We start from the raw sequence: 193,302 nt of genomic DNA, 5'->3' as shown, positions 1-193,302 counted from the left end.
GGGGGGGGGGGGGGGGGGGGGGGGGGGGGGGGGGGGGGGGGGGGGGGGGGGGGGGGGGGGGGGGGGGGGGGGGGGGAACTTGGCGAATGCCATTTAGTAATTTATTTACATTTCTTACTGCTATTTCGTAAATGAAAAACTGTCTGTATGTTGTGAGTATATTCCCTGCGATTGCCGTGCACTAGAGCCCAGGCTCTGGATTCTTCAGGCAAAGCCCGGGTCCACGCATTTGCCGGCAGAATTGTTGGCGCACATTGAAAGGACGGGCCCGGTGAGTATTCAGTCCACGATCCACTCAAAACTTACTTCGCTACCTCCAGCATCCGCCAGAGTCGCGGCGGTGATCATCGCCGACCCCTCCGTGGTGCTGAACCACACCATCTCCGAGCTTGCGCAACTATGCAATACCTCTGACCCCTCCGTGGTTCGTTTCTGCCGGTCCATCGGATTTACCGGCTATGCCGGGCTGCGCCTTGCCCTGGCAACAGAACTTGGACGTGAAGCGGGCGCATCCCACGAAAAAAACGAGCCGGAATTCGGGATCGACATAAACCCCGCATCCTCCATGGCCGAGAATGTTGCCCGGATCAGGTTTACCGAAACCATGGGGATCGAAGAGACCACCGAAAACCTTGACCTGGCAGTGCTGCAAGAGGCCGTGAATCTCATCGCGGCGGCACGGCGCATCAACATCTACGGCGTCGGCGCCGGCTCGCTGGTCGCCGAAGACCTCCGGTACAAACTCTTTCGAATCGGGCTGGCCGCCAACGCCTTCCCCAACGCAGACAATGCACTCATGGGAGCATCCTTGATGGGTCCGGAAGACGTGGCCATTGCCTTCTCCCACGGTGGAGCAACAACGTCCGTCCTCGATTTTCTGCGCCTTGCCAACCATCAAGGTGCCACAACAGTTGTCATCACGAACGCGCCCGGCTCCGCCGCGGCCAAAGAGGCCAGCCTGCATTTGTTGACGGTAGTCCGGGAAACCCCCTTCCGGGCAGGTGCCATGGCCTCGAGAATTTCCCAGCTAGCCGTGGTCGACTGCCTGTTCGTTGGTGTGGCACAGCAATGCTTCGCCGTCGCCGTCGACGCCTTGGAAGCCACCCACCAGGCCATCCAAGGGCCTGGGCACAAGAACCGGATCTAGTCCCCAACCTCTCCCCAACAGAATTCGCTGGCGCGAATTCTGTTGGGGCCCCTCGAGGTTGTGGGCCCAACGCGCTGGTATGGAGCTTCGCTCGCAGCTCAGGCTTGGAGCAACCGGACTACGGCCTCGGCACCCACACGGCTGAAGCCATGGCAGTGGATGGTGGTCAGGCCGCCAGCCGTGGAGGCGGCCTCGGGGGCCAGACCGGCGTTGATGCACACGGCGTTGGGCGCGGCCTGGGCCACCAGGGCCAAGGTGGCCTGCTGCTCCGGCGACAACAGTGAATCGACGATCACAATGATGGGTTCACCCTGTGATGAGTCCGCGCCCAAGAGTTCAGACAGCTCCGGAGCCGGCAATGATGCCGCCCCCAACGTGCTGACTTGATGTTCATCCAGTAGTGCGGTGGCCAGGAAGTTTTCGGTGGGACCGGCGGCCATGTTGTGGCCGGTACGGGCGTCCACAAGGGTGACCACGGCGTCGAGATCGGCCAGATACCCGGACACAGCGGCGGCACCCTGTGCGATTTTGCATGCGCGGGCGGCCACGTCCACCCAGTCGATGACGGCATCGGCTTCGGCGCTGGAGTCAGCGGCTGCGGTGGGTGCTCCCTGGGACCACTGAGCGAACGTTGCCACCCGGGCTCCAGCCTGACGCAAGACGGACACGGGCAAGCGACCGGAGGAAACGGCGTCGTACACGGCGTCATACACCTCGGTGTAGCAGGCTTCATCGTCCCTGCCGGTGGTGTAGGCATTGAGGGGATTGCCAACGCAGAGCAGATCCGAGCCGGCCAGCAGCGCCAAAACAGCGCCCTCGCCCGGGCCCACGGTTGCGCGCACCGCGGCCATGTCCAAGGCGTCGGTGATCAGCAGACCCTCGTAGCCCATCTCGCGCAGCAGCGTCCCTACCTGCGGATTCAGGGTTGCCGGAGTCTCGCCCAGTTCGGGAATGATGATGTGAGCGCTCATCATGGACGCAACACCGGCGTCGATCGCGGCCTGGAACGGCGGCAGGTGGTGTTCGCGCATCTGTGCCATGGTCAGCTCCACGCGGGCCACATCCATGTGCGAATCCGTCACCGTGTCACCATGGCCGGGGAAATGCTTGGCGCAGGCTCCCACGCGCAGTTCCTGAATCCCGGACACGGCGGCAGCAGTATGTGCGCTAACCAGGGCTGTGGAGGAGCCAAAGGCGCGCACCCCAATGACGGGGTTCAACGGGTTGGTGTTCACATCCGCCACCGGCGCAATGGTCAGGTTGACCCCGGCAGCCCGGCAAAGCCGGCCAATCGCGCGGCCCGCGGCAGCCGTCGTCGTCAGCTCATCCAGGGCGCCAAGCGCGGCGGCACCGGGGATCGTGGATCCGTCACGCGCCTGGAGGCGGGTGACGTTGCCGCCCTCCTCGTCAACGCCGACGACGGCGGCCGGGTTGGCGGTGCGGATGGCGGTCGAAAGTGCGCCCACCTGTTCCGGGACGGACGGATCGATGTTGTGCGCAAAATAGACCACACCGGCCAGACCGTTGCGCAGTGCGCCATCGAGCCAAGCGGGGACCGTAGTACCCACAAAACCTGGCCAAATGACGGAGTTGACCAGGCGCGGGAGGTCGGCTGGAAGGCCCTCCGCAGAGTCCCCGGCCAAGGCGCCGGAAGACGAAACGGGGGCAGGGGAGTGGGGGAGATCACTAGAAGTCATGCTGGACAGCCTACCGTCGTGAAAGTGGCCTAAACTTTATGTGTCGCCATCAACGAGCCACCCTACGGAGAATTTCTGTGACCAGCGTTCCTCTCAACCGTGTTCCCATCCGCCGTGCTTTGATCTCGGTCTACGACAAAACCGGTCTGGAGGAGCTGGCTATCGGTCTGCACGCCGCCGGGGTTGCCATCGTTTCCACCGGCTCCACCGCCGCCAAGATTGCCGCGGCTGGCGTCCCCGTCACCGAAGTTTCGCAGGTCACCGGTTTCCCTGAAGCCCTCGATGGCCGAGTTAAGACCCTGCACCCGCTGGTTCACGCCGGCATCCTGGCCGACCGCCGCCTGCCTGATCATGTGCGCCAGCTCGAAGAGATGAACGTTGAGCCCTTCGACCTCGTCGTGGTGAACCTGTACCCGTTCGTTGACACCGTCAATTCCGGTGCCAGCCAGGACGCTGTTGTTGAGCAGATCGACATTGGTGGGCCGTCCATGGTGCGCGCCGCAGCCAAGAACCACCCCTCCGTTGCCGTGGTCGTGGACCCGGCCAAGTACGGCGAAGTTATTGCCGCAGCCGCCGCTGGCGGTTTTGAGCTCGTGGCCCGCCAGCGTCTGGCCGCCGCCGCGTTCGCCCACACCGCCGCGTACGACAACGCGGTAGCCGCCTGGACCTCCGCCCAGTTCCTGGACGTTGACGGCGACGGCGTCATCGACTGGCCGTCCTACGCCGGCTACTCCCTGGAGCGCTCGGAAGTTTTGCGCTACGGCGAAAACCCGCACCAGCAGGCTGCCCTCTACGTGGACAAGGCAGCCCCGGCAGGCATTGCCCAGGCCGACCAGCTGCACGGCAAGGCCATGAGCTACAACAACTTCGTTGACGCCGACGCCGCCCTCCGCGCAGCCTTCGACTTCGCCGAGCCCGCCGTGGCCGTCGTCAAGCACGCCAACCCGTGCGGCGTGGCTGTGGCATCACCCGACGCGGACGACGCAATCGCCGACGCCCACCTTAAAGCGCACGCCTGCGACCCCGTCTCCGCCTACGGTGGAGTCATCGCCGCCAACCGCACCGTCACGGCCGCCATGGCGCGCACCGTGAAGGACATCTTCACCGAGGTTGTCATCGCCCCCGACTTTGAGCCGGAGGCCGTGGAGATCTTGTCCACGAAGAAGAACATCCGCCTGCTGGCCCTGCCCGAGGGCTACGGCCGCTACCCGGCCGAGGTCCGCCAGGTCTCCGGCGGCATGCTGGTGCAAATGTCCGACCGCATTGACGCCGACGGCGACAACCCGGCCAACTGGACACTTGCCGCAGGCCCGGCCGCCGACGCCGCCACGCTCGCGGACCTCGAATTCGCCTGGACTGCCGTTCGCGCCGCCAAGTCCAACGCCATCCTGCTCGCCAACCACGGCGCCACGGTCGGCATCGGCATGGGCCAGGTCAACCGCGTGGACTCCTGCAAGCTGGCTGTGGAGCGCGCCAACACCCTCGGCGTTGTCGTTGAATCCAGCGTCGATGCCGCCGGTGGCGCAGCAGGTGCCGAGGGAGCCGTGTCCGAGCAGCGCTCGGTGGGTTCCGTTGCCGCATCCGACGCGTTCTTCCCGTTCGCCGACGGCCTGGAAATCCTGCTCAACGCCGGCGTCCGCGCCGTGGTTCAGCCGGGTGGCTCCATCCGCGACGAAGAGGTCATTGCCGCGGCCAACGCTGCCGGGGTCACGATGTACTTCACGGGAGCCCGCCACTTCTTCCACTAATCCCCACGCCCTCCCAAGCCTCGTTCCTCGGCTCGGGGCCCTCGGGCGCGGGGGCCCAAAAGTTGGCGTTTTGTAGTTCCGCGGCGGGTCACCAACAGGTGGCCCGCCGTCCGCGTATAGACGCCGGATCACTTTTGGTCGACTTTTTGCCGACGCGGTATCAGCTTTGGGGCCTAATCGATGAACGCCGTATCACCTGGTGATACGGCGTCGCTGAGAAACCCGCCAAAGGTGATACGGCGTCGCTGGGAAACGCGCCAAAGGTGATACGGCGTCGTAGGGTGCGTCACCTCAACGACGCCGATAGCGGGCAAACGCGCGCCCTCGGGTAAGTTAGGGGGGAAAGAAATCAAAAGCAGTTGCGCAGATATCCGTTGATTTTTCGTAGGAGACGCCTCACCCATGGCAAAGATCATTTACACCCACACCGACGAAGCCCCCATGCTGGCAACGTACTCACTCCTGCCGATCGTTGAAGCCTTTGCTTCCACGGCGGGCGTTGACATTGAGACTCGCGACATTTCGCTTGCTGCCCGCATCATCTCCGTCTTCGGCGACTACCTCGCCGAGGACCAGCGGATGGCGGACGCACTTGCTGAGCTTGGCGCACTGGCCAAGAGCCCTGACGCCAACATCATCAAGTTGCCCAACATCAGCGCCTCCATCCCGCAGCTGAAGACCGCCATCGCCGAACTTCAGGGCCAGGGCTACGCGCTTCCGAGCTACCCGGATGATCCCTCCACTGACGAGGAAAAAGACGTTCGCGCCCGCTACGACAAGATCAAGGGCAGCGCCGTGAACCCGGTTCTGCGCGAAGGTAACTCGGACCGCCGTGCGCCCCTGTCGGTGAAGAACTACGCCCGTGCCAACCCGCACACCATGGGTGCCTGGTCCGCTGACTCCAAGACCAACGTTGCCACCATGAGCGACGGCGACTTCCGCCACAACGAGAAGTCCGTGGTCATCGAAGCCGATGACAAGCTCAAGATCCAGTTCGTAGCCGCCGACGGTATCACCACCGTGCTCAAGGAATCCGTCCCCGTGCTGGCAGGCGAGGTTGTTGACGGCACTGTCATGCGTGCCGCCGCACTGGACGAGTTCCTGGCAGCTCAGGTTGCCCGCGCCAAGGAAGAGGGCATCCTGCTCTCCGCCCACCTGAAGGCCACCATGATGAAGGTCTCGGACCCCATCATCTTCGGCCACGTGGTCAAGGCCTACTTCCCCGAGTTGTTCGCCAACTACGGTGCTGCACTTGCCGCTGCCGGCCTGAGCCCGGCCAACGGCCTGGCCTCCATCCTCAACGGTCTGGATGCCTTGGACGCCGACGTTCGCGAAGGCGTCGAAGCCGCCATCAAGAAGGGCTACGAAGAAGGCCCGGCGCTGGCTATGGTCGATTCCGACAAGGGAATTACCAACCTGCACGTTCCTTCCGACGTGATCGTTGACGCTTCCATGCCCGCCATGATCCGCACCTCCGGCCACATGTGGGGCCCTGACGGCGCAGAGGCCGACACCCTGGCCGTTCTCCCGGACAGCAGCTACGCCGGCGTTTACCAGGTCACCATCGATGACTGCCGCAAGCACGGCGCCTTCGATCCGACCACTATGGGTACAGTCCCCAACGTTGGCCTCATGGCGCAGGCGGCCGAGGAATACGGCAGCCACGACAAGACGTTCGAGCTCAGCGAATCCGGGACCGTCCAGATCGTCAACAGCGCCGGCGATGTCCTGATCGAACACAACGTCGACGCCGGTGACATCTGGCGCGCCTGCCAGGTCAAGGACATCCCCGTCCGCGACTGGGTCAAGCTCGCCGTCACCCGTGCCCGCGCCTCCGCCACCCCCGCCGTATTCTGGCTGGATAAGACGCGCGCGCACGACTCCAACTTGATCGTCAAGGTCAACGAGTACCTCAAGGACCACGACACCGAGGGCCTGGACATCCGCATCATGTCCCCGGAGGAGGCAACCGCCTTCACCCTGGAGCGCATCCGCCGCGGCGAAGACACCATCTCCGTCACCGGCAACGTCCTCCGCGACTACCTCACGGACCTGTTCCCGATCCTGGAACTGGGCACCAGTGCCAAGATGCTCTCGATCGTTCCGCTGATCGCTGGCGGTGGCTTGTTTGAGACCGGCGCCGGTGGTTCCGCCCCGAAGCACGTCCAGCAGCTCGTCAAGGAAAACCACCTGCGCTGGGACAGCTTGGGCGAATTCCTGGCTCTGGCCGTCAGCTTCGAGCACCTTGCCGTCACCAAGGGCAACGCCCGCGCGCAGATCCTTGCCGACACCCTGGACCGCGCCACCGGGACGTTCCTGTTGGAGAACAAGTCCCCGAAGCGCAGGGTCGGCGAGATCGACAACCGCGGCAGCCACTTCTTCCTGGCCAAGTTCTGGGCCCAGGAATTGGCAGCGCAGAACGACGACGCCGAGCTGGCTGCGGCGTTTGCCTCGGTTGCCAAGGAACTCACCGCAAATGAGGACGTCATCGTGGGCGAGCTCGCCGCAGTCCAGGGTTCCCCTGTTGACCTGGGCGGCTACTACCACCCGGATGCGGCCAAGGTAGCCGCCATCATGCGCCCGTCAGCGACCCTGAACAAGGTCATCGCCGCACTGTAATAGCGCACCTCCACAAGAATGCCCGTCTCCGATAGGAGGCGGGCATTTTTGTGTCCGCAGGGTGGCACCGCAGCCCATTCTGCTCGGAAACAATCAGGCTGTTACCAGATCTTTACGTGCAAATGTGTTCTACGCCACATTTCAGGTAGTAATGTCAGATCTCGTGAAGCGCATGGCGATGGTGGGACGAAGACGTCCGGCCACGCCAGCAGCCTAGTCTGGAAGGCAATTTTATGAATCGTAAGAAAGTAATGACCACGATTGCAACCGTTGCAACCCTCGGCCTGCTCCTGGGTGGTTGCGCAAATCAGGCGGCCGCGCCTGGTGCCAGCAGTGCAGGTGCAGGCGGTGGCCTGAACCTTGACGTTCCCGTTCTGACGTCGATTGAAACACCCAAGGACGCCGTACTGCCGGCCGGTGATGGGAAGGCAACCTGCCCCTCGACCACTACCTTGGCTTACATTGGTGCAGAAACGGGTGCAAACGCCCAGCTCGGCATCAATATTTTCAACGGTATTCAGCTCGCCATCAACGAGCACAACAAGTCGAACCCCGGATGCCAGGTGGCATTCAAGAAGTTCGACACCGAAGGTGACCCCACCAAGGCAACCGGCCCGGTAACGCAGGCCACCAAGGAAGATGACATCATCGGCGTGATCGGCCTGCCGTTCTCCGGTGAATCCAAGGCCACAGGCAACATCTTCGAGCAGGTCAAACTTGTTCACATCACCCCGGCCGCAACCAACCCGGGACTGACCACCAACGGTTGGACCACGTTCTTCCGTGGCTTGGGTAATGACGCTGTTCAGGGTCCGGCCGCTGCCACGTTCATGACCAAGACCCTCGGTGCCAAGAACGTGTACCTGGTCCAGGATGACTCCGACTACGGAATCGGCCTGGGTGCCACCACGACGGCGGCCCTGGGCACGGCCTTGATTGGCTCCGATAAGGTCACCACCGGCCAGAAGGACTTCTCGGCCACGATTTCCAAGATCATGAACTCCAAGGCCGACGCCGTGTTCTACTCGGGCTACTTTGCCGAGGGTGCACCGTTCGATCAGCAGTTGGTGGCTAAGGGATTCAAGGGCGCCTTTGTTGGACCTGATGGTGTCAAGGATGACCAGTTCATCAAGCAGGCCGGTGACGCATCCGCGAATGCGTTCTTCACCTGCCCCTGCATCCCGGGTGAATTGATCCCCTCGTTCGCATCGGCCTACTCGGCGTTGACGAACTCTCAGCCCGGAACCTACTCCATTGAAGGTTACGACGCTGCCACCGTGATGCTTGCTGGCATTGACAAGGGCAACCAGGACCGGGCCAAGCTGCTCGACTGGGTCAAGAACTACGACGCATCAGGCTTGAGCAAGCACTACAAGTGGGACGACAAGGGCGAGCTCCAGGCCCCGGCCGTCTACGGCTACCGCGTCAAGGACGGCAAGATCGTACCCATCGGAGCCATCGGATAATCCTTGCAACTCTTAGATGCTGTGGAGCGCGAAATCATGGCGCTCCACAGCATCTATGTGGTTATGGCCCACTTATCCGTTCAACAAGTCCGGTGCGGGACAGAGACGTTCCGTGCCTGACTGGAACAGGAAGTACAGATGCTCTCTACAGTACTGACGGCACTCCCGGCAGACAGCGACTGGATTAATTTCGACGTTCCCTCGCTCATGCAAAACTTTTGGAGCGCCACCTTCGACGGCCTCACCTTTGGTGCCATCTACGCGCTGGTGGCCCTCGGCTACACACTTGTTTACGGCGTCCTGAACTTGATCAACTTCGCCCACTCAGAAGTTTTCATCATGGGCTGCTACGCGGTTTTCTTCACCCTTAGCTTTCTGGGGTTCGGCCCGTCGGCCCCCAACCTTGGCATTGGTGCCATCATCTTGAACCTGCTGCTGGCCCTCATTGCGGCCATTGTGGCATCGGCCCTGACCGCGTTTCTCGTGGAACGGCTGGCCTATAGGCCATTGCGCAAACGCAACGCCCCCCGGCTCGTTTACTTGATCACGGCTATCGGCGCCTCCTTCACCATTCAGTACCTGATCTTCTTGTGGCGGGGCCCGCTTCCTGAGCCGGCCCTGACCATGTTCATTCCGACCCCCATCTTCGAGGTCTTCGGCACCATCATCGATTCACAGCAGATCATCATTGTGGTGGCCGCTGTCATCATGATGGTGGTGGTGGATCAGTTCATCCGCCGCTCCCGCACAGGCCGCGGCATCCGGGCAGTGGCCCAGGATCCCGACACGGCTACGTTGATGGGTGTGAACAAGGAAAAGATCATTGTCACGACCTTCATCATCGGTGGTGTCCTCGCCGGAGCCGCCGCCCTGTTCTACGTTATGAAGATCCCCTCCGGCGTGCAGTACAACGGCGGATTCATCCTGGGTATCAAGGCTTTTGCCGCCGCCGTCCTTGGCGGCATTGGCAACGTCCGCGGCGCCCTGCTCGGTGGCCTGCTGCTGGGACTGATCGGCAACTATGGCCAGATCCTGCTAGGAAGTTCACAATGGACTGACGTTGTGGCGTTCGTGGTGCTGGTGCTGGTTCTGCTGGTTCGCCCCGAGGGCATCCTGGGCACGTCTCTGGGAAGGAGCAAGGCATGAGCACAATAGATGGCCCCACCCCACTGCCCGGCGCAAAGGCCAGCCAGGCAGCGGCCGACCGCCAGGCGTCCGGGAACATCCCCGGGGGCAGTGCCGACGCCGTGCGAAAGTCCGGCTGGTTCGGTCGCTGGAGCGAAAAATGGCGGGCCATGCCCCGTCAAAAGCAGTGGCTGTACCTTATTGTCATTGTGGTGATCGCCTACCTGCTTCCGGTCATCAATCCGCCCATTCTCTCCACCGAACCCGGTAACGACTTCCCACTGGCACTGTTCTCCATGGCCGTGTACGCATTGGCGGCCGTGGGCCTGAACATTGTCATTGGCTACGCGGGCCTGCTGGACCTGGGCTACATCGCGTTTTTCGCCGTCGGATCCTACACGGCAGCCATGCTGACAAGCCCCGATTCACCGTTCTTCAAGATCCCGTACCTGTGGACCATCCCGCTGGCCATATTGGTGGCCTTGTGCGTCGGGGTGATCCTGGGCATCCCCACCCTGCGCCTGCGCGGGGATTATCTGGCCATTGTGACGCTCGGATTTGGCGAGATCATCCGCATCCTGGCCACCCTGATCCCCGCGATGAAGGGCCAGGTGGGTTTCCAAAACGTTGGCCGCCCGCCGGGGATGGGCCCCGATGGCATCCCCATCTTTGCCAATTCCAACGGCACGCCCTGGTATTGGCTGGCACTGACAATCCTGATCATCGTGCTCTTCCTCGCCGGAAACCTTGAGCGCAGCCGTGTGGGCCGCTCCTGGATTGCCATCCGGGAGGACGAGGACGCCGCCGAGACCATGGGCGTACCCACCTTCAAATACAAGGTGTGGGCGTTTGCCATGGGTGCCGGCGTCGGTGGTATGGCTGGCGCACTATTTGCCGGGCAGGTGGGCTTTGTCAACAATCAAAAGTTCGACGTCGTCACCTCCATCATGTTCGTCGCAGCCGTCGTGCTGGGTGGAACGGGCAACAAAGTCGGTGCCGTTTTGGGTGGCGCCGTGGTGGCCTACATTCCCCTACGGTTCACGGCCATTGCCGAGTACAAGTACCTGATCTTCGGCCTTGCCCTGGTTGTCATCATGATCTACCGTTCGCAGGGCCTCCTTCCGGCCCGGCAGCGGCTTCTGGCCTACGGGCACATCGCGTACGCCAAGGTGCGAAGAACGGCACCGATTGCACCGGCGCCTGTCACCGAAAAGGAGGCCTAGCCATGGGTGCACATAGCGAAGACGTGCCCGTCCCCGAGGACTTTTCCGCGGCGGAACCCGGTGCCGTTGCGGTTTCCGAGGCTGTGGCAGAGGCGGCCGCCCCGGAACGTGAGATCGACGTGGCCGTCGGTGACGCGCTGGTTGAGGTGAAGAACCTGACCATCAAATTTGGTGGGCTGGTGGCATTGGACAATGTCAGCTTCACCATTAAGCGTGGTGAAATCCTCGGGCTCATCGGCCCTAACGGCGCAGGGAAAACCACCTGCTTCAACGCCATGACCGGCGTGTACAAGCCCACCAGTGGGCAGGTGATGTTGGAGGGGCACGTCCTGAACGGGATGAAGCAGCACAAAATCACCAGGGCGGGGCTGGCGCGGACCTTCCAGAACATCCGCCTATTTGGTGAGATGACGGCCCTGGAGAATGTTGTGGTGGGTCTTGACGCCCGCAACAAGACCTCGGTGATCGGTGCATTGTTGCGGCTCCCGCGCCATATCCGTGAGGAAAAGGCTGCGATCGAACGCGGCATGGCCCTGTTGGAGTTTGTTGGGATTGCCCAGGACGCTGGCTCGCTGGCCCGCAACCTGTCCTATGGCAGCCAGCGGCGTCTGGAGATTGCCCGCGCCTTGGCCACCGATCCCAAGCTGCTGTGCCTCGATGAGCCGGCGGCAGGGTTCAACCCGGCGGAGAAGGAAGAGCTCATGGCGCTCATCCGCACCATTCGAGACGACGGGTACACGGTGCTTTTGATCGAGCACGACATGAAACTGGTCATGGGAGTCACGGACCGGATTGTGGTGTTGGAGTTCGGTAAGAAGATTGCCGATGACGTACCGCATGTGATTAGGGAAGACCCGAAGGTCATTTCCGCCTACCTAGGGGAGCCTGAAGATGACTTTGCTTGAGTTGAACGACGTTTCGGTCCACTACGGTCGGATCCAGGCCATTCACAACATGTCCTTCACGGTGGAGGAAGGCGAAATTGTGTCCCTGATCGGGGCCAATGGTGCCGGCAAGACCACCACCATGAAGACCATCTCAGGGCTGCTGAACCCCTCGCACGGAACCATCAAGTTCATGGGCGAGGACATCACGAAAATGAAGGCGCACATCCGCGTGGTCCAGGGGATCTCCCAGGCCCCGGAAGGGCGCGGCATCTTTCCTGCCATGACGGTTCTGGAGAACCTGGACATGGGCACCTTTGGCCGCAAGGACAGAAACGGTGTTCCGGAGGACCTGGAACGCGTGTTCACCCTATTCCCTCGGCTGAAGGAACGTGAGAAGCAGTACGGCGGGACCATGAGCGGTGGCGAGCAGCAAATGCTTGCCATCGGGCGTGCCCTGATGTCCCGGCCCAAGCTGCTGCTGCTGGATGAACCCTCTATGGGGTTGGCCCCGCAGTTCATCCGGCAGATCTTCAAGATCATCACCGAAATCAACGGGCAGGGCACCACTGTCCTGCTAGTGGAACAAAATGCCAACCAGGCCCTGGCCCGGGCCAACAGGGGTTTTGTGCTGGAGACCGGCGAAATCACCCACAGCGGCACCGGCAAGGAACTCCTGGCCAACCCGGCCATCAAGGAAGCGTACCTGGGCGTAGGCTAGCCCGCTGAGCTGCCCTGAGCTGCACGGATTTGGGGGCTGGTGCCCGCACCGCGCCGCCAGCCCCCAATTCCGCTCCGCTCAGGCACGTACGTCGCGCATGAAGGCCCCTTGAGGTGGCGGGGCCGGCGTTTTTTGTAGGCGACGTAAAGGAGACCGTAAGGCCGCCCGCGGCCGTCGGTCGGATAGTCGACGGAAAAATGCCAGCCCCGCCACCGGTGGAGCACTGTGCGCTAGAGGTCCGTGCGGGCGTCGTTGGGGTAGGTGATTCCCATTTGGCGGCGGGCCTCGTCGAAGAGTTCCATGATGGCCAGGGTGTCATCCAGCGGCATGGTGGTGCTCTCGGTCAGCCCGGCCTGAATGCAGCGGGTGACCTCGCGAAGCTGGTAGGTGTAGCCGCGGCCTGGATGTGAGAACTCCTCGGTGCGCTCACTATCCCAACCCACCGAAATGCGCAGCCCCTGGGGGTTGTTGACAGAGCCCAGCGTTTCAATGTAGCCCTTGGTTCCGGCAATGGTTGCCACGCGTGGGCCTTGAGCGATGAGGTAGCTGATCAGCTGGGCTTGTGCGCCGGAATCGTAGCTGAGCGTGAGCGTGTTCTGACTGTCCACCCCGAGTGCCGTGAGCGCGCCGGTGGCGGCCACCGCGGCAGGCTTCCCCAACGTTGCCCAGGCCCACAGGAGCGGGTAGACGGAGATGTCCAGGAGTGCGCCGCCGCCGTCGGCAGGCGCCCAGATGCGCGCACTGTCATCCAGGGGGGCCGGGAATCCAAGATCGGCACGGACCCACTGGACCTCGCCAATTTCCCCGGCCGCGATGATCTCCAGGGCACGCTGGAAGCCGGGCACAAATCGCGCCCAGACCGCTTCCATGAGGAACAAGTTCTTGGCCCGGGCCAGGGCAATGAGGGCCCGGGTCTCGGCGGCGGTGATGGTCAGCGCCTTCTCGCACAATACGTGCTTCCCAGCTTCCAGGGCGGCCTTGGCAATGTCGTAGTGCTGGGCGTGGGGTGTGGCGATGTAGACCACGTCCACGGCGGGGTCCTGAACCAGCTGAAGGTAGGCCAAGGGACCGGAGCCCGTGGGACCGCCGTCGTAGTAGAAGGTGGAGAAGCCAAAATCCGCGGCAAAGGCGGCGGCACTTGACTCACTTCGCGAGCTCACCGCATGCAAGATGGCGTCCTCCAACAACGCAATGTCGGCGGTGACAGTTCGTGCAATATTGCCTGTGGCGACAACACCCCAGCGCAGCGGCGTACCGGTGGCCGCGAGGGTTTCGGGGTTGAACGTGGTGTACCAGTCGGGACGGCCGACAAAACGTGGAGTGGTCATGGGCCAATTCTGCCAGCAACGCAGTCGACTGAGGCGAACATGACAAAGGCCCCGTCCGGCGTCGTGATGAACGACGCCGGACGGGGCCTTTGCGCTGTTAGACAGCCTTGGGTGCTGGACTACTTGGTCAGCGGGCCCAGGACCTTGTCGTTGGCGAACTGCTCAGCGGCGTTGGCCTTGGTGACGATCTGCGGAACCAGCAGGTATGCCGGAACAACCTTTACACCGTTGTTGTAGGAGGTGGGGTCGTTGATCTCGGGGGTCTTGCCAGCCTGCAGGTCCTTGGCCATCTGGATGGCGTGGTTGACCAGCGCGGTGGTGTCCTTGTTGATCGTGGAGTACTGCTCCCCGGCCATGATGGACTTGACCGACTCAACTTCTGCATCCTGACCGGTCACGATCGGGACAGGCTTTCCTGCAGCCTTGACCGAGGTGATGATGGCGCGGGCCAGGGTGTCGTTCGGGGAAAGCACGCCATCCAGCTCGGTGCTGCTGTAGCTACCAACCAGGAGGGAGTCCATGCGCTTCTGGGCGTTTTCTGCCTTCCAGCCCTGGGTTACTGCCTGCTCGAAGGACTTCTGGCCGGAAACGATCTTCACGGTGCCGTCGTCGATCTTGGGCTGGAGAACCTTCATGGCGCCGTCAAAGAATACCTTGGCGTTGGCGTCATCGGGGGAGCCGGCGAAGAGTTCGATGTTGTAAGGGCCTGTGGGCTTCTTCGCCTTCATGCCGTCCAACAGGGCCTGGCCCTGGAGCTCGCCAACCTTGAAGTTGTCGTAAGCCACGTAGTAGTCGACGTCGGGGGTGTTCATCAGCAAGCGGTCGTAGGCGATGACGGTGGCGCCGGCATCCTTGGCCTGCTTGAGCTGGGTTCCCAGCTGGGCGCCATCAATGGCACCAATGATGATGACCTTGGCACCCTTGGTAACCATGGCGCTGATCTGGTTCTGCTGCTCGGAGACGCCGCCATTGGCGAACTGAACATCGGCCTTGAAGCCGGCAGTCTTCAGACCGTCGTTGAAGAGGCTTTCTGCAAGTACCCAGTTTTCACTGGTCTTCTGCGGCAGAGCCACACCAATGAGTGAATTCGCATCGAAGCCTGCTGCTGCACCAGATGATGCTGCGGGGGTCTCGGCGCGGCCACAACCGGTGAGTGCCAGGGAGGACACAGCCAGGATAACGGCCATCGACTTGACAGTCTTGTTGAGTTTCAACATGGGTTTCGCTTTCTTTTGGATTGTTTCGAAGTGATACACAGAAGAGAAAGTTTTAGGAATCAGCCTTGACGGTGTCTTTGAGGGGCATGGCAACTTCCAGCCCCGTATTGTCTTTCCCGCCAAGCTTCTTTGTCATGAAGCCGATGAAGGACGGCTTGCCCTGGTTCTTGTTGTAGACGTCGAAGACGACGGCGGCAAGCAGGACCAGGCCCTTGATGATCTGCGTCCAGTCGGAGCCGACGCCCAGCAGCTGGAGGCCGTTGTTGAGCACCGCCATCACCAGACCACCGATCATGGAGCCCATCACGGTGCCCACGCCGCCGGTAACTGCGGCGCCACCGATGAATACGGCAGCGATGGCGTCCAGTTCCCAGCCGACGCCGTCGGACGGGCCTGAAGCGTTGGAGCGGGCCACGAAGATCATGCCGGCCAGACCGGCCAGGATGGCCATGTTCATGATGACAAGGAAGTCGGTGCGCTTGCTCTTGACGCCGGAGAGCGCCGCGGCGTGGCGGTTGCCACCCACTGCGTAAACGTGGCGGCCGATGGTGGTGCGGGAGGAAATGAAGCCGTACACCAGCACCAGCACACCCAGGATGATTCCCGGAACCGGGAAGGAGGTGCCGGGGCGTCCGGTGGCGAAGAGGTAGGTGACGTAGAGGATGACGGCGCAGAGAACAACCAGCTTGACGACAGAAACCCACATCGGCTTGACGTCCGAGCCCAGTGCCTGGGCCTTGCGACGGCCGCGCACCTCACCCCAGATAAGTGCGGCGACACCCACGAAACCGATCAGCAGTGTCAGGTTGTTGTAGCCAGTGTCCGGGCCGATCTCGGGAAGGTAGCCGGCACCGATGAACTGGAAATCTGTCGGCACCGGGATGGTCAGGGACTTGCCGAACAGCTGGTTGGCGCCGCGGAAGAGCAGCATGCCAGCCAGTGTGACGATGAACGCCGGGATACCCACATAGGCGACGAAGAAGCCCTGCCAGGCCCCGATGAGTGCACCCAATATCAAGCCCACCAGGATTCCCATGTACCAGGGCAGGCCCCAGTCACGCATGGTGAGGGCGACGACGATGCCCACGAAAGCGGCGACGGAACCCACCGAGAGGTCAATGTGGCCGGCGATGATGACAAGCACCATGCCGATGGCCAGGATCAGAATGTAGGAGTAGCCGTTGACCAAGTTGATCATGTTGTCCGGGGTGAGAATCAGCCCGTCAGTTTTGACCTGGAAGAAGACGACCAGGGCCAGGAGGGCAAAGATCATGCCGAATTGGCGGGTGTTGCCGCCGAAGAGTTGTTTGATGGCGTTCATGGTGTGTGTCCTGTTTCTTCCCTTGATCTAGGCAGAGGTCTTGGCAGCGGTCATGCGTTTCATCAACGCCTCCTGGCTGGCTTCATTTTTGTTCAGGACGCCGGTGATGGCACCCTCAAAGATTGTGTAGATGCGATCGGAAATGCCGAGCAGTTCGGGCAATTCCGAGGAGATGACGATGACGCCCTTCCCCTGGTTGGCCAGTTCCTGGATGATTCCGTAGATCTCATACTTGGCACCAACGTCGATGCCGCGTGTGGGTTCATCCAGAATGAGCAGGTCAGGGTCTGTAAACATCCACTTGGCCAGCACCACTTTCTGCTGGTTTCCACCGGACAGCTTCGACACGCCCTCATCTACGCTGGGGGTTTTGGTTCGCAACTGCTTGCGGTAGTTCTCGGCGACAGAATATTCCTTGTCAAGATCGACCACTGTGTGCTTGGAAATGGCGGCCAGGTTGGCCGAGACAGTGGTGGTCTTGATGTCATCCAGAAGGTTCAGGCCCAGCGTCTTGCGGTCCTCGGTGACGTAGCCAAGGCCGTGCTTGATGGCCTGCGGGACGTTGCGGAGAGTGATCTCCTTGCCGTCCTTGATGATCTGCCCGGAGACGAAGTTGCCGTAGGAGCGGCCGAAGAGGGAGCGTGCAAGTTCGGTGCGTCCGGCACCCATCAAACCGGCAAAGCCGACGATCTCGCCGCGGCGAACGTTGAAGCTTGAGTTCTTGCACACCAGGCGGTCGGCGATCTGCGGGTGGGCCACGGTCCAGTCGTTGACCTCGAAGAAGACTTCACCAATGGTGGGGGTGTGATCGGGGAACCTGGACTCCAAGGTTCGGCCAACCATGCCCTTGATGATCCGGTCCTCGTCGACGCCGTCGGCCTTTACATCAAGGGTCTCGATGGACTTGCCATCCCTGATGATGGTGATGGAATCGGAGACCTGCTCGATTTCGTTGAGCTTGTGGGAGATCATGATGCAGCTGATGCCCTTGCTCTTCAGCCCCCTGATCAGGTCCAGAAGGTGCTGGGAATCGGATTCGTTCAGGGCCGCTGTCGGTTCATCGAGGATGAGCAGTTTTACCGACTTGTTCAGGGCCTTGGCGATTTCCACGAGCTGCTGCTTGCCGACGCCGATTTCCTTCACCGGGGTGTCGGGGTCCTCGGACAAACCTACACGGGCCATCAGCTCCAGGGTCCGCATGCGGGCTTCGGTCCAGTTGATGATGCCAAATTTGGTGGGTTCGTTGCCGAGGAAGATGTTCTCGGTGATGGACAGTTCGGGAATGAGTGCGAGTTCCTGGTGGATGATCACGATCCCGGCGTTCTCGCTGGCGCGAATGTCCTTGAACTGGCAGACCTCGTTTTGAAAGACGATGTCGCCTTCGTAGCTGCCGAACGGGTAGACGCCCGAGAGGACCTTCATGAGCGTTGACTTGCCGGCGCCATTCTCGCCACAGATGGAGTGGATCTCGCTGGCGCGGACTGTGATGGAAACCTCGGAGAGGGCTTTGACCCCGGGGAACTCCTTCGTGATGGATCGCATCTCGAGAATGACTGGGTTCGCGGACACCATAATGCTTACGCCTTCCACAACTGACTTCTTTGTCTGTACCCCGCCAACGCCCAATCCGGGCGCCCGGGGTTTTACCTTGCCCGTGAAGAAAATTCGCTTTCACGGATGTACCAAAAGTGACTGGTACTGAAGAAAGTTATCCCGATCACCTCCTTGCGGTCAAGTCTTTAACGCTACGAGATGGTAACGGTTTAGGACAATAACGTTGCGGGGTCGTTTTGGAACACCAGTGCCGCCGCGCCAAGGGCCTCAGCCCGGGAACCCAAAGGGGACATGGCGAGTGTGAGGCTGTCTCCGATGACGGGGACGGCGTGGCGCAGCAATCCGCGGCGGATCGGGGACAGCAGTAGCTCGCCAAGTTCCGCCAAGGGGCCGCCAATGACGATGACGCTCGGGCTGATCAGGTTGGCCACGTTCGCCAGGGCGCGACCAACGGCAGCACCGGCGTCGTCGATGATGCGCAGGGTTGCCGGTTCGCCCGCCGCAGCCTGGCGGAGGATATCCGCGGTGGAGATCGGTGTCGTGAGTCCGCGGCTGAGCTGGGCAACCATGGTGGCGGTGGAGGCGATGGTTTCCAGGCAGCCCCTGTTGCCGCAGTGGCAGATTATCCCGTGCTCATCGATGGTCACATGGCCAATCTCGCCCGTCACGCCGAAGCTACCGTGGAACAGCTCACCGTTCAGGACGATGCCCGAACCGATGCCACTGCCAATTTTGACGAACACCAGGTTTTTGACGCCGCCCTGGTCTCCCCAGGTGAGCTGCGCCAAGGCGCCGAGGTTCGCGTCGTTGTCGACAAAGACGGGAATCTTCAGGGCCGCATGAAGTTCATCATGGAGATTGATGCCGACCCATTCGGGCAAAATGGCGCCGTGGACAACCTTGCCATTGCGGCCGTCGATCGGGCCCGGAATCCCTGCGCCGGCCCCGGTCAGCTCAGCCCGGGAAATGCCAGCCTCCGCCATCAGTTTTTTCAGCAGTCTGGAGGCCGCAGCAATGCCTTCGGCGGCCTGATGCCCCCGGGGAAGAGGCACTTCCTCTTCTGCCACCACGTGGTATCCGGTGTCTGCCAGCACCACGCGGACGTGGGTTCGCCCAAAGTCGATGCCCGCAGCGATGGCGCCGCCGCCGTTGTAACGCACGGACATGGCTCGCCGGCCGGAACTGGTAACTGGTGTCAGGGTGACCAGATCTGCGGCGGCCATGCTCTTGACAATGTTGGAAACGGTCGCCGTGGAAAGGCCCGTGCTGCGGGCGAGTTCGGCTTGGGTTGCCGGTCCACCCTTGAGTAGCTGAACCGTGAGCCGCTGCTGGTTTCGGTGCCGAAGTGAGGCTTGCGATCCGGGATTGCGAACCCTGCTAAGAGTCAATTGGGGGGAGCGGTCTTCATCGGCCATAGGAAGAACATTGCACCATCGTGCACTTGGAGTCAAGAAGTTAATGCAATATTAATCACTTTGTTCAACGTATGAACTAATGATTTGGCCCCTGGAGCGGGCCCGTTATGGTGTCCTGCCGCAACTCAAAACAATGGAACGCAACGTCTGGGCCTACTGGTGAAGCGCCTTGTGCTTGCCAGCCAATACGACATACTGGGCGGCGTTTTCGCGCACGTGCTCACGTTCCTCGGCAGTCAGTTCACGCCGCACTTTTCCGGGGACACCGGCCACCAGGGAGCCTGGGGGAATGATGGCACCTTCCAGGACAACTGCGCCGCCGGCCACAAGGGATCCGGTGCCGATAACGGCGCCGTTCATGATGGTCGCACCCATGCCGATCAGGCAGTCGTCCTCTACTGTGCACCCGTGAACCACTGCGCCGTGTCCTACGCTGACGTTTTTACCAATACTGGTGGGGAAGCCCGGATCCGCGTGGAGGACCACATTGTCTTGCAGGTTCGATCCGGAGCCGACGGAAATGGTGTTGGTGTCCGCGCGGACCACCACCCCGTAGAACGCGCTGGACTCCGAGTCCAGGGTTGCCTGGCCAATGATGGTCGCCGAGGGTGCCACAAACGCGCTGGGGTGCACCGCGGGGGAGTGGCCGTCAAAGGTGATGAGCTGGTTCATGATGGTCCTTCTCTGGTGCGGGTAGGCAAAAGCGCGTGGACGCCTCGAGACAGACGGTCCAGGGTCGAGGTAGACGTCAAGTTACCACCAATTCGGCGCGTTCCGTCTACCTCGGCAAGAGATAGCGGCAGAGTGGGGGCTAGTCGAAGACGACCGTGCGGTGCCCGTCCAGCAGTACCCGGTGTTCGGCGTGCCACTGAACGGCCTGCGCCAGTGTCCGGGCCTCCACGGCCCGGCCCACCGAGACGAACTTTTCCACGGAGTGGCCATGGGCCACGCGGATCACTTCCTGCTCAATGATGGGCCCCTCATCAAGTGCCGCCGTCACGTAGTGTGCGGTGGCGCCGATGATCTTTACCCCGCGGGCGTGGGCCTGATGGTACGGCTTGGCGCCCTTGAAGGAGGGCAGGAACGAGTGGTGAATGTTGATCGCTTTGCCGGCCAGGTGGTTGCACAAGTCATCCGAGAGGACCTGCATGTAGCGGGCCAGGACCACCAGTTCGACGTCGTGCTCCGCCACCAATTCCAGCAGGGCAGCCTCTGCCTGGGCCTTGGTGTCTGCGGTGACCGGGATGTAATAAAACGGGATGCCGTAGAACTGCGCCAACGGCTCAAGGTCGCGATGGTTGGAGACGATCGCCGGGATCTCAATGGGAAGGGTGCCCGAGCGCTGCAGGAACAGCAGGTCATTGATGCAGTGGGCTGCCTTGGAGGCCAGAATGATGGTGCGCAGGGGCGCGCCGGCTTTGTGGAGCTGCCACTTGAGGTTGAACTCGGCACCCACCTGCTCCAGGTGCTCGCGCAGGCGGCTGAACGTCGTCGTGGTTTCCACGGCTACACGCATGAAGAACGTGCCGGTGTCCGGGTTGCCATATTGCTGGGAGTCGGTGATGTTGCAGCCGGCCTCCAGGAGGGAACCAGCCACGGCGTGAACAATGCCTGGCCTGTCGTCGCAGGAAAGCGTCAGGACATAGCCGTGGGGGGTGTTTTGGCCGGTGGGGATCAAGTCAGTCACCCGCCCAACGTTACAGTCCCCGCGCGGGCGTGTACTACTATTAACGTGTTGCAACTGGCGATGAGGTGGGACACCACCGGGGAGTAACACGAGCGAAGACCCTACGGATCGTACGCCTGGGACGAGGGGTCGCAACTGCCAATACAAGGATTTGGTGGTGAACTTTCCATCCCGCACACGCGGTTAACACACGTGTGTCACTGAGACTGGCGCTTCACATGGCGTCCGCTCCGGGCAGGGCTGGGCGTTCACCGGATAATCTGGCGTAGAAGAGTTTATTCGTGTCGTCCACCCAGGAGCCTTACGTGTCTTTTAACACCACCCAGTCCGTGACCAATGCCCCGCTCTCCGAGCTGGACCCTGAAATTGCCGCCGTCCTCAAGGACGAGCTTGGCCGCCAGCGCGACACGCTGGAAATGATCGCCTCGGAAAACTTCGCCCCCCGCGCCGTCCTGGAAGCCCAGGGCTCGGTACTGACCAACAAGTACGCAGAAGGCTACCCGGGACGCCGCTACTACGGCGGCTGCGAGTATGTTGACGTTGCCGAAAACCTGGCCATCCAGCGCGTGAAGGACCTGTTCGGCGCCGAATACGCCAACGTCCAGCCGCACTCCGGCGCCCAGGCCAACGCCGCCGCCCTTGCCGCCATGATCAAGCCCGGCGAGAAAATCCTTGGCCTATCACTGGCACACGGTGGTCACCTCACTCACGGCATGAAGCTGAACTTCTCCGGCAAGCTCTACGACGTCGCCGCCTACCAGGTCGAGGAAGACACCTTCCGCATCGACATGGACAAGCTGCGCGAGCAGGCCATCGCCGAGAAGCCCCAGGTCATCATCGCGGGCTGGTCCGCCTACCCGCGCCAGCTGGACTTTGCCGCGTTCCGCTCCATCGCCGATGAAGTTGGCGCCCTGCTGTGGACCGACATGGCCCACTTCGCCGGTTTGGTGGCAGCAGGCCTGCACCCGAGCCCGGTGCCTTACTCCGACGTCGTCACCTCCACGGTCCACAAGACCCTCTCCGGCCCCCGTTCAGGTGTCATCTTGGCCAAGCAGGAATGGGCCAAGAAGCTCAACTCCGCTGTGTTCCCGGGACAGCAGGGCGGCCCGCTCATGCACGTCATCGCCGCCAAGGCCGTGGCCTTCAAGGTTGCCGCTGGTGAAGAGTTCAAGGAACGCCAGGCCCGTGTCCTGGAAGGCGCCAAGATCATTGCCGACCGCTTGAACGCGGCAGACGTCGCCGAGGCCGGCGTGTCCGTGCTGACCGGTGGCACCGATGTACACCTGGTGCTTGTTGACCTGCGCAACTCGAAGTTGGACGGCCAGCAGGCCGAGGACCTCCTGCACAGCGTTGGCATCACCGTGAACCGCAACGCCGTCCCGTTCGACCCCCGCCCGCCGATGGTCACCTCCGGTCTGCGCATCGGCACCCCGGCCCTGGCCACCCGCGGCTTCGGTGCCGCCGAATTCACCGAGGTTGCCGAGATCATTGCCGCAGCACTGAAGGGCGGCGCCGACGTCGACGCCCTCAGCGCCCGCGTCAAGGCACTTGCCGCCAACTTCCCGCTCTACCCCGGCCAGGAAGAATGGTAAACATGTCCACTGCACAGATTCTTGACGGCAAGGCCACAGCCGCTGCCATCAAGGCGGAATTGACCGAACGCGTCAGCGCACTGGCTGCCCGCGGCGTCACCCCAGGCCTGGGTACTATCCTGGTCGGCTCGGATCCGGGCTCCCAGTGGTACGTGGGCGGAAAGCACAAGGACTGCGCCGAGGTTGGCATCAACTCGATCCGCATCGACTTGCCCGAGACGGCCACCCAGGATGACGTCCTGGCCGCCGTCCGTGCGCTCAACAAGGATCCGGCCTGCACCGGCTACATTGTCCAGCTCCCGCTGCCCAAGCACATTGACCAGGACGTGGTGCTTGAAGCCATGGACCCGGACAAGGATGCCGACGGCCTGCACCCCATGAACCTGGGGCGCCTGGTGGCCAATGTGAACCGTCCCATGACGTCCCCGCTTCCATGCACGCCCAAGGGCTGCATCGTGTTGCTGGAGCGCCACGGCATCTCCCTCAACGGCAAGAAGGTTGTGGTTGTAGGCCGCGGCGTGACGATCGGCCGGCCCATGGGCCTGCTGCTGACCCGCCGCGACATCAACGCCACAGTGGTTTTGGCACACACCGGCACCGTTGACCTGGCCGCTGAACTGCGCCAGGCCGACGTCGTGGTGGCCGCCGCCGGTGTCCCGCACATGATCAAGGCAGCCGACCTCAAGCCCGGCGCAATCGTCCTGGATGTTGGCGTCAGCCGCGTCGACGACGGCAACGGCAAGGCAGTTGTCACCGGCGACGTGGAGCCCGCTGCTGCGGAAGTGGCCAGCTGGATCTCCCCGAACCCGGGTGGCGTGGGTCCCATGACCCGTGCCATGCTGCTGGCCAACGTGGTTGAGGCCGCCGAGCGCGCCTAGCCTCACCAAGCACCACCGACGTCGCCCGTACTCCCACCGGAGTACGGGCGACTGCGCGTTGGGGGTGATGTGCGTGCGCGGCCGGCGCACTACGCTCGTCCCATGAGAACTGTGCGCAGGGGTCCGCCCCTCGGTGTCCTGGCGGTGACGGTCGCCCTCATCCAAGTTTTTGGGACCCATGTTGCCGCCGTTCGCCAGCCCGGCGCCCACCAGCTGGACGCCTTGGCGTATGCGCTGCTGCTGGCCGGCCCGGCCCTGTTGCTGCTGCGCCGCCGCGCCCCGGAACTCATGCTCACCGGCGTCCTGGCCGTGACCGGCGCCTACTTTTTGCTGGGCTACCCGTGGGGGCCGGCACCGCTGTCCCTGGCCCTGGCCATCATTCTTGCCACGGCAGCGCGCAGAAGGATCTTCAGCTGGTCGGTGACGGCCACGGTGGTGGTGGCGGTGGTGGCCTGGGCGGTTCTCCTCGGGGGCGATCTCGCCCTGCTCCGGGCCGTGGCTGTCTCGGCGTGGCTGGTGATCCTGGTGCTGATCGGGGAGGGCCTGCGGGCCAGACTGGACAGGCAGCAGCAGCGCCGCGCCCGGGAGAGGGAAGCCAAGGCCCGGGCCGAGGACGAATACCGGCTCACCCTGGCCAGGGACATCCACGACGTGGTGGCCCACTCGCTGTCCATGATCAACGTGCGCGCCTCCGTGGCCCTGCATCTGGCCGACCGCGACCCAGACCAGCTCAAACCGGCACTGGAAGCTATCAAGAGCGCCAGCAAGGATTCCCTGGATCAGGTTCGGGAACTGCTGGGCGTGCTGCGCAGGGACGCACCGTTGCAGCCGGCTCTGACCCTTTCCCGCCTGCCGCAGCTGGTGGAGGACGCCAGGGGTGCCGGCCTCAGCGCTTCCTTGGCGTACGACGTCGATCCCGAAGCTCTGCGCGAAAGCCTGGGTCCGGCGGGCGAGGCGGTCATCTACCGGATGGTTCAAGAGGCTGTGACCAATGTGCTCAGGCATGCTGGTGCCACGAGGGTGTGGCTGCGCGTGGGGGTGGTTCCCACGGCCGCCCTTCCGGGTGCGGGGCAACTCCTGGAGGTGACAGTGGAGGATGACGGCCACGGTTTGCAGGGAGCCGCCGAAGGAAACGGCCTGCGCGGAATGCGCGAGCGAGTCACCGCCGTCGGCGGCAACGTGACGCTGACAGGTCTACACCCCGGTACCCGGGTGAGTGTACAGATACCCCTGGGTGTCGAGACCCAAGGAACCGGGCCGAACAACAGGGAGCAGCCATGATCAGGATTCTCATAGCGGACGACCAGGCGCTTTTGCGGGCCGGCTTCCGGGCCCTGCTCAACGCAGAACCGGACATGGAGGTGGTGGGGGAGTCAGGGACAGGACGTGAAACGGTTCGCCTGGCCGGGTCGCTACACCCCGATGTCATCCTGATGGACATCCGCATGCCCGACGGTGACGGTCTGGATGCCGCCCGCCAAATCCTGCGCGACCCTGCCCTGGCGGGCACACACATCATCATCTTGACCACCTTCGAACTCGACGAATACATTGTCCAGGCCGTCAGAGTGGGTGCCGCAGGATTCCTCGTCAAGGACACCGAGCCGGAAGAACTCCTCCGGGCCGTGCGCGTCGTGACAGAAGGAGATGCCCTGCTCTCACCCTCCGTAGCCCGCAGGCTCATGACCGCCATGGCAGCAATCGCCCCAAGGCCGGCACGGGGACCAGAGCTTGCCGCCATCACCGGGCGCGAACGTGAGGTGCTGGCGCTGGTGGGGGAGGGACTGAACAACGCGGAGATCGCACAACGCCTGTTCATCACCCCGCTCACCGCGAAAACACACGTCTCCCGCATCATGACCAAGCTGGCCGCACGGGACAGGGCCCAGCTCGTGGTCATGGCCTACGAGTCCGGCCTGGTTCAACCGGGCACCAACAACTGAGCGCACCGGTTCCGCCGTCGGCGTCTCCAACCGGAGTACGGCGCAGGACAAAGAGTCTCCCCGGGGGCGACGCCCCACGGGCCCCACAACGGAAGAGTTAATCCACGGCCGACGGACGGCTGCGAACTACTTTCGAAAGGCTCATCATGCTTACCACCCTTACAAGCAATGCGGCGCTCGCAGCACCTGCCATGATGCACGGATGGGGCTACGGCGGCGCCGGGGCCTGGTTCCTGATCTTCCCGCTCTTCTGGTTGGCGGTGATCGTCCTGTTCATCTTCCTCGGCCCGCGCCGGTGGCGCCGCAACCACCAGTGGCACCAGGACCAAGGCGCCGAGGCGGTGCTCCGGGAACGCTACGCCCGCGGCGAGATAGACGAGACCGAATACCGGGCCCGTCTCGAAGTGCTCCGGTCGGGGCAAAAATAGGCGCCCCGCACTCCGGCGGCCATCACGACGGCGCCAACTCGCCAAACCCCCGGCCAAGATACGCCGTCATGGCGAGTTGACGCCGTCGCCACGAATCTGCCCCGCCGGGACATGGCTGTGGAGCGCGGCCTGCACCCGGGACTGCAGCCCCAGTTTTGCCAAGACTCGGGACACATGGGTCTTGACGGTGGCCTCCGAGATGCCTAACTGGCGTCCGATCGAGTAGTTGGTCAAGGCGTCGCCTAAACAGTCGTAGACCTCCCGTTCCCGCTCTGTCAGGACGTCCAACTCGGGGCGCCGCGGGATTCCCAGTGAGCTTTCGCCATTTGCCGACAGCGCCGCAGCAACAATCCGGGACGTCACCTCAGGGGCAATGACGTGATCCCCGTCGTGGACGCGGCGGATGGCCTCGGTGATGGCAGCCGGTTCGGCACTCTTGAGTAAGAACCCGGCGGCACCTGCCCGCAGTGCCCCGAAAAGGTATTCGTCGTGGTCAAAAGTGGTCAGCACCAGAACCTTGGCGAGGCTTTCCGCGCAGATCTGCCCGGCTGCTTGCACTCCGTCTATGACGGGCATGCGCAAGTCCAGTAGTACGACGTCGGGACGCAGGGACCGTGCCATGCTCACGGCAAGTGCGCCGTCACCTGCCTCGCCCACCACCTCCAGATCGGGGGCCGTTTCGACCACCATGCGCATGCCGAGCCTGATGGCGGCATGGTCATCGGCCAGTAATACGGTGATGGGGCGTGGGGCAGTGCCATGATCAGGGTTCATGCCAGCGTTCCTTCCGGGGCCAGGGCAGGGGACGGCTGTGGTTCGGCAAAGTTCGGCGCTGGAAGCCGCAGCTCCACAAGCCACCTACCCCCACAAGGGCCGGTAACGATGGTTCCCCCAGCGTGGGCGGCCCGGAAATGCATGCTCGGAATTCCGGTTCCGCTACCGCCACGTGATTCGCCCGAATGTGGAAGATCGTTGGACACACGCAGTAGCATCTGGGGTACGGCCTCACCGGCAGCGTCGTTCCGGCGGTCCGTGGTCTGGGATAGGGAAACGGCGACCAATGTGCCCGGAGCGTGCCGGGTCGCGTTGACCAACGATTCGGCGGCAACTCGGTAGATGGCAGTCTGCAGCTGCAGCGGCAGAAGATCGTCGTCGTCCAGTGAGTTTTTGAACGTGATCGCCGCCCCCGCAAGCCGGTACGTCTCGATAAGAGACGGCAGGTCGGCCACTCGACCAGCCGTATCGTCCAGGGCGCGGGTATGTAGGAGTCGAATCATGCCATTGAGCTCATCCAGTCCTGCAACGCTCTCGGACCTGATCTGAGCCAAAACCCTGGTGTGAGATGAGAATGTGTGGAGGGCCGCTCCCGACTGGAGGGCGATCGCGGCGAGCCGGCCAGAAAGCACGTCATGCAGTTCCCTGGCCATATGCTGACGTTCACGCTCAAGGACCAGCTCATGGGCTGCTCTGGCGGCCAGTAGACGGTGTTCGGATGCTTCATGAACTGCCTGGGCCCGGGCAGACTCGCTTTCTGCCAGACGTTGGGCCTTGCGCAGGTTTCCCGCCCACTCAACGGGCATGAGCAGTGTCATGGTGGCCGCGACGGCTGCCACAACGGTAGGTTCCGCCTTAGCCGTTAGGGCAAAGACCGCCAGCGTCAACAAGGCAGACAAACCCACGGCGCCTCGTCCTGCAGCCAGGGAAACTCTTGGGGAGCCAAACAAAACCAGCGAGAAGAAGAGTTCAAAGACCAGCAGCAGGCCCGCAGCTTGGTTCGCCAGTAGCAACACCACAGCGGCACTCGTGCAAATTACTGCCATGAGGGTGGTTGCTGTCCGGCGGAACGCCACACTCATGCACCCGAAGGCCGCAAACCAAACCCAGTTCCGGGCTAGCCAGGGTAGATCAAGGTCCGCACCTGTGCCCAGACTTACCGCATCCAGTATCCAAAACGTGGCGAAGTAGCCGACAGCCAGCCAGATGTCTTCCCGCCTTATGCCCCGAATCTGCGGCAGTGCCCTGAACCACGCGAGCGTGGGGAATGCGCGCTTTGGTGCGGGCATTGCCGCCTGTTCAGTCATGCATTCATCCTCTCTGTACAGTGCCTGCAGGGCAAGGCGGGCACGGCGATACTGCTACGAAGGTATGACATGTGATGGGCCTGATGGCCGACGCCGCGGCCACGGAGCGGGTGTCAAGCTGACGTCATGACCCTTCCCATTTATGCCCAGCTGGCCCTCTTGGCCCTCATAGACAGCACCAGCGTTGGCACGCTTCTCATTCCGCTGTGGCTGCTGCTGCGCCCCGATGCGAGGCGGATTGTGCCGCGGATACTGCTCTACCTCGGCGTTCTTGCCGGCTTTTACCTGCTGATAGGCGTAGCGCTCCTCAGCGGGGCTGACTGGGCCCTCAACGGACTGGGTGCTGATTCCCTGACGCAGCTACCGGGCATCCAATGGGGCCTGGTGGTGGCAGGCAGCGCCATGTTGATCTACGCGCTGTTCTCGGAATCGCCGAAAAAGCCGGCTATGGCTAAAGTCCCCGCAACAGGGACGTTGGAGGATACCGCGGAGACAATATCAGCGGCCGACGCTGAGATTCCTTCATCCCAAGCCACCTGGCAAATCAGAATAGCCAAGGCACTACGCAGCCCTGGGGGACTGGTGACGCTGGCGTTGATTGCTGGTCTGTTGGAACTGCCCACCATGCTTCCCTACCTCCTGGCCATTGGCACGCTCTCTGATGCGGCAGTTCCACTTGCGGCCGGAATCGGGGTACTTGCCGTGTATTGCCTGCTCATGCTCGCACCCGCCGTAGTCCTACTCAGCCTTCGCATGGCCTTTGGTTCCCGCCTGGACTCGGTGCTGTGGCGTCTGAGCAACAAATTGGGCAAGTTCGCCAGCGAGGCATTGCTGTGGGTGGTGGGAATCGTGGGGTTCTTGCTGCTTCGAACCGGGCTCGCGGAATTGGCGCCAGGCGCGCCTTGGAACCCGTTCAAGTAGGCGGCGGCCATCACGACGGCGCCAACTCGCCAAACCCCCGGCCAAGATACGCCGTCATGGCGAGTTGACGCCGTCGTCGTGGGGACGCGCCGCGGGTGCTGCCCGTTCGCCGGTGGAGAAGCTGCTCGGCAGGGCCCCCGCAATTTGAGAGAATGAATGTATGACTTCTCTTGGAACCGGCAAAATGTCCAAACCCAGCAAATTCACCGGGCTGGGCACCATTGTGCTGGCCATCGTTTTCCTGGTGGCCATCGTGTTTGCCGCGAACAACAGCACGGTTCTGGGCTGGGTCATTGCCGTGATCGCCTTCGGTTGGTTGGCGCTCTCCACTGCCGTCTACATCGGCGTCCACAAGGCGGCCTCCTTTGGCGCCCGCCAGGTTGCCTTGGCCCAAGCCCAGATGGCGCAGCAGAACAGTGCCAATGCCCCGGCCGACGGCGGCACCCACCTGGTCTCCGACGACGCCGGGTCCCGCTCCGCGGCCAAAGCGCAGCAGCTCAAACTTGACCACTCGTTCAAGATCATCAGCGTCCAGGTAGGCGTAGTCAACGAGTACCTTGGCAAGGACGAGGCCATGGTGGCCCGCGCCCTGGAAACGATTGACATTACGGCCCGCAACGGGCGCGGCATGATCAACCCCAACTGGGAAGCTCAAGAAGCCAAAATGGATGCGGCCATGGACAAGAAGAATGCTGCCCGCTCCGCCGAAACCGCCACCACCACCTCGGGCCCCGATGACGAGCCCGTCACCGGCGTCGTCCTCGACTAACACAGCTCCATAACCACGGCGTAGGGTGAGTTGCGGCCCGGTCCGCTGACACCGGCGTCGACCATCAACAAAACGCCCCGGTGTTGTCCCATGAAACAGGTAAGGTGGAACAGATGAGCAAGGCAAGCGAAAACGGTCATTTGAGGATCGCAAGTGTCAACGTCAACGGCATCCGTGCCGCCTACAAGCACGGCATGGCCGACTGGCTTGCCGCGCGCGACGTGGATATCTTGTGCCTGCAGGAAGTCCGTGCACCTGATGAGATCGTCAACGGCTTCCTGGGCGAAGAATGGCACATCCTGCACGCCGAGGCCGAGGCCAAGGGGCGTGCCGGGGTCTTGATCGCCTCACGCAAGGACTCCCTGGAACCGGTCGCCACCCGTGTGGGGATCGGCGAGGACTACTTCGCCACCACCGGCCGCTGGGTTGAGGCCGACTACGCCCTGACCGGCTCCGACGGCGCACCCACCACCTTGACCGTGGTTAGCGCCTACGTCCACTCCGGTGAGGCCGGAACGCCCAAGCAGGACGACAAGTACCGCTTCCTGGACACCATGATCACCCGGCTGCCGCAACTGGCCGCCGCGAGCGACCACGCCCTGGTGGTGGGCGACCTCAATGTGGGACACAAAACCTTGGACATCAAGAACTGGAAGGGCAACGTCAAACGGGCCGGCTTCCTGCCCGAGGAACGCGCCTACTTTGACCGTTTCTTTGGCGAGGAGATCGGGTACAAGGACGTGGCACGCGAACTGGCCGGCGAAGTCGATGGACCTTACACCTGGTGGTCCAACCGTGGACAGGCATTCACCAACGACACCGGCTGGCGCATCGACTACCACATGGCCACACCGGGCCTGGCTGCCCTGGCAACGGACGCCGTCGTGGACCGCGCCGAGTCATACGAATCCCGCTTCTCCGACCATGCACCGCTGGTCGTCGACTACAAGTTCTAAAGGACTCACCTTCCCCATGAGTGATACCACTTCCCGTCCCCGCGTACTTTCCGGCATGCAACCCTCGGGGGACTCGCTGCACCTGGGCAACTATTTGGGTGCCTTGGTCAACTGGGTCAAGACGCAGGATGACTACCAGACGCTGTTCTTCATCCCGGACATGCACGCCATCACGGTGGCACAGGATCCGGCGGAGCTGCGGGAGCGGACCCGGAAGACGGCGGCACAGTACATCGCCGGTGGCATTGACGTGGAAAAGTCAGCCTTGTTTGTTCAGTCCCATGTGCCCGAACACGCCCAGCTGGCCTGGGTGCTGAACTGCATCACCGGCTTTGGTGAGGCGGCGCGCATGACGCAGTTCAAGGACAAGTCGGCTAAGGGCGGTGCCGACGCGGCAAGCGTGGGTCTGTTCACTTACCCTGTGCTGATGGCGGCGGACATTCTTCTGTACCGCCCCCAGGGTGTGCCGGTGGGGGATGACCAGCGCCAGCATGTGGAGCTGGCCCGTGACCTGGCCAAGCGTTTCAACCACCGCTTTGGTGACACGTTTGTGGTGCCGGAGGCCTTCATTCAGAAGGAAGGTGCACGCATCTATGACCTGCAGAATCCGACGTCGAAAATGTCGAAGTCTTCTTCGGGGCCCAACGGGCTGATCAACTTGCTCGATGATCCCAAGGTCACGGCCAAGCGCATCAAGTCCGCCGTTACCGATGCCGACACCGTGATCGCCCATGACCGTGAAGCCAAGCCCGGTGTGACGAACCTGCTGGAAATCCTCTCCACTCTGACCGGGAAGACCTCCGACACCCTGGTAAGCGAGTACGAGGGCAAGATGTACGGGCACCTGAAAGTTGACGTGGCCGACGCCGTCGTATCCCGCATTGAGCCGATCCGGGCACGCACCCTGGAACTCCTTGACGACCCGGCCGAGCTGGACGCACTGCTGGCCAAGGGCGCCGCGAAAGCCCGCGAAATTGCGTCGGTGACACTGGCCGACGTTTACGCCAAGGTTGGCTTCCTGCCCCCGCTCGGGATGGTCGGGTAATCATGCCAGGCATCGGCCAGAGTGGGGCGTCCCCGGCCCCCCACCCAGACAGCCTGGGGGTCATCATCTCGATGCCACCGGAGCTTGCCCGCGAATTGAGCGCCTGGCGAGAATTGTTTGGGGGGCCAGCGGTTGCGGCGATCCCACCGCACGTCACCCTGGTCTCCGGCCGGGCCAAGGGTTCCTGGGCCGAGGCCGCCGAGCATGTCAGGACCGTGGCACGAACCGCTGCACCGTTTGATGTCTCCCTCCGGGGGACAGGAACCTTTGCGCCCATCTCGCCAGTGGTCTTCCTGAACCTGGTTCAGGGCGTGGAGAACTGCCTGGACCTTCATGAGCAACTTCTCGCCGGTCCGGTGGAACACATGCTGGATTTTGAATTTCATCCCCACCTGACAATCGCCCACGACCTTGACGAGGACGCCATGGCACGGGCCGAACGGGAAATGGCAGATTTTGCCGCCGACTTCCGGGTGAACACCATTGGCCTTTACGATTACACTCACGGCGGTTGGTCACTGCGTGAGGAGTTGAAACTTGGGGGAGACCGAGAGTCATAAGGAAGCCATGGCAACGGCCCATTTTCCGGGGACAGTTGCCCCCGGCATCAGGGCCAAGCGTTCCCTGGCGGCACCGCCCAAGCCGCCACCGAGCCCGCTGGACCGCCCCGCACTTGCTGCATGGACCAAGTCCAAACGTGAGGCGTTCCGACAGGCCATGGCCGGCGGTACGCTCGTCGCCCGCGGCATCGCCTTCTCCCACCTTTTCAACGCCAGGATCGGCGAGCTTTTCCCGTTGCGTGTTGCCAACCTCTACGGCCGCAGGCGCGGGCCCCTATTAGCCGCCGGCAATGCCTACCTGATGTTCTTCTCCGTCGGTGCCATGCTGGTGGCGGGATTCGCCATCTTCGGCATGATCGCCGCCGATAACCAGGCCCTGCGCGAGGCCGTAATCACCATGGTTGCCGACAGCACCCCCGGTCTCATCGATACCGGCAACGGCGGTCTGGCCTCGCCCGATCAGCTTCTGGGCACTGGCGGCTTTGGCCTAACGTTGCTTATCTCCTTGGCTGCCTTGATAGTGACGGCCATGGGCTGGATCAACGGCCTGCGGGAGGGCATCCGATCCGTGCTTGGCCTGGCCCGGGACCGCACCAATCCCATACTTTCCAAGCTGCGCGACGCCGGAACCCTGGTGGTCCTGGCCGTGGCACTGGTCATCACCAGTTCCTTGGCTGCGCTGAACACAGCCGCCGTTGGCACCATCAGCGAAAAGCTCGGGTGGGGTGATTTCTTCACCGGCTTTGCTGCCCAGGCCGGTTCGGTTATCGTCATGTTTTTGCTTGACGTTGCCGTGGCCATGGTCATGTTCAGCATTGCCGCCCGGGTCCACATGCCGGGCAGGGTGCTGTTGCTGGCCGCCGTCTTCTCCGGTGCGGGGGCCACGGTCTTGCGCTTCTTCAGCGCCTTGCTGCTCAACGGGATCACCAACAATGCGCTGCTGGCACCCTTCGCCGTGATCCTGGGCCTCTTTGTCTGGTTCTTCCTGCTCAGCCAGGTGTACCTGATCGCCGCTGCCATCGCCGCAGTCCGGGCTGCCGACCTGCGCACGGCAAAGCGCCCCGCCGGTCCATCTTCGCCGAGGTAGACGGTAGCGTGCCTCGTGGCAGAATCGGTACGTCTACCTCGGCACGGTTCCGTCTGCCTCGGCGGCCCGGCTTCAGCGGTTCATGGCGGCAAGGATGCGCGTCTTGAACGCAGCTTCGTTGAACAGGTCCTTCCATTCGATCCGCAGCACCGTCCAGCCCGCCTCGATCAATGCTGATTCACGTTTGCGTTCACGGAAGATGGCCTCATCTGTGGGCCTGTAGTCGAAGTACTTGCCCTTCCCATCAAATTCCAGAATGAGACGGCGGTGCGGCCAGGCAAAATCCGCCCGGTGATTGCCGAGTCGCGTGTTGATCCATAGCTGCAGCTCCGGCAATTCGATGAGGAGTTCACGCATCAAATCCCGTGTCAGTGTCTCGCCGGGAGACTCTGAGCGGCCGTCGGCGTTGCGCAGGACGTTGCGGAGTGTCCGTATGCCGCGGTGTGCTCGTAACTTCGCTGCCTCCACAAGAAGCTTGCCCATGGAGGCGCCGAGCCGCAGGGCATGGTCGGTCAAGATCAGGGACTGCTTGTAGCCCATCGTCAGGCAGCAGTCCACGACTGTCCGTTCCAGAGTGGTCAACCGGACACCGCTAATCGACGTGGTCTCCTCCCGGGCAAGTGCACGGCTATGGACCCGGGTGTCCTTGCCAAAACCAATGCCGGAGGGCTTTCCGGACTGGGTGATGTGGATGAACTCGTCGGCCTGCCACAGGTAAAGCCCATGAAGCCTGGCCGCGGACACATGGCTGTAGATGAAGCCGGCCGGTGAAGTGTTCAGTGTGGCGAAATTGTGGATCAGGATACGGTGGCGGGGACGGGCCGCCGCGGACAGTGATGACCAGAACGAGCCACGGACATAGCAGCCGTAGCGCAGGCGAACCAGCTCGCCGTTGGCGACCAGGCGGCCAATTGCCCGCGAACCAAACCCGGCATCACAAAGTTGTCCGGTCCGCCATACGACCCGCTTTGCAGTGAAGGCGGTGCCGAAACGTACTGTGAGGGCCAAATCGGCTGCCGAGGCGAGACCAGTGTCCTGGAGCTGGCTGGTTGCGTTGGCGGCGCCGTCGTGCTTGAAGAAGGACGATTGAGGTGTCATCTTCCAAGGATGTGGCCAAAAGAGCCATCGGAACGGGCCAATTTTCAATCTGTGGATAACCCCGTTTCGTCGAGGTCGACGGAAACAGGTCGAAGCGGCAGCAAGGCAGCGTCTACCTCAGCAGTTTGCGTCTACCTCGGCGAAGGTGCGCCCGGGCAGCACGCAAAAAAGCGCCGCCCCCGTGAACGGGAGCGGCGCTTTGAGGAACTACTAGAGCTGGCGGGCCAAGATGGCCTGCTTGACCTCAGCGATTGCCTGCGTGATCTGGATGCCACGGGGGCATGCTTCGGTGCAGTTGAAGGTGGTGCGGCAACGCCACACACCCTCTTTGTCGTTGAGGATCTCCAAACGCATGTCGCCGGCATCATCGCGTGAATCGAAGATGAAGCGGTGCGCGTTGACGATCGCGGCCGGGCCAAAGTACTGTCCATCGGTCCAGAACACGGGGCAGGAGGACGTGCACGCGGCGCACAGGATGCACTTGGTGGTGTCATCGAAACGCTCGCGCTGCTCAGCCGACTGCAAACGCTCCTTGGCGGGCTCGTGGCCACGGTTTACCAGGAACGGCATGACCTCGCGGAAGGACTGGAAGAACGGCTCCATGTCCACGATGAGGTCCTTCTCCACCGGCAAGCCCTTGATGGGTTCAACCGTGATGGGCTTGGTGGTGTCCAAGTCCTTCAGGAGCGTCTTGCAGGCAAGACGGTTGCGGCCGTTGATGCGCATGGCATCGGAACCGCACACGCCGTGGGCGCAGGAGCGACGGAAGGTCAGTGACCCGTCCTGCTCCCACTTGACCTTGTGCAGGGCATCCAACACGCGGTCGGTGCCGTACATGGTCATGGTGAAGTCTTCCCACGTGGACTCTTCCGAGACCTCGGGGTTGTAGCGACGAACACGCAAAGTCACGTCGAAGGTGGGGATTTCTCCGCCGCCGCCAAGGTGAGCGGGCAGCTCAATCTTGGACGCCGGCTCGGGAGCGGTTTCGGCAGTTTCTACGGTGCTCATTAGTACTTCCTCACCATCGGCTGGTAGCGCGTAAAGACGACGGGCTTGGTGCCCAAACGGATTCCGGCAATGGATTCCTCGGAGTTCTCAGCCGTGACGTCGGTGTCCAGGTACGCCATGGAGTGCTTCATGAAGTTCTCATCATCGCGGTCCGGGAAGTCTTCGCGGTAGTGGCCGCCACGGGACTCCTTGCGGTGCAATGCCGCAACAGTCATGACCTTGGCCAGTTCCAGCAGGAAGCCCAGCTCCACAGCCTCGAGCAGGTCAAGGTTGAAGCGCTTGCCCTTGTCCTGGACGGTGATGCGCGAGTAGCGCTCCTCGAAGGTGGCGATATCGGCGAGAACCTGGTTCAGGGACTCGGCCGTACGGAACACCTGCATGTTGGCGTCCATGGTGTCCTGGAGATCCTTGCGGATCAAGGCAACCTTTTCGCCGCCGTCGGAAGTCCGGACGTGATCCAACAGTGCAACGGTGTCAGCTTCCGGGTTCTCCGGCAGTTCAACAAAGTCAGCCGACAGTGCGTACTTGGCTGCGGCCACACCGGCGCGCTTGCCAAAGACGTTGATGTCCAGCAGCGAGTTGGTGCCCAAACGGTTGGAACCGTGGACGGAGACACAAGCAACTTCACCGGCGGCGTACAGGCCCGGGATGACGGTGTCGTTGTCCTGCAGGACCTCGGTGTTGATGTTCGTGGGAACACCACCCATGGCGTAGTGGGCCGTGGGGAAGACGGGGACCGGCTCCGTGTAGGGCTCCACACCCAGGTAGGTCCGGGCGAACTCGGTGATGTCCGGAAGCTTGGCGTCAATATGAGCCGGCTCCAGGTGGGTCAGGTCAAGGAGAACGTAGTCCTTGTTCGGGCCACAACCGCGGCCTTCACGAACCTCGTTGGCCATGGAACGGGCCACGATGTCACGAGGAGCCAAGTCCTTGATGGTGGGGGCGTAACGCTCCATGAAGCGCTCACCCTCGGAGTTACGCAGGATCGCACCCTCGCCGCGGGCAGCCTCGGAGAGCAGGATGCCCAAACCGGCAAGACCTGTCGGATGGAACTGGAAGAACTCCATGTCTTCCAGGGGGATGCCCTTGCGGAACGCGATGCCCATGCCGTCGCCGGTCAGGGTATGGGCGTTGGAGGTCGTCTTGAAGACCTTGCCAGCACCGCCTGTTGCCAGGATGACAGACTTGGCCTGGAAGACGTGCAGTTCGCCCGTGGCCAGGTCGTAGGAGACAACGCCGGCGGTCTTCTTCTGCAAGTAGACGGTGCCGTCCTCGCGGGTGACTTCTTCTTCAACCGTGAGCAGGTCCAAAACGTAGTACTCGTTGTAGAACTCGACGTTGTGCTTGACGCAGTTTTGGTACAGGGTCTGCAAAATCATGTGACCTGTACGGTCTGCGGCGTAGCAGGCACGGCGAACAGGCGCCTTGCCGTGGTCGCGGGTGTGACCACCGAAACGGCGCTGGTCAATGCGGCCCTCGGGTGTGCGGTTGAACGGCAAACCCATCTTCTCGAGGTCAATCACGGCCTCGATGGCTTCCTTGGCCATGACCTCGGCGGCGTCCTGATCTACCAGGTAGTCGCCACCCTTGACAGTGTCAAAGGTGTGCCATTCCCAGTTGTCTTCCTCCACGTTGGCCAGGGCTGCACACATGCCGCCCTGGGCAGCGCCCGTGTGGGAGCGGGTGGGGTAGAGCTTGGTCAGTACGGCGGTGTGGGCGCGCTGACCTGATTCGATGGCGGCACGCATTCCTGCGCCACCGGCCCCGACGATTACGACGTCGTATTTGTGGACCTGCATACTGGATGCTCTTTCTCTCATTTACTGCGCTAAAACTTCTTGTGTCGCTTGCTGCGCCCTCAACCAACGAGGACGACGTCCTGAAGAAACTACGGGACGGGGCAGAAGGACGGGAGGTCGACGACGGCACCGGCGGGGCACGGGTCAAAGGTGAAGATGACCAAGGTGCCCAGCACGATGATCACGGCCGAGGCAACAAACAGCACCGTCTTCAACGTGATGCGGGTGCCAGAGCGTTCGGCGTAGTCGTTGATGATGGTGCGGACACCGTTGGTGCCGTGCAGCATGGCCAGCCACAACATGGCCAGGTCCCAGAACTGCCAGAACGGGTTGGACCACTTGCCGGCCACAAAGCCGAAGTCGATGGCGTGGATACCGTCGCCAAGCATCAGGTTCACAAAGAGGTGGCCGAAGATCAAGACGATCAGGACCACGCCGGAGAGGCGCATGAACAACCAAGCGAACATTTCGAAGCTGGAGCCGGAGCCCTTTGAACGCTTGTATTTCGGCGATTCGGCGCTGTTGGAGCGCGGAGCGTCAATAACGTTGGAACTCAATTAGTGCCCCCCGAAGAAATTAGAGAAGACAATGGTGAGGTGACGGATCAGGAACGGGATCATGGTCACAGCCCAGAGGGCCAGAACACCCCACAGCAGCTGACGCTGGTATTTGGGCCCCTTCTTCCAGAAGTCGATGGCAATGATGCGCAGGCCGTTAAAGGCGTGGAACACGATTGCTGCGACCAGGGCGGCTTCACCCAAACCCATGATGGGGTTCTTGTACGCCCCAATAACTGCTGTGTACGCTTCCGGTGACACCCGCACCAAGGAGGTGTCCAGAACGTGCACCAACAAGAATACGAAAATCACCACACCGGTAATACGGTGTCCCACCCAGGACCACATGCCTTCACGGCCGCGGTACAGAGTGCCAGCTGGTTTTGTCGGCACTGAATAAACCTTCCTGCATCACCGTGACGCTGGCGTGGTTCCACGCGGGGAAACGCACACGGCGTGAGCACTCATAACTGAAGCCTAAATTTAGGCTTCGCTAACAGCATATTCAACTTAGGCACTCCTTGCTCTATGCGGCAAATCACAGGCGGGTCACAAATGCATGGTGTAGAAGGCGTTTAGTAAGTGGTTTGGGGGTACGACGGCGCCTGCCGGGCGGCTGTGTGAGGGCGCAACTTCCGCAGAATCAGCGGTGTTTTGCGCCCATCGTTTAGGCTAGGAGTGATGAATACGCAAAGCTCCTCCCTCCCCGCCCAGCACGACGCTTCCCCCTTCGAGAAGTTTTTCGCCGTGATTCCGGCCGGGGGTGTCGGAACCAGGCTGTGGCCCCTGTCCCGGGCAGCAGCACCGAAGTTCCTGCACGACTTGACGGGTAGCGGCAGCACCTTGCTACGTGCCACCTACGACAGGTTGGAGCCGCTGAGCGGAAACCGCGTCATGTTGGTGACCGGCGATGCCCACCGCGAGGCCGTCTGCAGGCAACTGCCCGAGGTAGCCGACGAGGACCTGGTGCTGGAAACCGAGCCCAAGGATTCAGGGGCGGCGATCGGACTTGCCGCAGCCATCTTGTACCTGCGTGATCCCGAGATCATCATGGGTTCCTTTGCAGCCGACCAGGTCATCAGTCCCGTGGAAAAATTCCAGGACGCCGTGAAGGAAGCCATCTACACCGCGGCCACTGGCAAGATCGTCACGATCGGTGTCAAACCCACCCACGCCTCGACAAGTTTCGGCTATATCCGCACCGGAGCGCCGCTGCAGGTAGACGGCGCACCCAGCGCGCACGCCGTCGTAAAGTTTGTGGAAAAGCCCAGTGAGGAAGTTGCCCAGCAGTACCTGGCCAGCGGCGACTACAACTGGAACGCCGGCATGTTCGTGGCGCCCGTTGAATTGATGCTGCGCCATTTGAAAGCAAACGAACCCACGCTCTACGAGGGCCTGATGGAAATCGCCGCAGCCTGGGATACCCCGGACCGGGTCGCTGTGAAGAACCGGGTATGGCCCACCCTGCCCAAGATCGCCATCGACTACGCAGTGGCCGAACCGGCCGCCGACGCCGGCGATGTGGCAGTCATTCCCGCCACGTTCAGCTGGGACGACGTGGGAGACTTTGCCGCGATCGCCCGCCTGAACAACGCCCGCGAAGTAGACGCCGTGACCGTCATGGGTGAAGGCGCCCGCGTGTTCAGCGAAGACAGCAGTGGCATCGTGGTCAGCGACACCAAGCGCGTCATCGCCCTGATCGGCATCGAGGACGTGGTGGTGGTGGACACCCCCGACGCGCTCCTGGTCACCACCCGTGCACATTCCCAACTAGTCAAGCGCGCCGTCGACGGTCTCAAGGCCAAGGGCGACACCGACGTCCTGTAGTCCCCACGCCCTCCCCGGCTTCGTTCCTCAGCCGGGGCCCCTCGGGCGCGTGGGCCCAACAGGTCGCTCGTACATCGCAAGCTCGCAGCGGGTCCCTCGCGGCCGTGGGCCCAACACCTTCCCAAGTTTGTGTGCCGGCGAGAGGGCGTGGGGAGTAATGGGCGTACCTCAATGGTGGCCCAGCTCTAGGAAATGGTTAGAGTTTGTGATGTGCGCAATTACTCGCTGGAAACAGAACCCACGGAACTGGTAGGCCCCTGGCTGGAGCCCTTGATCGATGAGATCTTGGAGTTCCGGCGTGACCTGCACGCCCACCCGGAGCTTTCCTTCCAGGAATACCGCACCTCAACGGTCATCTACGACAGGCTTCTGGCAGCCGGGCTTGCACCGCGACGACTCGAGGGCACTGGGGTCATTGTCGACATTGGCGAGGGCCCCATTACGACGGCGTTGCGCGGGGACATTGATGCCCTGCCCATCATTGAGGAGACGGGGCTCCCGTACGCCTCACGCAACCACGGGGTAACCCACGGCTGCGGCCACGACTTCCACACCGCCAGCATGCTCGGCATCGCCCTGGTCCTGGCCAAGATGCACCAGTCCTCCCCGCTCGGCGGGACCATCCGCATCATTTTTCAGCCGGCCGAGGAAACCATGCCCGGCGGTGCCCTTTCCTGCATCGACCAGGGCGCCCTGGACGGCGTGCCGCGCATCATGGCCTTGCATTGCGACCCCCGGGTCGAGGTGGGAAAGATTGGTACGCGGATCGGCCCCATCACGAGCGCCTCCGACACCATCAAGATTGAACTCTCGGGCCGTGGCGGTCACACCTCCCGCCCACACCTGACCGAGGACCTTGTCTTCGCACTGGCCCAAATCGCCATCAACGTCCCAGCCGTGCTGTCCCGCCGGGTGGATGTGCGCAGCGGGGTCTCCATGGTCTGGGGCCAAATCAGTGCCGGTTCCGCGCCCAACGCGATCCCCGGTAACGGCGTCATGAGCGGCACCATGCGTTGCCTTGACCGCGAGGCCTGGCATGCGGCAGGGGAGCTGCTTGATGAAGTGGTACAACAAGTTGCGGCCCCCTACGGCGTCGACGTGCACCTTGAACACACCCGCGGCGTCCCTCCCGTCGTGAACTCCGAGCATGAAACGGCTTTGATCGAGGCGGCCGCCCGCGCCGAACTGGGCGAAGATTCGGTCGTTTTGGCGCCGCAGTCCATGGGTGGGGAAGACTTTGCCTGGTTCCTGCAAGGGATTCCCGGCTCATTGATGCGCCTAGGCACCCACGTCCCCGGCGGCGAAGAGTACGACCTGCACCGCGGGGACTACATCGTGGATGAACGCGCCCTGTCGGTGGGCATTCGGGTGCTGTGCGCGGCCGCATTGCGAACCCTGCGGGCCCCCGGTACCTGAACGACGGGGGAGCTCCCGCTCTTGTAACGGTTTTCCAACGATGCTTCGATGTGAGCTAAAGAACCTATCGGCCGGTTCCAACTGCCATTAGTGTGTTGAGTAACATTGTGTTTTCGCTGTGGGGCGCGCGAATGCGATTTGATACCTATGGAGGAATTTTGAAGACATCACTTTTTGGTGCGTTCAAGCGCACTGCCACACTCGGGACTGTGGCACTGGGAGCAACGGCGCTCCTATTGACAGGTTGCGGGCAGGCTCCGGCGCCTGCCGGTGGCGGCAGCACCGGTGGCACGGACGCCGCAGCCAACTACCTTGGCTGCATCGTCTCTGACTCGGGCGGATTCGACGACCGTTCCTTCAACCAGTCCTCGTACGAGGGCTTGAAGAAGACCGTGGCGGATTTGGGCATCAAGATGAAGGAAGCCCAGTCCACCACCAAGGCGGACTTTGAGCCGAACCTGAACCAGATGGCCAATGCCGGTTGCAACCTGACGTTCACCGTCGGCTTCTTGTTGGCAGATGCCACCAAGAATGTGGCCACGGCAAACAAGGATCTGCACTACGCCATCATCGATGACAGCAGCATCAACTTGCCCAACGTCAAGCCCGTTGTCTACGACACGGCCCAGGCCGCATTCATGGCTGGCTACACGGCGGCGTCGGTCTCTAAGACCGGCAAGGTTGGCACGTTCGGCGGCATCAACATCCCCACCGTCACCATCTTCATGGACGGCTTTGCCGATGGCGTGAAGTACTACAACGAGAAGATGGGCAAGAGCGTTCAGCTTCTTGGCTGGAACAAGGACACCCAGCAGGGCGTCTTCGCCAACACCTTCGACATCATCCAGGAAGGCACCAAGGCCACCAACAACCTGATCGGCGACGGCGCAGATGTCATCATGCCGGTGGCTGGCCCGCTGGGCACCGGTGCAGGAGATGCCATCCTGGCCGCCAACAAGGACGGCAAGGATGTCAAGCTCGTTTGGGTTGACTCCGACGGCGTTCTGACGGCTCCGACCTACAAGTCCATCCTGCTGACCTCGGTCATCAAGACCATGGGCGAGGCAGTGGAAACCATTGTCAAGGACGACATGGCCGGCAAGTTCGACCCGACACCGTACATTGGCACGCTGAAGAACGGTGGCGTGGCCCTGGCCCCGTTCCACGATTTGGACTCCTCCGTGAGCGCCGAGACGAAGACTCAGCTCGACGCCATCAAGAAGGGCATCATCGACGGAACCATCACGGTTACCTCGAAGTCCAGCCCCAAGTAATCACCGCTCCTGGCACCTGTTGCGCCGCACCGACAGCTTTTGGCTGGCAGTGCGGCGCAACATTGGGTTCAGCCGCAACTTCCACACACTTTTTTACGTAGACGGGTTACATCCTTGAAACTTGAACTCAGGGGCATCACCAAAAGTTTTGGTGCCCTGATAGCCAACGACCATATTGACCTGGTGGTTGCCTCTGGTGAGATTCACAGCCTCCTAGGCGAAAACGGCGCCGGCAAATCCACCCTCATGAACGTCCTGTACGGCCTGTACGAGCCGACGGCCGGCGAAATTCTTATTGACGACAAACCCGTGAAGTTCTCCGGCCCGGCCGACGCCATGGCTGCCGGAATCGGCATGGTGCATCAACACTTCATGCTCGTCCCTGTTTTCACCGTGGCCGAAAACGTTGCCCTAGGCGCCGAGTCCACCACGTTTGGTGGGGTCCTGAACCTGGAGGACACGCGCAGGAAGATCCGGGAGATTTCGGCAAAGTTCGGGTTCAACGTTGATCCCGACGCCCTGGTGGAGGACCTGCCCGTCGGCGTCCAGCAGCGGGTGGAAATCATCAAGGCCCTGGTCCGCAACGCGAAAATCCTGATCCTGGACGAGCCCACAGCCGTGCTCACCCCGCAGGAAACGGACGAGCTGATGGAGATCATGGCGCAGCTGAAGGCCGGCGGCACCTCAATCGTTTTCATCTCGCACAAGCTGCGTGAGGTCAAGGCCGTCTCCGACACCATCACGGTGATCCGGCGCGGCAAGGTGGTGGGGTCCGCCGATCCCACGGCCGCCACCACCGAGCTTGCATCCATGATGGTGGGCCGCTCCGTCAGCCTTACGCTGAACAAGGCCGACGCGGTGCCTGGTGAGCTGACCTTCAAGGTGACAAATCTCAGTGTCATGAACGACGCCGGGCATCGGCTCCTGGACGACGTCACCTTCTCCGTCGCCAAGGGTGAGATCCTCGCCGTCGCCGGTGTCCAGGGCAACGGTCAGAGTGAACTGACCGAGGCCGTTTTGGGCTTACACAAACGCACTTTGGGTTCCATCACCTTGGACGGGAAGGAACTGGTAGGCAAGAGCGTGCGCGAGGTCCTGGACTCTGGCGTTGGCTTTGTGCCCGAGGACAGGCAGGACGACGGCCTGGTGGGGGAGTTCTCCATTGCCGAGAACCTCATCCTTGACCTGTACACCAAGGCCCCGTACTCGCGCCGCGGCACGCTCAACCGGGCGGTTATCGCCAAGAATGCAGACGCGAAAGTGGCCGAATTTGATGTGCGGACCCAGTCCTCACAATCGGCCGCCGACACTCTTTCCGGCGGAAACCAGCAAAAGGTGGTGCTGGCCAGGGAACTGGCCCGGCCGCTGAAACTGTTCATCGCCTCCCAACCCACGCGCGGCGTCGACGTTGGATCCATCGAATTCCTGCACAAGCGGATCGTGGCCGAACGCGACAGCGGCACCCCCGTCATTATTGTCTCCACCGAACTCGATGAAGTCATGGAGCTTGCAGACCGCATCGCGGTGCTGTTTGCCGGCAAGCTGATGGGCATTGTGCCCGGAAAATCGAGCCGAGAACTGCTCGGACTGATGATGGCAGGCTTGAACGCTGCCGATGCCCAGGCACAGCTGGACGCCCCTGTGGCACCGGAGAATGGAGAACTTCCATGAGTGAAACACCATCAATTCCGGCGCCCACCCCGGCGCCCACCCCGGCGCCCACCCCGGATTCCAAGGACGTCAAGGACGCTGAGGGTACCCGGGTGATTCGGGAGATCATGAGCGGCAACGCCATCATCTCCGTGCTGGCAGTTCTGGTGGCGCTGGTGATCGGCGGGATCTTGATCGCCATCACGGACCCCCGAGTCACAGCCGCCTCCGGCTACTTCTTTGCCGATCCGGGCGCAACGTTCTCCGCCATCTGGGCCTCCGTCTCCGAGGCCTACGGGGCACTGTGGCGTGGGGCTACCTATGACCCCACCGCCCGCACGTGGCAGGGCCAGCTGGGCATTTTTGAGACCCTGACCTTTGCCACCCCGTTGATCCTTGCCGGGCTGGCTGTCACGCTCGCCTTCCGAGCCGGGTTGTTCAACATTGGTGCGCAGGGCCAGATCATCATGGGTGCCACCTTTGCCGGCGTCGTCGGTTTCCAAATGCATCTTCCCCCCGTCATCCACCTGCTGGCCGTCATCCTTGCCGGCGCCATTGGTGGTGCCATCTGGGCGGGCATCGCCGGATTCCTCAAAGCCCGCACCGGCGCCCATGAGGTGATCGTGACGATCATGCTCAACTACATTGCCGTCTCCTTTGTCCTGTACCTGCTCAAGAACCAGCTCAAGGCGCCCGGCAGCACCAACCCCATCAGCCCGCAAATGGACGCGAATGCAATGTTGCCGCTGCTTCTGGGACCCAACTTCAGGGTCAATGCCGGGCTGATCCTGGCCATTCTGGCCGTTATTGCCGTGGCGTGGCTGTTGAACCGATCGACCCTTGGCTTCGAATACCGGGCTATTGGGGCTAACCCGAAGGCCGCCCGCACCGCCGGAATGATCGTCTCCCGTGGTTACATCACCGTCATGCTGATCTCCGGCGCCCTGGCCGGGTTGGCGGGTGTCACCCAGATTGCGGGCACCGAAAAATCCCTGGATTCTGAAATTGCCGGAAGCATCGGCTTCGACGCCATCACGGTGGCGCTGCTGGGACGTTCCAAACCGTGGGGCACCTTCTTTGCCGCACTGCTGTTCGGTGCCTTCAAAGCCGGCGGCACCTCCATGGCGGTCAACGCCGACGTATCCATTGACATTGTTGCGGTGGTGCAGTCACTGATCGTGCTGTTCATCGCCGCCCCGCCACTGATCCGCTCCATGTTCCGGATCAAGGCCGTTCGCCCCGAAGGAGCCAAGGCATGAGCGTCGTAGCTGCTGCAGAACCGTCCAAGCTGGCTGACCGGGTTGCCATCCGCAGCTGGCGAACCCCCATCCTGCTCGGTGTCTTTGCCCTGGTGGCCGTGGTGCTTTTTGCCATACTTGGCCCCGACGGCCAGGCCACCTTCCGCATCTCCCAGGACAACGATGCCTGGCAAGTTCCCAACCTGGTGCTCCCGGCCAAAGCCTTCGGCATTGTTGCCTCCCTGATCCTGGTTGCGCTGGCCGTTGCGGCCTGGCTTCAGTCAAAGAACCAGGCAAGGGTTGCCAAATGGGTCACTATGACCTTTGCCGTGGTCTTCGTCATCGCTTTGATGGTGTGGATCATCGGCGGAACCAAGACCCAGAACATCACCCTGGTGGGCTTGTTCGCCGGTGCCATGCTGATCACCACCCCACTCGTCTTTGGCTCCCTGTCCGGGGTGCTGTGTGAACGTTCCGGCGTGGTCAACATCGCCATCGAAGGACAGTTGCTCGCCGGAGCCTTCACCGCCGCACTGGTCGCCTCGATCACCCAAAACGCGTTTGCCGGACTCTTCGCGGCGGCCGTCGCGGGCATGCTGGTCTCGTTCCTGTTGGCCGCTTTCAGCATCAAGTATGTGGTCAACCAGATCATTGTTGGCGTGGTGCTGAACGTGCTGGTGTCCGGCCTGACAGGGTTCCTGTTCGAGAAGATCATGAAGACCAAGGTGGACGGCGTGGCCATCTACAACCAGCCGGTGCACCTGCCCGATTTGCCCATCCCGTTCCTGTCACAAATCCCCATCCTGGGCCCCATGCTGTTCCGCCAATCGATCATTGGCTACTTCATGCTGGTTCTGGTGGTTGCCCTGTGGTTTGGCTTGTTCCGCACCCGCTGGGGACTGCGCATCCGGGCCGTGGGCGAACACCCCAAGGCAGCGGACACCGTGGGCATCAACGTGAACCGGACTCGCTTCCTGAACGTCATGGCGGGCGGCGCCGTAGCCGGAATTGGCGGTGCCTACTTCACCCTTGTTGCCGTGAGCAGTTTCAGCAAGGACATGACCGGCGGTCTGGGTTTCATCGCTCTGGCGGCCTTGATCTTTGGCCGCTGGAACCCGATTGGCGCCGCCCTGGCGGCGCTCCTCTTCGGCGTTGCCGGCAACCTGCAAAGTATCTTGTCCCTGGCCGGAACCCCCATTGACGGGCAGTTCCTGGCCATGCTCCCGTATGCGCTGACCATCCTGGCCGTCTCCGGGTTTGTCGGCAAGTCACGGGCACCTGCTGCCAGCGGCCAACCATACGTCAAGGGCTAAGGGGACCAGTCGTGAGAACTGAAATCGACGATGTCGTCTGGGAATCCCTGCGCGGAGCCGCCACCGACGCCATGCGCAACGCATACGCACCCTATTCGAAGTACCCCGTGGGGGCGGCGGCACTGCTCGACGACGGTCGTATTATCAGTGGCTGCAACGTGGAGAATGCAAGCTACGGGCTGACCCTGTGTGCCGAGTGCACCCTGGTGGGTGCCCTGCATATGGGCGGGGGTGGGCGGATCCGGGCGTTCTACTGCGTGGATGGCGCCGGCGCCGTGCTCATGCCGTGCGGTCGCTGCCGCCAGCTGCTGTATGAATTCAGGTCCCCGGAGATGGTTCTGATGACCAGCCTCGGGATTAAGACGATGGATCAGATCTTGCCGGACGCTTTTGGCCCGGAGAACTTGGAGAACCAGCAATGAGCCCATCTTTCGGATCACGTTATGCCGGACCGGCATTTGACGCCGTTGACATCATCAGGACCAAGCGGGACCGCGGCACGCTCAGCGCCGATCAAATAGCCTGGACCATCGACGCCTACACCTACGGCGACATTGCCGATGAACAGATGGCTGCCCTGAATATGGCCATCTTGCTCAACGGGATGAACCGCGGGGAAATCTCCTTGTGGACGGCCGCCATGATCGCCTCGGGGGAGCGGATGGACTTCTCTGGCCTCCGAACGCCAGCCGGGGCGCCCATGCGCACCACGGATAAGCACTCCACCGGCGGTGTGGGGGACAAGATCACGTTGCCACTGGCACCCCTGGTGGCAGTGTTCGGTGTGGCCGTCCCGCAGCTATCCGGTCGCGGGCTGGGGCACACAGGTGGCACCTTGGACAAGCTTGAGGCCATTCCGGGCTGGCGGGCCAACCTCAGCAATGCCGAAATGATGCGCCAGCTCTCCGAGGTGGGCGCTGTGATCTGTGCCGCCGGTGACGGCCTGGCCCCGGCGGACAAGAAGCTCTACGCACTGCGCGACGTCACGGGCACGGTGGAGGCCATCCCGCTGATCGCCTCCTCGATCATGAGCAAGAAGATCGCCGAAGGTACCGGTGCGCTGGTGCTGGATGTGAAGGTGGGCTCGGGCGCGTTCATGAAGGACGTAGGCATGGCCCGCGAGCTTGCCCAGACCATGGTGGCGTTGGGCAAGGACGCTGGCGTTAACACGGTGGCGCTCCTCACCGACATGTCTACACCACTGGGCCTGACCGCCGGAAACGCCATTGAGGTTGAGGAGTCGGTGGAGGTGCTAGCTGGCGGCGGCCCGTCCGACGTCGTCGAACTGACGGTGCGGCTGGCCGAGGAAATGCTGGCAGCTGCCGGCGTCCACGACGCCAACCCCGCCGCGGCTCTGAAGGACGGCCGTGCCATGGACGTGTGGCGCAGGATGATTGCCGCCCAGGGCGGGGACCCGGACGCGGCAATGCCGGTGGCTCGGGAGCCCGAGGTAATTTACGCCCCGGCGGACGGGGTCCTCACCGAACTGGATGCGCTCAGCGTTGGCGTCGCTGCCTGGCGCCTGGGGGCAGGACGAGCCCGCAAAGAAGACGCCGTCCAAGCTGGCGCGGGTGTGCGTCTGCACGCCAAACCCGGCGACGTGGTCCGGGCAGGGGAGCCGCTGATGACGTTGTTGACCGATACCCCGGAAAAGTTCGACCGGGCCAAGGCAGCCCTTGCCCAGGCCGTGACGATCTCCGCCGAAGGCGCACCAGCAATGCGTGATCTGATCCTAGAACGCATCGCCTGACCCCGACGCCGTATCACCTTTGGCGCGTTTTTCCTCGACGCGGTATCACCTTTGGTGCGCTTTCGGCCGACGCCGTATCACTTTTGCCACGCCTTGCTGTGCGGAACGCAGTTTGTCCGACGCCTGGTGATACCGCGTTGGGCCAGGATGCGCCAAAGGTGATACGGCGTTGGGCCAGGATGCGCCAAAAGTGATACGGCGTCGAAGGGTCTCATCCCTTGGGTGCAAAAGGGGTCCGAAATATCGCTCGCTGGGTGGATGCCTGCTACCAGCGAGGCGTGCGAAACTAGACATTGACAACCGCCAGAGGAGAGGAAGCATCCCCGGTGGATTTTTTGCACATCATCGATCAGATCAACTTTGTTATCGCCCATTCGGCCGCCCAGTGGTGGATCATCCCACTGGTTAGTTTGTTTTGCCTGATCGACGGTTTTTTCCTTTTCCTGCCGAGTGAAACTGCCATCGTGGCACTTGCTTCCATCTCCGCCCGGACAGGTTTTCCCAATATTTGGCTGCTCATCCTCGGGGCCAGCATTGGTGCCATCATGGGCGACAACATCGCCTACCTGCTGGGGCGCAAGCTTGGCACCAGCCGGTTCAAGTGGATGCGCCGTCCCCGCGGCGCCAAGGCGTTTGCCTGGGCTGGTCGTGAACTGGAAAAGCGCGGCGCCATCTTGATCTTCACGGCCCGCTACATCCCGGTGGGCCGCATCGCCGTGAACTTCACCGCCGGCGCCACGAACTTCCCCTGGCGGCGCTTCATTGTCCTTGACAGCATTGCTGTGGTCACCTGGGCTTGCTATTCGGTGGCAGTGGGGACCTTTGCCGGCCGCTGGGTCCACCACAATCCGCTGCTGGGCGTGGGCATCGCCATCGCCTTCGCCATCGTCATCGGCTTCATTGTTGACCACGCCATGAAATATTTGCACCACTTCCTGGAAAAGCGCGGCAAGCTGGCGCCCCGCAACGAACCCGGCCACATGGCCGCCCAGATTGCGGCACAGGCACTCGCCCAGGAGCAAGCCCGCGATCAGGACGCTGGCCCGGACGCCGGCAGCACGGCCACCGTCGACCCGACGCCCGCACCCACTGGCGGCACCGTCGTCACGCCCACTGGCGGCGCCGTCGTCGTACCCAAAGTAGCGGGGGCTGGCGCGGAGCCACAGATACGCCCATAGCGCACGCCGCGCCCACGAACTAGCGCCAGCGTCGCATTCCTCCCTAGAGTGGTCATTGTGACTAACCTAACTGACGCCCAGAGCTCCGATACTTCAACCACCGTTGACCTCAAGTCCCTGCCCAAGGTGTCCCTGCACGACCACCTTGACGGCGGCTTGCGCCCGGCCACCATCATTGAACTGGCCGAGGAGGCGGGCTATGAACTGCCCGCCACGGACCCGGAGGAACTGCGCCGCTGGTTCCTTGATTCCGCGGATTCAGGCTCCTTGGTCCGCTACCTGGAGACCTTTGACCACACGGTTGCCGTCATGCAGACCCGGTCGGCCCTTATCCGCGTGGCCCGTGAGTTCGTCGAAGATTTGGCGGACGACGGAGTCGTGTACGGCGAGGTTCGATGGGCACCCGAGCAGCACCTCACCGCCGGCTTGACCCTGGATGAGGCTGTCGAGGCCGTCCAGGACGGCCTCGAGGAGGGCATGGACCTGGTGGATGCGGCCGGCGGCTACATTGAGGTGGGCCAGATCATCACCGCCATGCGTCACGCCGATCGCGGATCCGAAATTGCCCAGCTGGCCGTGCGCCACCGCGACAACGGCGTGGTGGGCTTTGACATTGCCGGGGCGGAGGACGGCTTCCTGCCCTCCCGCTTCACCGAGGCCTTCACCTACCTGGCGGAAAACAACTTCCCCGTCACCGTCCACGCCGGCGAGGCCGCCGGGCTGGACAGCATCCAGGACGCCCTGGTCCACGGCCGCGCGCTGCGCCTGGGTCATGGTGTGCGCATTGCCGAGGACATTCACCTTGACGTCCAGCAGGAGGACGGGCACGACGTCGGCACCGTCACCTTGGGCGATCTGGCCCAGTGGGTGCGCGACAGGGAGATCCCGCTGGAGCTGTGCCCGTCGTCGAACCTGCAAACCGGCGCCATTTCCAGCTTCGGCACCACCATGGGCGAACACCCCATCGACTTGTTGCACCAGCTGGGCTTTAACGTCACCGTCAACACCGACAACCGGTTGATGAGCGGGGTGACGCTGAGCGGCGAGTTTGAACTTCTCATGGACACGTTTGGCTACACCCTGGATACCATCTTGGAACTGACCCTGAACGCCGTCCATGCAGCGTTCCTGCCTATCGAGGCCCGCGAGCAGTTGGCCGACTACATCGTCGAATATTACGAGGAGGTGTTCGACGGCTACGTTGACGAGGACTCAGCCGAAGACACCGAAGATCACAGCCATCACTCCCATGGCTGATAGTGGTTATGACCACCCCTAGTACGGACTTTTCGACGGTGACCAGTGACCGGGCCGATTCTGCTGCCCAGCAGACGGCCCGGTTGCTGGGCATCATTGCCAATCTGCGCGAACACTGCCCGTGGACCGCGCAGCTCACGCACGCCTCCCTCACCGAGTATCTACTGGAAGAAAGCTACGAGCTGATCGAAGCGATCGAGGGCGGCGACACCACTGAGCTTGCCGGTGAACTGGGCGACGTCCTGTTCCAGGTTGCCGTCCACGCGCGTCTCGCCGAGGAATCGGGCCTCTTTGACTTTGCGGAGGTGGCGCGTGGACTCAGCGAGAAAATGATTCGCCGCAATCCGCACGTTTTTAGGCCGGATGGTTCCTTACAGGAGACTTTTCCGGCAACCATCGCCGAGATTGTGCACACTTGGGATGAGGTCAAGCGAGCCGAGCGGGCACACCTTCGTGACGAGGGCGACGGCGGCGGCGACGCGGTGCGGGCCAGTGCGGCACGGGCGGATGCCTTTGCCGGAATCCCTGTGGCCTTGCCGGCGCTGGCGTTGGCGCAAAAAACCCTTGACCGGGCCCAGCGTGCCGGCCTGGCCCTGGGCGAATCGTCTGCGGACGGCGGGGCTGCTTCCCGCAATGGCAAGGCAGGCATGACGGAGGACGAACTCGGGAAGTCGTTGTTCGACGTCGTCCGGGCCGCCCGCGCCCAAGGTTTGGATGCTGAGCGGGCACTCCGCAACGCCGTCCGCGCCTTCCAGAGCGGTGAATGCTAAAATTTGTATCAGGACTAGGCGAGTAAATGAGGGGCGGCACTGATGACCACAGCACATCTGGCCCACGCCCCTGCGGAAAGTGGGGTGGCCCGCATGGCCTGCTTCGCGGCCGCAATCCTTCACTGACACGCACCGCCAAGGGCTGTTGCGTGTGTGTGAGTAACCCGCCATGTAGACACCTGTGCCGTTGTGAACGGCACGCCCGAGAGGGCACCCCTAAGTCTTTAAGGACCCATTGCTGTGGAACAAATCTCTGAAAAACAAATCCGTTCTTGCTTCGTGAACGCCAGCCGGTCAGAAGCTGCCAAGCTGACTCTGCCAGCGAACTTTCCCACCCTGGACTGGGAATCGCTTGACTTCCTTGGCTGGCGCGATGCCAAAATGCCGATGCGCGGCTACCTGATCATCCGCATCGAACAGCGGCTTGTGGGCATCATGCTCCGCGCGCCGGAAGGCGGCAGCGGGAAAAAGCGCCGGGTGCTGTGCGAGCTCTGCCGTGACGTCTACTCCGAAGAAGACGTCTACCTGTGGGTGAGCAAGCGGGCTGGTCAGTCAGGTCGGGACGGAAACTCTGTGGGGACGCTGATCTGCGCGGAGTTCCTCTGCTCTGCCAATGTCCGCAAAGAGCCAACCGTCAACGAGATCGAGCCTGATCCTCAGGCCGTCGTCGAGCGGCAGATCAAGGGCCTGCGCGAGCGGACCGAACGGTTCCTGGCCCGCGTCCAGAGCTAAACACAAGGGTGTCGTGGTCTCCAATAAAGGAGACCACGACACCCTATTTACTTGGTGCTTGTGTTTTACGTGCGAATCAGTCTGAAAGCTGTTTGTAGATGCTCCGGCGTGCGGTGTCTAGGGCTTCGGTGGCGGCCTTGATCTGTTCCTCGGTGCCCGCCAAACTGATTTGCTGGACGGCGCCGACGAGCTTGCTCATGCTCAATCGAAGGTCGGTGCCTGCCCCTGCTTCCTCGTTGACGTCAGCCCACACGGCCGTCATCTCCTCGGCATGCTCGGCAACATAGGCCCGGCCTGCTTCCGTCAATTCATATTCCGTACGCTTGCCAGTACCAGAGGACACGATCAGACCCTCGGCGCTCAGGGCAGCCAGTGTGGGGTAGATGGAGCCGGGGCTGGGGCGCCAGGCACCATCCGTGTGCAAGGCGATGGCACCGATCAGGCCATAGCCGTTGAAATTATGCTGCGTCAGCAGTGAAAGTACGGCGCTGCGGACATTGCCTTTGCGCACCCTACCGCCACGGCCAAACCCGCCACGGAATCCCGGACCGCCGGCACCGGGTCCAAACCCGGGGCCAAACCCTGGCCCAAAGCCCGGACCAAAGCCGTGGCCACCGCGAGGGCCGAACCCGCGCCCACCGCCGCGAGGGCCGAAGCCTGCCCGGTCTCCGCGCGGATCACCGTCGTCTTCTCGGTTGCGGGAGGATTTTTCGCCATAAGGCGATGCGCCGTCGTGGTGATCGCGGTGATGACTGCCGTGGTCCGCATCGCCGGGGAAGCTGCCATGTTGGCCGGCGTACTCACCTTCTCCGGTGGGGGAGTTGCCGTCGTGGTGGCGACGCGACCGCGGGCCGCGACGTTCATTGTTTTCTTGGGGGAAGTTGAAGTTATTCATTGTTCTTGCCTGTTCTTGCAGAAGTGGTTTTAGGTAGCCGTACAGGGCGGGAACCATACGTGGTTGGCGCCGTCGGGCCGTGTTGCGGGTGCCGGGGAGCGTCTCTGATGAGACTGGCTGGCAGGCTGTCCGCTTATGGAATCAAAGTTCGCGTCTTGGAACATCGCGATAGTTAACGATATATCGGTATGTTCGTTAATGCAAGAGTGGCAACCGTCCTTTTGTCGACGCCGCAACAGCCCCGGTAGCAGTCGTCGTAGCAATGGGTGCCGCGTCACGTTCACGCGCTAGGATTGGTTGCGACAGCGTGGTCGACATCAATCCGCTCGAAGCTGACGATTAGGAGCAACACGTGGCACTTATTGAAGCCATTCATGCACGCGAAATTTTGGATTCCCGGGGAAACCCGACCGTTGAGGTCGAGGTTCTTTTGGAAGATGGCTCGGTAGGGCGCGCAGGGGTTCCCTCTGGCGCATCGACTGGTGCTTTCGAGGCAGTGGAACGCCGCGACGGCGACAAGGCCCGCTACCAGGGCAAGGGTGTCTTGCAGGCAGTCGAGGCCGTTCTGGAGGCAATTGCCCCTGAACTTGAAGGCATTGACGCAACCGAACAGCGCCTGATCGACTCCATGATGTTGGAACTGGACGGCACCCCCAACAAGGCCAAGCTTGGCGCCAACGCCATCCTGGGTGTTTCCTTGGCTGTCGCCAGCGCGGCAGCAGCCTCAGCCGATTTGCCCCTGTACCGCTACCTGGGCGGCCCGAACGCCCACGTCCTGCCGGTCCCGCTGATGAACATCCTCAACGGTGGCTCCCACGCCGACTCCGACGTCGACATTCAGGAATTCATGATTGTGCCGTTGGGTGCAGCCACGTTCTCCGAGGGCCTGCGCTGGGGTGTTGAGGTTTACCACAACCTCAAGGCTGTGCTGCAGGAAAAGGGTCTCTCCACCGGTTTGGGTGATGAGGGCGGCTTCGCACCGAACCTCCCCTCCAACCGCGCTGCACTGGACCTGATCCTGGAAGCCATCAAGCGTGCAGGCTACAAGCCCGGCACCGACATTGGCTTGGCCCTTGACGTTGCCTCCTCAGAATTCTTCAAGGACGGTACCTACCAGTTCGAAGGCAAGTCACTGACTGCCGCCGAAATGAGCGCGTACTACACCGAACTCGTTGCCGACTACCCGCTCGTTTCCATCGAGGATCCCCTGGATGAGGACGATTGGGAAGGCTGGAAGACCCTGACCGACGCTATCGGCGACAAGGTTCAGATTGTTGGTGACGACCTGTTTGTCACCAACCCCGAGCGTCTGTCCCGCGGCATCGAGACCAAGACGGCCAACTCGCTGCTCGTGAAGGTGAACCAGATTGGTTCACTGACCGAAACCTTGGACGCAGTGTCCATGGCTCAGCGTGCCGGTTACACCACCATCACCTCGCACCGCTCCGGCGAAACCGAGGACACCACCATTGCTGACATCTGCGTTGCCACCAACGCCGGTCAGATCAAGACTGGTGCCCCGGCCCGCTCCGAGCGCGTTGCCAAGTACAACCAGTTGCTGCGCATCGAGGAAGACCTTGAAGATGCAGCACGCTACGCCGGACGCAGCGCCTTCCCGCGTTTCAAGGGCTAAATCCTTCTCTAAGGTGCGGTGACTGGCTAAGGTGGACTACACACCATAACCAGTTGCCGCATCTTTTGGCGTTAACGTTAGAAATCGCTTCCGTTGGTGGGTGGAAGTGCCCAGCAGAAGTACCAGGAGACTCATGGCTACGCGTCGTCCCAAAGTGCCCAGTGCGCAATTCACTGCCGGCTCGGACAAGGCGCCCGCCGTTGCTGACGAGCAGCCGCTGACACCTGTGAGCGAATCGGCGCCGTCGCCGAAGAAAACCGCCCGTCGAACACCGGTATCAGCTGGCAAGGCACCTGCTGGCAAGGGTCGCACAGCTTCGGCCGCCGACGCACCCACGGCACATGGCCATGGAAACCACGCTCACAGCCAAGAACGCAGCCGCCAAGACGGCGTCATTCATGATGCAAGTTCCACGCCAGTACCAGCGCGCTCATTTTCCGGGCGCCTGTTGGTCATCGGCCTGGCCATGGCGGCCATAACCGTGGTTCTGGCCCCCAACGTGCACACTTTCATGGAACAAAGGGCAGAAATCTCGGCACTCAAGCAAGACATCGCCCAGAAGACGCAGCAACAAGCCACCTATCAATCGGAGCTGGCGCGGTGGAACGACCCCGCCTTCGTCAAACAGCAAGCCCGCGACCGGGTCAGCATGCTCATGCCGGGTGAGACAGGGTACTGGGTTTATGGTGCCGACGGGGTAGAGGCCATAACCGGCTCGGCGGATGCAGACAAGGCCGCCGCTGCGGCAGCCACCTCGGCCAAAAACGCCACCGAAGTGACCACCGAACCGTGGGTGGACAGGCTACTTTCCTCGATTCAAAAATCCTCCCAGGTAGCTGTCGATCCTGCCGCGAATGCTGCAGACCCGAAGGAAAAGCCCACAACGCCCCCGGCGGGCAAATAGGCGCTGCGAACAACAAGGGCTCCCGGCACGGTAAAATGGCTTGGTGGATGGAACAGCCATCCCCACGCGGGCTGACCTCCCATTAGAGGCTGTCTGCTCACAAGAATTCCTTTAGGAAGGACGCCGGTGCCCGCATCAGCAAGCTCCGCGACAAGCGGGCGCGTACCCACGCAACACGATCTTGACACGTTGAGCCGCCAGCTCAACCGCCCGGTTCGGGACGTAGTTGAGATTCCAGCCCGTTGCGTGTGCGGCAACCCCCTCGTTGCCGCCACGGCACCCCGGCTGAGTAACGGAATTCCGTTCCCCACCACTTTTTACCTAACCCACCCGGTCATCACTGCGGCGGCGTCACGGCTCGAAGCTGCCGGGATGATGAACGAGATGACCGAACGCCTGGCTACCGACGGCGACCTGGCAGCGGCCTACCAAAAAGCCCATGAGGCGTACATCGCCGCGCGGGTGGCTATCGGTGAACGTGCCGGCACCGGGCCGGTCCCGGAAATTGACGGTATTTCAGCCGGCGGCATGCCCACCCGGGTGAAGTGCCTCCATGTTCTGGTGGGCCATGCCCTGGCTGCAGGGCCCGGGGTCAATCCACTCGGCGATGAAGTCATTGCCGCCCTGGCGCCGTGGTGGACAGCGGAGAAATGTTACTGCGAAGGAGCTTGGGATGACGGCGCGCCCGTGCCCAACAAGGACCTGAGCCGCCACGTCAAACACCTCAACGCTCAAGCGGCCGAATAGTCCCCACTTGCCGGCCCGATAAATCGCTGGCGCGATTTTCCGGGAACCTGGCAAGTGTGGGCCCACCCACTGACTGGCCCGATAAATCGCTGGCCCAATCGCCGGCGCGATTTCCCGGGAACCTGGCAAGCGCGGGCCCACCCAATCGCCGGCCCGGGGTTCCCAGCAGGGCGTCCACCCTCCCACTGCCACAGACAAGGATCATTCCATGCGCGTTGCCGCCATTGATTGCGGGACCAATTCCATCCGCCTGCTCATTGCCGACGTCACCACATCCGGCGGTGGCACGGCCACGCTCACTGACGTCCACCGCGAAATGCGTGTGGTGCGGTTGGGGCAGGGGGTTGACGCGACGGGAATGCTGGCCACCGAGGCACTCGAACGGACCTTTGCGGCGACCGAAGACTATGCCTCGCTGATCCGTGAGCACAATGTTGAGCGCATCCGGTTTGTCGCCACCAGTGCTACGCGCGACGCCGGTAATCGCGCCGTGTTTGTTGAGGGCATCAAGGCGCGCCTGGGCGTAGAGCCGGAGGTTGTCTCCGGCGCCGAGGAAGCCGGGCTTTCCTTTGCCGGTGCTGCCAGTGTGCTGCCCACCCTGGCTGGTGAACTCGTCCTGGTGATCGACCTGGGCGGCGGCAGCACAGAATTTGTTGTGGGAGATTCCGACGGCGTCAAAGCCGCCATCAGCACCGACATGGGCTGTGTCAGATTCACTGAACGGTACTTGCTCAGCGACCCGCCCACGGCCGAAGAAATCGCTGCGGCCGAGGCGGCCGTGGAGGCGAAGCTGGTGGACGTCCTGGCCGAGGTCCCCTTGGCGGAGGTGACCCGGGTGGTGGGTGTGGCAGGCACAGTCACCACTATCACCGCCCAGGCCCTCGGACTGGCGAGCTATGAGCGTGAGGCGATTCATGCCGCCGTCGTACCACTGGCGCACATGGAGCAGGCGGCTGGCGAATTGCTGGGCATGAGCCGCGCCCAGCGGGCCAGCCTGGGCTTCATGCACCCCGGACGAGTTGACGTGATTGGTGCCGGCTCGCTCATCTGGCGCACGGTGCTGCGCAGGATTGCCCAGCTCACACAGGGACGCGTCGAATCGGCAACTGCCAGCGAACACGATATTCTGGATGGAATCGCCCTAGGCGCGGCCGGGGGACTCTCCTGAGCCTCACCGCCCTCGACGGAAACGAGCATTCATGGCCTTAGCGCCACGGCCACAACACCGGACACGGTTGCGCAGCATTGTCGCGACCGCACTGACCCTGACTCTGGCCGGGTCCATGGCCTTGGTGGGAGTGCCGGCGGCCTCTGCCGACGACATCCGTAACCGGGAGTACTGGCTGGAGCAATCCGGGATCACCAAGGCCTGGGAAGTTTCACAGGGTGAAGGGGTCAAGGTTGCCGTCATTGACAGCGGCATCGACGCCAGCCACATTGACCTCAAGGGTGCCGTGGTGGGCGGAGTCGACATGTCTGGCTCCGGAGACGCCAAAGGCACCAAGGGCGTGGGTGCGGAACCCGAGCACGGTACGCTCGTGGCAACCATGCTCGCAGGCCGCGGCCACTCCGATTCCTCCTCCACAGCCTCGGCCAAGCCCGGAACGCCCGCTGTTGGGGCAGGTCCCGACGGCGTCATTGGCGTGGCACCGAAAGCTGAAATTCTTAGTGCGTCCGTCTGGCTCGGAAGCGAAAACCCGTCCGGCAAGAACATTGATGACCAAATCCCGGCAGCGGTGCGATGGGCTGTGGACAATGGCGCAAAAGTCATCAACATGTCCTTGGGTAGCACCTCCACCGCGTGGCCACAGAGTTGGGATGACGCCTTTGCCTATGCCGAGGCCAAGGACGTGGTCATTGTTGCCGCGGCAGGGAACCGCAAATCCGGGAGCGAACAAGTTGGCGCGCCGGCCACCATTCCCGGCGTGCTGGCCGTGGGCGGCCTGGACAAGGACGGCAACGCCAGTGTCGATTCCTCATCGCAGGGCATCAGCATTGGTGTCAGTGCCCCTGCCGAAGACCTGGCCGGAGGATTGCCGGGCGGCGGCTATGCCCGATGGAGCGGAACCAGCGGTGCCGCGCCCATAGTCTCCGGCGTGGCGGCACTGATCAGGTCCAAGTACCCGCAGATGTCGGCGGCGCAGGTCATCAACCGCATCATCTCAACCGCCAAGCCCAAGGGCGACGGCGTGCCCAACGCGTTGTACGGATACGGGGTCTTGGACGCCGAGGCTGCCCTGAAGGCCGACGTTCCCGTCGTGGAAGCAAACCCGCTTGGCAGTATTGCCGACTGGATTCACGTGCACCGCCGCGGTCAGGCAAGCGAAGCGCCGCCGGCCGGAACCCCCACATCCACGGCACCTCAAGCGAAGCCGACCCTCGTCGACGCTGCGGTGCCGGTGCCCCTGCCCGCGGCAAAACTCACCAGCAACACCCCAGCCCTGATCTCGCTGGGATTCCTGGGCCTGATAGTGCTGATCGCGGCGGGTGGCGCCACGCACTTGGTGCTGGTCAGACGGCGCCTCCTGGCGGCCGGTACCGAGGGTACGGGTGTCCCGGGCACGGGCGAAGCTGGCGAGACGGACGACGTCGTCGGCCCTGAGGCGGGCGGCCCTGACGCCGTCGGCCCGGTAAAGCCCCAGGTGAACGGGCCCGAGAAGGTCGGTCACAAGCATTAGAGCGCTGCGTCTTTTTGGGCTGCTCCCGGTCGGTGCCGATTGCGTTACGCTGCACTCGTAACCTGTTAGTGAATGTTTTCACAAACGGCTGTACCATAGAAACATGGCAATTTCACCCACATTCTCAGCACGCCCGCGCGTCCTTGTAGTCGGCGGCGGCTACGTTGGCCTCTACACGGCTTTCAACTTGCAGAAGAAGATCGCGAATTCCGGTGGCATCGTCACCCTCGTTGATCCACTGCCCTACATGACGTACCAGCCGTTCCTGCCCGAGGTGGCCGGTGGCAACATCGAGGCACGTCACGCTGTGGTCTCGCACCGCAAGCACCTGAAGGAAACCGAGCTGATCCAGGGCTCCGTCACCAACATTGACCACGAGAACCGCACGGCCGTCATCGCTCCGGCCGACGGCGGCGCGCCGTTCGAGATCCCCTACCACGACGTCGTCGTGGCCGCCGGTGCCGTCACGCGCACCTTCCCGATCAAGGGGCTGGCAGAATCGGGCATCGGCCTGAAGACCATTGAGGAAGCCGTTGCCCTGCGCAACCAGGTTCTGTCCCTCATCGAGCAGGCCTCCACCGAGACCGACGCCGAAACGCGCAAGCGTCACCTAACGTTCGTCGTAGTCGGTGGCGGCTTCGCCGGCATCGAGACCATCGCAGAGCTCGAGGACATGGCCCGCGCCGCCGTCAAGCTCAACAACCGCGTGGAGCAGTCAGAACTGCGCTTCGTGCTGGTCGAGGCCATGGGCCGCATCATGCCCGAGGTCACCGAGAAGCAGGCACTTTGGGTTGTGGAGCACCTTCGCAGCCGCGGCATCGAGGTTCTCCTGAACACCTCGCTGGACAACGCCGAGGACCACAACCTCAAGCTCATCAACCTGCCGGACAAGAGCGTTGCCCAGCAGTTCGACGCCGACACCCTCATCTGGACCGCCGGCGTCATGGCCAACCCCATGGTTCGCTCCACGGACTTCCCGATTGAGCCCCGCGGACGCGTCTCCGTCAACGTAAACCTGCAGATCACCGGCGAATTCGGTGTCATCCCGAACGCCTGGGCTGCCGGCGACGTTGCTGCTGTTCCGGATGTCACCGGCGGCCTGCCCGACGGTACCTGCGTCCCGAACGCCCAGCACGCCCTGCGCCAGGCCAAGCGCCTTGCAAAGAACCTGTGGGCCAGCCGTTTCAACAAGCCGATGAAGGGTTACAAGCACAAGAACCTTGGTGCTGTTGCCGGCTTCGGCGAGTGGAAGGGTGTTGCCAAGATCATGGGCATCCAGCTCAAGGGCGCCCCGGCCTGGTTGGCCCACCGCGGCTACCACGGCCTGGCCATGCCGACGTTCGAGCGCAAGTTCCGCGTGATCATGGACTGGTTCGTTGCCATGTTCACGGGCCGCGACCTGGCCCAGCTGGAATTCTTGGACAACCCGCGCCGCGCGTTCGTCACCGCGGCCACCCCGGCACCGAAGCCTGCTGCCAAGCCAGCCGAGGCTCCGGCCGCTGAAGCGCCGAAGGAAGCGAAAGCTGAAGCAAAGGAAGAAGCCACTACCTCCAAGTAGTTAGCGCTTCCTAGCAATGAACGACGGCGACCCTCCCCACCTGTGGGAGGGTCGCCGTCGTTCCCCAGCCGCTCCCACTGCTCGCAAGCTCGCAGCGGGTCCCTCGCGGCTGTGAGCCCATGCCGTGCCAGTTGCTTCTCCGCTTACCTGTTGTTGCACAACGGCAGTTAAGCGCAGAAGTGACGGTTATGCCCCCGGAGCTGGGGGAATAGACTGTTGCGATGATCATTCGCCGCGAACATGCCGCCGACAGGCCGGAGATCGTTGCCCTGATTGAGGCGGTGTTCCCGGAGCCGGTGGAGGCCCGACTACTGCGGGAACTGTTCGCCTCCCGTGAGTACATCCCTGAATTGTCCCTTGTCGCCGAATCCGATGGCGGGGAGATTTTGGGGTATGTGATCAGCACTCGCGGCTGGGTGGGGGAGGTGCCTGCGCTGGGGCTCGGTCCCATCGGAGTGCTGCCCGCCTACCAAAAGCAGGGTGTGGGTTCGGCCCTGATGCAGGCCAGCATTGACGCCGCGAATGGCCTGGGTGAGCCCGTCATTGCCTTGTTGGGGAGCACAGAATATTACCCGCGGTTTGGCTTCTTGCCGGCCGATTCCCTGGGGATCTTTTCCCCGGACCCGTCCTGGGGCTCGTATTTCATGGCGCTGCCACTGGCGGGATTTCATTCCGGCATCCGCGGACATTTCAAATATGCGGAACCTTTTAACAACTTGTGATGGTTTTCGGACCGGGCACTAATTCCAGTAGTGTTAACAAAACCGGGTCCAACGCCCGCGCCCCAGTAGCCCAATGGCAGAGGCACCAGACTTAAAATCTGTTCAGTGTCGGTTCGAGTCCGACCTGGGGTACCAGTATTGCCGCAGCCCAGAGACCCATCGAGGGATTCCTGGGGTGCGGCAATTGTCATTTTGGTGGGAATTCTGGTGGGAATTTTGTCAGCGTTTCATGTGCCTGCACGGTTGGTTAGACGAACAATAGGTGAACATTAGCTGGTAATGCCCTGACAATGATGGCTCGAGGGAACAAAATCGGTGTCCCGAGCGTCTGACTTGGTAAGGTAGTACTACTATTTACCCCCAATCTGGAGGAATCAGCACAATGGCACTTGGTGGAAACCCGGTCTTTGCCAACAACAAGAACTTCAAGGAAGTGCCCGCTTCACAGCGCGGCTACGCCCCCGCCGGCACCGACACCATGCCTGGCGCAGCGCAGCTTTCTGCCCAGCAGTTGCAGGACCTGTACAACAAGCCCTCGGCCAATGGCGCGCAAACTGGGCGTCTGACCTACGACGACGTCATCATGAAGACTGTCTTCACACTGTCGCTGGTTCTTGTTGGTGCAGCCCTTGGCTGGTTCATTCCAGTGCTGTTGTTCCCGGGCATGATTGTGGGCCTTGTCCTGGGCTTGGTGAACTCGTTCAAGAAGCAGCCTTCCCCGGCCCTAATCCTTTGCTACGCCTTGTTTGAGGGCATGTTCCTGGGCGGCCTCTCGGGCATGCTGGAAGGCGTCTACCCGGGCATCGTGGTGCAGGCGGTGCTGGGCACACTGAGCGTGTTCCTGGTGACGCTGGTGCTTTTCCGCAACGCCAAGGTTCGTGCCACACCCAAGATGACACGTTTCTTCATCATTGCGCTGGCCGGTTACGCACTGTTCTCGCTGATCAACTTCGCCTTGGTGATCTTCAATGTCACCAGCACCCCCTGGGGAATCAATGGCATGGACATCCCCGGCACCAACATCCCCTTCGGTGTGGTTATTGGCCTGCTGGCCATCGGCTTGGCCGCGTTCTCGCTGATCGTTGACTTCACCTCCATTGAAAAGGGTGTCCAGAACGGGCTGCCCGCCAAGTACTCCTGGACGGCCGCATTTGGCCTGACGGTGACCCTGGTATGGCTGTACGTGGAGATCCTGCGCCTGCTGGCCATCCTGCGCGGAAACAACTAAAGCCCCGCTCAGAATTAACATCCGGATCGCCCGACCTGTCTTACAGGCCGGGCTTTCTTCCCAATTACCGTAAATACAGGCAGAATCAGTCACCCTGCCATTAGCGAAAGAACCCAATGAACGTTTCCCCTCTTATCTGGGGCATTACCATTGTCATCATCTTGGGCCTGCTGGCCTTTGACTACTTCTTCCACATCCGCAAGGCGCACATCCCCACCCTGCGTGAGGCCGCCATCTGGTCCTCCATCTATGTGGGCCTGGCAGTCGTCTTCGGAATCGCCGTATTCATCTTCGGCGGGTCCACCATGGGCGGGGAGTACTTTGCCGGTTACATAACCGAAAAGGCGCTGAGCGTTGACAACCTCTTCGTCTTCCTAGTCATCATGGCCAGCTTCAAGGTGCCCCGCGAAGACCAGCAAAAAGTGCTGCTGTTCGGCATCGTCTTCGCACTGATCGCCCGCACCGCCTTCATCTTCGCCGGCGCGGCACTGATCAACACCTGGTCCTGGATGTTCTACATCTTCGGCATCATCTTGCTGATCACCGCAGGTAACCTGCTCAAGGAAGAAGACAGCGACGGCGACGACGCTGACAACTTCATCATCAAGCTCGCCAAGCGCTTCTTCAACACCTCTGAGCACTACGACGGCGACAAGCTGGTCACCAAGATCGATGGCAAGAAGGTCCTCACCCCGATGCTGCTGGTCATGGTCGCCATTGGCGGCACCGACCTGCTCTTCGCGCTGGACTCGATCCCGGCCATCTTTGGCCTGACCCAGAACGTGTTCATCGTCTTCACGGCCACCGCGTTCTCCTTGATGGGTCTGCGTCAGCTCTACTTCCTCCTTGATGGCCTGCTAGACCGTTTGATCTACCTCTCCTACGGTTTGGCTGCGATCCTGGCGTTCATCGGTGTCAAGCTGGTCCTGCACGCACTGCATGAGAACAACTTGCCGTTCATCAACGGCGGCCAGCACGTGAACGTCTTTGAGATCACCACAGGGCTCTCCTTGACCGTGATCATCGGCGTCCTGGTGATCACCGTGGTTGCCTCACTCGTGAGCAAGTCGGGCAAGGCCCAGACGGTTCTGAACAACGCCCGCCGCCATGCCGAAAGCTACATGGATCTGGAATACACTGCGGATCCGGCCGAGCGCGAGCGCGTCTACGGCATGCTCATGGTTGAGGGAAAGACCATCGAGTCCATGGAACCGAAGTACCGCGATAAGCACAAGGACTCCGAGGAGATCCTGGAGCAGATTGAACAGGCTCACCAGCAGCACAAGGACTACCTGAACAAGTAGTCCCCACGCCCGCCCAACTTTGGCTCGCAAGCGAGCCAGAGTTGGGTCCCTCGGGCGTCTGGGCCCAGCAGTTCGCATGCAGCAGCAGAAGGGCCCCGGCGGGTTCGACCACTAATGGTCGAACCCGCCGGGGCCCTTTGCCGTTCCAGGCTTAGGCGATCCGGCGAGCTCCGGGTGCGGGGGAGACGGCAAAGATGTCAGGTGTGCCGAATCCGGCGTCGGCAAAGGCGGCCAGAACAGCTGTGCGGAGTGCGGCCTCGCTTGTGGCGGGGATCAGGGCGATGGCGGAGCCGCCAAAGCCTCCACCTGTCATGCGTGCGCCCAGGGCATCGTTGGCCAGCGCGGTGTCCACGGCCAGGTCAAGCTCCGGGCAGGAGATTTCAAAGTCGTCGCGCATGGAGGCATGGCTGGCGGTGAGAAGACCGCCAATGGAGCCCGGTCCGGCGTCGTCCAGCACGGCCACCGTGTCTAGGACTCGCTGGTTTTCGGTGACAATGTGGCGCACCCGGCGGAAGGTTTCCGGATCCAGCAGGCCGGCGGCTTCACCCAGATCGGCGGCGGTAACATCGCGCAAGGCCGCCACGCCAAGTACTTCCGCGCCGAGTTCACAGGACGCGCGCCGGGCAGCATAGCCACCCGTTGCGTGGGCGTGCGTGACCTTCGTGTCAACCACCAGGATCAGCAGCCCCGCGGCAGCCAGGTCCAGCGGCACCAGCTGCGATGCCTGCGTGCGGCAATCCAGGAAGACGGCGTGACCATCGGTAGACAGCAACGACGCCGACTGGTCCAAAATGCCTGTGGGAGCGCCTACCACCTCGTTCTCCGCCCGCTGGCCCACCAGCACCAATTCATTGGCGCTCAAGCCTGCAGATGCCAACTCGTTGAACGCCGTGGCCACGGCACACTCGATGGCTGCCGAGGAGGACAGGCCGGCACCCGACGGCACTGTGGAGTGCAAGAACATATCAAAGCCGCCGATGGTGACACCCATCTGGCGCAGCACCCACACCACTCCCAGCGGGTAGGCCGTCCACCCGCTCATGGTCTCGTGGGACAGGGTATCCAGATCCACGGTGACAACTCCCTGATCGCCGAAGCTGGAGAGCAGCCGAGCCGTACTGTCATCGCGCAAGCGAATGGCCACGGTTGCCGTGCGATCAATGGCGAATGGCAGCACAAAGCCTTCGTTATAGTCGGTGTGCTCGCCAATTAAGTTGACCCGACCCGGGGCAGACCACAACCCCTGCGGAACATGCCCAAACGTGGCTGTGAACGCGTCCGCAATCTGGGCGGGGTTCATGGTTTCACTCATTAAATGGCGACTTTCTTCTGGGACTTTGCTAGTTCGGCAGATGTGGCGCGCAATAGTGCGGCCGTTTGTTCGGGGGTGGTGTCATTGATGAAGGCACCCATGGCGGCCTCCGAGCCGGCCAGGAACTTCAGCTTGTCCGCGGCACGACGCGGGGATGTGAGCTCCAGGTGGAAGCGACCGGCAAGGCGGTTCGCCGCATCAAGTGGCGTCTGGTGCCATGCGGCAATGTACGGCGTTGGCGTGTCGTAAAGGTTGTCCACCCGGCGCAGGACATCCAGGTACATAACCGCGAGCTCATCGCGTTCGGCATCGTTGAGGGCGGCGAAGTCCGCTACCTGGCGGTGCGGGGTGAGATGGATCTCCAGCGGCATGTGCGCGGCGAACGGCACATAGGCACTGAAATGCTTGCCCTGGGCGATCATCCGTTCGCCGGATTCAGATTCCTTGGCAACAATGGAACCCAAAAGAGTTTCGCGGCCGTCATGCTTCTCGTAGTAGGCCAGTGCCGCAGCGGCCATGACGGCACTGCGTGGGGGCACATACGAGTACGCATAGATTTGACCGTGCGGATGGTGCAGTGTCACGCCAATATCCTGGCCGCGGTTTTCAAAGGGGAAGACCTGCTTGACGCCGGGCAGGGCGCTCAGGGCCTGCGTCCTGTGTGCCCACGCGTCGATGACTGTGCGGGCTCGTTCGGTAGACAGGGCACCGAAGGAGCCTGTGTGCTCCGGGGTGAACGCGACCACCTCACAACGGCCAAAGGCTCGACACTTGGTTCCCCATTCGGGATTTTCCGCATTGTCCCCGACTGCCGGCCCCAGCGAGGGGAAACGGTTCTCGAAAACGGCCACATCATAGCCTGAGGCGGGAATCTCGGAAAGGTTTTCCCCCGTGGTGGGGCACAGCGGGCACTGGTTTGCGGGCGGAAGGTAAGTGCGGGTTTGGCGGTGGGCTGCAATGGCCACCCAGTCGCCGGTGAGCGCGTCGAAGCGGAGCTCGCCGGTATTTGCATCCGAACGGGGATCCAGGGGCCTGGTATCGCTGGCAGTGTGTGCCTTTCTCTGGCCGCCGTCGTCGAAGTAGATGAGCTCCCGGCCGTCGGCCAAAAGGGTGCTGGTGGCATTCGTCATGAGGACTTTCCGGTGGGGTTAGCAGGAGTATTCGGGGAAGAATCGGGCGCCGCCATGAAGGTGGGGACTAGGGAGGCGAACACTTCGAGCGTGGCCGGGGCAACGCCGTCGTCGGTAATGATGGTGTCCACTGCACTCAGCGGGGCAATGCCGGCCAGTGCGCGAACTTGGAACTTGGTGTTGTCGGCCAGAACTACCAGGCGGCTGGTGGATTCGATGAAGGCGGCATTGGTCTCGGCCTCCAAGAGATTGGGGCTGGATAGTCCGCGTTCGGAATCCAGGCCGTGCACGCCCATAAAACAAAGATCTGTGTTAAGTGCACTCAGGGCCATGCGCGCAACCGGACCTACCAGTGCTTCCGACGGCGTACGCTCGCCGCCGGTGACAATGACCTGGCAGCCGGAGTCACCTTGATGGCGGTACAGAATCTCGGCCGCTTTCAAGGAGTTTGTGACAATGGTGAGGTTGCGTAAGCGGCCCAGCTCCGCGGCCAAATGAACTGCCAGCTGGTAGGTGGTGGTACCGCCCGTCAGGGCTATGGTCATGCCCGGGGTGATCATGGTCAGGGCCTGCCGGGCGATTGCTGTCTTGGCGCCCAGTTCCCTGTCCACGTTCAACAAGAACCCCGGTTCCACGGCGCTGAGAAGGGCCAGACGGGTTGCCCCGCCATGAATCTTGCGGGCCAGGCCTTTGTGGTCCAGGGTTTCTATGTCGCGGCGGATGGTCATCTCGCTCACGTTCAGTGCCCCGGCAATGTCGGTAACCCGCACGGCCTCGTGGAGTTGTAGCTCCTTGAGGATGTGCGACTGACGTTCAGGTGCCAGCATGGATTGCCTCTGCTCTATGAATCTCAAAGTGGACTAAAAGGAATAGTTTCAAACAAATTCTTACATCTTTCAGGAATTTTTGCTAGTAATGTTCAGAAAATGGGAGGATTTTTCGAACAGCTGGCGTGTAGCTTTGCTTTATGAACAATCCGAGTATTCCTGCCAGTGATCGTGCCGCCAGCGGCGAGCAATTTGTTTTGCGTCGGGCCGACGCCTGTGCCATTGTTGCCTCGTTGGCTGCCGGGTTGCGCCACTACGACCGCGGTGGGGTAGAGCTGGTAGAAAGCTACGGCACCGATGTGGTTGCCCCGGGTGCGGCGGGACTTACGCTCGCGCCCTTCGCCAATCGGGTGGACGGCGGGCAGTGGGAACTCGACGGGACCATCCAGCAACTGAACATCACAGAAGTCGCACGCAACAACGCCATCCACGGGCTGTTGCGCGATACCGGGTACACCGCCCTAGAATCCTCCGGGCACCACGTTTTGCTGGAGGCCACCATCTTCCCCCAGCACGGCTACCCGTTCCTGGCCCGGCACCAGGTCCGCTACGAGCTCACCGAAACGGGGGAGCTGCGCGTGGAACAGACGCTCATTAACGATTCCCCGAGGTCGGCACCCTTTGTCCTGGGCGCGCACCCGTATTTCCGGATCGGGGATACGGCTCCGGAGGAAATCACCATCACTGTAGACGCGCAGACCCGGATCCCTGCCACCGATCGCATGATTCCCACGGGGGCCGCCCCCGTGGACGGAATCTACGATCTTCGCCGCGGGCGCCTCCTCGGGGAGGTCATCATGGACACCGCCTTCACCGACCTTGCCTTCAGTGGGCCTTCCGGCGGCACTGCTGGGGACGACGGCGTGGCCCGCCATACGCTCACGGCGCCGGACGGGCGCAACGTAAGTCTGTGGCACGATCACACTGTCAGCTACGTCCACGTCTACATCACGGACAACTTCCCGGGCCGTCCGCTGGCCGTCGCCATGGAACCCATGACTGGACCCGCCAACGCATTCAACTCCGGTGATGGCTTGAAATGGCTGGAACCGGGCGCCACCTTCACCATGCGTTGGGGTATTGATTCGGAGCTGGGATAGCGGGCCGCCGAACTGTCGGGGCACGGCGGAAATGGACGCCGTTTAACGTATTTTTGCTGCGTAGGGAATTATTGGTCTATGACGCCCTCGCAGCAGCAATCAGAGCGCTACCCCGCCAGCGATGAATCCGTGGTCCCGTTCGGCATGAGAGTCGCCGGATCATGGGCCTGGCGGGTAGGCCTGATCATCGTGGTGGCGGGCATGCTGATCTGGCTTCTCAGCCAGGTCACCATCTTGATTATCCCCATCATGGTGGCGGCGCTGCTGGCAGCGCTGCTCCTTCCCGTGGTCAAGTTGCTGGGCAAGATGGGTCTCCCGCGAGGACTCAGCGTAGCCATTGCCGAACTGGGACTCATCGTCGTCGTCGTTGGGGGCCTTTTCCTGGTCGGTCGGCAGATGGTTTCCGGGATCACGGACCTGAGTAAGGAAGCAGTTACAGGCCTGATCCAGGTGCAGGACTGGCTGATGTCCGGGCCCTTCGGACTGAGCAGCGATCAAATAAGCAACTACTTGCAAGAAGCTCTCACGGCGTTGCAGAGCAATAGCAGCACGATTCTCTCCTCCGCACTGGGCATAGGCACCGGATTTGGGCACTTCAGCGCCGGGCTCCTGCTGACCATGTTCATCTTGATCTTCTTCCTCCTGGAGGGGGAGAAGATCTGGGCGTTCCTGGTTCGCATGATGCCGCGCCGCTCGCGCCCGGCCGTGGACGGTGCGGGGCGCCGGGGCTGGCTTTCCTTGGGTAACTACGTGCGCGTGCAGATCCTCGTGGCAGCCGTGGACGCTGTAGGTATCGGAGCCGGTGCCGCCATCATCCAGGTTCCTTTGGCGTTGCCCCTGGGCGTCCTGGTCTTCATTGGATCGTTCATTCCCGTGATTGGAGCCCTGGTGACAGGCGCCGTCGCGGTCCTGCTGGCGTTGGTCGCCAACGGCTGGGTCAACGCACTGATCATGCTTGGCATCGTCTTGCTGGTACAACAGCTGGAAAGCCATTTGCTCCAGCCATTCATCATGGGCCGTGCGGTCTCCCTCCACCCCGTGGCTGTCATCTTGGCGGTAGCCGCCGGATCCAGCGTTGCAGGGATCCTGGGCGCCTTGTTCGCCGTACCGGTTCTGGCCGTGACAAATTCCTTTGTCCGCTACATTGCCGGACGGCGGTGGGAAGACGATCCGGACCTGCCGGAGATTTACGGGCTACATTCTGGCCGGGGAGTGGAACTCGCTGAGCCGGCCAACAATGAGCAAAAACCCGCCCCGCCGACCGAACCGCCCGTGGAGCCACAGGCCCCTCAAGTTCCCGCCTAGGGGCGTCCCGCATATTTTTCCATTTGTAGTAAACCAACAAAAATGATGAGAAAGCGAAAAGCAACGTGAACGCAACAAGCGATCTTCCCGTAACCCTTGCCGATGTTGAAGCAGCGCGGGAGCTGTTGCAGGAAATTATTGCGCTCACACCCATTGAGAGCTCCCGGGCATTGGGCCGGATGACAGGCTCGGAAGTGTTCTTCAAATGCGAGAACCTCCAAAGGGCAGGATCTTTCAAGGTCCGCGGCGCCTATGTCCGCATGGCGCGGCTCACACCTGAGGAACGTGCCCGCGGGGTGGTGGCCGCGTCGGCCGGCAACCACGCCCAGGGCGTGGCCGTTGCTGCCAAGGCGCTGGGTATCCAGGCCCGAATCTACATGCCGCTCGGTGTGGCCTTGCCCAAGCTGGCAGCTACTCGAGGCCACGGGGCCGAGGTGGTGCTACACGGTTTCAATGTGGACGAATCCCTCGCCGAAGCAGAGCGGTACGCAAACGAGACTGGTGCGGTGTTTGTGCACCCGTTCGACAACGTTGATGTGGTGTCCGGGCAGGGCACCATTGGTCTGGAAATCTTGGATCAGGTGCCTAACGTAGACACCATCATCATGGGCGTTGGTGGCGGAGGGCTGCTGGCTGGTGTATCGGTGGCCGTCAAGGCCCGGGCCAAGGAGCTCGGACGGGAGATCCGGGTGATCGGCGTGCAGGCGGAGAACGCAGCCGCCTACCCGCCGTCGTTGGCTGCCGATGCCCTGGTGCCATTGAAAAAGGTCTCCACGATGGCCGACGGCATCGCCGTGGGCCGGCCCGGCCAGCTTCCGTTCTCCATCATCCGCGAACTCGTCGACGACGTCATCACGGTCAGCGAGGACTCGCTGGCCCGCGCCCTGATCTTCCTGCTGGAACGCGCCAAGATGGTGGTCGAACCCGCCGGTGCGGTGGGCGTGGCAGCCCTCATGGAAGGCAAGATCGAAAACCCGGGAACCACTGTGGTGATTCTTTCCGGGGGCAACATTGACCCGATGCTCATGCTCAAGGTCATCCAGCGTGGTCTTGCCGCTGCCGGCAGGTTCCTGACGGTGCGCATGATGCTCACCGACCGGCCCGGCTCCCTGGCCACCATTTCGCGGATCATCGCCGAGAACGACGCCAACGTCACAGGTGTGGACCATACGCGCGTGGGTGGTTCCATCTCCATGGGCGATGTCTCCATCACCGTTGACCTGGAAACCAAGGGTCACGAACATTGCGAACTGGTCTTGACAGCCCTGCGGGCCGAAGGGTTCCAGCCCATCGTGGTCCACTAAAGCAAAAAACGGCGGTGGCTGGACATCTGTCCAGCCACCGCCGTTTTTGTTGGGCCCACGACCCCGAGGGTCCCCAGAAATCGCGCCAGTTTACGGGAGGACCTGGGCCCACGCGTCCGAGGGGCCCCATAAATCGCGCCAGCGATTTGTGGGGAGGACGTGGGGACTAGGCCTGGTAGGGCTTGGCGGCAATAATCTCGACGTCGATCGTCTTGCCATTCGGTGCCACGTAGTTGAGCTTGTCTCCTGCCTTGTGACCCATGATGGCCATACCGAGCGGTGAACGCTCACTGAAGACGTCCATGTCGTCGCTGCCAACTTCGCGGCTGCCGAGCAGGAACGTGGTCTCGTCTCCGGCGATTGAGGCCACAACCACCATGCCCTGTTCCACGACGCCGTCGTCGGCGGGGGATTCGCCCACGTGGGCGTCGCGCAGGAGCTCGCTCAACTGGCGGATGCGGGCCTCGATCTTGCCCTGCTCATCCTTGGCGGCGTGGTAGCCGCCATTTTCCTTGAGGTCACCTTCGGAGCGGGCCTGTTCGATCTTGCTGACGATCTCTGCGCGGCCGGGGCCGGAAAGCTGGGCCAGCTCGCCCGTGAGTCGATCAAATGCTTCCTGAGTCAGCCAGGCTGCTGACGGACTATTCGTGGTAGGCACGTTGTTCTCCTTGTGTGTACAAAAAAGCAAAGACCCCGCCAAAGGCCGTTCCCATGGTGTTTCGTATCCGGAGCGCACATCTCAATGATGGGCACGTTCCAGGCATGGAACATTCAAAGGTGACCGAGCGGGGCACAGGTAATGCTTCCCAGTTTAGTCAACAAGGTCGATAAACCCAAGAACCGAGGGGGCGAGGCGTACTTTCTACTTAACGATCCAGCAGTTTTCGACGACGCCGGTCACCGCGAGAGAGTCGGTGCGCATCTGTCCGCGAACGGTGGTGGTCCGCCCATTGGCGCTGCCGTCATCGGTTCCGTTGGGGCCAACGGTGATGACATTCCAGCCCACTGTCGCGTAGCTTTCATTCATGGCCTTGACGGCACATTTGGCCGTGGAGCCGGGGTCCTTGGTGACGGACAGGTCAACGGTGGCGAATGTGGGATCTACCACCTCGTAGCTGACCAATTTTTGGGTGACACCGGTGTTCGCACCGGCCACAGCCCAGATAATCCAGGTCAGGGACAGGACACCGACCACGGACAAGATAATAATTTTGGCCTTTTTGGACAGCGCTCGCTTGGGAGTGCCGTAACGATTAGCTAGGCTGGTAGCTGCTGGAGAATTCAAATTTGTCACTGCATCCACGTATCTTGTTCCGCGGTTCGCACCGCGGGCTGGCCGGTCCCTTGCGGGAACGGTATCCGGACAGTACAAGTTTAGCGTCCATTCCGGCAGATGATTTTTCCCCCATTGCTCTAAGAATCGAAGGTAGCCGACGTGATCACCACCGAGGGGCATCCCGCCGAACCGCTTCGCCTGCTGGCCGTCCACGCCCACCCGGATGACGAGGCGAGCAAGGGCGCAGCCATGATGGCCTCCTACGCGGACGCCGGGGTTTCTGTTTTGGTCGCCACCTGCACGGGCGGAGAACGTGGCGGCATTCAGAACCCCGCCATGGAGGGAGACCCCCATTCCACCCGTGACATGGGGGGTGCGCGCCGTCTGGAGATGGCGAAGGCTGCGGCAATCCTGGGAATCGAACAGCAATGGCTCGGGTTTACCGATTCCGGTCTGCCAGAAGGGGACCCGCTGCCCGATCTTCCCGCTGGCTGCTTTGCCTTGAAGCCGCTAGAAATCGCCGCAGCCCCGCTGGTGCGTTTGGTTCGCCGGTTCCGTCCCCACGTGATCATCTCCTACGACGAAAACGGCGGCTACCCCCACCCCGACCACATCATGGCCCACAAGGTGACGGTGGAGGCCTACCACGCGGCAGGGGATCCTGACCGTTACCCGGGGACAGGGGAGGCGTGGGAGCCGCAAAAGCTCTACTACGATCTTGCCTTCAACCCGCAGCGTTTCCGCGCCCTGCATTTCGCCCTAGAAAACGCCGGCCTGGCTTCCCCCTACGCGCAGCGGCTTGCTGCCTGGTTGGAGGCGGACACCGAAGGGCACACGCCCTTGGCCGGCACCCACCCAACCACCACACAGGTGGATTGCGGGGAGTATTTTGAAAAGCGTGACGACGCCTTGCGCGCCCATGCCACACAGGTTGACCCTGCAGGATTCTTCTTTGCTGTTAGCCCCGAGATGCAGCGCAAAGTATGGCCCTGGGAGGACTATTCGCTCATGGATTCCCGGGTGCCCACCACCTTGCCCGAAAACGACCTGTTTGCTGGCTTACGATAGGTAGTGGACGTTTCCCGCGCGCACCTAGCCGACGGGGATGAAACGAAAGACGAATTGTGCACACATTGATTTTGATCGCCGCCACCACGCCTCCCAGCCCGCCGCTGCCCACCCTGCGCCCGGGACTCACCGAGGACCAGGTCACGCCGGGTTTGCTGGGCTTCGTGATCACTTTCAGCATTGTGGTGGTCATGTTTTTCCTGATCCGCGACATGGTCAAGCGCGTACGCCGCGTCCGGTACCGCGCCCAAGTTGAAGAAGGCCTGGTGGGCGGTTCACACGGACCCAATGCCGAATACATGGGCATTCCCATCATGTCCGAGGAAGCGACCCGAGCGGCCGCCTACTCTGCCATTCCTGATGAGGATGAGAGCGACACCAGCACCAGCGTTGCCCCCACGGATGTAAAGAAGAACTAAGGGCCCGGCCATGAACAGGCTTGCTGGCGAACCAAGTTCCTACCTTCGCCAGCATGCCGAAAACCCCGTAATGTGGCAGCCTTTTGACGACGAGGCTTTTGCCGAGGCGCGCCAAAGGGATGTGCCGATCTTCCTGTCGGTGGGGTACGCCGCCTGCCACTGGTGCCATGTCATGGCCAAGGAGTCCTTCGAGGATCCGGACATAGGACGCTACCTTGGCGAGCATTTTGTGTCCATCAAGGTCGACAGGGAAGAACGCCCCGACGTTGACGACGCCTTTATGGCGGCGACCCAAGCCCTCAGTGGACAAGGTGGCTGGCCCATGAGCGTCTTCCTCACCCCGGACGGGCAGGCGTTCTATGCCGGCACCTACTTCCCGCCCCGCCCGGTGGACGGACGGCCCTCGTTTTCACAAGTACTCTCGGCCGTCCATGAGGCGTGGACGCAGCGCCGCGAAGACGTCCTTGACACCGCGGCTTCACTCGCGTCGGCCTTGGCCCAGCCGGTCTGGCAGGTGGACGTCTCCGCCGCTGAGCCGACGACGCCGGGTGCGAGCGATTGGTCTGCGGCCGCAGCTGCCGCTGTCCTCGCCTTAGCCAAGACCGAGGATCCTCTTAATGGTGGATTTGGCACAGCCCCCAAGTTTCCCCCTACGCCCACCCTTGAATTCCTCATGCGCTACGCCGCCATGCCAGCAGAAGCTGTGCGAACGGATGTCCCCGGCGAAGTAGCCTTCCGGCTGGCGGGCAGGACACTGGAAGCGATGGTCCACTCGGCCTTGTTTGACCAGCTGGGCGGCGGGTTTGCCCGCTACAGTGTCACCGCTGACTGGTCTGAGCCACACTATGAAAAAATGCTCTACGACAATGCGGGTCTGCTGCGAGTGTTGGTGCATTGGATTCGACTGGCGGAGGGGCGAAGCGACCTTGCCGGGGAAGAAACCACCGGCCCCGTGGGGCTACTCGGCGTTGCCGACGCCAGGGCCGCGGTGACCTCAACCGTTGACTGGCTGCTGGCCGAGATGCGGCTGCCCATGGGCGCCTTTGCCTCCTCGCTGGATGCGGACACCGTCATTGATGGGATCCACCGCGAGGGTGCCAGCTACCAGTGGAGCCTGGCGGACTTCACCACAGCGGCCCAGGCAACACTTGCGGCCGAGGCCACCCGCGCTGCAGGCCAGCTGGTGACGCCGGCTGAACTGACACCGGAACAGCGGCAGGAGGCATTGTTGCTGGCCTCCGCCGTGGCGCAGGCAATGGGCCGCGATTCCGGGCCGTCAGCGCAACGGGCTGCTAACAGCTCCGATCCGGCTCTTCCGCTGAACCCGCATGGTGCGCTGGGAGGGCAACAACGAATCTCCTGGCAACGCATCAAGGGTGCCCTGCTGGAACAGCGGGCCACACGCGTCATGCCCGCCCGCGATGAGAAGGTGGTTGCGTCATGGAATGGGATGCTCATGGGCACCCTGGCGGAAGCGGGCGCCGTGCTGGCCGAAGCTGCTTACCTTGACGCCGCCGTCGTTCTGGGAGAGTACCTGTACTCAGTCCACTGGGACGGACAACTGTTCAGGATCTCCCATGACGGGAAGGCGCGCGGCATCCAAGGCCTGTTAGAAGACTATGCGGCCTGCGCCAACGGGTACCTGAGCCTGTACGCGGCCACAGGAGACCCCCGGTGGTTCGACTTTGCCGGCACGCTCGTCACTGCGCTGGAGCGCGACTTCATCGTTGACGGCGCGGTCCTCAACCAGGCGCCCAGGCAACCCGGGGCTGCTGTGGACGCCCACTACGCATTGCAAGGCTCCCGGTTTGCCGATCCGTTCGATAACGCAAGCGCCAGCGGTGTCGCCATGCTGGCCGACGCCTTTATCTCTTGGGCGGCCTACACGGGATCAGGCCGGCATCGGGACCTCGCGCACAAGCTGCTGGCAACCGCGCCCGGGCTGGCCCAAACCGCACCCCGGTCCGCCGGCGGACTGCTGGGCGCTTCACTAGCTTTGGCCACAGGCCCCACGGAAGTTGCCATCGTTGGCCCGGCCGGTGAGAGTCGTGAAGCTTTGGTGCGCCGGGCCTGGGCATCGGGGTCGCCGGGCATGGTGATTGCTGTCTGGGACGGAGCGGGCGAGCCCCCTGTGCCACTGCTGCAGGGGCGGGGCGGCACGGTAAAACCTTTGGCGTACGTCTGCCAACACATGCTGTGTGCCAGGCCCGTATCCGGGGCAAAAGAACTGGAAGAATTACTGCCCTGACAGGAACGCGGTTGCGCTCTCGGGTGAGTGCACCACCAACCGCCGTACCGCCGCAATCCGCCCAAATCCGCTGATAGTCGGCTAGATTGTTCAGAACACTTCTCCGTCCGGGGATCTGTGGGGGACTTCCGGAAGGGTAAGACATGCGGGTACTGAGACGCGTAATTTTTCCTATTGCATGGCTACTAATTTTTGGCTTAATAGCCATCGCCTTGGTAAAAATGGCTTTCATCGACGGGATCAAGAACGACACCGATTCACTAGAGCCGCAGGCTCGGATCGAGGCTCCCACCATTGCGCCCGCCCGGGCGACAGTCACCAACACGGTGGAGCTGCCGGGCACGGTTCAAAACGACCCCGCGGTGCCCCTGCGCGCCACTGCCGCCGGGAAGGTGGTGCACTTCTTCGTGGAGAAGGGGGCCCAGCTTGCCGCGGGGGACAAGATCTTTCAGGTCCGCAGCGAGGTCATCGCCGATGCTCCAGCTAGCCCGCTCTTGAGTAAAAACCCTGCCGCTACCAGTGGGGAAGATACGTCCGGGACGTCATCTCTCCAGCAGCCGGCACCGGTCTACACCTACACCAACGTGGTGGCACCAGCAGCTGGCACCCTGGAAACTTTCACCGTCCTGATGAATCAAGAAGTCAGTGTGGGAGATGCCGCCGGAGCAATCGCGCCGGGAACGTTCACCATCACAGGATCGCTGACAACCGCCCAACAGTTCCGGCTCCTGGGTAAACCGGCCACTGCCAGCGGAACCATCACCAACGGCCCGGCACCATTTGACTGCAAAGACGTCCAGCTCAGCAATGTCCCAGCCGCCGCAAACGACACCGGGGCCGGTACCGGCGTCGGCGCCGCGGCACCAGGCCCCATGGGTGCGGGCCCTGCGGCGGCCACCGGAACAGGGCAAGTCAGTTGCGCGGTGCCAGCAGGCACGGCGGTCTTTGCCGGGCTCGGGGCAACAATTACCTTGACAGCGGGTGAAGCAGCGAATGTTCTGACGCTGCCCTTGACCGCGGTTAAGGGCACCGTGCAAAACGGTGTCGTGTGGGTCTCTGGAGGGGCAGGAAGCACAACACCCGAGGAACGCAAAGTAGTGCTGGGCCTGAACGACGGGGAAAAGGTCGAGATCGCATCCGGCCTGGCCGAGGGCGAGCTCGTCCTGGAATTTGTTCCTGGCGTGGACGCAGTAGTCCAACCGGGCCAAATGGGCGGCTTTTCGCCGATGGGCGGCTGAGCATGGGCCATGACACTCCACGCCCCGAGCCAGTCTTGGACAGCGCCGCCGCAGGGACCCCACTGGTTGACCTGGTCGATGTCACCCGAACGGTGATCCTGCCCGACGACGAGAAGCTGCACATCCTGCGCGGCATCGACCTGCAAGTCCGCGTGGGTGACCATACCGCCATTGTTGGGCGCTCAGGTTGCGGGAAGTCGACGCTGCTGAACATCCTGGGGCTGCTGGATATCCCCAGCAGCGGGACCATGGTTTTTGACGGAAGACCCGTGGACAAGCTCCGCAACAATGCTAGGGCCAAACTCCGAGGCTCAAGCATCGGTTTTGTCTTCCAACAGTTCAACCTGCTCCCCGGGCGGACCGCGCTGGAGAACGTGGTGACCCCTTTGATGTACGGGGGAAGGCGGGAATTTTGGCGACGCAACGAACTGGGCATGGAAATGCTGGAACGGGTGGGGCTCGCCGCCCGGGCGGCCACCCAACCTCATATGCTTTCCGGTGGCGAGCAGCAGCGTGTGGCCATTGCACGCGCACTGGTACGCCGACCGCGGCTGATCCTTGCCGATGAACCCACCGGAGCATTGGATGTGGAGACGGGGCAGGCCGTCATGGAGCTCCTGGACACCATCGCCACCGAGTCGGGGGCGGCCCTTGTTACCATCACCCACGACCTCAACGTGGCCGCCCGTGCCCGCACCCGGTATCGGCTGGACGCGGGCGTGCTGTCAGCCACGGACCAGCTCGTCGCCGTCGGAGTCCAGCCATGACGGCGCTGATCTCCGCCATGGTGGAGGCCTGGTCGGAGCTGCGCATCCACAAAACCCGAGTCTTGCTTGCCCTCATCGGTGTGGCCCTGTCCGTCGCCGTCCTCACCTCCGTGGTGGGCGTGGGGAACCTGGCCAGGGAAGGCATGCGGATGAACTCCGAACGCGACGGCGGCCGCGAAGCCACCATCACGGTGTCCGTCTACTCCGACCCCACGGGCCAAGGTGCCGCGGATTCCGCCAAGACCTCCCGGGTATTGGACGCCGTGGTGGAGCGGTACGGGTTCAGCCATGCCACACGATTCATGCAAACCCAGGGCAGATTTCAGTTTCCCAACGGTGTCCAAAACGTTGAATTGAAAGTGGTTGATCCGCAGTACGGTGCCATTCACCGGGTGGACGTTACCCAGGGAGGCTGGTTCGCCGCGAACGACGCCGACAGGCTGGCTCCCGCCGTCGTCGTCAATGAAGCTTTCTATGCTGCCGCCGGACGGCCGAACCTCACCACACAGCCGCAGGTGCAGGTTTTGGGAAAGGTGAATTCCACGGCTGTCATCATCGGTGTGATGCCCGACCCGTACCCACAGGCCATGCCACAGGCGTTCATCCTCACGGAAGCGGCACAGGCTGTGGGTATTGGCCAGATGGACGGTGGAGGGGCGGGCCAGGACCTGCGAATTTGGGCGCCGGCAGGCATGGCCGAGCAGCTGGTGAGCGTACTGGGACCTGATGTACAGGCACAGTTGCCCGGCACCATGGTGAACGTGTACCGCAGCGACTACGCCGCCTACGGGGACCCGTTTGCCATGATCCAACTGATGGTTTCCGGAATCGCGGCGCTGATTTTGCTCCTCGGTGCCGTCGGGCTACTCAATGTTTCCATGGTGACCGTCCGCTACAGGGTGCGGGAGATTGGCATCCGCCGCAGCTTCGGCGCCACGTCCGGGCGGATCTTCACCGGCGTCATGATGGAGTCGGTAGTGGGCACCACGGTGGCCGGCGCGCTGGGCGTGATGCTGGCCGTGGCCGTGGTGAAGAACCCGTTCGTTGAATCGAAGGTGGCGCCCGGCCTGGACGTCTACCCGGCATTCCCCGTTGAAGCGGCCCTGCTGGGGCTCGGGGCAGCAGTGCTGGTGGGCGCGCTCGCAGGCGCCATCCCGGCACTGGTGGCGATCCGGGTCAAGGTCATCGACGCCATCAGGTTCTAGCCCGGTCCGGCTGTCCAGGGAAGTTGGCGGTGCATGACGTGCAGTTTCACTGCACTGTCCTGACCTTGAAAGGTGCCCAGTTCGGTGAAACCCCAGCGCAGGTACATTTGCCGTGCGTTTGCGGCTTGACCGTAGACGCCGAGTACGGCGTGGGTTTCCGCTCGGCCAGCAAAGACGGCAGCTAGGGCCGACTTTGCAATGCCCTGGCCGCGGGCTGCCGGTGCGACAGCCAATTCCTGAAGAATAAGGATTTCCCGCGGGTCTGCGGGGAGCGGAGAGGAGTCGCCGGTTCTCACGGAATCAGTGGCGCCGAGGACGGCCGTGAGAATTTTCTGCCATGATTGATCGCCGTGCAGGCTGTGCGCCAAGGCAAACCCGAGAAGTTGCTCTTGATGCGAGCAGGTGACCAGCTGTCCGCCGGCTAGGGCAAGCTGAGCCGGTCCCCAGACCTCTATCTGGCGAAGTTCCTCAGGGTCTTCACCGTAGGGCTCAGCGGCAAAGACCTGGACGAACAGCTCGGAGACTCGGCGCCACAGCGCTGGAGTGGCGCAACCGGAAAAGCTCTCGTAAACGCCTGAGGTGAAGTTGTTAGCCAAAGACGACCAGCACCACTGCTACAAAATGGGTGGCGAACCCTGCCACCGTCAGTGCATGGAACAGTTCATGGAAGCCAAAATGCCGGGCACTGAAGTTTGGCTTCTTGATGCCGTAGATGACGGCGCCGGCAATGTAGAAGGCCCCGCCCAGGCAGATCAGGACCGTGGCAAGTGGATCCGCCGCCCAAAATTCCGGGATGAAGAACAGTGCGGTCACACCCAACAGGACATAGATGGGAACATACAGCCAGCGCGGGGCACCCACCCACATGACGCGGAACAGCACCCCCGCCACCGCGCCGGACCAAATGAGCCACAACAACAAGGTGGCTGTGGGCCGAGGCAGCATCAGGGCGGAGAGCGGCGTGTAGGAGCCGGCAATGACAAGCATGATGTTGCTGTGGTCGAGGCGCTTCAGCAATCTTTTAGTCTTGGGTTGCCAATCCACGCGATGATATAGCGCGCTTGTACTAAAAAGGAGTACACCAGTAACCGTGTAGATAAGCGTTGTCACTTTGGCTGTGGCACCCGGCGCCAAGAAGACGAGAATCGCTCCGGCAATCAAAACAAATGGTGCGGCAACGGCGTGCAACCATCCCCGCCAGCTGGGCTTGACGTCGGCGGTGAGGGAGCTTGTCATGTTCCACATCATAACGCCGAAGCCACTAGGCTACTAGCGGGTAACATCACTTTGTGTGGGGGCTTGGCGAAAATCTCGGGCACCGGGCAGGTAATCTAGGTTAAGCAAGTTTCCCCGGCCGGTTGGCCACAATTCGTAAAGGCATGGTGCACCCTCATGAAGTTGCTGCCCGGCCCGGTGCGGATGCCCAAATTCCTGTACAGCTATTACGAACGAAGCCTCAGCAAGTCCTTGGATGCCAAAAGCGTCCCGGGCCATATCGGCGTCATGGTTGACGGAAACCGCCGCTGGGCCAAGCAATTCAACGCACCCACAGGCCAAGGCCATCAGGCAGGGGCGGATAAGATCCTGGAATTCCTGGGATGGTGCCAGGACCTCGGCATCAAGGTGGTGACCTTGTACATGCTCTCCACCGACAACATGAGCCGGTCCACCGAAGAGTTGGATGAGCTCATGGGCATCATCGCCAACACCCTTGACCTGCTCGACGCCGACGCCGACATCAGCGTCCACGCCATGGGCGCCCCGGAACTGCTGCCGGACTACCTGGCCGAGCGCCTCTCCACGCTGACTACCCGCGTGCCCGCCAAGGAACGCATTCACGTGAACATGGCCATCGGCTACGGCGGCCGCAGGGAGATTGTGGACGCCGTTCGCGAACTCTTGCGCGACGCAGGCAGCGCCGGGCGCACCATGGAAGAGGTCGCCGAGACCCTCAGCGTGGATGACATCTCAAAGTTCCTTTACACTCGCGGCCAGCCCGACCCCGACCTCGTCATTCGCACCTCGGGCGAGCAACGCCTCTCGGGATTCCTCATGTGGCAAAGCGCCTACAGCGAGTTTTACTTCTGCGAGGCCCTCTGGCCCGCTTTCCGTAAGATCGATTTCCTGCGCGCCCTGCGCGACTACGCCGGCCGCAGCCGGCGTTTCGGCAGCTAACAGCGCCTGCCAGAGTCACCGGCGTCGGACTTGCGCCCCCACCCGGCGTGGCAAAAAGGCCGGCACCAAAAGTTAACGTCCCCGTAACGTGCTTCTCGCGCGCCGTTTCCCCAGCAGGCCCGGACCACGGCGTAGCTTGGGCAGTAACGGCCGGGCATCCCCGCCCGCCGCACCTATTGATCTCCGGGTCGAGTTCAGGCCCGGAAGGCTGGAGTCGGCATGGTTGAGACAATGAAACTCGAACAGCATTCACAGCACTCGCCCGTGGGGCAGGAATTGCGCAGCTACGTGATTGATACCTCCGTTCTGCTCTCGGATCCACGCGCCATTCTGCGGTTCGCCGAGCATGAGGTCATTGTGCCGATAGTTGTCATTTCCGAGCTGGAAGCCAAGCGCCACGATCCCGAGTTGGGCTACTTTGCTCGCACAGCCCTGCGGCTCCTGGATGAACTCCGTGAAAAGCATGGGGGATTGAGTGCGCCCATCCCGTTGGGTGAGAACGGTGGATCCTTGCGTGTGGAGCTGAACCACGTCTCCGCGCAGGTGCTTCCAGCGGGCATCCGCGGCACCGACAATGACTCCCGCATCCTGGCCGTCGCCAAGAACCTGGCTAATGAGGGATGCAACGTGGTGGTGGTCTCCAAAGATGTGCCCATGCGAGTGAAGGCATCAGCCATGGGGTTGATCGCCGACGAATATCGCAACGAGCTGGTCAAGGACTCCGGCTGGACGGGTGTGGCTGAAGTCGAGCTCAGCGACGACGAGATGGCCGCCCTGTACAACCAGGAACCGGTGCTGGTTCCCGAAGCCGCCGTGCTGCCGACCAACACGGGGCTGGTACTGACAAGTAACCGCAGCTCCGCCCTGGGCCGGGTGGGTGCCGATCAGCAGGTGCGGCTGGTCAGGGGCGACAGGGAGGTGTTTGGGCTGCACGGCCGATCTGCCGAACAACGCCTGGCCCTGGACCTGCTCATGAACCCGGAAGTTGGCATCGTCTCGCTCGGCGGCCGCGCCGGTACCGGCAAGAGCGCGCTGGCTCTTTGCGCCGGTCTTGAAGCGGTACTCGAACGCAATGAACACCGCAAGGTGGTGGTGTTCCGTCCGCTGTACGCGGTGGGTGGACAGGAGCTGGGCTACCTGCCGGGTTCGGAGAGCGAGAAGATGAACCCATGGGCGCAGGCCGTCTTTGACACGTTAGGTTCAGTGGTTTCCGAGCGGGTCATGGACGAGATCATGGAGCGCGGGCTTCTGGAGGTGCTGCCGCTGACCCATATCCGGGGCCGCTCCCTGCACGATTCCTTTGTCATTGTCGATGAGGCACAGTCCTTGGAAAAGAACGTACTGCTGACGGTCATGAGCCGGATCGGGCAAAACTCCAAGATCGTACTCACCCATGACGTGGCCCAACGCGACAACCTCCGGGTGGGCCGCCATGACGGGATCGCCGCCGTCGTCGAGACCCTTAAGGGGCACCCGCTCTTTGGCCACGTCACCCTCACCCGCTCCGAGCGTTCACCCATCGCAGCCCTGGTCACCGAAATGTTGGAACGCGCGGAAATCTGAGCACCGAACGGGCAGTAGTTGTTGATGTTTGCCGCGGACATCAACAACTACTGCCCGTTCGCGGAGCTCGGTTACGACGCCGGGCCCAGATCCCAGGGGATGTGGGCCCGCACGTCTGTCAGACCCATGCTGACCTCTTCGAAAAGGTCATCAAGCATGTATTCGTCAATGCCGAGCAGGATCATTGAGTGTCCGGCGCCGGCGGTGTCGCCGTCCAGCGACTGGCTGGCCACACACACGGCAGTTTCCACATCAATTCGCACCACCGTGCGCCCGGGGTAGAGCAAAGGGGCCGCCGGGAAAAGCGGAACATAGCTGTGGTTGGCGGTCAGCACGGCCTGGATAGCGGTGCGCCCGTGATGTTGCACCTCGGTGATGTTCTCAATTTCGGCCACGTTGGCATACGGTTTTTCGAGCGGAACCGGGCGCTCGCCTGCCAGCTCCACAGGGTCAAGTGCGGCGGCAAATCTCCCGGACCCATAGGCCGGTTCACCGTACAGGGCCTCGGGGCGGCGCACGACGAACCCTTGGCCGTCCTTGACCGGATTCGTCATGGCCGGCGGCAACATCCAGGGCTTGCGGTTGCCGCTGATGAACAGAGTGTCTTTGGAGTTGTTGATCTTGGTGGTGGAGGCCAGAAGCCTGCCATCGATCGTCTCGACGCGTAGCGCCCCGGGTCGCCGGACCCAGCATTTCATGGCCATCAGCTCCGCGTTCGGGGCAGGCTTGCCCTGTTGCTCGCGAGACTCTTGTTCCACTGTGGAAACGCCCCGGTGTAGTTCAAAGCGCAGGCTTTGCCAACGCCACGGCGACGACCGGCAGAGGTGGCGAAAGGTGTCCGCGGTGATCGCTTGGCCATTCATATCCACAGCTTACGCTTGGGGCAGGCAATATCACCCTGTTGGGCTGCGCTGGGGCGTAGCATCACCTTATGGTGACGCAACTGGCGGATTTGTGGGAACAGAGCCCCCTCGCGTTCTACTGCGCCATGGTGGCGTGCCTTTACCTTTTCTACCTGGCAGTGACGCTGAGCATGATCGACATTCGCACGCATACCCTGCCGAACCGCTATGTGCTCCCCGCCTACGCCGTGGCCGGCAGCTTATTGGCAAGCAGTGTGCTGCTGGCGGGGAACCCCGCACACCTGTTGCGGTTGGTGGGTGGGGCCGTGGCGCTGGGCGCCCTGTACTGGATTCTTTGGGCGGTGTATCCGGCAGGCATGGGATTCGGCGACGTCAAACTTGCGGGCGTGCTGGGCATCTATCTGGGTTTTTTGAGCTGGAATCACGTGCTGATAGGTGGCGCGGCGGGCTTTGTAGCCGGTGGGTTGTGGGGCCTGGCCCTGATCCTGAGCCGTCGAGGCACCGCCAAGTCTCGCATACCGTTCGGGCCGTCCATGCTAGCTGGTGCCCTAGCCACGATGCTTTTGATTCCGGTCTGAACGGACCCTTCCTCAGCGTGCCGAGACGCTGTAGCGGTGTTCGGGCCGCCCCGTTGTGCCGTAGCGCAGGGAGATGGTGATGGCGCCGTCGTCGGCGAGGGAGGAGAGATAGCGTTGGGCTGTGGTGCGGGAAATACCCACGGCCTGGGCGACCTCCGCGGTTGACTGCTCGCCGCGGGTGGCCAGCGCCGCCATGACGGCGGATTCGGTGGCAGTTCCTGCTTTGGCGCCCGCGCCGGACTCGCCCGGGTGCAGCGCCTGCCACGCTGTTTCGAGCCGGGCCTGGGTCATGGTTCCCGATTCGGCCAGCAGCCGGCGATACCGGGCGTAACCGCGCAACCTGGCCTGCAACTCGGCGGCGGCAAAGGGCTTGACCAGATAGGCCAGAGCGCCCCGCCGCAGCGCCGTACGGATCGACCCGGGGTCCGAGGCGGCGCTGAGCATCATGGTGTCCACGTCGATGTTGCCCAGCAGGTCTAGTCCGGATGCGTCAGGCAGGTAGACGTCCATGAGCACCAGGTCCGGCTGTTCCGCATGGACCGCCTTGAGTCCCTGCGCACCCGTCGGGGCCGGGGGCAGAGCCCGGAAGCCGGGAACGCCGTCGACAAAGCTGGCATGCAGCCGGCCCACATGGAAATCGTCCTCAATAATCAAGACGCGCAGGTCCGCGGTCATGGTTCCTCCTCGTCATTGGTCCCCAGCGACACTACCCCGGGCAGCCGGGCGCACAACACGGCCCCGTGGGTGCCGGGGGAGCCGTCGTCGGACACCCACACGTCCCCTCCGCGACGACGGGCGAGATGCCTGATCAGGGCCAGCCCCACCCCGTGGCCGGCCGCCGGATCCGGCGCTGCTTCCTGGGCTGTGGAGAAGCCCTGGGAAAATATGCGCTCGCGGATGTCGGTGCCTGGTGAACGGGGCAGCCCGTCGCCGGAGTCCGCCACCACCAAGTGGAGCGTACCGCCGTCGCCGGTGTGTTCATCCAAGAGTTCCACTTCAACCCACCGCAGGGTGGATTCCCCGGAAACCGCGGCACGAATGGCGTTGTCCACGAGGTTTCCCAGCACGGCGGTCACGTCCTGGGGGTCTGTGATGCGGCCGCGGATCAAGGTATCCGAACCAATCCGCAGCTCGACGCCGCGTTCGTGGGCCTCGATGCTCTTGGCCCCGATGAATGCCTCCAGATACGGGTCCTTGAGCATGCCAAGATCCCGGGCCGGGTACTGCAGCGGGCCGTTATCCATGATCGCGGCAACATAGTCGCGGGCCTCGGCCGGCTGATTGATGTCCAGCAGGCCCGCCACCGTGTGCAGCCGGTTCGCGAACTCATGCCGCTGGGCACGCAACGCCGTGCCCAGCGCATTCACGGCGTCCAGCTGCCGGGTCAGGGCCTGGACCTCGGTGCGGTCGCGGACCATGATGACCCGCCCCAACGGGCGCGCGCCGGGGCTGTTGCGCTCAATTCTCACGGGACGGGCGGTGACAATGACCACCCTGTCGCTCATCACATGCTCGGACGGGCCATATTCGGCCTCCGACGGGTAGCCCGCTGCGGCAAGGAACCCCGGTAAGCCGCTGTCCGCAAGGGCAAGGCCGCCAAAGTCGACGCCGGAACCAGGCGCCAGCAGCCGGCGGGCGCCGTCGTTGAAAACGGTGATGGTGCCACGTTCAGTCACCCCGATCACGCCTTCGTCAACGCCGCGCAACACCGCCTCCTGGTCCTGCGCAAGACCGGCAATCTCCTCCGGTTCAAGGCCGAGGGTGAGCCGACGGAGGCGTGCGCCCAGCAAGGCCGAGGCCAGCGCCGCAAGGGCCAGGGACGCCCCCGCAATGAGTGCCACCGGAACAATGTTGCGCAGCATGCCGGCAAGGACGTCGTCGCTGGAGAAGCCCACCACTACTTCACCCACCACGGTGGTGCTCGAGCCCGGTGCAAAGACTGGAACCTTGGCCCGTACCGAGCTGCCCAGCGTGCCGTGCTCCTGTGAAGTTGATTCGCCGCCAGCCAGGGCCACCGAGGGGTCGGTGGACACCTTTTGCCCCAACATGGCCGGATTAGGATGGGCAAGGCGCAGCCCGGCGTCGTCCGTGACAACGACGAAAAACGCGCCCGTGCGTGCCCGAACCGACTCCGCGTTCCGTTGCAGAGGCCCGGTGGCCAGGCTCGCCGGCGTCAGCGATGATTCGGGTGCGGCGGCAAGGGCTGCGGTTTCGCCGCGCACATCTTCCGAGGAGGCCACTGCACGCGCCACGGTCAAGGCGCGCGCCTCGTCCTGCTCACCCAACCACTGGTAGGTGAGTGCCGCGAACGTGCCAGCAGTGACAAGCACGACGGCAAACACCACGGCCATCTGCACCAGCAGGACACGCGTGGAAAAGCGCAGCCGTGGAGTGGAGCGTGCCTGCTTCAACGACGGTCTCCTCTGCTTCGATGCCACGAGCGCCGGGGCCTGGTGGGTTTTATGGGCTAAACGTGTTCAACGGGCACTACTTGGGTCAAGTGGACTTAACCCGATTCGTGATTCAGATCACTATAACTTGATGGGTGAGGCTCACGTTTGCGGCCCTAAGTACAAAGGAGTTCTTATGTTGGTCATCCTTGGCTTTGCCATGATAGCGGTGTTCATGACACTGGTCATGACAAAGAAATTAACCCCCGTGGTGGCGCTGATCGTGGTGCCCACCATTTTCGGTCTGTTTACGGGAGCCGGTCTTGGCCTCGGTGACATGGTCATGGACTCCATGAAGAGTCTGACCTCCACGGCCGCCCTGCTGATGTTTGCGATCATCTTCTTCGGCATGATGATCGACGTCGGGCTGTTTGACCCGCTTGTAAAGCTGATCCTGCGGACGCTGGGCAACGACCCGGCAAAGGTTGTAGTCGGCACTGCGGTCCTGGCCGCCGTCGTATCCCTCGACGGTGACGGCTCCACCACCTTCATCCTGACTACCGCGGCCATGCTGCCGATCTACCTGCGCCTGGGATTGAGCCCGGTGGTGCTGACATGTGTGGCTGGCCTGGCCAACGGCACCATGAACATCCTCCCCTGGGGAGGTCCCACGGCTCGTGCGGCCGCGGCGCTCAAGGTCAGCCCGAGCGAAGTGTTTGTCCCCATGATCCCGTCTCTGGTGGCCGGCATGATCGTCATTTTCTTCTTTGCCTGGCACCTGGGCGTTCGCGAACGCCGGCGCCTGGCCCTGGCCGGGAACCTTTGGAGTGGGGAAGCCAAGAACGACGCCGGCACTGCCGTTCCCGCGAGCGGCGGCAATGCCGGTCCGACCGGTAGCGCGCCAGCCGGTCCGAGCGGTAGCGCGCCGTCCGGTCACGACGGCGGAGTGTTGGCCGCCGTGGGCAGTGGCGGATCCGCGTTGACTGTGGGCAGGCCCCGCTCCGCAGCCCAAGCCAGGTTCGACGCACAGGTGCTCGCCGTTGCGGAAAGCGAAGCCGACACCGTCAATGCGAGCCTCGCCGATTCCCAGCTTGATCCGAACCGGGCCACACTGCGGCCCCGGCTGTTTTGGTTCAACCTTGCCCTCACAGTGACCGTCATGGTGGTCCTGGGCATGGACATCCTGCCGCTGCCCTACGTGTTCATGGTGGGCTCTGCCGTGGCACTGATTGTGAACTTCCCCAACGTCAAGGCCCTTGTCTCCCATGCCGGCAGCATCGTCGCTGTGGTATCGATGGTCATGGCCGCGGCCGTGTTGACAGGTGTCCTTAGCGGCACCGGCATGGTGGACGCCATGGCCGCCTGGCTGGTCAGCGTCATCCCCACTTCGATGGGCCCGTACATGGCGGTCATCACGGGCCTACTGAGCATCCCCATGACGTTCTTCATGAGCAATGACGCCTTCTACTTTGGCGTGCTGCCGGTCCTGAGTGAGACGGCCGCCCACTTTGGGATCGACCCGGCAGCCATGGCCCGCGCCTCCATTGCAGGACAGCCCGTGCACATGCAAAGCCCCTTGGTGCCGGCCATCTTGTTGCTGGTTTCACTGTCGCGGGTGGAGCTGGGCGACCACCACAAGAAAACCCTGTGGCGCGCCGTGGTGGTTTCCCTTGTCATGCTGGCTGTGGCCATCGGGATCGGCGTCGTCCCCTGGGGATGATGGTGCGCGGATAGGCTGGGGGCATGGGATCACCGGAATTCATCGTCAACCTCCGCAAGAAGATCGGCCACGACCCCCTGTGGCTGCCGGGCGTGCGCGGGGTGGTGTTCGACGCCGACGGCCGGGTGCTGCTGGGTGAACGCTCGGATACCGGAGGTTGGGCACTGATCACCGGCATCCTGGAGCCGGGGGAGGAGCCCGGACCCGGCATGTTGCGCGAAATCTTCGAGGAAACGGCAGTGGTGGCAAGGATTGAGCACCTGCTGGGCATTGCCGCCGTCGGCCCTGTCACCTTCCCCAACGGCGATGTCTGCGACTTTTTGAACATCGAGTTCATCGCCCGTCACGTCAGCGGAACGGCGTGTGTGAATGATGACGAATCCCTTGCAGTGGGCTGGTTCGCCCTCGATGAGCTGCCGCCCCTTCGCCCCGGACACTTGGCCTGCATCCAGCGCGCACTTGCCTTCGACGGCGAAACCCACTTCCAGCGCGAGTAGGCCCGGGGGCCACTAGCGAAAAGGGACGGCGCTGGCGCATTAGGACGGCCGTCTACCGCCGGCCGAATGCGCCAGCGCCGTCCCTTGCCGCACGAAGCGGTCGGGGAGTTAACGCAAAAGGCGCGTGCCGCCGTCGAACGTGAAGTACGACGGCGGCACGCGCCTTGAGGCTATCCGGCTACTTTTGTTCCGGGTCTTCCTTCGTCAGCAACAAGGTGTCCGTGCCTTCTTGCTCCGTGTCGTCGGCATTCGCCTCCGAGGTGGTGCCAGCGAGGCGCTCGGCTTCGAGGCGCTCGGCCTCCTCGCCGCCAATGGCTTCCCCACGGGCCACCATGCCGGAAGTGTCCGACAACGGGATGACCTTCATGAAGATGGCCAGCACCAGAGCGATCACCATGAACGGGATCAGGTACCAGAACACCGGCGCCAGGGAATCGGCGTAAGCGTTGATGATGCCGTCCTGGATGACCTGCGGCAGCTGATGCAGGGCCTGCGGATCCAAGCTGGACATGGCACTGCCGGCTTGTTCCGGTGAAGCGCCACTGGCAGTGAACACCTCCTTGAGGGAGTCCGCCAGGCGGGTGGTGAACATGGCACCAAACACAGCCACGCCCAGGGCCGAACCCACTTCGCGGAAGTAGTTGTTGGTACTGGTGGCCGTACCAAGCTGGGCAGCCGGCACCGAGTTCTGCACCACGATGACCACAATTTGCATGATGAAGCCAAGGCCCGCACCAAACACAAACAGTTGCGCACAGATGACCCAGATGGGGGTTTCGGCGGACAGCGTGGTCATCCACAGCATGGCCACGATGGTCAGCACCGAGCCAATGATCGGGAACGCCTTGTACTTGCCGGTCTTGGACATGCGGATACCGGACCAGATGGAGGTACCCATCAGGCCAACCATCATCGGCAGCATGAGCAGGCCGGATTCAGCGGCTGAGGTGCCGGATGACATTTGCAGGAACGTCGGCACAAACGCGAGGGCGGCGAACATGCCCATGCCCAGCACAAAACCGATGGCCGTGGAGTTCAGGAAGATCGGGTTCTTGAACAGGGACAGCGGGATGATGGGATCTGCGGCACGGGATTCGGTGAAGATGAAGAGTGCGACGGCGGCAATCAGGCCCGCGCCCCACGCCCAGGTGGTCAGCGAGGTCCAGCCGTCGGCCTTGCCACCAAAGTCGGTGAAGAAGATCAGGCAGGTGGTGGCGATGGACAAGAACACCACGCCCATGACGTCGATCTTCTTGGTCACCTTCTTGGACGGCAGCGTCAACGCGAAGAACGCAACGATGAAGGCTGCAATGCCGATCGGGATGTTGATGTAGAAGGCCCATTCCCAGGTCAGGTGGTCCACAAAGTAGCCACCCAGCAGGGGGCCTGCAACGGCGGAGAGGCCGAAGATGGCGCCCAGGGGGCCCATGTACTTGCCGCGGTCATTGGCCGGGACGATGTCGGCGATGATGGCCTGCGAGAGGATCATCAAACCACCGCCACCGAGACCCTGGATGGCGCGGAAGATGACGAAGCCCCAGAAGTCTGTGGCGAAAGCGCAGCCGATCGAGGCGAGGGTGAAGATGGCAATGGCGGCCAGGAACAGGTTCCTACGGCCAAGTACGTCGCCCAACTTGCCGTAAATGGGCATCACAATGGTGGTGGCCAGCAAGTAGGCGGTGGTGATCCACGTCTGGTGCTCCACGCCGCCGAGCTTGCCCACGATGGTGGGCATGGCGGTGGAGACGATGGTCTGGTCGAGGCTGGAGAGCAGCATGCCCGCAATGAGTGCGGAGAAGATGATCCAGATTCTTTTCTGGGTCAGCAGGAGGGGTTGCCCTGCTTTGATGGCGGTACTCATGGAGTCCCTTCGATGGTCAGCTTTGAGAAAACAAAGAATTGATGGACCGAGGTGAGATTGTCGGCCAGGATTTCGCGGTAGGAGCGGGTGTTTTGCTCCGAGAAGAAAGTTTGACTGGAGCGCCGGCTCATGGAGCCGAAGACGCTCGCCGCCAGGAGTGCAACAGGGGCTTCCATGGGCAGGCCCTCGCGCTGGGCGATGATGGCGGCGAACTCATGTTCGCGGGTTTCGGCGCTGCCCATCATTTTCATCATGAGCTGCGGTTCCATCTTCATGGCGGCGATGAGGTCGTGGAGGTGTTCCCTGGTGAAGTTCAGCTCGTCCGCCATGGCGCAGGTGAGCTCGAACAAATCGCCCAGCAAGGTGGTGGTGAGCCCATTTGGTCCGCGCTCCGCCCCGGACTCGGAGCTGCCGCCAGCCAGGAACGTGGCCATGGCATCGGCGGGGAACTCGTCCAGGAGGTGGCCCACGATGGCGTCTTCCTTGGACGGGAAATAGTTGAAAAAGGTGCGGCGGGAGATGCCGACTTCTTCGCACAATTGCTCAATGGTGAAGCCGTTGAGGCCTTTTTGGGCAGTCGCGAGCCGGGCCGCCGTCGTAATGGCGGACCTGGTTGCTTCGCGTTTACGTGCCCGCAGTCCATGCGAGGCACAAGATTTTGCACTTTCAGTCACAAAGTAAAAGTTTGCACTATTTATCTCAGAGTGCAAAATGTTGCAAGAGTGAAGTTAATCACTCAGGCTGGAAGTGCGTCGGGCCGCTTACCTTATGCGCAAAGCGGCGATGGGGGTGATGCGCCAGTGGACTCGCTGCGCAACGCTAGGGGTTCGGCCCTGCGCATAAGTGAAGTAGAGGGGACGACGACGGCGGGTGGCCTCCCTAAGGAAGACCACCCGCCGAACCGTTGGGCCAACGCACCGTGGGCCACCACTACCGAACCGTTGGGCCCACGGCCCCGTGGGCTACCACTACCGAATTGTTGGGCCCACGGCCCCGAGGGGCCCCAACTGGGCTCGCTAGCGAGCCCAGTTGGGGAGGGGCCGGGGACTACTGCGGGGGACGGGTCATGGACAGTACGTCCAGACCCTTATCCAACTGCTCCATGGTCAGTTCGCCGCGCTCCACGAAGCCCAGGGCCAGCACGGTTTCGCGGATGGTGAGGCCTTCCTTGACGGAGTGCTTGGCGATCTTGGCGGCGTTCTCGTAGCCGATGTACTTGTTCAGCGGGGTCACGATCGAGGGGGATGCCTCGGCCAGGAAGCGGGCGCGCTCCACGTTGGCGGTGAGGCCGTCGATCATCTTGTCGGCCATGACGCGGGAGGTGTTGGCCAGCAGGCGGATGGATTCGAGCAGGTTGGCGGCCATCACAGGGATGCCGACGTTCAGTTCGAAGGCGCCGTTGGTGGAGGACAGTGCAATGGTGGTGTCGTTGCCGATCACCTGGGCGGCCACCATGATGGCAGCCTCGCAGATGACGGGGTTGACCTTGCCGGGCATGATCGAGGAGCCGGGCTGCAGATCGGGGATGGCGATTTCGCCGAGGCCCGTGTTGGGGCCCGAGCCCATCCAGCGAAGGTCGTTGTTGATCTTCATGAAGGAGTAGGCGATGTTGCGCAGCTGGCCGGAGGCCTCGATCAGGCCATCGCGGTTGGCCTGGGCTTCGAAGTGGTTGCGGGCCTCGGTCAGCGGCAGGCCGGTGTCGGCGGCCAGCAGGGCGATCACGCGCTGCGGGAAGCCGGCCGGGGTGTTGATGCCGGTGCCCACGGCGGTGCCGCCCAGGGGAACCTCGGCCACGCGGGGCAGAGATGCCTGGATGCGCTCGATGCCGTAGCGGACCTGTGCCGCGTAGCCGCCAAATTCCTGGCCCAACGTGACAGGGGTGGCATCCATCAAGTGCGTGCGGCCGGACTTGACCACGGTTGCAAACTCGTCAGCCTTGCGCTCCAGCGAGAGGGCCAGGTAGTCAAGGGCGGGGATGAGGTCGTTGATCAGCGCGGAGGTTGCGGCCACGTGAACGGACGTCGGGAAGACGTCGTTGGAGGACTGCGAGGCGTTGACGTGGTCGTTCGGGTGAACCGTCTTCTCGCTGCCGGCGGCCTGCAGGGCGCGGTTGGCCAGGGAGGCCAAGACCTCGTTCATGTTCATGTTCGAGGACGTGCCCGAGCCGGTCTGGAACACGTCAATCGGGAAGTCGCCGTCGAAGTCGCCTGCGGCCACCAGGTCGGCTGCGCCTTCAATGGCGCGAGCCAGATCCGCGTCCAGGACACCCAGTTCGGCGTTCGTGGTTGCGGCGGCCTTCTTGATGCGGGCCAGCGCCTCAATGTGGGCGCGCTCCAAGGTGGTGCCGGAGATCGGGAAGTTCTCCACGGCGCGCTGGGTCTGGGCGCTATACAGGGCGTTGACCGGGACCCGGACCTCACCCATCGTGTCGTGTTCAATACGGAACTCTTGTGCGGGGGCCGCGGCTTTTTCAGTCATGCCTCCAACCTTATCGCCGGTGCGCGCGGAGCCAAAAACTTTGGCCCCGCTTAAACGCCACGGACGACGCCGGAAGCCAAGTTCCGTCGTCGTCCGTCCTTCGCTGAATCCCTAGAGGTCCAGGGAACCGTTGCTGTAGACCAGATCTGCGCGGCCGTCGTTCAGGCGGTAGGTCAGGCCCACAACAGCCGTCTTTTGGCGGGTGACCGCGCTGGCGATGATGGGGGAGTTCTCAACCAGGCGGGCGGCCGTCTGTTTGACGTGCTCGACGATCATTTCGGAGACATCACTGTTCGGGTCCTTGCGCAGCGACGTCAGCACCGACGGGGTGATGCGCTCCACCAGGTCGCGGATGAATCCGGCCGGCATGGCGCCGGTGGCGACGGCCGACTTGGTGGCTGTCACGGCCCCGCAGTTGTCATGACCCAGCACCACGATCAGGGGAACTTGCAGGTATTCAACGCTGTACTCCAGCGAGCCAAGGACGGTGTTGTCGATGACATGCCCGGCGGTGCGCACCACAAAAGCGTCACCCAGGCCCAGGTCAAAGATGATCTCGGCGGCCAGGCGGGAATCCGAACAGCCGAAAATGACCGCGAAAGGCTGCTGGTTGGACAGCAACGATGCCCGGCGTGCCGCGTCCTGGTTCGGGTGTGAGGAACTGCTCTCCACAAAACGCCGGTTGCCGTCCATCAAGGTCTCCCATGCCTGCGCAGGGGTTTTCATGGGGGTGCTCACTGCGTTGCTGCTGTCATCGCTGGCAGTCATCTATTTTGTGCCCTTCGTAGCGTCATCGGAGGAGATCGGTGCGGACTTCAATGTCTTGGTGGTGGCCGCGGCAAGGACGTCAAATTCCTTGAAGTCAGCCGTTCCGGTCAAGACGGTGGTGATCCCATCCTTTGTCAGCACCAGGCTGCGATCCCCCTTAGGTTTATCACGCAGCTCCCAGGTGTATCCAGCAATGGTGCGCGTGCCCGTAACAGGGGCGTCCTGTGCCTGCGAGGAAGTCCAGGTTGGATTGGCGGTGATCGACTGCTTCATGGCAATGAAAGTGTTGGCGCGGGTCACGAATCCGACGTCCCAAAAAGCCACCCCATCTGCGCCCGGACCGTTCCAGCGGGCGTAGTTGGCGTACCAGCCCTCCGGCAGCTCAGGGGCGGTGGGGGTGAAACCGGCGGTGTCGGCCGCATGGGCCGAAATGGCGGCCACATCAACGGGCTGCCTGTACGTTTCCGCCTTTTGCTGCGGATTCAACCACACGATGACCATGACGATCGCCACTGTGGACAGCATGGCCAGCAGCATGCCAATGATGGAAGCATTGGCCCGTTTTGCCGCAGCAGCGGCGATCACGGGCTTGACGGGGGTGTTCTGGGGGGATTCGCTCACGGTTCATTGTCCCAGAAATGTTTGCACGCTGCGCCGTGGCATAACTCACGGGGTTTATGTACGCATTAAGACTGCAAACTGACGCGTTCCTCTATGATGAAGAACGTAGGTGACCATATGGGAGGGGCGTGCACCGTCGCACGCAAGGACCCGATACCTACTTTGAAAATGAGGTTTTTACGTGGTTCATAAAGCAACACAGGCAGATTACTCACAGCTTTCCCACAATCTCGCAGTGGGCGACGACGAACCGGACCGCAACCTCGCACTTGAGTTGGTGCGCGTCACCGAGGCCGCCGCCATCGCCGGTGGCCACTGGGTTGGTTTCGGCGAAAAGAACTTAGCGGATGGTGCAGCAGTTGACGCCATGCGTTCTCTCCTCTCAACAGTCCACTTCAACGGTGTTGTGGTTATTGGCGAGGGCGAAAAAGATGAAGCCCCCATGCTGTTCAACGGTGAAGTGGTGGGCGACGGCTCCGGGCCCGAGTGCGACGTCGCCGTGGATCCGATTGACGGCACCCGCCTGACAGCCATGGGCATCAACAACGCTTTGGCCGTGCTGGCCGTGGCCGAGCGTGGCACCATGTTCGACCCCTCCGCCGTGTTCTACATGGAGAAGCTTGTCACCGGTCCGGAAGCGGCCGACATGGTTGATCTGCGCCTGCCCGTCAAGCAAAACCTGCACCTGATCGCCAAGGCCAAGGGCGTGAAGGTCAACCAGCTCACCGTCATGGTGCTCGACCGCGACCGCCACCAGCCGCTGATCCAGGAGATCCGCGACGCCGGCGCCCGCACCAAGATCATCCTCGACGGCGACGTTGCCGGCGCCATCGCCGCAGCCCGCGCCGGGACCGGCGTGGACGCGTTGATGGGTATCGGTGGCACACCCGAAGGAATCGTCGCAGCTTGCGCCATCAAGACACTGGGTGGAGTCATCCAGGGCCGGTTGTGGCCCACCAGCGACGAAGAAAAGCAGAAGGCGATCGACGCCGGCCACGACCTGGACCGGGTGCTCTCCACCAACGACCTCGTCACGAGCGACAACTGCTACTTCGCGGCAACAGGCATCACCGACGGCGACCTGCTCAAGGGCGTGCGCTACAGCCAAGGCCGCGTCCTGACCCAGTCAATCGTGATGCGCTCCAAGTCCGGGACCATCCGCTTCGTCGACGGCGAACACCAGGCCGCCAAATGGGAGACCTACGCCCGCCGCAGCTAGACGCGTTTCACCCGCCGCCGGTGGTCGGCTGGGGCTGGCCCTGGACCGGCAGTTCCTCGGCGACTTCCCGACCCACGGCCGCGGGCGGCCTTAGGGTCTCCTTGACGTCGCCTTCGAAACCACCGACCGGCTCCGGGTCCTTGGCTCGCCGGCGCCGGATCGGGGCTGATGCTCCCAGCCGGTAGGGTGAATGTATGACTTTCAGTGTTGTGCCTTGCCATGTCCGCGAACAGTGGGACTCCGCCGTCAACAGCCAGCAGGGGCACCCCATGCAGTTGTGGGGTTGGGGCGAGACGAAGGCAGCGCACAATTGGAGCGTCGACCGGGTCCTGATCAACGACGCCTCTGGTGACCTGGTTGGTTCCGCCCAGATCTTGTTGCGCAAGCTGCCGTTCCCTTTCCGTTCACTCGCGTACCTGGCGAGGGGACCACAAGCAGCGGCGGGCCGGGAAATCGAGGTGCTGACCGCCGTCGCACATTACGTGAAGACCACGCACAAGTCGGTGGCCCTGAGTATTGAACCTGACTGGGACGAGGAAAGCGTTGTCACGGCGTCGCTCCCGGCATCCGGGTGGCAGCGCAGCCAGAGCACCATCCTGATTCCGCGCACTTTGATCCTGGACCTGACCCGCAGCGAGGACGAACTGCTCGGTGCGATGTCGAAAAAGACACGCCAGTACATTCGCAAGTCGGGGCGCGAGGCGTTGGAATACCGGGAAGTCACGGCCCAGGAACTGCCACAGTGCCTGGCCGTGTACAAGGAAACTGCGGCGCGCGCAGACTTTGGCATTCACGCCGATGACTACTACTTGGACATTTACAACAACCTCGGGGCCGGCTCGCCCGTGTATGCAGCCTTCGATGGCGAGACCGTGGTGGCATTCCTCTGGCTGGCGGCCAGTGAGGCGACAGCGTTTGAACTCTATGGCGGCATGAACGACGCCGGCGGCAACCTGAAAGCCAATTTCTCGCTCAAGTGGCTTGCCATCCAGGAGATGAAGGCCCGCGGGATTTCCCGCTACGACTTCAACGGCCTGCTCAACGACGGCGTCTCGAAGTTCAAGTTCGGTTTTGCCGACCATGAGGACATGCTGGCGGGGACCTGGGACAAGGGGCTCTCACCGCTGTACCCGGTCTTCGCCAAGGCGTTGCCGCTGGCGCGCAAGGGCATGCGGAACGCCCGCGGGCTACTCAAGCGGTAAGTGCGGCCGTGAGTGCGCAGCTGATGCGACTTCTGGCCCCGGAAGTCGCATCAGCTGAACACTCACCGCAAGTGCTGACCCTCCAAGCGTCGCAGCGCGCGGCGGCACCCTCCGGACTGTGGTTTTGGGCGATTTGGTGGCCAAAAAGCCCCCGATATCCACAGATCTCGTGATCAGCCCAGTACTCGGTCCCGGAATGTTCTCAAGCGAGTAGTAGTAGTGGCATGAGCAAACTCCGACCTCTGCCGCTGCACCTACAACAGCGCCCGTTCACTGTCGCTCAGGCCCGTGGAGCGGGGTTGACGCCAGCACGAACCCGATCCCGGGACCTATGGACACCCAGCAGGGAGATTAGGCTTCCGCGAAATACTGTTTTCGCCTTGTTGGACTCTTGCCGTGCCCATACATCCGTGACAACGTCCAGCTTCATCAGCCACGTCACCGCGGCCAAGATTCACGGCTTGTTCCTGCCACCTCGCTTCGACGATGCTCAATGTTTGGATATCGCTAGGCCACGCGGTGATTCGGCACCCAGACGGCGACATGTCACAGGACGCCGCCTGGTTTTGGGGCCATCGGATTTGGTGATCGTTGGCGGGGTTCCTGTCACTTCCGTGGCGCGGACGCTAGTCGATATTGCACCACTGCTCACCATCGAGGAACTCGTGGTCATCGCAGACCAGATAGTTTGCGAACATCACAGCAAGTGCGTTCCTCAGAAAGTGGCGATGGTTGAACTGGGCGCCCTCAACGCGTACATTGCCCAGCATTCTGGCGCGCGCGGGATGCGCCGTTTGAGGGACGCAATGGATTTGGTCCGGGTGGGTGCGGATTCGCCGCCGGAAACCAGGCTCCGGCTGATCATCGAGAGATCGCCGTTGCCGAAATTTGAGCCCAACGTAGAAATATTGAATCCGGAGGGAACCGCCGTGGTGGCCCCGGATTTGGCCTGCGAGGAGTACAAGACGTGCGCGGAATACGATGGCAGGCATCATTTCACTCCGGCGCAGCAGACTAAGGATCACGACCGAGACTTCGTGACAGCGTCACAAGGCTGGCACCAGGTGCTGATCAACAAGGACGACATGAACGCTGGGGAACTGGTGGTGGTCACAAAGCTTGCGCGGATGCTGGTGCGCGGCGGTTGGCCGGATCCGCAGAATCTGGCAGGCCAATCACTGTTGGGTGCCCTCAACTCTCGGCGGGACTTCGGATGACCGACGTCAGTGTGCAGCTGATGCGACTTCCTGAGGCGTAGCTCGCATCAGCTGAGCACTCACCGAAGCGGGCAGGCCTATCCGGCGACAGTGACGGCGAAGACCACGGAGGGCTCTCCGCCGGCATCCGCATGGGGGTGGACCATGACGGGATTCTCGGTGGCCGGGACAAACACGCTGCCACCACGGGGCAGAACCATGTCCCCGCGCGGGGAATCTAGCAGCACCGAACCGGACACCGCCAGCACCAGCAGCGGGCCGTTCTGGACCAAGGGGACGGGCTCGGAATCGGCGGCGATCTCCACACGTTGCAGCGCGAACTCGGCGAACGGCGGCTCCCACACGTGCTGTCCCAGGTCCGTGGTGCGGGTGGGAACAAAGGGTACGGGGGTGGAGGCAAAATCCACGGTTTCCATCAGCTCGGGCACATCCACATGCTTGCCCGTCAAACCGCCACGCAACACGTTGTCCGAGGACGCCATGACTTCCAGCCCTAGCCCGGAAAGGTAAGCGTGGATGTTGCCGGCGGGCAGGTAGACCGCCTGGCCGGGGACGAGGGAGATGCGGTTCAGCAGCAAGGAAATCAGCACGCCGGGATCGCCGGGGTACTGTTCGGAAAGTTCGACGACGGTGCGCAGGGACGTGTTCAGCTCACCTTCTGGAACTCTCGCCAGAGCGGCAGCTGCCAGGTTCACGAGGTCCGTGGCCGCGGCGCCGCCGTCGATGAGTGCTTCAAAGGCACGGCGAATCACCATGGGCTCGGCCATGCGGGAATTCAGGGTCATGGTGAGCTCGGTCAGAAGGTCCGGCACAGGGGACCCCGCGGCCGTGAGGGCCTCGGCCACCGCGCGGAAAAGATCGGCCGCCTGACCGCAGGGCCGAAAACCGCACAAGGCCTCAAAGTTGGTGAGGGCGAAGATCATCTCCGGCTTGTGGTTCTCATCCTTGTAATTGCGGTGCTGCGCGTCCCTAGGCACACCCTCGGACTCTTCATCGGCGAAGCGTTCCCGCGCCTTCGCCAAGGTGGGATGCACCTGCAAGGAAAGTGCCTTCTCTGCAGCCAGCAGTTTGGTCAGGAAGGGGAGCTTGGCGCCAAATGCCGCCACGGCGTCCTCGCCCAGCATGGCAGCGGGGTGGGCCGAAATGAGTGAATCCAGTGCTACCGGGCCCTCTGCGGTCATCGCCACGGAGGGAGAATCCGGGTGGGCACCCATCCACAACTCGGCCTCGGGACCGCCGCTGGGGGCGGTGCCCAGCAGTTCAGCAATTGCGGAGGGGGAGCCCCACGGGTAGTCACGCATGACGTTGGTAAGGGCGAACATTGTTCTCTCCTAGAGGGTAGATGACCGGACTGCTAAAGGATCAGGCCCACGGCTCCGAACTGTTGGGCCCGCGAGTCCGATTTATTTGGGCCGGCAAGTGGGGACTAGCCCGGCGAACACGTTCCGTTGTTCGCCAAAAGCATGAGCAACATCGAATCGTTGCCGTCGATGGCCAGTTGCTGCAGGTACGCCTCGGTGATGGGAGGGCCGCTGGTGTCAGGAACGGGTGTCTGCTCCGCTGGTGCCTGCGGGGCAGCGTCGGCGGGGGGAGCCGCCTCGCTGGAGGTTCCGGCGTCGTCCGCTTTCGGTGCAGGCGCGGCAGGCGTGACGGCAGCAGGATTCAAAAGCTCCTGCACGCGCTTGTGAACGGCATTGAAGTCGGGGTACGTGGAGAACGTCTCGGGGAAGTCCGGGGGCCCGATTGTCAGCCGCGCCAACGGGTGGTTTTTCGCTTTCAGGGCCAGCGAGACAAAACTGCCCAACTGCCCGGCCGGAATGTCGGATTCGATGACCTTGGCACCGGCGTCGGCGATGCTGTTGAACTTGGTGAGCACCGTGGCGGGGTCCATTTGCTTGAGCATGGCGGCCTGGATGCACTGCTGGCGCTGGCTGCGGGAGTAGTCCAGCACCCACTGGCGGGAGCGGGCGTACCAGAGCGCGTGGTAGCCGTCGAGGGTCTGCAGGCCCGGGGCAATCCAGCCGGTGGGAGGCTCATGCCGATCGGTGCCGGGGATGTCGTTGCCGGTCAGCGGGACCCAGCCTCCGACGTTGATCTTCACGCCGCCCAGGGCGTCGATCAGCTTGGAGAATCCTGCCATGTCCACCAGCACATAGCCCTGAATTTTCAGGCCGAGGATGCCGCCGGCCGCGTCCATCATGGCCGCCGCGCCCGGATCCTGGGCGTTGGGATAGAGGTCCTTGTGGTCGTTGGTGACGTCCGTGTACAAGAAGTTGATGATGCAATCATCGCCGCAGTTGTAGCCGTCGGGGTAAATCCTCCACAACGGGGAATCGGGGGAGAACTGCGCGTTTTGCAGGTTGCGCGGGATGCTGATGGTCGCCGAAGCACCGGTTTTGGCGTCCACGCTCACCACCACGATGGAGTCGGGGCGGCGTCCGGAACGGTCCTCGCCGGCGTCGCCACCCATCACCAGGAAGTTGTAGCGGCCATCCACCGGCGCCATGTCTGGTCCGCTGGCGAAGATGTCCGTGATCGCGTTGCGCCCGGAATTGATCAAGAACGCCCCGTAGCCAAGGGATCCGCTGGTCAGCACCATGAGCACCACCAACGCCGCACTGACGATCCCGCGCATCCCCGGAGCCAGCAACGTGGGCCGAATAATCATCAGCGTGTTCAAGAACATGAACGCCCACCCCACAGCCACCGCGGCGAGCACCACAATGATCATCAGCGAGGTCACGGGGTTGGTAAAGAGGTTCAGCAGGGTTTCGCGCTGCACCAGGGCAAGCACGACGGCGGCAATCACCAGGGCCCACACCACCAGTGTGCAGCGCAGGGCAAGGCGGCCAAGGCGCTTGTTGCCCGCAACGATTTGGGCGCTGCCCGGCAGCACCAGCGTCAGTATTAACAGCAGCCAGGCACGCTTGGAGCGCACGGGAGCAGGCGCCGACTCGGGGTAACGGACAGGGTTCGTTAACACGGGCGGGCGGTTGGACGCGCGCGATACCTTGGGGCTGCTAAAACTCATGGGGCGGTTCTACCGACGCCCGGCCGCGACGGAGAGCGGGTAGTTTGCGCCAGCCTTTTCGCGCAGGGCGGCACCCTTGGCGGAGGCCTGGTCGTTGAGGCTTTGGGCAAAATCTGCCAGCTTGCTGGCAAGCCCGGCAGCCAGCTCGTCTGTGCCGGAGGCCAGCATGCGTACGGCTAGCAGTCCGGCATTGCGGGCACCGCCAATGGAGACGGTGGCGACGGGAACGCCGGCAGGCATCTGCACAATGGACAGCAGCGAATCCATGCCATCAAGTGTCTTCAAAGGTACGGGAACCCCCACCACCGGCAGGGTGGTGACCGAGGCGAGCATGCCTGGCAGGTGGGCGGCGCCACCAGCCCCGGCAATGATGACGCGAAGGCCGCGCGATGCTGCCTCGGTGCCGTAGGCGATCATTTCGGTGGGCATGCGGTGCGCGGAGACCACATCGGTTTCAAAGGGGATGCCAAATTCGGAGAGGGCGGCGGCTGCCGCTTCCATCACCGGCCAATCGGAATCGGAGCCCATCACGATGCCGACCAAAGGCTTCAGGGGGGTGGAAATCTCACTCACAGTTCTTCCTTACTGTCCGTCGCGGATAATGTTTGCCACAGTGGTGGCACGGGCGCGGACACGGTTGACGTCGTCGTTCTTTGACCCAATCACGTTCACATGGCCGATCTTTCGGCCGGGGCGCACCGACTTACCATAGCTGTGAACCTTGACAGTTGGCTCCGAGGCCAGTGCCGCCGCATAGGCGCCGAACAGGTCCTGGTTTGCTCCGCCCAGGAAATTCTTCATCACCACGATGGCGCCGAGGGCGTCGGTGGCACCGAGGGGAAGGTCCAGCACGGCCCGCAAATGCTGTTCGAACTGGCCGGTGATGGCACCGTCCATGGTCCAGTGCCCGGTGTTGTGCGGGCGCATGGCCAACTCGTTGATCAGGTAACCGGGGGCGCGGTTCGGCGTTTCAAACAATTCCGCAGCCATGACGCCAGTGACGCCCAGTTCCCCGGCAATCTTCAGCGCAGCAGTTTGTGCCTGCAGGGCAACCTCATCGGGGATTCCGGGGGCGGGGGCGATGACCTCATCACACACCCCGTCCACCTGGATGGACTCCGCCACGGGCCAGGCGCGTGCCTCACCGGAAGGAGTCCTGGCCACCAGTGCGGAAAGTTCACGTGAGAACGGCACCATCTCCTCCACCAGCAGAGGCGACATGGCCTCAAACCAGCTGGCGGCAGCTGCCGCGTCGGACTCGGATTTCAGAATCTTCACACCCTTGCCGTCGTACCCGCCGCGAGGCATTTTCAGCACCACCGGCCAGCCGTTGGCGGCACCAAAGGCGGTGATTTCGGCCACGCTGGTCACGGCCGCCCAGGCCGGATTGGGCAGGCCCAGACGCTCGATGGCGGCACGCATGACCAGCTTGTCCTGTGCATTGATGAGCGCTGCCGGGCGCGGCTGAACATTGACGCCCTCGGCGATGAGTGTGAGCAAATGCTCATTGGGGACGTGTTCGTGGTCAAAAGTGAGCACGTCGACACCGCGCGCAAACGCACGCAAAGTGTCCAGGTCGCGGTAGTCACCTACCGGCGCCTGGGCCACGGCAGCCACTGCTGACACGTCAGGGGCTTCCGCTAAAACACGCAATTCAAAACCAAGGGCCACGGCTGCGGGGGCCATCATGCGGGCTAGCTGCCCGCCGCCTACAACGCCGATTACAGGAAAAGTCACAGTCCCCAGAGTACCGAAAGAGTATGCTGAAACCTGCTTTTGGGCTTTCCAGGAGCAATTTTTGCCTACCGCCGTCAGGTGCCCGTGCAGCTACGGCCTAGAATTTAGGGTGGGACGAACCGCCAGAATCCATTTTGGCGGTGGTCGCTACTCGGAGGAACATGTACCAGAAACTAACCGCACGCATCAGGGGTCTCTTTGGCCTGTTCTGGCGTGAAGTGGCTAAATTCGGCCTCGTAGGCGGTATCGCCTTTGTCATTGACTCCGGCATTTACCTCTGGCTCCTCAACGGTTCCATGAGCGGCCACCCCACCAAGGCAAAGATCGTCTCGGCACTTGTCGCCACGGTATTCTCCTGGTTGGCCAACAGGTACTGGACCTTCCGCCACCGCCGCCAGGCCAACATGGTGCGTGAAGTAACCATGTTCGTCATCATGAACGCGGTGGGCATCGGCATCGCCAGCGCCTGCGTGTACATCTCCCACTGGGTGCTCGGCTTTCAAAGCACCCAGGCTGACTTCATCGCCGGATCCGTCATTGGCCTGATCCTGGGCACCATCTTCCGCTTCTTCGCCTACCGCTTCTGGGTCTTCACCGAAGAGCTCGACGCCGAGCCGGGCTTTGCGGACGACCACAAGCTCATCGAGGCCGACCCCAAAGCTTAATAGCGCCCATCCGTGGCCGTACGATCCCACGTTGTCTTCGCGAGTGCGCAGATAACGTGGGATTTTTGCTTGTTACTCACGTTATCTGCCCACTCGAAGATCCGTGGGCAGTGTTATCCGGCTGTCACGTTTTCCACTGTTCGCAGATGGTCTGTGGCCGGGACCGTCGGATCCAGCAACACCACGGAGCCCCCGGCCGCCCAAATGCGTAATGACGCGCGGACGACGGCGTCCCAACCGTCTGCGGCCTGCAGCAGGATCCGTTCGGGGCCGGCAGTAGCACCCTCAGCCGCCAGGAGCTCGGCGTAGGTGACGGCACCAGCCTGTGACTCCCAGGCGGCTGCGTCCTCGGACGGGGCGGCGTCGGCAAAAAAGACGTCGGAGTGGGCGCGAACACCCCCGGAATAGTCAAGTGCATCTGCCGGCAGTTCACCGATCCACCGCATGGCCAGGGCGGGCAGTGCTACGGCGACAACAAACGGCAGCCTGCCTGCCGCGTTGCTGGCCGCCAGTGCTTCGGCAGGGCGGGTGGTGACCACGATGTCGGCCAGGCGGGATCCGGCGTCGGGCGGGCTCTGGGGGAGCGCAGTTGCGCCAACGGCCCAGCTTGCCAATAGCCAGACAAGGGATCTCCAATGCACGGGCATGTCCACGGCAACAACGGTTCCGGGTTCGGCATCCAACTCATCAACAAGATAGTTGGCTGTCTTGGCCACCCAATTTTCCAGGACTCGCCCTGACAATTCGACACGCTCAGAATCCGGGCCGTACCAGGTCAGCCGTGGCGACGTGGCGTTCTGGGTGCGAAAAGCGTTCAAAAGGTTTTCGATGGTGCGCAGTGGTTGAGCCATGAAACCGATCTTTCCACGTCCGTCGGCAAAAGTATTTCCTTCGATTTTACAAATTGCAAGTCGAAACATGAAATACGTCACACTCGTGTCATGTTCGCAGTCGAAAAAAGCCCGGCAACCCGTGAAAATACTCAGGAAGCACACAGCTTGGGAAGCGAAAGGGCTAAACCCCGGCGAGTAACAGGATGAAATCGCCGGGCGTGGCGTGCCACTTCAATACGGCAATGCATGGATATGATCCCCTGCCCGCTTGACGTCAGCGACTTACATAGATGTAATTAGAGCCACGAACCGCCGCCAAAGGCACAAGAACCGCACATCGCGGCCAAAATTCGTTATGCAGCAACATTCAGGAGGACGATCATGGGGCAAGCGCAGCTGAGTGTGACAAACAAATTTAATGAGTCCGAGGAAAGCCAGGCAGCGGCCAGCCGCAGCTCCCGTGGGGTGCCTTCAGACTGGTTCGTCGATCCTGCCGATCCGTTGGCCGCAAAGTCTTTTGAACAAGCAAACCGAGAAGCCTTGGAGGATGCGGCCACCGCGTTCTTGAAAGAGCACAACGACGACGACGAACTCGATGGCCAGCAGCTGGGTGCCGGGGAAGATCTGACGCAGAAGCCGGGCGTCCTAGCCCCGATCTGGATCGGTTTACGGCCCGGTCTTGACGACTTCAGCGACGAAGGTGAACTAGGCTGGCAGACGGATGCTTTGTGTGCCCAGACCGATCCGGAGGCGTTTTTCCCGGAAAAGGGTGGGTCCACGCGTGACGCCAAAAAGGTGTGCGGTGCTTGCAATGTCAAGGCGCAGTGTCTGGAATACGCTCTTGCAAATGATGAGCGGTTTGGAATCTGGGGCGGCCTGTCCGAGCGTGAACGCCGGCGGCTGCGGAAACGAGCGGTCTAATTCTTGAAGCAGTAAAAGTCACCGCCGTTCTGGTTTCCCACAACGGCGGCGCCTACCTACCCACTGTCCTAACGGCCCTGGCCCATCAAACGCGGCCGGCCACTGTGGTCCTGGGCGCAGATGTCGATTCAACGGATAATTCCGGGGAATTGCTGCGTAAGGAACTGGGCGAACGCAACGTCATTTCCTTCGACGGGCGCAAAGGCGGCTATGGTGCCGCCGTCAACGCCGTGTTGGAACACCAGAAGCGCACTCTGACTGGCCACCTGGTGGGTGCCCCGGCTTCAGCTTCGTCCGCGAACGACGCCGGTTCCTCCGCATCGTCAGCCTCCTCGTCGGCGCCGTCCCCGACTCCGGAATTGGGTGCCCAGGAGTGGATCTGGCTGCTGCAAGACGACGCAGCCCCTGCCCCGGATGCGCTGGAAAAGCTGTTGGAGGCCGTGGAACGCTCCACCACCGCCACCGTGGTTGGTTGCAAGCAACTGGCATGGGACCAGCCGCGCCGCTTGGTGGATGTGGGGCTGATAGCCAACAAATGGTTTGACCGCTTCACCATGGTCAACCTTGATGAGCTAGACCAGGGGCAATACGACCACCGCTCGGACTTTTTCGCCGTCAACGCCGCTGGCATGCTGGTGCGCCGGGACGTCTGGGAGAAGCTTGGCGGCTTTGACCCCGCGCTCCCTGGGCCCGGAGACGACATCGACTTCTGTGCCAGGGTCCGCTTAGCCGGACACCGCGTACTGGTGGTCCCAGGCGCGAAAATGTTCCATGCAGTGCACCGTGCCAACGCCTTGGGCGCACCGTCGGCGGCCCGCAAGGCGGCCATTTTCATTCGTTTGAAGCACGCACCGCTGTGGCAGGTTCCGTTCCTAGCTGTGGGAGCCGTCCTTTCGGCCATCTACTGGCTCTTTGCCGGCTTCTTGCTGAAGGCTCCCGGGCACGCCGTCGCCATGTTTGCCGCGACCTTCGCCGGGGTCATGCGTCCCATGGCCTTGGCGCGTAGCCGTGCCGCATTAGCCCAAACAAGGATTCATCCGCGCTCGGCCCACAAGGGTCTGATGGCCGGCAGGGAAGAGTCCCTGAACCAGCTCAAGTCCCTGCGTGAGGCGGTGGGTCCCGACGACGACGCCGCGGACCACGATGCGGCCATGCCGTCCATCCTGGAGCCGACAGGTGATGCCCATAACGAGGCAGTGACGCCTTTGGTTACCGGCAAGACTGCGCCGATTGTCAGCGGACTGGCTCTGACCCTGGTTCTCACGCTTTTGGCCCTTGTGACCCTTTCACGCCTGCTCGGTGCCCCCGCGTTGACGGGCGGCGCCCTGCTGCCGCTGTCCGAGCAAATTGGCTCGATCTACCAGCACGCAACCGACTGGTGGATTTCCTTGGGATCGGGCCTGCCAGGGCACGGCAGCCCGTTCAACTATGTTTTGCTCGTCCTTGCCGCAATCGGCCTCGGCAATGGTTCCACAGCCGTCCTGTGGCTGGTGGTGCTGGCCGTCCCGCTCTCCGGGTTCGCCGCATGGCTGGCCGCAGGGGCGTTCACTCGCAAAAGGTGGCCGCGTGTCATCGCCGGACTGATCTGGGCTGGCGCACCGGTGCTCCAGACGGCACTGGGACAGGGGCGCTTGGGCGCCTTGCTGGCCCACGTGCTGATTCCACTGGTCGTCCTGGGACTGGTCCGCGCTGCCGGCGGCGCCGTTGGTGGGAAATCTGGATCCGCGGCAGCCAGGAAGGCTGCACAGGCATCCGCCACCGTGAAGCTTGGCCGGCCCGGCGTTGACGGCAACCCGTCCTGGACGGCCGCTGCCGGTGCCGGACTGGCACTGGCGGCCCTCACAGCCGCTGCGCCCAGCCTTTTCCCGTTGGCCATCATTGCCGTACTTGGAGCAACGCTGGTCCTGGGACGCAGGGGCAGGACCTTGTGGTGGTCCCTGGTGCCCTCGGCAGCCCTGTACCTGCCCTTCGTTTGGTCCGCGATTTCCACTCCACGGGCACTGTTGGGTGATCCTGGAGTCCCATTGGCCGGCACTCCCGGCCCACTGTGGCAGCAACTCTTGGGTTTCCCTGATGCGGTTGTTCCCTCCGGCAATCTCCTGGGCACCGGCGCCATTGCCACAGAACCAGTGTGGACCTGGGCGGCGGTCTTGATCATTGGCGTCCCCGTGGTGCTGGTGGCGCTGATCGCCTTGCTTGCACCCCTGCGACGTTCCGGAACTGTCCGGACGCTGTGGCTGGTGGCCGTCCTGGCGCTTGCACTTTCCTACGGCACCAAGCTGATCGCCGTGGCCGTGGAACGCGATACCTTGGTCACGCCGTTCAACGGCCCCGCCGTCTCGGTGGCGCTGTTCGCCCTCCTGGGAGCCGCACTGTTGGGATTCGACGCCGTCTATCGCGGAGCGTACGACGCCCCCGAGGTGTCCAGAAGGGTGCGCGGCGGTGCCGAAGCCTCTGGTGTTTCGCGGGGTAACCGCGGTGCTCGCGTGGCCGCCGCGGTCCTGAGCATGGTGCTGGTGGCCGGTCCCGTAGTCAGCTTGGCGCTGTGGAGCTCCAACAGCCTTTCAGGCAGTGCGACCAGCTTGGCCGGGACCACCCTTGTTAAGCCGTTGACAGCCGGAACCATCCCGGCCACGGCCGCCGACAGGGGCACCGGTCCCGAGGCGAGCCGCACCATTGTGCTGCGATTGCTTCCCGACGGCGGTGTCCAGGCGACTCTCATGCAGGGCGCTGGCACAGTTCTGGACACACTCTCCAGCATTGCCGCAGCCCAGACGATCACCGGCCGCCCGGGAGCAGAGACAGTGCAGGATCCCGACGCGGCAACGCGGATGCTGCGCGAAACCGTAGCAGCAATGATGGCGAAAACCGGCATTGATCCGCGCCCCGAACTCATGGAACTCGGTGTGGGTTTTGTGGTCCTGCAAAACGGTGACACCGCGGCTGAACTTGTGGCCGGCGAGCTGGAGGCAGTCCCCGGGCTGGACACCGTGGGGCCCACCGATTCCGGTTGGCTCTGGAGGGTCAAGCCCACCTACCAGGACGCCGGCACCACGGACGTGGTGACCCGGGTCAGGTTGGTTGACGCGAAGGGTACGGCCATTGCGCCGCTTCCCTCGGCCGGACAGAACGTAGACACGTCCGTGCCGGAAGGTGCGCAGGGCCGCCGCGTGGTCCTCGCTGAACGCTTTGATCCGGGCTGGAGTGCCTGGCTTAATGGTTCTCAACTGAAGTCTGTGCAAGATGGTTGGGCCCAGTCGTTCGAACTGCCGGCCACCGCTGGAACCCTTGAAATTCGTTATGTACAGCCCTGGAACACCGTGATGAGCCTGGTGCAGATAGTCCTTCTTGGACTGACTGTGCTGCTGGCCATTCCGCTGCGGGCACGGCGTGGCCGGACCGGTTCATACCGGGACGAGGCGTCCTTGCAAAAGGTAGGTAGAGGTGCCTGAGGATCAAGAATCCAAGGACCAGTTGCTCGGTGCTGTCCCTGAAAAGGACGTCGCCGTGAAGACCCCATCGCGCAAGGCGCGCAAGAAACGCCAGAGGCGGTGGCCCCTGGTGGTCGCCGGATCAGGCACAGCCTTGCTGGCCGTTGCGGTGGTGGTTGCAGGCTCGGCATTGCCGGGAGCGGACGCCACAGCCCGCATCACCGCCAACGCGCAGGTGCTGCCCGTGGGCGTTTCCCTGGCGAATTGTGCCGGGCCCACCCAGTTGCTCAGCGGCTCTGCTGCAGGGGCCGATCCCGAGTTCTCGGCTGGTTCCTCTTCCACCAAGTCGTTGTTGAGCGCTGTGGTGCTCAGTAATGACGACGGCGTTCTCCCCGGCGCCACTGCTGGCCGCCTGGATGAGAAGGCCGTACCGCTTTTCACACTTTCCAAGGCGCCGGAGGTTTCGGCGGATGCCAGTGCCGCCGCGTCTGCGACACCCAGCCTGGCCCCGGTGACGGGCGTGGCGAAGGGCAAAGCCGCCGTCGAGCGTGACAAGGATGTGGACGGTATTTCTGTGCTGCGCGCCTTGCCGCTGGGCGGGCAAAATTCGCGCAGTGCCGGCGCAGTTGTGGTCAATGCCAGCGACGGCGACCTGAAGGGGCTTGCCGCAGCCACCTGCCAGCTCCCTGCCAACGATCTTTGGTTGAGCGGTGCCAGCACAGTGGTGGGCCGCACGGCGGTTTTGACGCTTGCCAACTCCACCGGTAGCCCAGCCACAGTGGGCCTTGAGTTTTACGGCGCCACCGGTCCCATCCAGGCCCCCGGGGGCAAGGGCTTGGTGGTGGCTCCGGGCACCTCACATTCCGTGGTGCTCTCCGGACTGGCACCAGACCAGAAGCTACTGAGCGTTCACGTCAAGAGCACCGGCGGGGCTGTCTCCGCCGTCATCCAGCAGTCCGTTCTGCGCGGATTGACTCCTGGCGGCGTTGATTATCTGGCCCCGGTGCAAGCGCCCTCAACCACGCAAACAATCCCCGGCGTGCGGGTCCAGGAGCCCTCAACGGCTGAGAAAATTTCGACCCAGAGCGGCTATGACGATGCCGCCACGGCGCTGCAGGTGACCGTTCCCGGAGCCACCGACTCCGTGGTGGAAGTCAAGGCATATGGCCCGTCGGGTCAGGTTGCGTTGCCCAACGGCGGAGTGTTCACCGCTCGGGCCGGAAAGGTCAGCGAGCTCCCGCTTGCCGGCCTGCCTCAGGGGACCTATTCAGTTAGCGTGCGCGCGGATTACGCCGTAACGGCGGCAGTCCGGCTGGTCAACTCCACAAAACCTGGCGACGCCGTCGACTTTGCCGTGGCTCCGTCCACTCCCCGTTTGGGTGACAACCACCTTCTGACCTTGCCTTCCTCAACTGACTCGAGCCTCGTGTTCACGGCGCCCACGGGATCCGCCACTGTGACACTGGTGCCGGTCTCCGCTGAGGGTGTGTTGGGTGCAGCGAAGACGGTGGAGCTCAAACCCGGAATCACCAACGTGGTGGACCCCGGAGCGCTTCTGGGCTCTGGCACCGCGGCCGTGCTGGTCTCGGCCGCGGGCGATCCCGCTTTCGGTACACAGTTGTTGGGCAACAAGGACTCGGCAAACGTCGCCGTCCTGCCTATCGCCGGCACGGCCAAGGACTCACCGTCGCTGAACATCGTCACGGGATACTGAGCGGCTTTAGATAGTTCTGCGCTGGACTCCCGGCGGGTTTGGCGCCCGTGATTACGTTGCGGCAAACTGGTGCCGGGTCCAGCGCATAGCGGAAGTGCGCCGCCCGGTCAGCGCCCGCGAAAGCGCCGAAAAAGCGGGTCGACGGTGTCCGGGTCAATGTTCAGCAGCCCCGCCACCTGCTCAATCAAGACCTCATGAACTAGTTCGCGGGTTTGCCAGGGGGCGTCGCACAGGGCCTCCACCGGATGACGGTAGATGACGATTGCCGCCGGCGTAGCGTCCCGGCCAGGGGCGGGGATTGAGGCAGCCCGGTACTTGCCCAAGGGGGCCTGGGACTTGGAGGCAATGATCGCCTCCAAGTTGTCGGGAACTTCCTCCACCAGATACTCCACGTCCTCCAGGGCAGTACCCCACAGTTCACGTAGGCGCTCGGCGGAGTCAACCACCAAATCATCGAACTTCTCGCTCCGTGTACGGGCGGCAGGCAGGCTTGCCGGCATCAAGGCCCCGCGCAGCCCGCGGTCGTGACGGTTACGGCGGCGCCGCGCAAAAGAGCGGGGCAGGACGGCCGGCTGCCCCGAGGCCGCGTCCCCGGTTGCTGCTTCGGTGTCGTTAAAGGTGACACGGAACCCTGGTTCGTGCTGGTTGAACTGCATGATTTCACTCTAGTTCACCTGACCCCAGTGAGCCGTGGAGGGCATTTGCGGCAAAGACGGGTAATCTTATTCATCGTGGGAACCCTTCGTCAATGCACCCGGTCTGCCTGCCGCGAGTCGGCCGTGGCCACGCTGACGTATGTCTACGCCGACTCCACCGCAGTGTTGGGTCCGCTGGCATCCTTTGCCGAACCTCATTGTTATGACCTGTGTGCCAAGCATTCGGCCCGGCTGACGGTTCCGCGTGGCTGGGAAGTCATTCACCTGGCCCGATCAGACACCCCTCCGGCGCCCGGACCCGATGACCTTCTGGCGTTGGCCGACGCCGTCCGTGAGGCGGCCTACTCGGAACCGGACGACGACGGTCCCCAGGCACAGCGCGAAACCCGCGGTTCTCTGGAGCGTCCCTTGATGGCGCCCCGAGGCGTGCCCAGCGGCGGCACCGGACGACGTGCACACTTGCACATCCTCAAGGACTAACGCTTTCTGCATTCGCACGCCTGCTCCGGGTAGCATCGAGGCAAAGCACATCAGCAAGAAAGAAGATCATGGCAAAAATTAGTGAAGCCCTGTTGTCGGTATTGCGTTGCCCCGTGACAGGCTCACGCTTGGTGCAAGAGGGTAGTGAACTCCTCAGTACGGTGCCAGGCCCTGATGGGCAGCCGTTGCGCTACGCCATCGACGAGGGCATCCCGCTGCTGCTGCGACCCGATCAGCTGGCAGGGTAGCCGGGAAAACTCGGGAACATGACGAACTGGCAGCAGATAGACACCCTCAGCAGGTCTCTGCGCGCAAACAACCCCGGTCCAATGACGTTGGAGGGCACCAACTCCTATGTTCTCGGGGCTGCTGATTCGCCCACAGTGGTGGTGGTGGATCCGGGTCCTCTCCTTGAAGAGCACCTGCAGGAACTGGCCGACGCCGGCACGGTGGGGCTGATCCTCATCACCCACCACCACGGGGATCACACCGACGGCAGTGCCCGGCTGCATCAAATCACCGGTGCCCCAGTCCGCGCAGCCCATCCGGACTTCTGCCACGCGGGGGAGCCGCTGGCCGACGGTGAGGTGATTCGCGCGGCAGGCCTGGACATTACCGTGCTCGCCACGCCCGGCCATACCTCCGACTCTCTGTGTTTTGAGGTGACGGGCGACGACGGCCACAGCTCGGTCTTGACAGGAGACACCGTTTTGGGCCGGGGCACCACCGTCATTTGCCATCCCGACGGCCGCCTGGGCGACTACCTCACCTCCTTGGAGAAGTTGCGAATCCGCGGAAGTGTCGGGGGAGTGCGCAAGGCCCTGCCGGGGCATGGCCCTGTCTTGGCCGACCTTGCCATTGCCGCAGCCGGTTACCAGGAACACCGGCGGGAGCGACTGGCCCAGGTGCGTACCGCCGTCGCACTTTTGCAGGCCCGCACAGGGGAAGCCCCTGACGCTGCCGCCGTGACCGCCGAGGTATACGGCGACGTACCCGCAAACGTCCAAGGGGCCGCACAACTCTCAGTGGAAGCCCAGCTCGCGTACTTGCGCGCCGAAGGCACAGGAAACTAAGCCGGGCGGCTCAGCTTGCCAGCTCCGTGACCAGCAAGGCCGCCAGTTGTTCCCTTGATTGCAAGCCCATTTTGATGAAGGTTCGGTACAGATGGCCTTCAACGGTGCGCAGGGACACGTTCAGATGCTCGGCCACGGCGCTGTTGGACTTGCCCTGTGACACCAGGGCGGCAATCTCGTATTCCCGGCGAGTCATCTTTGGTTTCCCGTTTGCGGAGGCGCTCGGCAGAGGCGGCACCGGAGAATGCGCGGGTTTGTCGCCCGGGAAATGGGCGGCGTCCAGACTCCACGGATTGATGATTTCGTCCTGAGAGCCGCCTCGGGCAGCCACCGCAAGCTCCCGGGAAATCCGATCGAAGCCGAATTCCTTGGCAACGTGGCCAGCCTGCGCCATTGTGGCCGGGTCCTGCGAGGCAAGCGCGGCGGCCCAGTCCTGGAACACGATCTTGTCTTCTGCGTCCAGAAGCTCTGCCACTTCCGCCAGCCGCGGCACGTGCGTGTGCGCACCTGCCTGGATGAGGAGGGTCAGTACGGTCAGTTCGGTTCCGGCATGACCGCGTTCCTGGCAGGTGTGCAGCAAGCCTTCGAGTTCCATGAAGCCCCCGTCCCCATGGCCCGTCAAGATCCTGGCGGCAGCAGCGTAGGCGGCGCCTCCTACCTGGTGGGAACTCGTTCCCCTGAAAGCGGCGGCGCTCAGCTGGTCTAGGGGTTTTTGAGCTCCCGCGCTGTCTCCCCGGACCGCCAGGCAATACGCCATGGCCCCCCACGCGCTGGGAAGCATCAGCCACGGATCGTGGACGGCCAGCAGGCCCACAGCCGGGACAATGACTGCCAACGCCTCATCGATGTGCCCTCGCCGGATATGCATCGTGGCCGCCGCCAATTCCCGCAGCCCGCCGCCGATGAGGGAAAGCTCCGGGTGGGGAAATACTTGTGGCTGGAGGACCCTGCCCGCGGCGGCCCAGTTGCCGGCGCCAATGTAGGCCAGGGCGGCGCGGGCGTGGGCCAAGAGGGCAATATCGAGGCGTGGGAAGGGTTGGGGACCGTCAAGCTCGGCCATGATGTCATCGGCCAAGGCCGCTGCGCTTCCGAGCCGCCCCATGGCGGTGTGGATCTCGCACAGCAGTGACTTCAACAGGGTCTTATCAATCCGGTTGGCCGTCAGCGGGTGCTCCAGCAACGCCAGAACAAGTTCAAGCGCGGACGTACTATCACCGGAAGCCAGCTCAGACATGGCCTGCACGGTCAAAACCTCAACATCGGCATGCGTTGAATCCACAGTCAGGCGCACCGCGCCAAACTTTTCTTCGTAGCGGCGCAGCCCCTCAGACACGTGGGAGCTGTGGGACGGATCCGAGGCGAAAGCGAGGTGAAGTGCCTGAATCGCGGAAGCGCCGACGTCGGGCGTAACCGCTTCCGCGAGACTCTTCACGGCAAGGGATTGGGCGTGCTCAACGTGGTTTTGATTCAACTGGGCAATGGAGCGTTGGGCCCGCAGCGCGGCCAGGCAGTGATCGGCGACCGGAAGGCTGCAAAGATAGAGGGCGTCATTGGCGCGGAACAGCTGATTGGCCCACGTAGCCGCGGCCAAGACCTGCGCATCAGGTACGGGAACGCCGCAATCTACCGCCCAGCGGGTGAAATTGATCAGCATTTCCGGGGTCGAATCATCGTTGACGGCGAAGATTGCGGTGACTTCCTCCAGGAGCCGACGGCGGCGCCCAAAGGGGACCATGCGCCGGATAGAGGCGGCGGTCACCGGGCGGGAAAGCCACAACGTCACCCGCTCGCCGGGAACCCTGGAAACCATGTCTCGCTGCGTAATCTCGTCCACGGCCTCCGGATCGGCCAAGTCCAGGACAACATCCAACGGCAAAGGCCCCGCCAGTGCCAAGATTTCCAGGACCCGCCGGGCGGGCGGATTCAGCCGGTCGATTTCCATCTGCAGGAGCTCCCGAGCCTCGGAGCCAAGCTTGTCCCCGGGATGTTCAAGCATCCATACCCCGTCGATTTGGTGCAAGGACCGTTCCTCCATGGCACCGGAGACCAGCCCCTTCAGGGCCAGTGGATTGCCGGCAGAACGGCTCCACAGGTAGTCCGCGGCGGCGCTGGAAACCGTGCCACCCAGCACGTCTTCGAGGAACGAACGCACGTCGGCCGGTTTCAGCGCCTCCATCTCAAACCGTGACAAGTGTCCGTCACGCCACAATTCCCGCAGATGGGTGTGATGGTGCCCCGGGCGGTCTACTAAGAGGAGTTTGGCATGCGTGGACATGATGGCCTGCATGATGACCGCGGCACTGCTCTCATCCAAAAATTCGCCGTTGTCGACCATCAGGACAACGTGGCCTGCACGTTCAAAGCCCCCGCGAATCTCTTCCAGCAGCCCGTTGAGGACCTCGTAGTAGTCGCTGCTGCGGATCAGGGTTGGTCCCACGCGCGCATTGACAGCGCCAAATGGGACCGCTGAGAGGACCTTGCTGGGCGAGAGGCGGATGGCGACTGCCTCCTCGCCCAAGGCTGTCAGTACCTGGCCCAGCATCCACGTCTTTCCGGTGCCTGGCAAGCCCACAACAAGCACACCTCTGGAGGACGTATCCGCCAATTGCGCAACAATTTTCCCAATGCTCGCCCCACGAGCCATGAGTTTTCCCCCATTTCATGCGCCACCGCCGTACCGGAAGTGACAAGACCAATGGGTCACCATTGACCCAAGAACCTTGGGGGAATAGTGACCGCAGTTACATTCTAGGGATTACCTGGCATTTAGCTGTCAATTCACACTGACACCAAATCGTGTTCAGCCCTGTGGCGTTTCCCAGGGCCCTCATGGCGTAAAATTAGCCAAAAGCTTTGTATTGCGCCGTCGCGACTGCGCTGAATAAGTCCACCGAATGGGGAGAATGAATGCCGGAGCTGGAACAGACCAAGAAGCCTCGCCGGGGATGGAAGATCGCCATGATCTCCGTGGTCGCTCTTGTCATTGTTGGAGGCGGTGTGGGAGCAGCAACGGCCACCACCTGGCTTCCTGCCGCTAGCTCGTCGAAGACTCCGGGCGACGCAGCCCCAACGCCTTCTTCCACTCCGAAGCCGCCGGCCATTCCGGTGACGGTGACCACCACGCCGGAGAAGGGTGCGGCCTCTGTAAATCCGGGCACACCCGTTGTGGCCCAGGCAGAAAACGGCACGGTCTCCAGCGCCATTCTCGAGGACACCGCCACCGGCGAAACCATTGGCGGTGAGCTCTTTGTCAGCGGGCAGAAGTGGATTTCGCAGGGACCGCTGAAATTCAACACCGGCTACACCTTCACCGTCACCACCCTTGATTCGGCCGGCACGAGGGCCACTCACGTGAGCACCTTCACCACAGTGCCCGCAACTCATGAGGCTGATCTGGTGATGTACCCGTCCTCAGGGGCAACCGTGGGCGTGGCACAGCCGCTGGAATTCAACTTCAGCGAACCGGTGATCAACAAAGAAGCCGTAGAGAACGCCATCAAGATCACCTCCTCCACGGGGCAAGTCGGTGCCTTCCACTGGTACTCCGACACCCGGGTTCGCTACCGTGCCGCCGACTACTGGCCCGCCAATAGCGCCATCACCGTGGAGATGAATCTCTTCGGGGTGGACTTCGGCAACGGCATGATCGGCAACTTCTCCAAGACCGATACTGTGAACATCGGCAATAAGGTGGTCATGGAGGCAGACGCCACCGCCATGAGCGTGAACATCTTCGTCAATGACCAACTGGCCAAGACCTACCCGGTCACCATGGGCGACGCCGCCTTCCCGTCGGCCTCCGGATTCTTGGTCATCACGGCCGACAAGCAGCGTTTTGCCACGTTCAAGGCCTCCACCATCGGCCTGAAGCCCGGCGACCCCGGCGACTACGGCTCCGTGGACGTGGAGTACGCCACGCGCCTGGCAAATAGCGGTATCTTCATCCACCAGGCCACCCCTTCTGCCATGCCGTACCTGGGTGTCGCCAACCTGTCCCACGGTTGCATCGGCATGTCGGCCGAAGGGGCCGCGTGGGTCTTCAACAACATGAAGCCCGGGGACCTGGTCCACGCCGTGGGCACTCCCAATGAAACCATCGCCCCCACTGACGGCTTTGGCGATTGGAACATTCCCTTCGAGCAGTACGCGAGCCGCTAGCAGTCCACAGGATCATGGGCCCCATGCCGTAGCATCGGGCCCATGATCGCTTCACTTTCGGCCCTGTGGCCGGACGCGCCCGCCGCCTTTGGGCTGGTCCTTCTCGCGGGCCTGTACTTCCTGCTGATGTCCGCATGGCTGACCGTCATCGACATCAAGCACCAGTTGCTGCCCAACCGAATTGTGTTCCCCTCCGCAGCCATCGCCGGCGTGCTGTTGCTGACGGCCTGCCTGTTGACGGGCGACGGCGGGACCGCCTTGCGCACGGTCCTTGGGGGAGTGGTGCTCTGGACCGTATACGCATTGCTGCGGCTCATTTCCCCGGCCAGCATGGGCTTGGGCGATGTGAAGCTGGCGTTTGTGCTGGGTCTCTACCTGGGCTTTGTCAGCTGGCCCGCCGTGCTGTGGGGCACCTTCCTCGCCTTTGCGCTGGCGGCCGTGTGGGGGATTGCGATCATCGGCTTGCGCCGCGGCACCGGCAAGACCCAGATCCCCTTTGGACCCTTCATGCTTGCCGGTGCGCTGGCCGTGCTGGCGGTGGGCTAGCACCTGCTCAGTCGGGGATACGGATCAGGTGCGAGTTGGGGCTGATGGAATTGATTGCCGAGATGAAGATCGGGCCGAGTTCCGCGCCGTCGGCTGCGCAGAAGAAGTAGTCCCCGTCGCTGTTCTCGGCGGCGATATCCGCGCCCGCGCACGTGTTGGCCTTACTGGGACCGCCCTTGGGGTCATCGGACGCCGCCTCGGCCAGGACATCGCGCACGTTCCTAGTGCCGCATTTTGCAGAAGTGGCGCCACCGAACGCGACGGTCACAACTAGGATGTTCGCAGCCTTGGCGTTCTTCGCAACGTCAATGAATTTACTGCATGCGGTGGCCAAGTCTTTGTTGCCGAGGTCGACGGAATTGTCCAACTTGGTTGGGTCGATTCCTTTTGGAATTGAGAAGTTTACCTCGTTGGGCTCGCCGTCAGTCTCAAAGATGATGGCCTTGCGCGCCTTCGACGAGCGCTCTTGCATGCCTTTGAGGTTGTTGTCGTCGAGCACGTACCGCGCGGCGGCTTTCAGAGGTGATGCGAGGTAGGTGCCAGTGCCGGAAGCCTTCAGGCAGCCCACTCCTTGGACCAGGGTGCTTGCGGGGTTCAGGGGTGGGGTTGCCCCGGGAAAGGCGGGGGTTCCGGTGTAGTTATCGGAGTACGGAATGGGAATCCACGGGCCGGCCGTTTCTGAGGTGGAAGCCGTGGTGACGCAGGTGCCGTTTTTGGGCGAATCCACACTGCGGCCAATGGTGCCCAGCGCCACATACTGCTGCGCCTTTGTCATGGTCTGCAGGGTGTTTTGGATTCCAGAGACCAACTTGGGCAGATTATCACCCATACTGCCGGTCCTGTCGGCGACGATGGCAATATCCATGGGGTTCGGGGACAGCGCCCCACAGGAGCCCCGGCAGGCACTGGACGACTGTGCACCGGTGTTCCCGGTCTTGATGCCAATCACGGGTGCGAACGCGAAGGGGACATCCTTGTTGGCGGTGACAGTGATGGTGTTGCACTTGTTGGGGGACTTGTCGAGGCAAGGAAAGGCACAGATGGTTTCGTTACATTGCGCCTTGGACGTTGCCCCCGGATTGCAGATGGCAGGAATTTGTCCGGCGACGGGCGTCTTGGCGGCACCGGTTGAGGCCACCACGCACCAGAAGGTGACGTCTGGGGGCGTCTTCGTACCGTTGCTCTTGGCGAACTTCAGTGCTGCAGCCTTGGCCGAAACCGGGTCGGGCAGGTCCTGCGATGCCGCCAGCGCCGAGGCATCCATGGCATTGCTGAGTTGCTGGCGTTCGTAGGACAGCTTGCCAAAGTCCAGGGCCACGGCAAGAGCACCAAAAAGGACCGGAATAAGCAGTACCAGGAGTATGGAGGTGGCCCCGCGTTCGCGGAACTCCTTGCTACGTTTCGCAGCAGTTCCCTGAGCGGCTTTCGAACGGGGCTGTCTCTTTTTTAGGCTGTACATGGTGTGGTCCCAATCCAATTCTTTGATCCCGTGGCTACGGGTGCCGTGCCTTCCATCCGCATAACCGATTTCGCCTCGGAAGTTCCCTTGAGTGCGAAGGAGAAGAAGCCCGTCAGCGACGATTGTGGGTAGCGTACGCAGACCACCATGGTGCCGGGGGCTCCAGCCGTGGTGTCGACGGCGAACTTGATTTGGAGCTTCTTGTCATCCAACAAGCCCCTGGACTGGTTGGTGTATTTGAGCACGTCACCTTGGGTCACTCCCTGCCGTGCGCCTTCGCGCGCAGCATTTTGCAGGCTGATGTTCTGGCTAAAGAAGACGCCGTAGTCGATCACGCCCAGGACCATGAACAGCAACAATGGCAGGATCAGGGCAAATTCAACGGCTGCAGCACCTCGCTGCCTGTTGGTGCTGTCCTTTCCAAGCTTTTTCCGTCCACGAAACATTTGCCACCCTCCTTTGCTGTTGGTCCCTAGCTGTCTATTGCCCAGCGACGTTGGCTGGTCCGATGTTGCCTCGTCCATGTCCTCACCGCCCCGAGAACGCGGCGATGGCATTGATGACGGCCGGGCCCAAAATGACGATGAACAGGGGCGGAAAGATAAACAGCAGTAGCGGGAAAACCACGGCCACAGGGAGTTTCATGGCTTTTTCCTCCGCCCGGAGGCGGCGCTTGATCCGCATCTGGTCCGCCTGAGGTTTCAGGACACGGGCCACCGAGAGCCCCTGGGCGTCAGCCTGGATGACTGCCCCAACAAAACTTGTCAGGTCTGGCACCGAGGACCGTGCCGCCATGGCCTTGTACGCCTCACGGCGGGTCATGCCGGCCTGGATGTCTTGCAGGGTCCGGGCCATTTCCTCGGACATGGGGCCCTTGCCGGTTGCGCCCACCCGGGACATGGCGGCCTCGAATCCGAGCCCGGCCTCCACCGAGATGAGGAGTTGGTCCATGACGTTGGGCAGGTCAAGGGCAATGGTTGCCTGACGTTTGGTGCTGGTGTTGTACACCAGCAGGTCCGGCAGGAAATAGCACCCTGCAGTTATTCCAACCGCCAGCAGTACCCCCTGCGGCGACTTTGCTATCAGCAGGAGGCCGAGCAGGGCTCCGCCCAGCGCCGCCAGTGGCTTTACTGTCAAGAGCCTGTCCAAGGGCATGGAGGCGGGGCGCCCGGCATTGCCGAGCAACTTGTCCAGCCACATTACGTAACCGCGAGGGGTCAGCTTGCGGGCCAGCTCGACCAGCCGGCTTGACTCGGTTTTGGCTACGCCCGTCGCTGATTTTGGTGCGGCAGCATGCAGGCGTTTCCGGATGAGCGTCCCGGTTTCCCTGTCCACGGAGATCATTGACCAGGCGAAGTAGGACAATGGGAGGACGACTACGGCGATCAGCAACCAGGCTGTGGGGGTCATGGTGGGCTCCTAGAATTTGATCTTGACCATGCGGCTGATCCAGAAGGAACCGATCGCCATCATGATCATGCCGGTGGCGATCATGATCCAGCCAAGCGGGGACTTGGTGAGCGCACCCATGTAGCCAGGATTGCTCAGGTTGATGAAAAGGGCCACAAAGAACGGCAGGGCGATGAGGATGTAGGCGGAGAACTTCCCTTCCGCCGCAAGGGCCCGGACCTGACCCTTGATCTGCGCGCGCTCACGAACGGTTTCCGCCACATGGTCCATCACGCTGGCAAGGTCCCCGCCCACCTCGCGGTTGATCTCGATTGCCTGGCTGAGCCATTCAAAGTCCTCACACTGCATCCGCCTGCCAACCTCGGCCATCGAATCCGTAACAGGCCTGCCAACCCTGGACTCGTTGACTATGCGGGCCAGTTCCTCGCCCATGGGGGCGGGCATTTCCACACTGGCGCTGTGCATGCTCTGGGCAATTCCATGCCCGGCGCGCAGGCTTCCCGAGAGGGACATCAGCATGTCGCTGAGCTGGTTGTCAAAGGCGGCAAGGCGCCGGCTTGTCTTGAACTTTACGAGCGCGATGGCTCCCAGCGGGCCCATGGCAGCGAGCAAGAGCGCGGCCATCGGTCCCTGTAGCACCAGGCCCACGGCAGCCAGGCCAATGGAGGCCGCCAGCATGATGACGATGAATTCGGACGGCGACGATTTCAGGCCGGCACCGCCCAAGGCATCGCGGCCAAAGGGGCCGCTCACTTTCTTGCCCACCCGGCGCTCCACCGCCGCTACGGCGGTGGCACCCAGCCTGGAAACCACCGATGCAGAGGTGGCAGCGGTTTTTGGCCGTCTGCGGCTGATGTGAATGCCGCTGCGGCGCGACTTGAAGGTGGTGAACAGGGCAAGGAGCGTTGCCAGCAGGATCAGGGCCACGCCGGCCAGTAGGGAGGGATCGTGAAGCATGTTTGTTACCAACCCAGCTGTTGGTGGGGTGCGGCAAAAAGCCCCGCTGGCAGCGTAATCCCCATATCGGCGAATTTTTCAACAAACCGCGGACGGATGCCTGTTGCCACCGCCTTTCCCATGAAGCGCCCCTGGGCGTCCACCCCTGCCCCATGGTCAAACACGAAGACGTCCTGGAGTGTCACCACGTCACCTTCCATCCCGATTACCTCGGTGATGTGGGTGACCCGCCGGGTGCCATCCCGCAAACGACTCAACTGCACTATCACGTGCACTGCGCTGGCGATTTGTTCGCGGATCGCGCGCAGGGGCAAGTCCATGCCAGCCATCAGCACTAACGTTTCCAACCGGGCCACGGCATCCCGCGGTGCGTTCGAGTGCACTGTGGAGATGGAGCCGTCGTGGCCGGTGTTCATGGCCTGGAGCATGTCCAGTGCCTCACCTCCGCGGACCTCTCCCACCACTATCCGGTCCGGGCGCATACGCAGGGAATTCCTGACCAGATCGCGGATATCAACGGCACCCCGGCCCTCGATGTTGGCTGGCCTGCTTTCAAGCCTGACCACATGGTCTTGCTGCAACTGCAGTTCCACAGCGTCCTCAATGGTGACAATGCGCTCGTCGGCGGGAATAAAGGAGGACAGGACGTTGAGCAGAGTGGTCTTGCCCGTGCCGGTGCCACCGGACACGATGATGTTCAGGCGGGCTTGTACACACGCATCGAGCACTTGGGCGATGGCTGGGGAGATGGAATCATAGCTGATCAGGTCGTTGACCGTCAGCGGTACGGCGGAGAATTTGCGGATGGTTAGGGAGGGACCGTCTACTGCAAGAGGGGGGATGACGGCGTTGACGCGCGAGCCGTCCTGCAACCGGGCGTCCACCAGTGGCGAGGACTCGTCGATCCGGCGTCCGATGCGCGAGACAATGCGCTCGATCACCCGGCGCAGGTGTGAATCAGAGCTGAAGGTGGTGCCCGTCAGGTGCAGACGCCCCGCCCGCTCCACGTAGATGCTGTTGGCACCGTTGACCATGATTTCGGTGACCAGGGGGTCGTCCAGGAGCCGTTGCAGCGGGCCGAGGCCCAAAACTTCGTCAACGATTTCCCGGATGAGTCTGCGGCGTTCCTCCGGTGTTAGGGGGACCTGGGCCTCGTCAATGAAGGCGCCCAGGGCGTCGCGAACCATTCTGCGTACGTCGCCTTCGTCCAGGCTGCTGTCCATGACCCGGCTGCCCAGGCGAGTGGTCAGCTCTTCCGCGGCCCGTTGCTTAATCCCGGCTAGTGCATCAGGAGAGGCCTTGTGAGATGTTTTGGTAGGAGGATCTGCGACTTGTGTGCTGTTGGATACGGCCGCTGACGCTGCCCCTGCCGTGGGAGGCATAGTGGGAGGCGCTGGCAGGTCCGCCGGGGCGAGTGCGTGGGCGCCCCGGCGGGCGGTTTCCAGACGGTGGCTCAGGCTCATGAGATCTCAGCCCTTCGGTGGTTATTCTTACGAGCCGAGACGGGAGTCCCAACTAGCCGGTTCACTAGGCTATTCAGGCCCTTGGCTGCTGGATCCTTCCGGCCGTCCTGCAGCACCGGAATGCCGGCGTTCGTTGAGAACTGCACGGCACGCGATTGTGGCAGCACGATGTCAACCGGTAGTCCTATAGTGGCTTCGACATCTTTCACGGAGAGGCCGTTGTGGTTGTTGGCAAAGTTCAGCACCACGCTGTTCGTCGGTGGAATCAAATCCAGCTGTGCCAGGACTTCCAAGGCGTGGTTCAGGCCTCGGATACTGGGTATGTCCATGCCGCAGACCCACACGCCGTCGGTGGCCAATTCCAGGCTGGCCAGCACCTCTTCGCCCAGCCCTGGCGCGGTGTCCAGGACCACAAAGGGAAACTCCAAGGCGAGTTGGCTGATCAGGGTGCTCAACTGCGCGGGCTTGATATGGTCGGCTTCCGCAGGCCGCAAGGGTGCACACATGGCGTAGAGCCCGCACGGATGCGGACTGAGGTAAGCCTTGAGTACCATGGCGTCACTGGAGGCGTCCCCGTTGACCACATCGCTGATAGTGTAGCTCGGTTCAAGTCCCAGACCGGAGGCCACATCGCCGAACTGAAGGTCCAGGTCCACGATCACCACGCCCAGGGGCGCCAGCCTGGCCAGGCCAATGGCCAGGTTGGTGGCAACGGTGGTCTTTCCCACCCCGCCCTTGGGTGACATCACCGAGATCACCCGTCCTCGGATGTTTTGCTGCTCCACGGTTTTCTCTGCAACCAGCCGTCGGGTTCCTGCCGTAAAGGCGGCAAGTTCCAGGGCCTGGCGCAGGTACTCGGGCGCCGTGCCGGGGTCAACCACGTCACGAATCCCGGCACGCATGGCTGCCTGCATGAGTTCGGTGGAGGGGACGGCGGTGAGGACAACCACGATGTCCGGATGCAAACGGTCCAGTCCTGCGGCCAGTGAAAATGACTGGTCCAAGTGGACGTCGGGTCCCAGGATGACCACGTCAATCAGGCCGCCTACACTTCGAGCCAGAAATTCCGAGGGGGTGCCGGTGAAAGCGGGCACCACCTGCAATTCATGGGCGGGACCCAGAGAGGCAAAGAGGTGGTGCTCAAATTGTGCCGATGCGCTCAGGGCGAGGAAGCGGCTCATTTGAAGATGCCGTTCGTGTCCACTGGCGTGCGCTCGCTGGCAGGTGTCTTGGCCGTCTGCTTGGTCAGCCAGATGCTGCCGGTACCGGCGCTGAGGATGATCTTTGCCGAGTCGGTGGAGTTGCGGGCAAAGGTGACAAAGGAGGAACCGTTAGGAACTGCCAGAGTCCCGTCCGGAGACTGTTCCGTGCTTTGTGGCGCCTGCTGGATGGCTGTCACCAGAACCTTGTCAAAGACAATTTGTGTGGAGGAAAGTTTGGTGTCTGGGTTCTCCATGGTGACAAAAAGACCCACCGTGTCACCGGCGCGAAGTGTTCCGCCCACCACACGTTCGGGAGGTAGGAGGATTGTCACTTCCTGCATACCGTCCGGGACCTGTACCGTGCCCGGGGTGGTGAGCTTGGTCGGGTCAATCAGCCTACTGGCAAGCAACTGTTCCCCCGGTTCCAGACCCACGGACGTGACCTGGCCTGCCGAGCCGTCGAGGTCGGAAAGAGCGTCGGGAGCTTTGGCGACTCCTGGGAGCGAGTGGACCTTCACGTAGGAACCCAAATCTTCGGCCTTGGTGCCGGCCGGGACGGATGATTCCACTATCAGTACGCTGACGGGATCAAGTGAGGCCTGTGCCCGGAGATCCGCTTTTGAGACGTAGCTGACCAACATCATGGTGCCAACGATTGCCAGCACCAGTGCTGTGATGCCTCCGAGCAGACGGGATTTCATGGTGGGTACCTCACCTCTTGGAACAGCTCAACAAATCTTGGGACGCACGAATCGCTGCGTCGGGGGCCTGCCCTTCTGCCGACCGTCCCGGAGGGGACGGTCGGCAGAAGGGCCAAACTGCGGCGGGACGCTACGGCGTCTTTGCGGGGGGTGTCGGCAACACGCCCGTTATTGAGTCGAAAGCACCCTTAATCTGTCCACCGAGCAAAGTAACCGCGCCGATGATAACGACGGCAATGAGGGCCACCATGATGCCGTATTCAACGGCGGTGGCGCCCTTTTCTTCGCCCGTGAGGCGGTTCTTGACACCGGCGATGAAAGCGAGCGCGGAGACCATAATTGAATTCACTGTCTAATTCCCTTCGTGTCATTCGGATAATGTCCGAATGGTTCGGATAATTGCCGATATTTCCGCTGCCCCCCAAAAAAGGCCGTCCAGAAATTCGATATCTAAGGAATACAAGCTTTTCGAAAGTGCGGTCAACACTCGCTTTTCGCCCGGACACTCGCATAACACTCTATTTTGGCCGCTCCACCACTCGCATTTGCCCTGCGAGTGGCCCTGCGAAACACTCGTTTTTTGGCCTAGGCGAACAGCGCAGGCAGCAGTACTCGACCCAGTTCTGCGCCGAACAACACGGCCAGCAATGCCCCGGCAACCATGGACGGGCCAAACGGCACGGCGCTCTTTCTTCCCGCCAATCCGGCAATCACAAGAACACCACCAGTCACAGCACCAACAACAAACCCAAGAAACATACCCAGCACCAGAGGCCCCACGGAGAGGTAACCCAAGTAGAGGCCCAGCACGGCGGAGAGCTTCACGTCACCCATGCCCATCCCGCGCGGGGAAATTATTGCCAAAACCAGGTAAATGACGAACATTACGCCGGATCCGGCCAGGGCAAGCAGCATATTTCCCCATCTGCCGTTCGCCGCTGCGTCCACGAGCAGCAGCACCAGTGCAACTAGAAAGGACGGCAGCACAATGGCATTGGGCAGCAGCTTGTGCGCCAAATCGATCCTGGACAGCACCACGCCGGCAACCGCAAGGAAGAGGAATGCCGGCAGGGTCCACGACACGCCAAACCGCCAAACCATGCCCCCGAACAGCACGCCGGTCACAGCGGACGCGGCCACGGCGTCGCGGAGCCGGTATTGACCATGCAGTTCGGGGAGAAGTCGGCGGGCTCCCTTATCCGCGGCCAGCCCTGCGCAAACACCAAGAATTGCAAATATCACAATGAGTGAAAAGCTGGCATGATATTCGCTCACGGTTGTTCCCTTGCTGGCTGTTTATGGAGTGGATTGAAATTCCGCCCCGAAGATTTTCGATGACATAATTGTTACATTGATATAGGCTGTGGCATTATTGTGCCCTTATTCAGTTATGCATAATATGCGGCAAGGGGTTTCCTGGGAAACACCAACTGTCCGCACCAATACGCCGACCCAGTGAAGGGTGAATTCGTTGTCAACCCGCCAGCCCGATTCATCGAACTTCCTCACCATTGCCGAGGTTGCCGCCGCTATCCGCCTGTCAAAAATGACGGTGTACCGGCTGGTGCAGTCACATGAAATCGAAGCGGTCCGGTTCGGCCGGCAATACCGAGTCTCGGAAACGGCCGTTGACCAGTACATTGAGCGCTCGGCCCTGTCAGACACTCCAGGGTAGGAACAGTGATGCCGGTGATCCGGCGCAAGTACCGACACGCCACCGGGACTACTGCTTGTTTGCTCCGCCGTTTGAGGCCAGCCTGCTGCGGAGTCGCTGTGCCTGCTCCGCCGCAGCGGAAAGCCGCTTGAAATCGCGGTCCCGCCGCTCGGCGATCAGTACGGCAAGGAACATTTCCGGGGGAGTGCCCAGGGGTGGCTGCGGTGCCACATACCGGCTTGCTTCGGTGGCCAGATCGGTCCCTAACGACTCACGCGACCCCTGCGCCATGGCTCCGCCCTGACGCAGGAACACGGAAATTCGCCTAGCTAAGGTGTCCGGCAGGCGGCCAATATCGGCTAGAGCGGCCCAGGGGGCCAAAGCTGGAACGGTGTGCACCTGCAACGGTTTGGGTTCCGGCGCCCTGTCCCTGATCGCATAGGTACCGGCAAGCATGTCGCCCAACCGCTTGGACTTCCCATTGAACAAGGAAGCCAAAAAGGCCACCGAACCCAGCGACATGTAGATTTCAAAGAATCCCAACAGGCCTCGGATCAAGGCGTGGCGGAAGCGGATGGAGCCGCCGTCGTCGCGCACTATCCGCAGACCCATGACCAGTTTGCCCAGTGACTTGCCGCGCGTCAGTGTTTCCACGGCGATGGGCAGGCCCACCAAAAGGGTCACCAGTGTCAGCAAAATGATGGCTCGGGTGGCCGATGCATCCACCAGGAACGGGATGGCGCCAATGGTGAAAATGGCGGCGATTGCCAACACCACGGTGACCAGGACGTCAATGGCGCAGCCCAGCGACCTGGCGGCAAAGGAGGCCGGACGCAATTCCAGGACAACGGCCTCGCCCGTGATGATCGTGGACATGAAATCAGTCTAGCCATCACGACGCGACCCGCAGGGCTATAGGCTGGGCCGTGTGGATTTGGACGCGTTTACGGCAGTGCACCGCCCTCAGTGGGAGCGGTTGAAGGCCCTTGCCCGCAAACGCCAGCTCTCCGGGCAGGAAGCGGATGAGCTGTTGGAGCTGTACCAAAGCGTCTCCTCACAGCTGTCACTGATTCGGTCGGTGGAGGCCGAGAGCGCCCAGTCGGCGTCACTCTCGGCGATTCTGGCCACTGCAAGGACCCGGTTCACCGGCGCCAAATCAAATGTGTTCGTGGACGTGGCCCGCTTCTTTGCCATCTCTTTGCCGGTGGCGTTTTACCGGCTGCGCTGGCTGACCCTGGCCGTGGGTGCGGTGTTCGTACTTATCAGCGTCTTGTTCGCGGTGTGGGCTGGCGGGAATCCGGCGGTTTTGGCCGCCATGGGCAGCGATGCGCAACTACAGCAGCTGGTCAACCACGACTTTGTGAACTACTACTCCGAGAACCCTGCGGCGTCCTTTGCCGGTGCGGTGTGGACCAACAATGCCTGGATCGCCGCCCAGTCCGTGGCGCTGGGAATTACCGGGGTCTTTGTCCCCTACTCCCTGTTCATGAACGCCCAAAACGTGGGGATGACCGCTGGCGTCATGTTCGCCTTCGACCGGGGGGACGTATTCTTCAGCTACATTCTTCCGCACGGGCTCATGGAGCTCAGCGCAATCTTCATAGCCCAGGCGGCCGGACTGCGGATCTTCTGGGCCTGGGTCAGCCCGGGCCCGCGTAGCCGCCTTGACTCGCTGGCACGGGAGGGGCGAGCCCTGATGACAACCGCCGTCGGACTGGTCTTTGTCCTGTTCATTTCGGCATTGGTGGAGGCCTTTGTGACCCCCAGTTCGCTGCCGGTATGGGCGAAGATCGGGATCGGCGCCCTGGTGCTGGCAGGGTACTGGAGCTATGCGCTGGTGCTGGGGCGGCGGGCGTGGCTGGCGGGGGAGATCGGGGACCTCTCCGAGGACGACGCCGGTGCGGTGGCACCCGCCAGCTGAGCCTTCCGCTGTGTTGCACTGTCCGATGGGGCAAACAAGCTGTGAAGGTGGTGTCAGTTTGGCATCGGAACGGGGTGGCACCGTCCCAGACGTGTCTGCCGCCGGTAATCTTCACGGTGTGAGCGAGAACCTGACCCCTGAAGAACCCGGCACCACGTCCCCTACTTCGCATGAGCCCGATTCGGTGGCCCCTGCCCCGGTAATCAAGGCGGAGCCCGCCGCCAAAATCAAGCTGGACATACCGCTTGACGGCAGTGATCCCGAGCCCATGCGCCCCGCGGCTAGAATGCCCAAGCTGCCCACGGCGGCCGAGCTTGAGGCCGAGCCGGACGATGAGCCGGAGGTGTTCGTGGAGTCCTCACCCACCACCATGCTGCAGATCCGTCCTCCCCAGGAGGAAGTGGAAAAGCGGCTGGCTGCCAGGGAGCTGGCCGCCAACACAAAGCCCGTGCTGCCGCGCGTGTTCCAGGTGCTGCTGGCGGTTTTCTACCCGGTGGTGTTGCTGGTCCTTTCCATCCGCCTGGTCACCACCTCCGTCTTCTTGTGGGTGGAGTACCACCGGCCGGGATTCCCCGCCGATTCCTTCGGCTTCTCCACCGACGACAGGATCACTTACGGCTCTTACACCATTGACTACCTGCTGAACTTTGCCGGCCCCCGGTATTTGGGCGATCTTGTCAATGGCCAGAAGAACCCGCTGTTCCTCGCCCGCGAGGTGGAGCACATGGCCGATGTGAAATCTTTGATCACCATGGCGTTCCTGCTCGGCTTGGTGCTGGCCATCGCCATGGTCGTCTTCATCATCTACCTCTCCCGGCGTACCGCAGGCGGTGTCCGGAGGGGTCTGTTTGCCGGATCCATCGCCACCTTGGTGCTCATTATCGGCCTGGGTGTCGTGGCAATGCTGGGGTGGGAGGCGTTCTTCACCGAGTTCCACAGGATCTTCTTCGCCAACGGAACCTGGACCTTCTACACCGACGACACCCTGATCCGCCTGTTCCCAAGCCAATTCTGGATGGATTCGGGAATCTTCATTGGCGCGTTCGTTCTGGTGGTTTCCTCCCTGACACTGGCCTTCACCTGGCCCACCAGGGATCGCCGCCAGGCCGTGAGCCGTGCCCAGCGTCCGGGGCGCCGCTCAGCAACCGTGTAGCGGTTTACTTGGGGATCCGGCGGTGACCGGATAGTGGCTGCTTAGAACGTTCTAAGCAGCCACAGCTGTCTGGTCACCCGCGGGGCGCCTTAGATCCAGCTGGGCATCCACATGTGCTGGCGCCAGTACTCAAACGGGATCTGTTCGGCAGCCCAGATTGGGTAGAAGTAGGCGCTCAGGGCAACAGCGAGGACCACGAAGATCCCGGCGAACAGGGCTCCTTGCTGCCTGCGCCACGGCGGATCGCTGACTTTGCCCATGACCATCCCCAGCACCATGGTCAGGGCCAGGATCATGAAGGGCTCGTAGGCGATCGCGTAGAAAAAGAAGATGGTCCGTGAGGGGTAGAACAGCCAGGGTACATACCCGGCGGCGAAGCCCACCAAGATGGCACCGGCGCGCCAGTCACGTTTGGCGATCCACACCCCAATCAGGAACAGGATCGCCAGTGAGCCGCCCCACCAGATCAGCGGATTGCCCAGGCTGGTGACCATGGCCGCGCACTTATCTACGGTGCAGCCGTCCTCGCCCTTGACCGGATACTGCGAGTAGAAGGAGGTGGGCCGGCCCATGACAAACCAGGACCACGCATTGGCCTTGTAGGGGTGGTCCGAGTCGAGCCCGGTATGGAAGGTGTAGGCCGTGGAGTGATAGTGCCACAGGGACCTCAAGGAATCGGGGATCCAGCCCCATGTGGTGCTCGGATTAGATGCCGCCCAGTTCCTGTCATAGGCGTCCTTGGACAAGAACCAGCCGGTCCAGGTGGCCAGGTAGGTCGCGGCAGCCACCGGGACAACACTGACAAAGGCCACGATGCCGTCCTTGATGATGGCGCCGGTGACCCAATACTTGATGCCGGCGATGCGCCGGGCGCTCATGTCCCACACCACACTCATGAGCCCAAAAGCGGCCAGGAAGAACAGACCCGACCACTTGGTGCCAATGCACAAGCCAATCGCAACACCGGCGGCCAGCCGCCACCACCGGAAGCCCAGCCACGGACCGTACAGCAGATCCTTGGCCGGAACCCCGCCATGGGCCTTGGCGAGACGAGACAGGCGCGTGGCCAGCCGGCGTCGGCCGTCATCACGGTCCATCAAAAGAGCGCCAAAGGCCACCAGCGCCCAGAACATGACAAAAATATCCAGCAGGGACGTCCTGGACTGCACAATCGCGTGACCGTCCACGGCAAAAAGGAGGCCGGCGACGGCACCCAAAATGGTGGAGCGGAACATTTTTTGGGCGATCAGGGCCAGCAGGAAGATGGAGATGGTGCCGATCAACGCTGCCGAGAACCGCCAGCCGAACGTGCTCTCGGGGCCAAAGAGCCACATGCCAAATGCGATCATCCACTTGCCCACGGGGGGATGAACCACGTACTCGGGGGTGTTCTGGATCCCGGTGAAAATGCCGCGATTGAAGAGGTCGTTCGCCTTTTCGCCCCAGTTGCGTTCGTAGCCGCTTTGCAGGTAGCTGTAGGCGTCCTTGACGTAATAGGTTTCGTCAAAGACCAGCGAGGCCGGCTGACCCAGCCTGACAAAGCGCAATAGCCCGCCGATCAATGCGGTGAGGGCAGGCGCCAACCAGTACCACAGGCGCAGGCTGGCCGGGGTGGTGGCGAAGGACTCGCGGGCCTCCACGAGCCGGGTGAACACGGCGTTGTGAGTGAAGGTCTTCCGCGGGTCCCGGAGCCACCGGGGTGCTACGGGTTCGACGGCGGTGCCCCGGCTGGGAGCGTCGGCGGTGTGGACATCCGGGGCCAGGGCTGCGGAATCCGTATCGTTGGCTTGCACCTTGCCAATGGTACCGGCGTGCACCACTGATCCGGCGGACAACTAGGCTTGTCCTATGGAAGAAGACCTGGCACAAGAGACCGAACCCACGCAATCACCCGAGAGCGACGGCACGGAAGAGGAATTTGAGAGCTACGTTCCGGAAACGGCAGGGACACGGCCCGTGTTGGAACCGGGGCAGGGCTACATTGTTTTGGCCGCAACCCCCATCGGAAACATGGGCGACGCCTCTGCCCGGTTGATCTCCTGGCTCGGGAACGCTGACATTGTGGCGGCCGAGGACACCCGCCGCCTGCACCGCCTGGTGACCAGCCTTGGTGTGAGCATCAGCGGCAAGATCGTTAGTTATCACGAACATAATGAGGGCGCCAAGACTCCCGAATTGTTGGCCCAGGTGCAAAGCGGCAAGGTGTTGTTGATGGTCACCGACGCCGGTATGCCTGCGGTCTCCGATCCGGGCTACCGGCTGGTGGCGGCTGCAGTGGAGGCAGGGGTGCGTGTGACTGCTGCGCCCGGTCCCTCAGCTGTCTTGACGGCGCTTGCGTTGTCGGGGCTGCCCACCGACCGTTTTTGCTTTGAAGGTTTCCTGCCGCGCAAGTCGGGTGAGCGGGCCAGCCGCCTGCATGAGCTCTCGGTGGAACCCCGAACCATGGTGTTCTTTGAGGCGCCGCACCGTTTGGAGGCCATGCTGCGGGCATTACACACGGCGTTTGGGCCTGCCCGTCAGGGCGCCATCTGCCGGGAGCTGACCAAGACGTATGAAGAGGTGATCCGCAAACCGCTCTCTGGGCTGCTGGAATGGGCGGAAAATGCTGAGATTCGTGGCGAGATCGCCATTGTGGTGGCGGGAGCCCCGGCAACGGACCCCGGCACCCCCGAGGACCATGTGGCGGCCGTCAACGCGTTGATGGAGCAGGGCATGCGTATGAAGGAAGCCGTGGCCGTCATTGCCCATGACGTGCACGTGAGCAAGCGCGAACTCTACAGCGCGGTGCTGGCGGCGCGGGGGTAACTGTCTGCGGTTCGCCCAGCACGACGGCGGGCGGACCGCGCCGGTCTTGTACAAGTGCACAGCGAAACCAGTACTTAGTAGTGCGCCCATGCGTAGACACTTTTGGTGGCTGAGAACTACCGTGAACCTAACCGCATCAACAGCCGCCCCACTGCCGCGTGCACAGCCCGCCCAGTGAAGACCGACGAAGGAGTCACCATGACCGTTGCCACTGAGTTGACCGAACGCGAAAGTGTCCTGCTGGACAGCATTCCCACCGGACTGCTGATTGGAGGCGTTTGGCGCGAGGCGGCCTCGGGCAAGACCTTCGACGTCGAGGACCCCTCCACGGGTCAGGTTCTGCTGACCTTGGCCGACGCCGGTCCCGTGGACGGGGCGGCTGCCCTTGACGCTGCCGTGGCTGCCCAGGATGAGTGGGCAGCTACCGCACCCCGCGTACGGGCCGAGATCCTGCGCCGCGCCTTCGACATGGTCATTGCCCGTGCTGACGACTTTGCCTTGCTGATGACCCTGGAAATGGGCAAGCCGCTTGCCGAAGCCCGGGGCGAAGTCACGTACGGGGCTGAGTTCCTGCGCTGGTTCTCCGAGGAAGCCGTCCGCACCAACGGCCGCTACGCTTCCAACCCCGAGGGCACGGCGCGCATTCTGGTGCAGAAGAAGCCCGTGGGCCCCTGCTTGCTGATCACCCCCTGGAACTTCCCGCTCGCCATGGCAACGCGCAAGATCGCCCCGGCCATCGCAGCAGGTTGCACCATGGTGCTCAAGCCCGCCAACCTGACACCTTTGACCAGCCAGCTCTTCGCGCAGGTCATGCTCGACGCCGGTCTGCCCGCCGGAGTCCTGAACGTCATCTCCACCACCACAGCCGGCGAGGTGACAGGTCCGCTGATCCAGGACACGCGCCTGCGCAAGCTCTCCTTCACCGGTTCCACCCCTGTGGGCCGTCGCCTGCTGGCCGACGCCTCACAAAACGTGCTGCGTACCTCCATGGAACTTGGCGGCAACGCACCGTTCCTAGTGTTTGAGGACGCTGACCTCGACGCCGCCGTCGACGGTGCCATGGCCGCGAAACTGCGCAACATGGGCGAGGCCTGCACCGCAGCCAATCGCTTCCTGGTGCACGAGTCCATCGCGGAGGAGTTCGCCACAAAGTTCGCCGCCAAGATGGGCGCCATGACCACCGGGCGCGGCACCGACCCGGCAACCAAGGTGGGGCCGTTGATCGATGCCAAGAGCCGCGACAAGGTTCACTCCCTAGTCACCGATGCGCTCGCCGACGGTGCCCGCGTGGTGGTTGGCGGCGCCCCGGTAGACGGCCCCGGCTACTTCTACCAGCCCACAGTCCTGCAAGGAGTTGAGCCCGGTGCTCGCATCCTGACCGAGGAAATCTTCGGCCCGGTGGCCCCCATCGTCACGTTCAAGAACGAGGACGAGGCGGTGGCCCTTGCCAATGACACCGAATACGGCCTGGTGGCCTACGTCTTCACCCAGGACTACGCCCGCGGCCTGCGCATGGCGGACAGGATTGAAACCGGCATGATGGGCCTGAACGCCGGCGTCATCTCCAACGCCGCCGCCCCGTTCGGCGGTGTCAAGCAGTCCGGGCTCGGCCGTGAAGGCAGCCTGGAAGGCATCGAGGAATACCAGTACACGCAGTACATCGGTTTCCCGAACCCGCACAACGTGTAGTCCCCACGCCCTCCCTCCGCTCGCAAGCTCGCAAGCTCGCAAGCTCGCGAGATTAACGTGAGTGTACAGATAATGCGACTTCCCGCGCGGGAAGTCGCATTATCTGCACCCTCGATGAAGCGCTGGGATGAGTCGGGGATTATTGCCGGTTGTTGAAGAGCGACGGTGGTAGCACCACCGCGCGGATGCGGGCTGGTGTGGTGGCCTTCTGTGCCAGCCGGGAGCCGATTCGCTCGAGGGCGTCCGCGAGGTCGTCCCTGCCAACGGGCGAGTCGGCGCCGGGTGGACCGTAGACCACGTTCTCGTAGGCGCTGCGCACCCGGTACACGTCCCGTGAACTGGATTCGCCCAACAAGGCGGCCATGCGCTCGGCCTGCAGGGCAGGCGTCAAGGCAGAGTCATAGCTGTAGCCGTAGTCAATGGTGCTCGCGCTCAATTCACGCCAAGCCAGAGCCTCGGGGCTGTCACGCGGATCCTTCTGCTTGCCGGGACGCCCCGTTCCCTTGCGTCCGGGTGATGCGCCACGCACCAATGCCAGGCGCCGCCGTCGGACAAGAATGCGGGTAAAGGCTGGCGACGCCGCCACGACAAGTGCCAGGACCACGGCCACGACACCGGCGCTAATGCGCGCGTGCTGGGGGGTTGCCTCCACTGCGGCCGCCGTGGCGGGCGTGGTGGCGGCTTTACTGGTGGGAGCCGTCGCGGGAGCCGATGTAGGCCTGGAGTTGGCGCCATTGAGGAGGTCGTTGTTGTTGGGGCGGGAGGTGTCCGTGGAAGGTTCCTGCGCGTACGCGGGAACATCGCCGCGGGAGGGTGTGGGCTCAAAGGGCACCCAGCCCAGGCCCTCAAAGTACAGTTCGGGCCAGGCGTGGGCGTCACGTCCGGCCACCTGGTAACCCGTCAGGTCCACTCCGTTCACGGAACCCGTTTCCTGGTTCGGTGTGCCAGGGGCGTAGCCGACGGCGATCCGGGAGGGTATGCCCAGTTCCCTGGCCATGACGGCCATGGCAGCGGAGAAATGGATGCAGTACCCGCTCTTTACCTCAAGGAACTTCGCCAGGACATTCATGCCGGCCCCGTCGTAGCCTTCCTGCACCGGCGTCTTCACGCTGTAGGTGAACGCGGACGAGCGAAGATAGTCCTGAATGGCCATGGCGCGCCCGTACGGGGTTGTCTGGCCCTCGCTGACCTGCTCTGCCGTGGTCTTGATGATGGCTGGGACATTGTTGGGCAGTTTCGAAAAGATGGGGTCCAGGCGGTTGTCCGGTTTTTGGGTGGCGGCGTCGAGCAGTTCCGGAGTCAGCTCGGGCATCTGACTGACCACCACGTAGGACTGATCGGCAGTGGTGTCATTGCCACTGATGGTTTGGGTTGAGGGGTTCCACTTCCATTGCCCGCGCAGCGATTCCACACTTGTTGTCGAAAGCGGCGCGGGCAGCCAGGTGCTGGAGAGGTCAAGTACCGACACCATGGTGGTGGTGGTGACCTGCGGCACCGCCGAATTTGCGCCAAAGGCCGGTCTGAGATCGGATAAGTTATCGCTGAGACCGGCGGGGATGGGGGAGGGTTTCCAGGTCTTCCCGGAGAAGTCCTCCAAGGTGCTCATGCGCAAGTACAACGGTTCCGGTGCATCGGTGAGGTAGCTCATATTGATGGCTGTCGATTGTGAACGTAGGTCATTGCCGAGAGAGATCATCGGGTCCAAGCCGGATACATTGCCCGGTGAGCCCAGGCGTGAGCCCTGCGGGAAAGTGCCGGAGGAGAATCCCGGCAAGAACACGGACGCAAGCATCATGACCACCACCACTGCGGCACCCAGCCCAGCCGCCCTGCCCAGTGTTCCGCTCGCTGCCCGATTCGCGGCAGGGCGCAGCTGACCTTCCGGTGCATACCAGCGGCAGCAGCCCAAAATGAGCAGGTACCCGCCAGCGGCACCAATGAAACCTGACGCGCCAACACCGTCCTGGGTGGTCAGTGCCGCCGGGAGCAGTATCAGCGCAATTCCGAGGGCGCTGGCGGCCGGCAGGGCCACAGTCACCGCCAGCGTATCTATGAGCAGTGCCGTGAAACCCAGCCCCGCGCAGATGATAAAGGCGATCCCTGGGTCGGCCGGGACGGGGGTGTTGCTGACAAGAATGCTGGCGCCCGCCTCGGAGGCAAGGGCCACCGCAGCCTTAATGGTCGAAGCGGAGGGGATGAGGCCAAGGTAGGCGGTGCCAGGGAAAAATGCCAGCGTCAACCCCATGAACCAGCCAAGCAGGGCCGCTATTGGGGCAAGATGGTTCAGCCGCGGGTAGCGCCGCGTGAGTGCTGGCAACAACAGGGTCAGTGCGCACGCCAGGACTGCTTGGGGGAACCAGCTGTAGTCGAGTAGGACGTTGCGAAGGCTCAGTGATGCGCCCATGACTGCGCCCAGGACTGCCAGGGCGAGTACCCAACGGGCAGGCCCGGTGGCCGGTTCGCCCAGGAAACCGCGTATGCCACCGCGCTGCCCGGTGCCTGCAGCGCCGCCGTCGAGCTTCTGGCGATTGCTGCCGGAGGACGGGCCGGTCATGGCAGGTACCCGGTGGCCGGGCCGGTGGGCTGGTTCGCGGACCGGGGGTGGTGGTGGCTCCCCGTGGCGGCGGCCGGTAGGAAGGTGGGTTCATCCATGTCCGCCCACGCCTGCAGTAAGGATGTGGTGGGGGTCAGGGCAACGGCCTGCCAACCCGCGCGTCGAAGGATAGTCAGGGGCCCAGCAACGGCGGCAGGATCTTGGCACACCAGCAGGGCGAAGGCTCCCTCGGCGGCTTCGGAGGCGGCGGCCAAGGTCATCGCGTCGGCAGTGGTCAGTGCACCTGTCACGGCGATGATAGGTCCGCGGCGCCGGGTTTGGATCAACTTATCCGCCAGCAAGCCAGCCAGCGGGGCTTGGGCCTCTCCGGGGTTGACGGGGGGATCCGAAAGTTCCAGGGCTGCCAGGGACTGGGCCACCGCCAGCACACCGCTCGTCCCGGAAAAATCTTCCCGCTCGGGCTCCAGTGCCGAGGCTGAGGAGGCGAAGCCGGGGAGACCCTGGTGGTCAAGGACGCGCAGGCTATAGCTTCGCTCCAACAGGTGGGAAGCAATGGAGATGGCCGCCACGACGGCCCATTCGAAGGCTGGCGAGCTACTTAGCGCGTCCGTTTTCCGGACCGGTTTGCTGTGCCCGCCGTACGCCCAAAAACGTTGGTCCAAGACTAGGGCCGCTTCGGGGGTTGTCACGGATTCTTCGGCCCGAACCATGATCTTGCCCTGCCTGGCCGTAGCGGGCCAGTGAATGCGGCGCAGGGGGTCACCATGGCGGTACTCGCGGTTCATGACGTCGTCGTCGCTGGGGTTGGCCTGCTGGCGGGTCATTCGTGATCCGTCCTGGCCGCGGCCGCCCGTCAAAGAAATTTCCGGGAGTACTACGGCGGCGGGGGCCACCGTGAGCGTGTCACCGGCGTCGAGGTCACGTCTGAGTAGGGCCACATCGAATGGGTCACCGAACCTGGCCGTCAACGGGCCAATGGTGAACACGCCGCGGCGGGTGGGGTGCAAGGTGTAGCTGTAACGGCTCAGAAGGCTGCGTGGTGTCACCGGTTGCGGGTAGTCAAAGTGCGGGACATCGATAAGGTGCGGCGGCAGAGTTTCCACCATGCGGGCCCGTCCGCCGCCCGGCGTGCTCCCATGAACCTCAAGTGTCACTGTTGCCGTGGTGCCGGTTTCCACAAAGGCAGGGGAGAAGAAGCGTTTGACGGTGAACCCGGGGGCGAATAGTCGCAAGCCGGCACTGGCCAAGGGCGGCAATGCCAGCAAAAAGACACCCACCACCAATAAGTCCCGGCGACCAAATAACTGCGCGAACAGCAGGGCCAGCACCCCGGCAGTCATCAACAGCCAGCCGCGTGGCCGGAATATGTACTCAGGAATCCAGCTCATGAACTACCTGGCCCGGGCAGCCCGCCGAGCTGCGGCCCCCGCTAAACCACTGGATGTGCCGGAAGTCGAGTTCGGTGATGAACCGGCAGGCTGGGCCGGAACGGGAATCCGGGCCAGGGCGTCGGCAATAACATCGGCAGCAGTGACGCCCATGCTGGCGGCTTTGCGTTCAACAATCAGGCGGTGGGCCAGCACGGGTTCTGCCAACTCGCGGATGTCATCCGGCAGGACGAATCCGCGCCCGGCCAACGCTGCCGACGCCTTCGCGGCCCGCAACAATTGCAGGAGCGCTCGCGGACTGGCGCCCAGGCGCAACTGATCGCTGTTGCGCGTTGCCCCGCCCAGGGCCACCGTGTATTCCTTCACGGCCGCTGAAACGTGCGTGGCGGCAACCACCTCAAGCATGGCGGCGACGTCGGCGGTGGTGGCCACGGGGCGGATAGCATCCAGTGGATTGACCCATTGGTGGGATTCCAGCATGGCCAGTTCAGCCGTGGTGTCCGGGTAGCCCAAGGAAATTCGGGCCATGAAGCGGTCTCGCTGCGCTTCCGGAAGCGGGTAGGTGCCTTCCATTTCAATCGGGTTTTGCGTGGCAATGACCATAAACGGCTCGCTGAGGCCATAGGTGGTGCCATCCACGGTGACCTGGTGTTCTTCCATGGATTCCAGCAGTGCCGACTGGGTTTTGGCTGAGGCCCGGTTGATCTCATCCCCGATGACCAGATTGGCAAAAATGGCTCCGGGGCGGAAGTCAAAAGATTGGTCTTGCTGGTTGTAGATTGACACGCCCGTGATGTCGCTGGGCAGCAGGTCAGGGGTGAACTGGATCCGGCTCACCGAGCAGTCAAGAGTACGGGCCAGGGTCTTGGCGAGCAGGGTCTTGCCTACGCCGGGCACATCCTCCAGGAGTAGGTGTCCCCGGGCCAGCAGCACGGTCAGCGCCAAGGCCACAGCTTCTTGTTTACCGTCGATCACGGTGTTCATGGCCGTCATGATCTCCGAGCTGAGTTGGGCAAACCTCTCTGCAGTCATCCTCGTGGTGGCGTTGGCCTGCCCCCTAGCCGGCACAGCTACGTTCTCGGGGGTGCCGGCTTCCGTCAGTGTCTCGCGAGGGTGCATACCCAACCTTCCAGGCCAGTGTGGCGTTCGTCTCATTTAATTGTGCTCCACGGTACTAGTATGCGCGGCAGAATGCAGAACATGACCCGTTCTGCTGGGTAAAGTTGAGCTCATGTGCACGCAGGAAGTCCCCCGCCCCTACCGCCGCGACGCCGCGCCAGCGCCGGAATCCCTCCAGCAGGCAGGCGAGCAGCCCGACGGCGGCAAGCCCCGCCCCGGATTTGCCCCGGCCCCGCTGCGCCTACCGGTTCCCGTCTACGACAACCACACGCATTTTGACTTTGATGATTCGTCGTTGGGGCATCAGGTGGGGTTGAAGGAGGCGCTGGACGCCGCCGAGGCCGTTGGTGTTGCTGGTGCCGTGCAGGTTGGCTGCGATTTGGCGTCCTCCCGGTTCACCGTTGAAGCGGTGGATGCCGATCCCAGGGTTCTGGGGGCCGTGGCCATTCATCCCAATGACGCGCCGGAGTTGGCAGGTGCCTCAACGGCTGACGGCGTCTCAGCCCTGGATGCCGCCTTGGCGGAAATTGATGCACTCGCCGCGCACCCGCGAATCCGTGCCATCGGCGAGACCGGACTTGACTACTTCCGCACGGGTCCCGAGGGTGTGGCAGGGCAAAAGTACTCGTTCCGCCGGCACATTGAAATTGCCAAAAAGCGCTCGCTTGCGCTGCAGATCCACGACCGTGACGCCCACAGCGACGTGGTGGATGTGCTGCGGGAGGAGGGTGCGCCGTCGTGCGTGGTTTTTCACTGCTTCTCGGGCGACGCCGAACTGGCCAAGATCTGCAACGAGAACGGCTGGTACATGTCGTTTTCGGGGACGTTGACGTTTAAAAATGCAAAAAATTTGCGCGAGGCGCTGGCGGTGGCCGATCCGGCCCTGCTGCTGGTGGAAACCGACGCCCCATTTTTGACGCCGCACCCGCACCGGGGGCGCCCCAATGCCAGCTACATGCTGCCGTACACGGTGCAATCCATGGGTCAATTGCTGGGGTACGAACTGGCCGATTTGGGGGAGTTGCTGCGGGCGAATACGGAGGCCGTTTACGGCTCTTGGGACGCCTGATCCAAGGTGTTGATCGTTACCTTTCCTTGTCTAAATGGTAACGAACAGGTTACGCTCGATAACTATTAGCCGTGGTCGGGGAAGACCAACGGAAATGTTGCTGGGTGATCCACCGTTCATTTGGATGGCCCAGCTGCCGTTCGGAACGAACAGTTGTGCACGTCTTTTTCCTTGGATTTCCTTGGGTAAAAAACGTGCACAACTGTTCGCCATTCCCCGTGCCCGGGTGCTCTAGTAGTTACGGGAACAAGTGACTTTTCTCTTCTCCACCAATGGCAAGCCGAACGTTTTCAAGATTGCCGGGCAGGCCACCGTCGCCCTGGCCCTCGTGGCAGGACTGGTGACCTTCGCAGGCGCTAACAAGTCCGTCTCGGTCACGGTCGACGGACAGGCAAATTCAGTCCAAACATTTGGTGGCTCCGTAGCCCAGGTCCTGGACGCGGCAGGGGTCAAGGTTGCTGCAGGAGATGCCGTCACACCGTCGCTGACCACGGAAGTGGGCAACGGCACCGACATCACTGTCAACACGGCCAAGAAGATCACCGTGAACCTCGACGGCGCCGAACACAAGGTCACCACCACCTCGGCCAAGATCGGCGGCTTGATCAGCCAGCTTGGCATCGCCGCCAATGCCAAGGTCTCCCTCCCGGCCGATGCCATCCTGGCCAACTCCAGCGACATCAGCATCATCACCCCCAAAGTTGTCACCGTGATCGCCGACGGTAAGAAGAACGTCACCACCACCACCGCCGAGACCGTCGCCGACGTCCTCGCCGCCTCCGGGGTCACTGTAGCCCCCACCGATCTTGTCTCCGTTCCCGGAGTGGCCAAGGTCGTGGAGAACATGGTGGTCAAGGTTTCCCGCGTCAACAACGACGGCGCCACCTCCGAAACCTCCGCAGTTCCCTTTGATACCGAACAAGTGGTTGACCCCAACCAGTTCAAGGATGAGAAGTCCACCACCCGCGCCGGTGTGGCCGGCACGTTGGAAAAGACTTTCCGCACCGTCACCATCGATGGCAACGTGGTTAGCAAAGCCGAGACCGGTTCAAAGGTTCTCACCCCGGCCGTAGCAGCACAGGTGACCGTGGGTGGCAAGGACCGCCCGGCCAAGGAAGCCGCAGCCAACACCGGCGCAGCGGCACCGGCCATGTCCAACGAGGCCATGTGGGACGCCATCGCGCAGTGCGAATCAACCGGGAACTGGTCTATCAACTCCGGCAACGGCTACTACGGCGGACTGCAGTTCGACATCTCGTCCTGGCTTGCCAACGGCGGCGGCGCCTACGCTCCCAACGCCAGCCTGGCCACCAAGGCTCAGCAAATTGCCGTAGCCAACACTTACTACGCTAAAGCCGGTCTGGGCCCGTGGGGTTGCGCCCACGTGGTTCGCTAAACCGACCAAGGCCACAAAAGATGGCGGTACGCTCCCCACAGGTCCTGAGGACCAGCGGGGAGCGTCCCTATTTAATAGCGGATACGATTGTCCAGTGACCAAGCCCGAGCCCAGCCCCGCACCCCAGCCACTTTTAGGCGCCACTGAGATCCGCCGCCTTGCGGAGGAAATTGGTGTGCGCCCCACCAAAACGCTGGGCCAGAACTTTGTCATTGACGGCAACACCATCCGCCGCATCGTGGCAGCGGCCAAAGTTGACCCAGCCGAGACCGTGTTGGAGGTGGGCCCCGGACTGGGCTCGCTGACCCTGGGATTGCTCGACGCCGCCGCACGCGTGGTGGCCGTAGAGATCGACCCTGTACTGGCTGCGAAGCTGCCCTCCACCGTGGCCGCCTTCCGCCCCGAAAAAGCAGGGAACCTCGACGTCGTCCTTTCCGATGCCATGCGCGTCACCGAACTTCCGGCCAAGCCCACCGCCCTCGTGGCCAATCTGCCCTACAACGTGGCGGTCCCGGTGGTGTTGCACCTGTTGGAGCACTTCCCGTCCTTGAAGCACGGGCTGGTCATGGTTCAGGACGAGGTGGCCGACCGCATGGTGGCCGGGCCCGGCTCCAAGACGTATGGGGTGCCCTCGGTCAAGGGCGCCTGGTACTCGCAGATGCGCAAAGCCGGTGTGATCGGCATGAACGTGTTTTGGCCCGCACCGAAAATCTCCTCCGGCCTGGTCGAATTCACCCGGCGCGAACCCCCCGTCACCCATGCCAGCCGCGAAGAGGTGTTCGCCGTGATCGATGCGGCGTTTGCCCAGCGCCGCAAGACCCTCCGCGCCGCCCTGGCCGGCTGGGCCGGGGGAGCGGTGGAAGCGGAGAAGTTCCTGCGCATCGCCGGCGTTGACCCCAGTGCCCGCGGGGAAGTGATCGACGTGAACGCGTTCGCTCGCATCGCCGAAGCCAAGAACCCACTGCTGGCTTGAGCCCCGTGGAGAGAGAACGCGCGCTACCGGGCGGGGAAGACTTCGACTGGGCGGGACGGCCCCGGCACATTGGTGTCAAGGCCCCCGGCAAAATCAACGCGTCCTTCAAAGTGGGGCCGTTGCGGTCAGACGGCTACCATTCGGTGGCCAGCACCTACCTGGCCGTCTCCCTTTACGAGGAGGTTCGGGCCACGGCCAAGCCCGGCACACCGGCCAGCGACATCACCGTCAGCATCAGCGAGAACAGTTCACTGGCACCGCATCTGCTGGCAAACATTCCCCTGGACGGGCGCAACCTTGCCGTCCGTGCGGCAAAACTTGTCGCCGACGTCAGCGAGAACGCCTGTGGTGTGCACCTGGAAATCACCAAGCACGTCCCCATAGCCGGGGGTATGGGCGGCGGTTCGGCGGACGCCGCGGCCGCACTGGTTGCCTGCGACGCCCTCTGGCATGCCGGCCTCTCACGCGAGGAACTGGCACACCTCGGAGCCGAGCTCGGCGCAGACGTGCCATTCGCGCTTCTTGGAGGGGCCGCCGTCGGGCTGGGCGTGGGCGACAAACTCACCGCAGCCCTGGCGCCAGACCCGTTGCACTGGGTGTTGGTGTTGTCCGAGGCGGGGCTTTCCACTCCCGTTGTCTATGGGGCTCTGGATGAGCTGCGTGATGGCCGCGAAATTCAGGAGCCCACGGAAGTGGATCCGCAGATCCTGGCGGCCCTGCGCGCCGGGGATCCCGCCTTGCTGGCGCCCTGCCTGGGTAACGACCTGCAGGAGGCGGCCGTCTCGCTGGCTCCCGGGCTGGCAACTGCCCTGCGTGCCGGCAGGACCGCTGGTGCGCTGGCGGCACTGGTGTCGGGCTCCGGTCCCACCATTGCCGTGCTGGCCCAGAACGAGCAGCACGGGCGTGAACTAGTGACAGATTTGACTGCGGCCGGCTATGTTGCCCTGGCCGTGCAAGGCCCCGTCCACGGGGCACACAGAGTATTCGACGCATGATTTCCTCAATGAAAGTGGTTTGACGTGGCACATCTCCTTGGAGGAGAAAACCTCACCATCGCCTTTGCTACCCGCACCGTCCTGGACGGCGTGACGGTGGGGCTGGAAGAGGGCGACAGGATTGGCATTGTGGGGCGCAACGGTGATGGCAAGTCCACGCTGATGCGCCTGCTCTCCGGACGGCAAACTGCCGATTCCGGCCGTGTCACTGTGCGCGGTGGGGTCCATGTGGGCTACCTGGATCAGTCTGACGTGCTCGACGGCGACAGCACGGTGGGCTTTGCCATCGTGGGTGAGTCCGCCGATCACGTGTGGGCATCCAACCCGAAGATTCGCGAAATCATGGGCGCCCTGGTGGGTGAGGTCGACTGGGACGCGAACATCCACTCGCTCTCCGGCGGGCAGAAGCGCCGTGTGGCCCTGGCCAAGCTGCTCATTGGCGATGACGATGTCATCATGCTCGATGAGCCCACTAACCACCTGGACGTGGAGGGTGTGGCCTGGTTGGCCAGGCACCTCAAGCAGCGGTGGCGTGCCAACGAGGGTGCCTTCGTGGTCGTGACCCACGATCGCTGGTTCCTCGATGAAGTCTGCAACCGCACCTGGGAAGTTCACGACGGCATCATTGACCCGTTCGACGGCGGATATGCCGCGTATGTACTGGCCCGCGCCGAGCGTGACCGTGCCGCGTCCGTGATGGAATCCAAGCGTGTTCAGCTGGTGAAGAAGGAACTGGCCTGGCTGCGCCGCGGCGCCCCGGCCCGGACGGCCAAGCCCAAATTCCGCATTGAGGCCGCCAACGAGCTGATCGCCGATGTCCCCGAGCCGCGCGACACGGTGGCCCTGTCCAAGATGGCCACCGCGCGCCAGGGCAAGGACGTGCTGGATCTGGAGAACGTTTCCCTTGCCTACGGGGATAAGGAACTCTTCGACAACATCACTTTGCGCCTTGCCCCGGGGGAACGCCTAGGTATTGTGGGTGTCAACGGTGCCGGCAAGACCACCTTGCTGCGGTTGCTCAACGGTGAAATTGAGCCCACCTCCGGGCGCTTGAAGCGCGGCAAGACGGTGCAGACCGCCGTGCTGACCCAGGAGGTCCGCGAGCTTGACGATGTCATGAGTATGCGTGTCATTGAGGTCATCGAACGGGAGAAGCGTTCCTTCGAGGTTGGCGGCAAGGACATGACGGCGGGGCAGCTCGTGGAGCAGCTCGGCTTCACGAAGGACAAGCAGTGGACCATGGTCAAGGACCTCTCCGGTGGTGAGCGCCGTCGTCTGCAACTGCTGCGCCTGCTGGTCGGTGAGCCGAACGTGCTGATGCTCGATGAGCCCACCAACGACCTCGACACCGACACCCTTGCCGCCGTTGAGGACGTGCTGGACGGCTGGCCGGGCACCCTGGTGGTGGTTTCTCACGACAGATACCTGTTGGAGCGGGTCACCGACCACCAGATGGCGTTGCTCGGGGATGGCCAGCTTCGCGGGCTGCCCGGGGGAGTGGACCAGTACTTGGAACTGCGAGAAGCTGCGTTGGCGGGCAAGTCGTCCTCGGCAGCCTCCCAAGGCGCCGCAGCGCCGTCGGGTCCCTCCGAAGCCCAGAAGCGCGATGCCCGCAAGGTCTTGAACCGCCTGGAGCGTCAGCTGTCCAAGAATTCCGCGGCCGACGCCAAGGTTCACGCGCAAATGGCCACCAGCGTAGGCGACTATGACGCCCTTGCCGGGCTCAACGCAAAGCTGGCAACGCTGGCCGAGGAGCGGGCTGGCCTGGAACTCGAATGGCTGGAGGCCTCCGAGGTCCTCGAATAGGCTCCTGGGTTCTGCGCACCGTTAGTTGGGAATGGTGCGCCACTTTCAAAGTGGCGCACTTTTGACCGGGTATGGTGCGCTGCCCCAAAGCTAGGCCTCCCTCCACACCCCGTCTGGCCCTCGTTCTTGTCCACACCTTCGACGGCGGGGCTCCCGAGCCCCGCATTTTGAGGGCAGGCTGGTGCCATGAAGCCACAGACAAGCACCCAAAAATCGGTCGAAGCCACCATTGCGAGGTGGGGCACTGCGGCTAGACGCAAGGACTTGATACTGAGCGGGCTGACGGACTGGGACCTCACCCAAGCTGTTTCCTCTGGCCGTATTTACAAGGTTGAACGTGGTGTCTTCGCTTTGCCGAGTGCAAGCGATCAAGACCTGCATTTGGCCGCTCACCAGGCATACCTGGATTGTTTCAATCGGGCCGAACAATTAGGGCTTTGGGTACTGCGTGTCCCGGCGTCCACCCACGTGGCAACGGCGCATGGGCGGCCCGTTCCCGGGTGTTTTGTGCACAGAATCCGGGGGCGGCTGACGCTTTGGGATGTTCTAAGACACTGCGTGCAGTGCGGAACCGACATCGAAGCGCTTTGCGTCCTGGAATCTGCCGTAGTGCTAAAGAAGTGCACTCTAGAGCAGCTGCGAAGCAATTTTCAAAGGCGCAATGATGCCCGCGCCCGGCGCATCATCGACATGATTGATCCTCAGTCTCAATCGATTGCCGAAACTTCGGGGCGCTACCACCTCCGCCAGGCCGGCCATAACGTTCAAGGGCAGGCCGCCATTCGAGGTATGGGGCATCTGGACCTGCTGGTTGAGGGCGTTCTTGGAATTGAAATCGACGGAGAGAAATTCCACAACACCGCCCAAGCATGGGCCGAAGATTTGCGACGCTACAACGTCCTTGCCATCCGGGGCGTACCAACCTTGCATATCAAGGCCAGCGATGCGCTCTACCACCCCGAGACCCTGATCGATTTGGTGCGAATGGCGCTTCAGGGCATCAATTCTGCGCACCGTTAGCCGAGTGTGGTGCGCCACTTTCAAAGTGGCGCACTTTTCGCGCCGAGTGGTGCGCTGACGTCGAATGTGTTGTGAATTTTGACACGTCGCCACAGGTTTTTTGCCCGGCGCACGGGTCCCAACTCGCGAAATCACTCCCAGCCATGGCACACTATATTCTCGTGAGCTACGCGTTATGGCACTAGATCACATTCCGCTCTGGTGTAATGGCAGCACCCCAGCCTTTGGAGCTGTGGAGTATAGGTTCGAATCCTATGGGCGGAACAGTAGAGAAATCCGGGCGATGTTGTGAACGGGTAACATGGACTTGTTTCCCATTGCGTACGTTTGAAAACGGACCCCGGTCCGGGTAGGAGCGCCACTTAGTGAGCCCCCAAGACACCAACTCATTCAACCCTTCCGCCGTTATTGTGCTGGCGGCCGGTGCTGGTACCCGGATGAAGTCTCGGACACCAAAGATCCTGCACCCCATCGGCGGCGTATCCATGGTGGGCCATGCTCTAGCCGCAGCACGGGGCCTGAACCCCGACCGCCTGGCCGTCGTCGTCCGGTTTGAACGCGACGCAGTGGCCAAACACATCCAGGCACTTGATCCTCAGGCGCTCATCGTGGACCAGGACGAGATTCCCGGCACGGGCAGGGCCGTCCAGGCAGCAATGGAAGTCCTAGACGCTAATGCTGAAGTCACCGGAACAGTGGTTGTCACCTATGGCGATGTCCCCCTGCTGACCACCGGACTACTCACCGAACTCGTGGAAACTCACGTCCAGGACGGCAACGCTGTCACGGTCCTCACGGCAGTCCTCGATGACGCAACAGGATACGGCCGTATCCTGCGCCACAGCAGCGACGGTACGGTCCTTGGCATCCGTGAGCACAAAGACGCCACCGACGCCGAACGAGAAATCGGCGAAATCAACTCGGGCATCTACGCCTTTGACGCCGCCGTCCTGCGCACGGCCTTGAAGAATGTCACCACCAGCAACAATCAGGGCGAGATGTACCTCACCGACGTCCTCGGCCTGGCCAGGAACGACGGCGGTCGCGTCGCCGCGGTAGTCACCACCGACCGCTGGCAGGTTGAAGGCGCCAACGACCGCGTGCAGCTGGCCACCCTGGGCGCCGAACACAATCGCCGGATCGTAGAATTCTGGATGCGCGCCGGTGTCAGCATCATCGACCCCGCCACCACGTGGATCGATTCCACCGTCACCCTGGACGAAGACGTCACGATCCTGCCCGGCACCCAGCTGCACGGGAAAACCACTGTGGCGCGCGACGCCGTCGTCGGTCCCGATTCCACCCTGACCGACGTCCAGATTGCGGCAGGGGCGGAAGTAACCCGCACGCACGGCTCCGGCGCCATCATCGGTGAAGGCGCCCACGTGGGTCCCTTTACCTACCTGCGCCCGGGGACAGTCTTGGGTGCCGACGGCAAAATTGGCGCGTTCTATGAGACCAAGAACGTCACCATCGGCCGCGGCTCCAAGCTCTCCCACCTGGGTTATGCCGGGGATGCCGAGATCGGTGAGGACACCAACATTGGCTGCGGCAACATCACTGCCAACTTCGACGGCGTGAACAAGCACCGCACCATCATCGGCTCCGGCGTGCGTACCGGTTCAAACACCGTGTTCGTGGCCCCCGTAACCGTTGGCGACGGAGCCTTCACCGGTGCTGGCGCCATTGTGCGCAAGGACGTTCCCGCCGGTGCGTTGAGCCTGACGGTGGCCCCACAGCGCAACGCCCAAGGCTGGACAGCGGCGAACCGCCCCGGCAGCATCCCCGCGCAGGCAGCCGAAAAAGCTGCCGAAAATGCCGGCAACTAAGACTTCTCACCTACCCCACCACTGCGAGAAAGCGATCCCATGAGCGAACTTAGCCACAATGTCGACAAGAAACTGGTCTTGGCGTCCGGCCGCGCCCACCCCGAGCTGGCCGAGGAAGTGGCGCGCTGCCTGAACACCGAGCTGCTGCCGATGTCCGCCTACGACTTCGCCAACGGCGAGATCTACGTCCGTTCCGGTGAGAGCGTGCGCGGCAAGGAAGTGTTCATCATCCAGGCCCACCCGGCCCCGTTGAACAACTGGCTCATGGAGCAGCTGATCATGGTCGACTCCATGAAGCGTGCCTCCGCCCGTGGCATCACCGTGGTGGCCCCGTTCTACCCCTACTCACGCCAGGACAAGAAGGGCCGTGGCCGCGAGCCGATCTCTGCCCGTCTGGTCGCGGACCTGTACAAGACCGCCGGTGCTGACCGCATCATGAGCGTTGACTTGCACACCGCGCAGATCCAGGGCTTCTTCGACGGCCCCGTTGATCACCTGTTTGCGATTCCGTTGCTGGCTGATCACATTCGCACCATCGTGGGGGACGACGACGTCACTGTTGTCTCGCCCGATACCGGCCGTGTGCGTGTGGCTGAGCAGTGGGCCGAGCGCTTGGGTGGGGCTCCGCTGGCCTTCGTGCACAAGTCACGTGATTTGACGGTGCCGAACCAGGCTGTTTCCAAGACCGTGGTGGGACAGGTTGAGGGACGCACCTGCGTTTTGATCGATGACATGATCGACACCGGTGGAACCATCGCAGGCGCTGTTCGTGTTCTGAAGGATGCGGGCGCCAAGGATGTCATCATCGCCGCCACGCACGCCATCTTCTCTGATCCGGCAGCTGAGCGTCTGGCCAACTGCGGTGCCCGCGAAGTGGTTGTCACCAACACGCTGCCCATCCCGGAAGAGAAGCGCTTCCCCACGCTGACCGTGCTCTCCATTGCACCGTTGCTGGCTCGCGCCATCAAGGAAGTATTCGAGGACGGCTCAGTAACCAGCCTCTTCGACGGCAACGCCTAACCAGCGAGCTGCTCGACACCGGCAGTGGCTTTTGGTCGCCAACGGTGGTGGCCCGGCATTTTTCCGGCTGCTATCCGGCCTGCCGGCCGCGGGCGGCCTCGCTGGCCTCCTTTACGCAGCCTACAAAAAATGCCGGCTCCGCCACCTTGCACCGAGCGTCGCGGCGGAGCCGGGGTTTCGTAGGCGACGTCAGTCCCCAAGCGCTCCCACTACTCGTAAGCTCGCAGCGGGTCGCTCGCGCTTGGGGGCCAGCCAAAGGCCGCCCGCGGCCGACGCGTCGGATAGTCGGACGGAAAAATGCTGGGCCGGGGCGTCACGCCCACAGTGCTGGCCGGCCGCCGTCGTTCTGGTAGGATTGTCCAGTAAACCTTGGCGAGGGACGCTTGCGAAAGCAAAGAGTCCGTGATCGACTAGGTCTTCTACGCTCCTTGCATTCGTGTGGTGGATTGTGTTGACCTGTTTAGTCCACGCCCACCCTAGTGAATGAAGGAGCTTTTTTCATGACTGAATTGAACCTGATCGGTGAAGCACGCAACGAGTTCGGCAAGGGCGCTGCACGTCGCATCCGCCGCGCCAAGCAGATCCCCGCAGTAATCTACGGACACGGTGTTGCTCCCTTGCACATCGTTCTGCCGGAGCGCGAAACCGTTCGCGCCATCCGCGGCGCCAACGCACTGTTGACCGTCACGGTTGATGGCGTTGAGCACCTCGCCCTGGTGAAGGATGTTCAGAAGGACCCCGTACTTCAGATCGTCGAGCACATCGACCTGTTGACCGTCCAGAAGGGCGAGAAGGTTGACGTTGACGTTCCCGTCGTCATCGTTGGTGAAGCTGCTGCCTCGGTTGTTGTCAACCAGGAAACCATGACCATCAGCCTCTCCGCTGATGCAACCCACGTGCCCGTTCACGTCGAGGTTGACATTGCTGGCCGCACCGCCGGCGCCCACATCCACGCTTCCGACTTGGTCCTGCCGACCAACTCCGAGCTGGTTACCGAAGGCACCGTGCTGATCGTTCACTTCGCTGAGCCGGCCGTTGTCGCTGAAGCTGAAGCAGCTGCAGAGTAATAATCACCTATGAGTGATACTTGGCTAGTAGTCGGGCTCGGGAATCCCGGGCCCGGCTACAGCCGTAATAGGCACAATGTTGGCTTCATGGTGGTTGAGGAACTAGCCTCCCGCATGAGCGCCACTTTCAAGACCCACAAAGCCAAAGCGCTGGTAGCAACTGGCCGACTAGCTGTTGGCGGGCCGAAAATTATCTTGGCCAAACCCTCGGTCTTCATGAACCTCAGTGGCGGCCCGACGGCGTCGCTGGCGAAGTTCTATAACCTCACCGCCGATCATGTGATTGCCATCCATGACGAGATCGACATCCCTTTTGACACAGTCAAGCTCAAACTGGGTGGCGGCGAAGGCGGCCACAACGGCTTGCGCGATATTTCTCGCGCCTTGGGCACCAAAGACTACTACCGTGTCCGCGCCGGAGTCGGCCGCCCGCCAGGGCGGGCGGATGCCGCCAGCCACGTGTTGAGAGATTTTTCCTCCACCGAGGCCAAGACCTTGCCGTTCCTTCTCGATGCCGCCTCCGATGCAACCGAGATGCTCGTCGCTGAGGGTCTTTTGGCCGCGCAGGAGAAATTCCACACCAGCTAGTCCTCAGGCCCGGAGGATCCTCGCGAGTACTCGAGTAACGATACTTGTCTGAGTTCCATTATTTGACCAACGAGGTCACTATCGCTGTTACAATCGCCTTACGCGCGGAAAAGTGTTAGACAAGACACGTTTTCATGGCTCAGCGTGGCGTAAGGGGCTTTTTAGACATGACGACCGTATGGGGCGGTGCCTCACCCAGCACGGAAAAAGGTGGGGAGCATGGTTCCCAGAGGCGCGCCATGGGAGCTGAAGACCGGCGGCGCTGGTCTTCCTTCATTCGCCAAGATGTTGTCGCCGAGACTGCCGCTGAGTTGCTCCGTTCAGACACCCATGGGGTTGCCGTCACTGGTCCTCGGGGCGTAGGAAAAACCACGTTGGCCCGGTCCATTGAAACCTACTTGGCTGGCACTCACCATGTGGTGCGATTGTTTGGTGCGGGACTCGACACCACTGTTCCCTATGGCACTTTGGCACTTTATATGGCGAGGCTGCCCCAATTGGGTCAGGATTTCCCCATGGCCGTCATCCATCGCATAACGGAAAATATTTGCGCTGAGGCTGGCGGAAAGCCTGTCTTGTTGATTCTGGATGACATGCCTAGCGTTGACACTCAGAGCATGGGCGTGCTGATGCATCTCATCTTCAGCGGCACGGCAAAGATATTAGTACTGGCCAGGCAGACCAGCGATATGCCGGAAGATCTTTTGTGGTTGCTCAAGGACGGGCTCCTCTCTGAAACGCAGCTGGAGAATCTGTCATGGGTTGAAGCCCGCAAACTCATCGGGATGGCCCTCGGCGGATCTGTGGCTGCCTCCGCCGTAACCGCTTTGCACACTTGCAGCGGCGGCAATCCGCTCGTGTTGCATGCACTTGTCAGCGAACAAGTGGGGCGGGGGACGCTTCTCAAGCACAACGCCACCTGGGTGATACACGGTGAACTTCGTCTGGATCCCTCCAGTTTCCTCTCCGATCTGGTTCAGTCGCGGTTGGCCGGTGAAAGCAGTCAGGTCAGGAAGGGCATTGAAAAGATGTCACTGATCAGACGTGCACCATTGTCGGTCGTCATGGATGCGTTGGGCCACGACGTTGCGGCGGAGATGGAAGAACGCGGCTACCTCAAAGTCAGCACGGGGGCCCGGCGCTACGCCTCCCTGCGCCAGCCCTACATAGGCGAAACACTCCGAGGCTGGTTGAGTCAGGACGAAAAAGCTGCCTTGTATGCGGAGATGATTTCGGTGGTACCTCCTGATCTGGCCCTGCTGCGCAGCCATGAGTTGCTGGCCATTGCCGCCTGGGCCCACGATGCAGGTATGACCTTGCTGCCCGAGGTAGCGCTAGCGGCGGCCAAGGAAGCTGTCAGACTTGTTGACCCAGGGCTGGCCTTAAAATGTGTGGCAACTATTGACAGCAGCCACCCCTTGGCCCTCCAGGCAGCGCTCATAAAGCGCAGTGCCTACAGTATCCTGGCCGACTACGCCCGCGCAGTCCTCGTACTGGACGAAATAAGAGACACAGCTGAAGCGGGAAACGACATCTGCGAATACGCCAGCTGGGTTGCTGGCCTGACAAGTTCTCTGCTGTGGGTGCCCGACGGACATGAGCGCATACCTGCGATCCTGGCCAAGGCGCGCGAACATGTGGAGGCGGAAAATGTGGAATTTTCCTCGCACGGTCGAGCAGTCAAAATACTGAATTTGGCAACCTTTGAATTTCAGGTCTACCGAGGCCAATTCGTGGAAGCTGCGCCCGGGTTGGAAGAAGGTTTCAAGGATCGTTCCGATCCAGAGTACAGACTCAACTGTGCCAGCCTGTTGGTCCACGTTTGGGCGGTCTTGGGTCGCGAACTGGACGCCATCGAATTGTTTGAAACCATTGAATCGGAGCTTGAAAACAGCGGAATTGTCTTGCGACAGACAGATTTTCACCTTCACGGCCTAGTTTTGGCGTTGACGTGGACGGGGCAATGGCAAAAGTGTCTTGAGGTGCTCAATTCCGTCATGTCCACTATGGCGCAATCCTCGCAATACAGTGGGGGAATAGTTGAGCTCGGTATGGGGTTGGCTTACACCTACGCCGGATGGGGTTCGGAGGCAACTGAGGTGTTGCTGGTGGCGGCAGCGCAGCTGGAAATGCGGGACACCTACAACACTTGCGTGCTGGCATATTCTGCGTTGGCGTTGGCATTTGCACAAGTGGGTAATTCCAGCGAAGCGGCCATGTACCTTGCACTGGCGCAGGCAAGGGAGGTTCCTGGTACATGGATCAATCGCGCGGTGGGGGAGTTCTTTTGCAAGATGGCATCGAATTGGATGGACGATCCTAACGCTTCAGGGCAGATGATGGAATCCGCCCTTGCCGACATTGCCTGCGGCAGGGTTACGACGGCGTCGATGAGTTTGTTTGGTGCCACCGCCTATGGTGCCCGTCCTCAGTTTGAGCTGTTGGAACAGGTGTCCTCTCGACGGCAGGGCCCCATGGCCGAGATTTCGGTTTTGCTGGCACAGGCATGCCAGCAAAAGGATCCGATCGCTGCCCTGGCTGCGGCAAACCTTGCCGAGGGCCTGAACTTGCCAGCCGTCGAATCCAGGTGTTCGGTAGTGGCGCTTGACTTCGCGCGGGAAGCCGGCGATTCCAGGCGGGCCCGGGCGGCTCAAGAAAGGCTGGACAGGCTTGTTTTGAGCATTCCCATGATGCCACTTGTGCCCCAAAGTGAGCGGGTAAGGCTGACACAACGGGAATTGCAGGTAGCCAAGTTGGCTAGTCGCGGCTTAGGGAACCGTGCGATTGCCGAGAAGATGGGGGTTTCAGTGAGAACTGTGGAAGGTCATCTTTACCAGGTTTTTGACAAACTTGGAATCAGTTCCCGAAAAGAATTAATGCAAATCCGGGAAGTCTCATGACGGTTCGCCGGGACCAAATGGCGGAGGTCGGCTCTCACGGGTTTCACCCCTATTTTTGCCGTGGCGCGGAACTAGAGGACATCCTCACCGCTATCGAAGGTGAGGATTGCCGGGCTGTTTTCGTCAGGTATGACACCGGTCTGGGGGCATCGAGTGTCCTTCGCGAGCTGGCGGTGCAGCTCGGGAAGCGGGGACCTGTTTTGTCAGTCCACGGAACACCGTCGCTTTCTGCCGTGCCGTACGGAGCCTTGGCGCCTTTCCTTCATGAACTTTCCCTTGACGACGTATCCGTGCGCATGAACGTTCTCAGGGGTATGCTTTCGGCCCTGGACAGGCAACGTTCACCATTGATCCCGGGGGATCCGGCCACCCCCGTAATCATCATTGATGACGCCCACGCCATCGACCCTTCAACGGCCGACCTCCTGGTGGGCCTGGCACTCTCAGGAACTGTCCGTGTGGTGGCCTCTCACTTGCGCTCCAAAACCATGCCCCATTCACTGCCCAAGCTCTGGTCCAGTGGCATGGCCGAAAGCATCGAACTATATCCGCTCACCCGTGAGCAGGGGCACGAGTTCTGTGTGGCGATGCTCGGCGGCCCGGTTCTCCCTGCAATCAGCTGGTATCTGTGGTCTTCCTCTGGCGGTAATGTCCTGTTGCTTAGATTGCTCATCGAGGAAGCGGTAACGGAGGGCCGGGTGCAGGTGCGCGACGGTTTGTGGGTCTATCGACGCGGGGTCGCCGTGAGCAACGTCAGCAGGTCGCTGGGCGAGGTGGTGAGCCAGCAAATTCGCGGGCTAAGTGCCGCCGCCGAGACAACCCTGCACTTGGTGGCGCTGGCCGAACCCATCGCACTGGAAACCGCCAACGAAATTGGTGGGGCCGACACCGTTCGGGAACTTCGGGACCGCGAACTGGTGAAGGAACAAGCGGCGGAGCCGGGCATGCTTCGTCTGGTCAATCCTATCTATGGGGACGTCATCAGGCACATGGTCACCCCCACACAAAGCAGGGTCCTGTACGAACGCCTGATCGAAAGGCTCGACGCTGACCCCGCCTCGTCTGAATCCTTGCTTCGCCGGGTGACATGGGCGGTGGACAGCGGATTAGACGTGTCCGAGGAACAGCTGTTGCAGGCCGCCATCTTTGCCTGCAAACTCGTGCAACCAGTTGTCGCGCTGCATCTGCTAGAACGTATTCGCAAAGGTCCCAACGCTTTTCGCGCCAGAGTGGTCCGTGCCCGGGCCAAATACACGCTCGCAGAATATCAGGACGCGGCAGAACTGCTCGACGGCGGTTTTGACGAGGCAACGAATCTTGCGGATTTGATGTTCGGTTCACTGTTGGGTGCTATCACCAGATCTGCATTGGGCATGCCGGTCTCAAGCATTGAAAACGACGCCGTGCATTTGCGGGCAGCAGGTGAACGTTTGGTAATGGTGACTCCCGCCGATGCGGACATGATCCGGGAGCATGTCCAGGCGAACTCAAATCTGCTGGAACTGATGGTGCTCTCCCAAACGGGGGACTATCGGCGCATGCCACCGCTGATCGATTCCATTCTGGAAAATGGTGCGGGACTTCAGGACGAGGAGTACAAGCTCAACAAGTCATTTGCCCTTGCCATGGATTCTGAACGGCTTTGCGCACAAGGTTTTCCTGACCAGGGGTTTAAACGGGCTATGGAGGCCTTTGCTATCGAGCACTCGGCGGACCACGACGTGTTTTTTCTCCCTGAGATGATAATTTTTCGCCAGCTGTGTGCCGCGCTGACAAGTGGAGATTTATCGGTTGCCGGACAGCTGTTGGACACCTTCTCCGTGGATACAGGCCCTGTGGTCATGGTCTTTGGTGGGGGGGCCACGGTGGCCAGGGGTATGGGTTTCATTCGGCAGGGACAGCTGGAGAAGGCACTGGAAGTAATGTTGCCGGGCATTGAGTCCTTGAGCATGAATGATCCCCAGCAACTACTCGGTTTTTGCACGGCCATGGTGGTCTATGCCTCAGCACGGGTGGGCGAAACTAAACGGGCCGCCGATTTGTTGGACGGCTATTTGGAGCGGCCGGGTCTGTTCCTTGTGACTGCGCACGAGCGAGCATTCCTTGCCGCTGGTCGCGAGTACCTGCTGCACGACGGCGGAGGCTTGGCGGCGCTGAACGACCTAGCAACTGCAGCCCGCAATGAAGAGTCCGCACTCCTGGAACTCAACGCGCTATCGTTGGCAGTTGAATTGGGCGATACCTCGGCCCTAGTCAGGCTGACTGAATTGGCTGCCGTCGTTGAGGGACCCTGGGCGGCTGCGCTGCTCCGTTTTGGACAGGAGCAACTTTCACCGACGCCCACTAAGGGATTGAAGGCAGCCAGGCGTTCTGTCAAGGAACGAACCGCGGATCTTTCCAGTATGGAATGGTATTCAAACACTGCTTTTGACGCCGACGGGTTCCACTTGCAACCGGGCGATGCCCGATCGGCCAGGCGGGTACCAGAGGCGGGCTTGTCGGGGGAACCCAACGGTTCAACGTTCATGCAGCCGGCGGCTGCGCTAGCGAAGGTGAAACTCACCCGCCGGGAGCGAGAGATCACCACACTTGCAATATCGGGACACACTGATCGTGAGATTGCCCAGGAACTGCATTTGTCTGTGCGGACAGTCGAGGGTCATTTGTACCGTTGCTACTCAAAACTCGGCATTTCCGGACGCGACGACCTTCCCGCGAGATTGCCCAGCCAACAGTAGCGAGCAGAAGATACACACAGCGAAGAACTATCCCCGGAACAACTACTTGAGTACGGCGTGGAAATTGGCTGCCGCACACGCTGCATTCAGGTTTCCTCCCTACGCCGAAGCACGGTGAAGCGGGATGCCCGTGGAGCCCGGAATCGCTGGGACGCCGCGCAAAATTTGGGCGGCCAGTCTCTGCAATTCCGCTTGAAAAAAGCCAATTCTCCGAATACTCCGTGGTGGGCCAGCAAAAAACGGCACCGAAAATCGAGTACTCGGTTTTGACTAAGTACTGGTGAAGTCCCTTAATCGGGTAGCAGACACCCGTGCCCCATGAGAGCCGAACCACTTGACTTGAACTATTCCAGACGGTCTCTCATGGAAAGGTCTCGTTATGTTCGGTCCAATTCGTCAGGCAACTCGCGGCACCGAATGCCGTCTCACCCATGCCGTGGGAATTTGCTCAGAAGCTGAACAAACGGCCCGAGATGTCACGACTACAGCGCCCCCACTGCCCCGCGACTATCGTTGGGCTCCTCATTCGGAGCCGGCGGCGGATAAGCCTTCTGAGACCAAGGCTTTCCCCCAGCCGTCGTCGGCTCCCCTCCAGCACCGCTGTGGTCATTTTGGGAATTACTGATGATGTCGCAACGAGTTGCCATGCCGTGTCCAGGGAAGCTTCTCGCAGGGCCATGGACGTTACAGGGATATTCGATGCCGCGCCCGGCCAGGGGCAAGAATCCATTGATTTCCAAAATGAAGAAGTTGACGCCGACGAGACTTTCGTCATCCTGCGCAGGAGCCTCCACGCTGTCTCTGAGTCAAACCGTCCTTGATAGGGGGGACCTCGCATGAGCCTGAAGATTGGGTATGCAGCAGGCGCGTTCGATCTCTTTCACGTTGGACACCTTAACCTTTTGCGCCAAGCTCGTTCGCAGTGCGACTACCTCATCGCGGGGGTGGTTTCCGACGAGCTATTGATCGAGCACAAAGGGCGTCCGCCCGTTATACCGCTGACAGAACGGCTGGAGATAGTCTCCAACATTAGCTTCGTCGATCGCGCAGTTGCCGAAGTTCTCCCCAACCGTATCCAGACTTGGCGCCAAACGCCCTTCAATGTCTTCTTCAAAGGCGACGACTGGAAAGGCACGCCGCAAGGAATTGCCCTTGAACGAGACTTTGCCGCGGTGGGGGTCGACGTTGTCTACTTCCCGTATACCGTTCACACTTCGAGCACAGTGCTCAGAATGACGCTGGAAATTATCGAGCACGATCACGCAGAACACGTCCGTAGCAAACGATTCTCGAGATAACGCATGAGGAAAGCATAGAAAGTCCCTCAAAAGCAGGTAGTTGGTCTCAGCACAACAAGAAAGCAACCGGGGAGTTAAGATGGTTCGATCCGCAGGTGTAGCGCAGTCCATGCGCATTGCACTGGTTGGCACACGAGGCGTTCCGGCACGCTATGGGGGATTTGAAACTTGTGTGGAGGAAGTCGGCCAGCGCCTGGCATCACGGGGACACGACGTCGTCGTTTATTGCAGGGGTGGGAAGCCTGGCGGATCTGCAGACAAAGAATACTTGGGCATGAAATTGGTGCACTTGCCAGCTCCGAAGAAACGCTCACTCGAAACATTGGTGCACACCGGACTTTCCGTTGGGCACATCATAGGTCATCGTGTCGACGCAGCAATCGTGTTCAACGCAGCCAATGCTCCTTGGCTCCCCGCCCTTAGAGCGGCCCGCATTCCTGTGGCGACACACGTGGATGGTTTGGAATGGCGTCGGGCAAAGTGGGGTCCGGCCGGGAAAATGTACTATCGCTTGGCCGAAGCCGTATCGGTAAAACTCTCGGATGCACTGATTGCCGACGCGCGGGGGATCCAAGATTACTACTCTGCCCAGCACGCGGCTGAGAGCCAGTTGATATCCTATGGTGCACCAATCTTGGGCAAATTGGAGCCGGACAAGATTTCCTCGATAGGTTTGGCACCGGGCCAATTCCACCTTGTTGTGGCGAGGTTTGAACCAGAAAACCACGTCGACACTATCGTTCAAGGGTATGTGGCAAGCGATGCCAAGTATCCTCTCGTAGTTGTCGGTTCCGCCCCATATTCGGCCGACTACACCCGAAAAGTCTCCGAAGCGGCAGACTCACGAGTTCGATTCCTTGGCGGAGTTTGGGACCAGGAATTGCTTAATCAGCTATATGCACACGCCTTGGTGTATTGGCATGGACACTCTGTTGGAGGAACAAATCCGTCGCTGCTGCGCGCCATTGGCGCCGGAGCCGCCACCAATGCCTTTGACATCAATTTCAATAGGGAAGTCCTCGGTGACTCGGGTGAGTATTTCTCTACGCCGGAGCAGATTCCAGCTTTGGTCCATGAAGCAGAAGGCGATGCTTGCAAGATCGCAAGAAGAAGCCAGGCATCCGTGGAGCGGGCTCGTGAATACAGCTGGGATGACGTCGCCGACAGATATGAATCCCTTTGTCGTCGACTTGCCAGCCGTGAGTTGCGCAGGTCTTCTAGGGTGCGAGTCAGCAAGAAGGCCGAGGGCACCGACTATGCCAGCGCCCTACCCAAAGTTGGTGCGTAATAGTGATTCATTCAGGTGTTGTGGCAACAGGCAGTCATTGGGTCCAGATGCGCAAGGTACAAGTTCGCTCCCACCTCGATGACCTGTCGGCTCTGGTGGAGGTGGCACAATGAGTCACGGACGGGCCTTGCGTGTTTTGGAGTCCTTTGGGGAACCACGCTCCACAACAAATCCCTACATTGTGCAGCTGGCCCGTGCCCTGGATAGCGAACCAAATTGTGAACTGATGCTGTTCTCGTTCAAGCGTGCACTATTTGGGTCCTACGATGTTTTCCATGTGCATTGGCCGGAGGTGATTTACACCGGCAACGGATACCTGAAAGGAATTGCCCGTGAAGTGCTTACGGCTTTGGTCCTGACGCGAATTCAATTGGGCAAGAAGCCGTTGGTCCGAACTCGGCACAATCTCGCGCCTCATTCCGGCTCGGGCCGGCGCCAAATGCTCCTTGAGGCGTGGTTTGACCGGCTGACTACTGTGAACATTCGCCTCAACGACGTTACGGTGACATCTTCGCCGGCACCAACTGCCACGATTTCCCACGGAGACTATCAGACGTGGTTTGCTCCTTTTTCTGGCGGACAACAAGTCGCCGGGAGGATCGCATACTTCGGCCTTATTCGCCAGTACAAAGGCGTCGATCGCCTGCTTTCCTCGTTCCTTCAGGTGAGCGATCCTGCCATGACGCTGACCATCTCAGGCAGCCCGGCATCTAATGCACTTCGCGAGGAACTGATCCTCCTTGCGGGTGAGAATCCACGCATTGATTTGGACTTGAATTTCCTTACGGATGCCGAATTGGTTGAGGTTGTCACCGAGGCTGAGCTGATCGTTTTGCCCTACCTTTTCATGCATAATTCCGGTGCGGCGCTAACCGCCCTTTCGTTGAACCGACCAGTACTTGTCCCTGACACAGAAGTAAACCGCAGGCTTTCGGATGAAGTTGGGCCAGGGTGGGTCTATCGTTACGACGGCCAACTGGACGCAGGTGCCATTGAGTTCGCTATCAGGGCGCACCGCACAAATCCTCCGCTGCAGGGGCCAGAACTTTCGGCTAGATCCTGGGATAAAGCAGGTACTCAGCACGTGCAGGTCTTTGAAGGCGCCGTACAGAGCAAGAAACAAGAAATTGCTCCCACGGGCGGCTTTCACTATGCAGAGTCCGCATCGGGATAGGCAACGCAGATGAATGATTTTTCCAGACGTGGTCTGAAGATGTTCGCCCTGATAGTAGTCAACTATGGCTCTTCCCGCCTGCTGGCGAAGAACCTTGCAGGTCTGGAACTCTCCGAGTTGGGTGGCCGAATCGTGATCGTGGACAACTTCACAACAGAGAAGGAACGCGGGGAAGTGCAAAGACTCGCCTCCGCCGAAAATTGGATGGTCGTTGCGCTAGACAGCAATAGGGGATTTGGTGCTGCGGTCAACGAAGGTTCGCACGTGGCCTTTGAAGCTGGGGTTGAGGCAATTGCCGTTCTTAACCCTGATGCTCACATTGATTCATCCAATTTGCTGCACCTGGTGTCAGCAGTTCTTGACGATACAGATCTAATGGCTGCACCTGTCATAAGAACAAGCGAAGGCCGAATCTGGTTTGACGGCATGGAGCTCTATGGCAATTCGGGACGTGTGGCAAGCGAGCGTCGTCCCGTGCCGCCGTCAGGTCCACATGAACCCTGGATTTCCGGAGCATGCTTTGCCATATCCCGCTCACTCTGGGAGCAAGTGGGAGGGTTTGACGAGGATTACTTCCTGTACTGGGAGGATGTGGATCTTTCACGCCGTGTCGTTGAGAGTGGCGGGCACCTGGCCGTACTTAAGAATGTAGGTGCAGTGCATGATGCTGGCGGCACACAAACTCGGATTGGTGGGGTAGGCACAAAATCTGAAACCTACTACTTCTACAACATCCGCAACCGGCTAATATACGCGGCCAAGCATTTGGATGGAAGCCAGCTTCGGCGTTGGATCTATGCGACGCCCCGAGTGTCCTATGAAATTCTGCTCGGGGGTGGCCGCCGGCAGTTACTGTACTCGGTGGTCCCCCTGCGGGCGTATGTACGAGGAATTGTGGATGGGCACAGGATGCTCCTGGATATCCGAAAACGGAGCCGTTTACTAGCTCATCCCCTAATCCCCAGATGATGAACGCGATGGCAAATACTCTGCGCAACTCTCGGGAGAATTCACACATTCACAGATCGGGAAAGAACATGTTTCAGTTGAGAAAACGAAGCCTTGCAGCAACTTCTGTCGTGATTTTTGCTGTCTTCTCTTCCGTGGCCATGACGGGATGCTCGGAATCTACTGCAACTTCTGCCGTTTCTACAGCCTCGCCAAGCGTTCAGTCTTCAGCCCAGGCTGGCGAAACACCGTCGATTTCCCCCCCGCGTATGCTGCCCATCCCAGCGCCGTCGGGCGGGTCCATTACCCAAGTGGTTCCCGATGGAACGGCGGGCCCCGTCACGAAAGTTGGCATGGACAAGTCAGCGGACCTTCCAGGCCAGGTCTCCATTAGTATTTCAAAAATTGATTCCCTCACGACGACGGCGACAACACCGGGGGAAATTGCCGGCCCTGCGGTTGCCATGTTTGTCTCCATCCACAATGGTTCGGCCAATCCGATCAATGTCGACTCAGTTGTTGTGACACTTACTGACCCGACATCGGGTCTTGGACAGCCGACGACTTCAGCACCATACCAGCCGTTTGCAGGTGACCTCGCAGCAGGAGCATCAGCGCAGGGTGCCTATGTTTTCCTCATGCCAACGACCGACAGGCATGACCTAACGATGTCCGTGGAATACGCAGCTGGCCAAGCCAGCGCGCAATTCGTCGGCGACGTTTCTTGACGCACCAAGACTATTGAGGTGGAACTACTATGAAACCAGCTATTCGCGCATTGCGGCGCTCATTGGTATTTTCGGCTGCACTTCTCGGTGCATTCAGTCTCGTCGTGGCAGGTTTCACGGCACCCGCTTGGGCGGACCCGGCCTTGCTACCTGGTCCGGCGCCCATTGAACAACGCAGCCCGACAACTGTAACGAGTGACCAACTGCCCACCGTGCAGATTGATGCTGGAGTCGTGTGGGCGCAGGAGATCGTCGGAAACATTGTGTATGCCGGCGGCGCGTTTAGCAATGCACGACCAGCGGGAGCGGCGCCCGGGACCAATTTGATGCCCCGAAGCAACATACTTGCCTATGACATCAGAACCGGTGTTGCTACATCTTTTGCGCCCGTGATCAATGGCACGGTGAAGTCCATCAAGGCCTCGCCCGACGGGAAACGACTCTACGTAGGTGGCTCGTTCAATTCAGTCGACGGCCAAACGCGATGGAATCTTGCAGCATTTGACGTCGCAAGCGGAACTCTGTTGCCGACGACGGCATTCAAGGCTGCAGTGGGCGGGTCGTATGTTAACGCGATAGCCGTTACGGACTTCGCGGTTTACGTTGGCGGGCTGATTGGAGCAGGCAATGGAGTGGTACGAAAAGGGCTGGCAGCGTTTAACACTAGCGGCGCCCTGTTAGCGTGGGCGCCCACTTCGGATCTGCAGGTCGACGCCATGACACTCACACCTCAAAAAGATAAGTTGATTGTTGCCGGGCGGTTCTCCATGATCAACGGGGTGGTCCAACGTGGCATGGCCGCCCTTGACCTCTCGAGCGGCAGCCTGCTTCCTTGGCAAGCCCCAAATATCATCAAGAATGGTTGGGGGACAGGATCTGGTGCCGGAAAAGCCGGGATTTGGGGTCTGGCAATTGATCAAAATGCCGTCTACGGAACCGGCTGGGTTTACGCCGACACCAGTGTGGGAAACCTCGAAGGATCATTCGCTGTCGACCCTGAGACTGGAAATATCCGATGGATCGCCGACTGTCATGGTGACCACTACGGGATCTACTCCGATGGGACTACTGTCTATACAACCAGCCACGAGCATGCTTGTGAGTCCGCGGGTGGGATGGTTCAGAATCAACCCGTAAATATGCGCAATGCCTCGGCTACGACGGCTGCACCGAAAGGTACGCTTAGTCGCAGCCCTTGGGTTAGCAGCATCTACACCGACTGGAGCGGGTACCCGGCACCAGCCGTTGTCGACTGGTATCCGGACTGGATTACTGGCACCGCTACAGGAATGGGCCAAGCAGGTTTCTCGATCGTGGGAACCGGTAATTTCATCTCCGTTGGCGGGGAGTTTGTTGGTGTCAACAACCAACGACAGCAAGGGCTGGTCAGGTTCTCCTCGGCGCCTCCCGGTGGACCCAAACAAGGACCCCGGCTGTCTGGAACAGCATGGACGCCGTCTGCCAGGTCTGTCGCTGCTGGCTCTGCCCGCGTGACCATTCCGGCAAACTGGGACCGCGACGATCTGTACCTTAAATACAGTCTGATGCGTGTCGGCAACACCCAGCCAGTAGCAACCACGACTGTGCAATCGACGTATTGGAACCTACCATCAGTGGCTTTGACTGATACTGGCCAGTCACCGGGTTCCACGCAGTCCTATTATGTGATTGCAACTGACCCTGATGGCAACACAGCAACAAGTGCCCAGATCTCCGTGCAGATTGGAAATGCCTCGGCCTCGCCCTATGCGTTGGGTGTGCTGAATGACAACCCGACACTCTACTGGCCACTCGGTGGCCCGGCATCCACCGCCGCAGCGGATTGGGCCGGAAGCAATGACGGCACAGTTGGTTCTGGCGTCGGCACAACGCCAGCGGGCGGAGGAGCAATCACCGGGGACGCCTCGCCCGCATCTACGTTCAACGGAACAGCAAATGGTGTTATTGGCACCACGGCGCAGGTACCTACAAGCCCAACATTTTCGACCGAATTGTGGTTCAAGACAACCACCACAAGCGGTGGCAAACTCTTGGGCTATGGTTCAAGCAGTAGTGGTGCATCATCGTCCTACGATCGGCACGTCTACATGCTTAACAATGGCATGCTTACCTTTGGTACCTACCCGGGGACAACAAAGACTGTAACGAGCGGGACCGCCTACAACAACGGCGCATGGCATTATCTTGTGGCCACCCAGGGTCCGGCCGGAATGGTTCTTTATGTTGACGGACAAGTAGTCGGTTCAGATCCGCAAACGACGACGGCGCAGGACTACGGCGGATTCTGGCGCGTTGGCGGCGACAATCTAAATGGTTGGCCGAATCAGCCGACGAGTAATTACTTCAATGGAACCCTCGGCAACTTCGCTGTCTACAACACCGTGCTGACCTCAGCGCAAGTTGCCGCACACTACGCGCTGGGCACGGGACAGGGTGTGCCAACCGCGTCGTTCACAGCCACGCCAAGCGGCTTGAGCGTTGCCTTTGACGCGACGGCCTCTTCTGTACCAAGTGGACAAACTATCGCGTCCTACAAATGGGACTTTGGCGACGGTTCGCCCACGGGAACGGGCGTCACCCCGAACCATACGTACAGCACAGCCGGGAACTACACCGTGGTCCTCACTGTCACAAGTAGCTCCGGCGTGGCGGCGACCGCATCGCGAATAGTGACTGCCGTGGTGCCAAATCAGGCTCCAGTTGCTTCATTTGTTGCGGGTGTGGCTGGGTTGACGGTATCAGTGGACGGTTCTGGTTCTACGGATGCTGATGGTTCGGTTGCATCGTATGCGTGGCAGTTTGGTGATGGTTCTACAGGGACGGGCAAGACTGCTAGTCATGTGTATGCGGCTGCTGGTAGCTATACGGTGACGTTGGTGGTTACTGACGATCAGGGGCTTGCCTCGGCCGCTGTGACAAAGTCCGTGACCGTGACGGCGCCGCCGGTGAATCAGGCTCCAGTTGCTTCATTTGTTGCGGGTGTGGCTGGGTTGACGGTATCAGTGGACGGTTCTGGTTCTACGGATGCCGATGGTTCGGTGGCCTCGTATGCGTGGCAGTTTGGTGACGGTTCTACAGGGACGGGCAAGACTGCTAGTCATGTGTATACGGCTGCTGGTAGCTATACGGTAACGTTGGTGGTTACTGATAATCAGGGGCTTGCCTCGGCCGCTGTGACAAAGTCCGTGACCGTGACGGCGCCGCCGTCGGATGTCCTCGCCCAGGATGCTTTTGGTAGGACCGTGAGTAATGGGTGGGGTACTGCGGATGTTGGGGGCCCGTGGGCCCTTGACGGTACTGCATCCAAGTTCCAGGTCACCGGAGGAGTGGGCCAAATGGTCCTGCCTGCCGGATCGACAAGGATCGCAACTCTTGGGTCGATTTCCTCCACTGATACGGATTCTCGAGTCACGATGATGTTGGATTCCGTCCCAACCGGTGGTGGAAACTATGCCAGCGTCATTGGCCGGCAGGTAGGATCTTCGACGTATTCGCTCAAATCCTGGGTCAAGTCCAATGGAGACGTTGCGTTGGCGCTTCTTTCTGGCTCGACGACCTTGAAACTGACCACTATCTCCGGGCTTAACTACTCGGCTAACATGGTGCTGAATATGCGTCTGCAGGTCACAGGTACCTCGCCAACAACGGTGCAGGGGAAGATCTGGCAGGTTGGACAGAGCGAGCCTGCGAGTTGGCAGGCGTCAATTACTGACAGTACGTCAGGTCTTCAGCAAGCAGGCAGTGTTGGACTGGGGGCCTATCTCGCGGGGACAGCGACAACGGCTGTTACGACGAGTTTCGACAACTACGCTGTGACGACAACTGTTGCTTCACCGGCTGTTCAGGCCCCGGCTGCTCAGGTTCCTGCGGCTCCGGCGCCTGCTGTTCAGGCTCCGGCAGCTCAGGTTCCTGCGGCCCAGGCCCCGGCTGCTCAGGCTCCGGCAGCTCAGGTTCCTGCGGCCCAGGCCCCGGCTGCTCAGGCTCCGGCGACAGCCACCGTTCCCAAGCCTGATCATGTGGTGGTTGTTGTAATGGAAAACCATTCTCAGGTTGACGTCATGGGTAATTCGGATGCCCCATTCATCAATTCGTTGGCGACTTCCGGAGCATCGATGACGCAATCCTTCGCCATCACGCAATCGAGCCAACCGAACTATTTGGCACTCTTCTCGGGATCGACGCAAGGGCTAACCGACGACACGTGCCCGCATAGCTACTCAACTACGAACGTTGCCAGTCAGATGGCAGGAAAGGGACTGAGTTTCACCGGCTATGCCGAGGACCTGCCAAGCACGGGGTACGAGGGGTGTCAAAGCGGAAACTATTCAAGAAATCACAGTCCATGGGTCAATTGGCCGTCAATACCTGCAACGGCCAGCCAGCCGATGACAGCATTTCCAACCGACTACTCAAAGTTGCCGGCACTCTCATATGTGATCCCCAACCTCCAACATGACATGAGCAGCGGGACCGTTGCTGAAGGCGATGCCTGGCTGAAGGAAAATTTGGGTGGGTACGCTGCCTGGGCCCAGCAAAACAACAGCGTGTTGATAGTGACATGGGGCGCGAATGAGACAAGCGATCACGGCCAGATTCCAACAATAATTACCGGGCAGAAAGTGATCCCCGGGGCATATCCAGAAACCATCAACCACTACAACGTGCTTCGCACGCTCCAGGATGCATTTGGCCTGCCGTCCAATGACAGCAGCGCCAGCGCACTCCCCATCACCGACATTTGGTCAAAATGACCTGCGTTCCCGCGGTGATACTCATGGTCCACCCGACGGCGGAACTCTATGGATCGGATCGGGTTTTTTTGGAAAGTGTCTCGGCGCTTGTGCTGGCCGGACAGTCGGTTGTGGTCTCCCTGCCGGTGAGCGGCCCGCTGGAACGTGAGCTCCTCTCCCGTGGGGCTCGGGTCGAATTTTGCCCGAGTCCGGTATTGCGCAAAAGTATCTTGAAGCCTCGCGGATTTAGTCAAGCTGTCGGTGAAACTTTGAAGGGGATCCGGCAAGGATCCCGGCTCATCCGGAGGGAACGTCCCGACGCCATCTATGTCAATACCTTGACAATTCCCCTATGGAATTTACTATCCGGCCTTTACCGAGTGCCGCTTATCGTTCACGTCCACGAAGGTGAAGCTTCAGCCCGCCCCATAGTCCGGATGGCCCTTGCCCTTCCGCTGTTCCTGGCAAAGACCACTATTGCCAACAGCCGTTTCAGCGCAGGTGTCATCGAGGGTTCCTTTAGACGGCTTGGCAAGCGCATTCAAGTGGTTTACAACGCCGTGCCCGGGCCCCTAAATCTCAGTCCCGTGCGTGCTGAATTGGGCAATCCGGTCCGACTGACATACATCGGTCGACTCTCGCCGCGGAAGGGGGTGGACGTTGCCATAGATTCGCTCGCCCTTTTACTAAGCCGAGGGCTTGTAGCCCAACTTGACATTGTGGGTGCCGTTTTCCCGGGATATGAATGGTACGAACAACAATTGAACGATCAGATCAAGGAAAAGAATCTCTGCGGAAAGGTGCATTTTCATGGATTCCAGCCATCTGTTTGGAATTTCGTTGCCAACAGCGACATAGTTGTTGTTCCGTCGCGCGCCGACGAGCCATTTGGCAATACTGCCGTGGAAGCGATCCTGGGTGGCCGACCAGTAATTGCCAGCGAAACGACCGGGTTGATTGAGGCCACGGCTGGCTACGGCTCCGCCAGTAGGGTGAGGCCAAATGACTCGGATGCACTTGCAACAGCTGTTCAAACGGTAGTTGCGGGTTGGTCAGACGTCGCTGGCCGACTCGTCACAGATTTACTTCTCGCCCGCCAACGGCACAGTCTGGATCAATATCATAAGAATATTGCCTCAATTGTTGAGGAGAACATTGCTTAGACAGCCCAGTCAGTGATTGTCATTTCGGTACTTAGAGATTGAACTTGATATGCGTGTGTTTGGGCAGAGAAAGAGCTAGTCTCAGAGGTGATCCGAACTCCCAGCGTCTGACAGCATTGTTTTAGGCGGAGACTGACGATGAATTCTGAAGCGAGTGTGCGATGAGTAGAGCTGTGGCGAACGCATGCGGGTCCATTCGAGACCGTTACCGTGAGACTGTGGCACAGCTGGGAGGTGCTCAAAAAATGCGTGCCCGGGGGGCACCAGCCTATTCAATCTATGTCAATCGGCCGTTTGGGCGTCGTCTAGCCGCGGGTGCTTACTTGCTCGGTCTTACGCCCAATGTCGTGAGCCTAATTAGTGCTGTCTTTACCTTCGGGGCCATCATCCTTCTAGCCACTGTTCCTCCGGCGACATGGCTCGGCCTTGTAATCGCCATGCTCCTGGTGGTGGGCTATGCCTTTGACTCAGCTGATGGACAAGTTGCCCGATTATCTGGTGGCGGTTCGGCGGCAGGGGAGTGGCTGGACCATGTGCTGGATTGTGTCAAGAGTTCGACTTTGCACATTGCCGTCCTCATTTCTGTTTTTCTTCATTTCGAACTTAGTTCGCAGCTGTGGCTCCTTGTGCCCATAGGATTTTCCGTTGTCTCAGCTGTGTCCTTCTTTGCAAGTATCCTCAACGATCAGCTGAAGGCCAGATACGTCACGGTGGAGGTGCCGGGGAATCCGAAAAGTAGCACTCCTCTGCGGGCGCTATTGGGAATCCCTACTGACTACGGAATACTGTGTTTGTCGTTCCTGATTCTTGGCTGGCCAAAGCTATTCTTCGCAGTCTACGTAGTTCTATTTGTGGCGAATTTCGGCTATTTGGCCATCGCTTCAGTTAAGTGGTTTGGCGATATGAAGATGCTCAAGTGATGGATGTGATTACAGGAAAGGAACCCACGTTGCTCCCCAAGGATTCCGGTTCTGTGCAGGTGCTTATCTTGTGGGCCGATGACTCGTCTCCAAACTTGGGGGTCAGGGCCTTGGGGCGAGGAACTGAAGCGTTGGTGCGCCGGGCATGGCCGGATGCCACCATCACTTTCCAAAATTATGGGCACCGCTCTCCGCACATGCCGGTCGGGCGTCTCCGTTCATTGGTGCGTGAACAGGCAACTGGAAGCCTCGGAATGCAAAAGTGGCTTTCGGGCTTTGACGTAGTAGTTGACACACGATCAGGGGATAGCTTCGCTGATATTTATGGCCTTCAACGGCACGCTATTATGACTGCGGTTGCTGCATGCGCGCTCCGTGCTCGTGTCCCGTTGATACTCGGTCCGCAGACTATAGGACCCTTCAACACTTTGCGGGGTCGACTTTTGGCCAGGTGCTCGCTATGGGGCGTGAAGATCCTGATGGCACGAGATACGGAGAGTGCTGCGGAGGCCGCTCGGCTGGGACGCGCGGTTGATGTGCTTACCACGGACGTAGTTTTTGCTCTTGACATTCCGCAAGTTGGCAAGACCCGGGACGTGATTCTCAACATCTCCGGCTTGCTTTGGAATGAGAACCCGCACGTCGATTTTCGATCCTATCGAAACTCAATTGCAAGGCTTCACGATCTCATGCTCGCTCGAGGAAGGCGAATCACCGTGATGGCGCATGTCCTTGACTCCGGGAATTCTGATAACGATGTCCCTGCAATTCACGAATTCATCGAGTCTTCCCGAAGTAGTGCGGAGATTGTGATTCCCACGGGTCTCGACGACGTCCGTGAGGTGGTTGCATCAGGCAACGTTGTGATTGGGTCCAGAATGCACGCTTGCTTGAACGCACTCTCAGTGGGTACCCCAGCGATACCTTTAGCATATTCACGCAAATTTGAACCACTTTTTCGGGGACTGGGATGGGAACATACGGTGGATCTTCGCGACGAAACAATTGATCCCGTAGCGGCTGTTCTTAAACATCTTGAGGTAACGGATTTGGAGAAGGACGTTTCTGCGTTGGTACACCGCGCTCACGAGTCATTGGCTCTGGCCGAAAAAGCCTTGAAGGCGCTGACGTGATAGGGGAATCCGACCTGGATGCAGCCATTAACGTGGTGGTTGGTTCAGGAAATTGTTCCGGTTGCGGCGCCTGCGCCCTCCTAGATCCAGGGATCAGTATGGAACTTGACGCACGGGGGTTCATGAGACCGGTTCGGAAGGGGTTCCAAGCCAGCACTGGGGGCACTGGGGTTCCGGCGGGGGCCCTTGAATCGTTTGATCTAGCTTGCCCAGGTGTACGCGTCAGGGCTCAACATCCTGCAGGATCCCGTCGCCATGAACAGCTTGGGCCGATAGTTCAAGCCTGGGAGGCATGGGCAACAGACCCTGTCATTCGTCAAATGGGCAGCAGCGGTGGAACACTCACTGCCCTTTCAATGTGGCTGCTCCAGACAGGGCAGGCGTCGCAAGTTATTGGTGCTCAGGCGGACCCTGAAAATGCCCGCAGATCAATCACAGTGCAAATCATTAGTAAGGAACAGGCATTGGCCGCCTCTGGTTCCCGGTACGCGCCAGCATCCAACGCAGCGGACCCCGAGGCGCTTGAGCTTGATACGGCTTTTGTGGGGAAGCCGTGCGAGGCCTCGGCCATCAGGGCGCTCAGCGAGCGGAAGTATGGGCCGAACAACGGCCCAGTGCTACTTTCATTTTTTTGCGCGGGTACACCTAGTCAACACGCAACTGATCGATTGGTGTCGGAACTCGTGCCGGGCGAGGATGCCGAGATCGTCGATTTGCGATATCGGGGGAATGGGTGGCCTGGTGACTTTTCCATTACTTGTAGCGATGGTACTACGAAGGCGATGAGCTACGACGATTCCTGGGGCAGCTATCTTGGACCGACGACCCAGTGGCGTTGCAAGATATGTCCGGACGGCGTAGGAGAAAGTGCCGACATAACTGCCGGTGATTTTTGGAGGGCCGATGAAAACGGCTATCCCCTGTTCTCAGATCAAGCTGGAATTAGCGCTCTATTGGCGCGAACGGAAAGGGGCCGTGATCTTGTGTTGGCTGCGGCGGCTGCGGGCGTCCTGACGCTGGCCGAGATGGATGTGCAAGCCCTTGTGAAGGTGCAGCCACTACAACGCAGACGGCGCGAGACCCTCTTTGCACGGCTTGCAGGAACGGTTGCGGCGGGGGGCAAAGTTCCCAAATTTGCTGGCTTTTGCCTACTTCGTTTGGCTTTGCCACGGCCTCGAGAGTCCCTACGGGCGGCCAAAGCAACATACCAGCGGCGCAAGAAGTTGGAATCCTAAGGGGCGCGCTTGGGTGGACAAATCACGCCCTCTCACGTCGCAACTTAGATGCAGCTGAAACCAAGTCGCCTACGTCCCGACGAACGGAAGGGACCACCAACGCAACCACGTAAACGATCACAACCATGGCCAATGCAGCGATGGACTGCACCCATGATCCGTAGTGGCTGGTCCATAGGGTAGCAAGGAACGCGCCACCGGCTCCCAAACCGGCGAGAGCCGACATCCGCAAGAATCCGACGACGAACACGCGAATTGGCACGTTTTCTACCGAACGTGCAATCCAGATCAGTGAGAGTGGCCATTTAAGAAGCGTGGAGATCAGATACCCGGCGGCAACACCGTTTACTCCCCAGAAAGCACCAACCACCAGAAAAACGACCTTAACGGCAACGCCAACTAGATTGAAATTGAACAGGGCCTTAGTTATTCCTTTGGACACATAGATCCAGTATCCGAAGTATGCCAGTGTCTGGAAGATAGCAGCTGCTGAGAGCATGCTCAGAATAGGGGCGGAGTCGATCCATTCATGCCCGAGCAATATGTCAGTGATAGGGACTGCGGCGCCAGTGGCCACAGCGAGGGCAGCTACGAGTGTGTAACCTAAGGCAAGCTGACCTACCCGGGCGAACTCCCAATATCGGTAACCGGCATCTTGGAGTCGTGAGAGGACGGGTATGGCCACATTTGAAATTGGTGCTCTCAGCTGATTGGCAATGTTCATGACCAATTGATATGGCCTGTTGTAAGTCCCGAGTGGAGCTGCACCGAACACCACACCGATGGTGACAGTGTCGGCATTGTTTCCAACATAGGTTATGACCTGGGTGGCCACCATGTTCCATCCGAAGCGAAGGAAACTGCGAATTTCGGCGCCCCTCCGCGGCAGCCCAGGTAGCCAGCGGCAGTAAGCGACTGAAGCGATGAGAACCACAAGTGACTGGACCATTAGTTGAAAAACAAGGGCCCAGACTGCGAAGCCAGCAAAAGCCAGCCCGATCGCCGTCGCAAGTCCAGCTAGCGTTGAAACGAAATCGATGACTACCAGAGCCGTAAATCGCAGTGATCGGGTAAGGCTTGCCCGAAACTGGGTAGCGACCCCGTTGAGGAAGAAAACCACTGAGAGAGCCTGTATCAAGGGTACAAGTTCTGGGTGCCGGAAAAACCCTGCGATTACCCAAGCCCCGCCGAATACGAGTAAGGCGAGCACGACACCAATCGCGGAATTGATCCAGAAAAGCAGATCCCTTTGCTCTTTTGAAAGAGTCTTTGCTTGGACTGCTGCTTGCGAGAGCCCAAAATCCCGGAAGACTTCGGCGATGCCGGCCACGGCAGCTACCATGGCGAACAGCCCATAGTCGCTTGGGCTCAAGAGCCGAGCCAAGATGACGACCGAAAGCGTTTGGACTAGAACCCGTCCAAGCTGTCCGACAATGGTCACGGTAGCTCCGCGGACGGCACGTCGGCCAAGTCCGTCGCTACCCTTGGTCTGTTCAATTCTGGATGTCATCTTCTTAACCCAGTTGACGCCGGGCGAAGGGCTGAATGGGGTTCGGGGCTATGGTGAGCCCGTCAAGGGTGACGAGCACGGACTCAGGGCCTGTCATCGAGGTTTCAAGACGGAGTTGCTTGCCGGCTAGGTGCTGCGAGAGTTCAGGGAAACTCGAGTAGTGCGGTCCCAGCAGGTGGCAGGACGAAGCCAACATGTACAAGTCCACGACCGAGGCTGTGAGTGCCTGTTTGCTGTTGTATGGCCCTTTGTAGGCTGTGCCCTGGCAATTCGCAAACGTCTGTTCAATTTCAAGAAACGCTGCAGGTGTATCTGCCGATACGTAGAATCCAACATCTGGCCATTGATCACGTATTTCACCCATACGTTTCATATACCACTGTAGAGGCGAGTGATGAAGGGTTTCCTTGTGGGCATTCGTGTTTGTCCTGATCATGACGCCGATAAATGCCCGCTCTGCCGTTCCTTTTTCTGCGGCACTTATAACATTCGCCCGTACAGCAGCGGAAGGTGAGAGTGCCTGCAGTTCGGACTCCCATGATGGGCACCCGGGAGGTAGCACCAAAGCGTGTGGCGTGCGTACCTGCCACAAGTGCGCGGCTCTGGCCTCGTCGTCAAGCCAGTGAAGTTTGTGATCCCTATAGGGGAACCGCGTAGCCGCGAGTCGTGAAACAGCCGTACTGATGACAGGTGCATCGAAGTCCCACAATTGGTCAAATCGGGCACCGAAGTTCTTGCCGGTTGGCCAGGTGTAGGCGAATGCACGGCCTTCGGTTCGTGCCAACACTTTTGCACCAAGTAACGATCGGACACGGTTGCCCAAGCCATAGTATTTGTCCGCGACAGCAAGGACTGCAGGCGTCTTCAGTATTGTTGCTAGTCCTTCGAGTGAATCTATCATTCGAATTCTTTTCCCCGGGTGCCACGTGTGCCGGCGGTTGCCATCGAATCTGCAGTCACTCGGGATTTCCCCTTCGAATGCGAGGGTTTGCCCGTAAAATCGCGGTAGTAGACGTCGTGCAATTTCGACGGCTTTATGCGGTTAAGAATGATTCCGGCGACATGTGCACCGGCGGTTCCTAGTGCCTCGGAGGCTTGCTCCAATTGTGCTTGACGGAGTTTTGTCGAGTCGACAACCAAGACAATTGAGTCCACGAGCGGCGCAATCACCGTAACATCGGCAACGGCCAGCACGGGGGCCGTGTCGATGATCACAATGTCATATTCTAGTTTTGCTTTCTCGATTAGATTTTGCATGGGCGTTGATCCCAACAACTCTGCTGGGTTGGGTGGGGTGGCACCAGCGGTGAGAATATCAAGTGTTGTGGTGCCGAATCGTTGTTTGGCATTCTCGAAAGAAACGTCACCAACTAATACAGTCGTTAATCCAATGGTGCCTTCGAAACCGATGGAATCTGCGATCCGTGGACGGCGAAGATCCGCGTCTATGAGCAGAACTCGTTCTTTGCTCTCAGCCATGACCAATGCCAGATTCAGAGATGAAAGAGTTTTGCCCTCGGAAGGGATTGCAGAAGTGATGGCCATGGCTCTCATTTCATGGCTAGCGGCTGCAAATCTGAGTCCCGACCGGATCTGGCGAAAGCGTTCGGCGGCCGGGCCGTTAGGCAAACGCAAAACCACCGGTCTAATGTCGTTGCTCGCCCGGTTTCGCTCCACGGTCCCAAGCAGGGGGTAATCTGTCATAGATTTAAGGGCCGCCACCGATCGGACCTTGGTGTCAAAAGCAACCGTGAGAGTGATGGCCAGGATTGAGGCGGCGATGCCAAAGAACCCCCCTAGAATCGCATTCTTTTTCTTGTCGGGTGAGGACTGGAACGTTGCTGGAACGGCCGGTTCAATAATGTTAGCGACTACTCCTGACTGGTTGGCTTTATCAATCGGTGAGAGTGTTGAAACGGCCAACGTTAGGTTCTTGGCAACGCTGTTCGCAATTTTTGCGGAAAGATTGGGATCCGTTGTGCCGACATTTATGTCCATAATCACTGTATTTTGTGGCGTTGTTATAGTAATGCTGCGGCGTAGATCAATCGTGTTCGTGTTCGTGTTCGTTTCCGGGCCCAAGTCCTTGACGACTTGATCAAGAACTACGGACGAGGCGGCTAATTGGGCAAACGACAACATTTGATTTTGCGTGTAGGTGGATCCCTGGTTGATGTCTGTTGCCGTGCCGCCGGTGCGGAGAGAAAAGAACAATGAAGTACTCGAAGTATAAATCGGTGTAACCATGTACGACAGGGCAAAAGCGCCGACCGATCCAATCGCGGCGGCTAATATCACCACGTACCAGCGTTTGGTCAGTGTCGAGGTGATGCGCGCAGACCGCGTTGTGCCTACAATCTTCATCGCAGCCATCGGGGTTCCTCTCGGTATTGGATTGCGGAAGTTCTTCCGCCTCTGACGGTCATCTTTGTGGACAAAGAAGATTCGGGGACCCGGTTATATGAGGCGACTGCCAGGCCCGCCAGAAACCACACCAATGTTGCATATTGGGTGATCATCGCGACGGTAGCAAAGGCAGGAATCACTCCGATCACAGCGACTGAGGCTGGTGTGGCCCGATCGCGGAGCACAGAGACAACGCAGCATAGAATTGCTGCCAGTAACAAGAGTAGAGGCAGCAATCCGAACCGCAGCGCTGTGAGAACGATTTCGCTGTCGATGGATTGAAACTCCCCGAAGTAGGTCTTGCCATTGGACTCTACGTCCCAGCTCTTCGCAATGCCGAGCAGTGAGGCCGTGTCGATCAGGGAGAAAATGTTAGTCCTATACGCTGCGCTGCCCGATGCTTCACTTCCAGCGGAGGCGAAGACTTTCATGATCAGCGGCAGGCCAAGAACGGCCGCCAGCCCAAAGAGTGCGGCTACTTTCCATCGAAGCGATGCCAGCATCTCACGCCGAAGGGCAAATAGGGCCACGACAAGGGTCAGGGCCAGTCCAATCAGCCCGATGCGGCTGAAGGTGAGACCAACGGCCACCGCCACGATGAGTAAAGATGAAAGCCGCAACCAATGCGGCCAGGGTACAACAAGGATGAATACCGAACACATGGCCAGACTTGCCCCCAAAGCAATGGAATGGCCGAAGGCTCCTTCAACTCGTAGGAATCCGCCTCTATATTGAAGTGCATGCCAGGTGGTGTAGAGGCTGTTGTTCATTTTGATGAGTACAAAGAAATTTGTGCCAGTTAAGAATTCGGCAATGGCCAGACACGACGCTACGACCGCACCTGTGGCCAGGCACTTGTAGATCCATTGGAGTCCGAGTCGAGAGGAGATGAGACGTCCGCCGACGTAGGGGATCATCCAGCCAATAAGTGCGACAAGAAGGTGGCCCCACTGGATCCAACCGAGTAGCCAACCGACAATGAGTAGCAACGAAAAAGAAAAAAGAAGCCCGTCAATGATCGACAGTCGGAAGGAGCGGATTGACGAGGTCGCGATGACTAGAATTGTCATGACTGTGATGGCTGAGTAGAAGGCACCAATCTGAGCTCCGACCCATATGGGGACGAAAAATAGCGTTATGGCCCAGGTAACCATGAGGGCTTTCGGTGACCATCGGAAGAGAAAGAACGCGTTGGCGAAGACAGCAAGTCCAATTCCAATGAGGAGTGGTATGCGCAAAAGATTTTCCGTCATGGCACGGTCCCAGAAATTGCTGTCGCAACGGGCTTCCGGCTTGTCATGACACGGTTACCACGCTTTGAGACGGCGAAAACACTCGTGTCCGTAGTAATAATTTGCGACGCGAACATCTGCAGATCACCGCTGATTGCTTTCGAGGCGGGCCGCTCGGGGGCGGTCCTTGCACAGAGCGCAGGAATGTCGGCACGCGAGGGTTTCCCCATATGCCTCCTTGCTGCGGAACAGATCGAAAAGTATGACGGTGGCACAAACCATGTCAATAGTTTTCGTTCCCGGGCGTTGCAGTCCTTGGACCTTGAGGCGTTTGATCTACTACTTACCACGACAACGGATATGCGCAGCAATTTGGTCAAACAGCATCCCGGATTCCGTTCGAAGACATTCACAGTGCTAGAAGCACTCGACCTCATCAGACTGCCACCGAATAGTACGGAGCTACTTGAATTACGGGTCAACGGTCCAGCTGCTGTGATGTTTGCTCGGAGGGGTACTGTAGCGTCAAGTCCTGCGCAGCAGCCGTCCCGCAAAGGGAACCGCAACGATGCACTAGACATTTCTGACGGGCACAGCGGCCGCCGCAATCGTCATCACCTGGCAACTATTGATTTGGCAGCGAGAGCCGGCCGTGAGTTGGGTGAACTGCTGCTCGGCTGGGATTGTGCAGCCATGGAAACCACTGAGCCTGAACCATGAGGAAAGACCGCTAGAGTCGGAATTGTTCGCTTAGCCGGTAGGTTCATGTCGAAGGCCAGGCCCGTAGAAATCACGCAAATCGCGGGGGAATCGCTATCTGGGGTCTCGGTACACAGTTGCCTGCGAGGCATGATCATCGCGGTTCCGTTCTTCGGGGCGTTGACTGGGTCGAGCCAGAATACGGCGAGCCTAGCACAACGACCCAGTCCTTAGCCCCGAAATACAGAATATGCAGGTTCTGCCAGCATATGAATAGGTCCGGCGTCGTGCGGACCAATTAGGCGGCCCCGATTTTTTGTGGGCGCGATGATATTCATTGCCTGCGTGTCCCCAGCCGTGGTACATCTGGTGAGGTCAATAGCGCAGGAAGAAACAATATTGGCAACACGAGCACCTTGGACCGTTTGACCCAATACGGAGGCAACAGTGTACGGAACAGGCCAGCTTTCAGTCGTTGTTGCGGTCCTGACGTATCAGCGCCCTGAAGATCTTGAGCTGGCTGTACCGCGGCTGCTGGAACAGGCCGCCTCCGCCATGTTGAAAACTTCGGTAATGGTCATTGACAACGATCCCAACGGCAGTGGGCGCCAGATTGTGGGAAGCTTCGCTGCATCAAACCTCCTATATTTCAACGAACCACATCCAGGAATCTCAGCAGCCAGAAATCGCGCCTTGGCTGAAGCTGCCAACTTCGATCTGCTTGTCTTCATTGATGACGACGAAGTACCCGTTGAGAATTGGTTGAACTTGCTTCTGGAACAATATTTGGCCTCCAACCCCGCTGCAATAGCTGGACCAGTACTCTCCGAGTATGCCCATGAACCGTCAGTATGGATCAAGGAGGGCGAATTCTTCAAGCGCCGACGCATGGCCTCCGGAAGCTCCCTCACCGTTGCCGCTACCAACAACCTTCTTCTGGACATGCGGCAAATCAGGTCGCTTGAATTGACGTTTGATGAACGCTTTGGCCTCAGCGGAGGTTCGGATACCTTGTTCACTCGGCAGCTGCTTAAACAGGGTGGTCACATGGTTTGGTGTGATGAAGCAATTGTCATTGACCGCGTTCCGGCCAGCAGACTAACAAGAGATTGGGTTCTGCGCAGGGCTTTGCGCAGCGGGAATTCCTGGAGTCGGGTCGAAATTGAACTTGCCGACGGACCCAGGCAACACTTGGCGACGCGCACAGGCCTCGCGTTCCACGGCGGGGTCCGCATGGCGGGGGGTGCTGCTCGCTTCTTGATGGGCCTCACATTGCAGGCCACCGACCATCGCGCCAAAGGGCTTCGAACCACCGCGAGGGGACTGGGAATGCTGTCGGGGGCGTTTGGCTACGTCTATAGCGAGTACCGTCGCAAGTGATACTTGGTTGCCGGCGGAACAGGCATCTTTGACGTTTGATTCAAGGCAAAGAGGCGGGGCAAGAATTTCTTCTTGCCCCGCCTCTTTGCCTCAGAATGAACTACTCACTATTTGTTGGTGTAGTAGATTCCCTTGTTGGTGCCCTCGGTGAGAGGGGCCAGAGTGTCAGCCCATTTGTTGGTCTGAAGGCCGGTTACAGTACTCGCTGCCTTGTTGATAATTCGAATCTGGTACTTGGCACCGTCCCAGGCATACTGGTTGCGACCGAAGTAGTTATTGCGAAGGGTGAGTTCCACAGAAGCTTGCTTGTTGGATGTGCTGTCGACCGTAACGCTTGTCAGACCGCCATCAATGTAGTTTTCTTCGACTACTACGTTCTTCAGTTTGGCGACATTTTGTTGCAGCAGCATTGCTGTTGTTGTGTACGCTCCGCGCACTGGCTGGGCGCTACCGGCGCCGGCAACTACATCTCCTACGATTTGGTTTCCGGCGATGAGAATGTTCTCCCCGCCCTGGACCTGAATGCCATCGTTGTGAGAGCCATCGGAGTGAGCCGGGTCATTGCTCCAGTAAGTGAGCCCATGGATGTAGTTTCCCTTGGCAACAACATTTGCAGCTGCTGGTCCGGCAGGTCGGTTGAAAATTCCCAGTCCGTCATTGGTTTGGGTGATGTGATTGCGCAGGGCGGTGTAGTCGTGGCCCACAATTCCGTCACGGTAGTACGACGGACGCTGGGGGATAATTGTTGAATCCTGGACAACAAGGTTCTTGACCCGCGCATCGTTGGCATCGACAATTCCCGTGTTGGACTTCGGTATGGCGGTCCCGCCGTGCAGTCGGCTGTTTTTGATCGTTACATTGGCAGCGCGAACCTTTATGTCACCCCAAATTTCCAGGCCATCGAGGACCGTTCCGTCCTGGGTGATTACCAGATCGGCTCCGCTGGTGTTGTAGGGTTTCAGCGCAGTTCCCGCGATGACGCCCGTTGTGGTGGTGCTGGGCTTGTACTGTCCGTTGACAAGTTTGTCGCGTGAGTCAGACGCACTCGGTTGCTGGGGTGGCGTCGCGGCAGCCTCTTTGTTGCCGGTGACTTTCAAGTTGTCGTACCTAACGGTGATCGGCGCATTGGTTGCGGCTGTTCCAACATATCCGCCTAGGGCCACCGTTCCGGAGGTCTGCAGTGCTGCGGAAGAGTCCGCAACGTTGATCTGATTGCTGGGGACAGGTGTTCCCGATGCCCAGACCACAGCTCCGATAGTGGTCTTGTCTGTTCCGCTCAGTGAAATCTTCACGTTCATGGTGGAACTCGCCTTGGCCGTAAAACCGCCCGCGTTGCTTTGGAGATTTGTCTCCACACCGTTGAGGATGCGCGCCATGTCAAGACGTACAGCGCCATCGGGGCTTACCTTGACCTTCGCGCGATACTCACTAGTGCCAACTTGGCGTGGCGTGATGTTGATGTACATGTCGCCAGCAGTTGGGAGCTTATTGAGAGAGAACGCGATCTGAAGATCTGTGGTCCTGGCGCTGAAGCCGTTAAGAGTGTTGGAGAATCCTTGGCCGTTTTTGATGACCAGATTTCCGCTACTACCGTTGACAAGGCTTTCTCCCGCGGGGGATGACCAGGCGCCACCGGAGTCTGCAGTTCCCCACCCTGCAGCAGTGGTCCGAGTGAACGAATCCGATGCTGTGACCTCGTTGGTGGCGGAGAACGCCGGAGCGGTTCCGCTGAACAGCACTGTGGTTAGGGCAGCTGTGGAGACCACAACTGTTGCAACCTTTCTCGCTGTGAAAAGGCGGGAGGGGTTGGGGCGGGGCATAAAGATCCTTACGTGGGGAAAAAGGCAACGCCACCGATCGTAACGTGATCGTTATGGAAACCTCAACTTAGGAGCTTTTAAATTACGTAACTTTCGGCTATGTGCGTAGCCTTTGGCCGGTTGCGAGCCTGGATCTTCCTTGCCGAGGAATCTCCCCTATTCCCTGCAAGCGCGCGTTTTTTTGCCGCACAAATGGTGCAGCGCGGCATTTTCAGTAGCGTGGTTTCGGCCCGTGAGCGGTGTGACCGATAGCACGTGCGTGACGTCGTGTCACGTGACTGCATGAGCGCGTGACGGGTTTCCCTTCCCGCCTGCACGTCGTAGCGCCTAAGGGCGCCCCAAGGCGCGATACGTCCACCCAGCTGAACGCCACTTTCCCGGGTCCAAACAGTTTCGTCCGTCGACAATAATGGGTGCAGCCACGAGGTTCGCCAGTTCATAGGGGTCTAGATCTACGTACTGCTGCCATTCGGTCAGGAGCATGATGGCGTCAGCATCCCTAACGGCGTCTTCGAGGGAGTCTGAAAACACCAGTTCCGGAAAACGCTTGGCAGAATTTTCCACTGCTTTGGGGTCCGTCGCTACGACGGAAGCGCCTTGGAGTTGAAGCTGCGCAGCCACGCTAAGGGCGGGGGAGTCCCTGACGTCGTCCGAATTTGGCTTGAATGCCAGGCCCAATACGGCGATCCGCTTTCCCAAAAGGCTCCCGCCGCATACTTCGCGCGCCAGGTCGATGGTGCGCGAGCGACGTCGCATATTAATGGAATCCACCTCTCGAAGAAAGGTCAGCGCCTGGTCAGCGCCGAGTTCGCCAGCCCGGGCCATAAATGCACGGATATCCTTGGGCAGGCACCCACCTCCAAAGCCGAGCCCGGCGTTGAGGAAGCGTCTGCCAATCCTGCTGTCGTGCCCGATCGCGTCGGCCAGCTCAACCACGTCGGCACCTGACACCTCACAAACTTCGGCCATGGCATTTATGAAGGAAATCTTTGTCGCGAGAAAAGCATTAGCAGCCACCTTTACGAGCTCAGAGGTGGCGAAGTCAGTGGTGATTCGCGGCGTTCCTGCGCCCAGCGCGGCGGCATAAATTTCGTCAAGGATATGAACAGCGGCGTCATTTCCAGGCTCCAAGCCGTAGACAAGCCGATCCGGTGACAAGGTGTCCGCCACAGCGAACCCTTCACGCAGGAACTCAGGATTCCATATCAATGACGTTCCCGGGGATATCTCATGGATTCGAGCGTTTAGCCGTGCAGCAGTTCCCACCGGCACCGTGGACTTGCCGACGACTAGAGCGCCGGGCCCAAGATATGGAAGTAGATTTTCGACGGCGCTATCGACAAATCTGAGGTCGGCGGCATTCTCATTTTTTCGTTGTGGAGTCCCCACAGCCAGAAAATGTACTTCGCAATCAGCGGCGGCGGAAATATCCGTGGTGAAGATCAATCTTCCAGAGCTCAAACCACTGGTAAGTAGCCCCGGCATGCCGGGCTCAAAGAAGGGCGGTATTCCGTCGTTGAGTAAAGCAACTTTGCCGGCGTCAACATCAATTCCGACTACGTCGTGACCCAAGTCCGCCATGCATGCCGCATGGACGGCACCAAGATATCCGCAACCGATAACAGAAATACGCATTGAGACCCCTTAGGCCCGCCAGAGAATTCTAGGAGAGTGATTCTACGGGCAAGTGTATCGCCTCAAATTCGCCAGAAATTCAGACCGGATCCAAGCAAAAAAGTAAAGAGGGGGAGTGCAGCAGAGTATTTTGCCCCTATCCTTGGCGCCTTTCTGTTGCCCGTAGGGTGCAACTGAGTACGCAGCTTCGAAAACTAAGTAGTACCACCACGCTTCTTGAGTACCCTTGGTCGGATTGGCCCCGGTCGTGAGGATTTTTCGAGTGGTTGCCACTGATGCCGAAGTGCCTCGAATCTTCTTTACTTGGAGTATCCCTACGGACAAAAGCACGAGAAGGTCTCAAATGTTTAGTTCTCAGCAGGCAGTCGCACGCCACAGTGCGACCCGCATGCTCGCTTTGAGCGAGCAGCACTCCAGTGCCCCAATCGCAGCCCTGTGTGTCACCGACGCAGGTTTCTTGGTGCCACCCCTCCAGTCCGCCCATCGTGGGCGGGCTCCCTATTCGGAGTCGGCGACGGATAAGCCTTCTGAGACCAAGGCTTTCCCCCAGCCGTCGTCGACTCCCTCCAAGTGCAGCGGCACCAACCTCCGGGCCCTGCCGTGACTACGCCGAGGCTTCACGCGCCTATCCGCGAGCGTTTTGCACCCACTCTCCCCGGTAGCCCGTATGCGGCCCGTCAAGCACGCCCCAAGCATTCAGTTTGGGATGCTGTCGACCGCGAACATGCTGGCAGAACAATGGGGGCAGTTTCTGGGTGGCACAAGTCCTATGGCTGGAAGCTTCGGATCACCGATTCAATCGTCATCATCGTTGCCATCTCAGTTGCCTATGTGGTGTGGTTTCAGGCCGGCATCACTGCGGCTTCCGCAAATGATCACCCCAATGGCTACTTCGTCACTGGACTTGTTTTGCTGGCGATCTGGACCTTTGACCTTGAACTCCACCGCACACGTGAGACGCGCGTCTTCGGCATAGGTGCTACTGAGTACAGGCGGGTAGTGCAGTCGACTTTGCGTGTCTTCGGTGCCATGGCCATCATCATGGTGGTTGTGGACGTGCGTGTAGTCAGGGGCTTTTTCGCTATTGCACTGCCGCTGGGCCTTGTGCTCCTCTTGGGGAGCAGGTGGTTGTGGCGTCGGTGGCTGGCTGGTCAGCGCAATAAGGGACGGTGCCTGTCTGACGTAGTGGTCCTCGGTACGGCGGACGACGTCGCCTATGTTATCGGGCAGCTGAAGTCCAACCTTTCAGCCGGGTACAAAGTGGTGGGGGTAGCACTGGCCTCCCTGCATGAAAAGGTGGAGCTGCGGCCACCCTGGCACAAGATTCCTGTCCTCTCCACCATGGCAGACATCGGCAGGGTACTTGCAGTCACTGGTGCACAGACAGTCATAGTGGCCGGACCGCTTCCGGGCGGTCCCAGCACGATTCAGGAACTCGGCTGGCGTTTGGAGGACATGTCTACTGAGTTGGTGCTCGCCTCCAATCTAACCAACATTGCTGGCCCACGGGTTCACTTCCGTCCTATCGAGGGCCTGCCCCTGATGCACGTAGAACTGCCGCGTTACTCCGGCGGCAAACACATTATCAAGCGAGTCATGGATATGGTCCTCGCAGCTGCGGCGCTGCTAATACTCTCACCGTTGCTGATCATCCTGGCGATAATCGTTGGATTGGACAGCCCCGGCCCGGTGCTCTTCCGTCAGGAGAGAGTGGGGCGGCAGGGCGCGGCGTTCAAGATGTTCAAATTCCGTTCCATGGTTGTAGATGCGGAAGCCCAGTTGGACACGCTTGCCGAGCATAACCAAGGAGCTGGGGTTCTGTTCAAGATGGCCAACGATCCCCGTATTACTCGGTGCGGAGCGTGGATGCGCAAGTACTCCCTGGATGAGCTTCCCCAGTTTTGGAACGTACTGATGGGTCAGATGAGCCTAGTTGGGCCCCGCCCGCCCTTGAAAACCGAAGTTGACGGCTACGAGAAGCCTGCCCACCGCAGGCTCCTGATCAAACCCGGAATCACTGGGCTGTGGCAAATCAGCGGCCGATCCAACCTTGCGTGGGACGAGGCCGTCCGTCTTGATCTCTACTACGTCGAAAACTGGTCCCTTACAGGCGACTTCATCATTCTTTGGCGGACGTTCAAAGCGGTCTATGACCCGAAAGGCGCCTACTGACTAAGGGGCACGCGGTGCATGACAACTGAAAAGAAAAGGAAAAGCAATGGTCTCAGCATTACCTTTACATAACGGCTCCGATCCAATTCCGTCTGACGTTCAGCTTCGGGTGGCCGTCGTTGGCGCCGGATATTGGGGTCCCAACCTAGCCAGGAACTTCAAGGCCGCACCAGATTGGGAACTGGTCGGCATCGTTGACATGGACCTGGAACGGGCCCGCAAAGTGGCTGGCCCGTTGGGGGATATCCCCGTGTTTGCCTCCTTGGATGCGCTCCTTGTCGGCACCGGCGTCGACGCTGTGGCAATCGCCACGCCTGCCCGGACCCACCACATGGTAGCCCTGACCGCGCTTCGTGCCGGCAAGCACGTGCTAGTGGAGAAGCCTCTGGCGGCCAGCGGGGAACTTGGCCGGGAGATGGTCGGTGTGGCCGCCGACGCTGGCCTGACTCTCATGGCAGACCACACGTACTGCTACACACCCGCAGCCATTAAGATCCGTGAGCTGGTGGCAGAAGGCGAGCTTGGCGATATCTTGTTCATCGATTCCGTCCGGATCAATTTAGGACTGATTCAGCCCGACGTAGACGTGTTCTGGGATCTGGCGCCCCATGATCTGTCCGTCATTGACTTCATCCTGCCAGGGGGCCTGGCCCCGGAGTCCGTCATGGCCCAGGGCGCCGATCCACTGGGGACTGGGAAGTCGTGTGTGGGCCATTTGACGTTTGAGCTGCCCAACAATGGGATGGCCCACATCAATGTCAACTGGCTAAGTCCCACCAAGATTCGCCAGATGGTGATCGGCGGCTCCAAACGCACACTGGTCTGGGATGACCTAAACCCACAACAACGCCTGAGTGTTTACGACCGAGGCGTCAATCTCGACAAGGCATCCATCACAGCCGCAGAACGCAAGGCACAAGCAATCTCCTACAGGTTGGGCGACACCTGGTCCCCGGCCTTGCCGGAGCAAGAGGCGCTGGGGTTGATGGTTCAGGAATTTGCCGCCAGCATCCGCCAAGGCAGGCCTTCCCGCACCAGTGGTGTGGCGGGTCTGCGTGTGCTCAATGTTTTGGAAGCGGCCACGCGGAGCCTGGAAAACGGTGGCGACAGAAGCAACGTGGAAAGCAGCGAAGTTCAATTGGAGGGAACGCGATGAGTGATGTTCAGGGGGCCAACATTCTGGTGACAGGAGGTGCCGGAACTATAGGATCAACCATTGTGGACCAGCTCCTTGAGGCTGGGGCAGCCCACGTAGATGTGCTGGACAATCTGGTGCGTGGACGACGGGCCAACCTGGCTACAGCACTGGAAAGCGGAAAAGTTGACTTGATAGACGGGGACCTCCGGGATCGGGACGCTGTCAACGACCTCACCCGGGGTAAGGACTTGGTGTTCCACCAGGCGGCCATTCGCATCACCCAGTGCGCGGAAGAGCCTCGGTTGGCTCTGGAAGTCCTCGTTGACGGAACGTTCAACGTATTTGAGGCAGCAGCCGCACACAAGGTGGAGAAAGTCATTTCCGCCTCCAGCGCCTCCGTCTACGGCATGGCCGAGGAATTCCCCACCACTGAACGTCACCACCACCACAATAACGACACCTTTTATGGTGCGGCTAAGTCCTTCAATGAAGGAATGGCACGCAGTTTCAAGGCGATGAGTGGGCTGGACTATGTGCTTCTGCGTTACTTCAACGTCTATGGGCCTCGAATGGACGTGCATGGGCTGTACACCGAGGTTCTAGTGCGGTGGATGGAACGAATCGCAGACGGCAGGCCCCCATTGATCTTTGGTGACGGGCAGCAAACCATGGACTTCATCTTCACCGAAGATATTGCCCGGGCCAACATTTTGGCGGCAAGCAGCAACGTCACAGAGGGCGTGTACAACATTGCTAGCGGAACCGAGACCAGCCTCCTAGGGCTGGCAGAGTCGCTACTAGCTGCCATGGGCTCCGAACTTCCCGTGGAGCATGGCCCAGAACGGGCCGTCAATGGGGTGGCACGGCGTCTGGCCGATGTTTCCTCTGCCCAACGAGACCTGGGATTCACAGCGACTACGGGACTCGAAGATGGATTGCGCCAGCTTGTTGGGTGGTGGGAGCCGTTGCGGGAGGAAATCGGGGCCGGCCGTTTGGTTGGCTCAGCAACGGGAGGTGCCGCATGAGCGTTGATGCTGTAGTCACCTCTTCCGACAGTGGGCCCGAACAGCTGGCCCCTGACGTGTTGCCCCGCATCAACGTCATGAAGCCATGGCTCGGCCCCGAAGAGGCGGAGGCTGTAGCAGCTGTCATCGCCTCTGGCTGGGTTGCGCAGGGGCCCAAAGTTGCCCAGTTCGAGACGGAATTTGCCATGGCGCAAAAGGCAGGTTTCGCCGTTGCCACCTCCAACTGCACGACGGCGTTACACCTTGCATTAGTGGTGGCTGGTATCAAGGCCGGAGACGACGTCGTCGTTCCTTCCTTCTCCTTCATAGCGACGGCCAACGCACCCACCTACGTGGGAGCCCGGCCGGTATTCGCCGACGTCGACTTGGAAACCGGCAACGTCACAGCGGATAGCGTCGCCATGGCACTGACCCCGAAGACGCGAGCGGTGATTGTGGTTGATCAGGGCGGCATGCCGGTGGATTTGGATTCGATTAGGGCCCTGTGCGACCCGCTGGACATCATCGTCATCGAGGACGCCGCCTGCGGCGCCGGCTCCACCTACAAGGGGCGGCCCGTTGCGGCCGGAGCCGAAGTGGCGGCCTGGTCGTTCCACCCTCGAAAGATCCTGACCACGGGAGAAGGTGGCATGCTCACCAGCTCCCGCTCTGACTGGGCGCAGAGGGCAGCCAAGCTGCGTGAACACGCCATGAGTGCGTCGGCAGCCAGCCGCCATTCGTCGGTTTTGGCCCAGCCGGAGGAATACTCCGAAATCGGCTTCAACTTCCGTATGACAGATATGCAGGCCGCCGTCGGTCTGGTCCAGCTGGGTAGGCTCGAGGAAGCGGTGCGCCACCGCCGGGAGATCGTGGCCCGATACACAGAGGGCCTGGCGGATGTGCCAGGACTTCGGCTTTCCAAGGATCCCGCTCACGGCACCAGCAACTTCCAATCGTTCTGGCTGGAAGTACTACCGGATTTCGGCGCCAGCCGCGAGGGGGTGCTCCAACACCTGGCCGAACAGGGCATCTCGGCCCGTCGCGGCATCATGGCCTCCCATCGTCAACCCGCTTATGCCGGAAAAGATACTGGCACAGTTGAGCTCCGCGTGACAGAGCGACTGACGGACAACACCTTGATCCTGCCCGTCTACCACCAACTCACCGATAGCGAGCAGGAACGGGTCATTGACGCGGTCCGGTCCGCAGGTAGGGTGTGAGAGCCGTGGATGAGGTTATGTTGGTGGCGGCCAGCGGTCTGGCCCGTGAGGTTCTAGCCTCCCTGCGAAGTTCTGGCGCCCATCAGGTCATCGGGTTTCTCGACGACGATCCCGCGCTCGCAGGCACCATAATCGATGGCGTTCGGGTGTTGGGAGGGATCCCCGACGTCGTCGACCATCCCAACGCCCGGGTGCTCATCTGCGCAGGGAAGGGCGCGGTCCGGGAAGTGATCGCCTCGCGCCTCGGTCTGCTTGGCGTGCGCAGCGAACGGTACGCGACAGTGATTGACCGGACGGCCATTGTATCTGTGGGGACCACAGTGGGGGCGGGGAGCGTCCTGCTTTCCAACGTGGTGCTGACCGCGGGCGTCCGCGTGGGCAGCCACGTGGTCCTCATGCCCAACGTGACGTTGACTCACGACGACGAGCTGGCGGACTTTGCGACGCTGACCGCAGGGGTCTCCTTGGGCGGCAGCGTGCACGTTGGCAAGGCGGCGTATCTGGGCATGAACTCAAGCGTTCGGGAGGGCCGCACGGTCGGTGCGGGTGCAACAGTGGGGATGGGGGCCGCCGTCGTTACCGACGTTCCTGACGGGCAGACGTGGGTGGGGGTACCTGCCCGCCCGATCGTGGCTCACCACACAGAAGAACTTGTCAAGGAACTGGGGAGGATTGTCTAGCATGGAACACATTCCGTTGGTGGATTTGCGGGCGCAACAGGCCGAGATCGCAGAGGAAACAGAGGCCGAAGTCTTGGGGGTGCTGCGTTCGGCGGCGTACATCGGCGGGCCCGCGGTCAAGGAGTTTGAAAGCGCATACGCGAACTATGTAGGTGCGGCCCACTGCATCGGTGTCGGCAATGGCACGGATGCCTTGGAACTTGCTCTCCGGGCTACCGGGGTCGGCGTTGGTGGGGAGGTCATTCTTCCCGCGAACACGTTTGTAGCGACTGCAGAGGCCGTGGCCCGCATTGGCGCCGTGCCGGTGCTTGTCGATGTCGACGCGGCACACCTGCTCATCGACCCGATGTGCGTGGCCGGGGCCATCAGCCCGAAAACCCAGGCCATTGTTCCAGTCCACCTGTTTGGAAAGCTTGCCCCAATGGAGGAGATCCTGGCCCTCGCTGAATCATGCGGCGCGGCCGTGATTGAGGATGCCGCGCAGTCACAGGGGGCCCGCCACAACGGAAAGGTTTCCGGTTCCTTTGGAGTCGCGGCCGCAACCAGCTTTTACCCGGGCAAGAATTTGGGCGCAGCCGGTGACGCCGGTGCCGTGACAACGAACGATCCAGACATTGCCGAGCAGGTGCGGATGCTCGGCGGCCATGGCAGCCCCAGCAAGTACGTACATGACGTGGTGGGCATGAACTCTCGGTTGGACACCATCCAGGCTGTTGTGCTTAAAGCCAAGCTGCGGCGCCTAGAAAGTTGGAACCAGAAGCGCCGTGAGGCGGTAGCCAGATACGGGGAGTTGTTGGCCAATGTGCCGGGTGTCTCACTGCCGGTGCCGCGCCTGGACTACGAGGACGTCTGGCACCTCTACGTTGTCCAGGTGAACAGTCGTGACGCTGTTCTGGAGTTCCTGAATGACGTCGGCATCGGCGCAGGAGTCCACTACCCAACGCCCGTGCACCTGACGAAGGCGTTCTCGTACTTGGGCAAGGGAGAGGGCGATTTTCCCGTAGCTGAGGCCGCAGCGGGCCGGATCCTTTCGCTGCCAATTTTCCCGCACATCACGGCGGCGCAGCAGCAACGGGTTGTTGAGGCGCTCGTTGGTGCTGTAAAGGCAATAGCGGGAGAGGAGCGGCGATCATGAAAATGGTGCGACCCACGCGGCTTGAAACAATTCCGATCGTCTCCGTGGTCATTCCCTGCTATAACTATGGCCATTTTCTTCCGGATGCCGTGGCCGGCGTTCTTGCCCAGCCTGGCGTCGACGTGGAAGTCATTATCGTGGACGATGCTTCACAGGACGGTAGTGTAGCCGTCGCCCATCAGCTGGCGTCTGAGGATTCGAGGGTTATGGTTGTGGAACACGAGTGCAACCAGGGCCATATCGCCACCTATAACGACGGGCTCAAGCTCGTGACGGGCGACTATGTTGTGCTGCTGTCCGCAGACGATGTTCTGGCCCCGGGTTCACTCGCCCGGTCTGCTGCCCTAATGGAGGCACACCCGGAAGTTGGACTTGTCTATGGCTATGCACCCTCGTTTGAGTCCGAAATTCCCTCCGCCCGGATCCACGTGCGAAGCTGGTCCATTTGGAAAGGCGAGGACTGGATCCGAAGAATCTGCCACCGTGGGACTAACCTGATAACCAACCCGGAAGCCATGATTAGACGGGAAATCCTGACGAATATCGGCGGATACGATCCCGATCATCCCCACGCTGCCGACATGTTGCTGTGGATGCAGGCAGCGAGCTTGGGCGGTGTGGGGCGGGTCAATGGACCTGACCAGGCATTTTATCGGGTGCACGGGGACAATATGCACATAACGGATTTCGGCGGGATTGTGGCGGACTTTGAGGGAAGAGCAAGAGCTTTCGAATCCTTCTTCAAAGTCCATGGGGCGCAGCTTAGCAAAGAGCCCGCGCTCAGAGCATCGGTTCAGGTGGCTCTGGCTCGTGAGTCCGCCAGGACCGCTGCCGTTGCCCGCCATTTGGGCGCGGGCTATTCTGGCGCCGGGGGACAAGAATTAACCGCCCTGGCAACCTCATACAGAGCGTTGGTGTCCACGCCTGGGCGTTTGCAGCAGACGAGAGACTGGTGGGAAAAACTGGGCCGAATCTCGCACCCATTGATGCGGAAAACGTATTTGACGTATGACCGCTTGAGTTGGGCACTGCGGTGGAGAATTTGGCGTCGGTACGGGATATGAGTGATTCTGAAGGTCTGGGAGGCGCCGTCCGGAAGGGCCTGGTCTGGAGCAGCATAAACAGCCTGGTTCTTCGCATGGGTAGCTTGGTGGTGGGAATCGTTCTGGCGAGAATTCTCGCGCCAGAACAATTTGGAGTTTACGCACTCGCGTTGACGGTGCAGGCAATCTTGATGGCACTGGCAGACTTGGGCTTGAGCGCAGATTTGATCCGCTCGGAGAATCCGAAGGCCATTGCTCCTACGGTGGCGACGCTCGGGGCTATTTCCGGGATTACATTGTCCCTGACGATGGCAGGCACAGCACCGTTTGCCGCTAGCATGCTAGGCAGCCCCGAGTCAGCAGGCGTCATTTCGGTGCTTTCCCTGACCCTTTTACTAGCCGGTCTGGGAGTCGTACCATATGCAACGTTGAGTCGCAGGTTTGAGCAACGGAAATTGTTCACTATCTCCTTGGTTGACTTTGCCATTAGCACGACAATCACGTTGGCCCTCATATTTTCGGGTTGGGGTGTGATGGCCCTTGCGGTGGGCCGCATTTGCGCGCAGCTGTCGACGCTCATTCTGCAGTATTGGTTTGCGGGAGAGCGGCCGAGGTTTGGGTGGGATCGCATTCAAGTTCGGCCGGTGTTGGCTTTTGGCCTGCCCGTTGCGGGTGCGAATCTTTTGTCGTGGGCATTGCTGAACATCGATAATGTCGCCGTCTCACGGATGGCTGGACCAATGGCTTTGGGTTTTTATGTCCTGGCTTTCAACATATCAAGTTGGCCAATGAATGCCCTCGGCCAGGCCATCCGGGCCGTTGCCCTGCCTGCTTTTGCGCAAACGGCTAGAGCAAAAGGAGGGGACCGCTCCTTTGAACATGCTTTGGCCCTGACTTGGGCGGTGGCGCTGCCTGCAGGCGTGCTGTTGGCCGTTGTCGCAGGACCTGTGGTGGCATTGCTTTACGGGAATCGGTGGGAGCCTGCAGTTCCGATACTCCAGGCATTGGGGCTGTTCGGTTCGTTTAGGGCTGCCTTTGATTTAGCCGCATCTTTCTTGACGGCTCGCGGGGCGACCAGGGATGTGTTTTGGGTTCAGGTGGCTTGGTTTCTGGTGCTGATCCCAGCCATAGTTTTGGGGATTATGTGGTTTGGCCTGCCGGGGGCAGGTTGGTCGCATGTTGCCGTGGGTGTTCTGGTAGCTGCGTTTTATTCAATCGCTCTTCGACGCAACGGCGTTTCGCTTGTTCCATTGTGGAACGTGGTGTGGCCCCCGCTGTTGGCCGTCATCCCGGCCTCCGCGGTGGCTTGGATTGTCGCCTCAAGCCAGGGTATCCCGGTGTTGGGAGTTCTCCTAAGCGGGTTTGCAGGGCTGGCAATCTATGGATTATTGATGTTTCGATGGATTCTGCGCAGGATGCACTTGATTCGGCAGCCAATATCAGAGAACTTTGACGAGAGTGCACTGGAGCGAGTGCTCCACGACAAGGAACTGGGGGTTTGACGCAGTGACATTCATGAAGAAGGCTCGAACAAAGAAGCGAGTCCGTGCCGCTGCAGCGCACGGGATGCCGGCAACGGTAACGGTAATAATACTTTGCTATAACTATGGGCACTATCTGCCAGAAGCCACTGAAAGCGCGCTAGCACAACTGGGTGTCGACGTAGACGTGATCATTGTCGACGACAAGTCCACTGACGGCAGCGTCCATGTGGCTCGCGGGTTGGCGCTGATACACCAAGGAACTGTGTCTGTGATTGAAAACGAGGTAAACCTTGGCCTCGTGGGAACCTTCAATGTCGGTTTGGCCGCAGCAACCGGTGAATTTGTGGTGCGTATTGACGCGGATGACCTCCTTACGCCGGGTTCGCTTAAGAGGGGAGTTGACGTAGCCCGGGCGTTCCCGGGCGTTGGACTCATCTACGGGCATCCTCTCCACTTCCGCGGTGACAGCCTGCCTGCACCAAGGACCTTGGCAAAATCGTGGACCGTTTGGTCAGGCTTGCAGTGGTTGGAAGACAGATGTCGTGGAGGGGACAACGTCATGACCTCGCCCGAAGTTATGATGCGGCGGGCCACCGTTGAGAAGGCTGGCCCCGTGAGGAATCTACCTCACACGAATGACATGGAAATGTGGCTTCGAATGGCCGCACACGGAGACGTGGCCTACATACACGGGGCTGATCAAGCATGGCATCGAGACCATCCTGGAAGCATGTCCGAACAAGAAGTCGATGAACTGCTTGATTTGCGTGAAAGAGCCGGAATGTTCGACGTACTATTCGGCGAGCCAGGTCTTCCATTGACCGACGCGCCCAAAATGCATCAACTGGCCTATCGAACTTTGGCAAGTCAAGCTGTTTTATCTGCCACCCATGAAATTGACTGCGGTCGCGGACAAGGCGCACTGGTGGCTTCATACCTGTATTTCGCGCGGAGCCTGGTCGAAAACCCAGCAAGCCTCCGCGCCTGGAGAGGTCTTGAAAGGCGCCGGAAGGAACGATTGAGCGGGGTCGCGTCGACGGTGGTTGCCGCATGCCGGCGTACGCGTCGGAGGGTGGCAAGCGAAGTTCGCTGGTACAGATGGCACCGTACGGGCGTGTATTAACTGGCCAGGATGGTCCGCCCGGTGATCCCACAACACGAAGGAATTGAATGACATGTCAATTGTTGAAAAGATTGAAATGAGCCGCAGAGCGTTTCGCCGTGACGGTGCTTTTGGGGTGGCCGGAAAGATAGCCCAACGCATGTCGTGGCAGTCAGAAGATTTGTTTGGTTGGCGCGAAAATAGTTTTCCACTCCTGTGGGATGATATTTGCCAATCGCAGGCCGTATCGGTGGGACACAGACAAGTCGATCCCTTTCAATCCAGAACCACGCCTCTGACGATTGGCTGGGTTTGTATGCCACCAAAAGCGGGCTCCGGAGGTCATACGACATTGTTTCGTATGGTTCAGGCCGCAGAAAAACGTGGTCACAGGTGCGTGATCTTCGTGTACGACAAAGACACGGAGAAGATCGACAGACACATTCATACGATCCGAACGTCTTGGCCTGATGTTAAAGCTGAGGTCCGCAGTGCGCGGCCGCGTATTGACGGTATTGACGTGGTTGTCGCCAGTTCCTGGGAATCTGCTCACGTCGTTGCTCGGCGAGCGGTCGAGTCGATCCCCAAGTATTATTTCATCCAAG

At 61.4% G+C, this 193,302-nt stretch carries 163 protein-coding genes and 2 tRNA genes (1 of these 165 cut by a window edge); 107 read left to right on the top strand and 58 right to left on the bottom strand.

The genetic code is table 11. From position 1 onward, the window contains the following. Positions 1-271: 271 nt before the first annotated feature. Positions 272-1,147 carry a MurR/RpiR family transcriptional regulator gene (locus tag CXQ94_RS14595; RefSeq protein ID WP_104091292.1) on the top strand — a complete coding sequence of 292 codons (876 nt, stop codon included), beginning with the start codon at positions 272-274 and terminating at the stop codon, positions 1,145-1,147. 98 nt (positions 1,148-1,245) lie between these two features. Here CXQ94_RS14595 and CXQ94_RS14590 read toward each other — a convergent pair whose 3' ends face one another. Then, a complete protein-coding gene (locus CXQ94_RS14590; RefSeq protein WP_104091291.1) occupies positions 1,246-2,844 on the bottom strand; it encodes a glycoside hydrolase family 3 protein in 1,599 nt (532 codons plus the stop codon). Positions 2,845-2,921: 77 nt separating this feature from the next. Here CXQ94_RS14590 and purH point away from each other — a divergent pair, with 77 nt between their 5' ends. The 7 genes from purH (at position 2,922) to CXQ94_RS14555 (ending at position 12,630) form a co-directional block, all read left to right on the top strand. After that, positions 2,922-4,592, top strand: a complete 1,671-nt coding sequence (gene purH / locus CXQ94_RS14585; RefSeq protein WP_258067095.1) for a bifunctional phosphoribosylaminoimidazolecarboxamide formyltransferase/IMP cyclohydrolase — start codon at positions 2,922-2,924, stop codon at positions 4,590-4,592. A gap of 402 nt (positions 4,593-4,994) precedes the next feature. After that, positions 4,995-7,211, top strand: a complete 2,217-nt coding sequence (locus tag CXQ94_RS14580) for an NADP-dependent isocitrate dehydrogenase (protein WP_104091289.1) — start codon at positions 4,995-4,997, stop codon at positions 7,209-7,211. A gap of 251 nt (positions 7,212-7,462) precedes the next feature. Beyond that, positions 7,463-8,677 carry a branched-chain amino acid ABC transporter substrate-binding protein gene (locus CXQ94_RS14575; protein ID WP_258067094.1) on the top strand — a complete coding sequence of 405 codons (1,215 nt, stop codon included), beginning with the start codon at positions 7,463-7,465 and terminating at the stop codon, positions 8,675-8,677. Positions 8,678-8,815: 138 nt separating this feature from the next. Continuing rightward, on the top strand, positions 8,816-9,823 hold the full coding sequence (locus CXQ94_RS14570; RefSeq protein ID WP_104091287.1) for a branched-chain amino acid ABC transporter permease: 1,008 nt from the start codon (positions 8,816-8,818) through the stop codon (positions 9,821-9,823). Then, positions 9,820-11,025 carry a branched-chain amino acid ABC transporter permease gene (locus tag CXQ94_RS14565; protein WP_104091286.1) on the top strand — a complete coding sequence of 402 codons (1,206 nt, stop codon included), beginning with the start codon at positions 9,820-9,822 and terminating at the stop codon, positions 11,023-11,025. Before CXQ94_RS14570 ends, CXQ94_RS14565 begins: the two co-directional genes overlap by 4 nt. A 2-nt stretch (positions 11,026-11,027) precedes the next feature. Then, positions 11,028-11,930, top strand: a complete 903-nt coding sequence (locus CXQ94_RS14560; protein WP_104091285.1) for an ABC transporter ATP-binding protein — start codon at positions 11,028-11,030, stop codon at positions 11,928-11,930. Continuing rightward, complete coding sequence (locus CXQ94_RS14555) at positions 11,923-12,630, top strand: ABC transporter ATP-binding protein (RefSeq protein WP_368665582.1); 708 nt, start codon at positions 11,923-11,925, stop codon at positions 12,628-12,630. Before CXQ94_RS14560 ends, CXQ94_RS14555 begins: the two co-directional genes overlap by 8 nt. Before the next feature lie 230 nt (positions 12,631-12,860). Here CXQ94_RS14555 and CXQ94_RS14550 read toward each other — a convergent pair whose 3' ends face one another. The 7 genes from CXQ94_RS14550 to purU form a co-directional block, all read right to left on the bottom strand. Next, positions 12,861-13,958 (bottom strand): Gfo/Idh/MocA family protein, encoded by a 1,098-nt coding sequence (locus CXQ94_RS14550; RefSeq protein ID WP_104091283.1) that lies wholly within the window; start codon positions 13,956-13,958, stop codon positions 12,861-12,863. A gap of 119 nt (positions 13,959-14,077) precedes the next feature. After that, positions 14,078-15,175 (bottom strand): sugar-binding protein, encoded by a 1,098-nt coding sequence (locus tag CXQ94_RS14545; protein ID WP_104091282.1) that lies wholly within the window; start codon positions 15,173-15,175, stop codon positions 14,078-14,080. Between the two features lie 52 nt (positions 15,176-15,227). Next, positions 15,228-16,496 (bottom strand): multiple monosaccharide ABC transporter permease, encoded by a 1,269-nt coding sequence (gene mmsB, locus CXQ94_RS14540; RefSeq protein ID WP_104091281.1) that lies wholly within the window; start codon positions 16,494-16,496, stop codon positions 15,228-15,230. Positions 16,497-16,523: 27 nt separating this feature from the next. After that, a complete protein-coding gene (gene mmsA / locus CXQ94_RS14535; protein WP_104091280.1) occupies positions 16,524-18,068 on the bottom strand; it encodes a multiple monosaccharide ABC transporter ATP-binding protein in 1,545 nt (514 codons plus the stop codon). Between the two features lie 191 nt (positions 18,069-18,259). After that, entirely contained in the window at positions 18,260-19,465 is a 1,206-nt protein-coding gene (locus CXQ94_RS14530; RefSeq protein WP_104091279.1) for an ROK family transcriptional regulator, read from the bottom strand. 153 nt (positions 19,466-19,618) lie between these two features. Beyond that, positions 19,619-20,137: a gamma carbonic anhydrase family protein gene (locus CXQ94_RS14525; protein ID WP_104091278.1), complete on the bottom strand. Its 519-nt coding sequence runs from the start codon at positions 20,135-20,137 to the stop codon at positions 19,619-19,621. A gap of 139 nt (positions 20,138-20,276) precedes the next feature. Continuing rightward, positions 20,277-21,152: a formyltetrahydrofolate deformylase gene (gene purU / locus CXQ94_RS14520; protein ID WP_258067093.1), complete on the bottom strand. Its 876-nt coding sequence runs from the start codon at positions 21,150-21,152 to the stop codon at positions 20,277-20,279. Positions 21,153-21,457: 305 nt separating this feature from the next. Between purU and glyA the strand changes: the two genes are divergently transcribed. The 5 genes from glyA to CXQ94_RS14495 all read left to right on the top strand — a co-directional run bounded on the left by glyA (position 21,458) and on the right by CXQ94_RS14495 (position 25,993). Beyond that, positions 21,458-22,744 carry a serine hydroxymethyltransferase gene (gene glyA, locus CXQ94_RS14515; protein ID WP_104091277.1) on the top strand — a complete coding sequence of 429 codons (1,287 nt, stop codon included), beginning with the start codon at positions 21,458-21,460 and terminating at the stop codon, positions 22,742-22,744. Beyond that, entirely contained in the window at positions 22,738-23,622 is an 885-nt protein-coding gene (locus CXQ94_RS14510) for a bifunctional methylenetetrahydrofolate dehydrogenase/methenyltetrahydrofolate cyclohydrolase (protein ID WP_104091276.1), read from the top strand. Before glyA ends, CXQ94_RS14510 begins: the two co-directional genes overlap by 7 nt. A 102-nt stretch (positions 23,623-23,724) precedes the next feature. After that, positions 23,725-24,903 (top strand): sensor histidine kinase, encoded by a 1,179-nt coding sequence (locus tag CXQ94_RS14505; protein ID WP_104091275.1) that lies wholly within the window; start codon positions 23,725-23,727, stop codon positions 24,901-24,903. Further along, positions 24,900-25,565 (top strand): response regulator transcription factor, encoded by a 666-nt coding sequence (locus CXQ94_RS14500; protein WP_104091274.1) that lies wholly within the window; start codon positions 24,900-24,902, stop codon positions 25,563-25,565. The genes CXQ94_RS14505 and CXQ94_RS14500 overlap by 4 nt, the downstream gene beginning before the upstream one ends. A 146-nt stretch (positions 25,566-25,711) precedes the next feature. Further along, a complete protein-coding gene (locus tag CXQ94_RS14495) occupies positions 25,712-25,993 on the top strand; it encodes an SHOCT domain-containing protein (RefSeq protein WP_146070322.1) in 282 nt (93 codons plus the stop codon). A gap of 66 nt (positions 25,994-26,059) precedes the next feature. Here the strand turns inward: CXQ94_RS14495 and CXQ94_RS14490 are convergent, their stop codons facing one another. Both CXQ94_RS14490 and CXQ94_RS14485 read right to left on the bottom strand, forming a co-directional pair. Beyond that, positions 26,060-26,767, bottom strand: coding sequence for a response regulator transcription factor (locus CXQ94_RS14490; RefSeq protein ID WP_104091273.1), 708 nt, complete (start codon positions 26,765-26,767; stop codon positions 26,060-26,062). Next, the gene (locus tag CXQ94_RS14485; RefSeq protein ID WP_104091272.1) at positions 26,764-28,074 is read right to left on the bottom strand and encodes a sensor histidine kinase; all 1,311 of its coding nucleotides are present in this window, start codon (positions 28,072-28,074) and stop codon (positions 26,764-26,766) included. The genes CXQ94_RS14490 and CXQ94_RS14485 overlap by 4 nt, the downstream gene beginning before the upstream one ends. Positions 28,075-28,200: 126 nt before the next feature. Between CXQ94_RS14485 and CXQ94_RS14480 the strand changes: the two genes are divergently transcribed. From CXQ94_RS14480 to CXQ94_RS14455, 6 genes are all read left to right on the top strand, one after another. Further along, a complete protein-coding gene (locus CXQ94_RS14480; RefSeq protein ID WP_104091271.1) occupies positions 28,201-28,995 on the top strand; it encodes a GAP family protein in 795 nt (264 codons plus the stop codon). Positions 28,996-29,155: 160 nt separating this feature from the next. Beyond that, entirely contained in the window at positions 29,156-29,764 is a 609-nt protein-coding gene (locus CXQ94_RS14475) for a hypothetical protein (RefSeq protein ID WP_181034234.1), read from the top strand. A gap of 113 nt (positions 29,765-29,877) precedes the next feature. Further along, positions 29,878-30,720: an exodeoxyribonuclease III gene (locus tag CXQ94_RS14470; RefSeq protein ID WP_104091270.1), complete on the top strand. Its 843-nt coding sequence runs from the start codon at positions 29,878-29,880 to the stop codon at positions 30,718-30,720. 16 nt (positions 30,721-30,736) lie between these two features. Further along, the gene (gene trpS / locus CXQ94_RS14465; protein ID WP_181034233.1) at positions 30,737-31,765 is read left to right on the top strand and encodes a tryptophan--tRNA ligase; all 1,029 of its coding nucleotides are present in this window, start codon (positions 30,737-30,739) and stop codon (positions 31,763-31,765) included. A 2-nt stretch (positions 31,766-31,767) separates the two neighbouring features. Continuing rightward, positions 31,768-32,325: a 2'-5' RNA ligase family protein gene (locus CXQ94_RS14460; RefSeq protein ID WP_104091268.1), complete on the top strand. Its 558-nt coding sequence runs from the start codon at positions 31,768-31,770 to the stop codon at positions 32,323-32,325. 7 nt (positions 32,326-32,332) lie between these two features. Then, entirely contained in the window at positions 32,333-33,412 is a 1,080-nt protein-coding gene (locus CXQ94_RS14455; RefSeq protein ID WP_104091267.1) for a YihY/virulence factor BrkB family protein, read from the top strand. A gap of 72 nt (positions 33,413-33,484) precedes the next feature. On the opposite strand, the gene CXQ94_RS14450 is transcribed toward CXQ94_RS14455, so the two are convergent. The 5 genes from CXQ94_RS14450 to sdhC all read right to left on the bottom strand — a co-directional run bounded on the left by CXQ94_RS14450 (position 33,485) and on the right by sdhC (position 38,267). Further along, positions 33,485-34,510, bottom strand: a complete 1,026-nt coding sequence (locus CXQ94_RS14450; RefSeq protein WP_258067092.1) for a hypothetical protein — start codon at positions 34,508-34,510, stop codon at positions 33,485-33,487. Between the two features lie 210 nt (positions 34,511-34,720). Further along, the gene (locus CXQ94_RS14445) at positions 34,721-35,518 is read right to left on the bottom strand and encodes a succinate dehydrogenase iron-sulfur subunit (protein ID WP_104091266.1); all 798 of its coding nucleotides are present in this window, start codon (positions 35,516-35,518) and stop codon (positions 34,721-34,723) included. Then, on the bottom strand, positions 35,518-37,317 hold the full coding sequence (gene sdhA / locus CXQ94_RS14440) for a succinate dehydrogenase flavoprotein subunit (RefSeq protein ID WP_104091265.1): 1,800 nt from the start codon (positions 37,315-37,317) through the stop codon (positions 35,518-35,520). The genes CXQ94_RS14445 and sdhA overlap by 1 nt, the downstream gene beginning before the upstream one ends. Before the next feature lie 89 nt (positions 37,318-37,406). Further along, positions 37,407-37,874 carry a succinate dehydrogenase hydrophobic membrane anchor subunit gene (locus tag CXQ94_RS14435; protein ID WP_181034232.1) on the bottom strand — a complete coding sequence of 156 codons (468 nt, stop codon included), beginning with the start codon at positions 37,872-37,874 and terminating at the stop codon, positions 37,407-37,409. After that, positions 37,875-38,267, bottom strand: coding sequence for a succinate dehydrogenase, cytochrome b556 subunit (gene sdhC / locus CXQ94_RS14430; protein ID WP_104091264.1), 393 nt, complete (start codon positions 38,265-38,267; stop codon positions 37,875-37,877). A 288-nt stretch (positions 38,268-38,555) separates the two neighbouring features. On the opposite strand from sdhC, the gene CXQ94_RS14425 reads away from it, so the two are divergent. The 12 genes from CXQ94_RS14425 (at position 38,556) to CXQ94_RS14370 (ending at position 52,279) form a co-directional block, all read left to right on the top strand. Further along, on the top strand, positions 38,556-39,701 hold the full coding sequence (locus CXQ94_RS14425) for a mannose-1-phosphate guanylyltransferase (protein ID WP_104091263.1): 1,146 nt from the start codon (positions 38,556-38,558) through the stop codon (positions 39,699-39,701). 210 nt (positions 39,702-39,911) lie between these two features. Continuing rightward, positions 39,912-41,117, top strand: coding sequence for an amidohydrolase (locus tag CXQ94_RS14420; RefSeq protein WP_104091262.1), 1,206 nt, complete (start codon positions 39,912-39,914; stop codon positions 41,115-41,117). A 158-nt stretch (positions 41,118-41,275) separates the two neighbouring features. Next, positions 41,276-42,391, top strand: coding sequence for a BMP family protein (locus tag CXQ94_RS14415; protein WP_258067091.1), 1,116 nt, complete (start codon positions 41,276-41,278; stop codon positions 42,389-42,391). Between the two features lie 114 nt (positions 42,392-42,505). After that, positions 42,506-44,062, top strand: coding sequence for an ABC transporter ATP-binding protein (locus CXQ94_RS14410; RefSeq protein WP_104091260.1), 1,557 nt, complete (start codon positions 42,506-42,508; stop codon positions 44,060-44,062). A gap of 107 nt (positions 44,063-44,169) precedes the next feature. Further along, entirely contained in the window at positions 44,170-45,300 is a 1,131-nt protein-coding gene (locus tag CXQ94_RS14405) for an ABC transporter permease (RefSeq protein WP_258067105.1), read from the top strand. After that, positions 45,297-46,592, top strand: a complete 1,296-nt coding sequence (locus CXQ94_RS14400; RefSeq protein ID WP_104091258.1) for an ABC transporter permease — start codon at positions 45,297-45,299, stop codon at positions 46,590-46,592. The genes CXQ94_RS14405 and CXQ94_RS14400 overlap by 4 nt, the downstream gene beginning before the upstream one ends. 11 nt (positions 46,593-46,603) lie before the next feature. Beyond that, positions 46,604-47,014 carry a cytidine deaminase gene (locus CXQ94_RS14395; protein ID WP_258067090.1) on the top strand — a complete coding sequence of 137 codons (411 nt, stop codon included), beginning with the start codon at positions 46,604-46,606 and terminating at the stop codon, positions 47,012-47,014. Further along, on the top strand, positions 47,011-48,342 hold the full coding sequence (locus tag CXQ94_RS14390) for a thymidine phosphorylase (protein WP_104091257.1): 1,332 nt from the start codon (positions 47,011-47,013) through the stop codon (positions 48,340-48,342). Before CXQ94_RS14395 ends, CXQ94_RS14390 begins: the two co-directional genes overlap by 4 nt. A 326-nt stretch (positions 48,343-48,668) precedes the next feature. Next, positions 48,669-49,520, top strand: coding sequence for a DedA family protein (locus CXQ94_RS14385; protein ID WP_104091256.1), 852 nt, complete (start codon positions 48,669-48,671; stop codon positions 49,518-49,520). Between the two features lie 57 nt (positions 49,521-49,577). Then, positions 49,578-50,777 (top strand): adenosine deaminase, encoded by a 1,200-nt coding sequence (locus tag CXQ94_RS14380; RefSeq protein ID WP_104091255.1) that lies wholly within the window; start codon positions 49,578-49,580, stop codon positions 50,775-50,777. An 8-nt stretch (positions 50,778-50,785) separates the two neighbouring features. Further along, positions 50,786-51,547, top strand: a complete 762-nt coding sequence (locus CXQ94_RS14375) for a MazG nucleotide pyrophosphohydrolase domain-containing protein (RefSeq protein WP_104091254.1) — start codon at positions 50,786-50,788, stop codon at positions 51,545-51,547. A 240-nt stretch (positions 51,548-51,787) separates the two neighbouring features. After that, positions 51,788-52,279, top strand: coding sequence for an FBP domain-containing protein (locus tag CXQ94_RS14370; RefSeq protein ID WP_104091253.1), 492 nt, complete (start codon positions 51,788-51,790; stop codon positions 52,277-52,279). Between the two features lie 76 nt (positions 52,280-52,355). On the opposite strand, the gene CXQ94_RS14365 is transcribed toward CXQ94_RS14370, so the two are convergent. Further along, positions 52,356-53,174 (bottom strand): PadR family transcriptional regulator, encoded by an 819-nt coding sequence (locus CXQ94_RS14365; RefSeq protein WP_104091252.1) that lies wholly within the window; start codon positions 53,172-53,174, stop codon positions 52,356-52,358. 352 nt (positions 53,175-53,526) lie between these two features. On the opposite strand from CXQ94_RS14365, the gene eno reads away from it, so the two are divergent. The 10 genes from eno to CXQ94_RS14315 all read left to right on the top strand — a co-directional run bounded on the left by eno (position 53,527) and on the right by CXQ94_RS14315 (position 63,948). After that, entirely contained in the window at positions 53,527-54,807 is a 1,281-nt protein-coding gene (gene eno, locus CXQ94_RS14360) for a phosphopyruvate hydratase (RefSeq protein ID WP_104091251.1), read from the top strand. Positions 54,808-54,940: 133 nt separating this feature from the next. Then, entirely contained in the window at positions 54,941-55,711 is a 771-nt protein-coding gene (locus CXQ94_RS14355; protein ID WP_104091250.1) for a septum formation initiator family protein, read from the top strand. A gap of 126 nt (positions 55,712-55,837) precedes the next feature. Further along, on the top strand, positions 55,838-56,458 hold the full coding sequence (locus CXQ94_RS14350; protein ID WP_104091249.1) for a DUF501 domain-containing protein: 621 nt from the start codon (positions 55,838-55,840) through the stop codon (positions 56,456-56,458). A 208-nt stretch (positions 56,459-56,666) separates the two neighbouring features. Then, positions 56,667-57,626 carry a Ppx/GppA phosphatase family protein gene (locus CXQ94_RS14345; protein WP_104091248.1) on the top strand — a complete coding sequence of 320 codons (960 nt, stop codon included), beginning with the start codon at positions 56,667-56,669 and terminating at the stop codon, positions 57,624-57,626. 115 nt (positions 57,627-57,741) lie between these two features. Continuing rightward, the gene (locus tag CXQ94_RS14340; RefSeq protein WP_258067104.1) at positions 57,742-59,136 is read left to right on the top strand and encodes a S8 family serine peptidase; all 1,395 of its coding nucleotides are present in this window, start codon (positions 57,742-57,744) and stop codon (positions 59,134-59,136) included. Positions 59,137-59,239: 103 nt separating this feature from the next. After that, positions 59,240-60,694, top strand: coding sequence for an NAD(P)/FAD-dependent oxidoreductase (locus CXQ94_RS14335; protein ID WP_104091246.1), 1,455 nt, complete (start codon positions 59,240-59,242; stop codon positions 60,692-60,694). 221 nt (positions 60,695-60,915) lie between these two features. Then, positions 60,916-61,416: a GNAT family N-acetyltransferase gene (locus tag CXQ94_RS14330; RefSeq protein ID WP_104091245.1), complete on the top strand. Its 501-nt coding sequence runs from the start codon at positions 60,916-60,918 to the stop codon at positions 61,414-61,416. 59 nt (positions 61,417-61,475) lie between these two features. Then, a tRNA-Leu gene (locus tag CXQ94_RS14325) sits at positions 61,476-61,551 on the top strand. Between the two features lie 247 nt (positions 61,552-61,798). Beyond that, positions 61,799-62,644, top strand: a complete 846-nt coding sequence (locus CXQ94_RS14320) for a Bax inhibitor-1/YccA family protein (protein ID WP_104091244.1) — start codon at positions 61,799-61,801, stop codon at positions 62,642-62,644. 116 nt (positions 62,645-62,760) lie between these two features. Continuing rightward, positions 62,761-63,948 carry a TerC family protein gene (locus CXQ94_RS14315; RefSeq protein WP_104091243.1) on the top strand — a complete coding sequence of 396 codons (1,188 nt, stop codon included), beginning with the start codon at positions 62,761-62,763 and terminating at the stop codon, positions 63,946-63,948. Positions 63,949-64,099: 151 nt separating this feature from the next. Here CXQ94_RS14315 and galK read toward each other — a convergent pair whose 3' ends face one another. From galK to CXQ94_RS14300, 3 genes are read right to left on the bottom strand one after another with little or no spacing between them, the layout of a single operon-like run. Then, positions 64,100-65,248: a galactokinase gene (gene galK, locus CXQ94_RS14310; protein WP_258067103.1), complete on the bottom strand. Its 1,149-nt coding sequence runs from the start codon at positions 65,246-65,248 to the stop codon at positions 64,100-64,102. A gap of 11 nt (positions 65,249-65,259) precedes the next feature. Continuing rightward, on the bottom strand, positions 65,260-66,390 hold the full coding sequence (gene galT, locus CXQ94_RS14305; protein WP_104091241.1) for a galactose-1-phosphate uridylyltransferase: 1,131 nt from the start codon (positions 66,388-66,390) through the stop codon (positions 65,260-65,262). Next, positions 66,387-67,217 (bottom strand): DeoR/GlpR family DNA-binding transcription regulator, encoded by an 831-nt coding sequence (locus CXQ94_RS14300; protein ID WP_104091240.1) that lies wholly within the window; start codon positions 67,215-67,217, stop codon positions 66,387-66,389. Before CXQ94_RS14300 ends, galT begins: the two co-directional genes overlap by 4 nt. 140 nt (positions 67,218-67,357) lie before the next feature. Between CXQ94_RS14300 and CXQ94_RS14295 the strand changes: the two genes are divergently transcribed. The 3 genes from CXQ94_RS14295 (at position 67,358) to ilvA (ending at position 70,926) form a co-directional block, all read left to right on the top strand. After that, positions 67,358-68,317 carry an aldose 1-epimerase family protein gene (locus CXQ94_RS14295; RefSeq protein WP_104091239.1) on the top strand — a complete coding sequence of 320 codons (960 nt, stop codon included), beginning with the start codon at positions 67,358-67,360 and terminating at the stop codon, positions 68,315-68,317. A 78-nt stretch (positions 68,318-68,395) separates the two neighbouring features. Next, a complete protein-coding gene (locus CXQ94_RS14290; protein WP_104091238.1) occupies positions 68,396-69,622 on the top strand; it encodes an AI-2E family transporter in 1,227 nt (408 codons plus the stop codon). A gap of 65 nt (positions 69,623-69,687) precedes the next feature. Then, the gene (gene ilvA / locus CXQ94_RS14285; protein WP_104091237.1) at positions 69,688-70,926 is read left to right on the top strand and encodes a threonine ammonia-lyase; all 1,239 of its coding nucleotides are present in this window, start codon (positions 69,688-69,690) and stop codon (positions 70,924-70,926) included. Between the two features lie 166 nt (positions 70,927-71,092). Here the strand turns inward: ilvA and greA are convergent, their stop codons facing one another. Together greA and CXQ94_RS14275 are read right to left on the bottom strand one after the other, a co-directional pair. Further along, the gene (gene greA / locus CXQ94_RS14280; RefSeq protein WP_104091236.1) at positions 71,093-71,584 is read right to left on the bottom strand and encodes a transcription elongation factor GreA; all 492 of its coding nucleotides are present in this window, start codon (positions 71,582-71,584) and stop codon (positions 71,093-71,095) included. 204 nt (positions 71,585-71,788) lie between these two features. Continuing rightward, entirely contained in the window at positions 71,789-72,382 is a 594-nt protein-coding gene (locus CXQ94_RS14275; protein ID WP_104091309.1) for a DUF4307 domain-containing protein, read from the bottom strand. Here CXQ94_RS14275 and mca point away from each other — a divergent pair. The 6 genes from mca (at position 72,365) to CXQ94_RS14245 (ending at position 79,147) form a co-directional block, all read left to right on the top strand. Further along, positions 72,365-73,270: a mycothiol conjugate amidase Mca gene (gene mca / locus CXQ94_RS14270; RefSeq protein ID WP_104091308.1), complete on the top strand. Its 906-nt coding sequence runs from the start codon at positions 72,365-72,367 to the stop codon at positions 73,268-73,270. The two genes, CXQ94_RS14275 and mca, sit on opposite strands and share 18 nt — an antisense overlap. A 56-nt stretch (positions 73,271-73,326) precedes the next feature. Beyond that, a complete protein-coding gene (locus tag CXQ94_RS23090) occupies positions 73,327-73,689 on the top strand; it encodes a hypothetical protein (protein ID WP_258067089.1) in 363 nt (120 codons plus the stop codon). A 10-nt stretch (positions 73,690-73,699) separates the two neighbouring features. Next, entirely contained in the window at positions 73,700-75,937 is a 2,238-nt protein-coding gene (locus tag CXQ94_RS14260) for a thioredoxin domain-containing protein (RefSeq protein ID WP_104091235.1), read from the top strand. A 221-nt stretch (positions 75,938-76,158) separates the two neighbouring features. Then, the gene (locus CXQ94_RS14255) at positions 76,159-77,175 is read left to right on the top strand and encodes an efflux RND transporter periplasmic adaptor subunit (protein WP_104091234.1); all 1,017 of its coding nucleotides are present in this window, start codon (positions 76,159-76,161) and stop codon (positions 77,173-77,175) included. A 2-nt stretch (positions 77,176-77,177) separates the two neighbouring features. Then, positions 77,178-77,942, top strand: a complete 765-nt coding sequence (locus CXQ94_RS14250; RefSeq protein ID WP_104091233.1) for an ABC transporter ATP-binding protein — start codon at positions 77,178-77,180, stop codon at positions 77,940-77,942. Further along, on the top strand, positions 77,939-79,147 hold the full coding sequence (locus CXQ94_RS14245; protein WP_104091232.1) for an ABC transporter permease: 1,209 nt from the start codon (positions 77,939-77,941) through the stop codon (positions 79,145-79,147). The genes CXQ94_RS14250 and CXQ94_RS14245 overlap by 4 nt, the downstream gene beginning before the upstream one ends. On the opposite strand, the gene CXQ94_RS14240 is transcribed toward CXQ94_RS14245, so the two are convergent. Both CXQ94_RS14240 and CXQ94_RS14235 read right to left on the bottom strand, forming a co-directional pair. After that, the gene (locus tag CXQ94_RS14240; protein ID WP_104091231.1) at positions 79,144-79,743 is read right to left on the bottom strand and encodes a GNAT family N-acetyltransferase; all 600 of its coding nucleotides are present in this window, start codon (positions 79,741-79,743) and stop codon (positions 79,144-79,146) included. The two genes, CXQ94_RS14245 and CXQ94_RS14240, sit on opposite strands and share 4 nt — an antisense overlap. After that, positions 79,736-80,383, bottom strand: a complete 648-nt coding sequence (locus CXQ94_RS14235) for a hemolysin III family protein (RefSeq protein WP_104091230.1) — start codon at positions 80,381-80,383, stop codon at positions 79,736-79,738. Before CXQ94_RS14235 ends, CXQ94_RS14240 begins: the two co-directional genes overlap by 8 nt. Positions 80,384-80,539: 156 nt before the next feature. Between CXQ94_RS14235 and CXQ94_RS14230 the strand changes: the two genes are divergently transcribed. Beyond that, the gene (locus CXQ94_RS14230) at positions 80,540-81,322 is read left to right on the top strand and encodes an isoprenyl transferase (RefSeq protein ID WP_181034230.1); all 783 of its coding nucleotides are present in this window, start codon (positions 80,540-80,542) and stop codon (positions 81,320-81,322) included. 231 nt (positions 81,323-81,553) lie between these two features. Further along, the gene (locus CXQ94_RS14225; protein ID WP_258067102.1) at positions 81,554-82,885 is read left to right on the top strand and encodes a PhoH family protein; all 1,332 of its coding nucleotides are present in this window, start codon (positions 81,554-81,556) and stop codon (positions 82,883-82,885) included. 71 nt (positions 82,886-82,956) lie between these two features. On the opposite strand, the gene CXQ94_RS14220 is transcribed toward CXQ94_RS14225, so the two are convergent. Beyond that, positions 82,957-83,748, bottom strand: a complete 792-nt coding sequence (locus CXQ94_RS14220) for a hypothetical protein (RefSeq protein ID WP_104091228.1) — start codon at positions 83,746-83,748, stop codon at positions 82,957-82,959. 68 nt (positions 83,749-83,816) lie between these two features. Here CXQ94_RS14220 and CXQ94_RS14215 point away from each other — a divergent pair, with 68 nt between their 5' ends. Beyond that, on the top strand, positions 83,817-84,326 hold the full coding sequence (locus tag CXQ94_RS14215; protein ID WP_104091227.1) for an A24 family peptidase: 510 nt from the start codon (positions 83,817-83,819) through the stop codon (positions 84,324-84,326). A gap of 12 nt (positions 84,327-84,338) precedes the next feature. Here the strand turns inward: CXQ94_RS14215 and CXQ94_RS14210 are convergent, their stop codons facing one another. Together CXQ94_RS14210 and CXQ94_RS14205 are read right to left on the bottom strand one after the other, a co-directional pair. Then, on the bottom strand, positions 84,339-85,001 hold the full coding sequence (locus CXQ94_RS14210; RefSeq protein ID WP_104091226.1) for a response regulator: 663 nt from the start codon (positions 84,999-85,001) through the stop codon (positions 84,339-84,341). Continuing rightward, on the bottom strand, positions 84,998-86,737 hold the full coding sequence (locus CXQ94_RS14205; RefSeq protein WP_258067088.1) for a sensor histidine kinase: 1,740 nt from the start codon (positions 86,735-86,737) through the stop codon (positions 84,998-85,000). Before CXQ94_RS14205 ends, CXQ94_RS14210 begins: the two co-directional genes overlap by 4 nt. A 175-nt stretch (positions 86,738-86,912) precedes the next feature. Here CXQ94_RS14205 and CXQ94_RS14200 point away from each other — a divergent pair, with 175 nt between their 5' ends. Both CXQ94_RS14200 and CXQ94_RS14195 read left to right on the top strand, forming a co-directional pair. Next, a complete protein-coding gene (locus tag CXQ94_RS14200; protein WP_104091225.1) occupies positions 86,913-88,436 on the top strand; it encodes a CitMHS family transporter in 1,524 nt (507 codons plus the stop codon). 23 nt (positions 88,437-88,459) lie between these two features. Next, a complete protein-coding gene (locus CXQ94_RS14195) occupies positions 88,460-88,933 on the top strand; it encodes an NUDIX domain-containing protein (protein ID WP_104091224.1) in 474 nt (157 codons plus the stop codon). Positions 88,934-89,111: 178 nt separating this feature from the next. On the opposite strand, the gene CXQ94_RS14190 is transcribed toward CXQ94_RS14195, so the two are convergent. From CXQ94_RS14190 to CXQ94_RS14170, 5 genes are all read right to left on the bottom strand, one after another. After that, complete coding sequence (locus CXQ94_RS14190) at positions 89,112-90,794, bottom strand: MDR family MFS transporter (protein ID WP_104091223.1); 1,683 nt, start codon at positions 90,792-90,794, stop codon at positions 89,112-89,114. Continuing rightward, on the bottom strand, positions 90,791-91,468 hold the full coding sequence (locus CXQ94_RS14185; RefSeq protein ID WP_181034229.1) for a TetR/AcrR family transcriptional regulator: 678 nt from the start codon (positions 91,466-91,468) through the stop codon (positions 90,791-90,793). The genes CXQ94_RS14190 and CXQ94_RS14185 overlap by 4 nt, the downstream gene beginning before the upstream one ends. 373 nt (positions 91,469-91,841) lie before the next feature. Further along, positions 91,842-93,272, bottom strand: coding sequence for a class II fumarate hydratase (locus CXQ94_RS14180; RefSeq protein WP_104091221.1), 1,431 nt, complete (start codon positions 93,270-93,272; stop codon positions 91,842-91,844). A 111-nt stretch (positions 93,273-93,383) separates the two neighbouring features. Continuing rightward, positions 93,384-94,040: a carbonic anhydrase gene (locus CXQ94_RS14175; RefSeq protein WP_306418907.1), complete on the bottom strand. Its 657-nt coding sequence runs from the start codon at positions 94,038-94,040 to the stop codon at positions 93,384-93,386. After that, complete coding sequence (locus CXQ94_RS14170; protein WP_104091220.1) at positions 94,041-94,661, bottom strand: DUF4245 domain-containing protein; 621 nt, start codon at positions 94,659-94,661, stop codon at positions 94,041-94,043. Positions 94,662-94,842: 181 nt separating this feature from the next. On the opposite strand from CXQ94_RS14170, the gene glpX reads away from it, so the two are divergent. The 3 genes from glpX (at position 94,843) to CXQ94_RS14155 (ending at position 98,299) form a co-directional block, all read left to right on the top strand. Beyond that, positions 94,843-95,880, top strand: a complete 1,038-nt coding sequence (glpX, locus tag CXQ94_RS14165) for a class II fructose-bisphosphatase (protein ID WP_104091219.1) — start codon at positions 94,843-94,845, stop codon at positions 95,878-95,880. 194 nt (positions 95,881-96,074) lie between these two features. Further along, positions 96,075-97,082, top strand: coding sequence for a peptidoglycan bridge formation glycyltransferase FemA/FemB family protein (locus CXQ94_RS14160; RefSeq protein WP_104091218.1), 1,008 nt, complete (start codon positions 96,075-96,077; stop codon positions 97,080-97,082). A gap of 410 nt (positions 97,083-97,492) precedes the next feature. Then, on the top strand, positions 97,493-98,299 hold the full coding sequence (locus CXQ94_RS14155; protein ID WP_258067087.1) for a hypothetical protein: 807 nt from the start codon (positions 97,493-97,495) through the stop codon (positions 98,297-98,299). Between the two features lie 77 nt (positions 98,300-98,376). Here CXQ94_RS14155 and manA read toward each other — a convergent pair whose 3' ends face one another. From manA to CXQ94_RS14135, 4 genes are all read right to left on the bottom strand, one after another. Further along, positions 98,377-99,621, bottom strand: a complete 1,245-nt coding sequence (manA, locus tag CXQ94_RS14150) for a mannose-6-phosphate isomerase, class I (RefSeq protein ID WP_104091217.1) — start codon at positions 99,619-99,621, stop codon at positions 98,377-98,379. A gap of 104 nt (positions 99,622-99,725) precedes the next feature. Next, the gene (locus tag CXQ94_RS14145) at positions 99,726-101,330 is read right to left on the bottom strand and encodes an LCP family protein (protein WP_104091216.1); all 1,605 of its coding nucleotides are present in this window, start codon (positions 101,328-101,330) and stop codon (positions 99,726-99,728) included. Between the two features lie 9 nt (positions 101,331-101,339). Beyond that, positions 101,340-101,858, bottom strand: coding sequence for a 5-(carboxyamino)imidazole ribonucleotide mutase (gene purE / locus CXQ94_RS14140; RefSeq protein WP_104091303.1), 519 nt, complete (start codon positions 101,856-101,858; stop codon positions 101,340-101,342). A gap of 54 nt (positions 101,859-101,912) precedes the next feature. Then, positions 101,913-103,067 (bottom strand): 5-(carboxyamino)imidazole ribonucleotide synthase, encoded by a 1,155-nt coding sequence (locus tag CXQ94_RS14135; protein WP_104091215.1) that lies wholly within the window; start codon positions 103,065-103,067, stop codon positions 101,913-101,915. Positions 103,068-103,228: 161 nt separating this feature from the next. Here CXQ94_RS14135 and CXQ94_RS14130 point away from each other — a divergent pair, with 161 nt between their 5' ends. Further along, entirely contained in the window at positions 103,229-103,732 is a 504-nt protein-coding gene (locus CXQ94_RS14130) for a GtrA family protein (protein WP_104091214.1), read from the top strand. A 113-nt stretch (positions 103,733-103,845) separates the two neighbouring features. Here CXQ94_RS14130 and CXQ94_RS14125 read toward each other — a convergent pair whose 3' ends face one another. Then, positions 103,846-104,583, bottom strand: a complete 738-nt coding sequence (locus tag CXQ94_RS14125) for a TIGR03089 family protein (protein WP_104091302.1) — start codon at positions 104,581-104,583, stop codon at positions 103,846-103,848. Between the two features lie 363 nt (positions 104,584-104,946). On the opposite strand from CXQ94_RS14125, the gene CXQ94_RS14120 reads away from it, so the two are divergent. The 3 genes from CXQ94_RS14120 to CXQ94_RS14110 all read left to right on the top strand — a co-directional run bounded on the left by CXQ94_RS14120 (position 104,947) and on the right by CXQ94_RS14110 (position 110,631). Beyond that, a complete protein-coding gene (locus CXQ94_RS14120; protein ID WP_104091213.1) occupies positions 104,947-105,486 on the top strand; it encodes a WhiB family transcriptional regulator in 540 nt (179 codons plus the stop codon). Positions 105,487-105,635: 149 nt separating this feature from the next. Further along, the gene (locus CXQ94_RS14115) at positions 105,636-108,938 is read left to right on the top strand and encodes a glycosyltransferase (RefSeq protein WP_306418906.1); all 3,303 of its coding nucleotides are present in this window, start codon (positions 105,636-105,638) and stop codon (positions 108,936-108,938) included. Then, the gene (locus tag CXQ94_RS14110) at positions 108,931-110,631 is read left to right on the top strand and encodes a DUF5719 family protein (protein WP_104091211.1); all 1,701 of its coding nucleotides are present in this window, start codon (positions 108,931-108,933) and stop codon (positions 110,629-110,631) included. The genes CXQ94_RS14115 and CXQ94_RS14110 overlap by 8 nt, the downstream gene beginning before the upstream one ends. Positions 110,632-110,738: 107 nt before the next feature. Here the strand turns inward: CXQ94_RS14110 and CXQ94_RS14105 are convergent, their stop codons facing one another. After that, positions 110,739-111,287: a metallopeptidase family protein gene (locus CXQ94_RS14105; RefSeq protein ID WP_104091210.1), complete on the bottom strand. Its 549-nt coding sequence runs from the start codon at positions 111,285-111,287 to the stop codon at positions 110,739-110,741. A 75-nt stretch (positions 111,288-111,362) separates the two neighbouring features. Between CXQ94_RS14105 and CXQ94_RS14100 the strand changes: the two genes are divergently transcribed. The 3 genes from CXQ94_RS14100 to CXQ94_RS14090 all read left to right on the top strand — a co-directional run bounded on the left by CXQ94_RS14100 (position 111,363) and on the right by CXQ94_RS14090 (position 112,840). Then, positions 111,363-111,767, top strand: coding sequence for a DUF3499 domain-containing protein (locus CXQ94_RS14100; RefSeq protein ID WP_104091301.1), 405 nt, complete (start codon positions 111,363-111,365; stop codon positions 111,765-111,767). Between the two features lie 68 nt (positions 111,768-111,835). After that, positions 111,836-112,015 carry a hypothetical protein gene (locus CXQ94_RS14095; protein WP_104091209.1) on the top strand — a complete coding sequence of 60 codons (180 nt, stop codon included), beginning with the start codon at positions 111,836-111,838 and terminating at the stop codon, positions 112,013-112,015. Positions 112,016-112,033: 18 nt separating this feature from the next. Next, entirely contained in the window at positions 112,034-112,840 is an 807-nt protein-coding gene (locus tag CXQ94_RS14090; RefSeq protein WP_104091208.1) for an MBL fold metallo-hydrolase, read from the top strand. A 10-nt stretch (positions 112,841-112,850) separates the two neighbouring features. Here the strand turns inward: CXQ94_RS14090 and CXQ94_RS14085 are convergent, their stop codons facing one another. After that, a complete protein-coding gene (locus CXQ94_RS14085) occupies positions 112,851-115,484 on the bottom strand; it encodes a LuxR C-terminal-related transcriptional regulator (protein WP_104091207.1) in 2,634 nt (877 codons plus the stop codon). A gap of 263 nt (positions 115,485-115,747) precedes the next feature. Between CXQ94_RS14085 and CXQ94_RS14080 the strand changes: the two genes are divergently transcribed. Together CXQ94_RS14080 and CXQ94_RS14075 are read left to right on the top strand one after the other, a co-directional pair. After that, positions 115,748-116,998 carry an Ig-like domain-containing protein gene (locus tag CXQ94_RS14080; RefSeq protein WP_104091206.1) on the top strand — a complete coding sequence of 417 codons (1,251 nt, stop codon included), beginning with the start codon at positions 115,748-115,750 and terminating at the stop codon, positions 116,996-116,998. A 42-nt stretch (positions 116,999-117,040) separates the two neighbouring features. Continuing rightward, on the top strand, positions 117,041-117,544 hold the full coding sequence (locus CXQ94_RS14075; RefSeq protein ID WP_104091205.1) for an A24 family peptidase: 504 nt from the start codon (positions 117,041-117,043) through the stop codon (positions 117,542-117,544). 7 nt (positions 117,545-117,551) lie between these two features. On the opposite strand, the gene CXQ94_RS14070 is transcribed toward CXQ94_RS14075, so the two are convergent. The 9 genes from CXQ94_RS14070 to CXQ94_RS14030 all read right to left on the bottom strand — a co-directional run bounded on the left by CXQ94_RS14070 (position 117,552) and on the right by CXQ94_RS14030 (position 126,011). Beyond that, positions 117,552-119,003 carry a Tad domain-containing protein gene (locus tag CXQ94_RS14070; RefSeq protein ID WP_104091204.1) on the bottom strand — a complete coding sequence of 484 codons (1,452 nt, stop codon included), beginning with the start codon at positions 119,001-119,003 and terminating at the stop codon, positions 117,552-117,554. After that, complete coding sequence (locus CXQ94_RS14065) at positions 118,991-119,449, bottom strand: TadE/TadG family type IV pilus assembly protein (protein ID WP_181034228.1); 459 nt, start codon at positions 119,447-119,449, stop codon at positions 118,991-118,993. The genes CXQ94_RS14070 and CXQ94_RS14065 overlap by 13 nt, the downstream gene beginning before the upstream one ends. An 82-nt stretch (positions 119,450-119,531) precedes the next feature. Next, on the bottom strand, positions 119,532-120,413 hold the full coding sequence (locus CXQ94_RS14060) for a type II secretion system F family protein (RefSeq protein ID WP_104091202.1): 882 nt from the start codon (positions 120,411-120,413) through the stop codon (positions 119,532-119,534). A gap of 9 nt (positions 120,414-120,422) precedes the next feature. After that, positions 120,423-121,370, bottom strand: a complete 948-nt coding sequence (locus CXQ94_RS14055) for a type II secretion system F family protein (protein ID WP_104091201.1) — start codon at positions 121,368-121,370, stop codon at positions 120,423-120,425. 5 nt (positions 121,371-121,375) lie between these two features. Next, complete coding sequence (locus CXQ94_RS14050) at positions 121,376-122,833, bottom strand: CpaF family protein (protein ID WP_104091200.1); 1,458 nt, start codon at positions 122,831-122,833, stop codon at positions 121,376-121,378. Further along, entirely contained in the window at positions 122,830-124,014 is a 1,185-nt protein-coding gene (locus tag CXQ94_RS14045; RefSeq protein WP_104091199.1) for an AAA family ATPase, read from the bottom strand. Before CXQ94_RS14045 ends, CXQ94_RS14050 begins: the two co-directional genes overlap by 4 nt. Continuing rightward, positions 124,011-124,736 carry a Flp pilus assembly protein CpaB gene (locus CXQ94_RS14040; RefSeq protein WP_104091198.1) on the bottom strand — a complete coding sequence of 242 codons (726 nt, stop codon included), beginning with the start codon at positions 124,734-124,736 and terminating at the stop codon, positions 124,011-124,013. The genes CXQ94_RS14045 and CXQ94_RS14040 overlap by 4 nt, the downstream gene beginning before the upstream one ends. 130 nt (positions 124,737-124,866) lie before the next feature. Beyond that, positions 124,867-125,085: a Flp family type IVb pilin gene (locus tag CXQ94_RS14035; protein WP_258067086.1), complete on the bottom strand. Its 219-nt coding sequence runs from the start codon at positions 125,083-125,085 to the stop codon at positions 124,867-124,869. 236 nt (positions 125,086-125,321) lie between these two features. Then, entirely contained in the window at positions 125,322-126,011 is a 690-nt protein-coding gene (locus CXQ94_RS14030) for an A24 family peptidase (RefSeq protein ID WP_104091196.1), read from the bottom strand. Positions 126,012-126,207: 196 nt separating this feature from the next. Between CXQ94_RS14030 and CXQ94_RS14025 the strand changes: the two genes are divergently transcribed. After that, on the top strand, positions 126,208-126,411 hold the full coding sequence (locus CXQ94_RS14025) for a helix-turn-helix domain-containing protein (RefSeq protein ID WP_104091195.1): 204 nt from the start codon (positions 126,208-126,210) through the stop codon (positions 126,409-126,411). A gap of 48 nt (positions 126,412-126,459) precedes the next feature. Here the strand turns inward: CXQ94_RS14025 and CXQ94_RS14020 are convergent, their stop codons facing one another. Next, positions 126,460-127,266: an RDD family protein gene (locus CXQ94_RS14020; RefSeq protein WP_104091194.1), complete on the bottom strand. Its 807-nt coding sequence runs from the start codon at positions 127,264-127,266 to the stop codon at positions 126,460-126,462. A gap of 52 nt (positions 127,267-127,318) precedes the next feature. Between CXQ94_RS14020 and CXQ94_RS14015 the strand changes: the two genes are divergently transcribed. Together CXQ94_RS14015 and CXQ94_RS14010 are read left to right on the top strand one after the other, a co-directional pair. Then, positions 127,319-128,311, top strand: coding sequence for a stage II sporulation protein M (locus tag CXQ94_RS14015; RefSeq protein WP_181034227.1), 993 nt, complete (start codon positions 127,319-127,321; stop codon positions 128,309-128,311). A 118-nt stretch (positions 128,312-128,429) separates the two neighbouring features. Beyond that, positions 128,430-129,464 (top strand): TIGR01906 family membrane protein, encoded by a 1,035-nt coding sequence (locus CXQ94_RS14010; protein ID WP_258067085.1) that lies wholly within the window; start codon positions 128,430-128,432, stop codon positions 129,462-129,464. Positions 129,465-129,553: 89 nt separating this feature from the next. On the opposite strand, the gene CXQ94_RS14005 is transcribed toward CXQ94_RS14010, so the two are convergent. Then, the gene (locus CXQ94_RS14005) at positions 129,554-131,299 is read right to left on the bottom strand and encodes a dolichyl-phosphate-mannose--protein mannosyltransferase (RefSeq protein WP_258067084.1); all 1,746 of its coding nucleotides are present in this window, start codon (positions 131,297-131,299) and stop codon (positions 129,554-129,556) included. A 13-nt stretch (positions 131,300-131,312) separates the two neighbouring features. Between CXQ94_RS14005 and rsmI the strand changes: the two genes are divergently transcribed. Together rsmI and CXQ94_RS13995 are read left to right on the top strand one after the other, a co-directional pair. Next, positions 131,313-132,269, top strand: coding sequence for a 16S rRNA (cytidine(1402)-2'-O)-methyltransferase (gene rsmI, locus CXQ94_RS14000; protein ID WP_104091192.1), 957 nt, complete (start codon positions 131,313-131,315; stop codon positions 132,267-132,269). Between the two features lie 198 nt (positions 132,270-132,467). Continuing rightward, on the top strand, positions 132,468-133,958 hold the full coding sequence (locus CXQ94_RS13995; RefSeq protein ID WP_104091191.1) for an NAD-dependent succinate-semialdehyde dehydrogenase: 1,491 nt from the start codon (positions 132,468-132,470) through the stop codon (positions 133,956-133,958). Between the two features lie 139 nt (positions 133,959-134,097). On the opposite strand, the gene CXQ94_RS13990 is transcribed toward CXQ94_RS13995, so the two are convergent. From CXQ94_RS13990 to CXQ94_RS13980, 3 genes are read right to left on the bottom strand one after another with little or no spacing between them, the layout of a single operon-like run. Beyond that, positions 134,098-136,512, bottom strand: a complete 2,415-nt coding sequence (locus CXQ94_RS13990) for a DUF3488 and transglutaminase-like domain-containing protein (RefSeq protein WP_104091190.1) — start codon at positions 136,510-136,512, stop codon at positions 134,098-134,100. Further along, positions 136,509-137,900 (bottom strand): DUF58 domain-containing protein, encoded by a 1,392-nt coding sequence (locus tag CXQ94_RS13985; protein WP_104091189.1) that lies wholly within the window; start codon positions 137,898-137,900, stop codon positions 136,509-136,511. The genes CXQ94_RS13990 and CXQ94_RS13985 overlap by 4 nt, the downstream gene beginning before the upstream one ends. Before the next feature lie 3 nt (positions 137,901-137,903). Beyond that, positions 137,904-139,019: a MoxR family ATPase gene (locus tag CXQ94_RS13980; RefSeq protein ID WP_219817058.1), complete on the bottom strand. Its 1,116-nt coding sequence runs from the start codon at positions 139,017-139,019 to the stop codon at positions 137,904-137,906. Between the two features lie 112 nt (positions 139,020-139,131). Between CXQ94_RS13980 and CXQ94_RS13975 the strand changes: the two genes are divergently transcribed. The 23 genes from CXQ94_RS13975 (at position 139,132) to CXQ94_RS13865 (ending at position 171,037) form a co-directional block, all read left to right on the top strand. After that, positions 139,132-140,088: a TatD family hydrolase gene (locus CXQ94_RS13975; protein ID WP_104091188.1), complete on the top strand. Its 957-nt coding sequence runs from the start codon at positions 139,132-139,134 to the stop codon at positions 140,086-140,088. 250 nt (positions 140,089-140,338) lie between these two features. After that, positions 140,339-141,484 carry a resuscitation-promoting factor gene (locus CXQ94_RS13970; protein ID WP_104091187.1) on the top strand — a complete coding sequence of 382 codons (1,146 nt, stop codon included), beginning with the start codon at positions 140,339-140,341 and terminating at the stop codon, positions 141,482-141,484. Between the two features lie 94 nt (positions 141,485-141,578). Next, a complete protein-coding gene (gene rsmA, locus CXQ94_RS13965) occupies positions 141,579-142,457 on the top strand; it encodes a 16S rRNA (adenine(1518)-N(6)/adenine(1519)-N(6))-dimethyltransferase RsmA (protein WP_104091186.1) in 879 nt (292 codons plus the stop codon). 5 nt (positions 142,458-142,462) lie between these two features. Beyond that, complete coding sequence (locus CXQ94_RS13960; RefSeq protein ID WP_258067101.1) at positions 142,463-143,452, top strand: 4-(cytidine 5'-diphospho)-2-C-methyl-D-erythritol kinase; 990 nt, start codon at positions 142,463-142,465, stop codon at positions 143,450-143,452. A 24-nt stretch (positions 143,453-143,476) separates the two neighbouring features. Further along, positions 143,477-145,258: an ABC-F family ATP-binding cassette domain-containing protein gene (locus tag CXQ94_RS13955; protein ID WP_104091184.1), complete on the top strand. Its 1,782-nt coding sequence runs from the start codon at positions 143,477-143,479 to the stop codon at positions 145,256-145,258. 264 nt (positions 145,259-145,522) lie between these two features. Next, positions 145,523-146,278: a hypothetical protein gene (locus CXQ94_RS22905; protein ID WP_146070321.1), complete on the top strand. Its 756-nt coding sequence runs from the start codon at positions 145,523-145,525 to the stop codon at positions 146,276-146,278. Positions 146,279-146,470: 192 nt separating this feature from the next. Then, positions 146,471-146,542, top strand: a tRNA-Gln gene (locus CXQ94_RS13945). A gap of 101 nt (positions 146,543-146,643) precedes the next feature. After that, positions 146,644-148,107, top strand: coding sequence for a bifunctional UDP-N-acetylglucosamine diphosphorylase/glucosamine-1-phosphate N-acetyltransferase GlmU (gene glmU / locus CXQ94_RS13940; RefSeq protein ID WP_104091182.1), 1,464 nt, complete (start codon positions 146,644-146,646; stop codon positions 148,105-148,107). 39 nt (positions 148,108-148,146) lie between these two features. After that, entirely contained in the window at positions 148,147-149,127 is a 981-nt protein-coding gene (locus CXQ94_RS13935; RefSeq protein ID WP_104091181.1) for a ribose-phosphate diphosphokinase, read from the top strand. A 500-nt stretch (positions 149,128-149,627) separates the two neighbouring features. Next, a complete protein-coding gene (locus tag CXQ94_RS13930) occupies positions 149,628-150,194 on the top strand; it encodes a 50S ribosomal protein L25/general stress protein Ctc (RefSeq protein ID WP_104091180.1) in 567 nt (188 codons plus the stop codon). Between the two features lie 9 nt (positions 150,195-150,203). Further along, positions 150,204-150,782, top strand: coding sequence for an aminoacyl-tRNA hydrolase (gene pth / locus CXQ94_RS13925; protein ID WP_104091179.1), 579 nt, complete (start codon positions 150,204-150,206; stop codon positions 150,780-150,782). 167 nt (positions 150,783-150,949) lie between these two features. After that, complete coding sequence (locus CXQ94_RS13920; protein ID WP_181034225.1) at positions 150,950-153,682, top strand: helix-turn-helix transcriptional regulator; 2,733 nt, start codon at positions 150,950-150,952, stop codon at positions 153,680-153,682. After that, a complete protein-coding gene (locus tag CXQ94_RS13915) occupies positions 153,679-156,420 on the top strand; it encodes a LuxR family transcriptional regulator (RefSeq protein ID WP_104091177.1) in 2,742 nt (913 codons plus the stop codon). The genes CXQ94_RS13920 and CXQ94_RS13915 overlap by 4 nt, the downstream gene beginning before the upstream one ends. An 836-nt stretch (positions 156,421-157,256) precedes the next feature. After that, positions 157,257-157,718 carry an adenylyltransferase/cytidyltransferase family protein gene (locus CXQ94_RS13910; RefSeq protein WP_104091176.1) on the top strand — a complete coding sequence of 154 codons (462 nt, stop codon included), beginning with the start codon at positions 157,257-157,259 and terminating at the stop codon, positions 157,716-157,718. Between the two features lie 109 nt (positions 157,719-157,827). Continuing rightward, positions 157,828-159,006 (top strand): DUF1972 domain-containing protein, encoded by a 1,179-nt coding sequence (locus tag CXQ94_RS13905; RefSeq protein ID WP_104091175.1) that lies wholly within the window; start codon positions 157,828-157,830, stop codon positions 159,004-159,006. Between the two features lie 226 nt (positions 159,007-159,232). After that, on the top strand, positions 159,233-160,180 hold the full coding sequence (locus CXQ94_RS13900; protein ID WP_181034224.1) for a glycosyl transferase: 948 nt from the start codon (positions 159,233-159,235) through the stop codon (positions 160,178-160,180). A gap of 9 nt (positions 160,181-160,189) precedes the next feature. Continuing rightward, positions 160,190-161,149 carry a glycosyltransferase family 2 protein gene (locus tag CXQ94_RS13895; RefSeq protein ID WP_104091173.1) on the top strand — a complete coding sequence of 320 codons (960 nt, stop codon included), beginning with the start codon at positions 160,190-160,192 and terminating at the stop codon, positions 161,147-161,149. After that, on the top strand, positions 161,146-161,856 hold the full coding sequence (locus tag CXQ94_RS22235) for a hypothetical protein (RefSeq protein ID WP_146070319.1): 711 nt from the start codon (positions 161,146-161,148) through the stop codon (positions 161,854-161,856). Before CXQ94_RS13895 ends, CXQ94_RS22235 begins: the two co-directional genes overlap by 4 nt. Before the next feature lie 29 nt (positions 161,857-161,885). Continuing rightward, entirely contained in the window at positions 161,886-166,607 is a 4,722-nt protein-coding gene (locus CXQ94_RS13885; protein ID WP_104091171.1) for a PKD domain-containing protein, read from the top strand. A gap of 23 nt (positions 166,608-166,630) precedes the next feature. Then, complete coding sequence (locus CXQ94_RS13880; RefSeq protein ID WP_258067083.1) at positions 166,631-167,749, top strand: glycosyltransferase; 1,119 nt, start codon at positions 166,631-166,633, stop codon at positions 167,747-167,749. Between the two features lie 218 nt (positions 167,750-167,967). Next, positions 167,968-168,669: a CDP-alcohol phosphatidyltransferase family protein gene (locus CXQ94_RS13875; RefSeq protein WP_306418905.1), complete on the top strand. Its 702-nt coding sequence runs from the start codon at positions 167,968-167,970 to the stop codon at positions 168,667-168,669. Then, on the top strand, positions 168,669-169,802 hold the full coding sequence (locus tag CXQ94_RS13870) for a polysaccharide pyruvyl transferase family protein (protein ID WP_104091168.1): 1,134 nt from the start codon (positions 168,669-168,671) through the stop codon (positions 169,800-169,802). The genes CXQ94_RS13875 and CXQ94_RS13870 overlap by 1 nt, the downstream gene beginning before the upstream one ends. A gap of 98 nt (positions 169,803-169,900) precedes the next feature. Further along, positions 169,901-171,037 carry a Coenzyme F420 hydrogenase/dehydrogenase, beta subunit C-terminal domain gene (locus CXQ94_RS13865; RefSeq protein ID WP_104091167.1) on the top strand — a complete coding sequence of 379 codons (1,137 nt, stop codon included), beginning with the start codon at positions 169,901-169,903 and terminating at the stop codon, positions 171,035-171,037. 22 nt (positions 171,038-171,059) lie between these two features. Here the strand turns inward: CXQ94_RS13865 and CXQ94_RS13860 are convergent, their stop codons facing one another. From CXQ94_RS13860 to CXQ94_RS13845, 4 genes are read right to left on the bottom strand one after another with little or no spacing between them, the layout of a single operon-like run. Beyond that, positions 171,060-172,547, bottom strand: a complete 1,488-nt coding sequence (locus CXQ94_RS13860) for a lipopolysaccharide biosynthesis protein (protein WP_104091166.1) — start codon at positions 172,545-172,547, stop codon at positions 171,060-171,062. Positions 172,548-172,551: 4 nt separating this feature from the next. After that, positions 172,552-173,448, bottom strand: coding sequence for a hypothetical protein (locus CXQ94_RS22230; RefSeq protein ID WP_146070317.1), 897 nt, complete (start codon positions 173,446-173,448; stop codon positions 172,552-172,554). Continuing rightward, positions 173,445-174,920 carry a polysaccharide biosynthesis tyrosine autokinase gene (locus CXQ94_RS13850; RefSeq protein ID WP_104091164.1) on the bottom strand — a complete coding sequence of 492 codons (1,476 nt, stop codon included), beginning with the start codon at positions 174,918-174,920 and terminating at the stop codon, positions 173,445-173,447. The genes CXQ94_RS22230 and CXQ94_RS13850 overlap by 4 nt, the downstream gene beginning before the upstream one ends. Next, positions 174,908-176,023, bottom strand: a complete 1,116-nt coding sequence (locus tag CXQ94_RS13845; RefSeq protein ID WP_181034223.1) for a hypothetical protein — start codon at positions 176,021-176,023, stop codon at positions 174,908-174,910. Before CXQ94_RS13845 ends, CXQ94_RS13850 begins: the two co-directional genes overlap by 13 nt. Positions 176,024-177,331: 1,308 nt before the next feature. Here CXQ94_RS13845 and CXQ94_RS13835 point away from each other — a divergent pair. Continuing rightward, entirely contained in the window at positions 177,332-178,264 is a 933-nt protein-coding gene (locus tag CXQ94_RS13835) for a glycosyltransferase family 2 protein (protein ID WP_104091161.1), read from the top strand. A gap of 107 nt (positions 178,265-178,371) precedes the next feature. On the opposite strand, the gene CXQ94_RS13830 is transcribed toward CXQ94_RS13835, so the two are convergent. Both CXQ94_RS13830 and CXQ94_RS13825 read right to left on the bottom strand, forming a co-directional pair. Beyond that, positions 178,372-180,084 carry a hypothetical protein gene (locus tag CXQ94_RS13830; RefSeq protein ID WP_104091160.1) on the bottom strand — a complete coding sequence of 571 codons (1,713 nt, stop codon included), beginning with the start codon at positions 180,082-180,084 and terminating at the stop codon, positions 178,372-178,374. Positions 180,085-180,411: 327 nt separating this feature from the next. After that, positions 180,412-181,719, bottom strand: a complete 1,308-nt coding sequence (locus tag CXQ94_RS13825) for a UDP-glucose/GDP-mannose dehydrogenase family protein (protein ID WP_104091159.1) — start codon at positions 181,717-181,719, stop codon at positions 180,412-180,414. 343 nt (positions 181,720-182,062) lie between these two features. Here CXQ94_RS13825 and CXQ94_RS22225 point away from each other — a divergent pair, with 343 nt between their 5' ends. The 11 genes from CXQ94_RS22225 to CXQ94_RS13780 all read left to right on the top strand — a co-directional run. After that, on the top strand, positions 182,063-182,323 hold the full coding sequence (locus tag CXQ94_RS22225) for a hypothetical protein (protein WP_146070316.1): 261 nt from the start codon (positions 182,063-182,065) through the stop codon (positions 182,321-182,323). 134 nt (positions 182,324-182,457) lie between these two features. Next, positions 182,458-183,891 carry a sugar transferase gene (locus tag CXQ94_RS13820; RefSeq protein ID WP_104091158.1) on the top strand — a complete coding sequence of 478 codons (1,434 nt, stop codon included), beginning with the start codon at positions 182,458-182,460 and terminating at the stop codon, positions 183,889-183,891. A 46-nt stretch (positions 183,892-183,937) separates the two neighbouring features. Continuing rightward, on the top strand, positions 183,938-185,047 hold the full coding sequence (locus tag CXQ94_RS13815; RefSeq protein WP_104091157.1) for a Gfo/Idh/MocA family protein: 1,110 nt from the start codon (positions 183,938-183,940) through the stop codon (positions 185,045-185,047). Beyond that, positions 185,044-186,054, top strand: coding sequence for an NAD-dependent epimerase/dehydratase family protein (locus tag CXQ94_RS13810; protein WP_104091156.1), 1,011 nt, complete (start codon positions 185,044-185,046; stop codon positions 186,052-186,054). Before CXQ94_RS13815 ends, CXQ94_RS13810 begins: the two co-directional genes overlap by 4 nt. Positions 186,055-186,131: 77 nt before the next feature. After that, the gene (locus CXQ94_RS13805) at positions 186,132-187,253 is read left to right on the top strand and encodes a DegT/DnrJ/EryC1/StrS aminotransferase family protein (protein WP_104091297.1); all 1,122 of its coding nucleotides are present in this window, start codon (positions 186,132-186,134) and stop codon (positions 187,251-187,253) included. A gap of 5 nt (positions 187,254-187,258) precedes the next feature. Further along, the gene (locus CXQ94_RS13800) at positions 187,259-187,933 is read left to right on the top strand and encodes a NeuD/PglB/VioB family sugar acetyltransferase (protein WP_104091155.1); all 675 of its coding nucleotides are present in this window, start codon (positions 187,259-187,261) and stop codon (positions 187,931-187,933) included. 1 nt (position 187,934) lies between these two features. After that, the gene (locus CXQ94_RS13795) at positions 187,935-189,068 is read left to right on the top strand and encodes a DegT/DnrJ/EryC1/StrS aminotransferase family protein (protein WP_104091154.1); all 1,134 of its coding nucleotides are present in this window, start codon (positions 187,935-187,937) and stop codon (positions 189,066-189,068) included. After that, the gene (locus tag CXQ94_RS13790; protein ID WP_104091153.1) at positions 189,065-190,132 is read left to right on the top strand and encodes a glycosyltransferase; all 1,068 of its coding nucleotides are present in this window, start codon (positions 189,065-189,067) and stop codon (positions 190,130-190,132) included. The genes CXQ94_RS13795 and CXQ94_RS13790 overlap by 4 nt, the downstream gene beginning before the upstream one ends. Then, positions 190,129-191,613: a lipopolysaccharide biosynthesis protein gene (locus CXQ94_RS23085; RefSeq protein WP_258067082.1), complete on the top strand. Its 1,485-nt coding sequence runs from the start codon at positions 190,129-190,131 to the stop codon at positions 191,611-191,613. The genes CXQ94_RS13790 and CXQ94_RS23085 overlap by 4 nt, the downstream gene beginning before the upstream one ends. 13 nt (positions 191,614-191,626) lie before the next feature. Beyond that, positions 191,627-192,718 (top strand): glycosyltransferase family 2 protein, encoded by a 1,092-nt coding sequence (locus tag CXQ94_RS23080; protein ID WP_306418904.1) that lies wholly within the window; start codon positions 191,627-191,629, stop codon positions 192,716-192,718. A gap of 52 nt (positions 192,719-192,770) precedes the next feature. After that, positions 192,771-193,302: the start of a glycosyltransferase family 1 protein gene (locus tag CXQ94_RS13780; protein WP_104091152.1), read on the top strand. It continues 719 nt past the right edge of the window; only the first 532 of its 1,251 coding nucleotides appear in the window; its start codon is at positions 192,771-192,773; the stop codon falls past the right edge of the window.

Origin of the sequence: Arthrobacter sp. GMC3 (assembly GCF_002929305.1) — a bacterium.
In the GTDB taxonomy this organism is placed as follows: domain Bacteria; phylum Actinomycetota; class Actinomycetes; order Actinomycetales; family Micrococcaceae; genus Specibacter.
This window is presented reverse-complemented; position numbering and strand designations above follow the sequence as displayed.

Excerpts from the sequence above, each read along its gene's own strand:
- CXQ94_RS14590 (WP_104091291.1), bottom strand. The coding sequence starts at position 2,844 with ATGACTTCTAGTGATCTCCCCCACTCCCCTGCCCCCGTTTCGTCTTCC.
- CXQ94_RS14580 (WP_104091289.1), top strand. The coding sequence starts at position 4,995 with ATGGCAAAGATCATTTACACCCACACCGACGAAGCCCCCATGCTGGCA.
- CXQ94_RS14575 (WP_258067094.1), top strand. The coding sequence starts at position 7,463 with ATGACCACGATTGCAACCGTTGCAACCCTCGGCCTGCTCCTGGGTGGT.
- CXQ94_RS14570 (WP_104091287.1), top strand. The coding sequence starts at position 8,816 with ATGCTCTCTACAGTACTGACGGCACTCCCGGCAGACAGCGACTGGATT.
- CXQ94_RS14565 (WP_104091286.1), top strand. The coding sequence starts at position 9,820 with ATGAGCACAATAGATGGCCCCACCCCACTGCCCGGCGCAAAGGCCAGC.
- CXQ94_RS14560 (WP_104091285.1), top strand. The coding sequence starts at position 11,028 with ATGGGTGCACATAGCGAAGACGTGCCCGTCCCCGAGGACTTTTCCGCG.
- CXQ94_RS14550 (WP_104091283.1), bottom strand. The coding sequence starts at position 13,958 with ATGACCACTCCACGTTTTGTCGGCCGTCCCGACTGGTACACCACGTTC.
- CXQ94_RS14545 (WP_104091282.1), bottom strand. The coding sequence starts at position 15,175 with ATGTTGAAACTCAACAAGACTGTCAAGTCGATGGCCGTTATCCTGGCT.
- mmsB (WP_104091281.1), bottom strand. The coding sequence starts at position 16,496 with ATGAACGCCATCAAACAACTCTTCGGCGGCAACACCCGCCAATTCGGC.
- mmsA (WP_104091280.1), bottom strand. The coding sequence starts at position 18,068 with ATGGTGTCCGCGAACCCAGTCATTCTCGAGATGCGATCCATCACGAAG.
- CXQ94_RS14530 (WP_104091279.1), bottom strand. The coding sequence starts at position 19,465 with ATGGCCGATGAAGACCGCTCCCCCCAATTGACTCTTAGCAGGGTTCGC.
- CXQ94_RS14525 (WP_104091278.1), bottom strand. The coding sequence starts at position 20,137 with ATGAACCAGCTCATCACCTTTGACGGCCACTCCCCCGCGGTGCACCCC.
- CXQ94_RS14510 (WP_104091276.1), top strand. The coding sequence starts at position 22,738 with ATGGTAAACATGTCCACTGCACAGATTCTTGACGGCAAGGCCACAGCC.
- CXQ94_RS14505 (WP_104091275.1), top strand. The coding sequence starts at position 23,725 with ATGAGAACTGTGCGCAGGGGTCCGCCCCTCGGTGTCCTGGCGGTGACG.
- CXQ94_RS14500 (WP_104091274.1), top strand. The coding sequence starts at position 24,900 with ATGATCAGGATTCTCATAGCGGACGACCAGGCGCTTTTGCGGGCCGGC.
- CXQ94_RS14495 (WP_146070322.1), top strand. The coding sequence starts at position 25,712 with ATGCTTACCACCCTTACAAGCAATGCGGCGCTCGCAGCACCTGCCATG.
- CXQ94_RS14490 (WP_104091273.1), bottom strand. The coding sequence starts at position 26,767 with ATGAACCCTGATCATGGCACTGCCCCACGCCCCATCACCGTATTACTG.
- CXQ94_RS14485 (WP_104091272.1), bottom strand. The coding sequence starts at position 28,074 with ATGACTGAACAGGCGGCAATGCCCGCACCAAAGCGCGCATTCCCCACG.
- CXQ94_RS14480 (WP_104091271.1), top strand. The coding sequence starts at position 28,201 with ATGACCCTTCCCATTTATGCCCAGCTGGCCCTCTTGGCCCTCATAGAC.
- CXQ94_RS14475 (WP_181034234.1), top strand. The coding sequence starts at position 29,156 with ATGACTTCTCTTGGAACCGGCAAAATGTCCAAACCCAGCAAATTCACC.
- CXQ94_RS14470 (WP_104091270.1), top strand. The coding sequence starts at position 29,878 with ATGAGCAAGGCAAGCGAAAACGGTCATTTGAGGATCGCAAGTGTCAAC.
- trpS (WP_181034233.1), top strand. The coding sequence starts at position 30,737 with ATGAGTGATACCACTTCCCGTCCCCGCGTACTTTCCGGCATGCAACCC.
- CXQ94_RS14460 (WP_104091268.1), top strand. The coding sequence starts at position 31,768 with ATGCCAGGCATCGGCCAGAGTGGGGCGTCCCCGGCCCCCCACCCAGAC.
- CXQ94_RS14455 (WP_104091267.1), top strand. The coding sequence starts at position 32,333 with ATGGCAACGGCCCATTTTCCGGGGACAGTTGCCCCCGGCATCAGGGCC.
- CXQ94_RS14450 (WP_258067092.1), bottom strand. The coding sequence starts at position 34,510 with ATGACACCTCAATCGTCCTTCTTCAAGCACGACGGCGCCGCCAACGCA.
- CXQ94_RS14445 (WP_104091266.1), bottom strand. The coding sequence starts at position 35,518 with ATGAGCACCGTAGAAACTGCCGAAACCGCTCCCGAGCCGGCGTCCAAG.
- sdhA (WP_104091265.1), bottom strand. The coding sequence starts at position 37,317 with ATGCAGGTCCACAAATACGACGTCGTAATCGTCGGGGCCGGTGGCGCA.
- CXQ94_RS14425 (WP_104091263.1), top strand. The coding sequence starts at position 38,556 with ATGAATACGCAAAGCTCCTCCCTCCCCGCCCAGCACGACGCTTCCCCC.
- CXQ94_RS14405 (WP_258067105.1), top strand. The coding sequence starts at position 44,170 with ATGAGCGGCAACGCCATCATCTCCGTGCTGGCAGTTCTGGTGGCGCTG.
- CXQ94_RS14400 (WP_104091258.1), top strand. The coding sequence starts at position 45,297 with ATGAGCGTCGTAGCTGCTGCAGAACCGTCCAAGCTGGCTGACCGGGTT.
- CXQ94_RS14390 (WP_104091257.1), top strand. The coding sequence starts at position 47,011 with ATGAGCCCATCTTTCGGATCACGTTATGCCGGACCGGCATTTGACGCC.
- CXQ94_RS14375 (WP_104091254.1), top strand. The coding sequence starts at position 50,786 with ATGACCACCCCTAGTACGGACTTTTCGACGGTGACCAGTGACCGGGCC.
- CXQ94_RS14365 (WP_104091252.1), bottom strand. The coding sequence starts at position 53,174 with ATGAATAACTTCAACTTCCCCCAAGAAAACAATGAACGTCGCGGCCCG.
- CXQ94_RS14355 (WP_104091250.1), top strand. The coding sequence starts at position 54,941 with ATGGCTACGCGTCGTCCCAAAGTGCCCAGTGCGCAATTCACTGCCGGC.
- CXQ94_RS14345 (WP_104091248.1), top strand. The coding sequence starts at position 56,667 with ATGCGCGTTGCCGCCATTGATTGCGGGACCAATTCCATCCGCCTGCTC.
- CXQ94_RS14340 (WP_258067104.1), top strand. The coding sequence starts at position 57,742 with ATGGCCTTGGTGGGAGTGCCGGCGGCCTCTGCCGACGACATCCGTAAC.
- CXQ94_RS14335 (WP_104091246.1), top strand. The coding sequence starts at position 59,240 with ATGGCAATTTCACCCACATTCTCAGCACGCCCGCGCGTCCTTGTAGTC.
- CXQ94_RS14330 (WP_104091245.1), top strand. The coding sequence starts at position 60,916 with ATGATCATTCGCCGCGAACATGCCGCCGACAGGCCGGAGATCGTTGCC.
- CXQ94_RS14320 (WP_104091244.1), top strand. The coding sequence starts at position 61,799 with ATGGCACTTGGTGGAAACCCGGTCTTTGCCAACAACAAGAACTTCAAG.
- CXQ94_RS14315 (WP_104091243.1), top strand. The coding sequence starts at position 62,761 with ATGAACGTTTCCCCTCTTATCTGGGGCATTACCATTGTCATCATCTTG.
- galK (WP_258067103.1), bottom strand. The coding sequence starts at position 65,248 with ATGAACCCCGCCCAGATTGCGGACGCGTTCACAGCCACGTTTGGGCAT.
- galT (WP_104091241.1), bottom strand. The coding sequence starts at position 66,390 with ATGACGAATGCCACCAGCACCCTTTTGGCCGACGGCCGGGAGCTCATC.
- CXQ94_RS14300 (WP_104091240.1), bottom strand. The coding sequence starts at position 67,217 with ATGCTGGCACCTGAACGTCAGTCGCACATCCTCAAGGAGCTACAACTC.
- CXQ94_RS14295 (WP_104091239.1), top strand. The coding sequence starts at position 67,358 with ATGAACAATCCGAGTATTCCTGCCAGTGATCGTGCCGCCAGCGGCGAG.
- CXQ94_RS14290 (WP_104091238.1), top strand. The coding sequence starts at position 68,396 with ATGACGCCCTCGCAGCAGCAATCAGAGCGCTACCCCGCCAGCGATGAA.
- CXQ94_RS14275 (WP_104091309.1), bottom strand. The coding sequence starts at position 72,382 with ATGCCCCTCGGTGGTGATCACGTCGGCTACCTTCGATTCTTAGAGCAA.
- CXQ94_RS14260 (WP_104091235.1), top strand. The coding sequence starts at position 73,700 with ATGAACAGGCTTGCTGGCGAACCAAGTTCCTACCTTCGCCAGCATGCC.
- CXQ94_RS14255 (WP_104091234.1), top strand. The coding sequence starts at position 76,159 with ATGGCTTTCATCGACGGGATCAAGAACGACACCGATTCACTAGAGCCG.
- CXQ94_RS14250 (WP_104091233.1), top strand. The coding sequence starts at position 77,178 with ATGGGCCATGACACTCCACGCCCCGAGCCAGTCTTGGACAGCGCCGCC.
- CXQ94_RS14245 (WP_104091232.1), top strand. The coding sequence starts at position 77,939 with ATGACGGCGCTGATCTCCGCCATGGTGGAGGCCTGGTCGGAGCTGCGC.
- CXQ94_RS14235 (WP_104091230.1), bottom strand. The coding sequence starts at position 80,383 with ATGACAAGCTCCCTCACCGCCGACGTCAAGCCCAGCTGGCGGGGATGG.
- CXQ94_RS14230 (WP_181034230.1), top strand. The coding sequence starts at position 80,540 with ATGAAGTTGCTGCCCGGCCCGGTGCGGATGCCCAAATTCCTGTACAGC.
- CXQ94_RS14225 (WP_258067102.1), top strand. The coding sequence starts at position 81,554 with ATGAAACTCGAACAGCATTCACAGCACTCGCCCGTGGGGCAGGAATTG.
- CXQ94_RS14220 (WP_104091228.1), bottom strand. The coding sequence starts at position 83,748 with ATGAATGGCCAAGCGATCACCGCGGACACCTTTCGCCACCTCTGCCGG.
- CXQ94_RS14215 (WP_104091227.1), top strand. The coding sequence starts at position 83,817 with ATGGTGACGCAACTGGCGGATTTGTGGGAACAGAGCCCCCTCGCGTTC.
- CXQ94_RS14210 (WP_104091226.1), bottom strand. The coding sequence starts at position 85,001 with ATGACCGCGGACCTGCGCGTCTTGATTATTGAGGACGATTTCCATGTG.
- CXQ94_RS14200 (WP_104091225.1), top strand. The coding sequence starts at position 86,913 with ATGTTGGTCATCCTTGGCTTTGCCATGATAGCGGTGTTCATGACACTG.
- CXQ94_RS14195 (WP_104091224.1), top strand. The coding sequence starts at position 88,460 with ATGGGATCACCGGAATTCATCGTCAACCTCCGCAAGAAGATCGGCCAC.
- CXQ94_RS14190 (WP_104091223.1), bottom strand. The coding sequence starts at position 90,794 with ATGAGTACCGCCATCAAAGCAGGGCAACCCCTCCTGCTGACCCAGAAA.
- CXQ94_RS14180 (WP_104091221.1), bottom strand. The coding sequence starts at position 93,272 with ATGACTGAAAAAGCCGCGGCCCCCGCACAAGAGTTCCGTATTGAACAC.
- CXQ94_RS14175 (WP_306418907.1), bottom strand. The coding sequence starts at position 94,040 with ATGACTGCCAGCGATGACAGCAGCAACGCAGTGAGCACCCCCATGAAA.
- CXQ94_RS14160 (WP_104091218.1), top strand. The coding sequence starts at position 96,075 with ATGACTTTCAGTGTTGTGCCTTGCCATGTCCGCGAACAGTGGGACTCC.
- manA (WP_104091217.1), bottom strand. The coding sequence starts at position 99,621 with ATGTTCGCCCTTACCAACGTCATGCGTGACTACCCGTGGGGCTCCCCC.
- CXQ94_RS14145 (WP_104091216.1), bottom strand. The coding sequence starts at position 101,330 with ATGAGTTTTAGCAGCCCCAAGGTATCGCGCGCGTCCAACCGCCCGCCC.
- purE (WP_104091303.1), bottom strand. The coding sequence starts at position 101,858 with ATGGGCTCCGATTCCGATTGGCCGGTGATGGAAGCGGCAGCCGCCGCC.
- CXQ94_RS14130 (WP_104091214.1), top strand. The coding sequence starts at position 103,229 with ATGTACCAGAAACTAACCGCACGCATCAGGGGTCTCTTTGGCCTGTTC.
- CXQ94_RS14125 (WP_104091302.1), bottom strand. The coding sequence starts at position 104,583 with ATGGCTCAACCACTGCGCACCATCGAAAACCTTTTGAACGCTTTTCGC.
- CXQ94_RS14120 (WP_104091213.1), top strand. The coding sequence starts at position 104,947 with ATGGGGCAAGCGCAGCTGAGTGTGACAAACAAATTTAATGAGTCCGAG.
- CXQ94_RS14105 (WP_104091210.1), bottom strand. The coding sequence starts at position 111,287 with ATGCAGTTCAACCAGCACGAACCAGGGTTCCGTGTCACCTTTAACGAC.
- CXQ94_RS14095 (WP_104091209.1), top strand. The coding sequence starts at position 111,836 with ATGGCAAAAATTAGTGAAGCCCTGTTGTCGGTATTGCGTTGCCCCGTG.
- CXQ94_RS14090 (WP_104091208.1), top strand. The coding sequence starts at position 112,034 with ATGACGAACTGGCAGCAGATAGACACCCTCAGCAGGTCTCTGCGCGCA.
- CXQ94_RS14085 (WP_104091207.1), bottom strand. The coding sequence starts at position 115,484 with ATGGCTCGTGGGGCGAGCATTGGGAAAATTGTTGCGCAATTGGCGGAT.
- CXQ94_RS14080 (WP_104091206.1), top strand. The coding sequence starts at position 115,748 with ATGCCGGAGCTGGAACAGACCAAGAAGCCTCGCCGGGGATGGAAGATC.
- CXQ94_RS14075 (WP_104091205.1), top strand. The coding sequence starts at position 117,041 with ATGATCGCTTCACTTTCGGCCCTGTGGCCGGACGCGCCCGCCGCCTTT.
- CXQ94_RS14070 (WP_104091204.1), bottom strand. The coding sequence starts at position 119,003 with ATGTACAGCCTAAAAAAGAGACAGCCCCGTTCGAAAGCCGCTCAGGGA.
- CXQ94_RS14065 (WP_181034228.1), bottom strand. The coding sequence starts at position 119,449 with ATGTTTCGTGGACGGAAAAAGCTTGGAAAGGACAGCACCAACAGGCAG.
- CXQ94_RS14060 (WP_104091202.1), bottom strand. The coding sequence starts at position 120,413 with ATGACCCCCACAGCCTGGTTGCTGATCGCCGTAGTCGTCCTCCCATTG.
- CXQ94_RS14055 (WP_104091201.1), bottom strand. The coding sequence starts at position 121,370 with ATGCTTCACGATCCCTCCCTACTGGCCGGCGTGGCCCTGATCCTGCTG.
- CXQ94_RS14050 (WP_104091200.1), bottom strand. The coding sequence starts at position 122,833 with ATGAGCCTGAGCCACCGTCTGGAAACCGCCCGCCGGGGCGCCCACGCA.
- CXQ94_RS14045 (WP_104091199.1), bottom strand. The coding sequence starts at position 124,014 with ATGAGCCGCTTCCTCGCCCTGAGCGCATCGGCACAATTTGAGCACCAC.
- CXQ94_RS14040 (WP_104091198.1), bottom strand. The coding sequence starts at position 124,736 with ATGAAATCCCGTCTGCTCGGAGGCATCACAGCACTGGTGCTGGCAATC.
- CXQ94_RS14020 (WP_104091194.1), bottom strand. The coding sequence starts at position 127,266 with ATGTCCACGATCATCACGGGCGAGGCCGTTGTCCTGGAATTGCGTCCG.
- rsmI (WP_104091192.1), top strand. The coding sequence starts at position 131,313 with ATGGAAGAAGACCTGGCACAAGAGACCGAACCCACGCAATCACCCGAG.
- CXQ94_RS13995 (WP_104091191.1), top strand. The coding sequence starts at position 132,468 with ATGACCGTTGCCACTGAGTTGACCGAACGCGAAAGTGTCCTGCTGGAC.
- CXQ94_RS13990 (WP_104091190.1), bottom strand. The coding sequence starts at position 136,512 with ATGACCGGCCCGTCCTCCGGCAGCAATCGCCAGAAGCTCGACGGCGGC.
- CXQ94_RS13985 (WP_104091189.1), bottom strand. The coding sequence starts at position 137,900 with ATGAGCTGGATTCCTGAGTACATATTCCGGCCACGCGGCTGGCTGTTG.
- CXQ94_RS13980 (WP_219817058.1), bottom strand. The coding sequence starts at position 139,019 with ATGCACCCTCGCGAGACACTGACGGAAGCCGGCACCCCCGAGAACGTA.
- CXQ94_RS13975 (WP_104091188.1), top strand. The coding sequence starts at position 139,132 with ATGTGCACGCAGGAAGTCCCCCGCCCCTACCGCCGCGACGCCGCGCCA.
- CXQ94_RS13935 (WP_104091181.1), top strand. The coding sequence starts at position 148,147 with ATGAGCGAACTTAGCCACAATGTCGACAAGAAACTGGTCTTGGCGTCC.
- CXQ94_RS13930 (WP_104091180.1), top strand. The coding sequence starts at position 149,628 with ATGACTGAATTGAACCTGATCGGTGAAGCACGCAACGAGTTCGGCAAG.
- pth (WP_104091179.1), top strand. The coding sequence starts at position 150,204 with ATGAGTGATACTTGGCTAGTAGTCGGGCTCGGGAATCCCGGGCCCGGC.
- CXQ94_RS13920 (WP_181034225.1), top strand. The coding sequence starts at position 150,950 with ATGACGACCGTATGGGGCGGTGCCTCACCCAGCACGGAAAAAGGTGGG.
- CXQ94_RS13915 (WP_104091177.1), top strand. The coding sequence starts at position 153,679 with ATGACGGTTCGCCGGGACCAAATGGCGGAGGTCGGCTCTCACGGGTTT.
- CXQ94_RS13910 (WP_104091176.1), top strand. The coding sequence starts at position 157,257 with ATGAGCCTGAAGATTGGGTATGCAGCAGGCGCGTTCGATCTCTTTCAC.
- CXQ94_RS13905 (WP_104091175.1), top strand. The coding sequence starts at position 157,828 with ATGCGCATTGCACTGGTTGGCACACGAGGCGTTCCGGCACGCTATGGG.
- CXQ94_RS13900 (WP_181034224.1), top strand. The coding sequence starts at position 159,233 with ATGCTGTTCTCGTTCAAGCGTGCACTATTTGGGTCCTACGATGTTTTC.
- CXQ94_RS13895 (WP_104091173.1), top strand. The coding sequence starts at position 160,190 with ATGAATGATTTTTCCAGACGTGGTCTGAAGATGTTCGCCCTGATAGTA.
- CXQ94_RS22235 (WP_146070319.1), top strand. The coding sequence starts at position 161,146 with ATGATGAACGCGATGGCAAATACTCTGCGCAACTCTCGGGAGAATTCA.
- CXQ94_RS13885 (WP_104091171.1), top strand. The coding sequence starts at position 161,886 with ATGAAACCAGCTATTCGCGCATTGCGGCGCTCATTGGTATTTTCGGCT.
- CXQ94_RS13880 (WP_258067083.1), top strand. The coding sequence starts at position 166,631 with ATGGTCCACCCGACGGCGGAACTCTATGGATCGGATCGGGTTTTTTTG.
- CXQ94_RS13870 (WP_104091168.1), top strand. The coding sequence starts at position 168,669 with ATGGATGTGATTACAGGAAAGGAACCCACGTTGCTCCCCAAGGATTCC.
- CXQ94_RS13865 (WP_104091167.1), top strand. The coding sequence starts at position 169,901 with ATGGAACTTGACGCACGGGGGTTCATGAGACCGGTTCGGAAGGGGTTC.
- CXQ94_RS13860 (WP_104091166.1), bottom strand. The coding sequence starts at position 172,547 with ATGACATCCAGAATTGAACAGACCAAGGGTAGCGACGGACTTGGCCGA.
- CXQ94_RS22230 (WP_146070317.1), bottom strand. The coding sequence starts at position 173,448 with ATGATAGATTCACTCGAAGGACTAGCAACAATACTGAAGACGCCTGCA.
- CXQ94_RS13850 (WP_104091164.1), bottom strand. The coding sequence starts at position 174,920 with ATGGCTGCGATGAAGATTGTAGGCACAACGCGGTCTGCGCGCATCACC.
- CXQ94_RS13845 (WP_181034223.1), bottom strand. The coding sequence starts at position 176,023 with ATGACAATTCTAGTCATCGCGACCTCGTCAATCCGCTCCTTCCGACTG.
- CXQ94_RS13830 (WP_104091160.1), bottom strand. The coding sequence starts at position 180,084 with ATGCCCCGCCCCAACCCCTCCCGCCTTTTCACAGCGAGAAAGGTTGCA.
- CXQ94_RS13825 (WP_104091159.1), bottom strand. The coding sequence starts at position 181,719 with ATGCGTATTTCTGTTATCGGTTGCGGATATCTTGGTGCCGTCCATGCG.
- CXQ94_RS22225 (WP_146070316.1), top strand. The coding sequence starts at position 182,063 with ATGTTTAGTTCTCAGCAGGCAGTCGCACGCCACAGTGCGACCCGCATG.
- CXQ94_RS13820 (WP_104091158.1), top strand. The coding sequence starts at position 182,458 with ATGGGGGCAGTTTCTGGGTGGCACAAGTCCTATGGCTGGAAGCTTCGG.
- CXQ94_RS13815 (WP_104091157.1), top strand. The coding sequence starts at position 183,938 with ATGGTCTCAGCATTACCTTTACATAACGGCTCCGATCCAATTCCGTCT.
- CXQ94_RS13810 (WP_104091156.1), top strand. The coding sequence starts at position 185,044 with ATGAGTGATGTTCAGGGGGCCAACATTCTGGTGACAGGAGGTGCCGGA.
- CXQ94_RS13805 (WP_104091297.1), top strand. The coding sequence starts at position 186,132 with ATGAAGCCATGGCTCGGCCCCGAAGAGGCGGAGGCTGTAGCAGCTGTC.
- CXQ94_RS13795 (WP_104091154.1), top strand. The coding sequence starts at position 187,935 with ATGGAACACATTCCGTTGGTGGATTTGCGGGCGCAACAGGCCGAGATC.
- CXQ94_RS13790 (WP_104091153.1), top strand. The coding sequence starts at position 189,065 with ATGAAAATGGTGCGACCCACGCGGCTTGAAACAATTCCGATCGTCTCC.
- CXQ94_RS23085 (WP_258067082.1), top strand. The coding sequence starts at position 190,129 with ATGAGTGATTCTGAAGGTCTGGGAGGCGCCGTCCGGAAGGGCCTGGTC.
- CXQ94_RS23080 (WP_306418904.1), top strand. The coding sequence starts at position 191,627 with ATGAAGAAGGCTCGAACAAAGAAGCGAGTCCGTGCCGCTGCAGCGCAC.